The organism is Nostoc commune NIES-4072, assembly GCF_003113895.1.
GTDB lineage: Bacteria > Cyanobacteriota > Cyanobacteriia > Cyanobacteriales > Nostocaceae > Nostoc > Nostoc commune.
In genome coordinates this window covers 5,629,452-5,860,137 of the sequence record NZ_BDUD01000001.1, presented here as the reverse complement: position 1 = coordinate 5,860,137, position 230,686 = coordinate 5,629,452, and the positions used below count along the sequence as shown (strand labels likewise).

Sequence of the window (230,686 nt, the reverse complement as noted above, 5' to 3'; positions counted from 1 at the left end):
AAAGCCCTAGCAGGATGAGTTGATAGTGATGGACTGTTATGTAATATTTCTTAACCTATTAATCATCTACAGCATGATTTTTGATGTACCGTAGACTGGGCTGGAAAAGTTTCGGTTTTAATATTACACAATTTTTTAATATTTTTTAGGCTGCGATCGCAGCTAACAAAAATAGGCTGTCTACCAAAATCGTGCTTAAAACTGCTCCACTAAAGGCATACCAGTGTCTTTGCTTTCGGATTAAAGGCAAAACACCGACTGTCAACAGAACTGAGGCCAAAACTATGGCCCAATTTTGTCCCCAAGGTGTTTGTACTTGTATCAGAGCATTTTGTAATATTTGCGGTGCTACATCTGCATCTACTATCATAATTTGCCGCCAATAGGGCATTAAGTCTGCTATATAGAAATATACGTCGGTTAAGATAGTACCTAGTAAAGAACCTAAATAAAACCAGTTACCCACTTTGCCCCAATTCTTCGCCAAACACCAGCAAGCAAAGGGTAATCCTATAGACTCTACTGGTAGATGCCACGCAGGTTCCCAACGTAACCAGCCCCAGTAAATCGCTCCTGCTAACCAACTCCAGCTAAACCCTAAGAGCAAATCTCCCCATACATAAGTTGCAGGACGTGACATTAAAGTAAAACTTAGCCAAACCCAAAAGGCTGTCAGGGCTAAACTTAGACTTGGTAGCGATCGCACTATTGGCGCTTCTATAAATACTGGTACTGTTACCAAAAACACCGCCGCCGCAAACACTAACCAAGTTTGTCGCCCAGAAATAGATAAAGGAAGAGAGGGAGAAAAGGAAAGTGTAGATTCCAATTCTCTGATACCCTTGTGCCCAGTAACAGTTAAATCTAACTCTGTATCAATAGAAGGGATAGAAGCAGTGTAGGAGGACAGTGTATTATTAATCAAAGTTTTTAATATTTGTTACTAAACTTTATTTTATTTAAGATATCACATTTTAAAATCCCCCCCTGGGGGATTGCCTAGTGCATTGTAATTATACTGAAATTTCGGGGAGCGCAGCCGCAAACCAAACAAAACATTCTGTACCAGACTAATTCACTCAAGTTACCTTATGTACAAAGCTCCTTTGTAGTTCGCATTTACAAAGAACTACAGAGAAATAAAAGTCAAATATAACGGGTAAAAAGTCAATGGCATCAGTCGCTAAATATTAAAGTTTGATGAATTGCCAAAATTTCGTTGACTTATTGATGTGGGTGTAAGAACATGGTCAGCGTCTTGGATGGTGTTATTGATTTAGTAAACTGGAGTTTTCTACAATATTGGGTGCACAAAAAGTATATAAAGTAACATCACCATCAGTAAGTAATCATGTCTAGAACAGGAAAAAGGTATTAATTGATGGAGTTTATTCAAGCTTTTATTTTGGGTATTGTTCAAGGTGTTACAGAGTTTTTGCCAATCAGCAGCACTGCACATCTTCTGATTGTGACCAAGGTATTTGGTTGGAAAGAACTAGGTTCTAAAGATTTTGTCGATGCAATTCAATTTGGCAGCGTTATAGCAATTGTGGGCTATTTTTGGTCGCTGATTACTAATATTATCAAAGGTGGAATCGAAGCACTAAAAGACAAAGACTGGCAACGTGAGGAGTGGAAAATTCTTGTCGGTATTGTAGTAGGAACAATGCCTGCTTTAATTTTCGGCTTTCTTTTGAAAGACGTTCTACCGGAGAGTGCATTAATTATTGCCATCATGTCAATCATCATGGCACTTTTATTAGCTTTGGCAGAGAAAATTGGCACTCGCAAACGAGATTTTAATTCATTGCAGATTCGAGATGGTATTTTAGTTGGATTAGGACAAACACTTGCTTTGATTCCAGGTGTTTCTCGTTCTGGTTCAACGTTGACAACTGCCTTATTTTTAGGATTAGAACGCGATACAGCAGCGAAATTCTCGTTTTTGTTAGGGTTTCCAACTCTTACCATTGCAACGTTGTATAAAAGTCTGAAAATCTTCAAGTTATTTGAAGCCCAACAGTTGCCAGATAACATTGTTGGACTATTAATTGTAGGGATTATTTCAACCTTGATTTTTTCCTACCTATCAATTGCATTCTTAATCAAGTATTTAGCAACCAAAAACACTTTAGTTTTCGTTTGGTATAGATTAGCATTCGGCAGTGCTATTTTAGCTGCGATCGCAGCCGGATGGAAAGGATAATTCATAATAGTCATTAGTCATTAGTTCAAAGCAAATGACTAATGCCCAATGCCCCATGCCCAATGCCCCATGCCCAATGAGTACCATTAATCCTGCCCGAATTACCAAGGTTCTTCCAGACTCAATAGCCGCAGAGATTGGCTTTGAGGCCGGGGATGCGATCGTTGCTATCAATGGTACACGTCCCCGTGATTTAATTGATTATCAGTTTTTATGTGCTGATGAAGTTTTGGAACTAGAAGTTTTAGACGCTGCTGGTAAAACTCATAGCCTGGAAATAGAAAAAGATTACGATCAAGACTTAGGACTAGAATTTGAAACTGCCCTATTTGATGGCTTAATTCAGTGCAACAATCGCTGTCCATTTTGCTTTATTGACCAACAGCCACCAGGTAAGCGCACCAGCTTGTATTTAAAAGATGACGATTACCGTCTGAGCTTTTTGTACGGTTCTTATCTTACCCTAACTAATTTGTCAGAAAGAGAATGGCAACGGATTGAGCAAATGCGCTTGTCTCCGTTGTATGTTTCTGTTCATGCTACCGAGCCGGAAGTTAGAATTAGACTGCTGAAAAATCCGCGTGCAGGACAAATCTTGCAACAACTCAAGTGGTTTCAAGAAAGGCGACTACAAATTCATGCTCAAGTAGTTGTTTGTCCTGGTATAAATGATGGCAAACATCTGGAACAAACTCTCAAAGATTTAACCTCCTTTCATACTGGTGAAGTGCCTGCGGTGGCATCGGTGGCAGTTGTGCCAGTTGGGTTAACTCGGTTTCGGCCTCCAGAAGACGAACTCATACCTGTAACTAGGGAAAAAGCCAAAGAAGTGATTTCCCAAGTGCGAATGCTCTCAGGGCAATTTCGCCAAAAATTTGGTTCTAGCGTTGTTTGGTTAGCCGATGAGTGGTTTTTGATTGCAGGTGAAGAATTACCCAGCGAATCTGAATATGAAGAATATCCCCAAATTGATAACGGAGTTGGTTCGATTCAATTATTTATCAAGCAATTTGCCACCGTTGCAGCAGAATTACTACCGCCAAAAGTTTATCCTCAAAGAAAATTAACTTGGATAGTAGGCAATGCCGTAGAAAAAGCATTTCAACCCATTTTGAAACGCTTAAATTCTGTTGAAGGTTTAGAAGTCAATATGCGTGCTTTATGTAGTGATTATTGGGGACAAACTATCAGTGTAACCGGATTATTAACGGGTCATGATTTGCTTTTAAATCTTAAAGGTCAAGATTTAGGTGATGGTATTTTGTTACCGAATATCATGTTAAAAAATGGGGAACTATTGTTTTTAGATGACATGAGTATTGAGGAATTAGCTGGCAAACTAAATACAAAAATTCTTCCTGTAGGAGGAGTTGAAGATTTAATTAAAACATGCATTCTCAATGTTGCTCAAGTTTAGTTGTCAAAGATCAGTTGTTTTTCGGAGGTAATTTATGGTTATGCTAGATGATAAATAAGAGGTAATGCCTTATAACTAATTCGCTGAGGAGCCAGTAGTGAAGAATCAGGAAAAATCTCATAAAAAGGCAAACTTACAAATAAAAAAAGCCGGATTCTTCATTTTAAGTTTTAACTTTTTAATTTTAAATAGTTTTAGTATTTTGCCAGTAATGGCGACGACTGAAGAACCTGTATTGAGCGTAGTGTATAGCCAAGAAAATTCAAATCAATGGAGAGGGATAACTGACCGCTTACAGACAATAGGGGTGAAATATTGTGTAATTCCCCTAGCTGATGTTAGGAGTGGGGCAGATTGGGGCGATCGCCGGGTATTATTTTTGCCAAATGTTGAGACATTAACGCCAACCCAAGCGATCGCTCTGGAAGAATGGATGAGTAAGGGAGGGCGTCTGATTGCCAGTGGCCCTGTAGGTAGTCTGTCAGCGCCGGGAGTGCGCCAATTATTGCGATCGCTGTTGGGAGGTTATTGGGGATTCAGCCTCAGTGAGACAGAACAGATCAAACCCACAAAAACCAATATTTCAGAATGGGCAAATCAAACTGAACTCTTTGGCAAAGTGCGCGGCGGTGTTGTGATTCCTAATGATATAGGCAGTGAATCTCCTGCTGTTTGGAATTCCAAAGATAATCCAGCCGCAGTAGTAACAACTGAGCGTTCCACCTTTATGGGCTGGCGTTGGGGAACAGACACAGCAACAGAGGCCGGGTTAGATAATGCCTGGTTAAAAGCTACTCTCAATCACTATTTGACAGCGCTACCGCCATCGAATCGCATGAAAAAAGTACCGGGAGGTTCCCCAAACTGCTCGACAACGGTGGCGGCTGCGCCGAGGGGACAGGAGGCAGGAAGCAGGGGGCAAGGGGCAGGGGAGCAGAGGAGTAGTTCATCCCCCTCATCTCCTCCTAAAACTGCCACTGCTCCCATATCTAAACCGCTCCCTACAGTCAAACCCCCAAGTTCTCAAGAGGCTATTGACCAATTAGAACAAGCGGTTCGTCTGGATGTTGCACCTAACTCTAATGAGCCGATTGACAACAACCAAGCGATCGCTCTCCAGCAAGAGCTAGAAAATCTGATAGGTCGGGTGGAAAGCGCTAATTTAGCAGTGTCAGCCAATGCGCCTAATCTTGGTGAAGTTACATCTGAAGCTAAACAGTCCTCTAGACATCTGGACACCTACAGCTCCCAATCTCTCAAGGAGCAACCTACGCAATTAGCCTCAACTAAACTGGGGGCGCTAGGTATGAGTAAAGAGCAAGCCTTGGCACAGGTAAAGGTAATTGCCAAAAACTTCCCCCTATTGATTGCCCAAAAAAACTATGCTTTAGCCCGTCAGCAGTGGCTGAAAGCTAAAACGACTTTGTGGCAGCAGTTTCCTGTTGATCAAAGACTAGCTCAACCAGAAATTCGGGCAGTTTGGTTAGATCGGGGGACGATTGTTCGTGCTGGTAGCAAGGCAGGATTAGCCCAGATTTTTGATCGTCTAGCTCAAGCTGGGATTAATACTGTCTTTTTTGAAACTGTTAATGCTGGCTACACCATTTATCCGAGCCAAGTTGCAAAAGAGCAAAACCCACTAATTCGTGGCTGGGACCCACTGGCAGATGCAGTGAAATTAGCCCATGAGCGAGACATGGAATTACATGCTTGGGTTTGGACTTTTGCTGCTGGTAACCAACGTCACAATCAAATTCTCAACCTTAATCCTGATTATCCAGGGCCAGTGCTGGCGGCTCATCCCGATTGGGCAAACTACGATAATCTTGGCAACATGATTCCCGTTGGTCAAACTAAGCCATTCTTCGATCCAGCTAACCCAGAAGTGCGGCAGTATTTACTAAAGCTGTATGAGGAAATAGTCACTCGCTATAACGTAGATGGTCTACAGCTAGACTACATTCGCTACCCTTTCCAAGACCCATTAGCAGGCCGAACCTACGGCTATGGCAAAGCTGCAAGAGCGCAATTTCAGCAGCTTACTGGTGTAGATCCAATAAATATTTCCCCCAATCAACCAGACTTGTGGCAAAAGTGGACGACATTTCGTACCCAGCAAGTTGATAGCTTTGTTGCCCAATTATCACAGCAGTTGCGACAAAAGCGACCGAATTTGATTTTGTCGGTTGCAGTATTTCCTTTGCCAGAATTAGAACGGATTCAGAAAATTCAACAAAACTGGGAAACTTGGGCAACGCAGGGGGATGTAGATTTAATTGTTCCCATGACTTATGCTCTGGATACTCCTCGCTTCCAACGACTTGCTCAACCCTGGATTGCCTCTAAACAATTGGGGTCTACCTTATTAGTACCGGGAATTCGCTTACTTTCTTTGCCAACAATTGGAGCATTCGATCAACTCCAGTTGGTAAGGGACTTGCCAGTTAGTGGTTATGCACTCTTTGCCGCAGAGAATTTTAATAACGATTTACAAAAACTTTTTAGTAGCACTCAAGGTAGGATTCAATCTACAACAAGTGAACCCATTCCTCACCGTCAGCCTTTTCAAACTGCCGCCATCCGTTACACCGCGCTGCAAAGGGAATGGAAATTTGTTTTCCAAAATGACCAACTACAAAGACCGGCTCAGACAATATTAGATTTTAACAACCAGGCAGAAGTTTTAGGCAGTGCTTTAAATCAGCTTGCTGCTTCCCCGAATCCTAGCAAGTTACTAGTGGCAAGAGCCTCTCTAACTCGATTCCAATCTCAATTTCGGGTATTGATGCGCCAAGAACTGAAGTCAAACTCCTATCAAGTCAAGGTTTGGGAAAATCGGATTGTAACTATAGAAAGGCTATTACGTTACGGCGAACGGCGGTTGCGTCTTTAGTAAAGAGTTACGCATACCTTAACCACGACATGAGATATGTTAGATATTTGAAACACACCCTCAATAATATTACTGAGAATTTAGCAGTTTGATCTATTGCCAGTTGTAGATAACCAAGGTCACATTGTCATTTTAATCATGGCTAAAAGGCTCTGCCAAGAACTAGCAGAAAAAATAGAGAAAACTAGAGGTAACACTAGTGTTGGTTCCTTTGAGGTAGAACATCAGATTCTAGTTGAGAGCCAAGTACTCAAGTAGAAATGGTTACTAGTAAGCGTTATAGTACTTAAACATACGACAGGCGAACCTGCTCGCCTTAGTTGTCGCTATCGGGAGTGTTCAAGTGCGGGAAATGCTCAAAATATGTAGCTTTTGGGCTAGTAAACTTCATTCGTTGTTAGAATGTTTTTCTTGCACTGTTAATATTAAGTATTGGATTAAAAATAAAAATTTTCAAAATAGGATGTATACCTATTTAGGTAAAAAATTTGCGATAAATATATGGTTATTAAGTGCCATCATGAACAGATTGGAAAAGCACGCTACTTTAAAAAGGTATTTATCTCCTAAAGCTGTAATTAATAATTTGTCTCCAAAGATGCAGTTATTAGAAATCAGTTTACACCGGGCTATCAAACAACATAATTTTGAAGAGTTTGAAATTTATTATCAACCAATAGTGGATATCGCTTCTGGAAAAATAGTAGCGGCTGAAAGTTTATTGCGCTGGCAAAGTCCGGAAGTGGGGCTGATCTACATGAATAGTGGGCATTGGGCATTGGGAATGAGGGAGTCAATTAAATCAGTATAGACTTTGAAAAAGTTAATTGACTGAACTCAGAAAAATCGAACTTTAGACTGGCGACAATTATTAAGTCTCAAGTTTAAAGTAAGAAAATTGTGTCATACAGTACATTGCCATGAAAGTCTTTGCGCGTTTGTTGCTACCAGTTTTTTTACTGACCTTGGTAGTAGGCTGTAACCAGACTCGCGCTTCCTCAGATAATCCCACACCAGAAACACCTGTACCTTCTGCTCAACTGACACAGAATTTTACACAGTCAAAAGATACCGTTCGGACTGAAGCACTTTCACCTACGCGCATCCAGATAAATCTGAAAAATTTACCAGCACCCTTCGCAACAGAAAGTGCCTCTAAGCGACCTGAGGTTGTGCCCATTCCGGAAAACCCAGTGCTGCGCCTACCACCAGGCTTTACAGTTAACGTCTTTGCAGAAGGTTTAGATGCGCCACGCTGGTTAGCTTTAACTCCCAGTGGTGATGTCCTGGTGACTGAAACCGGGCAAAATCGCATTCGTCTGTTACGTGACAGCAACGGTGATGGTGTAGCCGACGTTCGAGAAACCTTTGCTAGTAGGGACAACGGACTCAATAGACCCTTTGGTATGGCTTTTGCAGGTAATTCCTTTTTTCTAGGGAATACAGATGCTGTGGTTCGTTTTCCCTATAAGAAAGGCCAAAATAAAATTACAGACAAGGCAGAAAAAATCGCCGACTTGCCTTCTCAAGGTTATAACAACCATTGGACGCGCAATGTTGTTGTCTCGCCCGATGGCAATAAATTATATGTTTCTGTTGGTTCAGGAACCAATGTCGATGAAGAACCTTTACCACGGGCTTCAGTACAGGTGATGAATTTGGATGGTTCCCAGCAGCAAACTTTTGCTTCCGGCTTACGTAATCCTGTTGGTTTAGACTTTCATCCTGTAACTAAGGAACTTTACGCCACTGTCAACGAACGCGATGGAATCGGTGATGATTTGGTTCCAGATTATCTGACACGTGTTAAACAAGGGGCATTTTACGGCTGGCCTTATGCTTATCTGACACCAAACAACCTAGATCCGCGTCAAAAGACGGATGGCAAAAGTAAACGCCCCGACTTAGCAGCCCGTACCCAAACGCCAGATGTGCTGTTCCAAGCACACTCAGCAGCATTGGGTTTGCAGTTTTATGATGGTAAAACGTTTCCAGAAAAGTACCGAAATGGGGCTTTTGCTGCTTTTCGTGGTTCTTGGAACCGCGATCGCGGTACTGGTTATAAAATTGTGTTTGTTCCCTTCGATGCTAAGGGGCGATCGCTTGGCTATTACGAAGACTTTCTCACAGGATTTTTGCTAAATCCTTCTGTACCAACCACTTGGGGACGACCTGTAGGTTTACTCGTGTTACCAGATGGCAGTCTACTGCTAACAGAAGAAGCTAATAATCGGATTTATCGGATTCAGTACAAGGGGGGTTAAGAAATTCACGCATTTAAACATTTAAAAATTCACGGATAGGATCTGTTGCCTGGAGTAAAGTTAGAGCAGTTGTCATCAATAGAAATGTTGTGGCTGCATTCCCCTATCCAGGTTTATCCCGTTTAGGGTAAATTACTTAAAAATACTAATACTTATCTGGTTGAGAAATTAATTATGACTCCCAATGAAAATAATACTCAGTCAAATATCAACGAATTGTCTCCACATTCAGGTACACGATACTGGGGTGAAGTACAGGTAATTGAGGAGGGAGAAAGCTATAGAATTAGTCGTCTTGAAATTAAGCCCAGGCACGGAATTAAACCACAAATTCATTATCATCGCAATGAACATTGGGTTGTAGTCTCTGGTGTAGCAAAGGTGACTTGTGGAGAAAAAGAAATTTTACTGAATCGAAACGAATCAACTTATGTTCCCGCAGCAACCCTACATAAGGTAGAAAATCCTGGGCAGATTCCACTAATTATTCTGGAAATTCAAAATGGTGAATATTTGGGCGAAGATGATACGGAACGCCCCTATGATTTAAATTTGGTCAAACCTGTAGCTGAAGGTCAGTAAGGTCTAGGGATGAGGGGGATAAGGGAGCAGGGGGAGCAGGAGAAGAATAACAATAATGCCCAATGCCCAATGCCCAATGCCCTATGCCTAAATCAAAACCATCCTTCTTGTTCTAGGGTTTCAATCAGCTGTAAACCACGGGGATCACCCACTCCTAACAGTGAGGCTTTAGCGTCTGCCCTAACTCCTAAATCTTGGTCTTCGGCAAAGGCTTGAATTAAAGCGTCGATCGCTGTGGCATAAACTACATTAGAAGGCAGTTCGCGGCACAGTTGACCAATTGCCCATGCACTGTTACTTCGCACTGCTTCCACAGGATCTTTGACTAAGGCTTCAATTAATGGTGGTATTGCCCCTATAACCGCTTCATAACCCACATCTGCCATTTGTGCTAAGGCGCTAGCAGCCCACAAACGCACTGCGGAAATGTCAGTTCTGAGGGCATCTGCTAGGGGCGGTAAACAACGGCGATCGCGACAGTTTCCTAAAGCCCAAACAACACCTTTACGCACATAGCCATTCCAATCACTGTTTAGTTGAGCAATTAACGGACTCACTGCTTCTGAACTAGGATTGCGTCCAAGTGCATAAGCTGCACTCACGCGCACTAAGGGACAGGTATCACTTAACAGGCGAATCAGATGGGGGGTAGCACGCGCATCTTCTATATCACAAAAAGCACGCGCCGCTAACATTCTTTGCTGTGGCTGGGGATTTTCCAGCAAGGCTAGCATCATTTCTGGATCAGGTTTTGCCACCACTGATTCGTCAGTTAGCGGCTCTATTTTATCTAGGGGGCTTTCTAGCTCCTCCTCAATATCGAGTAGGCTGAGATCGTCTTCGTCATACATAATTTCATTTAAATCCCTTTTCGGGATTAACACATAATCCCCCGCGTCAATAAGTTAAAGCTTTATAAGTATGAGTTGCGTAATTATACACTTTCCTTTCTCCTCGTTGAGTTTTATCCAAACGAGAAACGCCATAACTTCGACGCTTAAGTATGATGTTACTGCTATCCTATAATTTATTTTTCTGCACTCAGGAATTTTACCATCCAGAGGGATTGGGTTTGATAACCTAACTGATTGTAAAGATTTAATGCTGGTTTGTTTGATTGAAAAACTTGCAATCCAATCTGGCGATCGCCTCTTTGAATAGCCCAATTTTCCACATATCGCATCAACGCTCTACCAATACCCCGTCGCCGATGTTCTGGTACAACGTAGAGAATAAAGATATGAGCATGACGGTTTCCCTGCACTTGATCTATAGAATTGCCCACCCAGAGGCAGGCTATGGGGGAATTAGGCATTGGGAATTGGGCATTGGGAATGGGGCATGGGGCATTGCTTATTCTTCTTGTCTCCCTCATCTCCCTCATCTCCCCCATCTCCCTCATCTCCCCCATCTCCCCCATCTCCCCCTGCTCCCTGCTTCCTGCTCCCTGCTTCCCCTCCTCCTCTACCCACCACAAGGGCGTATCACTAGAAAAGTATTGCTTAACTGTTTGCTCTAGGTGAGAAAAATCCTCATTGGGAAAGAGATCCTCGTAAGTTCGCTGTATGAATTTAAGCAGCAGCGCCCGATCCAAAGTAGAACCACGGCGAATAATATACCCCAGTAGTAGTTGCTCAGACACTTCTGATGTTTATTGACTTAGCTAGCTCGCGTTATGTGGTGCTGGTGGAAAATCAGTTGGAGTAGGTTGAGAACTTACCCCCACCTGTTCAATTGGTGCGGGTGCTGCCATATCGGAGGGTAAAAATATCCGGGCGCTGACTGCCACTAGGGCAAATAAAAATACTAATACTGCAAGCAGTGGGGCGATGTATTGACGAAAAATAGCCATATTTTAATTGCAAGAAGCTAGGAACTTTTATGAGAACCTAGCTGAAGATTTGTGAAGTATTCTTGATTTATTTTAGCAATTTTCTGTGCATGGAAATGGGGAATAGGGAATGGGGAATAGGGCATTGTTATTCTTCTCCTGCTCCCCCTGCTCCCTCATCTCCCTCATCTCCCCCACTCCACTCCCTGCTTCCACTATTGGCGATCGCGCTCTAAGTCATCAAGGACTCTCTCACAATACCAATTCTCCGGCATCCCAGGATAAGTTTCTTTTGCTTGTTCAATTAACCGTTCGGCAGCAGCAGTATCACCGGATAATTTAGCGATTAGCCTGTTTTTGAGATAGCTATCAGATACACCATCGTCTACCTGGTTTCGTATCCCTTCATTTATAGTTGATGGCCGAGACTGATCTCTCCGCAACTGCCAAAATAAAACGTAATAAAGTGTACCAAAAATTAAAATTAGGCTGAGTGTTCCGAAAAAAGTTAGGAGGTTAAATGCTAGAAATCCTAGAACTAACTGTGAGAGAACATAGCCAAGTAATAAACCAGTGAGTAAGAGAATAAATGTGCCGACAGCAATAACTACTTGATTCCCCATATATCCTCTTCTTCGTCCTCAAGTCCTGGTCTGGATACTGCCACTGGCTGAGGGTTCCAGGGGGCAACTAACGGTAAAAGTAGCAATCCAGGTAGGGCCACTACTATGGTTAGCAAGAAAAATGAGGGCCAGCCTGTAGCCTTAGCCCAATCTCCGGCAGGAGCTGAAAGAACATCTCTACTAATAGCCATTAAGCTAGAGAATAAAGCAAACTGAGTAGTTGTAAAGCGGTGGTTACAAAGGTTCATTAAAAATGCAACTGTAGCAACTGTGACTAATCCAGCACTGAAGTTTTCAATGTTCACTGCCAACACTAAAAGCGAATAATCTTTGCCAGCAACCGCTAACGCATAATAACCCAAGTTACTCAATAATTGCAGTATCCCAAATATCCATAGACTGCGATTAAGGTTAATTCTAGTCATAATGACGCCACCGACTAATACACCGACAGTCGTCGCTAGAAAACCCATTCCAGCTTGAATTGTCCCAATCTCTGTTTTAGTAAAACTGATTTCCCGCAAAAATAAATTCGCTGTGATTCCCACCAAAGAATCACCTAGCTTATATAGGACAATAAAAACTAGGATGACGCTAGCTTGAGGAAGCCCAAATCGGTGAAAGAATTCCTTGAATGGTAGGAAAATTGCTTCTTGTAAATTTTGGGGCGGACTATCTTCTCTTACCTCACCTAATAACTCTGTCGGTAGTAACAAAGACGTGACTATCCAGGCTAATATCAAAGTTGCTAATAGCCAATAAAATACAGGTAGAGAGATAAAGCCGACAAATACACCTCCGATTAATCCAACTACTAACACAGTTATAAATAGCAGAAAAATGACATCTTTGAAAGATAGGGGCGCAGCTTTTTGTTTGTTGTCGCTGATCTTTGGTTCTGCTGGTGCCCATAAAGTTGTCACTATACTCCCTGCCATTAAAGCTGCCATTAGTAAGTAAACACCATTCCAAGGGATATGATCTGCTAAAACCAAAGCTAAGGAACTAGTAATAAACAGGGCTAAACGATAGCCTAGAACCCAAACTGATGCACCTGTTTTGGCTTCTATGGGGTTTAAAATGTCCGTGCGGTAGGCATCACCGGCAATGTCTTGGGTGGAACTTAAAAAAGTGATGATCAAACAGTTGATTGCCAGTACTTGTAGTACTTGATCATTTTGGGCAGGCTGTTGTAATGCTAGAAGTGCGATCGCTAATGCTAATCCGAGTTGCGTGATTACTAGCCAACCCCGTCTTCCTCCCAAAACTGGCGGTATAAATCTATCTAATAAAGGAGACCATAAGAATTTTAGGGAATAAGGTAAAGCCAGCAGACCAAATAAAGTAATTTTCCCTATATCAACCTTGGCATCTTGCATCCACAACTGCAACGTTCTACTAGTTAAAAACAACGGCAACCCAGATGCAAAACCTAGCAATAACAAAGCACCCATCTTACGACTTTGGACAGCTTGTCGCAGTGCTTGCATTTCTCTCATTGTTTAAACATTCCTTAACACCTTTGATTAATTTCACTTAAGAATGCTATCGGACGCAGCAAGCGCCTATCATGCAAATGCAGGAATTATAAATTGGTATTAGCCAATTGCAGTTATCTTGCCACACCTGCTATACCATCTCATGCATATACGCCAGTTTGCACCAAATCTTCTTGGCTGATATGCTCATCAAGAATGCTTGGAAAGTCTTAGCTTTTTTAACTGTCCTGAATTGGACAAACCTGATGCCCTCTGATTTCTACTCTGTGTGCAGCGAGGCATTTTTCCCAACCTTCACGCGTACCAATGTCGCTTTTTTGGTTAAGCAGCCCTAATTCCTGTTCTTGTTGGGTGAGTTTAGCAAATTCTTCGTAGCGTGGGTAGTTGCTGGTAACAAATGTTTCCTTACGGTGCAAAATTGGCGGATTTGCCCTAGTTTCATAATCTCGATGAGTGACAAATAGGGTTTTTAAATCAATACCGATGCTGGCTTTTAACGCGGGATGAGGATCAGTGTCGAATTCGGGATAAGACAGATAGGATATTTGCGGTTTATCAGTGTGATATTTGATTAATGTAGCTTCATCGACACGCCCAATGGTACGGCTAGCGCAACCTTCACAAATTCGTAGTACGGGATCAAGTGCAGCAAGTGCGGAAACATGGACGTAAAGCGCACCGCGCGTATGTTTACCAATTTTGCTTTTTTCGCACGCAGTTTGAATCACCCCAGGTTTACCCAAGCTGAAAAGCTTTTGGTCGGCGACTTGACAAGCTTCTTCATAGCTACTAAAAAAGGCTTTGATATCGTGACGTATTTCTGGTGCTAGTTTCTGCCATGCAGGGCGTTTATCAAAGTGGGTGAGGGCAAGATAAACTTGGATATCTAGAGAACGACGGTAAGCGATCGCATCCCATTCAGCCTCATCAGTAGCTTGCAAAACTACACCGAAGGCGCGGCGAAAGTTACCAAATTCGCTTAGTAATTCTTGTTCATTTTCCAATTCGCCTTTCACAGGTAGTCTACCGCGCTTGGTAAAGAAAGTCATGAGTGGTTGTAGCTGTTCTTGATAGTCTTCAAACCGCTTTGTGGGGATGCGGACTCGCGGTGTAGAAGTGCTAGAAAAGAAGCGGATAGCTTTGTAACTTTCTTTTTCAGCTTCATCTCGAAAAACAAAGTAAACGCCTAGTGCGATCGGTACTGCATCTACATTTAAGACTTCATCAATATAAGTTTTGAGTTCTTCTTGTTCGTAATATTTCTGAAAAGTATTGCGGCGCGTCACAATGCCATCATTGTAAGCAAGTTGGGTTTTGCTGGGAGCGTTAATCAGTATTTGAGCTGCGACAATTAAAACTTTCCCTGTGAGTTTCCAGGCTTGGCGAAGGCTTTGACGGCGTTCCTCTGCGTCTTCAATAACGTTGAGGACATAGCCCAAGTTGACCACATCGGCGGGGGTGCGTGGGACATCGGGATAGTAGTAAGGGTCCCAGCCTGCACTGGTGTAGCCTAAGTTTTTAACTCGTTGGACATCACCACCATAGCCGCAACCGTAGTCAAAAAAAGTGGTGTCTTGATTTAAGATTGCCCATTCTATTGCTAATCGCACGGGGCGAGATATGTCAGTGCGAGCGATCGCAGCTCTATGACGCTCGATTTCTAGCGTTTCAGGCATAATATTAATTGTCAGTTAACAGTGAACAGTTAACAGTCAACTAATATCCTTTCAATTTTTAACCGCTAGTTCAATTAAATCTTCAATTTTCTTGATATTTGGATCGCCTGCTAAATAGCCAATACCGCGATGCAAATGTAAGCGGAATTGGGTGGCGAGGGTTTCTTTGTCGGTGGGATAACCGTCATTGTGACAGCGTTGCTTGAGGGCGAGGAGGAGTATGTCAGACATTTCGCCGCCAAAGACGCGCCAAGTCATTTCGACATTGCTATCTTGGGGAATTGGGACGGGGGAGGGTGCGGTTGATTCTGCGAGGGAACGACAAAACGCCCAACGGCATAGAATATTCCATTGGTCGATTTTGGTGCTGCGCTTAAGTTTGGTAAGTTGGTCTTTGGCTGTTTGAGAGAGTTTTATTCTTTCAATAGGTGATTCCATTATCTTCCTAAAAATTGAGGTAATTTTCGTTCATAAACCCAAACAGTAGCGAACCGCAGTTTCAACTTCAAGCATCTTGGAGTCAGAAATCTTGCCAGATGGATCAGCAGGAAAGCGATTTGGATCTAAAGAACGAATTTGAAAACATAAAAACACTGTTTCTAGTCGCAATCCACTGTCACTTGGAGATACTCGTATATTATTTGGATAATCGTGCCTAATATTTGTTCCTTTCGTACCTACAACTACAGTTACAACCAAAGGTAATTGGTTGATAGCGTCTATAGATAGATAACACTAAAACTGGTCGTGTTCCTGCTTGTTCTCGCCCACGCACTGGATTAAGATTTATAAAATAAATTTGTCCTCTCTCAATGCTCACCACTTTGTTAAACCCTTTTTTAACCCATCCATTTCTGTAACACCAAATTCATTATTTATAGAGGCAATTTCTGCCTGTATATCTAAATCACTAGCCATTGCAGCTAGTTGTTCATTCATATATTTAACATCAGTAAAGCTATCTGATATTTGCTTCTTTTCTTGCACTTGTCTTGTGATAAGTTCTAAAACCCATTCTAGTTCTTCTAATGACAAAGCACGTAGGTCACGCTCTATTTTTAGTAAATGTGGTGAGTTCATAATTGCTTATCTACTTTCCAAAGGCTGTTATATATATTGTAAATATCTAGAGTTATAAAAATCGTGCTCCGCCAATTTTTTAACAATATCTACTACCAAAAATATCCTGGTTGGATAGTTGTTTGGCGGGTGGAGGAGTCGTATTTGAGCAGGTATTCGCGGGCGATCGCTTCGTTTTCTCGCAGTGTTTCCATTTCTTTCTTGCCAATCTCAGTATCGGTGGAAAGCAAAATTACTTGATGACTGGCGGATGGAAAGTAACGTTCAACTAAGTTACTGCGGTGAGAGGAGTCTAGTCTACCTAGTGGCGTATCGATTGCTACAGGTAGGCGGTGTCCAGAGACTTTGGCTAAACCCCAGAGGAAGGCGATCGCAAGTAATTGTTTTTCACCTGCTGATAAACGATGTTTAGGGACTGGTTTACCATTTAAATCGTAAAGCAAAAGGCTAAAAGTCTTAGTATCAATAGTGATGCGATGCACTAAGTCTGATTTATGGAGGAGATAAAGGAAGCAATTTTTAACTTCTTCCTCTAATTTATTGAGCTTTCGCAGGGTTAACTTTTCACGAAAAATCTTAAGTGTGTTTTGAACTTTAGTCGCAGAGGTAATAATATGTTCGCTATTTTTATGCTTAATATTTTCTACAGTATAATCACTTAATTCCCTCTTAGACTTGGCAATAATAGTTTCTAAATCAGCTAAACGGCGGCGGATTGTTTCATAATTTGCTTTAGCTTCAACAACTTGGTTTTGCGCCGCTTCTAGTGCTTGACGCAGCTTTGTATAATCTTCTGGTGCTGCTGCTGTTTGCACTTGTCTTTCTAGAGTATGAATTTCCTCTTCTTTCTTTTTGAGAATAGCTAATTTCTCTTTTGCAGAAAGTTTAGAATTTTGTAAGTGATAGATAAGATTATCTAGCTGAGTTAAAATTTCATCATCAGCTAATAGCCAAGATGCTTCTGTCTGGATAGTTTTTGCATATAAATTATCCACATCTTGGATTAAAAATGATTGGATTTTTTCAACTTGTATCGGAGAAATCTCTACTTCATTTAGCCAAGTAAGTAAGCGCTGATCTCGCTCAATTAACAAATCTTTAGAAATTTGTACCTGTTGATGGCGAAATTCTTTTTCTCCCTGTGCTTGCACCTGATTAAGCAAATTGGGAATTAATGCCAAAGGTAAAACATCAGCCGCTAATTCACACATTGACTGACGTACTTGTTCGATTTCCGCAGTCTTTGTATTCTGTTGTAGTTCTAATTGATTGCGTTCGGCTGCAATCTTCCCACCTTCAGAAATAAATTTATCAAAGGCTTCTTGCTGCTTTTGTTCTAACTCTTCTACCTGATTTTTGAGAGTTTCTACTTTCTCTTCTGTTGTTTGATAATCTTCTTGCTGTTGGGTTAACCTAGTTTCAATTTCCTCTAAATTTGCTAAATCATTACTATTAGCAACTTCTTTAAGTTTACGATTAACTAAAATATCTAAATCAACTGCTAAACGATCTGCTAACTCTAGTCCTAAAAGTCCGCGAATTGCATCTACTACAACTGGTGGTGGTATTTCCTGTTCTGCGAGTTCTTTAACCTGTTCACCATCAAAAAGAAATAAATTAGAAATACCTAATGGTAGGAGATTTTCAATATATTCATCCCAAATATTAACTAAAGCATCAGGCCATGTATCACTGTCGCCTAAAATACCTAATGTATCTTTACCGTCTTTAGGGTTTTTTGTCCAACTACGGACAACACGGTATTTTATTGGTTTATCGTTTTCAATATGTTCAAAAAGTAATTCAATCCGCGTGTCTGCAACTGGATCTATTTTGTTGTTAACACATTGATTGAGAAAATCGCTATAACTTAAATTACCACGGGTAGAACATTGGGCACGAGCGCCATAGAGTGCTAGACGAATGGCATCCATAAGGGTAGTTTTTCCGCCGCCATTCATCCCACCTAAGAGGATAATTGGGTGTGAGTTTTCCTCATCAATTTTTGGGTTAAGATTAATTACCTGTTTTCCACTGTAGGGGCCAAAGTTTTGTAGAACGAGTTCAAGAAATATCATAATTACTTGGATATTTGGTGCAAAAATACACTTTGGAATTTTGTGTATGCTTGCGAAACTATTAATGGTTGTTACCTTTAAATTTGATATTTGCCCAACTTTGAGGTGTTACATTAGTTTCTGTAGGGGATATGGTTGATATTTGGTCATTTTGGATTACATTAACTTCATCTGGTATAGCTATAATTTCATCTCTAACCTCGTCTTTTATATCAACATCTCCCAAAGTTAACTGCTTAAACTTTTCCTTAAATTTTATAATATCACCATCAGTAATTGCTTCTCTTAAATCGCGTTTTAAATGAGCATGATCAATTGCATTTTTTTGGGAACGCGAACTCGTATCAAAACATTTTTCTAGACTGTTGTATATTCCTGTGCGACGAGCTTTTTTGCGATATTGGTATTCTGTGTCTAATAACTTTGCCATGAGTTCTAAGTGCATAACATCGCCTTCACAGATTTCTTCTAGTACTGCCCACTCATCTAGACCTAAAAGGCTATAGTCAGCACCAGGTCGGGGATCTTGAAATTCTTCGCCAGTCACTTCTTGATAAATCCGGGGTAAACTATCATCAAATTCGTGTCTTTCTTCTAGCCAAATGCGGCGAATTTCGCTCATTTCTTCTAGAGTAATTAGGGTGATATCGCGCATATTTTCTGGCGCCGTTTGACGAATTTGTTTTTCAACGGTAAGTAACTTTCTTAGCCAATCCTCTCGCGCTTCTTTAATAAACGGGCCAGGAATGTGTTCAATAGATATCCCATCTTCTAAGTTACGTTCATAAAGTTGGACACCACCATTTCTACGTCGGAAATCTCTTTTATCACGTGTTTCTTCAGCATCCAATTCTTTACGGAAATCAAGTAAAGGTTGCATCCACTCTTTCTCTTCGTCATTTTGAATCATCGCTGCAAGCGATTTATCTTGACTAACCAGCGTGCAAACCCAGCAACCAAAACGAGAGCTACCACAACTAGGGGTAGATGTATCGACAACTAAAGGACATTCATTATCAGCAGAAGCACCTCGATACATGGAGAATAAATCTTTATTGCTGTACCCCCAAGGGTTTTCCCACTGCATGAGATAAATCCAGACTTCATCATTTTGCCAGTCTTCAATAGGGCTATAAACTAAAGAATTTGGCAAGTTCATATTAGGACTGAGGCGATCGCGGACTCGTTGAGCTTCCAATTTCTTCATTCGGCTAGCACGTTTTGTGCTTTCAGCTTTGCGAGTACCCAGCACAACAATCGCTTCTCCACTCGCTCGAATCACATCACGGATAAAGCGGTTAGAAGGATTAATTTTGAGGCGTTCTGTACACCAACGAAATTTTCCTCTGGGTGCTGGATAACCTTTACCAATCAAACCTACCCAGAATGTTTCTTTAAAATCTGGTTGTAGCAAATGGGGTTCAAATGGTAATTCTTGCGCTTGAGCTTCAGATTTCATCTGTTTTAAAGAATTACGTACCCAAGCAGCAACGATAGGATTTTCTACCAGTGTGTCTGTGGTGATAACGTATATTGTTTTAGTTCGCTTTTCGGGTGGTAGGGCTGCGATCGCATTCCAAACCAATTGCAGTACACATGAGCTATCTTTACCACCTGAGTAACCGACAACCCAAGGTATTTCATCTAAACAGTACAACTCTTGAATTTCAGTGGTGAGAGCTTGGATATCTTCCACTAAATCTGCTACAGTACGTGTCTCCTGACCTTTATTCTCTGGTTGTTGTGCTGTAGCCATTTCTCTCCTCCTACCTAAACAAATATTTTTTTATATAAACGACCAACTAAACGCCCTTCAGAACGAAATTTACTGGCACACAAACAAAGCCCGCGTAGGCGGACTTTTTTGAGATTTTACCTGTATTATATATAACCGCAATAACTGAAAGTTGCAGTTATTAGTTGTTTGACGATCAGCTTTTTAGAATAGCATTTTTTAAGAATTTTTAAAAAAGAAATCTTCTTACCTAATACTTTAGACAATGTAAACTGCTTTATATTCTCTAGTTTTTAAAAATTAACAACATGAAAGACTCTGACTCAACTGCTGACATCGCTAGAGAATACCTGGAACGGGAAAACAAGGAAAAACAGGTACTAGCTTTACTCCTGGAGAAGTTTTTAGGGAGAAAAGATCAGATTCTCGTACAAAAAACCGAGATGGGTGGTACGGAGGCTTATGTTAGCTCTGTTACCTTGGAATGGTTTGCAGGTCGGGTTCACTTCGCCTCTGGCTTACCTCTGTTTCAAAAAAAGTATAATCCTGAGACTGATAATGTCGAGATTGACGCGGATAGCATTGATGAAATTCAACAGCGTCCCCTTGATTGGTCACGTCAAGCGCCGCTAGTCCAGTATTTAGCGGCTCGACACAACCATAAGTTTCCACCGGTGCTAGTAGTAATTAATCAACCGTGGGCGGATAATCCTAAAGCTGCTGAGTGGGATAGTGAAGGACGCGCCACCAAGTCTACGACTGATTTTATACCTCTAGATAAAGACGCTAAAGTAGGTCTGCTAAATATTTCTGAGGATAATGTAACTATTTATGCACTGGATGGTCAACACCGATTAATGGGGGTTCAGGGGTTGATGGAGTTAATCAAAACTCGCAAACTCCAGCGCTATAAAAAGGATAAAGGTGCTGATGACAGTTTTATTACAGTCAATGATTTGATAGAAAAGTACCAAGTAGACCTTGCTTACTTGCAAAATTTACCCAAGGAAAAAATTGGTATTGAGTTCATCTGTGCGGTAGCGGCTGGGGAAACTCGCACCGAGGCGAGGCGGAGGGTGAGATCGATTTTTGTTCATGTCAACCTGATGGCTGCACCCTTAACTAAAGGTCAGCTAACACAGTTGAATGAAGATGATGGTTTTGCGATCGTTGCTAGAAAAATTGCAGTTACACATCCACTATTAGAACAACGACAAGAACGCAATCCCCGCGTTAATTGGAATAGTGCAACAGTAGCCTCCAATTCTACAGTTTTGACGACTTTGCAAGCTCTGCAAGATATGTCTGAGCGATATTTGGCTCAAAAGTTCCCTCACTGGAAACCCTTGGAGAAAGGTCTAATTCCCATGCGTCCAGAGGATGAAGAAATTGAGCAGGGAATTGAGGAATTTAAAAAGCTATTTGATTCTTTGGCTAGTCTTTCTAGTTATAAAATTTTAGAACACGAGGATACACCAGCTTTACGGCGCTTCAGCTTTGAGAGGGATGGAGGTGAAGGAAATATGCTTTTCCGTCCAGTTGCTCAAGTTGCATTAGCGCAAGCTTTGGGAATTTTGGTTTTTAAAAAAGGTTTTTCTTTAGAAGATATTTTTAAGAAACTGCGAAAGTTTGACCAGCAAGGTGGTTTTAGTGGTATGGAATATCCCCAATCTCTCTGGTATGGGGTTTTATATGACCCGAATAAAAAGCGAGTGCAGGTTGCTGGAAGAGATTTAGCAGCAAAGTTATTGGTTTATATCCTGGGTGGAGTTCAGGAACAGATGGAACGTGCTGAACTGCGTAAAGCTTTGGCGGATGCTAGGACTGTGGAAGATAAAACTATAAGTTTTGATGGCGAGTTTGTTGAACCGAAAGCGGTAGGACTTCCACATATCCTGAACTAGTCAAGTTAAGTAGGGATTTTTTAGTGTGGTTTTTACCGATGCTACAGCCCATAAGGGTTGCGTATCATATTTGCTAACATCTGCCAATTGGTATAAATATTTATATGGCTCAAACAAACCAGGATAGTAATAATAGTGTTTCGCCAGAGATCAAAGCTAAGTTTAGTACCTTGGTTGCGCCGTTCTTTGAAGACCATTATCGAGATTCCTGCTATCCAGGACTAATTTTTCGCCAGGGAAAGCGGAAAATGCTACAAATTAATATACCAGCTAAGGACTTTCCAGCACTTTTAGTAGCAAAGCCTGCTAAGGACGATGATCCTGAATTAGGTAAACAACGCCCAGAAGTCCCAGGTCATGCTGAGGAGATCAAAAATTATATTATCGAACAAGCCCGAAAAGGAAAACCCTGGATTTTGGGGACGCTGACAGCAAATGTACCCGCAGATAAAATAACAATTCTCGAATTAGGCAGAGGTATTTGTATAGTTGTAATTCCTCGTGATGTTAAATTAGAGATTACAGATGGACAACATCGTAAGACTGCTATTCAAAAGTTAATTGAAAGTGAGGAAAGTTCCTTAATTAGTGATAATGATTTTCCTATCACGCTGGTCTTAGAAGACGATATTGACCAGTGTAGAAAAGATTTTGGAGATATGGCTCAAACTAAACCGTTAGGTAAAGCATTGCTATTATCATTTGGTGAAGTTGAAGGTCGTGTTGGTATTACTAAAAAATTAGTAAAACAAGTCAATATTTTTTACGACAAAACAGATAAAATTCAAGATTCTCCACGTATTCAAAAGAAATTTATTTACACAAATAACTACATAACAAGGGCTGTGAGTTGTGCTTTTACAAAGAATCCTGATTCTGAACTTCAAGACTATGATGTGGAGATTTCATCTAATGCTCTAGCTAGTTGTCTCAATAAGTTTTTCTTTGAATGCAGTAACACAAAATATATTTCTGAGACAAAGGTAGCTGATTTGACTATTGCTGAACTAAGAAAATTTAAAGATGAATGTATACTGGGAGTGAGTGCTGGTCTGGAAGTTTTAGGTCGATTGCTATACTTCACTTACAACAAAGACAGCAATTATTTTGATGATGTAAAAGTTTCCCAACTTGCACAGATAGATTGGACAAGAAGTAATCCAATTTGGGAAAATAATTTAATTAGGATAGATCCTAATCCTAAAAATCCGGATAAGCGTTATAAACTATACACTAATGCCAACGCAGTAAGTGGTGCAGTCAAGGCGCTTAAAGATAAACTAGGATGGATGGAAAACCCTTCCTATTGAAGATACCCTAATTCAAGAGAGGAATTTGGTGAGATCAAATTCCTCGTCTTGTTGCTCCGTATTAGTTCGCTCATAACTGAGAAATAATAAAATTCGCTCTGCATAATCTACTGACCCACGCAACTCATTTTGTAATATTTCCAATCCACCATTAGCGTACTCTTCAAATATATGATTACGTTGTCTTTCATATTCTTCTTCATTAAGAGATAGTGTTTTAATATCTTTAGTTTCATTAATTGCTAATAATTTTATTAAAATATCATTTCCCATTGAGGCAAAATACTCTATCCTAATTGGCGATGGTTCCCTTTTAGAAATCTCTCCCAAAGGCACGCGTTTTTTATGCTTTGCACCCAAAGCTGCTGCAAACACAATCACATCAGCAAAAGTATTAAAAGGCCCTGTTCCACCATCTGAAGATGTTAAATCCTTCACCAACTCAGCCTTATCTTTAGCAACCCTGATTCTGCCAGTTTCCGCCATTGTTTTAATATCTACATTGTTGCTATTTTAACCGAAAGTTGGAAGTGATAGTAATTATTAGCGCATTATTTTATACTAGTATGTAGGCGATCGCTAAACAAACAAATTATCCACCAACATAGTCCATCCTGGTACTGCGGGTTCAGCTTCAGCCACCTCCCCACGGCGATACACTTCCGGTTCTTCAGGATTACTAGCACGATATACTCTAATAACTTCCTCTTTAAGTACATCTACATCCCAAACTACCAAAGTACCAGATGCAAAATAATCACGGCGTTTAGCAGCCATGTCTTTCTCAGCTTTATCACCGTAATCATTTTCGCTTCTTACCTCAGCAGCAAATATAGGCGCACCATTAACAAACTTCCCACCTGTAGGTTTGCCAGTATAAAACGCAGCATCAGGACTTAAAGAACGACGATTAGGGAGATTGACAATAAAACCGACATTATCAGGCAAAGCGTAACCACTTTTTGTCAGACGTTCATAATCCCGTAGACTTGCATAAATTTCACCACTTGCACGTCCTGGCAAAAATCCAGTTGGAGACATTAGCACCAATTTTCCATTGACAATCTCTGCTTTACAATTGTCAGGTAAGTGGTACAAATCTTCAATAGTTGCTTCAGTTTTAATACTCATAAAATCCCTAATAATGAATCGAGGATAATCCTAACTTAAATAGGAAACTGAACATTTTCATACACCAAAGATATCGGAAAGCGGAAATTAACGCTGGTTAAATAAACCTCATCCTCTGCTTCGTAAGGATGTAACTCCCAGAGTCCTCTATCATTTAATCGGAAGCAATCTAAACCAATTTTTTCAGCATCAATGAGGACGTATTCTTGCAAAGTCTGAATGCGACGATACCGCGTAAATTTTGTACCTCTATCGTAAGCTTCCGTACTTGGGGACAGAACTTCAACAATTAAACAAGGATATTGCAGAAATTGAATAGCTTGTTTGTCCCGTTCATCGCAACTCACCACAACATCAGGATAATGAAAAGGCCCCTTCTCAGATACACCTACTTTCGCATCCGCCATAAAGGGAAGACACTCACTTCCCCTTAGATGAATTTTTAACGCTGAAGCTAAGTTTAAAGCAATAGTTGTATGAGGAAGAGTACCCCCAGTCATGGCGAAAACTTCACCATCAATATATTCATATTTAATTTCTTGGCGTTCTTCCCATTCCAGATATTTTTGGGGAGACATATAATTTTTGTCTGGACTCGCAACCATAACTTTATTCCTCTCTTTTTCTCAAATGTAACCAAGAAAAAACCTTTGCGCCTCTGCGTCTCTGGGTGAGTAATTACCTATTCCGTTCAACTGCGATAATTTCCGTATACTCAAACTCATTCGGACTTTGTTTCACTAAAGGATATCTTTCGTCACCCAACTTAATATAATCTTGTTCGCAATCAGGCTTAGAAGAATAATACGTAAGCACATATTCTTTCCCAATTCTTTCTGTCATCTCTGCTTCAACTTCACCCCGCCACTGAGTTTTAGTAACTAAAACTATCAACTGATTCGCTAATTGGGGAATTGTCTTCGCAATGTGTCGCCGCGAATTCTCATCCAAACTACCAAAGGGTGAATCCATTACAATTGGGAAAGTGCTACTATCGGGAATCATCATCATTTTCCGCTTCTCACTCCATTCCCTTACTTTGTCAATGATGCTGGCAATAAAGGATAAACTGAGAATTTGATTCTCCCCCGTGGATGCTGCAACTGGAGCTTCCACACCTGTAGTATTTTCTACTAATGTCAGTTCATATTTTTCACTAATTCTAGGAATGTATGGAGTTACAGAAATATCCATGAATATTTCTTGTACTCGCTTTTCTAGTTGCAGGCGAAATTGTTGTTCTTGACGATTTCTAACTTCTGTTAACCGTTCGATTGCATCTTGAGTGGCGTTAATTCGTCGCTGTGCTAAAGTTTGCTTGTCTTCATTCAGCTTTTGCTTTGCAATTTGTTTATTCAAACCTTCAATCTCAGTTGTGAGTTGAGCAATTTGCTGCTGATTTGCACCCTGTTCTCGATTTAACTCATCAATTTTACTTTCTATTTCATCTAAGCGTTTTTGTAAACTGCTAATTTCTTCATTAGCATCTTTTCGCAACCGTTCTTGAATATTGTCTAAGTCTCCTTCAATTTGAGATATGCTTTGCCTTAATTGATTAGTTCTGGATTGTTCTCTATCAACTTCTTCCCAAAAACCTATGGCTTGCTTATCAATTTCATCTACTTGTGCGCTCATGCGAATTGCAGTTTCTTCCACCGCCGAAGAACCGGCTTTATTTAACCAGGTACTCACATGACTATGAGAATGATTACCTGCGTGTAATTCTGCGCCACAAATACAGCGCTGAGAATTGAGTAAATCATTCACAAATTCTCGTGAAATTCCTGATTTTAACTCGCCTCTCTGCTTCAAATCATTTATAATTTCTCGGAACTGGGATGTAGTTTCTGACAGTAAAACGGTATAACCCCGCGCGGAAATAACTTTTTTAAGCGCTTCTTTGTTTTTTTTATATTCTTCTTGATTTGCTGCTTTCTGTAATTCTAAATCCTGCCATCTTTCTTGCAATTCCTTAGCAGCACTCAGTTCTCGCAAACGGTTACTTGTCTCTTTTTTGAAGGTTTGTTGATATTCTAACTCTTCTCTAATTTCAATTTGCCGTTTGGTAATGCGTTCACGTTCGCGTTCTATCTTTTCTTGCTGTCGTAATAGTTGCTTAGTTTCAGAATCACCAATAGCTTTTAACTCATTTTCTAGAGTTTTTTTAGCATCTCCCAAATGTCTAATAGAACGGTTGATTACTTCCACACCCAAGAAGATTTTTGTAGCTTCAGCAATTTCAGCTTTTTTATCAGAACGGACTATTTCTTCAATTCGCTCGCCGTCAAAGAAAAAATATTGATGTAAAGTAGCGGGTAAAATTTGATTAATTATATCGTCTGGCTGCTGAGTTGGTATATTCCATTTGCCATCATCCGCACCAACCCACATAGTTAATTGAGTTTTGCCAGCGTCAAAATCTCCTTCGTTTTTATAACCCCGACAGGCGCGTTTAACTCGATAGCGTTTACCTTCATGTTCCCAGCCAATCTCTACCCAACATTCTACAGCTTGACCTTTTTGAGTTTCTGCGATCGCACGCTTATTCACTAACTGCTCTATCGATGCAAATGCCGCACTAAATTTATCATACAATACCCACGTAAAGGCATTCAGCAAGCTAGTTTTACCAGAACCATTATTACCATGAATGATTGTCGTGTTTTGAGCATCTCCACCAGCGATGATCATCTCTGGTGTCGTACCATAAAAGGAGCGAAAGTTGCAGAGCTTGATTGAAGTCAGCTTCATCGCACCTCTTCCTTAATAATGTCTAAAATATTATCATTTATATGGCTGTTAATCTTCTTATCTAGCCTGCCTTTTTCCAGCTTCCATACTCGCTCAATAATTTGCCGTACTTCCAGTGGTGCGGTGGTAATTGGCTCTTGAACATCATCGATATTCGCCTCTTGTGACATATCGGATTTTTAAATATAGTTTTTCTACATTTTAACTTTCTCTAGTGCTAGAATAGCCTCCGTAAAGCCACTGTTTGCGTTATCTTTAAAAACCTAATTTTCTTTAAAAAAACACTTTATTGTTTTATCGTTTTCTGCTATTATTCATATTAATGATTTAGATCATAATGGGATGTAAGTAAAATTTTTAGAATTACTTACATCCCATTATGATCAACATAATTTTATTATTTCATACTTAATGCTTCTTTTTTCTAAACTTAAAAAATTTTACAATTGCTCATCAAATATCTAATAAACCATATCGCTTTTGTAAATCAAGTAACTTCATTCTTGCTTCACCAGCGTTATCAGCCAAATCAGCAAATTCCACAAAACGCCGTAATTCCTTTTTCAACAAATTACGCTCAACTTCTATCGTTTCTCTATCCAAATCTGGCGGTAAAACAATCATGTCAAATATTGTTGCGCGTTCTTTAGCAGGATGAGGACGTAAAACTCGCCCCCGTCGCTGAATAAACTGGCGGGGATTACCAGAACTTGACAAAATCACCGCAGTTTTAATTGCCGGAATATCAACACCTTCATCTAAACAACGAATTGCCACCAAACCCTGCAACTCTCCACTTTCAAATTGATGGCGCAATATTTCCCTTTCTTGTAAAGTTGTTTGAGCGGTATAGGTACTTACCTTATACCCCAAATCCACACCCAGAATTTTAGCAACAGCTTTAAGTTGGCGTAGAGATGAACGTTGTCCCGCTTCTTGGGAACCATCACTACAATAAAAAAGTGTGTGGCTAGTTTCGCGGCGAGTTGTCATTAATTCATGCAAGGCGGTTAATTTATTTTTTGCTGCACCAATTAATCTTGCTCTTTGCATCAACAACGGCTTTAAGTCTTCATTGTCTTCAAATCCTACTTCGCCATTTTCTCGATCTCGATAAAGTAGCGATCGCCCAATTCTTTTAGTTAACTTTAAATAGGCAATACTTTCTGCTTCAGTTAACTCTACCAACACCGGATAATAGAGATAATGTACCAAAGCACCTTGAGCGATCGCATCCCTCAATGTAAACTCTGGTTGGAGAACTGGGCCAAAATAATCAAATAGAGATTGCGTACCAAAATCATCAAAATATCTTTCCGGTGTGGCAGATAAAGCTAGTCTCAACCCAACGCTACGCGGTAAACTTTCCTCTAACTTGGGTGCGCCTAGATTATGCGCCTCATCCCCAATAATTAAAGTTTTGGCGGGAAAATATTTGAGTTGAGACTGAAACCCATCTCCAATTAAAGTGGAGTTCGTAGTAATCACCGTGACAAATCGTTGAGAACCAGAACGCAGATTATAAATTTGGGTAGAAAGTTGACTTTGCCAAGTGCGTAAATTCTCAAAGGCTAAAATGGGTTGCAAATTAAATTTTTCGCATTCTCGCGCCCATTGGGTAACAAGATGGCGGTAGGGACATACCACCACCAAAACTTGTAAATTAATCTGCTGATACAATTCACAAGCGATCGCTAGTGCGGTAATCGTTTTACCACTACCAGTAGCCATTTTCAGCGTCCCTCTGCCATTGTTGGTAAACCAGCTAGCGATCGCTTGGCGCTGATATTGCCGCAATTGCAGAGACGGAGGCATTCTTGGGCATCCTGGTAATGGTTGCGTGTAATAACTGCCCAAAATTTCCCTTGCAAATGGTAATTTCAACCGGAAAGTGGGCAGTTGCTGCACTGGATTTTTCGTCAGGTACATATTTTAAGTAAATGGGCATTGGGCATTGGGCATTGGGTATTGGGTATTGGGCATTGGGTGTTAGGCATTGGGTGTTGTGCTGAGTGAGGAGTTCAGAGTTATTCTCCCCCATGCCCCATGCCCCATGCCCCATTCCCCAATTCAGTTGTAACCACGCCAAACACCAATGAGAGAACCTTGCACCTGTACTTGTTGAGCCATGACTTCAATGGGATTGTACTTAGGATTTGCTGGTTTGAGAGTAACGCGATCGCCTTGGCGATAAAAACGTTTTAATGTGGTACCAAATCCATCGACTCTGGCGGCAACGATAGTACCATTTTTTAAATGATTTGGTTCTGCTACTGGACGCAGAAATACCACATCGCCATCAGTAATTAAATCTTCAATCATGCTATCGCCAGCTACCCGCAAAGCATAAGTTTGGGGAGGTAAATCGAAATTAGAAAAGTCTAAATGATCTACAGCATCAGTAAACGGTTCTATTAAACCACCAGCAGCGATCGTCCCCAAAATTGGTACACCTTGCTTCACAGGACGCAAAATCCGAATCGTTCGCGCTTGTCCTTCAGTCCATTCTATATATCCTTTAGTCCGTAAATGTTCTAAACGGCTTTGAATTGGTGCTGGTGACTTCAAGTTCATCGCTTGCATCATTTGCCGAATTGAAGGCGAATGCTGGTGCGATCGGATGTATTCTGCCAACCATTCGTAAAGTTCTTGTTGAGCTTCTGTTAAACGTTCCATAAATTTCTGGGAAGTAATTATAAATGTCTCTAGAACATTAGTACTACAAAAAACTCCCTATAACAAGAGAAAAGTAAAAATATGAAAGGCAAAAGAAAAATAATTATCTTTTCTTTTACCGATTTATTTTAGATTTTTTACAAATTAAGTAGTCAAGAGCCAGCTGCACACTCGCTATTCTGACTCTTAGCTTTTGTACAGACGCGATCAATCGCGTCTCCTAACTCTTTTCATTCTGCCCCTAAAATACTCGCAAGCAAAGCTTTTTGAGCGTGCAAGCGATTTTCCGCCTGTTCCCAAACTCGTGATTGAGAACCTTCAATAACAGCTTCGGTAATTTCTTCACCACGATGGGCTGGTAAGCAGTGTAAAACAATTGCCTCTGGTTGTGCAAGGCTCAATAACTGCTCCGAAATTTGATAAGGCTGGAAAATTGGCATTCGATTGTCTGCCTCTGCTTCTTGCCCCATACTCGCCCAAACATCAGTATAAAGTACAGCAGAACCCTTAGCTGCTAATTCTGGATCATGAGTGACGAGGACTTCCGTTTTGTTGTTAGCGATCGCTCTTGCTTGTTCTACAATCTTAGAATCTGGCTCATATCCGCTAGGGGTAGCAATTCTGACATTCATCCCTACCAAAGCACAGCCCAACATCAGAGAATTAGCCATATTATTTCCATCACCCACGTAGGTTAAAGTTAACCCAGCAAGGCTGTTAAAGGTTTCTTGAATCGTCAATAAATCGGCTAATACCTGACAAGGATGTTCTGCATCGGTAAGCGCATTAATTACCGGAATCTTGGCATAGTGAGCAAAAGTTTCTAAATCTTGCTGTGCAAAAGTGCGAATTGCCAAAATATCCAGATATCGTTCTAACACCCGCGCCGTATCCTGCAAAGGTTCCCCGCGACTAACTTGAGTGACATTAGGGTTGAGATCAATAACCTGTCCACCCAGTTGGTACATCGCCACAGTAAAACTTACCCGCGTGCGAGTAGAAGCTTTGGAGAACAACAACCCCAAAACTTTATTACATTGCAACTTCAACTGTTGTGATTTAAGTTGAGTTGCCAATTGCAGGAGTTCTTGAAGTTCCGTAGGACTGATGTCCGCTAGACTTAATAAATCTCGTCCGAGCAATGCTGCCATGCTTGTAATCTGTAAAAAATAATTATATATTTCTGTTCCTTGATTCAGCTGTGCCAAGAAAATACAGTTTTAGAACTGAACAGATATTTTTGGGTTCAGCCCAGGATTTAAGTTATTAGCTTTTGGTATGAATATTAATTTACCAACTTTATCAGCGATCGCAATCACTACAATTGCAACGCCAACTCAACCATCTAGATAACCCAAGTTGCTGGTTATCGACTGATATGCACTTGTTATCACTCAATTCATGCGATCGCGTACAACAAAGTTGGTGCCTAGCGCCAACGTGCCGATGCCATTGTTGCCAGCATTCAGCTACTTAAATGCCTATTAGTTGTATAAATTACTTATTCAATAAAAGCTTGTTGAAGAGTAAAAGAAAAAATGAATGCTTGTAGCTTAAGTAAAAACCCTTGATAAGTGACTGCATGTATTGATTTTGGAAAAACACAAGTGATACTACTAAACACAGTTTCGATATAATGCCGAGTATGTTGTTTAATATATTGATTCCAAGGCTGGTCTTGACGCTTGGAGTTCTTTTTCCTCATGACTTTTAAAGAAATGTGACTTGTTTGTTCCAAGTCATCCTCAATCGTGTAGTCGGTGTAAGCTGAATCACCATAAATTTCACTACCAGGTGGTAGATTCAAGGGTAAGGCATTTAAAGCACGTACATCGTTGGCACTACCAGGCATAAACACAAATTCGACAGGAATACCATTTTTGGTTGTTAATAACTGAACTCGAACCCCGTAAAAATATCGTTTTTTCGATGCGATGTAACCTCTATACTGCGCCGACTGTATTATTTTTACATTAAAGATACGGATGTTATCGCAGATGGGCACTGGGAACGAGTCTAAAAGATATTCAGTGGAATCACTAATTTCCTTCAGTGCCATTCCCACTTGATGAAACAAGTCGTTGATTAACATTGAGACACTGTGTAATCTCCGGTTAAATCGTGACTTTTCTAACATATTAGATATCAACTTATGTTCTTTCATATAGGTACAAGCCTTACTATGATTACCATTAAAGAACATCGCCGATGTTATTGCCGTTGTAATAATTTCTGCGTCATTCATCTCTCGACGACAATCTTCATTATGCCCAATCGCCTTTAACAGGTCGTCTATGATAGCATATATGGAAATTATTTCGTTTAGCATTTAGCCCTCCTAATTTTCTCTTCTTGGAGGGCATTTTATTGCTTTACTGTCCCAAAGCGATCGCCCATAAGAGTAACTAGCAACTTGGGTTAGATACACAAAAGCAGCGATATTGCCAAAATCTCTGGTCTTCTAGCCTAATTTCGGAACAGGGAGATATTTTTAGCAATTACAGCTAGACAAATAAATGGATTATGGTACAATAATAAATTGTGGTTGCTACTTGAGAGTAATCAAAAAAATTGCCAGCATAGCACAGTGGTAGTGCATCCGACTTGTAATCGGAAGGTCGCGAGTTCAAATCCCGCTGCTGGCTTTAAGTATACATAAGAATTTGAGTTGCCGATTGTGTACGGTAATTCAGCCCATTGGTGATCTACTGGAGTGCGTCATGTCCTAAAGCTTTTGGAAGTAAAGGAAAGGACAAATTGAACGACCATCCTCCAGAATATCTTCAAGTTCAAATGACACAACTTAAACCTCTTATGTGAAATTTACGACAAGCGGTTTTAGCAAATTTGAGTGAACGGATTTTAAATGCTGATTTGCCAGAGACTGTTATTAAAATTGAAGAAACGCGAGCTGATGAAAATATCAAGGGAAAAAATTTCGGCTGACACAGGCATTATGATGGGGAAGGAGAACCTAGTACCAGTACTTATGAATCTTCTAGCCGTCACAAGTTTTAATAGGCTGTCTCTTCATATTCTGGTTGAACAGGCTCAGTCGGGACTTTTTATCGCATCAGTTCCAGAGTTACCTAATTGTACAGCTAAAGCTGAAAACCGTTCAGATGTGATCGCAGCCGTACAGGAGCAAATTAAAGCTAGACTGGCAAATATTGAGGTGCTGACCCTAGAAGTGGCAAATAATCCCTGGACAGATTTTATTGGGATGTTTGAGGGAGATGAAGAGTTTGCGGATCTGTCTCAGGAACTGCGTACTGAGCGCGAGTTAGATATAAATAGCACTGTATGAGCCTTTGGCTGTTAGATACAGATCATGTGTCGCTGTTATTAGAACGACATCCACAAGTGAGCCGTCAAGTTGCAGAGGTGGGAGCAGAGGTAGCGATTTCCATCGTGACGGTTCAGGAATTGTTTAATGGTTGGGTAGTACGAATCAACGATGCGCGGGAAGTTGAAGATTTTGATAAAGTGGTTCTAATCGCATAACTAGCTGCCTATCATCTGCTTCTAATTCTTGATTTACTCTCAAGTTTTCGCGCAAGTTGTAAACTAATTCCAGGGTTGCTTTTTGGTATGGATGATTTAATCGTTTGCAACTCGATAATTGCCTGCGACTGCAAGTTTCCCCTACCCAAAAGCCTCAACCATAACGTTTCCGGTATCTGTGGTAATTGATGTATCGCTACAATTGCTGTCCGCAAGGCATCTGCGAGAAAATATACTCCTGATAACCAACCTTCTTTTTGCATAGTTCCAAAGCTAGACAATCTAGTTTCAGACACCGTTGGGGTAAGAACCCACAATTTGGGATAAAATAATAAAACCCTTATTAGGGCTTTAAGAGTAATATTTTCAACTACACAAATATGTCAAATTGTCAAACAATTCGGCAAGCGACACTTATTATTTCGCAAGTTGTTGGTAGCGTTCCTGAACTTCTTGAATCGAAAACAAAGTTTCAAACTTCAACCCAGCTGACTGGTACAACTCACCTCCACCTTGCTGTCGGTCTACCAGTGAAATTATTTGATTTACGGTATAACCTGCATCTTTAAGACGCTCAACTGCTTTTAAAGCAGATTGCCCGGTTGTCACCACATCTTCCAAGACTACTACTTTTGCACCTTCTGGTAAATTGGGGCCTTCTATATAAGCTCTCGTTCCATAACCCTTGGCTTCCTTGCGAATAATTAGCGCTGGTATGGGTCGGTTTTCATAAACAGAAACTATACTAACTGCTGTCACAATTGGATCAGCCCCCATTGTTAAACCACCTACAGCTTGTGTATCTACAGGTAGCAAAGGAAACAGTAAACGTCCGACTGCCAAAGCGCCTTGAGGATGGAGTGTTACTTGTGTCTTGTTGACATAATAAGAACTACGCAGACCAGAAGAGAGCAAAAAATCACCTTCTTGATAAGCAAGTTGGCAAAATAAATCTAGTAGCTTGTGGCGCAAAATAGTTAAATCAGCAGTAGTTGCCCAAATATCTGAGTGGGTAAAAGTTTCAGTAGGATACGTCATTACAAAACATTAAAAGTTGTGCTACACCAAAGGTTGAACTCATCAGAGTTCTGAAATTAAGCATAAATTAAGATTGCCCAAAAATTGAGGAGTTAGGAACGTGGGTATAAAATTTAAAACCTTTGGTGGTTTATTGGTACTGGTTGCTACTGGTATTGCTTTTCCCTCTGTTGCATCTGCCCAAACGGAAACCCCCAAAACTGAAACTACAAATGATGCCTTTGAGCGAGCTTATTTTCGTCACGATCGCAATTTCTACGAAAATGGTAGCCTCAAGCGCCAACTAGACTCATTTCTAGGATCTGGTTCCAGTTTCGGTGGTTCCTTCCCAGAAAATGAAATTGCCCGCGACGCTCAATTGCTTAACACTTTATATCATGATGTCCTGACTCAGCAAGTTGGCAATGATCCATACATTCGCACTCCTGATTTACCAAATCCTTATGACACATCACTAATGATGTCTCCGCGTTTCAATAGCAACAAACTCAAAGTGGGTACTGAATTTAGGTTTGAAACTTTACCACCTCGGTAATATTGGGGAGTGGGGAGTGGGGAGTGGGGAGTGGGGGATGAGGGAGCAGGGGGAGAATAACTATTAATTATTGACCAATGCCCAATGCCCCATGCCCCATGCCCTTTATCCCTCTATTACTGCTTTTTGATCATTCAGTGCGCCCTGCTGGAATCGAACCAGCCTGAAGACGAATTATGAGTTCGTTGCCTCCCCAATCGGCCAAAGGCGCTTATGTTGTTCGCTTTCGAGTTCATAAGAGTAAATTACTTCAACTCTTAGGTCAACCCGATTTGCTAATTTTAGACTGAAGAAAATACCTCATGCACTGAGTTTAGCCAATTTTATAATTATAGCACACATTTACACCTGTGAATACTCGACAATAGCTTATCAGATTTTTATACTACATAATTTAATCATAAAATAGTGCAGACTAATATTGATTAAGTTCCTTTAAGGATTGAGGTCAAAAGCTTCACTATTCTTAAATAGACCAGCATTCTATTGTGATAGCTTGTCAGCGATGAAAATAAATTCTACTGTACTTCTTACTTTGGTTTTGTTAATCCTGATGATGGGAGCAGGTTCTGTGAGTGCCCTTTTGGGGTTTGAACTAGGTAGTTCAGCACTTAAAGGCGTAAATACACCAGATGGGCGTCCTACAACCAAATTTGCCAGTAATAAGGCAAATAGCTCCCAACAGGGAGGTCTAGTGCTATTAAAAGAGGACGAAATTCTGAAAATTGTCAAAGCGCGAATTGAGGGTAAGACCAAGGCAGCTAAATCAGAAAAGCTAGAGGACGATGATGAAGAAACCAATAGCAGTAAGCAGAAACCAGAGGAAAAACCCCCAGCAGTAGTTGAAGAAAAACTCCAGCCAGGTTTTCCAGTTACAGCCTTGAGTGAGGGCGTAACCATGTCTGTACAATCTGTCCGCTACTCTGGTGGTGATTTGCTACTGAAAGTGAAAATGCAGAACAAAGGTAAAGATTCTGTCCGCTTCCTGTATAGTTTTTTAGATGTTACCGATGATAAAGGACGAACCCTAAGTGCTAGTACAGAGGGTTTACCAACAGAATTGCCTGCAAATGGGCCAGCATTTACAGGTACAGTGAGCATTCCCACAGCTTTACTTGATGATGTCAAGAAAATATCACTTGCTCTTACTGATTATCCCGCTCAAGAATTAAAGCTAGAGGCATTGAATATTCCTGTAGAAAGGTAGATTGGGTATTGGGCATTGGGTATTGGGCATTGGGCATTGGGCATTGGGCATTGGGCATGGTTATTCTCCTTGTTCCCTCATCTCCCTCCTTACTCCCCACTCCCTATTCCCTATTCCCTATTCCCAATCCCCCTAAATGGAGGGCGTGAGTTTTACACGAGCTTTGGTGGTGATTGGTTTTCCTAATTTAATTTGGACAGACGTGGCGCTACGGTTATTGTCAGTGCTACTGCTGATTGCCATAAATGCCTTTTTTGTGACGGCGGAATTTTCGATGGTGAGCGTGCGGCGATCGCGTATTCACCAGCTAGTTAAGGCTGGGGATGTTCCAGCGATCGCAGTCGAAATGCTACAACGTAGTATTGATCGACTATTATCTACCACTCAGTTAGGTATTACCCTCTCCAGTTTGGCATTGGGATGGATTGGCGAAAGTACGATTGTTGTGCTGGTTAATGCATGGTTAAGATCGTGGCCTTTACCCAGTGGGATGATTACCTTCTTGGCTCATTCCCTATCAATTCCCATTGCCTTTTTCTTGATTGCCTATCTACAAATTGTGATCGGAGAATTATGTCCCAAATCCTTAGCCATGCTGTACTCAGAACAGCTAGCTAGGTTTTTGGGGCCTTCGGTAAAAGCGATCGTGCGTTTTTTTGGCCCCTTCATCTGGATTCTCAACCAATCAACTCGTTTTTTATTGCGGATTTTTGGCATTCAATACACAGGTCAAGGCTGGAGGCCACCTGTGACTCCCGAAGAATTGCAACTGATTATCTCTACAGAATGGGGGTCTACTGGTTTACAGCGTGCGGAGCGAGAGTTGCTCAATAATGTCTTTGAGTTTGGAGATGTTATGGCCCAAGATGTGATGATACCGCGCACCAGTATTATCACGCTGCCAAAAGATGCTACTTTTCAGGCATTACTCAAGGAAATGGCTGCTACTGGTTACTCTCGCTATCCCGTGATTGGTGAATCATTAGACGATGTTCGCGGCATTGTTTATTTTAAAGATTTGGCACAACCTTTAGCTGTAGGAAATCTCAGTTTAGAGACACAAATCCAATCTTGGATGCGTCCCGCCCGCTTTGTTCCCGAACACACGTCCCTGAGTGAGCTTTTGCCAATGATGCAGCAAGAGAAACCAGCTATGGTCATGGTAGTGAATGAATTCGGCTCTACTGTGGGACTAGTGACAATCAAAGATGTCATTGCCGAAATCATTGGCGACGCCAGCGAATCTGAAAGCAGTGACGACTTGATGATTCAGATGTTAGATAAGGATAAATTTTTAGTACAAGCCCAGATCAATCTCGAAGACCTCAACGAAGTTTTGCATCTCAATTTGCCCTTGACAAGAGAATACCAAACACTAGGCGGCTTTTTGCTGTATCAGTTACAGAAAATGCCTGTCAAAGGCGAAACTTTCCGGTATCAAAATCTCGAATTCACTATTGTATCAATTGTTGGCCCACGCCTGCATCAAATTCAACTGCAACGGTTAGAAGAGTTAGGAGTTGAGAGTTAGGAGTTGAGACGCGATTAATCGCGTTTGTACAGGAGTGGGGTTTGGAGTCATGAATTTTAACTCAATACGCTTGGGTTAAGGATTTTTGGTATTAATTTTAGGTATGTAGAGACGTTGCAATGTAACGTCTCTTGCATTGGATTTGGGGCTTAACTGAACTGGATTGGATTTTAACTCCTAATTCCTCACTCCTAACTCAAGAAGCATATTCCACTGGATCAACGAGTTCCAATTCAGCAAAAGCTGCTAGCCGCAAGCGACAAGAATCACATACACCACAGGCGACATCATCACCGGCATAGCAAGACCAAGTTAGCTCCCAAGGAACTCCCAATTCGTTCCCTAGTTGGATGATTTCAGTTTTTTTCATGTTGATTAGGGGTGTAACAATATTTATTGGTTGTCCCTCACGCCCTTGTTTGGTTCCCAGACGAAAAACTTCCTGCATTGCCTGGATATAATCGGGGCGACAGTCAGGATATCCTGAGTAATCTAAAGCATTGATGCCGATATAGACACGTTCAGCCGCGATCGCTTCTGCATAACCAAGAGCAAAGCTTAAAAAGATGGTATTACGAGCCGGGACATAAGTGACAGGAATATTTTGAGACATTTCATCCAGCGATCGCTCTTGGGGTAAATCAATGGCATCATCGGTAAGTGCTGAACCACCCCATTGCCGTAAATCAAAATTAACTACCTGATGTTTTGCGATCGCAGCTTTTTGAGCAACAGTCAGGGCTGACTGTAACTCTCGTCGATGTCGCTGCTGATAATCAAAGGAAATAGCATGACATTCACAGCCATCAGCCTTAGCTTTGTATAAAATTGTGGAAGAGTCTAATCCCCCAGATAATAGAATTACAGCTTTCATCTCGGTTGCAAATTTTGGATTTTAAATCGCCAAATACACCTCAACATTTTTGGTCAGGAAGTAATGCCAAAGCCACTTCTCAACCCTGTGAGTGATGGCAAACAACGCCGCACCGATATTTTCAAGAAACAATCTACAGTAGTGCAGTACGGCGTAAATAAACATACCATTTCAAATGGCGCAAGAAGCTCTGAATACAATTATGCGTGACTTTTGACTTCCGCCTTGCGATACTAGTTTTTCTCAAAAAACAGTGTAATATTTTCTCTACCACACGCTATGGGTAGTTTGCTTCTTTGCAGAAGTATGTGTCTAGGACGGATGCTGCAAATAATCATACAAAAATCTTTTCAATTAATTCAGAGCGATAATTTTCAATAGCATTTTTCTTTCAAAAAGCATACGTGTTACTTTTTCCTGATTTTGTAATTTTAGTAGTATCAATTAGCAATTGATCCCGGGTAATTAATCGCCTAAGTGCAACAATCAAGTTAAGTCAGAGCAGAGAAAGCGGCTCCTTAGAAATTTGAAGAATTTACACTTAAGTCTTACTGAATGTTTTAAAGTTAACAAAAAGACATATATTTATTGTAAAAAGTGCAAAATCCAAAACAAACCCGAACTATCTATACAAAAGATATTTGGATTACGGGAACCGATGATAAACTTTGAAATTCTTCATAAACATAGGCTCTATGTTACCATCTGGATGGTTTTAGACGGATCGTAACTGGCTTTCGAGTATAAACGCCAACGGCCGTAGCGTCTCTAAATTTGGTGGTTGAGGAGAGAATAATAGTGCAAGATAGCATGTCAGTGGCAGAACCGAATCTATATACACAGCGTAACCAGCCACGACCGATCCGCATAGGCGTGATTGGAGTGGGTAATATGGGACAACATCACGCTCGCGTGCTGAGTTCAATGAAAGATGTTGAACTAGTCGGAGTGGCAGATATTAATGTTGAGCGAGGGCTAGAAACTGCCAGCAAGTACAAGGTGCGTTTTTTTGAAGATTACTGTGATCTGCTACCTCTTGTAGATGCAGTTTGTGTAGCTGTTCCCACTCGTCTGCACTATGCTGTGGGTATCAACTGTCTGTTAGCGGGAATTCATGTTTTGATTGAAAAACCGATCGCAGCCAGTATTTCTGAGGCAGAGTCCCTAGTAAATGCCGCAGCTGAGTCTGGGTGTATCCTGCAAGTGGGTCATATTGAGCGTTTTAACCCGGCTTTTAAAGAACTAAGCCAAGTGCTTAAAACTGAAGAATTGCTGGCGCTAGAAGCCCACAGAATGAGTCCTTACTCAGATCGGGCAAACGATGTTTCGGTTGTGCTGGATTTAATGATCCATGACATCGACCTACTTTTAGAATTAGCTGCTTCCCCAGTTACGAAATTGACTGCTAGCGGTACTCGCGCCCTAGACTCTGGTTATTTAGATTACGTAACTGCCACCTTGGGGTTTGCCAATGGTATTGTTGCTACTCTGACCGCCAGTAAAGTTACCCACCGAAAAATTCGCCGGATTGTCGCCCATTGCAAAAATTCATTCACTGAGGCAGATTTTCTCAAGAATGAAATTTTAATTCACCGACAAACGACTGCCAATTCTCTCAGCGACCACCGACAAGTACTTTACAGGCAAGATGGTGTAATTGAAAAAGTCTACACCAGCAATATTCAACCCTTAAGTGCAGAATTAGAACATTTTGTCAACTGTGTACACGGTGGCAATCAACCCTCAGTAGGTGGTGAACAAGCTCTCAAAGCTCTGAGACTGGCAAGTTTGATTGAGCAGATGGCGCTGGAAGATCGAGTTTTGAATCCATTAGACTGGCAATCGGAACCAAGAGTACAATCATTGACCCCGACAGCCTAGCAGAGGGGATGAGGGGGATGAGGGGGATAAGGGGGACAAAATAAAATTTTCTCCCTGCTCTCCCACAGGCATAACCTCATAACCTCAGAACAAAACCTCAGAATATGTTTTTAAATTTGCCATCAAATATTTAGATCCTCCCTAGTCCTTAAAAAAAAAACTGACTAAGGGGGATCTAAAAAATTAGAAAATAAAATCTGATGATTGATTTGATTGATTTTGTCAGATTTGTAATGAGCAATTTCTCGCTCAATTTCAAGGGCTAGTACCGCAAGGCGGAAGTCAAAAGTTAACACTGAGCGGCTTATCTTGAGCGCAGTCGAAAGGAGTCGAAGTGTCAAAAATTAAAATTCAAAAGTTTTGTATATCAAGGCTTTTGCAAGTTTTAAAATGGTAGCTTGATTTCCGCCCTGTAGTAGAGCTACTTCCGAATTTCTATAAACTCCGCAATTAATGAAACAGCCTCCTAGCTTCCATTTGTTTTACCTGTTTCTTCATTGTAATGCCAACTTTTTGTGCAGCCGAATTATCTGGACTTTAGGAAGCAGGATAATTAGCTTTTTTAAAAGCTAAAGCGGAATCTTAGTCACAAGAATAGTACCGCAATTTTAGGAATTGACTCAATGCTTGAATGGATAACTAATACTATCAACTATTTTGGCTATTGGGGAATCGCCCTACTAATGTTCCTAGAGAACCTTTTTCCCCCCATTCCTTCAGAATTGATTATGCCACTGGCTGGATTTACAGCAAGTCCATATCAACCAGGGGGGGCAAAGCTGAATATCATTGGTGTTTTTTTCGCAGGACTTTTGGGTTCTGTATTAGGCGCACTTATTTGGTATTATCCAGGTAAGTTTTTGGGCGAAACCCGTTTGAAAGCTTGGGCTGACAAGTATGGCAAATGGCTGGCTATATCCAGTAAAGATATTACTAAGGCCAAACAATGGTTTGACCAACAAGGTAGAAAAGCAGTATTAATTGGTCGCCTTGTGCCAGGAATCCGCACCTTGATTTCCGTTCCCGCAGGTATCAGCAATATGCCGTTGCTACCATTCTTGTTTTACACAACATTAGGTAGCGCTGCTTGGGTAGGTTTGCTAACATACTCAGGATACGCATTAGGTAGTCAGTATGAACTTGTGGACAAGTACCTTGCTCCTGTGTCCAAAATCGTACTTGGCGGTTTGGTTCTAGTATTTGTTTTTTGGATATTCAAGCGCCAGTTAAGACGTACTAGAAGATGAAACACGGACGCTTTTGGTTTGAAAGTAGTGAAAGCAGGGGTTACATCTGGCCAAAATTCGCCTACACTATGCCAAATAATACTAGATGTGCGAAGGCATGAGCTTATCGGAGGTATCACCAAAATTAATTTTTGGCGTATTTCTAGCTACACTTGACGCAACCTAGAATTTCTGGTTGCTTGCATTTTTGTAAGATGAGCATGACAACTTTTTACAGTTAAGTTTGAACTAGGAGCTTTCATGACAGACCAACCTTCCGCCGCTACCCCCATCAATGCTGCTGCTATACCGATGAATAGAGTATCAGCATCGACTCCCATCAATGCTGTTAATAATACTCCTCCCAAAACAGGCGGTGTTCCAGGGAAAACTATTCTCAGCGTTGATTTAGGCAGAACTTCCACAAAAACTTGTGTGAGTCGTGAACCCGGTAATGTGGTGTTCGTACCTGCCAACGTCAAGCAGATGTCAATTGAACAAGTACGCGGTGGTGTTTTTGAAGCCAGGGCTACTGACCCCTTAATGGATTTGTGGCTAGAGTATCAAGGAAATGGATATGCTGTTGGTCAGCTAGCAGCCGATTTTGGGGCGAATCTAGGAGTCGGCCAATCTAAGGTCGAGGCTGCACTGGTAAAAGTCTTAGCAAGTGCTGGCTACTTCAAACTTAGAGATGATATCTCAGTTGTACTAGGTCTACCTTTTCTTTCCTTAGAGCAATTTGAAAAGGAAAAAGCCCAGTTGATTAGCCAAGTAGGCGGGCCTCATGTGTTGAACTTCCGAGGCGAATCTATATCGCTCAACGTCAGTAAGGTATGGGTAATGCCAGAAGGCTACGGTAGTCTGCTGTGGTCTGAAGCTCAACCGAAGAAAAATCCTAACAGTCCCGATTTTACAAAAATATCGGTGGCGATCGTTGATATTGGACATCAAACCGTCGATCTTTTGATGGTAGATAACTTCCGTTTTGCCAGAGGTGCTTCTAAGAGCGAAGACTTCGGTATGAACAAGTTTTATGAATTGGTGTCCGCCGAAATTGAGGGAGCAGATAGTCAATCTCTAGCTCTGATTTCTGCTGTAAACAAACCCAGAGGTGAACGCTTTTACCGTCCTAAAGGCGCTAGTAAGCCCACCAACCTAGACGATTTTCTTCCCAACCTCACGGAGATGTTTTCGCGTGAAATCTGTAGCCGTGTGCTAGCCTGGTTGCCAGAACGTGTCACCGATGTGATTCTGACTGGCGGGGGTGGTGAGTTCTTCTGGGACGACGTTCAACGTCTGCTCAAAGAGGCAAAGATTAATGCTCATTTAGCAGCACCTTCACGACAGGCGAATGCTTTGGGGCAGTATATTTATGGAGAGGCACAATTATCCTCCAATCGCGCTGCTAGGGCATAAAGCTGATGTTCCAATGGTCAAAAAAGGTAGTTAAATCCGTCACGTTCAACCCAGAGCTTGCTGATGAAAGCTTGTTAGCGCAAGTAGAAAGTTATTTGGAAAAACAACCAGACAAGACTTTCAGTGACCTCTGTAAAGAAGCCTTGTGGCAATCTTTATGTGTACCGGAATCTGTACAACCTGCTCCACAAACAGCAGCAAAAGCACCAATTGAACAGCAAATCGGTGAACTGCAACGTCAAGTGGCTGGACTTGAGGAACGTTTTTTGGCCAAGGGATCTAATCGTTTGGAGGCAATGGAACATCATCTATTGCAACTTTCTCAACAAGTTGCACAACTGGCGCTTATAGTCAATGAGCGATCATTTATTCAGTCTCCAACTCAATTAGAAGTAGTAAATAATACTTCTTATACTGTTGCTACCCCTCCTCAAGAGGTTGACCCCGTAATCAGTCGCCTTAGTCAGTTTCTCGATGATTTTTAAGAAACAATCACGTTTGTGAGCAGTTTTTGCTTCTCTTAACAATCCTTAATAGATAATATTATTAAGGATTGTTAATGTTTGTATTTGTGTTAATGAAGCGATCGCTCATCATAGCGAATCATCACGGCAATCCCAGTTGATTTGTTTTGGCATTATTGCGATCAATTGGGATTGGTCAAGCTATGCCTGATTTTTGAGATTCCATGAAGAATAATTTATAACCATTTGTAATCTGTACGCCTTACTTCGGCAAGCTCTCGGCAGATTATGATAGAAATCTAAGGCTTTCTGAGAAAGGCGATCGCTCATGACTACTGAGAAAAATCCAGCAGCCATTGTGGATTGGGAACCCCCCATGCCCCCCACAGATTTAATTTTTGATGATGGTGAACCCTTGGAATCAAATCGACACCGTATTGCGATGAATGTCCTGATTCGGTCATTGCAGCAGTTTTTTGCTGACCGCAATGATTTCTTCACCGGGGGCAATATGTTTATTTACTACAGCAGCACCCAGGTTCGTAACCGCGATTTCCGAGGCCCAGATTTTTTTGCAGTGCTGAATGTTGACGGTAATAATCCTAGACAAGGTTGGGTAGTCTGGGAAGAAAATGGTCGTTATCCTGATGTAATCGTAGAATTAATGTCACCATCTACAGCAGGAATAGATAAGGGTATTAAGAAAAACCTTTACGAACAAACTTTCCGTACCTCAGATTATTTTGTCTATGACCCCTTTGACCCGAATTCTTTGCAGGGGTGGCATTTAGATGATAATCAGCAGTATCAGCCTTTGCTCCCAAATGAACGCGGGTGGCTATGGTGTAAGCGTTTAGGTTTATGGTTGGGGACAAGTGAGGGAACAATAGATAGAGAAACGGCGGTATGGTTGCGGTTTTACGATGTGGCTGGCAATTTAGTTTTGTTACCAGAAGAAGCAGCTGCTGCACAAACACAAGCCGCAGTCACGCAGGCGGAAATTGCTGTTGCACAAGCACAAGCCGCAGTTGCAGAAGCAGAAGCGGCTGCTGCACAGGTGGCTCGTTTAGCAGCTAGATTAAGAGAACTGGGGGAAAATCCAGATATGTTGTGAATTTTGGCTTTTTTGATGAGTTTATCGAGTTGTTATAAATTAAAAACTGGGTGCGATCGCTATTTGGAAATATCAGAATGAGTAACTGCGTAGTTTACCGCCGTAGGCATCGCTATTAAGTAAAGCTTCCAAATTAAGATTTAATTAGTACAAAATCATATTTATAAATGGCAGGTATTGGTTAAAGTTGGACTATAAAAAACCTATTTTAGCTACTTAACTTTAATCAATCCAATATTAGCTTCTACTGGTGGCTCATCACCTACTCTCCACCAACCCAAAGCATCATTACATTTATTTGCCTGAGCATAACGAAAGCGAATGTAGTAGGTTCCGGGTTGATTTGGTGCAGTTAGAGTAAATTTGGCTGAACCTGAATCTTTTATACCGCCATTGTAAATACAGGCTTGGGCTTTATCTTCACCAGCAATCCCCACAATAATTTGATTTATACTGCTTGATTGACACGTAGGGCAATTGTAGAAATAATTAACAAATGCATTAAGCTTCTCTCCAGCAGAGACAGTAACAACTTTTCCTTGATTGTTCAGAATTAAGCCACTCAAAGTCACCTGCTGATATATCGCCGGATCGGAAATAGGCGAATTGGAAAAACTCATTAGCCAAATAGCAACAGCAGCAAATAATCCCCCGCTCCCAATCAGTAGCGGTAATTTGTACTGACGCTTTGGCTCAAGTATTTTTGAAGGTTGAGGTTGAGTTGTGCTCGCTTCAAGAATTTCAGGTTGACTTGCTGAGAAGGCTTCCTTTTTTGGTTTGATAGGTGTTACATCTTTATGATGAGATATTTTTTGAGCCTGATTTGACCCTAAAGCCATACCTGGGAATTGGGCTGTTGTTCTTTGCTGAGTAACCCTAGTTTCAATTGATGCTACATCTTCATTTCTAAGTTTCAAAATTTCCTGATAACGTCGCAATTCTTGACGAGTATAATCAGTTAAATCCTGTTCATGCTCTACCGCATCAATTAATGCTTGTTCATATTCCTGTAAATTTTGTTGATATTCACGATAGGGTTTTAAAACTTCAGTTTCAATTGCAGCAACTTCTTCAGGAAGCAATCCCAAATTGTGACGTAGGGCATCTAATATTTTGCGTCCAATATTAGAAATTTCACCTCGACTGGCATAAATCTCAACTTCTTTGCGATATCTCAGTTTTGGATCGCCAGTTGGTGCTTTAGCTAAAAGAATTTTGAATCCTTCACTGTGTGCATAGATTTCTGGTCGCATTGCTGGAGCTGCTTCTTGAACTTTCTTTTTAGCGTACTCATGCAATTCGTCAATAGAAACTGCACCATCATTATCTAAGTCTGCTGCTCCTGTTTCAATACCCTCAACGAGGTAACGAGTATAAGTAGAAAGATTTGCTCCTTCTTGCTGGAAAGAATACTGAGTCGAAGTGGAAGAAGTGAGAGCAACCCGCCCTTCACCACCAAGTTGAGATCGGATATCGACAGAACCATCATCTTTGGCTGACCAACCTTCGGCAAATGCCCCACTAAAGCAGCAGTCAAGAATTATGATTTGTCGCTTAGAGCGGCTTTCACTCATGATATTATGAATAAAACTGGCGGGAACAGCAGTTGATTTGATGAGTTGTCCTTGAGAATTTTTACGGGTGAGGCGAGTAGCAAGGTAAAGTTTGCCGCTCTCATCTTTAATGCCATGACCGGAGAAGTAAACTATTGCTAGATCATCCTTACGGCGATCGCTAAACAATGCCTCGATCGCTTCCTGCATTTTCTGAGGATCGGGATTCTCCAATTTTTTGATATCAGCCTCAGCAAATCCACCCATTTCTGGATGCTGCAACACTTTGGCGATCGCTTGCATATCCTTTACTGAAGCTGGTAATGGGGTAAGACCAGGCTCATACTCGCTGACTCCTATAAGTAATGCTACCTTAGCCATATTAGTATTCTCTCTTTTGTCGTAGAGTGTCTTAGCTTGCTGCTACAAACTTTTGTGCTGCTGCAATCGCGGTCATTAGTTCTTGCTGGCTGCTGGCTTTAACTTTCAACTTTTTACCGTTGGCCTCAACTTCCAATTCAATAGTTTTGTTACCCAAGCGATCGCCCACAAATCCCAATAATTTTTTACAATTGGCAACACTCACCTCTGCTTGCAACACCCCTAGCAGAAAACCTCCTAAAGCCTTTGAGCCTTCAGGTATTTCTGTAACTGCTACAAGTTCAGCACTTTCTACATCTAAATCTTTGATTTCTCGCAGCAGATTCCGTGTTTCGCGTTCTTGCTCATCTGCATCTAAGTCTGGATTAGAAAGAGCGATCGTGAACTTGACGTTAGATTCAGAACTCATTTTGTACCCTTTTCAGTTTTAAGCAGTTGACAGTCAACTATATTGCCGTAATTTCTCTATTGACATCATAACTGCTATGTAAATTTCCTGAAATTTCTTCAATATTTTTACAAAAACTCATAAAATTTAGGTAAAAATTACTAGAAATCAAAAAGACGTAGCACTGCTACGTCTCTACATTCTTTTTCGGAGATGTCTATTACGTCAGGTTAACTAAAACAAGTCCAAATCTGTCACAGCACCAATACTGCTAGAAGATACCAATTTGGCATATTTCGCCAACACGCCTTTAGTGTAGCGCGGAGCGGGGGGTTGCCAGTTGGCACGGCGACGAGCCAATTCTTCTTCAGATATATTCAATTGCAACAAACGAGCGGGTGCATCAATAGTAATACTATCGCCTTCTTCTACAAGAGCGATCGCACCACCAACGGCTGCTTCTGGAGCAACATGACCAACCACCATGCCGTAAGTACCGCCAGAAAAGCGTCCGTCGGTAATTAATCCCACAGCATCACCCAAACCAGCACCGATAATTGCTGAGGTGGGAGCCAACATTTCGCGCATCCCAGGCCCGCCCTTAGGCCCTTCGTAGCGGATAACTAGAATATCACCAGCTTGAATCTTACCGGCCAAAATTGCAGCTAAAGAAGCTTCTTCCGACTCAAATACACGTGCAGGGCCGGTAATTACTGGTTTTTTCACGCCAGTAATTTTGGCGACAGCCCCTTCCGTTGCTAAATTCCCTCTGAGAATAGCTAAGTGTCCTTGAGGATACATCGGGTTATTCCAAGTCCGAATCACATCTTGATTGGCAGATGGTTCTTCTGAGATATCTGCCAATATCTCTGCGATCGTTTGACCAGTGATGGTGAGGCTATCACCATGTAACAAGTCATGCACAAGTAGCATTTTCATGACTTGAGGAATACCACCAGCTTTGTGCAAATCTGTAGCTACATATTTACCGCTTGGTTTTAAATCACACAAAACCGGAACACGGGCGCGGATAGTTTCAAAGTCATCCAGTGTTAACTCTACATTAGCAGCGCGGGCGATCGCTAAGAAATGCAGCACTGCATTAGTCGAACCACCCACCGCCATAATTACAGAAATGGCATTCTCTATAGATTTACGGGTGATAATTTGGCGGGGCAAGATTTGTTTGCGGATAGCTTCGACTAACACATAAGCCGATTTTTCTGTACTATCGGCTTTTTCGGCATCTTCGGCTGCCATTGTCGAAGAATAGGGCAAACTCATCCCTAGCGCTTCAAATGCTGAAGACATGGTGTTAGCCGTAAACATTCCCCCACAGGAACCAGCACCAGGACAAGCCCGACTTTCAACTTCTAATAATTCCTTTTCGTCAATTTTTCCCGCACTATATTGACCAACTGCTTCAAAAGAACTAACAACAGTTAAATCGCGCCCATTGTAATGACCGGGTTTAATTGTGCCACCGTAAACGAATATTGCAGGGATATTCATCCGGGCGATCGCTAGCATTGCCCCTGGCATATTTTTATCACAGCCACCAATCGCTAGCACACCATCCATACTTTGCCCAGTACAGGCGGTTTCAATGGAATCGGCTATAACTTCCCGTGACACTAGGGAATATTTCATCCCTTCAGTTCCCATCGAAATCCCATCGCTGATGGTAATTGTGCCGAATACTTGCGGCATCGCCCCAGCAGATTTTATACCAACCTCTGCCCTTTGTGCCAGTTGATTTATCCCCATATTACAGGGAGTGATCGTACTGTAGCCATTGGCAATACCCACAATGGCTTTATTGAAATCTTCATCTTTAAAACCAACTGCCCGCAGCATAGCTCGATTTGGCGATCGCTGCACCCCATGCGTCACAATTTGGCTTCTTAAATTCTCCGGCATTTTTTTCTTCCCTGACATCATCGCAACTGTTGCGATTGTATTACCATGATTTTCTCATGTATACGCGGCGCGATCGAGCATTGATAATTCTCTATTTCTCAAATGTGCTTGTGTTGCTATAGCGCTTCATAATAAGAGTGAGGTTAAGCAGTACCTCACCCCGATAAAGCTGTGCTTCATCTCCCCTGTCCTTAGCTAGGAGAAGGGTTGGGGGTGAAGTATATTAAATTAAACTATAATGTCGCTTGCAACTAGTTGAAGATATAACTAATAAATACAGAAATCAATTTGCATAATAATCATTATAAAAAGAAGAGGCAAGTTAAGCTTACCTCTTCCCGCGACTGTTAAATTATTAGAATTCTGCCTCGTGCCTGATTTTCAAGGCAGGTCTATTAAATTAAAGCTTGATGTCGCTTACCACTATTGATGGTGCGCCTGTCACACGAACCTCAAGGTTAGCCGATAGATTCCCGTCAGTGTTAGCTTGGAGAATACCTCCTGAATAACGAACCTGACCGGCTGCGGTGAATGCGGCGGCTCCAATGAAAGTAAAAGTTTGGTTGCCCCCTATAGTAGAGTTGGCGTCGATGTCTGATAGATCGATTACGTCACCTGGCAAGTTACCGTTTCCAAAAAAGTCACTGATAACATCCCGTGGAGAACCAGCAGGACTATCTGAAACTGAGGTGAACTTGAAAACATCGTTACCTGATCCTCCAGTGAGAACATCATTCCCACTACCGCCAGCGAGGGTATCGTTGCCAGCACCACCGTTAAGGACATCTTTGCTAGCACCACCGCTAAGGACATCATTACCATCGCCACCAAAGAGGCGATCTTCGCCACCACCGGCGTTAATGACATCGTTGCCAGTACCGCCAACAAGACTATCCCTACCATTACCAGCGTTAATGACATCATTACCACTACCACCGTCAACAATATTGTTGCCATTGCCGGCATTAAGGACATCATTACCAGCACCGCCAAAGATGGTATCGTTGCCATCACCGGCGTTAATGACATCGTTACCATCACCGCCATCGATGCGATCGTTGCCGCTACCAGCGTTAATGACATCAGGGCCACTAGTGCCGTTAATGACCCTATTACCACTACCGCCAACTTGGATAGAGTTGTTAGGAAGATTGACGGTAAGGTTGCTGACGTCGGGGATAAGGCTAGAGAGATCGGGAATGACTGCCATAAATTAGTTTCTCCTGAGTTTAGAGGGTAAAAATTACCTCGTCACTTCACCATAATTAAACGGTGTTGCTGATTAAGAGTATGAATTTCCTTTACCCCAAAGGCGCAAAGGAAACAGTTTCAAACATTAAATTTTTGAATTTCACACTTTTATTCAGCAATGCCAAGAAAATAAGGTGGAGAAATAACGAGTGGTAAGAGATAACTGAACCACACCTGATTGGAACAGTTGATTTCTGTTAAGTCCAAAGATTTTAGAAGCACTGCACATATATATTGATGAATCTGGCATCAAAATCGTGCCAAGGGTCATTTATACATCTGTGTGCTTTATGTATTCATTGGTTACAAGTACTAGGCTACTAGGGAACAAGCAGATTTTCTAGTACAGAATCGCATAGCTTTTACGATATTTACAATCACAAGATTATGATATTACTCTCAAGGCTACTTTTTTCTATCTATAAGAAATAATAATTAATCTTCTTTTGTTCCTCTTACCCAAAAAAAATCTGAAACCTTTGCTTAGATAGGGTTTTGTAATATATGTAGGAAAAATAAAGTTCTGATACTACTCTGGGGGTAGTTTGTTTTATTTATAAAAAAAAGTGGCATTCTTTACCACTTTTTTTGCTCAAAATTCTTGATGAAGGTAATATTTTAACGAGGTAGAGGTAACCCCGTAACGGCCACTGCTCCAGCGATCGCACTGGCTGCAAGGGAAGTCAATGCTGTACCAAATAACCACCAAGCAGCATTTGCAACGGTTTTTTTGGTTTCTTGAGCTTGCTTTTTAGCTTGTTGTTGGATCGCTTTCAGGCGTTTTTGTGTTTCTTGTTGAATGCGTTCGGCTCGTTGTAGTACGCTATCCCGCGCCGCTTCTATTTGGTCGATGATTCTGTTTGCATTCTCTTGGGAAATATCCTCACGAGAACTGATGACAGCAACTAAGGTGTCACGATCAAATTGACTGAGGCGATCGCGTAATGCTTCAAATCCAGCTTGGGGATCGTCGAATACTTTCGCAAAGTCTTGCTTAATCCCTTCATAGTTGAGTTCAAAACGATCCAGGGAGTTGAGATAGTTACGAACTTTAGCAAAAACTCCATCAAGTACTGATTGCACCCTTTGCTGGATTTGCTGGAATTGTTCAACAATGGAAGTGCGAACTGACTCAATTTGATCCACAATCCGGTTAGCTTCTTCTTCTGAGATATCTTCCCGTTGGGATAACAGGGCCACAATTGTGGAACGGTCAATTTTCGAGGCGCGATCGCTTAAACTGCCAATTCCAGCGCGGGGAGAAGACAGCAGCAATTGCAAATCGCGTTTAATTGCTTCTGGGTTGAGTTCTTCTTTGTTCGTGTTACGCAGATATTCTTCGAGATTGGCTTCAAAATCTAAAGCTTGTTGAGCAGTACGTTTGGCTAAACGTCGTGGCGCTCTCACAATATTAGCGATCGCATCTTGTGCTTGATCAATAATTTGATTAACTTGCTCTTGGCTCAAGTCTCCCCGTTGACTTACAAGTTTAACTAAGGTTTCTCGATCAACATGAGATAAGCGATCGCGCAGTGCTAAGGCTCCGGCTTTGGGATCATCGAGTAATTTTTCTAAATCGCTCCTGATTCCTTCGGGATCAAGTTCTTCTAAGTTAGTATTGCGGAGATATTCAGCGATTGCTTTTGTCGTTTTTTCGTACTGTTCTCTCGCCTGCTGCGGTACTTGCAAAATACTATCTCGAACTGCTTCAATCTGATCGAGAGTTTGGTTTATCTGTTCTTCGCTCAAATCCTGACGCTGACTGAGCAATTGTACTAGTGTATCCCGGTCAAATTGCGATAAGCGCGAAGTCAATTGGCTAATTCCAGCTTGGGGATCGTCTAGTAAAAGTTGAAACTCACGTTTAATACTTTCGGGATTAAGTTCGTCCTTGTTAGTATTTCGGAGATAGTCTTCAACTCTTTGGCGTAGTTCATCGGCTCTAGCTTTTGCTTGTTCTTGCAGTTCTCTTGCACGATTTAAAAAATTATCGCGGTTGCTTTCGAGTTGACTAACAATATTATTAGCTTCCTCTTCGTTGATATCTTGACGCTGTTGGAGCAATTGTACATAAGTATCGCGGTCAAATTGCCCGAAGCGGCTACTTAAATCTTCAAACCCAGCTTCTGGATTTTCTACCAATCTGGCAAAGTCTCGTTCAATACCTTCAGGGTTGAGTTGTTCTTTCTCCGTCGAACGCAAATAATCTTCAATGCGGCTGCGGAAATCTTGCCCTTTTTCTCGCGCTTGAGCCTGTTTTACAGTTTCTAAAACTTCCGAGCGATCGCTTTCCATTTGTTCGGAAATTTCTTTCACTCTAGCTTCACTGATATCACCTCGCTGCTTCAGCAAGTTGGCGAAATATTCTAGATTCAATTCTTCCAACTCTCGTCTCACAGTTGTCGGGTCTGCATTAACGTCATAGATGAGTTCTTTAAATTCATCTCTTAGGGTAATGCGGTTAAAATGCCAAGGGAAGGAATTCAATATGTAGTCTTCTACATCCGCTTTAATTGTATTTTCAGGAGATATCGGCAACCTTGCAGATACTTGTTCAGTTGCTTCATCTCTGAACTTTTGTAATTGTTCCGTTATTTGATTAACATCGACATCTTGAACTTTTTCTTTCAGTTTTTGCAACTGATTAGTAATTTTGTTCACATCGATATTGGAAAGGTTGACCCGCTCCATAACTACTGGTGCAGCTGCACTCAAGCCATATTGAATAGCTTGCTTTATTACACCATTAGTTTGCTTACCATTCCCACCTCCGACTGTAACCAGTTCTTGAAGACGTTCACCTAATTGCTCTGAATTCAATTCTTCGGGAGTAGCAGACTTAAGCAAATTAATTACTTGTTCTGTGGGATTGCTCCGATTCAAAGCTTGTTGCCAAGCACCTTGAAATTGGTCGGCAATACGATTAATCTCTTCTTGAGATAAATCTGTGCGACTGCTAATTAGATCAACAAATGTTTGACGATTGATATTTCGCAATAGGTCACTATTAGCAACAGATTGCAAATCTGTATCTTTCAAAAGTTGGTCAAATTGGTTGCGAATTTCTGTGATATCAAGCTTTGGTAATTGCAGAGAACCTAAAGAACTTTGGAGTGTATTTCTAATATCTTCAGGATTAAAGCCTGAAGTTAATTCTCGCCGAACTGCGGCTGTAATATCTTCAGCAGTAGAAACTAACTGTTTTTTCGCAGTATTAGCACTGATGCCAGCAGTTGCTGTACCCATCAGAGTTTGAAAACCAGAAGTGACAGTACTAGCGATAGAACCAATAAAAGAACCCACTGCTGATGAACCGAACCAAATTACCAGTGAGAAATAGGTAGCCCAGATGACTACACCGATAATTGCACCTAGAAATTCACTTTCGATTAAGCTAAGTTTTACTGCCAGAAAAGAAGCAATAAATAATGCAATACTAACGGTTAGCAACGCCCAGACACCTATTTTGGTCTGAACTGAACGAATTTTACTACCCAAACTTTCTGACTCATCATCAGAATCTGAGTCAATTTCCCAAGATGAAATTCCGACAGCGACTGAAAAATTAGTCAATAATAATTGAAAGGCAAATGCCATTAAGACTCCAGCCAGCAATGCTACCAAGAATTTAGGTCCAGAAAAAAGAACTGATGCTTCTTCCGGAGTTAGTGATTCCTGAGCTATTATTGGTGCTAATCCAAGAGATAGCCAGTTTGATGCCCAAATAGTTAAAACACCTTGAAACATAGTATTTTCTCACTTACAGTCAATTAAATAACCATTGATAAAATGGCTTACTTCTCAATTTACTTGCCAGTTATATAAATTGACACTTTCTTAGGTAAGAAGCTTGCTTGCCAAAAGTCGTATCTTAGAAAAAAAAATGTTTTTATTAATTTTTATCTAAAGAAAATAATGTAAAGTTTGGTAATTTTATATTAATTTGTTTGACCAAATCCAATCCGTTTAGTACTAGTAGAACTTTGCTCCAAAACTTTCAACTAATACATAGCTATATGTTTTTATTAAAAATTACGTTTAACAGATAGGTTTATAACAAAAATTTAACTAATTTTAAAACTAATATTTTAAAGATTGTTTTGATAAATTAAGTAATCAATATCTAATTTTCATCAGGCATAGTTTATTTGATTATTAAAATTTGTTGCTATCTTTAGATAAAACCACGTATGTCTAATGATAGAGATAAAATTTCTTCCAAGCGATTGATGAAATCTAAATAAAAACATGTATTAATAAGGTCATTAGGAGCAATAAATTTAGTGAATAATTGATTTTTGCTGAGGAGAAAGAATAATGGTTGTAGGTGTAGATAAACGTGGTGTAGGTGTATTCTCTCATCGTCGAGATGTTGAACATGCCCTACATGAATTAAAAAAAGTTGGTTTTGACATGAACAGAGTCTCTGTCATCACGCAAGATGGAGACAGAGATGATATTTCTGGGGCTGAAGTAAGCGATCGCGTCGGTGATAAATCTGACGATGGCGCTAGAGTCGGAGCAGCTACAGGCGGCGCGTTGGGCGGATTGACTGGCTTATTAGTCGGTCTTGGTACTTTGGCAATTCCTGGAATTGGGCCAATTATGCTGGCTGGAGCCGCAGCAACAACTTTAGCTACTACTCTCGCTGGCGCTGGTATTGGTGCAGTAGCTGGTAGTTTGCTTGGTGCATTAGTTGGTTTAGGAATTCCCGAAGAACGAGCCAGAGTTTACGATGAACGCGTCAGACGGGGACACTATTTAGTCATTATAGATGGCACAGATACAGAAATCGCCAGAGCAGAAGCAATTTTACATCAGGGTGGTGTCGAAGAGTTTGGCATTTATGACAACCCAGATGGTATAAATACAAATGCTGGTTATGTCGCTCCAACATCTAATGTGGCTCATAGTGGTGTTGCCAAACGCGCGATTGGAGTGTTTTCTCATCGCCGAGATGCAGAGGCAGCAATTACAGAATTACGAGATGCAGGTTTTCCTTTAAGTAGAGTCTCCATCATAGCCAAGGATACAAACGGTCATGGGATCGGTGGTGTAGATGTAGATAAAAATGTCGGCACAGGTAATAAAGCAGACGAAGGTGTAAAAGCTGGAGCAGCTACAGGCGGAATTGTAGGCGGCTTGACAGGCTTATTAGTTGGTCTTGGAACTTTAGCAATTCCTGGAATCGGGCCTGTAATTGCAGGTGGTGCAGCAGCGACTGCTATAGCCTCAACAGTAGCTGGCGGTGCGATTGGTGCAGCAGCTGGCGGTATTGTTGGGGGACTCGTTGGCTTGGGAATTCCTGAAGATAGGGCGCGAGTATATAGCGATCGCTTTCAAAGAGGCGACTACTTGCTAATTATTGATGGTACCGAAGCTGAAATCCGCGAAGCTGAAACGATTCTCCGACATAGAGGCATTGAAGAATTTGCTATCTATGATGGCACTGATTTAGGTGAATATCGCCCAGGTTTAGATCGAGGAACAAATTACGATACAGGAGTTGTGAATAGCGATCGCACCAATTATTCAACAGGTCTTCATGGAGACGAGCCTCCTGTAATCATTGTTGACCGTCGTGATGAAACACTCTAACCGCAGGTAGTTGTCATTCACACTAATTTTCTCTAATTTAAGGAGCAAGAACATAAAACCTTTGCTCCTAACTTAAGAAACTTGCTCCTTACTTCTGCTGTGAATATCCACACATTCGACAAGTTTCACTTTCCGATTCAGAATTAAACCTATGCAAAAGCTAACCCCCTTCTTAATTAGTTCACTTTTAATTTTTGGTGTTGCTGCTTGTGATAACGCTTCTAAAACAAGTGAATCTGCACCCAGTAATCCTAACGAAGCTCCACAATCACCGACTGTACAAACAACACAAGCTTCTCAACAAGACGCTCAAAGTAAGGTTCGCAGAGACCAACTTAATTCTGATATCCGTGCCCGCGAACAGCGCAATAATACAACTGGTGGCGATGCACAAAGAGCTACAGGCGACTTAGCAAGTGAAGTTCGCTCCAAGTTAGAAGCTAACATCCCTAAGGGTCAACTAACAGTTGAGGCAACAAAAGATGGGATTGTCACGGTTGGAGGAACTGTAAACAATCAGCAGGAGTTGGCTAAGATTGAAACTTTATCTAAACAAATTAAAGGTGTCAAAAGTGTAGTTGTTAAAGCAACTGTTAATCCACCAAAACAATAAAGCTAGCTAACAACAAATTCAATTGAGTGGGTAGGCAAAAATAAATTGAAATGCTCCTGCTCAGTCTTAGTGGTCAGTTATAGTTATTCCTGACTACTAAGAATTGACAACTAATGACCTGAATAATTATATTTATTGATACTCAGTTAAGTTATACAAGCTCTTTGTACTTACAGAAAAATAAATTATGGAAACCGAACAACAGCAACGTGAATCGATAAATGCCTCCTTCTCACAAGGCACGCTAGCAATAGAGGGTACAGATACTGAAAACTTACCAAAGTTACCGCCAGCAACTGAACCAGAATCTCAATGGCAGCAAATTAGCAGACAAGTATCTCAATTTTTGGCGCAATTGCCCGAATACTTAGGTAGCTTTTTTAGTAACTATAAGCAGCCTTTAACAACAGTTGGTTTGATTTTAGCGGCAATTGTTACAGCCAAGATAGTACTAGCTGTACTGGATGCAATCAATGATATTCCATTACTATCACCACTCTTTGAGTTAGTTGGAATTAGTTATGCCACTTGGTTTATTTCTCGTTATCTACTAAAGGCTTCAACCCGGCAAGAATTAGCCGATGAAATTCAATCACTGAAAAACCAATTTGTGGGCGAGTAAATTTCCCAAGCATTAAAATAGCAAATTGTGGCGTAGGTTTGCCTATCTTTAGCTATTTGTTTAAGAATTAGTAGGCTAGTCTGTGTCTTCGCTAATTAAATATATACAGTCTAAATGTTCACATTCCCGACTTCTTGGACAAGTCGGGAATTTTGTAACTATCTTATTTCGGATACAGAACGCAGTGGAGACACGAGAATGTTTATTGCTGTCAGTGTCAACTTCAGCTAAAACGCTTGTTTTATATGATGAACGGAAATTACATTTATTGAGCCGGACTTCAGATTAGTCTTTTGGATACATCAAAAGATAGAGACCATAACATTAAATTTAATTTTAAATCACTTCTAAAGATAGTAGAACAAAGATGAAAAACAACCTAATCTAGGCTTTGAGGTTATTTAATAGATTCTTTAACGAGGACATAAATTATGGCTAATAATGAAGCAGTTAAGAGAGATATAGATTCATCTGATAGAGCTGAAGTAGATACATACGATCGCGGTATTATCCCAGCTGAAACAGCTGCTCGAATGGAAAGAGAAGGAACTACGTACAAAACACTTCCCACAGAAGAAAGGGAAGCAGATGCACCTACCGATGATCAAACCGATCCGGGAAGTGTACGCACCACTGACGGATACACTGTGGACAAAGAAGGTTTGTTAAACAACTATGCTGTTGAACCGGAAATGTATTACGAAGAACCGGGTGATGCACGCAAAGCAGCAACAGAAGATACCGCCCAACGTGTTGAAGAACTCGGAGAAGTTAATCAAGACGAGGAAGGCAAGTTGACCGAAAATAGTGATACACGCGGTAGAGGGCCAGGAATAGTTTAATTAATAACTATTCTTTTGCTGGGTTCAATGACACCTAATAATGCTAAATAGTCGGTTTTTGGAGGCGCAATGATAGATAATTGCGTCTCTACTTATTTATATATACAGCGTTTCCCGGCCTAGTGAGGTACGTTTTTAAAGCTATTAATCTTGGTGGGTAAGATTTGAGTGTACCTCAGTTGCTTGGAAAAGGCTATATATGGGCGAAATATAGGCGAATAAAGCGCAACCCAACATACAATTAATATCATAATTTTTTATCTTTTGATATATTGGGCTTGTAATAACTTGTGGTAGCCCATATTAGAACAAAAGCCCCTACTTATCATACATTTAACCACAGCAAGACTTATTCAAAAAAGTAGGAAAAGTAAGAAAAGTAGGATGTTTTATATAAACCCTTGATTATCCTGTTGATAGGCTGTAAATTGATGCAAAGTACACAGTAAATTCACAAATTCAGGTTTTGGTTAAGCAATTAAGTTTAACAGTCAATACTTTTGCTAAAACCTGAAAAGGAGGAAAAGGGCGACGTAAAGGTAAGAATTCAGCTTGAATACTGTGTAACTACTAAAGCGATAAATAACTTTCGCTATTTCCTATTTTTTAAATTCAAAACTGTTTAATTATTTTGAAATTTTGCGTTTTCAAAGAAGTTTAAGCCTCGGTTTGAACCGTTCAGAACTAGGCAAAATTTGTTAATGGGTTTGAATTTTCAAACGTCTTCTTTACTTTCAATAAACACATTCTAATTTTTGAGAAAAAGACAGCCAAATATGACATTATCTAACATTGCAATTACTTCTCTGACTCCCACTGTTACTGAAAGTGGCAATCGTGGTACTTACCGTATTAGTCGCGATCGCACGGCTGGCAATTTAACTATTAAACTCAACATTGATAGTAGTAGTACAGCGCTTGATGACTACAATCTTAGCGGCAACAAAGTTACAGTCACTGGAAATGCTGTTACTGTAGTAATTCCTGATGGAAAAAACTTTGTTGACATTAATCTGACTGCGATTGATGACATTCAAGCCGAAGCCAATGAAACAGTTAAACTTAATTTAGCAGCTAATCCTACTTATAATATCGATACCGTAAAAAATACAGCAACTGTTACTATTAGCCGTAACGATACAGTAGTAACTAACACCAATGACAAAGGTGAAGGGTCATTAAGGCAAGCGATTGAAAATGCCAACGCTTTTGCTGGAGCTGACACAGTGAGCTTTGCTGGGACTGTATATAATGATGCCTTTCCAGATGCGATCGTGCTGACATCTGGGGAATTAAATATTACCGATGATGTCACCATTCAAGGAACGGGAGCGAAAAATTTAAGCGTTAGTGGCAACAATACCTCCCGTCTCTTCAATATCTCTGGAACTCAAACAGATGCCAATATTGATGCGATTACCCTTACCGATGGGAATGCAGGCACAGAAAATGGTGGTGGTATCTTAGTTAATAGTGGAAATACCCTGAACTTAAATAATAGTGTACTTTCCAACAATACAGCCGTTCGCGGTGGAGCTATATCTAACACAGGTACAGCGACCATAACTGACAGTACTATTGATCGCAACCAATCCGCCGTTAGCGGTGGTGGGATCTATAATTTCGGCACAATTACACTAAGCGATAGTACCCTTTCTAATAACCTAGCTAACGCTAACGGTGGCGCTCTCACTACTGTAAATACAGCTAACATAATTAACAGCACAATCTCTGCCAATCAAGCCAACTCTTCTGGCGGTGGAGTAACAAACTCAGGTTTGCTCATCATAAGTAACAGTACCATTGCCAACAACACGGCAGATGCTGACAACGATAGTGCTGGCGATGGTGGAGGAATTTTCAGATTAGGTGGGACGGTTACTGCATCTAATACCATCATTGCCAATAACAAAGATTTAGGCGGTGAAGCGCCCGATGTATTCGGCAATATTACAGGCAATGCTAACAACCTGATTGGCACTACGGCTGGGGCTTCTGGAACTATCGGCACTGGCAGCGATATCGTCAACCCCAATCCCGGATTAGCACCCCTAGCTAATAATGGTGGGACTACTCAAACCCAGGCTTTACTGGCTACTTCACCAGCAGTCAACGCAGGTAATAATGCTTTTATTCCCAATGGTGTCACCACCGATCAACGAGGTACAGCATTTGATCGCAGCAAATTCGGAACAGTGGATATCGGTGCTTTTGAAGTACAGGAGCCGATTGTCAGTCTCAGTGCAGTTTCTCCCATTGCTACAGAAACAGGAATAGCAGGAACTTACCGTGTTAATCGCATTGGTACTGCCAGTAACTTAACTGTCAAACTCACTATTGATAGCAGCAGTGCTTCTGTGAACGATTACACTCTTAGTGGCGGTAATATTAAGGTTTCTGGTAATACTCTTAGCGTTGTTATTCCTGATGGGCAAAGCTTTGTTGATATCAACTTAGCTGCTATTAATGACTTGGCGGCTGAAGCTGATGAAAGTTTAAAACTGAATCTAGCTCCCGACGCTGGTTATAGTATCGATACAACCAACCCAACTGCTACCGTTACTATTGCCCGTAACGATACCACCGTCACCAACATCAACGATCGCGGTGAAGGATCATTGCGACAAGCAATTGAAAATGCCAATATCTTTGCTGGGGCTAATACGGTTGATTTCGACACGACAGGAAAATTTGCCACAGCCCAAACCATTACCCTAACTTCTGGGCAGCTCAGGATTACAGATGATGTTACTATCTCTGGAACAGGAGCCGAGCAACTAACGGTGAGTGGTAATAATGCCAACCGCGTTTTGAGTATCTCTGGAACGGGAACAGATGCCAAAATTGACGGCTTAACCATTGCTAATGGCAATGCCGGAACAGGAGATGGAGGCGGCATCTTAGTTAATCAAAATAGTAATTTAGTCTTAACTAACAGCGCTGTTGAAGGTAATCGTGGCAACCTTGGAGGTGGAATAAATATCCTTGGTACAGCTACCGTTATCAACAGCATTCTCTCTAATAACCAAGGTGATGCAGGCGGTGGCATCTTAAACTCAGGTACAGCTACCGTCATTAATACTACCCTATCGGGCAACCAAGCCAGAGTCTTTGGCGGTGGTGGTTTTGGCAACTTAGGGACAGCCACCTTGATTAACAACACCATTACCAACAATACGGTGGTAGCTAATTTCAATAGTACTTTTGGTGGTGGGATTGAGAACTTCTTTGGTGGCACACTTGCTGTCAAAAACACCATTATTGCTGGGAATATTAACAACAATAATCAAGCGGCTGATGTGTCTACTGATAGCGACATCGCAGGTAATGCCAATAATCTAATTGGTACTACTGCCGGAGCATCAGGAACAATTGGTACAGGTAGCGATATTACCTTTGCCGAAGCCGGAATTACCAACATAAACCAAGTTGTTAATCCCATTTTGCAAAATAATGGTGGCACTACAGCTACTTACGCCTTAGTTCCCACTAGTATTGCGATCAATGCTGGTAATAACGCCAATCTCTCAGCAGATACAACTGATTTAGATGGAGATGGTAACACTACCGAATCCATCCCTTTTGACCAACGAGGTACTGACTTTAACCGCTTTAAGTTTGCTACCGTAGATATTGGTGCTTATGAATCTGATACTGTTTCTAGTGGTGGCGGTCAAAAAGAGTTTATCGTACCCCGTGGAGAGGGAAGCCATACTATTCTTAATTTCGGAGGTGTAGGCAGAGGTAGTAATCCTTCCGCAGCTACTATTGCCGAAGTGGATACTATTAAATTCCAAGGAACTGGCTTGACAGCCCGCAATCTACTTCTAACTCAATCTGGCAAAAATCTAGAGGTTACATTTGAAGGAGTTGCTAAGACTGATACCAAAGTTACCTTACAAAACTTTGCTCTGGAAAACTTGGATAACCTTTCCACATCAACTGGTAATCTTCTATTTGATGGACAAACTAGCATAAGCGACAACTTTGATGTCATTAATGCCGATTCGACTCAAACTGGCATTTTGGAACGCAATACAGTCACGTTCTTCAATGATTTTTCCAACAATATTAAGGGTCTTGAGAACTCTAACGATGTCATCAATGGTCAAGGTGGAAACGACATTATTGATGGACGTAGCGGTGATGATTTGCTGCGTGGGGATCTAGGCAATGATACCCTGATTGGTGGCGCAGGTAATGACATTCTTGTTGGCGGCGCTGGCAATGACACTCTTACAGGTGGAACAGGTTTTGATCAGTTTATCTATCAAGCTTTCAGTGACAAAGGAACCAGTGGTGACACCATCACTGACTTTAATTCCAGCCAAGACAAGCTAGTTTTAACTAACTTGTTTGATAGCCTGAGCTACGGTGGTAGCAATCCTATTACTGATAGCTACTTGCGTTTTGTTTCTAGTGGTGTCAATACTCAAGTTCAGATTGATACAGATGGAATAACATCTACCCAAGGGTTTAGGTTATTGGTGAATTTGAATAATGTCTCTGCTAACTCTTTAGTTATTGGCAGTAACGTCTTGGTCTAGAACTGGCTATCAGGTGATAGTAAGACATACTCAAAGATACTTTATGTAATCAGTAGAAGATGTGGAAGATATAAGAATATTGCTCTTATATCTTTCACCTGATTTGATAGTGCGCTGCTTAGTCGGGGCGTTAATAACCTTAGCAAGAGTAAAACATACTGAAAATAACTTATAGGATTACTATTTGATTTTTGAACGAAATTAAGTATTGTAGAGTGTGTTAGAACGGAGTTCGTAACGCACTATGAACACGAGTTTTATGCGTTACGCTGTCGCTAACACATCCTACGTATATTTTCTCCAAATCAAACCGGATTCCTATAGTAGGAAATTAACAACTAATTTCTGTCTTGATTAGGTAAATATAAATAGCTATGATTCACAATTTATTTTCTCCATCTTCTGTACAAGAAGCGACTTTAATTCACTTACTCAACTATAGGGCGCTAAAACAACCAAATCAGGTGCCATATACTTTTTTAGTAGATGGAGAAGCAGAAAAAGTTAGCTTTACTTATGCAGAATTAGATCAAAAAGCCCGTAAACTAGCAGCGTTACTCCAGAGTAGGAAGGCTTTTGGAGCAAGAGCGTTACTTTTTTACACCCCTGGACTAGAATTTATAGTTGCTTTTTTTGGATGTTTGTATGCAGGTGTCATTGCTGTACCCGTGTACCCACCACAGGGTAAACAAAGGATGACAAGGGTAAAGGCGATCGCATCTGATGCACAGGCAACTTTTGCACTCAGCACCACATCTTTAATTACCAACTCGGCACAAAGCATCGAACAAGAAGCAGAATTAGTAGCTTTGCAATGGATAGCAACTGATGAGATTAGCAACAATTTACCAGATGATTGGTTTTTGCCGGAAATTAATTATGACTCACTAGCACTTCTTCAATACACTTCTGGTACAACGGGGAAACCAAAAGGAGTGATGGTAAGTCATGGCAATTTATTACATAACTCTTATTTAATTTATAAATCTTTTGAACATACAGCTAACAGTCGCGGAGTAATTTGGCTACCTCCATACCACGATATGGGGCTAATTGGTGGAGTGTTACAGCCTGTATATGGTGGCTGCTCAGTCATTTTGATGTCGCCAGAGTCATTCATACAAAAGCCTTTTCGCTGGTTAAAAGCTATTTCCGACTATCAAGCGACTACTAGCGGTGGCCCCAATTTTGCTTATGATCTGTGTATTGAAAAGATTACTCCCGAACAACGGCAAGAACTGGATTTAAGCCGTTGGGAAGTAGCTTTTAATGGTGCTGAACCTGTACGTGCGGAAACTATAGAGAAGTTTGCCACCACCTTTGCAGAGTGTGGCTTTAGAAGGAGCGCTTTTTACCCCTGCTACGGTATGGCAGAAACGACTCTAATTGTATCTGGGGGTTTAAAAGCAGCTGTGCCAATAATTCGGTTTGTGCAAGACCAAGCTTTGAAACAGAATCTGATTGTAGATGCTACTAGTAAGACAGAGAATGTTATAGCGATCGTTGGTGTTGGTAACAGTACTCCTAACCAAAAAATTGCGATCGTGCCTTGCACGGCTCCCTCTGGGAGCATCGCCAATACAGAGTCTTTAACTCAGTGTCCCGATGGACAAGTCGGAGAAATTTGGGTTGCAGGGTCGAGTGTAACCATTGGCTACTGGAACAAACCCGACGAAACGCAGCAGATTTTTCATGCTCAACTTCAAGATCCAAAAGAGGGGTCTTATCTCCGCACGGGAGATTTAGGATTTTTGCTCAATGGCGAACTATTTGTTACAGGTCGCCTAAAAGACATGATAATTATTCGAGGACAAAATTATTATCCCCAGGATATCGAGTTAACAGTTGAAAACAGCCATCCAGCGCTACGGCCTCATTGTGGAGCAGCATTTTCTCTAGAAGTTGCAGGAGTTGAACAGTTAGTTATTGTTCAAGAGGTAAAGCGGACTTACTTACGTAACCTGGATGCTTTGGAGGTTATAAAAGCCATACGTCAGGCTGTATCTGAAGAATATCAGTTGCAAGTCTATGCGATCGCCCTGCTGAAAACTGCAACTATCCCGAAAACGCCGAGTAATAAAATTCAGCGTCAGGCTTGTCGTATTGGTTTTTTGAATGGAAATTTAGATATTGTCGGAGATTGGACTGCCAATCTTGCACAAATAGATTTATTAAAACTGCAAACAGAAGTAAAAGAGCTTCGGGAACAAACACACAATTCAGATGTTAATCACTCTGAGAAACTAGCTTTTACAGAAGCAGAAATTCAAAACTGGTTAATTTCTCATCTAGCTTTATACCTAAAATTACCCCCTGATCAAATAGATATTCAAGAGTCTTTTACTTCCTATGGTTTAGATTCAGCAGTGTCAGTCAGTATGACGAATGAATTAGGCCAATGGATAGGTTTGGAACTGGCAATTACTCTTTTTTGGGAATATCCCAACATCAAAATCCTAGCGCAGTATTTAGCAAAAGAAAGTCAATCATTAGTATTATTGGCTTCTTTAGATAGTGTTTAAAGCAAAATCTATAAAATCAAATAAATTTCTAATATGAGTAAAGAAGTTATTAATACTAATAATAGCAAACAAATAGGATCAATTAAATTAAAATACAATATTTTTGATCCTGAATTTAATGCTAATCCTTATCCAACCTATCATCGCCTCCGCTCAGAAGATCCAGTACATAAATACTTGATTGGCGGTGATTGGTTCGTCACTCGCTATGCTGATGTCAAAGCAGTTTTGAGAAGTGGGTGTATTCGTACTGATGACAGACCAAAATTAATCAATGAAAGAAGCAAATATCTTAAAAACAAAGAGAAAAATTTGGATACTCTGGCTTATACTACCAGCAAATTTTTATTTTATATGAACCCGCCAGATCATACTAGATTACGTGGATTGCTAGTTAAAACTTTTTCTCCCGTAGTTATTGAGCAGATGTGTCCTTTCGTTCAGGAAATTGTAGATGAATTGCTAAATAAAGTTAGGCATCAAGGAAGTATAGACATTGTTGCCGATCTTGCCAGTCCGCTTTCTGTGAAAGTTATTAGTAAACTTTTGGGGATACCAAAAGAAGCTCAAAACCAGCTACATCAGTGGACAAATGTATTGTCTAGGATTTTAGATCCATTGGTATCACTAGAAGAATATCAAAGAATGAATCAGGCTACGCAAGAGATTCAAGACTATTTACGTAGTTTGATTCATGAACGAGAAAAAAATCCCCAGCAAGACTTGATTAGTAGTCTAATTACAGTTCAAGAGGAAAGTGATAAATTAACTCAAAAGGAAATATTGGCAGTTTGTACATTGTTATTTGGTGCAGGAGAAGAAACTACAGGTAATACAATAGGTAACGGAATACTGGCATTGCTTAATCACCCTGAACAAATGGAACAGCTCAAAAGAGAACCAACAAAAATTCAAAGTGCGGTAGAGGAAATCATTCGCTACGATAGTGCAATTCAGATGATTACCCGGATTGCTACTGATGATTTAGAAATAGGCAATCAACAAATCAAAGCAGGTGAAAAGATAGTTTTGTGCTTAGGTGCTGCTAATCGAGATTCTGCTCAGTTTCCTAACCCCGATCAGTTAAATATTAACCGAGAGCAGAATCATCACGTTGCTTTTGCCGATAATATTCATTATTGTCTGGGAGCTGCATTAGCACGGCTAGAAACTCAAATTGCTATTAATACACTGATTCAAGAGCTTCCTAATTTAAAACTAGCTAGGGATAAATTAGAGTGGCGAAGAAACATAGCCATCCGTGGCTTAAAAGCTCTAAGATTGAATTTTAGTATTAACTAAGTTTTTTGTCAGGTTTTAGTAAATATAGTAGACAGTAAATCTAACCAATTAAAGATAATAATCAAAAACAAAAAATGGAAAATTCTTTTAAGTTTAATCCTTATGAACCATCCTTTCATGATAATCCTTATCCCATTTACCATAAACTTCGTTCTGTTGAACCAATACACCAGAGCTTCAATAATATGTGGGTAGTTACTCGCTATACTGATGCTAAGGCAATTTTGCGAGACTCTCGCTTTTGTGTTAATAAAATGCCAAACCACGTTAAATATAAAAGCGATTATCTGGGTAATTTCAATACACTTGCACAAGCTATTAGTAAATGGTTAATATTTCTAGACCCACCAGAACATACTAGATTGCGAGGACTAATAAGTAAAGCTTTTTCTGCTGCTACTGTTAAAAGTTTATATTCCCAAATTCAACAAATCACAGAGCAGCTAATTAGTAAAATTCGACATCAAGGCTACATGGATATAATTGCCGATTTTGCTTGTCCTTTACCTTGTAATGTGATTTGCACAATATTGGGAGTACCTGTTGAAGATTGGTATAAGCTATATTTTTGGTCAGATAAATTGTCTGAGATTTTAGATCCACTCAAGTCTTTGGAAGACTATGAGCAGATGAATAAAGTGGCGTTAGAATTTACAGATTACTTTAAGGGCTTGATTGCTCAACGTAAAATAAATTTACAACAGGATTTTTTGAGTGCTTTGATAGCAGTTAAAGAGCAGAATAACAAGCTTACTGAAGAAGAAATTATTTCCATCTGTATGTTACTTTTTCTAACTGGTGAAGAAACAACAGTCAATCTCATAAGTAACGGTATGCTTGCTTTGTTGCGTCACCCAGGGCAAATGCAACAAATCAAGACACAACCTATGCTTATTCAAGGTGCTATAGAAGAAATACTGCGTTATGATAGCCCGATTCAGATTACTACACGAGTAGCAAATCAAGATGTTCTTTTAGATAGTGTAACTATTCAGTCTGGTGATAAAGTATTGGTTGTATTGGGGGCTGCAAATCGAGATCCTGCACAATTTCCTGAACCAGATCGTTTTGATATTACGCGAGTTAATAACAATCACTTAGCTTTTGCTGATGGTATTCATTCTTGTTTGGGTGCAGCATTAACGCGGCTAGAAGCTGAAATTGCTATTAATACTCTTGTGCAATTACCTGATATACAGTTATTACAAGAACAGGTTGAATGGCGAAAAAAGGTTCCTTTTCGGAGCTTAAAATCTCTTCCAGTCACCTTCAAAGCAATGAACATAAAATAATTAAATAAAAAATGTTTTACGAAACTACTATTTTTAGATTTACACAGAATCTAGAATTAAACTGGCTGCTCATTAAAGAGGAGTTTCATAGACTGCAACAAAATGATTCTATTCCTTGGCAAAAAGAGTTTCTTTATAACAAAGGCTGGGATATTTTTACTTTGTATTCTTTTGGAAAGAAACTAGAGGATAACTGCCGTTTGTGTCCAGAAACAACACAATTAATAGAAGCTATTCCTGGAATGACCACAGCAACTTTTTCTTCCCTTGCACCTGGAACTCACATTCTTCCTCATGAGGGATATATAAACACTGTACTCCGTTGTCATTTGGGTTTAATTGTTGCTGATGACTGTGCGATACGAGTGGGGGATGAAACAAAAACTTGGCAAGAAGGCAAGTGCTTAGTTTTTGATGATACAGTTGAGCATGAAGTTTGGAATCGCAGCAATATCTCCAGAATAGTTTTATTGATCGACTTTAAAAAGTCTCAGTTTTCAAAGTTACCTCAAATATAGAATTTAAGAGGATGTTTGAAAGGGGAGACAAAGCGTAGCTTTGGCGGGGTGGGGTTCTTATTTTGGATTTATGCAAGAAGTCTAGTGAATCGAGAGAAATCAATTTAAAATTCAAAATTGAAAAACTCCTGCCTCCTCTTTTCCGATGCCCATTCATTCAATGATCAGTGGTTCAAATTCACGATCGTGCCATTGGCGCTGATGCCATTCAGCAACCAAGGGACGCACAATAAACTGAGGATGGCCTTCACCTTTAACGTCAATGCGTAAACCTGAGTAAGGTCGCCGCTTCTGAAAACCTTGACCATTGCGACCAATGAAGAGATGCGATCGCGCTACTAATCTATTTTCCTCCATCAAATCTGCTCCCTCAATCCTCTGGCGTCGCAAACTAAAGCCGCTACCGCCACAAACAATCCAGTGGATATGAGAATCAGCATGTCCTGTATCCATTGTCTCCAAGTGTTCTAAGCAGTGGGCGTGACCGTTTAATACCAAATCAACCAAAGGACGCCCCTGAGTTAGGGAACCTATTTCTTTAGCTACCGCATCCAGCACACCACGGAGGCGATCGCGAATTATCAGAGTTTGTGCTTGCTGCCACTTTGTTGCTTCAGTCACATAAGGTGGATGATGGAAATAAATCACCCTTCCCCGAACTTCAGAGTTATTCCAAGATTCAATTAATTTTTGCTTAAGCCAGTCTAGTTGTTCAATGTCAGTCAGCGTTGTTTTATCAGCAGCTAATTGCTTGTCGATATCAACAATAATTTCTTCAATTTGTGACAGCTTGGCGTGATAGTCGTCTAATTGGTCGGCTTCGCTAGGGTTTTCTGGACGAAGCTTGGCTGAGGTTTCAATGATTTGCTGCTTTTCTTGCTCTAAATCTTCACGACGTTTTTCTAAAATTCTCCGATCGGCATCGCCTTGTCTGGTTTTAGGTAGTGGTGGTGGATCGTTAAATGTATTTGAATCCAAGGCAAAGAAATCAATACCGCCATAGCGAAAAGTGTAGTAGCGATTGGGAAGGCGAGTAAAATGCCCAGGTTCATAGTTGAGACAATAACCTGTATCTGTCTTGGCTGTGTAGTACTGGTTTAAATGATTATTTAACTCTCCTGGAAGCTGAAACGCCTGAAGATAGTCCAGAAATGCCCGTGCGTAAGCTTCACCCGTTCCTGAACCATGCAAGCCTACATCTAGGTCTAAGCGCGATCGCAACAGGCGGCGAATGGGTAATGTTGTCAGAGAGGCCAAGCTCAATAGAATCGGCAAGTTATAGTAATCATGATTTCCCAGTACAGGTAAAATGGGCAGCTTAAAAATCATCTGGTCATAAGCAATCCGTTGGGGATGCTCTCCCCCCAAGAGAAACTCTCGATAAGGCTGGATGAAGTTCTGCTGATAGTATTCACTCGACCCCACTAAATAGATCACATCCCCGGTATGCAGCATAAAACGGCATTCGCTGTGATGGGGCAACATAAGTTCAGCCACCTTTCGCTGGGGATTGTGTCCCCGGTGCTTACCGGAACCACTATCACCTACAACTAAAAATGAGAACTCAGAATTGTCTATTTGCCCATCCTCTAAAACCAGTCGAGTTTGGTCGATGTTCCGTTCCGCAATTAACGGATCTTGCCACCGTACCCGTTGATTCATTTTACGGATTTTGTTAGCGATCGCTGGATCAGATACAAGTTTCAATGCAACCTACTCCTGAGTTTTTAATCGAAGGGGAGCAGGGGGAGCAGGGACAGGGAAGACAAGGGGACAAGGCGACTTAAATCAGAACTTGCAACAAGTGTTTCCCCTTGTCCCCATGCCCCATGCCCCATGCCCAATGCCCAATGCCCAATGCCCCATGCCCCATGCCCCATGCCCTCATTCCTCTATTGTGTCTTTCATCTCAATAGTCAGATTAGGGAGTCCCTCTAGTTTTTCGGTAGGCTCAACTTCTTCTACTAATGGCACAAAAATATTTAAACCTGCTGGTACACACTTAATTTCTACTGGTGTTGTGCCCACAATTTCACCATCTAGAACAACTTTTTGCGGTGGGTTAGTTGTAATTTTAAATTCTGTGGCTCGCAGGAAGCCAATATCATTTCGCTCGACAGCGTTACCTGTAGAAGCCGTTTGGAATAGATGAAATGTAGCTGCGATCGCTCCTGCTTTGTTAGTTGGAGCTACAATTGTCAAATCTAGCAACCCATCATCATAAATCAGACCGGCTGGGCCTTGAGCCAAAACTGAAGTAGGAGGCGCGGCATTTGCTACTGTAACTGCACAGGCGCTAGTTTTAATTATCCTGTCTTCTGTTTCAATTTCAACATCAAAGTTTTTTAAATTTCTCAGTTGCTGAATTCCAGCGAAAACGTAGGCCATCATTCCAAAGCGATTCTTAGCGTCCCTGTCTGCCAATTCTACAGTTTCAGCTTCAAAGCCAATACCTGCCAAAAGTACCATTGGCAGATCGTTGCAATAGGCTACGTCTACATGACGGGTTCCTCCTTGCAAAATTGTCTCACACGCACCTGCGATCGTGTCGGGAATTCCTAAAGCTGTGGCAAAAGCGTTTGCTGTTCCTCTAGAAATAATGCCAAATGGAATATCAGTACCCACTAAAGCCGTTGCTGCCGCCGAGAGAGTGCCATCTCCCCCCGAAGCAATGATTGCATCTACCCCTCGCTCTACGGCTGCTAAAGCCAGTTCGTCAGCGTCGATTTCTTCAGTGGTGAGATAAATATCTAGGTCAATTTCTGGCTCTAATATTCCCCGAATTTCTGCCAGTTCTATATCTGGGTCACCCTGACCCGCAACTGGATTGAAAATGAGGCAGGCGGAACGATTCATAAAATATAATGTCTAAACTTAGATTACTAAAATACCAAATTCTTTCTAGCATTCTTGTAAAATTTCAGCTTCCCTCTGGCGGCTGGTTTACATTGTGTAAGAAGTTTAGAAGTCTTTTACGTTAGAACATACCAATGCTGACGCGTATTTGAGCATCTTTTGTCTTTCCTAAAACAATAAAAATTTTGCCATGCGTCAAATATTACTAGTTTTAGCAAGTATGCTAACTCTCAGCAGTTTAAATAGTCCCACCGTGACAATAGCAGGCACAACGCCTGATTTACAGGAGATGCGCTTAGTTCAAAGGGTCAACTGCAATAATCCTCAAACTCAAATAGCAATTAATGAATGCGCGAAGTTGTCTTATCAAAGGGCAGATAAAAAACTGAATCAAGCCTATCAACAATTGCTACCTACCTTAGAAACGTCTAGGAAACAAAAATTGATTGCTGCACAACTTGCATGGCTAAAGTTTCGAGATACCAATTGTGAGTTTGAGAGAAGCAGATATGAGGGAGGAAGTATTGCCTCTAGCATTTATTCTAGTTGTCTAGAAAATACTACAAAATTACATACCCAAGAATTACAGGAATTTCTCAAATCTGACCCTTAAATAGTCGAATAAAACCGCAACGCCAGAGGCATTAGTAATTAGTTTAAGATAAACTCATTAATTCCATCAATCAACTTAGCCTGAAGTCGGGAGTGACGGGTTTTCGGCATTGGTTTTAGGATAATTTCACCATCAATATAAAGGCTTGCAGGTTTTGTTTCTGGTAACTTCAGAAACTCCTCTAGGGTTAGAGATGCAGATTTTGCAACACTCATAATTTCTGCTACTCCGAAAGTCCTACATTCAGTTTATAGCAGTTTTCAATCGATGCACCGTGTATTTTTATTGTCTGCAAGTAATAAATATAGGATTACTATTTGATTTTTGAACGGAATTAGGTATTGTAGAGTGTGTTAGAACGGAGTTCGTAACGCACTATTATCAAGGGTTTGATGCCGTACTCTCTGTGCTAACACATCCTACGGGTGTTTTCAGAAATCAAACCGGATTCCTATATAGTGGCTTGTACCGTAATAATGCTGTACTCAACAAAATTGTTTGAGATTCCTGAAACCAGCATTAGGTAAAGAATTGTAATCCAAAATCCAAAATCCAAACCCCAAAATTGGTATGAGTCCCTGACTACGGTAGTCTAGATGAGAGTGAATTTATCGCCGTTTGATATATTGTTTTATGACTTCAGTTGTTTCTAGTCCTCCACGCACTATTCGGATTGGTTCACGCAAAAGCCAACTTGCTCTGGTTCAGACCTACTGGGTACAAGAGCAACTTCAGAAAGCCTTTCCCGATCTCACTTTTGAAGTCCATACCATGTCTACCCAAGGCGATAAAATCTTGGATGTAGCATTAGCTAAGATTGGCGATAAAGGACTTTTTACTAAAGAACTTGAGCTTGGAATGCTCAATCAGGAGATTGACTTTGCGGTTCATTCTCTCAAGGATCTGCCGACTCACTTACCTGAAGGGTTAACGCTGGCAGCAATTACTGAACGGGAAAATCCAGCAGATGCATTAGTGGTGCATGAAAAGCACAAAGATCAACAAATTGATACATTGCCAGAAGGTGCAGTAATTGGTACATCTTCGCTGCGCCGGTTAGCACAGTTACGTCATCACTTCCCCCACTTTACCTTTAAGGATGTCCGGGGAAACTTGATTACCCGGTTGGCAAAACTGGATGCAGGCGAATACGATGCTTTGATTTTGGCCGCAGCAGGGTTAGAGAGATTGGGAATGGGCGATCGCGTTCATCAAATTCTCCCCAAAGAAATCTCCCTTCACGCCGTTGGACAAGGTGCTTTAGGTATAGAATGCCGTGCTGATGATAGTGAAGTGCTATCTCTACTCAAAGCGATCGAACATCCCGAAACACGCGATCGCTGTCTCGCTGAACGGTCTTTTCTACGCTCTTTAGAGGGCGGTTGTCAAGTACCTATTGGTGTAAATACAGAAGTATCTGGTGAGAATTTGACCTTAACAGGGATAGTGGCCAGTGTAGATGGTCAAAAGTTCGTAAAAGATACCGTCACTGGAATTGCCAATGATGCTGAAGCGCTAGGCACAGAACTAGCACAAGTGTTGCGGCAACAAGGAGCGCAAGAAATTTTAGCAGAGATTTTTGCGGTAATTGGGCGCGGTTCTTAAGCATTGGGCAAGCCGATGTGATTAGATAAGAATTGATCGTTGTTGCACCAAAGATGTGGCAGACGCGACAAGAGTTAATTTGACAATATAGACAGAACCAGGGAAGCAAAAATTACCATGCGGATTCTATTTGTTGCAGCAGAGGCAGCACCCATTGCCAAAGTAGGAGGAATGGGTGATGTTGTTGGGGCATTACCCAAATTTCTGAGAGAAATGGGGCATGATGTGCGAATATTCTTGCCTTACTATGGCTTTCTGCCAGACAAAATGGAAATTCCCCAAGAACCCATCTGGCGCGGATCTGCGATGTTCCAGGAATTTGCTGTTTATGAAAGCGTTCTGCCTGGTACTGATGTTCCCTTGTACTTATTTGGACATCCCGTCTTCATGCCCCGCCGGATTTATTCTGGAGAGGATGAAGACTGGCGGTTCACCTTTTTTGCCAATGGTGCAGCCGAGTTTGCCTGGAATTACTGGAAACCGGAAATTATCCATTGTCACGATTGGCATACGGGGATGATTCCCGTATGGATGCACCAAGATCCTGATATCACCACAGTCTTTACTATTCATAATCTGGCTTATCAAGGGCCGTGGCGTTGGTATTTAGAAAAAATTACTTGGTGTCCTTGGTATATGCAAGGACACAACACAATGGCGGCGGCGGTGCAATTTGCCAATAAGGTAAATACAGTTTCGCCCACTTATGCAGAGCAAATCAAGACACCTACTTATGGTGAAACCTTAGAAGGTTTGCTGTCTTTTATTAGCGGTAAATTATCTGGGATTATCAACGGAATTGATACTGAAATTTATAACCCAGAAAATGATAAATACATTGCCCAAACCTTCACTGCTGATACCCTGGAGAAACGCAAAGCCAACAAAATTGCTTTGCAAGAAGAAGTAGGATTAGAAGTCAACTCCAAAGCCTTTTTAATTGGGATTGTGACCCGATTAGTGGAACAAAAAGGCATTGACTTGATATTGCAAATCCTTGATCGCTTCCTTTCCTATACAGATGCACAGTTTGTGCTGTTAGGGACAGGCGATCGCTATTATGAAACTCAGATGTGGCAATTAGCATCCCGCTTTCCCGGACGCATGGCAACTTACTTACTGTATAACGATGCCCTGTCTCGCCGCATTTACGCTGGTACCGATGCTTTCTTAATGCCTAGTCGTTTTGAACCTTGCGGTATCAGCCAAATGATGTCTTTACGCTACGGTTCTGTGCCCATTGTCCGCCGCACAGGTGGATTAGTTGACACCGTAAGCCATCACGACCCCGAAAATGCAGCAGGTACCGGTTATTGCTTTGACCGCTATGAACCGCTAGACCTTTTCACCTGTATGATCCGGGCTTGGGAAGGCTTCCGTTTTAAACCACAATGGCTAGAACTACAAAAGCGGGGCATGGCCCAAGACTTTAGTTGGTATCAATCTGCCAAAGAATACGTGAAGTTGTACAGGTCAATTTACGGTCTGCCAGAAGAAGAGGAGACACCACCACAACCAGAGTTAGTTTTAAACGAAGCGATCGCTAATAGCAAGTCATAAATCTCTGTAGGCCCGTACAGATGTATCATACGTGCCAACTCTAATTTTTAGAACTCATGATAGCATTATTCAGATTAGCCTGATATCTGAAGGTGCAACTCATGAGTTTTTTTGTATTTAATAGGACTTACGCAAAAATTGCTAAAAAGCTTAATTTCTCGAACCGCCAAGACGCCAAGAGCGCCGAGAATTCGTAGAGTGTGCGTAAGTCCTATTTAATTGTTCTTTATTTATTCTCACCAGATAAAAATCTGAAACCTTTGTTGTGATTAGTTATCTTAAATACGGTTTCAACTCTTTTACCCACGGGATTGAGAGTGAGGTTTGATCTTATGTTTAATTACACCTACCTACTTAATCGCATTGCCTGTGAGATTATTGAGCTTTTTTTAAGGAATCTTATCTTATTTTGATGAAGATTGTATAAACTTAAAAAAAAGTTTTTGTAAACCTGTAAGTATTTATATATAGATAATCGTATATTATTTGTGGTATTGAGCTAACAATTATCCTCTTTATATTCTTCCTAGTTTTAAAGCTTTTACTAGGAAAATATTCATTGCTGTATATAACACAGTTAATAACTCTAGAAAATGAATCAGCCTTTGCTTTTTTTGATAATTGACATTTCTCTATGTATACTTTTTCAGTAGTAAAATTCACTCTTAGAAGCGAGACATAAATTTTAAACTTTGCATTGATTATCCCGTACTCTAACAAATTAATCTTTATTCTATAACCAAAATGCTAGTAGAAAAAACTCAGACGCAGCCTATTTATAGTATCCCATCAATCAGGAATTATCGATGGTCTACTCATCTTGATTTATTAAGAGGTTTGGCTTCTTTATTAGTTTTTATCGGTCACATGAGAATTTTATTATTTATAGAATATTCAGAAATTAATAACCCTAGTTTTTTGATAAAAAGGTTAAATTCATTAACAGTGTTGGGTCATCAATCTGTAATGATTTTTTTTGTGCTGAGTGGATTTTTTATTTCAGCTAGTGTAATAAAGAGAATCCGGCAAAAGCAATGGTCTTGGGTTAATTATTTAGTAGATCGTTTAACACGTTTATATATAGTATTAATTCCTGCTTTATTGCTATCTTCTTTTTGGGATTTTCTCGGTGTAAAAATATTTGGTACTGGACAAGATAGCTTCTATGGAGAAAAGTTTCACAACGAACATTTAGCAACTTATAAAATTTTGGAGAATTTCACATTTCAAAATGCTTTAGGAACTCTAGCTTTTGTGCAAACAATTTTTGTAGATTTATTTGGTTCAAATAAGGCAGTTTGGAGTTTAGCCTATGAATTTTGGTACTATATAATTTTTCCTTCAATCATCCTATTCTTTTTTGTTAAATCCTTAAGAGCGCGTGTCTTATACGCTTGTTTAGCTTCAGGTATATTACTCATGGTTGGTTCGGAGATTAGAATTTATTTTCTAGTTTGGCTGATGGGAGCATTAGTTAGTATATCTCATCCTTCTAAATATCTTAATAACAAGAATATCCTCAAGTCACTCACTCTTTTATCTATACTAATCCTTTGCATTGCATTAATAAGCGAACGTTTTATTGGGCGAGAGATAGCAGATTTTTTCGTAGGAATTTCTACTGCTGTCATGATATATCTTTTAGTTAATAGCCGTAGTCAAATAAAACAAGGAGGAGCATACGAAAAATTTTCTAGAGGTTTAGCAGGGTGTTCATACACTCTTTATCTTGTCCACATGCCAATACTATGCTTTATTAGAGCATGTGTAATTGGCGATCGCCCTTGGGAGCCAGATATTTTGCATATATTCTTAGCACTTATTATAGTTTTATTTGTATTTTTATATGCGGTTGTCATATCACATTTTACTGAGGCAAAAACAGGCAAGTTTAGAAATCTAATTATGTCTTGGATAAAAAACAGAACTTTAAATCAAGCTTAACTCCTGACATTTTAGAATGAAATAGCCTTGTGATTAAAGATCGATGAAGAATGAGAATTTTCTATGTTTGGTAATGAGTCAATCAATTCTTCCATCACTTGAGTCATAGTTTTCTCAGCGTGAACTGCATATAATTGCCAATCTATTAAACGATGTTCTGACATCTTTAATCTTAGTTGCTTATTTTTTATAATGGTTACACAGGGGAGTGGGTGAAGTATGTCACAATGTTTATATACCAAAAACTATAAAAATAAAAAAACGTAAAACACCATCCGCAGGAGTAATAAGTAGGAGTTAGAAGATTGATAGACGCAATGGACTTTTTTCAGTTAAGTGCTGGTAAATGGCGATCGCAACGTGCAACTCATCACCTACCCTTTAAGCGCTCAGAAACAGGAGAATCGGATATACAAGTAGAAACACTAGATGCCAATCATCCCGAAATCATTGAACTGTGCCAGTATCATCAGATTGACCCCAGCCTGTCAGTAGGTGGATCGCGGGTACGTTGGCTGGGCACAATGGCTTGGGATAGAGAAAATGACGAGAACCATCAAGGAAAAACTATATTTGCGATCGTGCCTGATGGCGATAACCCAAGAGCTGGGAAATTACTCCGTGAAAGAGGCTACGCTGAAATTATGCCTGTAGTCGGTCTTTTTCACATGGATGATGAAGATGGGCTAGTGCTGACAACCGAATACGAAACAATGAGTTCCATTGAGAGATTCTGGTTCGCCAGCCCAAATATGCGACTACGAACCAGTACAGTGAAACGCTTTGGTGGCTTCAGCACTGCATCATTTTGTACCGAAACTCGCATTGAAACTTCTGCTGAAGCTTCCAACCCAGAACAAGTCACAAAAAAACAAGGGTCGGATGCTTTGGAAAAAAGACAGTTTTATTCAGTTTTGGGCTGGTGAATGATCCTCAAGCAGACCGATGCTTTTACTCGTGGCCGAGATTATCTGCATAGAGTACAGGGGTTTGCTCTAGAACCGGGTATGGTGGATGTTTTCGATAACGTGCGCGATCGCATCCCCATTTGTACTTGGATCGGCGATAATATTAACACCATTAACGCTCAGATCAATACTTATCTAGACCTTTGCCATGAGTGCTTTCATCCCCAAGAGCGTCGCCACATCCAAATTTTTGCAGTCCCCATAGCTCAATCCTTCGGCATCGATGGGCTGTGCAATATTCTCATAAACCCAGTAACTATTCTGGTAGATGTCGGTCGAGTTGCACCTAGAGACTGGTTTGGTGTAGTCGTTCATGAATACGCCCATGCTCATCTAGGAGACTTTGGTCACAATCAGCAGTTTGCTACTATCCTATCTCATCTATGTTTAGGACTGGGATTGGAACCACCCTACTGGAAGACTGGGATGGAAGCAACTTTGCGTAGCTGGCCTTACTGTAAGTCAACCATAGATCCTCTAGAATTTTGGATAGGTCAACGAAGTAGGGAGTAGGGAGCAGGGAAGACAAAGGGACAAGAGGTGAGAACTTGCAACAAGTCTTTCCCCTCATCCTTAATTCTTCACTCCCCATTCCCTATTAATTTCTTTTGCTATATGTTAAAAATTATTACTTTATTTCAAAAAGGTGAAACTGAATCTTCTAATCTGAAGTATGTGAATAAAGTTTTTTAGGTAGTTATTAGGCTGAAAACCTCACTGCCTTTATAAATTAGCTATGGGTTGAGTTTAAAAAGCTAATCCTTGTTTTTTGAAATAGTTAAATTCCCCTTAGTTAAGTTTCGTGAAATTTTATCAGAATCTGAAGTTTTGATACAACTACTCCCTTAATATGTGATCTAAAGTTGTTAACTTTAATTAAGAAATATGGAGGCTTTAGAGTGGCAATTCCTCTGTTAACATACGACCCTTCAAGTCAAAATCAGCGTGTAGCTGCATACGAAGTACCAGGTGATGAACAGCCCAGGATTTTTACTACAGACAATCTGCTTTCTCCTTCAGATTTAGACCTTCTGATTGAAGCAGCATATCGTCAAATTTTCTTTCATGCCTTTGCTGCTGATCGCCAAACATTTTTAGAGTCCCAACTCCGTAATGGACAGATTACAGTGCGGGACTTTATTCGTGGATTGCTGCTTTCCGATACCTTTAAGAAAAGCTTCTACGACCTCAACAATAATTATCGCTTTGTTGAGCAAGTAATCCAGCGTGCTCTAGGACGCGACCCATACAATGAACGGGAAAAAATTGCCTGGTCAATTGTGGTCGCTACCAAAGGTATTAGAGGCTTTATTGATGAAGTCCTCAACACTGAAGAGTACTTGAGCAATTTTGGAGACTCTACAGTACCTTATCAGCGCCGTCGCATACTGCCATCCCGCGCTGAGGGTGAGTTGCCATTCAACATCAAATCTCCGCGATACGAAGCTTACCACCGTGCCAAACTGGGTTTCCCTCAAATCATTTGGCAGGTCGAAGTACGCAGATTCCTTCCACAAGAGCGAAAGCCCAAGGCAGGCGATCCAGCTCTATTCTTGTCAATGGCACAAAGTGTCAATGCAACAGGCAATACGCCACAAAGGATCTCGTCATTCAACATCGATATCGAAAAGTCTGTACCTTATCGCCAGTTGGCTGGAATTAAGTAACGATTTTTGTTCGACGGCTGTCTAGTACATCCATTTGATCATTTTATAGCGTGCATAAGTCTTGGGTTATGTAGGAGTTTCATTTAGGTATAACTAGTGGAACAGACTCTATCCCATGTCTAATGCACGCTAGTTGTTAAGGGGGATTGGGGATTGGGGATTGGGGATTGGGGATTGGGCATGGGGCATGGGGCATGGGGCATGGGGCATGGGGCATGGGGCATGGGGCATGGGGCATGGTTTTCGCAATACTTGATGTCTGTGAAATGGTGCTGCTTTCAGATGTAGGATGAGCTTAAAGTGTAGTTCGTCTTTTTAACATCTCTAAAAGTTTTGTAAAGTGGCTGGGGGGGTTTGCTGTCACTTCAATCAACTCTCCAGATACGGGATGCTGCAATTTTAGTCGCCAAGCGTGCAGTGCTTGACCGGGCAAATTTACCCCTACTGAATGACCAGAACTATAAACTGGGTCGCCGACAATGGGATGACCCATTTTGGCGCTGTGGACGCGAATTTGATGGGTGCGTCCAGTTTCTAGTTGGAAGTGGATTAAAGTAAAATTGCCGAGGCGTTCTAGTACTTGCCAATGAGTGACGGCGGCTCGTCCGCCTTGTTCGACAGGCATAATAGCCATTTTTTTGCGGTCTTGTGGATGGCGACCAATGGGCAAGTCAATTCTGCCACTTTCAGCTTTTGGCGCACCATAAACCACGCCCAAGTATTCTCTCCGTGCGGTTTTAGCTTTGAGTTGTGCTTGTAGGTGATGATGGGCAACTTCTGTTTTAGCGATCGCGATCGCACCCGTTGTATCCTTATCTAATCGATGGACGATTCCCGGACGTTGGACTCCGCCGATTCCTGGTAAATTAGGGCAGTGCGCCAATAGGGCATTTACCAAAGTGCCATCTGGATGACCAGGTGCAGGATGGACAACTAAACCTGCGGGTTTGTTAAGAATGAGTAGCTGGTCGTCTTCGTAGAGGATATCTAAGGGGATATCTTCTGCAAGGAGTTCTAAAGGTTGCGCTTCTGGTATTTCGAGAGTGATGCGATCGCCTAACTTGACATTGATCTTCTTAGATGTGCAAACTTTATCGTTAAGTTGGACGTTGCCCTGTTCGATTAACTGTTGGATGCGGGAACGGGATAAGTCTGGTAATTCTTGGGAAAGGTAACGGTCAAGGCGATCGTTGCCTTTCGTGTTGACGCAGTGTATCGTATCCTTGAAGGGAAGTAAGCTAGACGCTGCATCCTCTAGTGGAGTTGACAAGTGTTCGCCCTTGGCGTTGACGGAGCCATCGCTATTTTCTTGGATTTGTAAATTAAATTCGGTCACAATTGCTCTAGATTATTAATTCCCCGTTCTTTAAGTAAAGCGCGAAATGCTTGAAAGGGGGGTTATAAATGGTTTCTACTTAGGTAAAACCTTGATTTGAACTTAGTTCACAGAAGCGGACGAGAACTTATGTATCCGCAAATTCTATTGCTTCAGCTATCTTGTATTTGTTTTCTTACCGATTGTCGAAACGCTCTAAGTGCTGAACTCATTCCTGTGGTTCGCGCCATTTCCACAAATCGGGGAATGAGTTCTGTAATAGAAAAAGTGGGAAATGTGGGGCTGATGAGAGACTTCACATATTGCTCACCTTGCAGCAAGCTGATTTCTAGGTTTTTGCTTTCATATCGCCAAATTTCAGGTACTTTCAACGCCTGATATGCACTAATTTGGGTTTTAGAGGTGACATCAATTTCAATTGCCAAATCAGGAGGAGGGTCAACAATTAGGTCGATCCTATCTTTCCCAATCATTAGCTTATAGTTTTGAATATAAAAACAATCATCGGGTTCAATACCTGCACTTATATCTTTTCGCTTAAAGGTAGTTGAACCTAAAGACTCCCAATTGAGATCGAGTTCATCTAGCAAGGCTTTCACTAAATCTCCAATAATTACCTTACATCGCTCATGTTCTGGTAATGGAGCCATAATTTCTAACGTTCCTTGGCTGTATGCTACTCGACTCCCGCGATGCTCCCCTAACTCGCTGAGAATTGCTTCAAATACTTGCCAACTCACATCTTCCAGGATTATTCTCTGTCCTGGTGGAACTCGAATTTGTTTGAGTTGAAGAGTAACCATAGGATGTTACTTGTTAAATAATTTTATTTTTACTCAAATTTGACATCCGAGAAAAGGGAATTTTTTCAAATTCGATTAGGACTTACGCACACTCTACGAATTCTCGGCGCTCTTGGCGTCTTGGCGGTTCGAGAAATTAAGCTTTTTAGCAATTTTTGCGTAAGTCCTATCGATGTAGTAAATGTACTAGCCAAAAAGCGATCGCTTATATTTTTTCATCTCTCCTCCTCCGTATCCTCTGCGCCTCTGCGGTTAATAATTATAAATTTATGCGCACATAACCCAAGAAACTCTAGTGTTGTCACCTTAAAAGTATCCAAATCTACGCAACGAATAGCATGGTTATTAGTATCAGCAATATATAAATGTGAACTCAAAACACTCAATCCCGAAGGTTCAAAAAACCGAGTGTTTTTACCCTGGCCATCTTGTAAGCCACTAGTACCATCTCCTAAAACTGTTTGACAATTCCCTGTACTGGGACTTACTAATTTAATTTTGTGATTATAAGTATCTGCTACCCACAGAAAATTTTGAGCATATTCCACTGCTAAACAGTGTTGTAAACGGACATCTTCACCTTGTCCATCTACATCGCCAAAACCAAATAACCCCCCACTACCGCAAACGGTTCGCACTTGATAGGGTTCTACAATTCCCACACCACGAATTGAACTAACTTCACTGTCAGCAATATATAATTCTTGCCCATTATTACTAATACCACTAGGTTGAGCAAAGGCAGATTCAGTAAGTGAACCATCAACGCAAGCTTCTGCACCAGTTCCAGCATAAGTTTTCACAATGCCAGTTTCTAAATCCATTTCCCAAATTTGATGAGGCCCAGCCATTGCAATAAACAAGGTATTTCCCACTTTGACTAAATCCCAAGGAGAATTTAGTGCAGTTTCTAAACCAGCACCACCATGAGGATGGATATTCCGGCTTTGTTCACCAGTTCCTGCGATCGCTTCCACCACTTGACGCTTTAAATCAACTCGCCGCAGGGTATGATTTTCTGTATCAGCAACATAAAGAATTTGATTTTCGGCATCATAAGCCATTCCCTGTGGTGCAAAAAATTGCGCTTCGTTAAAAGCACCATCAGTTAAGCCAGATTTTCCAGTACCAATCAAGTGCAGAATTTCGCCGTCGAAGCTACTCATAATCAGGCGATGATGTCCAGAGTCAGCGATAAACAAACCCGTCGGAGTAGCTAGAACTTTACCAGGAAAAGCTAGAGGTGTGATTAATGGTTGGCGCTGTTTTTCTAAAGTCAAACTAAGTTCTTGAAAATTAATTGTGCCTTTGTCTTGATGTTGCTGAATTAACTTTTGAATTAACTCGTCTAAAGTGTCACGGTTTCCTTCACCAGAAATCTGACCAATCACGTAACCTTCTGGATCAATAATTATTAACGTAGGCCAAGCACGCACTGCATACTCTTCCCAAATCCGAAAACTACTGTCAACTACAACTGGGTGTTCAACGTCGTAGCGTAGAATAGCTTGGCGAATATTTTCTATTTCCTTTTCGTTGTCAAATTTAGCAGAGTGAACGCCGATAACAGTAAGGCTATCTTTATATTTCTTTTCTAAATATTTTAGGTTCGGCAGAATATGCAGACAATTGATACAACAGTATGTCCAAAAATCTAAAATTACAACTCTACCCTTGAACTGTTTAAGAGACAAGGGTTTATCGGTGTTGAGCCAAGAGTAATTTTGTGGTAGTTCTGGCGCTCTGACACGGGGAATCATAAAGTATAGACCTCTTGCAAAAATAATTCATGGTAAGATAGTAGGTTTTAAAAATATGCTTTATATCTCAACCAAACATACCAAAGAGGTGACATAGGTTCTCCGTATAGGTTTTGATATGCATTTTTTAGAAAAACCTTAATCATACCACAAAATAATTATGCAAGAGGTCTTATACTTTGCTTTTAGAGGAACTCAGACTAAAAGCATCTGAAGTGTATTTAACTAACCAAGAACAAGCAAAACATTTTAGGCAACAGGCAAGAGAAGCTAACAAGTGCTGCCAAGTATTGATACAAGAGTTAAAACGCTAACAAGTTTAAAGTTAAAAACTGGCAGTTCTCAAAGATAGCCAGTTTTTAACTTTACATAGGGGTTGCTGAAAAAAAAGAAAAGGTTACAGTCTCTAGATTATCAGACCAAAGAAAGATATTCAGGTGCAAGAGTTGAGGGTAAAATAACCCAAAATCCTTGCATCACCGTGACTAGCAGGACTAAAGTGTGTCATTAGTAACCATGTACCGAAAGCAGGAGCAAACTACAATCCCACCAGAAAACTTTGAACTTCCGTTTGAAGGAAAATTATCAGAAGATAATCGTTGGGTAATTATGGCTGATTTAATACCGTGGGCGGAATTTGAAGAGGAATATTCTTCATTTTTTTCGGCAGAGATGGGAGCGCCAGCAAAATCATTTCGGGTGGCATTAGGCGCATTAATAATCAAAGAAAAACTAGGAATAAGCGACAGAGAAACAGTAGAACAAATTAAAGAAAACCCTTATCTACAGTACTTCATAGGAATATCATCTTATATTAATGAAGCTCCATTTGATCCATCTATGCTAGTCCATTTTCGTGAAAGAATTAGTGCAGACTTAGTAAACAAAGTAAATCAAGAAACTGTTAAAAGGATGCTAGAGACAACATCTTCGACTTTAGCAACTGAATCAACTGAATCAACTGAATCAACTCAAAAAAAAATAGAAGAATTAGAAAAAGAAGATAACACGCCGAAAAATCGGGGAAAATTAATATTAGATGCGACTTGTGCGCCAGCAGACATCAGCTATCCAACAGATTTCGAGCTATTAAATCAAGCAAGAAAACAGACAGAACGAATAATAGACCTTCTTTATGAACAGATAAAAGGTACATTAGAGAAAAAACCAAGGACTTATCGGGAAATAGCGAGAAAAAACTACTTAGAAGTCGCTAAAAAACGTCGTGTATCCCAAAAAGATAGGAAAAAAGCGATTAAAAAGCAGCTTCAATATATCAAAAGAAACTTATCTCATATTGACCAGCTAATCAGATCGGGAGCAACTCTAGAAAAACTAAGTACTAAACAATATAAAATGTTGCTTGTAGTTGTAGAAGTTTATCGTCAACAACTATGGTTGTATGAAAATAAAAAACAGAGTATTGATGACCGAATCGTTAGTTTAAGCCAACCACATATCCGCCCAATTGTCCGTGGAAAAGCTGGGAAAGCCGTGGAATTTGGGGCAAAATTATCAGCTAGTTATTTTGATGGGTATGTATTTTTAGACCATATTAGTTGGGATAATTTTAATGAATCAGGAGACTTAAAATCACAAGTAGAAGCATATAAAAACTATACTGGCTATTATCCAGAATCGGTTCATGTAGATAAAATTTATCGCACAAGAGAGAATAGAGCTTGGTGCAAAGGAAGAGGTATTATCATGAGTGGTCCTCCTTTGGGAAGACCACCAGCCAATGTTAGTAAAGAAAAAAAGAAACAAGATTTAGAATCTGAGAGAATTCGTAATTGTATTGAAGGAAAATTTGGGCAAGCTAAAAGAAGGTTTAGCCTCAATCGAGTGATGGCGAAACTTTCCCACACTTCTGAAACTGCAATTGCTATTACTTTTCTAGTGATGAATCTTTCTACTCACCTGTCGCGGGTGTTTTATGCTTTTTTATGTCTATTTTTGAAAACTGCACCTTTTTTGCAGTTCCGTATAACTGAAAATTATGATTTTATTAGTTATAAACAAGAAAAGCTTATCTTTGATTTTGCTTGAATAACTAGTCAACCCTTAAGATTGCTTTTTCATACTTTTTCAGCAACCCCTACATATTTACGAAATCCTATACTTTAGCTGTGGGTGACTCATCCGGTTTCACTCAAGCAGTATTCTTAAAGACTTGGTTGCAACCGCCACCTCTGATCTGATCTGGCACCGGAACCGGTGAATCCAGATAGTTCGCAATCAAAAAGTTCCAATCGCGCACGATTCGCTGTGCCAGGATTTCCAACTACATCAATGCATCTGTTGGATAATCCATTTCTGAGAAATCCTGCACCAATGAATTCCCATCTCTGATCTGTGGTATTACCTGAACCGGTAAATCCAGATAGTTCGCAATCAAAAAGTTCCAATGGGCTACGATTCGCTGTGCCAGGATCTCCAACTACATCAATGCATTTGTTGGATAATTTATTTCTGAGAAATCCACCACGAAGAAATTCCCATTTTTGATCTGTTATTCTACCGGAACCGGTGAATCCAGATAGTTCGCAATCAAAAAGTTCCAATCGCGCACGATTCGCTGTGCCAGGATCTCCAACTACATCAATGCACTTGTTGGATAGTTCGTTTATTATAAAGAATCCGCCTACTTGTGCAATAGCATTTTGATTTTCTACAACGCAAGTTGCTCCCCATAATAGCGAACCAACGAAGCCAACTGCGATCGCTGTACACTTTTTTGAATTAGGTTTCACAAGTTTTTCCCCTTGAGCGTTAAATTGATTTTGTTTCACAATGCTTTTGTTCTGGCAGATCAACTTACGCCATGTGCAACTTATACTCAAAACTCATGTGCAACTTATACTCAAAACTAACCCCCCAGCCCCCAACCCTTGTAAGGAATGGGGAGAACTACCGCAGATTTCAAGTTTATGAGCTAGAAAAATACTCCACCCGCGCACTCGCGCATCCTCCCCAATACATCGGGGAGGGTTGGGTAAGTATTGGTATCAACTTAAAGCTGAAATCTTCTGACTTCAAAATAAATTTTGAGGTGGGCTAGATGAGAATGAAATAGCCCGCCTCAGAATATTAAGTTGCACATTGCGTAAATTTAATATTCCTAAGCTTGTTCTGATTAAACTTGATATTGTCTTTTAACATCAATAACTTTCAAAAAGATTTCGCAGCTTATAGATGTTTCTCGGCTATGACGAAGCCTTGACAAGCCTCATATTACACTGTTAATTAATGTTTAATACATGAACTTTTAGAAAATTTACACTTTGAAAGAACTTGCTAAACTAACTACTACGGATTTATCAGCCTGGGTGCAACTAGCTAAAATTCAGGCTAAACAGGGACAAATTGCCGATCGCATTCCGCAATTAGCTAAAGTTAATCCTGGTTGGTTTGCAGTTCATATCTGCTGTAAATCGGGAAAAACTATTAGCTTTGGGGATATAGCTTGTGTTTTCCCGCTAATGAGCGTTATTAAGACATTTTCCTTACTTTATCTGCTAGAACATTTTGGCGCAGAAACGGTTTTTGAGTGGGTTGGGGTAGAACCTTCAGATGCACCCTTCAATTCCTTAGAACAATTAATTGCCGATCGCGGATATCCCCGCAATCCGATGATTAATAGTGGAGCAATTACTCTCGCTGATAAATTACCTGGAAAGGACGCTAGCAATCGCACTCTTTTATTTTGTCAATGGCTCAACCAATTAGCAGGTTGCCAATTATCTTTAGATAAGGTGATGCTGGCTTCAGTCCGATTAACACGCTCAACAACCAATGAAGCGATCGCAAACTATCTTACCGAAGCTGGTCATCTAGAAAATTTTAAAACAGCACTTGACACTTATGAGCAAATATGCTGTATATCTGGGCGAGTTGAAGATTTAGCCCTGTTAGGAAAGCTCTTAGCTTGTGAAAATGGCTGTTTATCAGCAAAAAATCGCCGGATTGTCAATGCGGTGATGTCAACTTGTGGATTATATGAAGCTTCTGCTCAGTATGCAGTCAGAATTGGTCTACCGATGAAATCAGGGATTGGTGGTGGACTTATAGCAATAGTACCAGGTGAGGGAGCGATCGCTTGTTACAGTCCTGGGTTGGATACGATAGGAAATCCGGTAGTGGGGCTTGCTTTTGTTGAGGCTTTAGCGCAAGAGTTAAAGTTGAGCATTTTCGGGTAAATGCTGCTTTTGAATCGGAAGAGAAATGATAAATTCAGTACCACTACCCACCTCAGACTTACATATTAGTTGTCCTCCGTGTTTCTCGACTACAATCTGATGGCTAATCGAAAGTCCCATACCAGTGCCAACACCTCTGGCTTTAGTAGTAAAGAACGTCTCAAAAATTTTTTCTTGAACATCAGGGGGAATTCCAGAACCATTATCAGCAATGCGGACAACTACCCAGTTTTTATCTTTAAGTTCAGTAGCGATCGCAATTTTCTTCTGCGATCGTAAACAGACCATGCTGTAGAAAGCATTGCTCATACGTGTAAACTTAGCGTCAAAGCCATGTCCACAAGGAACGTCAGTTCCTTACTAATAGCAAAAGTAATCTTTTGATTATTAAATATACCCAAAAATCTTTAGTCTACTTAAGTAGGGGTTGCTGAAAAAGTATGAAAAAGCAATCTTAAGGGTTGACTAGTTATTCAAGCAAAATCAAAGATAAGCTTTTCTTGTTTATAACTAATAAAATCATAATTTTCAGTTATACGGAACTGCAAAAAAGGTGCAGTTTTCAAAAATAGACATAAAAAAGCATAAAACACCCGCGACAGGTGAGTAGAAAGATTCATCACTAGAAAAGTAATAGCAATTGCAGTTTCAGAAGTGTGGGAAAGTTTCGCCATCACTCGATTGAGGCTAAACCTTCTTTTAGCTTGCCCAAATTTTCCTTCAATACAATTACGAATTCTCTCAGATTCTAAATCTTGTTTCTTTTTTTCTTTACTAACATTGGCTGGTGGTCTTCCCAAAGGAGGACCACTCATGATAATACCTCTTCCTTTGCACCAAGCTCTATTCTCTCTTGTGCGATAAATTTTATCTACATGAACCGATTCTGGATAATAGCCAGTATAGTTTTTATATGCTTCTACTTGTGATTTTAAGTCTCCTGATTCATTAAAATTATCCCAACTAATATGGTCTAAAAATACATACCCATCAAAATAACTAGCTGATAATTTTGCCCCAAATTCCACGGCTTTCCCAGCTTTTCCACGGACAATTGGGCGGATATGTGGTTGGCTTAAACTAACGATTCGGTCATCAATACTCTGTTTTTTATTTTCATACAACCATAGTTGTTGACGATAAACTTCTACAACTACAAGCAACATTTTATATTGTTTAGTACTTAGTTTTTCTAGAGTTGCTCCCGATCTGATTAGCTGGTCAATATGAGATAAGTTTCTTTTGATATATTGAAGCTGCTTTTTAATCGCTTTTTTCCTATCTTTTTGGGATACACGACGTTTTTTAGCGACTTCTAAGTAGTTTTTTCTCGCTATTTCCCGATAAGTCCTTGGTTTTTTCTCTAATGTACCTTTTATCTGTTCATAAAGAAGGTCTATTATTCGTTCTGTCTGTTTTCTTGCTTGATTTAATAGCTCGAAATCTGTTGGATAGCTGATGTCTGCTGGCGCACAAGTCGCATCTAATATTAATTTTCCCCGATTTTTCGGCGTGTTATCTTCTTTTTCTAATTCTTCTATTTTTTTTTGAGTTGATTCAGTTGATTCAGTTGATTCAGTTGCTAAAGTCGAAGATGTTGTCTCTAGCATCCTTTTAACAGTTTCTTGATTTACTTTGTTTACTAAGTCTGCACTAATTCTTTCACGAAAATGGACTAGCATAGATGGATCAAATGGAGCTTCATTAATATAAGATGATATTCCTATGAAGTACTGTAGATAAGGGTTTTCTTTAATTTGTTCTACTGTTTCTCTGTCGCTTATTCCTAGTTTTTCTTTGATTATTAATGCGCCTAATGCCACCCGAAATGATTTTGCTGGCGCTCCCATCTCTGCCGAAAAAAATGAAGAATATTCCTCTTCAAATTCCGCCCACGGTATTAAATCAGCCATAATTACCCAACGATTATCTTCTGATAATTTTCCTTCAAACGGAAGTTCAAAGTTTTCTGGTGGGATTGTAGTTTGCTCCTGCTTTCGGTACATGGTTACTAATGACACACTTTAGTCCTGCTAGTCACGGTGATGCAAGGATTTTGGGTTATTTTACCCTCAACTCTTGCACCTGAATATCTTTCTTTGGTCTGATAATCTAGAGACTGTAACCTTTTCTTTTTTTTCAGCAACCCCTAAGTAGACTTTAGCTATTAGCCTGGAACTTTAGTTCCAGGGGGGTGAAGTCAAGCCTTGAGTTATCAGTTATAACTGTTAACTGTTCGCTGATTTAAGCTATTTCTAGCTTAAGTTGACACCAATGAGCATTGCTGTGCCCCTACGAGAGATGTGGTTTTTAACTTATGCATGTTTAGCATTACTTGTCAATGCGTAAGTCCTATTTTGCTCCCGATATAAACGAGTTACTTTACTTCTCCTTTTTCGGGTAACGGTATTGATTCAGGAATTGACGTTACCTCTGGTTTAGTTTCTGCTGATGGCGTAATTATTTCTGGTGCAGGAGACTCAATAATCTCTGGTAGCGTGGGTGGCAAACTAGGAGATGTCTCAACTGGTGCTTTTGGGGTGGGGACTTTACCAGCTCGACGGTTGAAAAATCCACCAAATCTAGATTTTGTTGTCTGAGGGACAACTGTTTCCGGTAACGGCGTTGATTCAGGAGTTGGTGTTACCTCTGGCGGTGGCTCTGGTGTTGGTGTAATTACTTCTGGTGTAGGAGACTCGATAATCTCTGGTAGCGTGGGTGGCAAACTAGGAGATGTCTCAACTGGTGGTTGTGGGATGGGGACTTTCCCCGCTCGACGGTTAAAAAATCCGCCAAATCTAGGTTTTGTAGGCTGAGGGACAATTTTTTCAGGTAACGGCGTTGATTCAGGAGTTGGTGTTACCTCTGGCTGAGGTTCTATTGTAGGCGTAATTATTTCTGGCGATGTTGGGGACAAAGTGGGAGATGGTACCGTTGGAACTTCCAATTTTGGTTGTTCTGGCTTGGTTGGCTCTGTTTCTGATTCTTTGGAAGTTTCAGTTTCGGGAATCGGCTGTTTTTCTACCTTCGGTTGTATTTGGGGCGTTTTTTCAACGGATGGTGTGGGTGTGGGTTTAGGTGTAAGTCTATAATTCTGGTCTACAATGGAGCGCACCTCATCTGCTGTGAGTTCTCCTCTGACAATTCTTGATAAAGTGTCTTTACCCTTTGGTTGGTAGTCAATCAATCTAACTGTAGTATTAAAGGCATTTTTGACAGTATTTCCCTGATTATCAAGAAATTCTAGTTTTACCCAGTTTTTTCCTGGATGGAAGCCTTTAAGATAAACTGCTTGCCAGCGATCGAAAATAAAGCTTTCACCATTAATTGTGGAGCGGATGCGCCAATCACTGAATTGATCGTTAGGGTTTTCTTTGCCAACTAGGTGCAGAGGAGCGTTAGTTAGGTAAAAGTCCAGTAAGATTGGTTCTGCTCCGTAGCTACTTTGAGGGCGGCTGTAAGTTAGCAGGGGTAACTTAGGATCTGGGTTGTTGTCGTCGGTTTTAGTGAAGACGTGAAATGTTGTTTGGGCATAAGCGCCTTCATTCTTAAAGCTTTCATGCCAAGGACGAGAGGCAAAGACTCGCAAGGTATGAGTACCTGGAGACAAGTCTGGCAAAACCAAGGGCTGATTCAGGTCATAAACAGGGATATAAGGTTGGTTATCTAGAATTACATGTAGATGGGGCCCTAGTTGTAATTGTGAATCCTTAAATATTGGTAAATCCTTAACCTGAAAACTGGCTGTGGCTTTGTTGTCTTGGAGAACTTCACCAGCTTGTGGAGTAACAATTGTCACTTGTGGCTGATAAACTTCCAAAATTGTCCGCAGTTCTTGGATAACAGATGGTGGGGAAACTTCCGAAAATTGCTTTGAAATTTGAGAAATCTGTGGGGGGTTATTTCTATAGTCAGTAGATACTTCTTGGCTACTGACTTTCTCGCCACAACTGGTCAAGCTTAATACCAGCAACAATGTCATTACCCACTTGAAAATGGGAAACCTCTCAGGGAGGAGCTTCTCTAACACCCTTTTCTGCCACGAGTTCATGCGTTGCACCCAGTGATAGTCTTCGACAATTGACAGATTATTTTGGCTCAAACTGTCCATCTGGAACTATAGCCCAAAAGATGAAATCTGCCTCAAATCCCATAATTTTCTTGTGTATCTCAGGAAATTATCAAACGAATCATATTCTTTACAGCTTTTTACTTACAAAAATGGAAATATGATACAAATGTTCATGAGTAATAGCAGCCAAAGCTGGAACATCGCCTCATACAGCCAAACTATAAAATTTGCAAATTGTTATTCTTTGTAAATTAAATAGATAATCTATTGACTTTTGGACAAAGACTTTGAAGTTAAAAGGCAGTTAAGGCAGGAATTCCAGCAATATTTCAGCAAGTTTGAATTATTGTTAAAATATCTCCAAGTATCTCCAACAAAGTACAAGTGAAGACTCTATAATTCAACGAGAAACAACAATCCACATCGGTCTTCATCGCGGCTTCAGCAAAATGGAATTTGCGGTAATGGTTAACTTTGTGGTATTCATGATTCCTCATTCCTTATCTAGAGAGGAGGTCGAATGACAATAAGTCCTCCGGAGCGAGAGGAAAAAAAGGCAAGAGTAATCGTCGATAATGACCCAGTTCCAACCTCATTCGAGAAATGGGCGCAACCTGGACACTTCGACAGATCCTTAGCCAGAGGCCCCAAAACCACCACATGGATTTGGAACCTTCACGCACTCGCCCATGATTTTGATACACATACAAGCGATTTAGAAGATATATCCCGCAAGATATTCTCAGCCCACTTTGGCCACTTAGCCGTAATAATGGTTTGGTTGAGCGGGATGATTTTCCACGGGGCGAAGTTTTCTAACTACGAAGCTTGGTTAAGCGACCCGTTGAACGTTAAACCAAGTGCTCAGGTCGTTTGGCCCATTGTTGGACAAGACATTTTAAACGGTGATGTTGGCGGTGGTTTCCACGGTATTCAAATCACCTCTGGTTTGTTCCAAGTATGGCGCGGTTGGGGGATCACAAACTCCTTCCAGCTTTACTGCACAGCGATCGGTGGCTTGGTATTAGCAGCCTTATTACTATTTGCTGGCTGGTTCCACTACCACAAACGCGCTCCCAAACTGGAATGGTTCCAGAATGTGGAGTCGATGCTGAATCACCACTTGCAAGTATTGCTAGGTTGTGGTTCCTTGGGATGGGCAGGTCACATAATCCACGTATCCGCACCGACTAACAAGCTTTTGGATGCAGGTGTTGCTCTCAAAGACATACCCTTGCCCCACGAGTTCATCTTGAACAAAGACTTGTTGACCGAGCTGTATCCCAGCTTTGCTGCTGGTTTAGCACCTTTCTTCACCTTGAACTGGGGTCAGTATGCTGACTTCCTCACCTTCAAGGGCGGTCTAAACCCAGTAACAGGCGGCTTGTGGATGACTGACATTGCTCATCACCACTTAGCGATCGCAGTTCTCTTTATTATTGCTGGTCACCAGTACCGTACCAACTGGGGTATTGGTCACAGCATTAAAGAGATCCTGGAAAACCATAAAGGCCCTTTCACTGGTGAAGGTCACAAAGGTCTCTACGAAAACCTGACCACATCCTGGCACGCTCAATTGGCTACTAACCTAGCCTTCTTGGGTTCGCTGACCATCATCATCGCGCATCACATGTACGCGATGCCTCCATATCCATATTTGGCAACTGATTATGCTACACAGTTGTGCATTTTCACCCACCACATGTGGATTGGTGCATTCTGTATAGTCGGCGGTGCTGCTCACGCTGCCATATTCATGGTGCGGGATTACGATCCAGTTGTGAACCAAAACAACTTGTTAGATCGGGTGATTCGTCACCGTGATGCGATTATTTCTCACCTTAACTGGGTGTGTATCTTCCTCGGCTTCCATAGCTTTGGACTTTACATTCACAACGATACAATGCGTGCCTTGGGACGTCCCCAAGACATGTTCTCTGATACGGCAATACAGTTGCAGCCAGTGTTTGCCCAGTGGGTACAAAATATCCACACCCTAGCTCCTGGTGGCACTGCTCCCAATGCGCTAGAACCCGTTAGCTATGCTTTCGGTGGTGGGATTTTGGCTGTAGGCGGTAAAGTTGCGATGATGCCCATTGCTTTGGGTACGGCGGACTTCTTAATCCACCATATTCACGCATTCCAAATCCACGTTACTGTCCTAATTCTGCTCAAAGGTGTACTGTTTGCCCGTAGCTCTCGTCTGATTCCAGACAAAGCAAACCTGGGCTTCCGCTTCCCCTGCGATGGTCCTGGTCGTGGCGGTACTTGTCAAGTATCTGGTTGGGATCACGTATTCCTCGGACTTTTCTGGATGTACAACACAATATCCATTGCAATTTTCCACTTCAGCTGGAAGATGCAATCAGATGTCTGGGGAACCGTAGATGCAGATGGTGTTGTGACTCACATCACCGGTGGTAACTTTGCCCAAAGCGCCATCACCATCAATGGTTGGTTGCGAGACTTCTTGTGGGCGCAAGCTACGCAAGTCATCAATTCATACGGCAGTGCGCTATCTGCTTATGGACTCATGTTCTTAGGCGCTCACTTTGTTTGGGCATTCAGCTTGATGTTCCTGTTCAGTGGTCGCGGCTACTGGCAAGAACTTATTGAGTCCATTGTTTGGGCGCATAACAAACTGAAGGTAGCACCAGCAATTCAGCCTCGCGCTCTGAGCATTATTCAGGGTCGGGCTGTAGGGGTAGCTCACTACCTCTTGGGAGGAATTGCCACAACCTGGGCGTTCTTCCATGCACACATCCTTTCAGTAGGGTAGCAATCAGTTATAGAGTGCTGAGTGCTGAGTGCTGAGTGCTGAGAAAAAACTCGGAACTTAGAACTCAAAACTCAGGACTCTAGAGGCTGGTACTTGATGGCTAAAGGTCAGAGGATTTATTAAACCTATGGCGACGAAATTTCCGAAATTTAGCCAGGATCTCGCACAGGATCCGACGACTCGTCGGATATGGTATGCGATCGCTACAGGCAACGATTTTGAAACCCATGATGGCATGACGGAAGAAAATCTTTACCAAAAGATTTTCGCAACTCACTTCGGTCACTTGGCAATCATCTTCCTGTGGGCATCCAGCCTCCTGTTCCACGTAGCCTGGCAAGGTAACTTTGAACAGTGGATTAAAGATCCCCTTCATATCCGTCCCATCGCCCACGCGATTTGGGACCCTCACTTTGGTAAACCAGCGATCGAAGCTTTTACCCAAGCTGGCGCTAGTAATCCGGTAAATATTGCCTACTCTGGTGTTTACCACTGGTGGTACACCATCGGTATGCGGACTAACAGTGAACTGTACACAGGTTCAGTATTCCTGTTGTTGTTCGCGGCTGTCCTCTTGTTTGCTGGCTGGCTGCACTTGCAACCCAAGTACCGTCCTAGCTTGGCATGGTTTAAGAGTGCTGAACATCGGCTAAACCACCACTTAGCAGGTTTGTTTGGTGTTAGTTCTTTGGCTTGGGCTGGTCACTTAATTCACGTTGCTATCCCCGAAGCTCGCGGACAGCACGTAGGTTGGGATAACTTCCTATCCACCCCACCCCACCCAGCAGGTTTGACACCTTTCTTTACAGGCAACTGGGGCGTTTACGCTCAAAACCCTGACACTCCTGGGCATATATTCAGCACATCTCAAGGTGCAGGTACTGCAATTCTGACTTTCTTGGGTGGTTTCCATCCCCAGACAGAAGCTTTGTGGCTGACTGACATAGCTCATCACCACTTAGCGATCGCAGTTATCTTTATCGTTGCCGGTCACCAGTACCGGACTAACTTCGGAATTGGTCACAGCATCAAAGAAATGCTGAACTCCAAATCCGGTTTAGTACCTGGTAGCAAGAGCGAAGGTCAGTTCAACCTGCCTCACCAAGGGTTGTACGACACCTATAACAATTCACTGCACTTCCAGTTGGGTATTCACCTAGCTGCTCTAGGAACCATCACCTCTTTGGTGGCACAGCACATGTACGCCATGCCTCCTTATGCATTTATTGCTAAGGACTATACAACTCAGGCAGCGCTGTACACGCACCATCAATATATTGCTGGTTTCCTGATACTAGGTGCTTTTGCTCACGGAGCTATATTCTGGGTACGTGATTACGACCCAGAACAAAACAAAGGCAACGTCCTTGAGCGCGTGTTGAAGCACAAAGAAGCGATTATCTCCCACCTTAGCTGGGTATCCCTTTTCTTAGGCTTCCACACCCTTAGCTTGTACGTCCACAACGACGTAGTGGTTGCTTTCGGTACTCCTGAAAAGCAAATCCTGATTGAGCCAGTGTTTGCCCAGTTTGTCCAAGCTTCTCATGGTAAAGTACTGTACGGCTTAAACACCTTGTTGTCTAACCCAGATAGTATTGCTAATACAGCATGGCCCAACTACGCTAACGTTTGGTTACCAGGCTGGTTAGATGCCATCAATGCTGGTACTAACTCCTTGTTCTTGACAATTGGCCCTGGCGACTTCTTGGTACACCATGCGATCGCTTTAGGTCTGCACACCACCACCTTGATCTTGGTCAAAGGTGCTTTGGATGCCCGTGGTTCTAAGCTGATGCCCGATAAAAAGGACTTCGGCTATGCCTTCCCTTGCGACGGCCCCGGTCGTGGCGGTACTTGCGACATCTCAGCTTGGGATTCCTTCTACCTAGCCGCGTTCTGGATGCTCAACACCCTTGGTTGGGTTACGTTCTACTGGCATTGGAAACATCTAGGTATTTGGCAAGGCAACGTAGCTCAGTTTAATGAGAACTCTACATATCTCATGGGCTGGTTCCGCGATTACCTCTGGGCTAACTCTGCTCAGTTGATTAACGGTTACAACCCCTACGGCGTGAATAACCTGTCTGTCTGGGCTTGGATGTTCTTGTTTGGACACCTAGTTTGGGCTACTGGCTTCATGTTCTTAATCTCCTGGAGAGGTTACTGGCAAGAGTTGATTGAAACCCTTGTTTGGGCACACGAACGCACTCCTCTAGCTAACCTAGTTCGCTGGAAAGATAAGCCCGTTGCTCTGTCTATTGTTCAAGGTCGTGTAGTTGGTCTAGCTCACTTCACTGTTGGCTATGTCTTGACTTACGCCGCATTCTTGATTGCTTCTACTGCTGGTAAGTTTGGTTAATTCAGCTACTAGTTTTGTAGGTAAGTAATAAAAATCCCCTGCCGCAAGGTGGGGGATTTTTTTACTCATTCATTAATGACTGTTGGTCTTTAAAATGGCTACGAGCATATAAGCAAGTAAAAATTTAAAAGGATGTAAACTAAAATAGTGAGGGCCTAAAATTAAACTTAATTACAAGCACTCAAAACCATGACAAACTGGCAAGAACGCATTACTCAAAACCCAAATGTATGTCACGGTAAACCGTGTATCAAAGGAACACGCATTATGGTATCAGTCATCCTTGATAACTTTGCCGAGGGACTGACATTTGAGGAAATTATTCAAGAGTATCCACCACTGGTTTTAGAAGATATCAAAGCAGCTATTGCTTATGCAGCCCAATTAACCAGGGAAGAGGAATTGTTGCCACTGCGATGAATAAAATGACAGTAAAACTCGACGAGAATATGGCACAAACCCACGTTGAGTTTTTACAGCAAGCTGGTTACAACGCTGACCGTGTGACTGATGAAGGATTATCTGGTGCTGATGATGAAACTGTTTGGGAGCAAGTTTGTGCTGAGGAACGGTTTTTCATCACCCTTGATTTAGACTTCTCTGATGTTCGCCGCTTTCCACCAGGCACTCATCCTGGTATTCTACTATTGCGTTCGCGTAATCGTAGCCGTCAAACAGTGCTAGAAATTTTGTCTCGTGTTGTACAGGAGCAACCTTTAGAAAAGTTGAAAGGTTGTCTTGTAGTAGCAGACGACATACAAACGCGAATCCGGCGATCGCAGTGATAGCATGGATACAAAGTTAATATACCCCTCTGCGTTACTTTGCGCTTCCCTCGTGTTCCTCTGCGTTAAAAAAATCACTTTTAAAATAAAATATCCAGACAATATCAAAACAAGCTATAACTATAAAAAACGAGATAATTTTATAACTCTTGCAAGAAGAATCAATAACGTCATCAAAAGAAATAATTTTTAATCCCTATTATACCCAGCAGAACGGAACAGCATATTTAGGTGATAGCCTTAAACTTATTAAATTCATTGACGATAATAGTATTAATTTAATTATCACATCACCTCCATTTGCTTTAACAAGAAAAAAAGAATACGGTAACGAAACTTCTGAAAAATATATTGAGTGGTTCTTACCATTTGCGTATGAATTTAAAAGAGTACTGGCAGATAATGGCTCATTCGTACTAGATTTAGGTGGCGCTTACCTTCCTGGTAATCCCGTGCGGAGTATCTATCAATACGAACTTTTAGTTAGATTATGCAAAGAAGTAGGTTTATTTCTTGCTCAAGAATTCTACCACTATAATCCGGCTCGACTGCCAACCCCTGCTGAGTGGGTAACAATCAGGCGGATTCGTGTGAAAGATTCTGTAAATACAGTTTGGTGGTTGTCTAAGACACCGAATCCTAAAGCAGATAACAGAAAAGTTTTAAAGCCCTATAGCCAAAGTATGAAACAATTACTCAAAAATGGCTATAAGGCTAAAATACGTCCTAGTGGACATGATATTTCGGATAAATTCCAAAAGGATAACCAAGGTGCAATTCCGCCAAATATACTAGAAATTGCTAATACTGAATCGAATAGTGCTTATTTACGACGCTGTAAATCAGCAGAAATTAGACCCCATCCAGCACGTTTTCCTCAAGGGTTCGCCGAGTTCTTCATCAAATTCTTAACTGATGAAGGTGATATGGTTTTAGATCCATTTGCAGGTTCTAACACAAGCGGGTTTGTGGCTGAAACTCTGCAACGTCGATGGATATCTTTTGAAATTAACGAGGATTATGTAATGGGAAGCCGTTATCGTTTTACTCAATAAAGATATTAAGTAAATATTCAGGACTGAGCAGTTAAAATCTATAACTCATAACTACTTAAATTTCTCCATTCACTTGCATTTGATGAACTTGATCTGCTAACTCTTGACGACCTTGATCATCTAGTTTGTCAATTGCTAACATCCCCATGAGAATAACTTCTTTCAGGGTCAAACGTGTCGAATGTGCCTGTTTTTGCACAATCTCTTTAATAATGGGACTCACACCAATCGCTGTACTAGCTCTAGCCACGGAATAAAAGGAAAACATTAATGATTAAGCCTAAATCTTACCACCTCCCATGAAGTTATTTTCTCTAGTTAAAACTTAATTTAAATGTGTTTCAACTCATACTTCAATAAGTAAACATTAAGTTGAAATTAGGTATGTAGAGAATAACCTTCTAAGTGCAGGGCACTGTCCTACAACTGGACAATTTATATTAAAACCCCAATTATGACATTAAAGGTAAGAGCCTAGTTTTGCATGAAAATAAACTTAACTTTTCTTATCCCAGAATAACGGGTATAGTGTCTAACAGTGTTCTAGATAGCTCTAAAGTTATCCTAAATCTTTTTGATTGAGGGTCTACGGGCATAACTTCTAACTGTGCTGTAAATTACCTAAAATGCTCAAAAACTTCTTTAAGTGTCGATCCTTGTCTGATACTAGTTATGAATCTTTAATCTAACTAATTCCATATTTGAGAACTGACGCATTTGCAACACTCAATTCCATCTGAGAAATTAAAAAGCTAAATGCGATCGCCACAATTGACTGACATTTTGAAACCTGAAATCAAATGGTTATTTATTATGTTAGCAACGGCAAAAGCCAAAACCTCTGTCCTGAGATACTCAAAAACAACCTACTAATTGCTGAGTTTTTACACACTTGCAATATTTGTGGCAGCTGAGTTATAAAAAATAGTCGGTTTGTGAAAATAGGGTTTTCAGTACAACTATCCTGACAAATAAAATTTGTATACCACCAGGAAAACCGTAATTTAAAGAGATCGTGAATTCCAAATATAATCTCGTTAATAGGCTTTACAGAACTATACAGTTTAAATAAGAATAATAACTTAACCGAAGTAAAATTTTCCTGAATACAGGCAACTAATGCTGTGAGATGGAAAAGTAGTGAGTAGAGGAGAGACAAAGCGATGAGGGACCCTTATCTGTTGACAGCAGGCTTGTTAACAGTATTAGCAATACCAGCATTGGCTCTTCCACATTTGTCGATTATCTTGCCAGCAAATTCTAGATCCCTGTGGGATTTAAAACAGAGTTCTCCGGCAATAGTCAGTACAAAAATTATCAATAGCGTTGATATCTCCTTACCAGAACTCAGCAGCCAAGCGTTCCAACCCTTAAAAAGTTTGCAGCCAACAGCAGGTGAGAAAAACATTAAGAGTTTACCAGAAATAAGTAGTCAGGAATTACCAGCTCCAACAGAGTCATCACTCAACCCCAGCCCCCAAACAACTGGTCTCTCATTGACATCTGGGAATCAACTTTACTACCAAAGATTGGCGGCTCTGAAAACAGGTCAGATTTATACGCGCATAGATAGTGATAATTTGCAATCATTGTGGGAGTCGATCAAGAAACGTCAATTAACTTATGATGACTGGAAAAGTTTATTAGCTTTAGAAGCTAGAGCGATCGCTCAAGGTCAAGGTACAAATCATCTAAGTATCTTAGTTGGCGATTCTTTGAGCATGTGGTTTCCTAGAGAAAAACTGCCTGCTGGTAAATTATGGCTGAATCAAGGCATATCTGGAGATACTTCCAGTGGCGTCTTAAAAAGATTAGGGGCATTTTCGGCAACCCGGCCAGATGTGATTTACGTCATGGCTGGGATTAACGACTTACGAAAAGGCGCTAGTGATGACACAATTTTGCGTAACTATCGCCGAATTGTCCGTCGCTTACGGCAGGCTCACCCAAAAACTCAAATCATTGTCCAATCAATTCTGCCTACTCGCCTAGCAAAACTTTCCAATAGTCGCATTCGTCACATCAACACACAACTAACCCAGATTTCTAAACAAGAAGGTGCTAATTATCTAAATATTTATAGCTGGTTTACGGATATGGAAGGCAATTTGCGCCCAGAGTTGACCACAGATGGTTTGCACCTATCTCAAGAGGGTTATGATGTGTGGCGATTGGCACTACAACAGATAGAATACAAGCTAACTCAGCGTGAGAAATGAGCGATCGCTTTGCGAACACTTGGAGCGATCGCATCATCATAAGTTGTGGAATTGCGTAGACAGGCTACCAAATAGTGCCTATTAACATAAATATTTGTAATTTAAATAGTAAATTTGCATAAGTTCTTCAAAGGGGAATGAAATTAAACGTATGCAGATCGCTTATAGAAATCAGTGATTTCTACGACGGGCTGTGCCTACGCACTTAGTGTAAAAACAAAGGAGAATATCATGGATAGGACTTACGCACACTCTACGAATTCTCGGCGCTCTTGGCGTCTTGGCGGTTCGAGAAATTAAGCTTTTTAGCAATTTTTGCGTAACTCCTAATGGAAAACCGCCTGGAAGTGCAAAAGATTCAAGGCGACGAATTGTTTATGGATCTAACCCCAGAAGAACTAAAAGAACTAGAACAGTTCAAAGGAGGATTAAGTTTCCCAAAATCCAATGAGCCTCTTCCTAATGGAATTCCCACTTTTCCCATCCGCGATATCAAGGAGCTAACAGCACCTGCCGATCTGCCGATTACAGATTGGTATGAGACACTGATGCAGTTGGCGAAGACAAGTGAGGTAGGTGAAAACAGCACAACCGTGTCTACAGTCCAGGAAAATGCTATAGTTTAACGCTCAAGGCTTCCCGATTCAAAACCTGATTTAACTTACCGCTACGATAACCTTCTAAATCCAGAGTTACGTAAAGAAATCCGAAATCTTGAAATGCAGAAACTACTTTCTGTAGATCCGTAGTTAACACAAACTCTTTAATTTGTTCTGGTGGTAATTCAATGCGGGCTGTATCTCCTTCCGATCGCACGCGCAAATTCTGCCAACCTAGCTTTCTTAATAAAATTTCTGCTCTACCAACTCGTTGTAACTTAGCTACAGTAATCTCTTCACCATAAGGAAAGCGGGAACTGAGGCAAGGTTGAGCGGGTTTATCCCACCAAGGTAAACCGAGTTGTTGCGAAAGTTGTCTAACTTCAACCTTGGTAAGACCAACTTCTGCTAAAGGCGATCGCGCCCCTCTTTCTTTCGCCGCCTGAATTCCTGGGCGATAATCATGCAAATCATCAGCATTTACCCCATCCACCACGTAGGGATAACCTAACTCTAAAGCTAAAGGTTTGAGAGTGTCGTGTAATTCACTTTTGCAAAAATAACAACGGTTAACCGGGTTAGAAGTGTAATTGGGATTTTCCATCTCGTGAGTCTGGACGATTTTATGCCCAATCCCAATAGTTGCGGCTTGAATTTTGGCATCTTCTAACTCTTCTGGTAAAAGTGAAGGAGAAACAGCCGTCACAGCCAAAGCGCGATCGCCCAACGCATCATAAGCAATTTTGGCAACCAAAGTACTATCAACGCCCCCAGAGTAGGCAATCAATGCCTGCTCCATTTCTTGAAATAAGGCTTTTAATTGCTCAAATTTTTCTGTCAGCATCATTTACCAGTCCTGCCCAAACCCGATAGCACCCAACAAATTCCATTGTAGTCATTACTTAATGGGGGATGGGAAAGAGGCACAGGGGCAGGGAGCAATACTTCTAAGGTTTTGGGGAAAAGGGGAAAGGGAAAAGGGAAAGAAAAAACCTTTACCCCAAACCCGATTCCGAGTTAAAAATGCAAAAGCCGAGAAGTATTGGGGCAGGGAGTAGGGAGCAGAGGGGATAAGAGCTAATTTTTTATTTTCCCCCTCTTGCCCCCTGCCCCGACTCCCGACTCCCCACTCCCTACTCCCCATCAACCTTAGTTGGCGGTTTGCTGTATTTAGCTATCAGACTGGCTAAAAGTGGTAAATCAATTGGTTTAGAAATATAGTCATTTACTCCAGCTGCTAGACAAGTTTCGCGATCGCCTTTCATTGCCATTGCTGTTTGAACAATTACCGGAATCGCCCGATATTGCTGATTTTCTCGCAGCTGCTGTACCAACTTCAGACCATTCCCATCTGCTAGATGAACATCCATCAAAATCACCACTGGGTCTAACTGTGGTAAAGTTTCCCACATCTCGGCAGCATTCTTAACCCAAGTCACCTGATATCCCAATTTACATAGATAAATTTGCATCAAATGAGCGTTGGGTAAGTCATTTTCGACCAGCAAAATATCTACAGAAGAATTAGTGGTAAAAGGCAAAGGAGATAAGGAGTATTTTTCTTCCCCTGCTTCCCCTGCTTCCCCTGCTCCCTCATCTTGCTTAAAGGGAAGTACAAGGGTAAAACGGGAACCGCAATTTACTTCAGATTCCACTTTCACAGAACCACCATGAATTTGGGCGAGTTTTTGAGTTACTGCTAAACCCAAACCAGTACCTTCACCACCAGCAACAGCCTTGGCAATTTGGAAATAGGGTTCAAACAGTTGAGCTTGGTCTTCTTGGGAAATGCCAGTGCCAGTATCCCAAACTGTAAAATACACAAATAGACCTTTGGGAACAACCTCTAAGCCAACACTTCCTTGGCTGGTGAATTTTAGGGCATTGAAGAGTAAATTCAACAGCATTTGCTTGAGTCGCAAGGGGTCAGCTACTAGGGTTGTGATATTGGGGTCAAGTTTTAAACGGAGTTTCAAACCCTTATTAGCGGCTTTCTCTTTCACCAATGCGAAAACATTACTACATAGCATTGGCACATCAATTGTTTCCCATTGCACCTCCAGCTGATTTGCTTCAATTTTAGAGAGATCCAAAATATCATTAATCAGAGCTAGTAAGTGCTTGCCGCTAGACTGAATAATATTTAAATACTCTTGCTGGCGTTCTTTAGTTGGTTCGTACCCTTGGGCTAAAAGCAGGTGGGTAAACCCAATAATAGAACTAAGCGGTGTACGAATTTCGTGGCTGGTATTTGCTAAAAACTGATTTTTGAGTTGATTGGTGCGCTCCAATTCTTGATTAGAGTTACTTAACTGTTGATAGCGTTGCTGCCAAGATAAAATGTGTCTAAGTTGTACCAAGGCTGTTGTACAACGCTTGGCAGACCTTGCCATCAATTTTGATCTGAGTTGAGCAAGTGATTTTATCAGCGAATCACGAGCAGAGTTTAGGGGTGCGGTGGCGAGAATTAGCCAACCCATGACGTTGCCAGAATCATCAGCTAACCGCCAAGCGCTGGGTGGTTGTTGATTTTCAAGCTGCTGCAAATCTTCGAGTTCTATGACCTCTTGCAATCTCAACAGCAGCTTTTTTTCTGTTGTCAGCAATTCTAGAAATAAAGGTTGTGAGTTCGGGGATAGAGAAGATGAAACATAGCAAACTGTGGCAACAGTTGCTTGTGGTTCAAACAAAGCTATGCCTACGGCACAATCTGTAACCGCCAAATTGCTGTTGTTCACAGCACTGCTAATCTCGTTGACAACAGTTTGGAGAATTTTTGTTTCTGCGGCTCTTGCCTGTGGGACTGTTTTACAAGCAGAAAGCAGGCAATCATTAAGGCGACCTTGCAACTGGTTCAAGCTGCTCTCCAGCCACAACTTGGCGCGAAGTTGCTCAATTGTTGTCAAAGGTTTTGGCCTTACATCTATCTGTGAGTTATGGTCTGGTAAGCTTGAGTACTGCTGCATGGTCAACTAGACCGTTGAACTAGTTTAGCTTCGCATAAGAATCCGAAGAGGATTCTATGTATATTAACTGACAATTATGTTTTATTTATAAACCATAACTTATGTTGTTATAAACCATAACTTATGATGTTAAATTTAGCATCTCTTCTAAAAAAATTATTATACGAACCACTGACGTAAAATTTTTTAAAGCAACTGAAGGCTTATGGATACACAATTCTTCCAATTAATCGTTAATGGAATTGCAGTGGGGAGCATTATTGCTCTAGCAGCAGTCGGACTCACTCTTACCTACGGAATTTTACGGCTATCTAACTTTGCTCATGGTGATTTTCTCACTCTTGGAGCCTATCTAACCTGGCTGATAAACACTATTGGAGTCAATATTTGGCTATCGATGATCCTAGCGGCGGTGGGAACAGTCGCAGCAATGCTGTTATCAGAAAAGTTACTGTGGTCAAAGATGCGCTCTATTCGTGCTACTTCCACTACGCTGATTATTATTTCTATCGGACTTGCCTTATTTCTTCGCAACGGCATTATTTTTATATGGGGTGGCAAGAACCAAAATTATAATTTACCTGTTACGCCAGCTTTAGACATTGCGGGTTTAAAGGTGCCGCAAAATCAATTATTGGTCTTGGGTTTGGCGGTGTTAGCAATTTTGGCACTGCATTACCTGCTGCAAAATACCAAAATTGGTAAAGCGATGCGAGCAGTTGCTGACGATCTGGACTTAGCTAGGGTTTCAGGTATCAATGTTGACCGAGTAATTTTATGGACTTGGGTAATTGCTGGCAGTCTTACATCCTTGGGCGGCAGTATGTATGGATTGATTACAGCCGTGCGCCCGAATATGGGATGGTTTTTAATTTTACCATTATTTGCTTCAGTAATTCTTGGTGGGATTGGCAACCCTTACGGTGCGATCGCAGCAGCTTTTATCATTGGCATCGTTCAAGAAATTAGCACCCCTTGGCTGGGTTCACAGTACAAACAAGGTGTAGCGCTGTTGATCATGATTTTGGTGCTGCTCATTCGTCCTAAAGGTTTATTCAAAGGAACGATTTGAGCAGCACCACTCCACTTCTAACTACTCAATAATGTGGAAATAGTATGCTGCCACCAAAAAATTGATAGCTAACAAGAACAGTGCCCAGCCTGTGCGAAAAGCGTAGGGAGGTTTAGCTCCACTGTCGGCAACTGGTAAATTCTTCGTCGTTTTTGCAGTCATAATGCGATTCTCCTAATGTCAGGACTTTTTAAGAAATACCAAACTGGTGTACCAAATATTCAAATTCTTTAAGAATATTTGTGTGAAGTTGGGAATTGGGGAATAGGGAATGGGGAATGGGGACTAGGTACTGGGGGCATTAGGGGGCATGGTCTTCCCCTGCTCCCCCTGCTCCCCCTGCCTCCCCTGCTCCCTCATCCCCAACTCCCTACTCCCCACTCCCCACTCCCTCCTCTCCAGCATGATAGGAACTGCGAACCAGAGGCCCAGAACGAACATGGTTGAATCCCATTTCCCATGCTAATCTGCCTAGTTGATCGAATTCCTCTGGAGTCCAATATTTTTGGACTGGCAGATGTTCAAGAGTTGGACGCATATACTGCCCGATAGTCAAGCGATCGCACCCGACAGCCCTTAGATCAGCCATTGCTTCAACGACTTCATCAAGTGTTTCTCCGTGTCCCAGCATCAAACCTGATTTGGTGGGAATTGTCGAATCGATTTCTTTAACCATAGCTAGTACCGAAAGGGAGCGATCGTATTTGGCTCCCCGGCGCACTGGCCCAGTTAACCGTTTTACTGTCTCGATATTGTGATTGAAACAAGCTGGTTTGGCTTTTACAATCATCGCTATTCGCTGGCGTTGACCTGATTCCCCAACACCAGCACCACCCCAAAAATCAGGGGTCAGCACTTCAATTTGAGTTTCTGGGTTTAATTGGCGGATAGTCGCGATCGTCTCTACAAAGTGCCCTGCGCCCTGATCGGGCAAGTCATCACGGGCTACAGAAGTCAGCACTACATAACGTAATCCCAAAAGCTGCACCGCCTGGGCTACCTTTTGGGGTTCCTCTAAATCAAGAGGCATCGGTGCATGACCTTTATCTACTTGACAAAAAGCACAAGACCGTGTGCAAGTAGGCCCCATTAGTAAGAAAGTTGCAGTTTTTTGGGCATAACACTCCCCCCGGTTGGGACAGCGCCCTTCTTCGCAAATCGTGTGAATTTGACGCTGCTTAATAATGCGTTGTACGGTAGAGATTTCACTGGCTTTGCCAATAGGACGACGTAACCAGCTAGGCATTGCCGTAATTTCAGACTTTAGTTCGGCTCGTTGTGACGAAATCATATAGTAGTCCGTTTTGATTTTGAAATTATTTGTCTAGCTAGGGAATTGGGAAGAAGCCTTTTCGGGGTGTACTGATTTTTTGTAAAAATCAAATACGAGTCCTATAGACATCTAAGCAAAATACGGATATAGAGTAATGGTCTGTTAATTAACAAATGATAGATAAAAATAGAGACGGGGATGCTCTTCATCAAGTCCCTATGTCCCAGTACAGTATGTCCCTTATACCCCATAACAGAGCTAAAGCCTTAAATATCACCATCACACAAATTGAAAATAGCACAAGCAAAAGTTTTGCAAAACACCTCTAGCAATGTCATTTATACCGAAATATACTATCCCCCAATTGCTAAAAATTTTGTATATAGTGGGGGAATTCTCAATGACAATCGGCAAAGCCGCTATTTACACTTAAAGTTTCTGTTAGAGCAAACAGTCGTGGCAAGCAACAAGATTTTAGTTATCGATGACACTACAGTTGTCAGGGTAAAAGTACGAGAAATGTTGCCTCCGGGCAATTTTGAGGTACTGGAAGCAAAAGATGGTTTGGAAGGACTAAATTTTATTCTTCAGGAAAAACTCAGCCTGATTATGCTGGATTTCCTGTTGCCTAAAATGAGTGGCTGGGAGGTTTTCCAGAAAGTTCAAGCCGATCCGGAATTAAGGAAAATTCCTTTGGTGATCATGTCTGGTCGCAAGGAAGAGGTGACTGAAAAAATCACAGAACCCTTTGAATACTTTGAATTTCTGGGTAAGCCTTTTGATCAGAAGCAACTAATTAACGCAATTAAGTTAGCTATGACCAAGGCGAAACAGCCACGCCCAGAACTAGTGCCAGTAGGAGCAGCTACTGTCAAAAATGGCACAGTTACGACTTCTGGTGTAACCACTGCTACAGTAGCAGCCCCTAGCGTCGCAAATACTGCGATGCCTACGGCGGTAAGCAACGCAACTCCTAGTGCTGTAACTGCGAGCGCAACCCCTACTGCTGGAGGAGCCTCCGACGCAGAAATTAGTGCATTGAATGAGAAAATTGTCAAAATGCAAGCTGAAATCGATGGCTTGAAGAAACAGCTTACTCAGGTTGTGACTTTTATTAAACAAAAAATAAAGTAGTATTTGTACTCATTATTATTATCGCAGCTAAAAATACCCCGTTTATAATAACGGGTGTCCGATTAAAAGCGGGTAAAAATAGTTAGTTCAAGAATACTTATGTTGACAAATCATCATTGAAAACAAAATTCAAAAGCAGGAAAACATAACTAGCAATTATCTGCACTTCTATAAATTTTGAATTTTGAATTCCCCGAACGCGAACAGCTTCTTGGCAAAAGAAGAGGTTGACAGTCTAGAAAAGCAGCCCAATACCCACAAAACCTGCCGTATTTTGCTCTTAATCTAAGGAGAACGGCAGGCTTTTTTCTTATTTGTAGGACTTACATACTGTAAAAATGCATCGTTATGTAAATTATATAAATTAACTATCTTGAGGTTGTTTCAGGCTTTTCTGAATTATCCTGCGATGTCTACGGCGGTAAACTACATAAATAGACCATGCTATAGAAAACATTGCTATATAGAATATTTACTAAAAAAGGATATGTCTCAATAAAATTTAAGCATATAAAATTCCTATTTCATGATAAACATAGCCTTCGCAGGGGAATACTAAGCCATATAAACAAGAATTATGAGCATACCCCGTAATGTCAGTATTATTAGATACATTCTCTGTATTTCCTGGCTATCGCATCACCGAGCAAATCTACTCAGGTAGTAAAACGCTAGTTTATCGTGGCATTAGAGAACAAGATCAAAAACCAGTTGTTCTCAAATTGATGCGGAATGAATATCCTACGTTCGGCGAAATCGCCCAGTTCCGCAATCAATATATCATCACCAAAAACCTCGATCTTCCTGGCATAATCAAAACCTATAGCTTAGAAAACTACCGTAACAGCTACATCTTAGTGATGGAAGATTTTGGTGGTATTTCCCTGCAAGACTGGCGAGTGGAGAACAAGGAGAATAAGGAAAACTGGCTTTCCCTCAATGAGTTTTTCCCCATTGCTATTAAAATTGCTTCTATTCTTGAAGGACTGCACTGCGAGACCTTTCGCGGAGCCTCTCGTAGAGAAGGCGAGTTACGCCTACGGATTATTCATAAAGACATCAAGCCTGCCAACATCCTGATAAACCCTACCACAACTGAAATAAAACTCATCGATTTTAGTATTGCCACTCTCCTACCAAGAGAAATTCAATTTCTCACGAATCCCAACGTATTAGAAGGCACCCTAGCTTACATTTCTCCAGAACAAACCGGAAGGATGAACCGAGGTATTGACTATCGCACTGATTTTTATTCCCTCGGTGTCACCTTCTTTCAACTCCTCACCGGACAGTTACCCTTCATCACAAAAGATCCGATGGAGTTAATTTACTCTCACATTGCTAAACAACCGCTAAAAGCCAGTCGGATTAACTTTAATATTCCACCAATTTTGTCTGACATTATCAGCAAGCTGATGGCAAAAAATGCCGAAGACCGCTATCAGAGTGCTTTGGGGTTAAAGCATGACTTACAAGTGTGCCAAAACCAATGGCAAGAAAGAGGAAATATTGCACCCTTTGAATTAGGCGCAAGAGACATCTCAGACCGTTTTGTAATCTCTGAAAAACTCTATGGTCGCCAAAGTGAAGTTGAAACCCTACTCGCTGCTTTTAAGCGTGTGACAGAGGGGACAACAGAAATGATATTAGTCGAGGGTTTCTCTGGCATTGGCAAAACTGCTGTAGTCAATGAAATCCACAAACCTATTGTGCGTCAGCGTAGTTACTTCATCAAAGGGAAATTTGACCAGTTTCAACGTGACATTCCTTTGTCAGGATTGGTGCAAGCTTTTCGGGACTTAATTGGGCAACTGCTCTCGCAAAATGATGCCCAAATTCAACAATGGAAAGCCAAAATTCTCTTAAAATTGGGTACACAAACTCAGGTTATTATTGATGTACTTCCTGAACTAGAACAGATTATTGGTAAGCAACCTCCGGTTACAGAACTCTCTGGCAGTGCTGCCCAGAATCGGTTCAATTTATTATTTCAAAAATTCATCCAAATATTTACAACGAAAGAACATCCCCTAGTTTTATTTCTTGATGACTTGCAGTGGGCAGATACGGCATCTTTAAAATTAATTCAGTTATTAATGTGTGAAAGCAAGTTGTCTTCTGCTTCAGAAGAGACAGAACAGATGTATGAAAATAAAGGAGGTTTACTGTTAGTTGGTTCTTTTCGAGATAATGAAGTTTCCAAGGTACATCCGCTTTCTTTGACACTAAAAGAGATTCAAAAAGCAGGAGCAACTATTAATACGATCACCCTTGCACCCTTAAATCAGGGTGATTTAAATCATCTAATTGCTGATACTCTGCATTGCCCTGAAGGAGTTGCACTTCCTCTGACTCAGATGGTATTTGCCAACACTAAGGGCAACCCATTCTTTTGCGTCCAATTCCTCAAGTCTTTACATGATGATGGGCTAATTGCATTCAACTTGGAGCTTGGTCATTGGCAGTATGATATTTCCCAAGTCAAAGAATTAGCTCTCACAGATGATGTCGTAAAATTTATCACCCTGCAAATCGAAAAATTGCCAATACTTACCCAAAAAGTTTTGAAAATGGCTGCCTGTATTGGTAATGAATTTGACTTAAAAACTTTGGCGATCGCCAATGAAAAATCTATAGTAGATACAGCATCAGACTTGTGGCAAGCATTAATTGATGGGCTAGTTTTACCACAGACTGAAAATTATAATATCTTTACAAGAGATAATATTAATCAAGATTTTATTGTTGATGGGATAGAATCTACACAATTTTCAATTTCTAATTTACAGCTACCTAAATATAAATTCGTACACGATAGAGTGCAGCAAGCCGCCTATTCTTTAATTCCCGAAGAACAAAAAAAGCCAATTCACTTAAAAATTGGGCTACTATTATTGAATAATATTCCAGTTGCAGAACAAGAAGAAAAGATTTTTGAGCTTGTCAATCAGTTTAATATAGCAGTAGAATTTATCTCTCCTCAAGCTAAACGAGATGAGCTGGCCCAGATGAATCTAATTGCTGGACGTAAAGCTTTAGCATCAACAGCTTATCCCGCGGCCGTTAAGTATTTAACTACTGGCATCAAACTGCTGGCAGATGATAGTTGGGAGACGAAACATCATCTCACCCTAGCTTTATATGAAACTGCGACAGAGGCAGCATACCTAGCTGGCAACTTTGAACAGATGGAAGAATTGGCAGAGGTAGTGTTAGTACGCAAACCACTGCTAGAAAAAGTAAAAGTTTATGAAGTCAAAATTCAGGCTTATGGGGCACAGAACCAAGCGCTGAAAGCTGTGAATACTGCTCTAACCTTTTTGAAACTTTTGGGAGTGGAGTTTCCTGAGCATCCAAGCCAATCAGATATTCAGCTTGCGATGGCAGAGTTAACATCAAATCTTAACGGCAAGCGTATTGAGGATTTAATTGACCTGCCTGAGATGACAAAAGAGCAAGCTTTAGCATCTATGCGTATTATATCGAGTGCCCTTGGTCATGCCTATCAAGTTTTTCCTGTAATTTATCCCTTGTTTGCTTTTAAACAGATTAATTTATCGCTTAAATACGGTAACACTTCCTTGTCAGCCTATGCTTATGTAGCTTATGGGGTAATACTCTGCGGGGTAGTAGGAAATATTGAGTTGGGCTATCAATTTGGGAAACTGGCTGCAAGTTTGTTAACTCGTTTTAATGCTAAAGAAGTCAAAGCTAAGGTTATAGAGGTATTTAATGCTGCTATCCGGCATTGGAAGGAACATGCTAAGGAAAACTTAAAACCTTTGCTGGAAGCATATTCTGCTGGACTAGAAACGGGAGATTTAGAATATGCAGCCTATGCTCTTAATGTTTATTGCTACTGTTCATATTTTGTTGGTAGAGAACTGACCGGACTGGAACAGGAGATGGCAATTTACAACAGTGCAATCGGTCAAATTAAGCAAGAAACAGTATTTAACTGGAGCGCGATTTATCGGCAGAGTGTCTTGAACTTGATAGGTACTGCGGAAAATCCGCATCTTTTAATTGGTGAAGCCTACGATGAAGAGAAAATGTTGGCGACTCACCTTGAAGCAAACGATGGCATGGGACTGTTATATTTGTATTCAACTAAACTGCATCTCTGTTGCCTATTTCATAAATACTCTCAAGCGGTTGAAAATGCTCGCTTGGCAGAAAATTATTTGCATGGTGGGATAGGACAGTTCGTTTTTCCTATATTCCATTTTTATGACTCACTAGCTAGACTGGCAGTTTATTCTGATGTTGAGAAATCTGAACAAGAACAAATCTTAAATAAGGTTGCTGTCAATCAAGAAAAGATGCAGCACTGGGCAAATCATGCCCCAATGAATTATTTGCATAAGTTTTATTTAGTTGAGGCAGAGCGGCATCGAGTTCTGAATCAATATATAGAGGCAATGGATAATTACGATCGCGCGATCGCCTTTGCTAAAGAATATGAATATATCAACGAAGAAGCTCTTGCCAACGAACTTGCCGCTAAATTTTATCTAGAACGGGGCAAAAATAAGATTGCCCAAACCTACCTAACTGATGCCTACTATGGTTACATTCATTGGGGAGCGTTAGCCAAAGTTAATGATTTAACAAAACGTTATCCCCAATTACTTACTCCTATACTCCAGCAAGAAAAAGTGAGTATCCATCCCAGTGATGAAACCACTTCTGTAAATAACATATCTATATCATCTTTAGCTACCTTAAGCGATCAACAAACTGTTATTGGCTCGAAAAGAAGTATTTCTGACTCTCTGGATTTAGCCGCATTTATTAAAGCATCTCAAGCCCTTTCTGGGGAAATCGAGCTTGAGCGACTACTTTCTACTTTAATGGAAGTTGTTATGGAGAATGCAGGAGCCTCTAAATGCGCTTTAATTTTGAGTGAAGGTGAGAACTTAGCATTAACTGTCACAGTGGTGTGTTCAAATTCGCATTTTGATCGTACCTACACTGAGTTTCCTTCAACTTGCCTTGAGTTAAGCTACGATGTTCCTATTACTTTGATTAACTACGTTAAACGCTCCAGAGAAATCTTGGTTATTGATGATGCAAATACTGTTTCTTTCTTAGCAGGTGATAGCTACATTCTTACTGAAGAACCTAAAAGTTTGTTGTCTATACCTCTTCTAAATCAAGGTAAGTTGATTGGGATTCTTTATCTAGAAAATCATCTGACGACAGGAGCATTTACACGCGATCGCGTAGAAGTTCTCAAACTCCTCACTACTCAAGCAGCAATATCTCTAGAGAATGCTATCCTCTACAAAAATTTGGCACAAACTAAAGAAAGCTTGGAAGACTACAACCATACTTTAGAAAAGAAAGTCCAAGAAAGAACGCAGGAACTCAACGACAAAAATCACTGTTTACAAGAAACTCTACAGGAATTACAACGTACTCAAATCCAATTGATTCAAAGTGAAAAAATGTCTTCTTTGGGAGAAATGGTCGCAGGAATTGCTCATGAAATCAATAACCCTATTAACTTTATTCATGGCAATATTAGTCATACTAGCGATTATGTTCAAGACTTGCTAGATTTAGTCGCTATTTATCAGCAGGAATATCCCCATCCTTCGCCTTTAGTTGAGGATAAAGCTGAGGAAATTGACATAGATTTCTTAACAGAAGACTTGCCAAAGATTTTAGATTCCATGAAAGTGGGAAGTTCGCGTATCCGGAATATTGTTTTGGGCTTACGCAACTTTTCTCGCTTAGATGAATCTGAGATGAAGCCTGTAGATGTTCATGAGGGAATAAACAATACCTTAATGATTTTACAACACCGCCTTAAAGAAAAAAGCGGTTTTCCTGAAATTGAAGTTATCAAAGAATACGGAAACTTACCGGAAGTTATTTGTTATCCTGGTCAACTAAATCAGGTGTTTATGAATATCCTAAGTAATGCGATTGATGCTTTAGAAGATTCATTTGTTATTGCTCATCCATCATTAGTAAATAACAAAGAGCAAATAATAAAAGACATAGACGCATCATTGGCTTCTCATAGGATAGGACAAATTTACATATTTACCGAACTAACAGATTCTAATACGGTGATTATTCGGATTGCTGATAACGGTTCTGGCATGACAAAAGTAGTGCAGCAAAAAATCTTTGACCCATTTTTTACTACCAAGCCAGTAGGAAGTGGCACAGGATTGGGGTTGTCGATTAGCTATCAGATTATTGTGGACAAACACAAGGGTAGTTTAACCTGTGATTCCACATTAGGAGAGGGGACTGAGTTTGTGATTGAGATACCAATGCAACAGTCAGATATATAAACTAGTAGTCTGTCCTATTAGTTATGAAGGGTTTGTAGTGAGCGATTTATCGCTCAAATCAAGGACTAAAGTCCTTACTACGAACTTTTATAACCCTTCAAATTTAATGGGACAGACCACTAGTAGTCTGTTTCATTAATTTTGCGGGGCTACTAGATTTTGCAAGGTCACCAGCACTTGAAACGCTTATATAAATCACTTTTAATTTTGACACCATAAACATTTGGCAAATTTAATACCTTGCATCTCAATACTGCTCGGTTAAGAATTTTTAACTCGGCATTGGGTTTAGGGAAAAGGTTACTGGGTTTAGGTTAAAGGTTTTTTCTTTCCCCTTTTCCCCAAAACCCGACAAGTATTGCCTTGCATCTCACTATTTAGTAATATCTAACGGCAGAGTTAAATTACAATATCTGCGGCAAATTTCCGTAAATTATCTTGTCGCCACTTGGCATCGGCTTTGCGATTTGTCTGCAACTCCAAAACCCGAATTTCTGTATTTGGAAGTGGGTTTAATGTTTCATGCAATTGCTGCCAAGAAGTAATCAATTCATGCTCCACATTATAAGTAGCGCACAACTGAGCAAAATCAATATCCTGGGGAGTGCCAAAAAACTCTTCAAATGGCGGGTCAAACTTGGCAATGGGTAACATTTCAAAAATCCCACCGCCATTGTTATTGATTAACACAATTGTCAAATGTCCGACAAACTTATTGCGGATTAAAAAACCATTTGTGTCATGCAACAGTGCTAAATCTCCCGTTAACATCACACTACTTTGTTGGCGATGGGCAATTCCTAAAGCTGTGGATAATGTGCCATCAATGCCATTTGCACCCCGGTTAAAGTGCGATCGCACTCCTAAATTATTCGGTTTCCAGAAATACTCCACATCCCGCACAGGCATACTATTGGCAATAAACAGAGGCGTTCCTGGCGGTAAAATCTGAGAAATTAACCAAGCTGCTTTACTCTCAATTATTTCATCTATTTTCCCCATTGTCTGGTCAACCACTAACCTGACTTTCGTTTCCAAATCACACCATTGCTTTCCATAGTCTGAGGATAAAGATAAATTTCCCTCCTCTACTTTTATCTCTTCTACAGATATCCGTAAATGCGTCGTCCTCCCGTGCAAAGGGTCAAGGTTTTGGTCACTAGGATCAATTACCCAACGTCGCGGTTGGGTTGCATCTATCCAGCTACGCAGTTCTTTACTTGTAGGCATTTCTCCCACTTGAATCACCATTTCGGGCGCTAACTGCTTTGCTAGTTGCTGATTTCGCAAAATCAGATCATAAGTGGAAATCAAATAAGGATTGAGTTCGGCATAATTTCTGACTGGGGAGAGTCCCTCAGCTAGCACAGGCCATTTGAGAGTTTGGGAAAGTTGCGCGATCGCTCTACAATATTCCTGTGGTTGCGACAGTTGGGCAACGCCTGCGATAATAATGCCGCGATCGCATTCTTTCCATTGTTGGGGAATGGGGAGTAGGGAGTGGGGAGTAGGGAATGGGGTGGTGTTTGCTATTCCTGCAAAAAAGTCTTCTGCGTGAAACTGTGATTGCAAATAACTCAAGTCGGTTCCATCAGGAAGAGGCGCTAAAGGATCACGAAAGGGAATATTCAAATGTACTGGCCCCTTTGTAGGAGTTTGCGCCCTTTCCCAGCTATGAATTATTGTTTGTCGCAGATAAGCTAGCATTCCCATATCAGCAGAGGGTAAGGCTAACTCTGTTTGCCAATTTGGGTAGTTTCCATATAATCTCAATTGATCTACAGTTTGCCCAGAGTGACAATCTCGCAATTCTGGCGGTCTATCGGTGGTTAATAGCAACAGTGGGACGCGACTATATGAGGCTTCAATGACTGCTGAATAAAAATTTGCTCCTGCTGTACCAGAGGTGCAAACTAATACAACAGGTAGTCCGGTTGCTTTAGCTTGTCCCAAGGCGAAAAAGGCGGCGGAACGTTCATCGAGAATGGAAATCGCTTCAATTTCAGGTGCTTGTTGAGCAAAGGCGATCGCTAAGGGTGTAGAGCGCGATCCCGGACAAATGATAGCACAAGTCAATCCCAACCGCTTTAACGTCTCTGTTAAAATATAAGCCCAAAGTTGATTAACATTCCTATAAGCGATCGGCTTTAAATCAAACATAGCTATAAAACAATCTTAAATTTTAGATTTTCTCTAGGGATCAATTTAAAATCCATCTGGGATTTGACAAATGCAAGGATGGAACCCAAGACCGCCACGCGAGTTTGTGGTCAGGAAAATTCCCAAGCAAACTTGCTCCAGTTTCTACAAAATGCACAATTTGCTCTCAAACATTTATGGACTGCATTCATTTAACGGGAATTCGCTGCTATGGCTACACTGGGTATCTACCAGAAGAAAAGGTGCTAGGACAATGGTTTGAGGTGGATGTGAGGTTATGGTTGGATATCTCCACAGCGGCCAAGACTGACGCGATCGAAGACACTTTAGATTATCGCAGCGTCATTAGCTTGATACAACATCTGGTCAAAACATCTAAGTTTGCTTTAGTGGAGAAGTTGGTAACAACGATTACAGATTCTATTCTCCAAGAATGCGATCGTGTAACACAAGTTCAAGTCATTCTGAGCAAACCTGCTGCACCTATTCCAGATTTTGGTGGCAAAATTAGCATTGAAGTGACTAAAAGTAAGTCCGATCTCTAAATCACAAAAGGTGTTCTATTCTTGATGACTAAATAACACCCAAAAATCTTTAGTCTACTGAAGTAGACTTTAGCTGTTAGCCTGGAACTTTAGTTTCAGGCGGGTGAGTCAAGCCTTCAGTGAAGCTATATTTAAATTGACACCAATGCAAAGATGCGCGTTTCTACGAGTATATACGCTCATCTATGGTTAATTATTTTTTTCTGTACCCTATCTGTACGGAAACTGCTATCAATAGTTTTAAATAATACTATTTCACTTACCATTTAAAATCTAAGATAGTTTCAGACGGTAATTTAGACGCTGACTGAGATAAAATCTATTTGCATACAGAGCGCTATTAAAATTTTTAATACCCGACGATGATTAATTTTTAGTAATATTATAGTGATTGTTTACTATTATACTAATAACAACACATTATGTTATTTTCACTTACAGAAAAGGACTATGTTGTGATTTAATGATTTCTTTGTGTTGATTAATTTATACATAAATACTATACGCAGTATTTATTTTATTCGGAAAAATTCTTACATAATTTATGAAAATTGCTTTTTAATTGCTAGAAATTACATAAGAATTTATGTTCAATGTTAATAGCTTGACATTAGCCCTATGAAATAATCAAAATTAGCTTTGACAAGTACAGAAATTATTGGAGCTTAATAAAATGATGTTATTTGATCGTGACTCAGTATTTATATCAGCCAAGAAGACAGAATAGGTAGAAATTGTTTATGATAAGATAATGAGATTTTACATGAGTTGATACTCATAGCAAAAATCTTAACCTTAGCAAACAGGTTATTGTAACATGTTCGTCCGCAAAATCCTAGTTGTTGAGGATGAGAAAATCCTAGCCTCAAATATTAGAAATAGTTTACAAAAATTAGGTCATTCAGTTTTAGAAATAACTAAGTCTGGTGAAGAGGTAATCAAAAAGGTAGCAGAAACTCATCCACATTTAGTATTAATTGATATCAACCTAGCTGAGGAAATTGATGGTGTAAATGTAGCAGATATTATCCAGAATGATTTCCATATTCCTGTAATATATATAACAGAGAGTTCAGAATATAAAAAATCACAAAAAAATCAGCTAAGTGAACCTTTTAGTTACATAGTTAAACCATTTCTTGAAAGTGATTTATATTTAGCGATTGAAATGGCTCTGTACAAACATCAGAGCAAAAAGATATTATACGAAGAAAAACAGAGGCTGGCAGCAATTATCAACAGTATGGGCTGTGCAGTTATTGTGACTTATACTAATGGTTGTATTCAAATGATGAATACTAAGGCAGAACAAATCACTGGCTGGAAGCAAAGTGAAGCATTTGAGAAAGATTTAGCAGAAGTAGTTAGCTTAGTTGACAAAGATGTAGGAGAAATAATTGAAAATTTAGCTAGATACGTAATCGAATCAGGCGAAATTTTCAATTTACCAGAAAACTGTACATTGATTACCAAAGATGGCAAAGAAATAGCGATTGGGGATAATGTTGCACCTATCCGCGATCAAAATGGCAAGATTACTGGCGCAGTTTTTGTTTTTCAAGACATTACCAAACGCAAAGAGACAGAGGCACAACTGATCCGTAATGCCTTTTATGATGGGCTTACAGAATTACCAAATCGGGTTTTATTTTTAGATCGGCTCAGACAAACAATTGAACGTAGCAAACGCAGAAACGATTATTATTTTGCAGTTTTATTTTTAGATTTAGATGGCTTTAAGGGGATTAACGATCGCTTTGGGCATGGAATAGGGGATGATTTTTTAGTAGCGATCGCTAGACGTTTAGAGTCGTGCTTACGGGGTGGCGATACTGTAGCACGATTTGGTGGTGATGAGTTTACAGTTCTTTTAGAGGATATTAAAGATATTACCGACGCTACCAATGTTGCTAAACGGATTCAAGACTCCTTACGATTGCCACTTAACCTGAATGGATATCAATTATCTACTACAGCTAGCATTGGTATTACTTGGAATTTTAGTCATTATGAGGAGCCTGCAACTTTGTTGCGAGATGCTGATATTGCTATGTACCGAGCTAAAAGGCAGGGAAAAGCCACTTATGCCATCTTTAACCCAAGTGGCTAGTACCGCGAGGCGGAAGTCAAAAGTCAAAAGTCAAAAGTCAAAAGTATTATGAAATAAGCTCTTTGGAGCTTTTCAATGGTCTGCTTATTTACACCGTGCTGTACTAGTTATATCTTGCTTGGAGGTTAATAACCCACAACTTGGGTTAATGCTTAGTAACGGTTCACCATACTTATAAACACTACATTGCTAACTCATTGCTAAAAATCTTTTTGCACAGTCAAAACCTAATCGATAATTTCATCCTTAGTAATCCTGAAAGAACCTCTTCCCCAACCCTATAAGAGTTGGGGGGTTAAGTCTTGATTACTGAATCGATAGCGCAGAAATCACACCCTAAAAGAATCTTGAGCGGATTTTGAAGTTATACTGCGAACGAAAAAAGCCGTTGCCTTAGAAGTTCACTAGTTTTAATCTTAATTAATCTTGTAGCAAATATTAACTAAATCTTAAGATAGATATTTTGTGACTAAATATACAGTATTTTTCGGTATTTAATTTTTGAATACAAGAACGGCTTTTTTTGTGTTTCTCTGAAATGCCTGTAAATCAGTCTTTCTCAAGGCATTCGTCATAGGGATCAGTAAATTTCTAAGCAGTATTTAATTAAAAAACAATTTATGTATCTAAAGTGGGAGGGTAAAATCACCTAAATGTTAGGATAATATACAAAGATATCGTAAATCTTTCAAATCTGAAATTTTGTTTAAAATAATCAGCCAATATTAAGACAGTTTGTTAAGTTGGGTCAAATCAAAAATTTCGCTAGTTTCACTGGCAGTTTTCTCAAATAAAAAATAGTTACAACCAGGGGTTTTAAAATGCAGACAGTACAAAAAATTTACTGCCCGAATTGCGGCTGCCAAGCTGAACGCTATTACATTTCTGATAGTCAATTAACTCGAACACAATGCTCTAGTTGTGACTATTTGATGATTAGTTGCACTCGCACTGGTAAAGTGATTGAGGCTTACGCCCCAGGTATTTATGCACGGCGCTAGTCATTAAAAATTAAAAATTAGAGAAAATTTTCTCTAATTTTTAAGAATAAAGTTTAGTTGTCAACAATTTCGAGCATTTCACAGGTTGTTATTCTGTTGCCGGAGTTTTTGCTGTCGTATCTGTTCTTGTAACCTCAATTGTTGCTGTTGTCTAATTTGTTGATCTTGTCTGAATTGTTGCTGTTGTATTCTTAGTTGTTGCTGTCGTGTAAAGTTTTGCCATTGCTGTCTAAGTTGTTCTTGTTGTAGTCTCTGTTGTTGCTGGCGTATAAGTTCTTGCTGTTGTTGTGTAAATTGTTGCTGTTGTAGTCTCAGTTGTTGTTGTAACTGTGGTTGCTGAAACTGTTGTCGAAGCAATGTTTCGTTAAATTGCTGTTGTGTTCGCTGAGTTTGCTGCTCTTGTTGTTGTCTCATTCTTTCTTGAAAAGACTCAGGTTGCTGAGGATTCGTCTGAATTATTTGTGCATAGGCAGGAGAATTAATTGATAAAGCTTTTCCAAGCACAATCAATAGTAGCCATGCTTTAACCCTTAATAAGCGATTCAACATGCAGTTATTTCCTCAATTGTTATAGGTTGGGTTGAGCGATCGCTAAACCATTAAAATTTCAACATTATTTATATATTTATCTTAATTAAATTATACATTCACATTTTTAGATGGGTTGCCGGATTTCCGTAATCCATGTATCTCCGGCAAGTAGGTTTAAAAAGAGATTTCAGGCAGTTTTACACCATAGATAAACAGAGATAATCCTCAAGATACATCTGCGTTTATCTGCGGTTCTATATTTATTCATAAAATTGACTGCAAGAGGTTTAATTCTTACTTGCTCTAAGTTGTCCACAAGCAGCATCAGCTTCTAAACCACGGGAATAACGCACACTAACGGCAGTATTTTGTTGCTTAAGGACGTTGACAAATGCTTGAATGCGATCGCGGTTAGGGCGTTTGTAATCCACTTCTTGGATAGGATTATAAGGAATCAAATTCACATGACTTTGAAATCCTCGCAGACGCTTTGACAGTTCCAATGCATGTTCTGGTAAATCGTTGACACCAGCGAGGAGAACATATTCAAAGGTAACGCGGCGTCCAGTGATTTCCACATATTCTCGACATTCAGCCAGCAAATCTTCGAGAGGATAGGCGCGGGCGCTGGGGATGAGTTTTTCCCGCAGTGCTTGATTCGGGGCGTGGAGACTTACAGCGAGGGTGATTTGCAAATTGTTTTGCGCGAACTGACGGATGCGATCGCGAATCCCAACTGTAGAAACTGTAAGCGATCGCTGTCCAATACCGACATCTTGATTCAGAGATTTCAACGCCGCTAGGACATTCTCAGTATTCAACAAAGGTTCGCCTAGTCCCATAAACACTACATTGCTAACCCGTTGCTGAAAATCTTCTTGCACAGTTAACACCTGATCGACAATTTCATGCCGTGCTAGGTTACGCTTGTAGCCTCCCTTACCAGTAGCGCAGAAATCACACGCCATTGGGCAACCCACCTGAGTAGAAACGCAAACTGTCAAACGAGATTTTGGCCCATCTCCCGCTTCTGCAAAGGTTGGGATGCCAACAGTTTCGATAATTTGATCGTCTGCTAATCGTAAAAGAAATTTGACTGTGCCATCGGGAGCCTCAGAACGGTAATGTAAAGTTGAGCGTCCAATGGGGATTTCTGCTAATTCCTTCCGCCATTGCTTGGAGAAAACAGAAATATCAGCTAGCGATCGCACTCCCTTGTTATAGATCCATTCATGCAGCTGCTTTCCTCTATAAGCAGGTTGTCCCTGCTGCTGTACCCAAGTGGTTAACTCCGCAAGAGAAGCGCCGAGAAGGGGGGGAATTAATTCTGATTTTACTTGGTTGTGTAACTCAACTTGAGATACAAGAGGCGTAGCAGACATAAAAAATCAAGAGTTGATGTAGGATCTCTATCCTACACCTGCCAGATTAACTTAGGCTTGACCAAAGAAGACGAGGAATTACCCAAAGGTCGTACCGTTCCAGCCCCACATCGCACCCTTAGCGTCTGCAAACTCTATATAAATTCGATTTTTCGGCACACCTAGAGTTTGGTTAATCTGCTGGCAAAATTCCTGGCTCATTGCTGCGGTTTGGTCTGGTTTCATTGTGCCAATGCTTTTAATTTCAATATAGCAAACTGGGTCTGTATTCCCTGCAAAGGTCATGGGAATTTCTGGCTCAAAAGCAGTCATTACATAAGATTCTGGTTTTCCCAAATGTTTTGCTAACTTGGCTGATAGGTTTAAAAGCATTGATTCAATTTCAGCTTTTTCAGGAGCAGTTGCAGAAGTTTGCACTTTAATTAATGGCATAGTACTGAATTAAGATTTGGGATTTTATTCACACTGTTAAGTTTATCGAACCGCAAAAGAGATGAGCGAGTGAGGGAGAAGAATTAATCACCAATGCCCCATGCCCCATGCCCAATGTCCAATGCCCAATGCCCCATGCCTCATGCCCAATGCCCACCATTTAGTTATGAGATGAGCGAAATAAATGACTATGTTCGGGATGATATAAACGCGATCGCCCTTTATTTGCCGAGAGGGCTGGACTGATTATATAAAGTGTAGTGCGAATTAGTTTTTCTTTATGAGTGCAGTCTGCCATTTCATTCAGGGGGACAACCTTGATTTTTTCATCGGGCCATCCGATGCGAAAGCAAATTGCAATCGGGGTTTCGGCTGGATAGTGTTCGAGTAGTTTAGCTTGGGCATTTTCGACATGACGCGCACTTAGATATAGGCAGAGGCTAGCTTGATGTGCCGCGAGAGAGGCTAATTCTTCAGTGGCGGGGACTTCTGTACGTCCACTGATCCGCGTCAAAATGATGGTTTGAACTAAACCGGGGACAGTCAACTCTACTTTGAGTTTGGCAGCTGCGGCTTGAAAGGCGCTGATACCAGGTATGACTTCAAAAGGAATATTTGCTTCAGCGAGGAGGTGCATTTGCTCGTGGATGGCGCTGTAGAGACTAGGATCGCCAGAATGGAGACGGACGAGAGATTTGTGTTGCGATCGCACTCTATCGATCATAATCGCCAAAATCTCTTCTAAAGTCTGATTCGCAGTTCTAATTATCTCCGCATCTTTTCGGCAAAGTTCTAAAATCTGTTCGGGTACTAAAGAATCAGCAAATAAAATCACATCAGCAACAGCTAGTAGTTTCTGCGCCTTCACCGTCAATAAATCAGGATCTCCAGGGCCTGCTCCCACAATGTACACAGATGGTTCTATGGCATATAGTGTTTTTTCATAACTCAGATTTTCACTTTTAGAAGAAGACACGGCAATCCCTCAAAAAACTTTTTTGATATTTTCTCAGTATCTTTCCGGATTCACCCTCTTTCCCTAGTAGAGAGTAATGGTAGATGCACCCTGGTTAAGCCCTAGAGAATACTCTGGGGCATTTTTTATTTTTTAGGAATTGGGAATTGGGCATCAGTTATTCTTCTCCCCCAAGCTCCCCTGCTCCCCCTGCTCCCTCATCCCCTTATCTCCCCATCTCCCTTAGGAGTAGGCACTACATCGGGTAAAGGGCGTTTGAGTAAGTAAAGCCAAGCTAATCCAAGTAATCCAAATAAAATTCCTAGACTACTGACTACTTGTGCCATTCGTAACGGCCCTAACATCAGGCTATCAGTGCGAAAACCTTCAATCCACAAGCGTCCTAAGCTGTAGGCTGGCCAGTAAACTAGAAACAGCGTGCCTACCTTCAAACGTGGCTTACCGGACAAAGACCGGAAAAACAACGTTATTAGCAATGCAAACACCGCTAAATCCCACAGAGATTCATAGAGGAAGGTGGGATGGAAGTAATCGAAACTCGCATACTCTAGAGGACGATGATCTGGGGGAATATACAGCTTCCAGGGTAAATTTGTCGGATCGCCAAAAGCTTCAGAATTAAAGAAATTACCCCAACGTCCGATCGCTTGCCCTAAAATCAGCGAAGGCGCTACTAAATCTGCCAGTTGCCAAAAAGAAACCTGCTTAATTTTGGCAAAGATTAACGCAGCCAAAACGCCACCAAGAATTGCTCCATGAATGGCAATACCTCCTTCCCAGATAGCAAAGATTTTCCCTGGAGTTGGGGCATATTTTGACCACTCAAAAAAAACGTAATATAGCCGTGCGCCAGGAATCGCCCCAATCAATAACCAAAAGAATAAATCGCCTAACAACTCAGGATTAACATTACGACGCTTTGCCAATTCCTGGGAAAGGATAACGCCAATTAACACTGCTGTGGCAATCAATAAGCCATACCAACGGATACTGAGTGGCCCTAATTTCACCAGAATCGGTCCTGGAGAAGTAAATTGAAATGCCAAGGGCAAGGTGGAAAAATCCAGTGCCATGAAAAATTACCTAGAATAGTTCGTTAACTACCCACGCACTTTGCTAAGTACGGAGTTTTTTGGGTGTCGAATGCTAGAACTGTACTTAAGTACTCCACAATTTCGTGGGGACATAAATAGAAATCCAGCATCCATATTTAGGAGTTTATAGCGGTTTTGTTCAACCTCATCCTCAACCCCTCTCCGATGTTTTGAAGAGGAGAGTGTTTGCTTGACTCAAATGCAGGGTGAGGTTGAGGCTATATTGCACCGCTATAGTTCCTAACGTCTAATTGAGCATAACTTGTACTAGCAAAACAATTGAGTAAAGCATCCTTACTCAGAACGCAAGATGGTAAATTTGAGTAAGTTACACAAAAGAGTTTCGATATAATCACCTAAACAACTTTGATATATCTAAAATTGTGATTGCTATTTATCCTGGTAGCTTCGACCCCATCACCTTGGGACACCTTGACCTCATCGGGCGCGGTAGTCGGCTGTTTGAGCGGGTAATTGTCGCTGTACTGCGGAACCCTAACAAAATGCCACTTTTTAGTGTGCAGCAACGGCTAGATCAGATCAGTCTTTCTACACAACATCTACCTAATGTAGATGTAGACAGCTTTGATGGTCTTACCGTCAATTATGCCCAAATGCGACAAGCACAAGTTTTGCTGCGGGGTTTACGGGCTGTGTCAGATTTTGAAGTGGAACTGCAAATGGCTCACACCAATAAAACTCTTTCTACCCAAATAGAAACAGTTTTTCTTGCAACCTCGAATGAATATAGTTTTTTAAGTAGTAGTGTGGTAAAAGAGATTGCAAGGTTTGGTGGCTCTATCGATCATCTCGTTCCCCCACACATTGCCCTAGATATATACCAATGCTACAATCAGAACTCTCCAATGTCGAACCCAATCTCAACGGAAGCAATCCCCCCCCTCAAGAGCATCTCGGTGGAGAGGGAAGCATAGATATCCAGCAGGAACTCAACCGTCTAGAGGAAATGGTTCTCTCTAGTCTCAGAATTCCTTTGACGGGACGCACTCTCATAGATGAAGAAAAGCTGCTAGATCAGCTTGATTACATCCGGCTTGCGTTACCATCGCTTTTTCAAGAAGCAGCAGTCATCCTCAACCAAAAGGACGAAATTCTGCTGGAAGCGGAAGAGTATGGACAGCAGGTTGTTGAGGCCGCGCAAGCAAAAAGAGCGCAAATTTTAGCTGAAAGCGATATTATTCACCAGGCGCAACAAGAAGCTGAACAACTGCGCCGACAAGTACAACAAGAGTGTGACGCAATAATGCAAGAAACGCTCTCGGAAATTGAGCGTAAAAGGTATGCTTGTCAACAAGAGTTAGAGCTTATGAGGCAAAGTGCGATCGCTCAGGCTCAAGAAATTGAAGATGGTGCTGATGCTTATGCTGATGGCATTCTAGAAAATATTGAGCAGGATCTCAAGCAGATGTTGCGAATTATCACCAACGGACGGCAACAATTGCAAATTGATAACCTCACCCAACGCAATTCACCTCCAGGTAATAAAAAATAGAGGTTCTAACGAGAGATGAGAAAAAATTATCGGTTGGGTTAAGCAATAGCGAAACCCAACAATTTTTATCCTCTAAGCTTAATCTACTTAGTAATAGGTTTAAAATTTTAGCTTTTAATTAAACAGGATTTTTTATAAATGCTTACTTTCGCTCAAGTGAATTTTGGATTAAATCTAGCTGGTTTAATTGGAATTATTTATTTTATTTTGGCAGTTATTTACTTTATTTTAACAGTAGCTTGGCTAGCCCAACGTGGAACTAGGCTTACAGGTTGGTCTTTAGCTCTTTACATTATTCAAGTGATATTTACACCAATTATAATGTTAATGTGCGGAGTAATCTTGTTTTTTCAAGGTTGGCGTTTAGATCCAATTCTTCAGTTTGAGCAATTTTTATTACTGTTATTAATTATTTATTTCGCTATTAAAGATATTGTAATTAATGCAGTTTACAGAAATAGGTAATTTGAGAATTGAGATAATTTAATTAATAATATTTGTGTTTAAAATTCAGAAAAATGGGTACTGGGTAGTGTAAAAATTACTTAATCCCCAGTCCCTAGTATCCTTTACTGCGATCGCGTTTGGTTAATTCGCTTTTGCAATTCGGCTTCAATTTCTTCATCTGTGCTGCAAAACACTTTTGGACGTTGCTCTAATCTATCCATGAGAATGTGGAAAGCTTCTATATCTTTGGGATGGTAGCGAACCCAGTCCCGCAACTCTTCATCAGTCATCGCTTGGTAGTTAGAATCTGTCATGGAAACGTTACCTCACCGTTAGGGTAGATTTCTATTTGTATTGTGTCTCCAACTAGCATGTATATGCGCTTTGTCCTTTCGTCTAGGCGCACTACGTTTATCGATTGAAGCAGATTGCTTGCTCTTACTGACATCCGGTAATACGCTCCCAACTGCTCTGGTGTCGGTTCTAATTCCACCTCCTTATTTAATTTTCAAAGTTCCGATGGCTAGCTTTTGATTTCCTCTCAGTAGATGATTACGATTACAAAGTATATGTAAAATCATTTACCAGCATACCGGGAACTAAACTACCTCCTAGTTGGCGACTTTCATAAGTACCTACTTCGGGAATGAATTCTTGAAAATTGGTCAAATCTACTAACTTATCTCCCCAAAAACGATAAAGACTTTCATCAAAACGTAGGTTTTCAATAGGGGCAAGAATTTCTCCATTTTCTACCCAAAAACATGCATAACGAGTCATACCTGTGATTCTACCAGTGTGGCGATCGCTCCAATTCAAATAATGTAAATTAGATACATATAATCCGGTATCTAAACTTGGAAGAATCTGCTCAAATACTAAATTTCCGGTAGTCACTTCTGGCGCTCGTAAAGTCTCTGAACCATTAGCACCGTTGGCAATTTTTTGATATTCCTTAGCAGTTCGAGAATTTACTAAAGTATTTACCAAATGTCCTTTTTCTATTACAGGTAACTCCGGTGCTGCTATTTCTCCTAATTCATTAAATCGCGGTACTAATCCTCGCTGAAAGTTTTCTTTCAAATTAAATTTTGGAGAAAGTTGTTTTTCTTGACGCGATAAAGCAGCTAAAGCACTGTTTCCTTGTTGGATATCAGCTTCGCTGACTGCTCCCCAAGAAAGCATTGCTAATAAATCTCCAACAGCAGCAGGTGCAAAATAAGTTTTGTATTGTCCCCGTGGCAATTCTTTAGCTGGACGAGCAAGCAATTCAAGTTGCTTTTTAGCTTCGCTAATTTTTGCTATATATGCAGATATATCCCAATTACTCCCTGCAAATGTCCCCTTAACTGCTTGTCCAGAGGTGGAAAATAGAGAATAATCTAATGTAAAAGAATCAGTAGCAAACCAGTGTTTTTGACCACTAGAATCACCATAAGCTTTAATTACTATTCCCCCCGCATATATACCTGTAAAATCTAATTCAGCAACTAGTTTTAGCACAGTTGGTACTACTGCCTCATCTGCCAATAAATTCCCAGAATGTATTTCCCGACTGGTATTATTTCCTGATGGTAAAACTAGATAAGGATCGATGGGTAGTAGAATAAGTTCGTCACGTAGTTCCTGCAAAGCAGTATATGCTAACTGCCAATCTACATCCCAATTTCCAGTAAAGGGAAACTGCCGAATGCTACTGCGTTGGTCTGCCATCAAAGTCAGTTCGATCCAACCATCAGCAACACAACCAGTTTGTCGCACTTTCGCGTGATTGAAACGAGTAAATAGACTTCTTTCACTGCTGAGTTTCACAGTGAATTGTTCACTTTCAGATTTTTTAATCAGCAGAGTTTCAATCAGTTGATTAAAGCTGACTTCTAATGCAGATAATTCCTCAATTTTCATAGATATTAAATATTAATAGGAAATAGGGGGAAAGTTAGGAGTTAGGAGTTAGGAGGTATGAGTTGAAGATTTTTTAACTTCTAACTCACAACTTTCAACTCCTAACTTTTTTCAAGTTCCTCCACCAAAAACTTCGACATTAGCAAATACACAAACAGGTGAACCATGTCCTACCCAAATAGCCTGATTTGGTTCTCCTTTACCACAATAAGGAGTACCATACATTTGCCAGTTTGTGGCATCTCCTACTTGGATTAGGCTATGCCAAAACTCTGGTGTTGTGGCGCGATAGTTGGGATTGCGGAGGGTTTTGGTGAGTTTCCCGTTTTCAATTAATTTAGCGTACTCACAACCAAATTGGAATTTGTAGCGGCGATCGTCAATTGACCAAGAACGGTTAGATTCCATGTAAACGCCGTGTTCTATTCTGCCAATAATGTCTTCAAAGCTAGCGTTTAGAGGTTCTAAATTTAAGTTTGCCATGCGATCGATCGCAGGTCGATTCCATGAAGAAGCACGCGCACAAGCAACTCCTAGTACACCAGCCCTGGCTTGACTCTCTAAACTGCCTAAACCCCGTTGCAGTACTCCTTCTTTAACTAAATATTCCTTTGTTGCTACAGCACCCGTATCATCAAAGCCATAGCTGGCAAATTCACCAGGCACGGTAGGATCAAAGGTAATGTTCATCAGTGGCGAACCATATACTAGGTTGCCAAAATCACTTTTATTAACGAAGCTGCCCCCAGCATAGTTACGCTCATCTCCCAAAATTCGGTCAATTTCTAGGGGATGCCCTACACTTTCGTGGATTTGCAGCATCATTTGGTCTGGGGCTAAAACTAAATTGGTACGAGTGGTAGGGCATTCTTGTGCTGTCAACAGTTCTACTGCTTGTTCGCCAATTTGCCGCACCCGATGCCATAAGTTTTTTTGCTCTAAAAGTTCTAATCCACCTTGATAACAGTTTGCGTGAGAACCATTGTTACTACGCTGCTGTACAACCGCACCATCTTGGGCGGTAGCTCCATAATGAGTGCCTATAGATAGAGTTTTTTGATAGACTTCTGAGCCGTTGCTGCTAATAAACCAAGACTCTCTCTCAATGGTGCTAGCACTGGCTATGGTTTGCACAATCTTGTCGTCAACTTTCAGTGTTTGGCAAATCCGAACCAGTAAATCGTTGATTTCTCCCGGACTCAGAGCATCCAATGGCTCAAGGTATGGAGATTTATATTCACCAACGACTTTAGGGCGCTCACTTTCACGGAAGGGATGTATCCACCATTCACTAGCTGCTAGTGCCTGTTTATAGGCTGTTTCGGCAGCAGCTTGTAGAGAAGACAGTTCCAGAGAGTTAGTTGCTGCATAACCCAGACAGCCATTTACCAAAACCTCTAGCATGGCTCCGACAGTGAAGGATTTGCCGTTTAGTTGGGGTAAGGCGTCACGGACTGAACGGGTTGTAGAAATTTCCTTTACGGCTCTAATACCAATCCAATCAGCAGGAATGTTGAAACTAGCGATCGCTTTTTTTAGAGTAATCCACATAAGAATTTAAAATTTAATTCCGGTGCCAGCGTGTACCATCACGGCTATCAATTAGCGTAATACCTTCTGCTTGGAGTTCGTCACGAATGCGATCGCTTTCGGCAAAATTCTTGGCTTTACGTGCTTCTTGCCTTTGCTGAATTTTCGCCTCAATTTCCGCATCGCTTAAACCATTACTCTTGTCAGCTTCCGTTTCTATCTCGGCTTCTAAACCTAAAACTCCAGCCAATGTGACAAGAGTTTGCCATTGACGCTTTAACTCATCAGGGGAAGTTTCGGTTTTCCCTTCATGCACAATAATATTTCCTTCACGGCGTAGTTCTTTGGCTAATTCAAACAGCACTGTTAACCCACCAGGAAAATTAAAGTCATTATTTACAACTTCTTGAAAGCGTTCAACATAGGGATTGGGTACTGGGTATTGGGTACTAGGTATTGGGATATTCCCAGTTCCTAGTCCCCAGTCCTTAGTCCCTAAATCCCAACCTAGTTTTTTGCCGTATTGGTAGCCGAAGAGTAAACCTTCCTTAATGGTGTGCCAACCGTTGGTTGCTGCGGCGATCGCTTCGTCGGTAAAATCTATGGGTGTGCGATATTGAGCTGTCAGGACGAACAACCGCACTGCCATCGGCTCAACTCCTCGATCTAGTAATTCTCGAATAGTGATAAAGTTGCCCAAAGATTTGGACATTTTTTCACCATCTACTTTTACCATGCCGTTATGTAACCAATAACGCGCTAAGGGTTTTCCTGTTACAGCCTCAGATTGGGCAATTTCGTTTTCGTGATGAGGAAAAATTAAGTCAGCACCACCAGCATGAATATCTATGGTATCACCCAGGCGATCGCGTACCATTGCCGAGCATTCAATGTGCCACCCCGGACGGCCTGCACCCCACGGTGACTCCCAAGCTGGTTCTCCTGGTTTTGCTGCCTTCCATAAAGCAAAATCAAAGGGGTCTTTCTTTTTCTGATATTCTGGATCTTCTACATTGACGCGCTCGCTTTTCCCGGCTTGCATATCCTCTAACTTGCGTCCAGAAAGCTTGCCATACTCAGCAAATTGCCGCACTGCATAATACACATCGCCGTCAGCAGGGTAAGCAAACCCTTTATTTTCCAACTCATGAATTAACCGTTGAATGCCATTCATCGTATGGGTAGCACGGGGATATTCATCAGCTTCTTTGATTCCCAATCGCGCCATATCCTCAAAATATGCTTTGATAAAGCGATCGGCTACAGCTTCCATTGAGGAATGTTCAACACAGGCTCGATTGAGAATTTTATCGTCAATATCAGTAAAATTTTGGACATATCGTACTTCATAGCCGATAAACTGGAGGTATCGGCGGATTACATCCCAAACGATGCAAGCTCTCGCATGACCCAAATGGCAGTAGTCGTACACCGTCACGCCGCAGTAATACATCTTAACTTTGCCTGCTTCGACTGTTTCAAACGGTTCTTGACGACGGGTGAGGGTATTGTAAAGGGTTAGGGTCATAACAGAGTAATGCTGAAATAAGAAGATACGTAATAATAGGGTAAAGCAGATGGGATGACAGTCCAGCATCCCTATGCTAGTACGTCACGGCGGAAATCAACATACTATTGGAAAAAATCTCGAAAGCTCAGAAATCAAGGGTTTTTGATTTTTGAATTTTAACTTCCGCCTTGCGGCGCTAGTGTTTTCTGGACTATCTGCGCTACATTACTATTTTTTGACTATTTGATAACAGCGCTATGCACTCAGCAGTTACACCCGAATCTTCGGCAATGGATACGCCCAAACAAGGAATGCCAGTAACAATTATTACGGGTTTCCTCGGCAGTGGCAAGACGACTTTACTTAATCATATCCTCAACAACCAACAGGGTTTGAAAACCGCCGTTCTCGTAAATGAATTTGGCGAAATTGGCATCGATAACGAGCTAATTGTTTCCACTGGTGAGAACATGGTGGAGCTAAATAATGGTTGTATTTGCTGCACTATTAATAATGATTTAGTAGATGCAGTTTACAAAGTTTTAGAACGGCAAGAAAATCTAGATTATTTAGTAGTGGAAACAACTGGATTGGCAGATCCGCTACCAGTAGCTCTAACATTTCTGGGCACAGAATTGCGAGATTTAACTCGTTTAGATTCGATTATTACCGTAGTAGACGCGGCAAATTACAGCCTAGATTTGTTTAACTCTCAGGCAGCATACAGCCAGATTGCTTATGGTGATGTAATTGTACTGAACAAAACTGATTTGGTTGATGAAGCCACCTTAAATGAGTTAGAAACAAAAATTAACGAAGTTAAGGAAGGAGCGAGAATTCTCCGTACCACGCGATCGCAAGTACCACTTCCGTTAATTCTCAGTGTTGGTCTGTTTGAGTCTGATAAATATTTTGACACAGTGGTGGATCAACACGACCATCACGATCATGAACATCACGATCATCATGATGATCACGATCACTCAACATGCGGTCACGATCATCATGACCATGACCACGACCATCACCATCATTCTGACCATTTAGAAAATGATGGTTTTACTTCCATCTCTTTCCAAAGTGATAAGCCTTTTTCTATTAGGAAGTTTCAGTATTTCTTAGATAACCAGCTACCCTCAAATATTTTCCGAGCAAAGGGGATTATGTGGTTTGATGAAAGTCCGAAGCGTCATATTTTCCACCTTTGCGGTAAACGCTTTACCTTGGATGATGATGAATGGCAAGGTCAACTGAAAAACCAGTTAGTGCTGATTGGTCAAAATTTAGATCGTGAGACTTTAATTAGTCAACTGGAAAAGTGCATTTGTCTTCCTTCAAGTTCTCGCGGTAAAGGGTTTGGCAAATAATTAGAGACGCGATTCGCGTCTGTACAAAATTTTAATACTCGTTCCCAGGCTCTACCTGGGAATGCATTCCAATGGCTCCACCATCGAATAACGTAGGCGTAGCCCGTCGTAGACTTTGCTTCCTCACTTCCCTGCATTTACGCACGAGTGTTTCGTCAATAATTAGGAATTACGAATTACGAATTAATTCAAATGCGCGTTGTTATCCAGCGAGTCAAATCATCTCAAGTTACAGTTAACGGTGAAATTGTCGGCAAAATCGGGCGGGGGCTAAATTTACTCGTAGGCATAGCCAATACTGATACTGATGCTGAAATTGACTGGATGGTGCGTAAGTGCTTGGAATTACGGCTGTTTCCTGACGAGGAGGGAGACGATCGCTGGCAAAAATCTGTACAAGAGATTGGCGGCGATTTATTAGTAGTCAGTCAGTTTACCCTTTATGTTGACACTCTGCGGTCTAAAGACACGCAGATTCTCTAAGACTTAGCTTAAAAGGGATAGTCAAATATCCCCCTAGACGCTCAAAACAACTACCAGTACGAGAGATATTGCAATTGCGCTTACTTAGAATGCTTTCCGAGTTCATCACTTGCCAGTTCGGTGCGCTCCGTGCTTTCCCATTACTTGTTTGCCCAGAGCTGCAATTTGTGCAGGTACGAGGCAAGTCAGGGGTCACTCCTTACAAAACACTTCTTAGCGCAGATGATTATTCCTACTCGCACAACAATATTATCATTTTTCACGGTGGTTAAAACCACCCGTGGCGCGTTTCCTCCACTGCCTGAAAGTCAAGTGGCTTCCACGCGTTCCACAATGTTGTTGTGACTGTCGCAAAGGTCGCCGTCCTTCTTTTGACCGTTCAGCCGCTCCCCAATCAGCAGCAGATTTGTATAATCGTTTTGTTACTAAGTTAAAAGCTAGCGGTTTGCAGGTGGAAACAGGTCAATTTGGTGCAATGATGCATGTTACAATTGAAAACGATGGCCCAGTAACTTTGTTACTTGAAAAAGAAGCAGTTTAAGTACATACACTAAAAAGAAGAATAACAGTAGCCTCTAGATCGTGGTGTTCTAATTGATGAGAGAATATTAGATTAACCATCACAAAAGTTTAAATTCAGTCATCATGGCGAAAATCCAGTTTTCTAGAGGTCTTGACGAAGAAGTAACTCCAGAGGTGCGCTTGACGCGATCGCGCACTGGTGACAGTGGCACAGCAACGTTTATTTTTACCAATCCAAAGATTTTAGATCAAGGTAGCACCGAAGATATTACCGGGATGTACCTGATTGACCAAGAAGGAGAGATAATTACCCGTGAAGTTAAAGCTAAATTTATTAACGGGAAACCGGAAGCATTAGAAGCACTTTACGTAATGAAATCTCCCCAAGAATGGGATCGCTTTATGCGCTTTATGGAACGGTATGCTGAAGAAAATGATCTGGGACTGAGCAAAAATGACGCATAGGGTATAGGGCATTGGGCATGGAGCATGGGGAATTGTCATGTTCAATGAATGCACCATTTACCATGCCCAATTATCCATTAGTCAAAATTCATGAGTAAGCTATAATGTCACAACCCCACCAAGACTCGCCTAGAATGACGGTAACTTGTGCTGTGATTACTGTCAGCGATACACGTACTTATGAAACAGACAAAAGTGGTCAGCTAATTCAGCAGTTACTCCTTGATGCTAACCATGCTGTAGGAGCCTACACAATTATTAAAGATGAACCAACACAAATTCAAGAGCAGATAGAAAATCTAGGTAAAAGCTCAAATTTGAATGCTGTAATTTTCAGTGGTGGTACAGGTATTGCACCAAGAGATACCACTTATGATGCCATTGAAAAGTTACTAGAGAAAACCTTACCGGGATTTGGTGAGTTATTCCGTTTTTTAAGTTATCAAGAAATTGGTTCGCGGGCGATCGCTTCTCGCGCTGTTGCTGGTGTTTATCAAAATAAATTGATCTTCTCGCTTCCTGGTTCGAGTAATGCTGTGCGACTGGCGATGGAAAAATTGATTTTACCCGAACTTACTCACTTGGTAAGTCAGGTTTGTAATTAGTCATTGGTCATTGGTCAATAGTCAATAGTCAGCACAATTCGCAATTCGCAATTCGCAATTCGCAATTAAAGCCCACGGATAAATGTCACTGGAACGATAACTTGGCAGAAAAGGACATCTTTTGCTTCCAATTAGCTATTGGACAAATTATGGTTACAAGAAAACAATTTTTAAAATCAAAAAATTAATTCCTGCAAGATGGTTTTGTCCATCTCTAGTTTTTTGGGGACTTTTCCAAAGCTACTCTAGATGATAGCTTCCAGAAATCTTCAATAGTATGTTCTATATGGCTCATGCATTTATGTATTCGTTTTTGAGAAATTTGATGGTTTGATAATTCTAGCCTTGATAATTCTTTCAGTTGAAAATATGCAATAATTTGTCTGTAAAATCTTGTAGTTTCCGACTCAAATACTTTAGTGTTAAAAGCGATTAATGAACCAAGAATCTTAATTAGCTCTGATTGTAATGCGATTTCTGAGTGATATAATCCATCTGATTTAATATGATATTTCTTTAAATTTCCTAACCATTCTCCACAATGATTACAATATCCAGTCCGCGAGTTAGGAGCTATGATAGGTAATTTATGATTGCAATGAGGACATTGTGTAATTAGAGGATAATGATGTTGGGGGCATACTGCAACTGGCTCAAAAGACCAAAGTAATGGTTCGTATATAGGTAATTTATTTTGATGCCAATAGCTGTAGCATAAAGGGCACCAAGCTTTGCAATCACGAAGTAAATAAACATAAGTTATTAATTCATGCCAATACATCATAGTTAGACAGGTTAAATCACTACGTAAAGTGAGAATTTCTAGAGATTCAACTAATTTAGATGTATACCAACCACTAAAGTTTAGTAACTTGATATGAGAACGACTTGTAAAAGTCCTACCAACAATTCCCTTACAAGATCCCGATAAGTCATCATGCCCCCAAAAAAATGGGTAGATTTTATGCTTGATTAATTTATCCGGAGTAACGCAATGAACCTCAGCTAAACGAATGAGATAACTAATTAAACTTTCACATTCAATAGCTCCAACATTAATTGGCTCTAAAAAATATAAAACACTACGTTCTGGGATATCTGGAGTATGCAAATCATAACTTCGATATAAGGTTAATTTGTCAAACTGCATTTTCGCTCCCTATTGAATCTCGTCTGGGCTTACGAATTCCCACTAATTTTTTTCGTTTTTTCGGCTCAATATCTTGAGATTTGATTTCAGATTGTGAGGTTGTTTGATGTTTGGATATAGGTGGACAGCGTAAACCTAAGTCTTGATATAACTCTTCTATCTTTCCTTCAATTTCTGCATATCTAGCTTCTCCTTCTTTAATATGTTTGAGAATATTTCGACATTGACCAACTGATAAAGCCCTTTTCTCTAAATGTTTGAGCGTAACAGTAGGAGCATCTTCATTTAATGCTTCTCCAAGGGCATTTCTTGACCAATTTTTGAGGATACCAACACATCCTAAGCTGCGTGAATACAAATATTCCCAATGCGATAGAAAATCTGGTGGCTCTTTTGTTGGTATTTGACACTGAAAATTCCAAATTACTGAGTGCCAAATTTCTCTATCTTCTATAAATTCGGTATTGTAACGAGGCAGATGAACATAAATACTACGTCTACTTAATTGGTCGCCTATATCGTGAAGGGTCAGTAAATCATAAGTTCCAATTAATCCATGCAAAACTTGAGTAAGAGAAGCTAATGATTTAATTGCTTCAGGTACGTCTGTTAGTTTTCTTCCACTAGCTACAGCTAATAAATGATGCGCTTCATCAATAAAAAATATTTTCGGTCTTCTCTGTTTCAAAGCTTGCTCTAGTGCCCATCCTAATTCAGTCTCTAAAATTGCTGGTTTAATTATTAATTGACCATCAGAATTATGATATACGCCCGAAGTTCCATAATTTATCTTATTATCAATTAGCTCTGGTGCTTCTGCCAGTGCATATAAACAACGTTTAAGATGGTCTTTGAAATTGAATAATCCTCCTGAGAATAAACGTGCCTCAATACTAGCAACAGGAATACAACCTTTGTTAACTTCTAATAAAGATAAAGATGATTCGATGATCCATTTTTCGATGAGCAGACGTAGTTTTGTTTTACCTACTCCTGTTGGACCAACAATAAAAATAATTCGTGAATCTCCACAATTATTTATAATTGGCTTGAGAGTCTCAAAAGCAATATCCAGATAGGGATGTGCCATTGTATATGAGTCATAATAAGCCAGTCTTTCTGATACTGAAGCTGTATGATATTCAGAGGAAAATTGTTGGTTATTTACCATATATTAATACTTAATATTTCTTAAACGTTTATAGCAATCCTAAAGTCCAAACTGAGAGATTTTTAGGATTGACAGATTTAGTCATTAATCTGACTTTTTTAGTGATTTGGGTATTACCTGCCAGATTATACAAAAACTGGGTATTGGTTGTTCCAAATAACCTCTCACAAACGCTACTAAATCGAGGTTTTGCTGGTGGTCGTCTTTTGAGAGTACATTCAAATATTGCTAATAATGTTTCAAAGTAAGTGCTATAAAATTCCTTGCCGTTATCAGTAACAATTATTTGAGGTAATCTTGAATGGCGTTGAACACAAATTCTTAACACCATCATACAAGAACGATAAGATGGTGGGTCATAACTAATATAGATAGCTAAAATTCTTCTGCTAAACGCATCCATTAATAAAGTTAGCCAAGGTCTTCCTAAAACTTTTCCTGTTTGAGAACATCTCAGTTCAATATCTAATTCTGTATGGTCAATATGAGCAATATGAAAGGGGAAATCACCATGTCGGGGTGTGGATAATTCTAGTTCCCAGTAAAAACCATTGGTTGAATTCTTCTTGTGTCATCATGGTTGCACCCCATCATTACACAACAAACACAAACATTCTTTGGCTTGACAGACTCTAGTATCTTTTATATATCTATAGTGATGTAAATATGATGTAAATTATCTAAATTTAACCTTACTCTTAAACTCATAGAGCATTTAGTTTATACATACTGGTAGCATTTAGAGTGAGCAAAAGAATTAACGTTACGTTGCCGGATAGTGTCTTAGAAGATTTAGAAGTATGGGCTGCGTCTCAAGGTCGTCCTACAGCTAACCTTGCTGCTTTTTTGATTGAAATGTCGATTAAATTGGCCAAAAATAGTGGTGAATTTCCCAATAATTCTTCAGTTATAACTAGTAAGCCTCAGTCATAAATTAGACAATTAATTTTTGTTAAAGTTGCCCCATTATTTTGTTGATAATCTATTCTTAACCTTCATACTTAAAGCATTACTTGTTTGACGATTGTCGTTGAAGTAGGCACTACATAAAATTGTTCGACTCTAATTGCTGAAAGTCTTGATATATCTTGTTTTTATGCCCAACTATTATTAAGCATGAAAAGCTACATAAGTATTACTTAACTAAGAAAGAATATCTGCACTTACGGCACGGTTTATGCTTCCATTCTGCGTAATAGGACAAGTTATACTTCCGTTAGTTTGGACTTGCTGACAATTAATTAACGCAACAATAAGGTTTCAGACCCTAAAATCCTCGCTTATGCTTCCAGACCCTGACAACTTTTGGGTCTGGTTACAATAAATCCGGGGGCTTGAACCAAGCAAAGTTTAAAATTTATCTATCCATAAATAAATTTAGGGGCTTGTACCATCAAGGAATAATTGGTCATTAGTATGAAAAAGCACTAAGATTTTGTAAAACTACTAATGACTTCGATTTCCCTATATTTAAATCAGTTATCAGTTATCAGTTATCAGTTATCAGGCGTATGGTGGGGGATTTAGACCCGCCACCAACGCATTCCACCTGGAGGTGGGGGACTTAAACCCAGGGATAAATAGATCACTGATAACTGTTTACTGTTCACTGTTCACTGTTAAAGCCATTGGCTCTCCACGGCGCAAAGACTTGGTAAAATGAGCAGCCTGTGAGAAACTGACTATAAAAACTTTTGTAAAACTAAGGCATCTAGTTACTAAAATCATCCTTTCTCTACTTACACTTTTAAAATACGAGAATTATAGTGAAACGAATAAAATTTTAATATTAGATTAACAATGGAGCCTATTTACTGGAATTGCATAATTGCTCACGGCATCACTGCATTTTCATACTTTGGCATCCCCATAGTAATAGGGGTTTTCTTTGCCAAAACTAAGGCAACTATCCCTTCTAAGTTTTGGCTAGCCTTTTTCTTATCAGGTGGATTCGTATTATTTTGCGGATTTCATCACTTTCTAGCGATTTTTGAGCCACATTCGGCAGTGTCGCTGCTGCACTTAGGCGTACTTGATCTAATGGCTTTTATTTCTTTGTCTGCCTTACTCTACCTGATGCCAACCGCTTATCAAATTCTAGAGGCGATCGCCAGACATCAAGAAGATACCCGCGAACTTCAACGCAGTCAGCAGATACAACGGCTATTCCTAGATCAAGGCCCCTTTGGAGCCTATATCAAAGATGAGCAATCTAGAGTGCTTTATTACAACCAGGAGCTACAAGCTAGATTTTCGGTAGATTCACAAGAATGGTTGGGGAAAACCGATAGTGAATACTTGCCAGATCCAGAAGAGGGGCGGCGGGTAATGGAAAACGATCAAGTCGTTTTAAAGACTCTACGCCCCTTAAAGCTGATTGAAGAGGTAAAGATACCTGGTAACGATCAGCCGTGCTACTGGCTATCGTTTAAGTTTCCTTTTAGCGATGGCGCAACGGGCGCTTGCCGCATTGGTGGCATTAGTATCGATATTACAGAATCTATTGAAGCACAGCGATCGCTCACCGATCTAAATCGGCAGCTAGAAGAAAAAACGCTGAAATTAGAGGCAAAAAAACAGGAACTTATATATCTCTCAGATATGGCGGATATGCTTTATTGCTGCGAATCTGAAGATGAGGTGTATCAAGTGGTCGCTTTAACCTGTTCTAAGCTATTTCCTAATATGAGCGGTTGTATCTATATAATTGCTAATTCTAAGAATTATGTTCAGATGAATAGTTTTTGGGGAGATGAAAGAACCAGTAAAGAAATATTTTCAGCATGTGATTGTTGGGCATTGCGGAGAGGAAAATCAAACCTTTTATTGCCTCATAATTCTGGACTAATATGCAATCACTTAATAGAGCCTATTAACGGCACACATTTATGTGTTCCATTGTTTGGACAAGGCGAAGTAATTGGTATTTTACATATCTATGCGCTGAAAGAAATCAGTCCAGAAGAGCAACAAATTACTGAGATTATTGCTAGAACTTTAGCTATTGCACTAAATAATCTCTCGATAAAACAACGGCTAGCCTATGATAACTTGCGGGATGGGATGACCCAACTATTTAATCAAAGCTATTTGCAAACAATAACGGAACAGAGGTTAGCAGAGGCTGAACGGTCGGGGCAACCGGTTAGTGTTATTTTCCTTGATATCGATAACTTCAAATCTTACAACTCGCACTATGGGCATTTGACTGCTAATATTGTTCTCCAGGGATTAGCGCAACTGCTATTAAAATCTATTCGCTCCTTTGACATTGCTTGCAGATGGGGTGGTGAAGAATTTGTAATTGTAATGCCTAATATGACACTGGAAAACTTGAGAAAGCGAGTAGAACAACTGAGGATAGATGTTGAACAAATGCAAGTGAAGGATGGCGATCGCATTCTCGAAGGCATTACCGCTTCTTTTGGAATAGCTGTATCAGAATCAGGGATTACAGTTAAAGATTTTCTGAATCGGGCAAATCAAGCGATGCTTGAGGCCAAGCGAACAGGCAAGAATCGGGTTATGGAGTATGTAAATACCTATCCTATAATTAATTCATAATTAACTATTTAAAAACCTCAAGCGATGAAATGAGGAAGTTCTTCGTTTCCATTAAACGTCAGACTTTACCAATATAGAAATCTAAAACTTATAAATTTACCGTTTGAAGAAGGCAGGAGTCAGGAAGCAGCATTCCCTCCTGCCTCCTGCCTCCTGCCCTCTGCCTTTCTTAATAAAAAACAACTCCCTAGAGAAGTGGGAGTTGTCATTTTGTATTCGACTATTTTCTTAAAACATGATTCAGAATGGAGCGATGCCTGCGGCGGGCTGCGCCTACGCCAAACAGATGGCAGCCAAAATAGCAGCGATGACATAAAATACTCCAACCACTTGCAATTCTGACCAGCCAGTGAGTTCTAGATGATGGTGTAAGGGTGCCATTTTAAAGAGGCGCTTGCCTTTGCCATCAGGCCCTTTGGTGGCTTTGTAATAACTTACCTGTGCCATCACCGAAAGAGTTTCTACAAAGAAGATACCACTGAGAATAAATAGAGCTACTAAGGTGTTTGTCAATAGCGCTACAGATGCTAAAGCGCCGCCCAGTGCTAAAGAACCAGTATCTCCCATAAAAACGCGGGCTGGGTTACGGTTATGGGCTAAGAAACCTAAGCACCCACCACTTAAAGCAGCACAAAAAACCATTAACCCAGGTGCTGTAGGTGCGACTAAAGCCCCTAATGCCAAAAGTGCGATCGCTACTGTTCCTGCTGCCAAGCCATCAATGCCATCTGTTAAATTAGTCGCATTACTTTCTGCAACTAGCACAAAACCTGCTAATGGCCAAAATAGGAATCCTAAAGGTAGTGTAAAGCTCACCCAAGGCAAAGCAATATTTGTAATATTAGAAGGTTGATTAAACATCAGCCATAAACAAAATACTGCTGCAAAACCCACCTGCAAAGCCAGTTTCGTTCCGGGAGATATACCTTTATTTGATTTACGGCGCAGAATTTGCCAATCGTCGAGCCAGCCAATCAATCCGTAGCTGAGTGTCAATGCCGAAACTGCAAGCACCTCTTTAGCAAAGTTAGATAATATACAGGCAATTATCACACCTACGGGGATAAAAAAGATACCTCCCATTGTTGGCGTGCCTGCCTTTTTTAGATGGGCTTGGGGGCCATCTTCACGAATTATTTGTCCAGTTTTGAGCGCTTGAAGTAGGGGTATTACCCAATAGCCCACCACACCTGAACCCAACGCACACAATAGTAGTGGCAGAGTTAACGACATACTTTGCCAGGGTAGCCTATTGGCCATCGAATCCAAGAAAAATGCTGTTGTAGCTAGCCCTACGGTTAATAAAGAGGCTAGAGCGATTCCAGAAATATTTAAACCTTGCTCAGGAGATAATTTAGCGTCCACAGAAGTTTCCCTTCACTCCACACATATAAAATTCAATATCAGCAACTAAGGATACTACCAAGTCCTTAGCACAGCACGTCGGAAATAAACATACCATTTCAAATGGTGCAAAAGGGCAGAATAGGATTCTTTGACTTTTGACTTTTAACTTTTGAATTCCGCCTGTCGGTACTAGCCTGAAAAGGCTAATCCTCGGCGATTCCTATATCGTCATCATCATCAAGGTCGTAGCCAATTCCATCTTCTACACCCATTAGGGAGTCTATTTCTTCTTCGTCATCTTGAAAATCCGGTTCGTGAACGTCACGCGCGATGATCCGACCGTTGGTTTGCAACCAGTCCAACAAAGAGGACTCTTGCTTTAAGGGGATGACATCGGCTCGTTGATTACGGGGTACTTCACGTAATGGAGAGTTCAACATATCAAAGAGGACAAGAAAAGGTTTACGTAAGTTGACATTTAGAGTCTATCACTTGGCACGGATTAATTTAGTTATCTTTTCAACCCTTTTGTTGATAAATCCGCATTCAGATAGAATTTTTTTATTTAATAGGCGTATTGCTTACGCAAAGGGTTTATTTAGTAATTTTTATGGTTCTACACATAGGTTATGAATATCTTGTTTATGCTGATGATAAGGACTGATTTTTGAGGTGACAGGCGATGAGCAAAAAAGCGGCTTTAATGGATGCGATCGCTGGGACAAATCGCGGTCTACTGGCGACTCAAGCCCAGAAACAGGCTATCTTAGCAGCGATCGTCAATTTAGAAGATTTTAATCCTACACCCCGTCCGGTAGAAGCTAGTAATTTGCTAGATGGTAATTGGCGATTACTATACACCACCAGCAAGGCTCTTTTAAACTTAGATGGTCTACCTTTGTGCAAACTGGGTCAAATCTATCAGTGTATCCGGGTTGATACTGCCAGTGTTTACAACATAGCTGAGATTTATGGCTTACCTTATTTAGAAGGATTAGTTAGCGTTGCTGCTAAATTTGAGCCAGTTTCTGGTCGGCGTGTCCAAGTAAAATTTGAGCGGTCTATTATCGGCTTACAACGTTTAATAGAATACAATTCTCCGGTAACTTTTATCCAACAAATTGAAGCAGGTAGAAAATTTCCCGCAATTGATTTTGCAATTAAGAGTGATAATCAGCAAGGCTGGTTAGATATCACCTATATAGATAACGATCTGCGGATTGGCAGAGGTAACGAGGGAAGTGTGTTTGTCTTAACTAAAACATAAGCTTCTAAAAAATAACTGTTTGCGAACGAAGGTACGCTATAACGTGTGACTTGTCAAGTAGGGGATAATACAGTTTTAAATTTGGAATGTGGTAGGGAGTAGGGGAGGTAAGGAAGATGAGGGAGAAAGAATAACTAATATTCAATGCCCAATCCCTAGTCCCCAGTCCCCAGTCCCCAGCCGCTAATACCTAATTCAGACAAATAACTTAACAAAGACTCTTGCTGCTACCTTCAGGTTGTAGAGTGAAATCAATTAGCCCTCTAGATTGGCGATTGATAACTAAAAGGGAAAATAATCATGGTTCAACGTGGTTCTAAAGTACGTATTCTCCGCCCTGAATCCTACTGGTTTCAGGATCTAGGAACTGTGGCTTCCATTGACCAAAGCGGCATCAAATACCCTGTAATTGTCCGCTTTGAAAAGGTCAATTACGCTGGTATCAATACCAACAACTTTGCTCAGGATGAATTAGTCGAGGTTGAAGCACCAAAGGCTAAAGCACCTAAAAAATAGCAGCAAAGCTACAAGGGGCTTGTTTGATGCGATGATGAAGGGTAGTCTTAAGTCTGAAGTATGAAGTCTGAAAATTTCAGTTCATTCATCTTTCACCCAAGCCTACTCTAATCTATGAGAAGCTGCCCTGCGGGTATTTACGGTTTCTCTTGGGTAGTAATACGAGCCATATAAGGCTGTGTAAGTTACTACTGCATCTCTTCTTTATTCAACGCCCAAGTACATCAAAATTGCCTGCTTAATCTGTTTGAATGCCTGAACTGCCTGAAGTTGAAACAGTCCGAAGGGGCCTAAATCAATTGACCCTTAACCAAGAAATTACGGGTGGAGATGTGTTGCTCGATCGCACCATCGCCTACCCGTTTTCTGTTGGTGAGTTTGTTGATGGAATTAAAAAGAATGCGATCGCTACTTGGCATCGTCGCGGTAAATATCTCCTGGCCGAACTCTCTTCCACAGGTTGGCTAGGGGTTCATCTGCGAATGACCGGTCAACTATTATGGCTGCATCGAGATGAACCATTACATAAGCACACGCGGGTTAGATTATTCTTTGGGGAACAGCAGGAATTACGCTTTGTTGATCAGCGTACCTTCGGAAAAATGTGGTGGGTTCCGCCTGGTGTTGCTGTAGAAAGTATTATGACTGGTTTGGCAACACTGGCAGCAGATCCATTTTCACCCGAATTCACTGTTGAGTATTTAGCAATCAAACTCCAAAACCGCCGTCGTCCAATTAAGACTGCGCTACTCGATCAATCGGTAGTGGCGGGATTAGGTAATATTTATGCCGATGAAGCCCTGTTTAAGAGTGGAATTTTACCTGAAACTTTGTGTATAGATTTGCAGCTAAAGCAAATTGAGCGTTTGCGAACAGCGATAATTCAAGTTTTAGAAACCAGCATTGAGGCTGGTGGTACGACTTTTAGTAATTTCTTAAGTGTTAAGGGTGTCAACGGCAATTATGGTGGTGTTGCCTTGGTTTATAACCGCGCTGGAGAACCCTGTCGAGTTTGTGATACTCCAATTATGCGGATTAGGTTAGGTGGGCGATCTAGTCACTTTTGCCCGCAGTGTCAAGCAGGAGAGACAGGAGAGACGCGATGAATCGCGTCTGTACAAGAGAGACGTAATTAATCTTAGAAGAGAGACGTGATGAATCGCGTCTGTACAGGAGTTTTTAGCTCGGAAGTCTTTTAAAATGCGGATAAGTCTAATCTAGAAATTTGAGAGGGGAATTCATGGCAGTCAAAAAAGGAGATATGGTTCGCGCTATCCGCGAGAAACTGGAAAATAGTCTGGAAGCAAAAGCCAGTGATACTCGGTTTCCTCCCTATTTATTTGACAGCAAGGGCGAAATTGTAGATATCAAAGGTGATTATGCCCTTGTTAAGTTCGGGAAAGTGCCAACGCCAAATGTTTGGTTACGTGTGGATCAGCTTGAAGAGTTTAAATAATAAGTAAAGAATTCAGGAGTCAGAATTCAGAAGTCAGAATGGATTGGTGGGGATTCAGCACATAGATTTGGTGTAATGTTTCACCGTTTATTCATCTGCTAGCGATGTACTGAGTTTCGATTGCCTTCAACTACCGCCCGTCGAAGTATCGTATAGAGTTCGTACTGAATTCTGACTCCTAGATTCTGAATTCTGGTTAATAAAAATTGCATTTTAATAATTATGTCTTCTTCGCCTAGCTCCCCAATTGTGTGTAGTTTACCTCGTGTCACCATCGTGGGTGCGGGTAGGGTTGGCAGTACTTTAGCCCAACGCGTTGCGGAGAAAAACCTGGCTGATGTAGTTTTACTAGATATTATTGCGGGAATGCCTCAAGGTTTGGCGCTGGATTTGATGGAAGCCAGAGGAATTGAAATACATAATCGCCAAATTATCGGCACAAATAATTATGCTGATACATCTGGTTCTCAAATTGTGGTGATTACCGCAGGACTTCCCCGCAAACCAGGGATGAGTCGGGATGATTTGCTGAAAACTAATGCCAAGATTGTGGTGGAAGCGGCAAAAAATGCGATCGCTCATTCTCCTAATGCTATTTTTATTGTCGTTACCAATCCGTTGGATGTGATGACTTATTTAGCTTGGCAAGCAACTGGTTTACCACGCGATCGCATTATGGGTATGGCTGGTGTGTTAGATTCCGCCCGTTTTGAAACCTTTATTGCCCTAGAATTGGGGGTTTTACCTGCTGATGTCAAAGCAATGGTGTTGGGTAGCCACGGCGATTTAATGGTTCCGTTGTCTCGTTATGCTACCGTTAACGGCGTTCCCATTACGGAATTGCTGGATGTAGCCACAATTGAACGCTTGGTAGAAAGAACTCGCAACGGTGGCGCAGAAATTGTGGAATTGATGCAGACGGGTGGTGCTTTTTTTGCTCCGGCATCGGCTACTAGTGTGATGGTAGAATCGATTTTGCTAAATCAGTCGCGGTTATTGCCTGTGGCGGCGTATCTGCAAGGTGAATACGGTTTAAAAGATGTTGTGATTGGTGTTCCCTGTCGGTTGGGATGCGGTGGAATTGAAAGTATTTTGGAATTAAATCTGACCGATCGCGAAAGAGAAGGTTTGCATACTTCAGCCCAATCTGTGCGTAAAAGTATTGAGCGATCGCAAGAAATTTTGGCTGAGTAGATCCTCCTAAATTAAATCCCCCTTAAAAAAAAGGGGGACTTTGACTCAGTTACCCCTTTTTTAAGGGGGTTAAGTTTCGCATTAACGACGGTAATCCTCATCTGCGGGGTCGCCGTAGGGATCTTCGCTGGCTGGACGAACGTTACCAAATTCCCCTTGGTCTGCGGGGTCGCCGTAGGGGTCTTCACTGGCTGGACGTACATTACCGTAAGACGCTATATCTCCGGGGTCGCCATAAGGGTCTTGGCTAGCTGGAGTAAGGTTTCCGTAAGAGGATATATCTGCGGGGTCGCCGTAGGGGTCTTCACTGGCTGGACGGACATCACCGTAAGATGCCGGATCTGCGGGGTCGCCGTAGGGGTCTTCGCTGGCTGGGCGGACATTGCGATCGCGGTATTCAGCATCCTCAGATTGATCGCTGTTTCCTCCGAAGAAAAGATCCTTCGCCTTTCGCAAAAAGTCATCTACCATAATCTGTCTCCTAGTTTAAGTTCGTGTTTCCGACGTGCGCGATCGGCGTTATCCTCCGGGAAACCCGCTTTCTTATTTACACACGCTTCGCTATCTAAAGTGCTGGAGCTGCGGATGAAGTTATGCCAGTTAGATCGCGACCTGTGGAACTCCCGTTATAGCCTTGGAATTGGCGATATTGTTGTGCTTGAGATTCTGGTACTCGAATTCCTTCTGATGGTGGAGTAACCCAGTGAGCGCGATGTTCAGCATCGCGGTAGTATACACGCCCGTTTTTAGAAAGATAGTACTTACCTTGCGCTCCATCTTGTGAAGCATTCTTATGTTGGTTGTACATGTAGTAAAGTGCCGCAGCTCCCGCCAAAAGTGCCACTTTTTGCCCTGTACCTAATCCCTTCTTAGCTTCGGTTTGGCGATCGCTCACTGTTCTACCAGCAGTATCATCAACTGGTGGTGGCACATTAGCACTTCGGGAACCACCTCCGCAGCTACTCAGCAAGGGTACGGTTAGCAATGCGGAAAGCACAACTGCTAATAGACGCGAAACTATTTTACGTTCTTTATATACTATGTTCATCGGATTTCGTCATCACCTGTATTTACTAAAAGCCTTGCTGTTGCAAATACAAAGTTGGAATTCCTGTTATTTCACCTGGAATTGAAAGAACACATACCACTCAATTTACAACTGCACAGCTACAGCGTTTCACTGTTATGATGATCGATTTTTTCAAATATTCCATCCTGCCTTCGAGAGAAACTGCATTCATCCGAAGGAAATATATTGTCGATTTTTTATTAATCAATTTAGCCTAAACGCGGAAATATTCAGCAATTTCTCGGTTATGGTTTCCGGATAAATAATTTAGAAAGATACAGTTACTATGATGATCTTTGCTAAAAAGTATATTCAATATGACATCAAAAAATACAGCCCAAACTAGAACTCGTCTGCTTTTAGCTTTGTGGGATTTGGGAGGAACGCAGCAGGAAGTTAAAAAGGGTCAACTCACTAAGCGAATTGTATCCAAAAGCCAGAAGGTAGCAGATTATCAGGGTTCCTTTGAAGAATTGCAGAATCAGGGAGCGATCGCAATCTCCAAAAAAGGATACTCTCTGACATCTGGTAAGGGTTTAGAGGTGTTAGGTGAAGGTTTGAGAAGTTCTGATTTTAAGTTTGAAGGGACGATTGTTGGTACTTGGGCGGCGAATGCGTTAGTGAAGTGGATTAGTCAGATTGATGTTGCAGTAGCTGGTGCAGATGTACCAGTGAATGGGAAGGGTGCGATCGCATCTTATGACGAGTTTAAGTTGGTGGCGTTGGAAGTCTACGACAAGCTGAACTATGAGTACAACTTTAATAATTTAGTGCCAATTTACCGCATTAGAAGAGGAATTGGTGATCGCGTGAGTCGTACAGAGTTTAATGATTGGCTGCTAGAAACGCAAGCTAACGATATTTTGCAACTACAGGGCGGGAGTGTAGAAGACAGCGCACCCGACAAAATTGAAGATTCGGTAGCTACAGAATTAGATGGATTACGCTGCTACGCCACACGCCTGAAAGCTTAAACTTTATTTGACTCTTCACACATTAAATTCACAACACTATGACTGTCACCACATCTACCATTGATGATTTGATTAAAAATCAAAACCCTTTTGCAGGCCATATTGTGGTCAGACCGCAACAAATCTGGGGTAAAAGTTTTCCTGATGTAACTTTAATTAATGCTCATGCTTCTAATGCAGTTTTTGATGCTGTTAATAAAGTCCGTAAAGGAAGACGTGAAACTGTAGGTATCACAATTACAGCAGAAAAAGGTTTAGGTAAAAGCCATATTATTAGTCGGATTCGTCACCGATTGCAGACAGAAGATAGTAGCTTATTTATCTACATGAGTAAATATGACAACTTAAATCAAATTAAGTCTCTATTTCTGCAAACAGTTGCCTCTAGTCTCAGAGCTTTTGGTAGTCAAAAAGTAATGCAATGGCAGGAAATTGCAGCAGCTTTAATTAACGAAGCGAAACAGTGGAAATATACGCCACAACAGTATATTAATATGTATCCAGGTTGGTTGAGGCAACATTCAACTCAGGCGATAGTTCATTTAACAGAAAGTGTTATGAAAGTAAAGCCTGAAATCACCAACCCTTACATAGTGAAAGCAATTTTGTGGACACTTTCTCCAGCCCATATTAATTATGCAAGCTATTGGTTATCTGGTTTGGAATTAGCACAATCACAAGCTGAAGAAATGGGATTACCAAATCATAAAAGTGAGGATAGAGAAGCTGAAGCATTAAGCACTGTTCGTCAAATTTTAGATATAACTAGCTATTATCGAGTTACAGTGATTTGTTTTGACGAATTAGATATTGCAGATGCTGCTGATAATGGTTTTTTAGCAGCACAAGTTATTGCAAGCTTAGTTAAGGATTTATATAACAGTCTCAAACAAGGTGTTTTACTCTTAGCAATGTATCCTCGCACCTGGGAAGACCAAATCAAAGCTTTACCAGAAGCTGAAGCAGTTATAGATAGATTAGTAAGTGATCAAGCTGACAGACAGCCTATAAAATTAAGTTTTCTCAATTCTGATGATATCGTTGCTCTAGTTAGTCAATGGTTACAAGATTTTTATGAGGAATATCAACAAACCCCGCCTCATTCTCTTTACCCATTTAATGAAACTAAACTCAGAGAACTTGGGAAAGAAAGACCTACTGTTAGATCAGTCTTGAAATGGTGTGCAGAGAATTTTACTTTGACTGAGCCAGATAAACCTAAAAATATCCATCCGGTTGAACCACACTTTAAGGCAGCAGTACTAAATGTTGATACTGGGATCGATTTACTGATAGAAGATGAAGTGGCAATTGCTGCTGCTTTACGATTAGCATTCGCTAGTTTAGCTAAAGAGACAGTAGAAGTAGAAAAAGTAAAAGTTGAAAAGGTCGAGGAAATTTTAGCTAATAAAGCAGATCAAGGATATCTTAATTTCAGAGTTGTTGGTAATAACCCAAGTTGCTGGTTATCGACTGATATGCACTTGTTATCACTCAATTCATGCGATCGCGTACAACAAAGTTGGTGCCTAGCGCCAACGTGCCGATGCCATTGTTGCCAGCATTCAGCTACTTAAATGCCTATTAGTTGTATAAATTACTTATTCAATAAAAGCTTGTTGAAGAGTAAAAGAAAAAATGAATGCTTGTAGCTTAAGTAAAAACCCTTGATAAGTGACTGCATGTATTGATTTTGGAAAAACACAAGTGATACTACTAAACACAGTTTCGATATAATGCCGAGTATGTTGTTTAATATATTGATTCCAAGGCTGGTCTTGACGCTTGGAGTTCTTTTTCCTCATGACTTTTAAAGAAATGTGACTTGTTTGTTCCAAGTCATCCTCAATCGTGTAGTCGGTGTAAGCTGAATCACCATAAATTTCACTACCAGGTGGTAGATTCAAGGGTAAGGCATTTAAAGCACGTACATCGTTGGCACTACCAGGCATAAACACAAATTCGACAGGAATACCATTTTTGGTTGTTAATAACTGAACTCGAACCCCGTAAAAATATCGTTTTTTCGATGCGATGTAACCTCTATACTGCGCCGACTGTATTATTTTTACATTAAAGATACGGATGTTATCGCAGATGGGCACTGGGAACGAGTCTAAAAGATATTCAGTGGAATCACTAATTTCCTTCAGTGCCATTCCCACTTGATGAAACAAGTCGTTGATTAACATTGAGACACTGTGTAATCTCCGGTTAAATCGTGACTTTTCTAACATATTAGATATCAACTTATGTTCTTTCATATAGGTACAAGCCTTACTATGATTACCATTAAAGAACATCGCCGATGTTATTGCCGTTGTAATAATTTCTGCGTCATTCATCTCTCGACGACAATCTTCATTATGCCCAATCGCCTTTAACAGGTCGTCTATGATAGCATATATGGAAATTATTTCGTTTAGCATTTAGCCCTCCTAATTTTCTCTTCTTGGAGGGCATTTTATTGCTTTACTGTCCCAAAGCGATCGCCCATAAGAGTAACTAGCAACTTGGGTTAATAATGGAAAAGTCAAGATAGGAGTAGTTGTTATTCAACAATCCGGTGGAAAATTTATAGGTGCAGCATTGAAAAGACTAATTGAATACGAAAAGTTTAACCTGACTCGTGGTTGCTTAGTTCGTTCAAAGAATATTAATCCGGGAGCTTCAGTACCTCAAGAATGCTTGAAAATTCTTTTGAAAGAACGAGGTGGAGAATGGGTACGCTTACAAAGCGAAGATATTAAACCTCTTTTAGCTATATCATCTGTTTACTATAACTTGAGAACTTACGAATTAACAGAAGAACAAATTTTTGACTTTATTAAACAGAAACAACTAGCAATCAATAATCCTCTAATTCGAGAAATTCTCAGCGATCCTTCTGGTCAACAACCTACTAATTTAACTGATGATGGATTACCTGTTAGTATTCCTCAATTTATTGCTAATACTGATAATATCGACCTAAATCTATAGCTAACTAGAAATGAATCAGCAGTTTTCAATTCCAACAGCGCTGTGTCTACCCCTCCCTGATATTGAAGCTTTAATACAGGGGCGAACAATTGCAGCTTTACCCAGGATGTTTATTCGTCCTGGGCAGAGATTTGCACTTTATACTACTGATTCTTCAGCTTCAATTAAAGTTTGGGCTAAATGTGAATTTTGCCAAATTTTAGACGAGACTAAGCCATTAGATATTTTGTCTAAATTAACAATATGGACACCAAAAGTATTAAAGGAGATACTACAAAAACAACAATATCTTTTCCTGGCTTACTTGCGCGTCTATCAGTTATCTCAGTTACAAGAAATATCAGTCAATCCTAATATTCAAGAAAAGCTAGGTAAATTTGTTAGTTTACCTAATTCTCTAACAGTTTCTGAAGTCAACCCAGTAATAAACGATCGCACCTTCGCCCAACGCAAACACCAGTTAGAAAAGCTAGAACCCCCGCTACACCCTGAATTGGAAGAATTGCAGAGTGCGATCGCATTCCTAACCATTAGCCAACCAGCAGCTAAACAATTAGACGACGATATCAAAGTGTTTTTGGGTTGGAGTAATGACTTGCTAATTAAGCAACCCGATCCAGATTTAGCTTGGATAAATGATATTACAAAATTGGGCGATCGCAGCATCGAACAAGACGAGGGTAAAAGTAACTATCAAGCTGGTACAGATTTTGAAATCATCGCACGCCGTAGCCTTGATTTTTTAGGATTCAAAGTTGAAGAAAACTACAAAGGCGGTGCAGGTGGCTTAGACTTATTTTGCTCACAACCTTATCCTCTTGTTTGCGAATGCAAAGCAGGTAAAAGCATTCCTGATCGTGCAGTAGAAGAATTAGATAGGATTGGTAGAAGGCATCTAAAAGAAAATTATCTTCAAGCTGTAAGGTTAATTATTGGCCCAGGTAAACCGACTAAAAATTTGAAAGAATCTGCTGAAATATCGAAAATCAGTATTATAAATGTAATGACTCTACAAAAACTCGTTGAATTAAAAGCAAAATATCCAGGTGCTATTAACTTAGTAGAATTAAAACAATATCTAGAACCTGGACAAATTGACTATAAAATTGGTGAATATATTGATAAAGCTGAGGGAGAGATTAAATTGCGATCGCACATTATCCAGCTTGTCAAAAACTATTTAGAAAACTCAGGTATAAAATCTGCTGGTGTTGAAGCTCTACATGGTGCGTATTTCGGCTCACATCCACCACAGCCAATAAAAACAGCAGAAATGCACGAAATTCTGATTGAGCTTTCCTCACCATTAACAGGCTATTTAGGACGAATAAAAGGTAGTGATTGGAATAGCGATCGCTTTTACTTTCTCCGTGATTTACCTACTAATTAAAGATAGTAAAATATATCTCTTTTCTTCCCTCTGCGCCCTCTGCGGTTCGTTTAAAAATAACTGAAGTGCGTAGGCGTAGCCAGCCGTAGAAATTGCTTTTACTTTCTGAGTGATTTATCAATAGATAATTGGAAGTCAACTAAAACATCAGCTTAGTCATCTGATTTTACAAATAAAGATTCCAAATTTTGATAACCACTAACTACACGGACAATTTCAATTCCACTGTTTATAATTCTATAAAGAATAATGTAATTATCCAAAGGAACACCACGCAAATCAGCTTTAATATTTCCGTAGCTGCGTCCCATATTGGGGAAATTAGCTAAATATTTACACTTTTTATCAAACTTCTCAACAAAATTCTCCCCAGCATCAATATTTATCCTGACAAAATAATCAATAATTTTTGATAAATCCTCACTGGCTTTTGGAGAGATAATATGTTGCTTTATTCTTGTAATTCTCTAGCTTTACGCAGTTTATTTCGCAATTGTTCAACTACAACTTCTCCATTAATACCTTCCCCTCTATCCAGTTGCTCAATAGCAACTTCAACTTTTTCGCGTGTTTCTTCCACCCACTGTTGATAACCTTTTTCCCACTCTAATAGCAACTTCAATGCTTTACTAATCACTTCTTCAGGATTTGCATATCTACCTGTAGCAATTTGCGCTTGGATAATTTGCTCTAGTTCAGGTTTAATTTGGATATTCATGATTTATATTCTAGTTCATTGGTAGCTTTAACTTTATTCTAACAATATTTAAAATTAGATTAATTGAATAGCGTAGGCGTAGCCAGCCGTAGGCATCGCTTTTACTTTCTCCGCGATTTACCTGTTAACTAATATAGTACAATCTATCTCTTTTCTCACCTTCGCGCTCTTTGCGTTCTTCTCTAACGAGACGCTGCGCGAATGCAGTTCGTTTAAAAATAACTGCGATCGCAGTTATCCCAAAGTTAATATATTAGCCTGATAATTCACCACCAATGGCAGGATTTTTAGCCATTCTGAACCTAACAAAAATTCTGTAATTTCATCCCCTACATAAACAGGGATTTCAAACTCTTGTTCGTTTAATATCAACTTGCCTAAATATATTTTAAACAAGGTTTCACCCTGTGCAGTTCGCAAAGTTTCCTTACCAATATAAAACCAGTCTAGACTATCTAAATCTTGTTTGTTAATAGCCAGAAAACCTGTGAAACCAGTATCTAACATGGCATCCACAGGCAAATTTAATCCATCATCAGTTATTAAATCAATTTCAAAAAATAGTTGACTCTTTTCCCCAAATTTACCCTAAATCATATTGTGCCAGTGGTTCCTGTTTCATTAAAACAAAAAACACAGTGGTCAGTATTTGGGTATTTTTCAAGCGCTTTTTTATGAGCTTGCATTCTATCTGCATCAATCAAGTAATCACCACTATTTGGCTCTACTGCAATATACCAGCCGTAGTGTTCTTTAATCAAATCTGGACGTACACGCTCAAAAATTTCCCGACAACGGCGATAAAATACCTCATCTTCAGCTTTGCGTCTAGCAAGTTCTTCTGGTGGTAAAGTACGTTCTGGAAAAATTCTGCCTCTACGTGCAGGTTGTTTTGCAGTTGATTCAGTCATAGTAATCAGCCCTATTTGTTAATGCTGGCTTAAATTTATTTTACAGAAAGATAAAGGCGATCGCTTTTACTTTCTTGGCGATTTATCTATTAACTAATATAGTACAATACATCTCTTTTCTCACCTTCGCGCTCTTTGCGTCCTTCTCTAACGAGACGCTGCGCGAATGCGGTTCGTTTAAAAATAACTGAAGTGCGTAAGCGTAGCTAGCCGTAGGCATCGCAGTTATCCTAAACTTAATATACCAGCCTGATAATTAACCACCAACGGCAGAATTTTTAGCCACTCTGAACCTAACAAAACTTCAGTAATTTCATCCCCGGCATAAACAGGAATCTCATACTCCTGTTCATTCAATAAAACCTTACCTGAATATCTGTCAAATATAATTTCTCCCTGTGCAGTTCTTAAAGGTTCATTCCCCATATAAACCCAGTCAAGACTATCTAAATCTTGTTTATTAATTGCCATAAAGCCTGTGAAGCCAGTATCAAGCATGGCATCCACAGGCAGATTTAACCCATCACATGTAATCAAATCAATTTGAAAAAATAGCTGTCCTTTACTACCAAATGCACCCTGAATCATATTCTGCCAGTTGCTCCAGTTTCATTTAGGCAAAAAACGCAGTGTACAGCATTTGGGTACTTCTCAAGGGCTTTTCTATGAGCTATTTCTATATCTTCATCAATGAAATAATCTCCACTATCTGGCTCTACTGCAATATACCAACCATAGTTTTTCTCGATATATTCTGGACGTACACGCTCAAATATAGCCCGACAAAGCTTATGAAATGCCTCTCGTTCAGCTTTACGTCTAGCAAGTTCTTCTGGTGATAAAGTCCGTTCTGGAAAAATTCTGCCTCGACGTGCAGGTTGTTTTGCAGTTGATTCAGTCATAGTAATTAACCCTATTTGTTGATGCTGGCTTAACTTTATTTTACAGAAAGATAAAAGCGATCGCTTTTACTTTACGTTCTGGGAAAATTCTACCCTGACGTGCAGGTTGTTTTGCAGTTGATTCAGCCATAGTCTTAATCCTACTTAATTGATGCTGCCTTAACTTTATGTTAGGGCAAGCAATTAGTTCCTCTGTCCTTCAATTACGAATTGCGAATTATACAGTGAAGCATCCTAGACTGAAGATATATCTTCTATCTAGGATGCTTCACAATAAAAAATTGTTGCTGATACAACAATTAATGAACAAAATCTGATGTTTAGACTAGAGCTATCAGCTAGCAGAAACAGTTAAACTGCCGGGTTTCTGAAGATCACCTTGCAAAACCACACCTCGCTGATTGGCATGGATATGACGCAAAATCTTGTAAATTGCCTCAATTTGCTCTGATGCGCCTGCTTTCTCTGCAAGTTCATCAAGAGAAATGGGAGCTTTTTCTTTTTGCAGCACTGCTACCACTCGTGTTTGCAAATCGAGAATAGAGGCGGCTGCTTTTTTGCCAGCTTCTACGCCTGGTTGATGGTAGGCGTTGACGTTGACTAAGCTAGCGTATAAACCAACAGCACGTTCATACAAAGCAATTAATGCCCCTACAGTTCGGGGGTTAACTTGGGGGATCGTGACTGTAATCGAATCGCGGTGATTTTCATAAAGCGCTTGTCGGGTTCCTTGGAGAAAACCAGAAAGATAATCGCCTGATGTAACTCCCGGATCTATTTCAGTGGATGGGCCTTGACGATCTTCCAACACTTCGATAAAAGTAGCAAAGAAATTCGCTACACCTTCACGCAACTGCTGGACGTAAGCGTGTTGATCTGTTGAGCCTTTGTTGCCATAAACGGCAATTCCTTGATGGACAACGTTACCATCTAAGTCTTTTTCCTTACCCAAGGATTCCATCACTAGCTGTTGCAAATAGCGACTGAATAAAAATAAGCTGTCCTTGTAAGGTAAGACAACCATATCTTTTTCGCCCTTTCCGTTACCAGCAAAGTACCAAGACAATGCAAGTAAGGCTGCTGGGTTATTTTTCACATCTGAGACGCGGGTAGCGTCATCCATTTCTTTTGCGCCATCTAGCATGGCACGAACATCAATGCCCTGCAATGCGGCTGGTACTAGCCCCACAGCAGACATTTCTGAGGTGCGTCCTCCTACCCAGTCATACATAGGAAATCTGGCCAGCCAACCTTCGTCTTTGGCTAGTTTATCGAGGTTGCTGTCAACGCTGGTAATTGCTACCGCATATTGAGCAAATTCCAAATTGTGTCCGGCGTAGGCTTTTTTAACTTCAATCATGCCGTTGCGAGGTTCCGGTGTTCCCCCAGATTTGGAGATTACCAAAACCAAAGTGCTGGCGAGGCTATTTCGTAGATGATTGAGAACGCGATCAATACCTGCCGGATCGTTATTATCGATAAAGTGAATTTTCAGGGGCGGGAAATCAGGAGCGAGAGCTTCCGCGACGAATTGGGGGCCGAGGGCGGAACCACCAATGCCAATGGAGATAATATCCGTAAAGCGGCTTGCTCTGGGAGGATGAATAGCACCTGTTTGAACTTTTTCCGCAAAAGCTTCGATTTGTTCTAGGGTTTGGACAATTTCTTGTGTAAGTTCTGGAGTTGGCGCTAAATCAGGATTTCGCAGCCAGTAGTGTCCAACCATGCGATTCTCGTCAGGATTTGCGATCGCACCCTTCTCCAGTTGAGCCATATCCGCAAACGCCTTGTCAAACTTCGGCCGCAACGAATCCACAAAGGCATCATCGAACCGTATTCGACTCACATCTAAGTACAGTCCCAATCCCTCGTGGAAATATAACCAGTTTTGGTATCGTTGCCAAAGTGCCCTAGCATCCATAGGGAAATCTCAAATAAAGTGTTTTTCAAAACCAGTTTAATGTAAGGTTATAGCGATCCCTGCCTAGCCTTATACAGTTTACAGTTTTCAGTGTTCCCTTGACCGTGCCAATTTTAGTTTTTAGATTTTAGATTTTAGATTAAAAATTATTTCGGTTGATGCCCCGCACTTCTTTACCAGACGCTACCGCGAACGTGCCAAGAAAGCGAACGTGGGTAGAACAAATCCAAAATCCAAAATTGATTGACTCTTCACTTTAAACATCTGGCATAGGGATGACACGCAGAAATTTCACAATTTCACCCCTAATTTCTATACCAATCAAGTAATTATCGAGGGTAAATCGGTGAAAAATGCCTTCACTATCAAGCTGTCGCAGTTCTTTTAAATCGCTCAACTGCCACTTTTGGGCTAACTCAGTAAACACAAAATCATACACCCGCTCGTAGGCGGCAGGTTCTAAATTCTTCAGGTCTAGCAAAAAAGACCTTGCATAGCGCATTTCCAGAGTCACTAGGCGTTACCTTAACCAAAACATGAGGGGGGCCACCAAAAGAGTGCTGAGTTGAAAGCGCTGCTGAATCAGAAAAACATCAACAGTCTTACCGCTTCTTCATGGGTTAAGATATCCCACGGTTGCTGCGATCGCTTGACTTGTTGTATCGCTTTAAGCATATAAAAGTCACAATGTAAAGCTTCGAGAACATCCCAAATGTTTTGCAAATCCTCATCGGCTAACTGCTCGATTAAGTGATGCATTCTCAGTCGCAGCAAATTCATACGTCAACTACTCCCTACCAGCAAACACCAACAATAAATAGTATTCCCATAAAATTAGCTACGCTCAAGCTACGCTAAAATTTATTCGCCCGGAGAAGAGGCAGAGGGGCAGGGAGCAGGGGGGACAAGGAAAATAACCATGTCCAATGCATCATGCCCAATGCCCCATGCCCCATGCCCCATTCCCAAATAACTATTTAATATGGTTGACTATCTCATTTTCTTAGCAATTTCTTCAGCACTTTTTGCTCTATTTGCATTAGGACTCAATTTACAGTGGGGCTTTACGGGGTTAATTAACTTTGGTCATATTGCTTTCATGACCCTTGGAGCATATACAACCGTATTGTTAAGCTTAAAGGGCGTACCCCTACCAATCTCGGCACTAGCTGGGGCAATTGTCGCCGCTTTGTTGGGTTTGATAATTGGTTTTGTAACTCTACGCTTACGAGAAGATTATCTAGGAATTGTCACTATTGGTACAGGCGAATTAATTCGTTTGATAGTAAATAATCAGGAATTACCTGTGGGTGACACCTGGACTTCTGGGGCGTTTGGTGTACAAAGTTATCCTATACCCCTATCTACAGAGCCGAATTTATTTGTCAGATTAGTGATGATTGGGCTTTTGACACTGCTGGCTGCTGTAACTTTCTTTACATTGTGGCGATGGATTCGCACCACCCAAATATCTCGGACTACTGATTTAGGCAAAAGGATAACTAGCAAACAAGAATTTGCATCACGTTTGGGTGTGGGAATTTTTTTAGCAGTTTTGGCAGCAGCGATTTATATTTCTGGGGTAATCGGATTATATAATTACAATCCAAAAGCGGGTTTAATGCTGGTGTTGCTGTTGGTTTTAGCATTTGTATACTGGCGATTAGAAATTTTGGTGCGATCGCCTTGGGGTAGAATTCTCAAAGCCATCCGAGAAGATGAAGAAATTCCCAAGGCACTGGGAAAAAATGTCTTTTGGTATAAATTACAATCTCTCATGTTAGGGGGTGCGATCGCAGGTATCGCTGGTGCTTTCTTCGCTTGGCAACTTAGCGCCATTTACCCTGATAATTTCCAACCGCAGATTACCTTTGACACTTGGATTATGGTGATTTTAGGTGGTTCTGGAAAAAATGTTGGCACAATCTTAGGTGCGGTAATTTTCTTTGCTTACGATGCACTGACGCGGGAAATCTTACCCAAAATCGTCCCCCTTGATGAAGCCCGTTTGGGTGCATTTCGGATCATGGTAATCGGACTAATTTTGATGATACTAATGATTTGGCGACCTCAAGGTATCTTAGGGAAAAAGGAGGAACTTACTCTTGGTAAATAACCAGCCATCGCCACTTCCCCTTTTGGTAGCCACTGGCCTTTCTAAAAGCTTTGGTGGTATCAAAGCAGTTAATGAGGCGAAAATCGAAGTTGCTAAAGGCAGCATTACGGGCTTGATTGGCCCCAATGGTGCTGGTAAAACCACTTTATTTAACTTACTTTCAAACTTCATTCGCCCAGATAAGGGACGAGTAATTTTTGACGGCGAACCGATTCACAACTTGCAACCATATCAAATCGCCCAACAAGGAGTTATCCGCACTTTTCAGGTTGCACGGACTCTCTCGCGGTTGTCGGTGTTAGAAAATATGCTGCTGGCGGCGCAAAAACAAACTGGTGAAAATTTCTGGCAGGTGCAGTTACAACCGCACGTTGTAGCTAAGGAAGAAAAGGAACTACAAGAGCGGGCAATGTTCCTATTAGAATCGGTGGGTTTGGCAAAAAAAGCACACGATTATGCTGGTGGCTTGTCTGGTGGACAACGCAAGCTGCTGGAAATGGGACGGGCGTTGATGACTAATCCCAAGTTAATTTTGTTGGATGAACCAGCTGCTGGTGTGAATCCGAAACTGATTGATGATATTTGCGATCGCATTCTCACTTGGAACCGTCAAGATGGGATGACTTTCTTGATTATCGAACACAATATGGATGTGATTATGTCATTGTGCGATCGTGTTTGGGTACTTGCTGAAGGACAGAATTTGGCTGATGGTACACCCACAGAAATTCAAACTAATCCCAAAGTTTTAGAAGCGTATCTAGGGAAATAGTAGTGTTGTAAATATTCATTGATTTTATACCCATATATACCCAATAACTGTAATATGGGTATATGAAATTATCTGATTACGCAAAGAAAGTTGGAGTAAGCTATAAAACGGGTCTAAATCTCCGTCACAAAACGTAATTGCGAATTGCGTTAGCGGAGCGGGGCGTTAGCCCATTGCGAATTGCGAATTGGTTTAATCTTCGTTATTTTCTGCAAAATTTACTTGCTCATAAAGGTCGCGCAATTCAATTTGAAAATCAATCGTTTGCAGTGATAAAATTGCAGATTCATGTTCAAGTTCAGTAAATAACCATTGACTTTCCGCAGTTTTTACATACTGCATAACATGATACTGATATTGGTCAATTAAAATATATTCCTTGAATTCTGGAATAGAGCGATAATAAAGAAACTTATCGCCTTGGTCATAATTTTTAGTCGATTTAGATAAAACTTCAGCAATTAACATCGGGTTCATAACCGTTGTTGTGCTGGTTCCCGTATAAATAGGCTGTCCCTCAATCACCATCACATCGGGATAGGTATGCTGCCGATAACGAGGTATCCACAAACGCACATCACCAATATAAACATCATAATTTTTACGCCTTAAAGCAATTTTTAAGGATGCCGCTAAATTCAAAGCAATTTTATTATGATTTGTAGTGCCACCCGTCATTGGTACAATTTCTCCATCACGGTATTCGCTTTTATATTCTGCTTTTTCTTCAATATCTAAATACTCTTCAGGTGTGTAATAGAATTTTTGTATTTCTAACTGCATAAAAAGACAACCTATAATTGTGCGGTTATTGTGCGGCTAAAGCAGTAAGGATTAATTGTACTTCTGCTAAAACTGCTCCTCGAAAGATGAAGTTGCGACCTCGTGACGAATATACGGCACTTGTTGAACGTCATCACCAAATTTTGGACTGGCAAATACACATTTACAGCATATTGCTACTGCTTGTGCTATTAATTTAACGCGGTTTTTTGCCTGGTCAAACGGGGATATACTTGCCTTACTCAGATTTTGATGCTTCTTCCAAGGGTTAGTCACCAGAGAGGTAGAGAAGCGGGGAGAGAAATCAATTCAAAATGACGCTCTCTACAAGACGCTACGCTAAGAAAATTCAAAATTAGAGAACTTCTGCCTCCTCTTTACCCAATGCCTAATACAACTCTTGGAGAGGCTGCGCTCTAAGCGTAGCTATGCCGCAGGCTTTACGACTTATCTCGGCTTTGCTCGGCATGATTTGCTCACTACAAGTGCCCAATACAATAGGGTTTCAGAGCTAATAAATAGACATCTGGTGAAAATGAATTGTTTTGACGTTGCATTGCAAGGTCTTTACAAGGGTTTCAGGTAACGCATAATTAATTTCTGGAGATGTCTAATTTATTTATCGGGTTCTCCCTGTGCCCCTTTCCTCTTCTTTGACTCGCTATTGCTTGACTTTTCACGTCATGTAGAGATTCAGGCGATCGCTAACGCCGAAAGATTTCCCCAATCATTTCCGGTATTTGCTAAACTTTAATCTTGCATTTTTAGAGTTTTTATAGTAAAAAATCAACCAGAGCTTAGATTACATTTTGCCATAACTAGCCAAATTCAATGATGGTAGCAACCAAGAGCGATGTCTACGACGGGCTATGCCTACCCCAAATTGTGAATCCTTGATGAAAATCCAGCCGAGCTAATATCTTCTCCAGCAAATTACTGTAAGTATAAACATAGGTAATTTCAAATCATCTATGCAGCTACTTGCCATCTAGAGCCGAACAATTTCTGAACTTTGACAATCTTATAAATGGTCATCGTCAGTAAATGCACTCAGGTAAATATCACTATCTTGGCTGAAGCAAAGGTTTACAGCGCTTAAACGGTACTTGAAACGTAGGATAACTTGCTACTTAATAATGTTTAATTTTCCCGAACTGCTTTTGATCCCCATTTCGATAGAATGACTAGGCAGAACCCTAAAACTAAAAACCGCTTTTGACTGCGACGCCCATGAATCAACTGAACAATGGTTTTACTATATTTCTAAGTCTGCTAGTCGAGGCGATGCCTTTTTTGCTTCTTGGGGTTTTATTCTCCAGTTTGCTGCTGTTTTTTGTTGATGAGCGCAAATTAGTAGAAAAAATGCCCAAAAATCCTTTGCTGGGCGCTTTAGTTGGCAGCATGATCGGCTTTTTATTTCCGGTGTGTGAGTGCGGGAATGTACCAGTAGCGCGGCGGTTCCTAATTCAGGGAGTACCCACACCAGTCGCAATTGGTTTTTTGCTAGCAGCACCAACAATTAACCCAGTTGTAATTTGGTCAACTTGGACAGCATTTCGAGATCAGCCAGAAATAGTAGTCTTACGAGTCGTATTTTCTCTTGCAATTGCCACAATTATCGGTTTTGTTTTCAGTTTTCAAAAGGACTTAAATCCTATAGTCCAACCTGCGATCGCTCGGTATATGAAGTATAATCCACCCACACAGCCCCAAACCAAGCGCCGTGGTAAACGTTCCCAAGTACAACAAGAAGCAACAGTACCGAATCTGTTACAATCCGGGACTTATATCTTAGGAGGAAAAGCAGGTATACCTCTGCGGATAGATTCGAATTTAGTACCACCTACCATAATCTCTACCTCCGATAAACCGCTTGCAGCTAAACTGCGCCTAGTTGTGGATAATAGCATCCAAGAATTGCGAGAATTAGGCGGAGTGATGATTTTAGGAAGTGCGATCGCTGCTGCTATTCAAGTACTAGCTCCCCGTGAATTAATTCTCAGTTTAGGTGCTGGGCCGATTACTTCAATTGTGGTCATGCTGATATTAGCAGTAGTGGTGTCAATCTGTTCTACAGTCGATTCTTTCTTTGCACTATCTTTTGCCTCAACCTTTAGCAGTGGTTCATTGTTGGCATTTCTGGTGTTTGGCCCAATGATTGACATCAAAAGTGTTGGTTTGATGTTATCTATTTTTAAACCCAAAACGATTTTTTACTTATTTACTTTAGCAGCACAATTGACATTTGTATTCACCCTGTTTCTGAATTTGCACGTCTTTTAAAAAACTATTTGTCATTTGTCTAAAGTCCAATTGTTAAGAACCAATACTCGACTCCTTTCGACTTCTCTTCGAGACGCTACGCGTAGCTTGCTTCCCCGCAGGGGTACGCTCAAGGCAAGTCGCTCAGTACAAGTGACCAATGACTAATAACTAATGACTAATGACCAATGACCAATGACTAACAAAAATCCCAAATCTAAAATTCCTAATTTGTTACTCCCTTGGCTGGATGCTCTAGCAATTACAGCTTGGGGAATTTTGATGTTGAGATATTGGCTAACTAACAAGCTGAACCTGTTAATTCACCCAAATTACATTTGGTTGGCGGTCGTGACTGGTATCTGCTTCATCATTATTGGTTTATTTAAAATGCAGGAACTTTGGCAACGGCGTCGCCGTGATGTTACGTCAAATAACCAGCATATTAGTTTATTTCCCCCTGGTTGGGGTAGTACTTTATTGTTAATTACAGCGATTCTAGGTTTTATCATTACACCGCAAGTTTTTGCTAGTGACAAAGCACTCCAAAGGGGTGTGACGGCTGATTTATTGGGAAGTACACGCGTTAAACCCCAAGCCTTTCGAGCTACTGTTCTTCCAGAGGAGCGATCGCTTGTAGACTGGGTACGCACTGTCAATGTCTATCCAGAACCAGATACATATACAGGGCAAAAAGTCAAGGTAGAGGGATTTGTTATCCACCCGCCAGATATCGGAAAAGAATATTTGTTCTTAGCGCGATTTGTCTTAACTTGCTGTGCAGCAGATGCTTACCCTGTGGGATTACCCGTCAAACTCCCAAACAATCAAGAAACTTATTCCCCTGATACCTGGTTGGAAGTACAAGGACAAATGGTAACAGAAAATTTGGCAGGTAAACGCCAACTCACCATTGCCGCTACCTCTCTCAAAAAGATTCCTCAACCGCAGAATCCTTATAGTTATTAGTCATTAGTCATTTGTCCTTTGTCATTTGTCATTTGTAGATGCCCAATGCCCAATGCCCCATGCCCCATGCCCAATGCCCAATGCCCAATAACCAATGACAAAATCTAAAGTATTTATCCAACCACTAGATCGGATAGCGATCGCACTAATGCTACTGCTGAGTGTGCTGATTGGGTTAATTATATTGCAAGGTGATGTGGTGACTGCTCGTGTCCGGGACTTTACCTGGCAAAATCAACAAATTGGGGCAGAAGATAATTCTTTCACCCTTACTTTCAGCCGCCCAATGGAAGTAAAAAGCGTAGAGGATAACTTGAAAATCGAGCCACCCCTAGCAGGTAAATTCAGTTGGGCTGGGCGACGGATGGTTTATACACTGGTAACACCAGCACCTTATGGCACAAATTATAAAGTGCAGTTACAGGGAGCCAAAGATAAGTTTGCCCAGCAGGAAGGCAGAAATCGGGTAATACAGCCCTTTGTTGGTACCTTTCGGACACGCGATCGCGTCATCCTTTACATAGGAACCGATAAAGAAGAACAAGGACGATTAGTTCTTTACAACTTAACCCAAGAGCAAAAAAGGCTACTTACCCCTCAAGACCTGATAGTAATGGACTTTGAGGCCTTTCCTGATGGTGGGAAAATTTTATTTTCGGCTCGCGCGGCTAAGAACCAAGACTTACTTTCAGCCCAACTGTACACAGTGACAACAGGCGTTCCTGGTAAATCTGGACAAGAAGTAGAACCAGCAGGCAAAGTTGACTTAGTTTTAGATAGTAAAGATTATCAAAACCTGAAATTTGACTTATCACCTGATGGGCAAACTATTGTGATTCAACGGGGCAATAAAACTAATCCCGGCGACTTTGGACTATGGTTTATGCCAGCAACCAGTAACGGTTCAGCAGAAAAACCCACCCCTAAACGTCTGGAAAGTCAACCTGGGGGAGACTTTATGATTACACCAGATAGTCAAGCCGTAGCAGTTGCCCAAGGACAGGGAGCAGCTATCCTACCACTGCAAGGTGATGCCAGGAAACCTCTAGATTTTCTGCCGCAGTTTGGTTTGGTACAGGCTTTCTCTAAAGATGGCTCTCAAGCAGCGATGGTAAAGTTTAATACAGATTACACACGAGATTTGTTTTTAGTAACAAACCAAGGTGTGCAGAAACAACTATTAAAAACAACAGGCTCAATTCTCAGCTGCCAATTTGATATTGCCTCACCCACTCTCTATTGCTTGCTGACACAGCTAGTATCAAAGGAACAATACATAGAACAGCCTTATGTGGTGGCAATTGATCTAAAAACTGGTCAACAGAAACCACTGCTAGTACTGCCTCCCGCTCAACGAAATGTGCAAATGAGTTTATCATCTGATGGTTTGGGCTTGTTATTTGATCAAGTAGTACCGCAGACAAACCCCCCAGCATCATTACCTACAAACACTTTAAAAACTGATGATGGAGATGTTATTGCTACTAGTAGTCTGTGGTTAATGCCTTTGTTGCCCATCGCTGATGCTGCGACTGTTGAAATTAGACCAGAACAACTCCCCTTAACCGGATTTCGACCCCGGTGGCTACCTTGAGAGAATAATTTGTAAGTCGATTTCGGAAGTTCAGTTAAGGTGTCGCCACCAAAACTCAAGTTGAACTTAATGAAGTTCAGTTCCATCTTTACGGAGCAGATAGCGATCGCTAATCAACTTCAAGACTACTCTACCTATTTCTGGATGCGTTTTTTCAATGATCGGTTGCACAACAACGCCTTCCATAATGCAATTGGGACTGACTACACTATTAGCATTATTGAACTGAGACACTACTTCCCAAGTGTAAGCACCGATATAAAGCACAGGCACTCTCGGTAAAGCAAATTCCTCGCAAAAAACCACAAAATCGCTGTAATTGAGAAAATGACTACCACGACGCACAGCAAATATAGCAATTCCAATATTGCCATTATTCAAGCCATATTTGATATCTTGTACACCGTAGATTTCCCCAAAAATCTGAGTTCCTGGTGGAAGTTTTTGGAAAGCTTCATACGTATTTATCCGTAATTATCATGGTTGCTTAATTTTTCAGGTCTAGCAGAAGCTCTTGTTTGTTTGCTGACATGAAATAGCGATCGCCCAAAATAACAGAATAGTACTTAAGTACCTTACATTTTGACCATCATGTGAATGGTTAGCTTTTTAACCTAAAAGTCTTACTCTGCCTATTTCCCAGGCTCTGCTCCCGTAAAACTAGAAGCCTCTACTTTCTACAAGAGCATTACAAGGCTCTGCCTTGTAACTAGAGCTAACTCGCAGTTAGTTATCTCTGTCAATGCGTAAATCCTATAGAATAATTGGTTAACAGTAGATACTTGTACTGACATCTATCCTAAGTAATAAAAGACTCAGCATAAAAATGTAATCCTTAATACATTTTTATTTTATATATTAAGGTGGATGCGATTATAGACAATAATTTATATGGTGAGGCAGTTTTTTCATATAGAAAAACTTGATCAGCCAACACAGTTTAGTTTTTAAGCATCGGGTTTCTCTTCTCTGCCGCCTATCCCCAAAGGCGGACTAAATTCCCCTTCCGTCTCTTCTTGACGGCCAAGAGCATCATAGTGTTATAACGGCATCAGTCTAGATACAAAATAGGGAACACCAATTGATGATTAATTGCTGGCGCTTGGAGAGAGTTAAACTTAGCTTCTAGAGCAAACCCTGATTAGACACAGTTGATAAGCAATGCTAATGCCAGCACTGCTGAATATTTTTAAGCAGGTGAGTCAAGAGTGATGAATGAAGCTAACACCTCAAACAAGGGGGTTGTGATGGAATCCCTAAATTCTGCTAATTCGCCACAATCGGAGCAGGCGAGTTGTCCGTTTTACTCAGTTGTGCCTAATGACAATATGACAGTCAACAAACTGCCACTCCTCATGCCAGCTGAAGATACACAATTTTCAAAAGATACCACCCAGCAAGACTGGGTTGCAGAGCCTGAAAGCGGCAAACAAGCACTTATTGACTCAGAATTTCAGAACCTGCTGGCATTGAACGAAGAATTGCGTGCAGCTAACAATAATTTGTATGAACAAGTGGAGCAGCTAAAAGACAACCTAGCTGAGTCAGAAAAGGTTTTGCAGTGGCAGAAAACGCGTTCTAGCGTTAGTGAGTCGATGCTCAACCAACACGCTCAAGAACTGGCTGCGGCTCAAGAACAAATAAAATCCTTATTTCAAAAATTAGAAACTGCTGTACAAACTGTTCAACGCCAGGAAATTCTCACCGAAAGTTATAAAGCACAGCTACAAATCAGCCAACAACGCCTTGCTCAGTTAGAGCGAGAATGTACGTTGTTACACACGAACAGCAGCGAACAGTCTCAGCAGTTATTGCAATCAGAAACTGTTTGTCGAGAGTTACGTACTAGACTGATGCGACAACAACGCCAAACGCTGCAATTTAAAGCAGCTTTGGAAAAATGTTTAGATACATCGGTTCCTAACTATGACTCCTTAGAAGATACTGCAAAACATCCCAAAGACATAACTAGTGGGCAAGGAAGATTCTCTAGAAAAGCTCGATCTTTGTTTCCTAACGCCCAACCAATTCAACCTTGGTCAGCAGAACCAGAATCCCAGAGTGATGATCTAGATAATTCTTGGGGCGAACCGTCAGCACCAATTCCATTCCAAAGAAATGAACCGACTCCGACGCCATCATCTTCTTGGAACTGGTCAGTTAAGCAAGATTCGTCAACACCAACAGAATCCGCCCCTCCTCCAAAAATTGATGAACCACCAGAGACACCGGAAGCTGTTTCAACTTCTGGGTCATCAAATTTAGATCAGCAATTAGATAGTCTCATCCAAATGTTTTTCACCTCCCAGCCTGCATCTGCATCACCACCACCTGCGCCAAAAACGAATGTGGATAGTAATCAGAGTGATGCACCTATCTGGGAGACTTTAGCAACAATCCTAGAAGAAAATGAAGAATTAGAAAATCCACAGGAAGAGCAGTTGGCAGCAGAAATTAATCATCCTACTACAACTACCTCCACTTCTTGGACAATAGATTCTGTAGTCTCACCAGCCAATGACTTACCAGTTTCTTCTACTTCACCTCATACTGAGACGCCGCCTGAAGGAACTGAAGATTACTGGTCAGAATCACAAGTGACACAGTTGGAATTTTCGGCAACTGATTTGCCTCTAGAGTCATTAGGTGATAACACCAATGATACAAGTTCACCTTCACCAGTGGTTTATCCCCAGCGTCCACCCAAGGGGCGTAAATCATTGGCATCTGTGGAACTACCAAATTTTCGCCCCAAGAGTCAATAGTTAGTCGTCATTTGTCATTTGTCCTTAGTCATTTGTCCAATACTAATGACCAATGACTAATGACTAATTCTTACTTCTGACTTCGGAATTATGGCTTCTGGGTTGGCTTTTTCGACTTGAGCGCGCGATCGCGGTTTGCCTGTGGCGATCGCATAATTAATCGCCAATAACCACAGCCACAATCCCGGATTCCGGGGTTCTAGCCAAAAACCTACCTGGTTCAAGAAGCGCCCGAACCACGGACTCAGCAAAGAGCTAATTAACGCATGACGACCAAAGTTGAAATAACTACCAAGCCATCGCCCTAAATCTCTGGGGCCAGCAAGTTCCCAAATCCATAAAAGTAAGGCAGGATTTCTTCTAGCTGCTTTGAGTGCTAGCCGATTAAAGGTTAACCAATCACACCTATCTTTGATGAAGTTATCTGCTACTTCTTGGGGTTCGTCTGCTAACAATCCAAAGAAGGTGTTGAGCATGGAGTTAATCCGTTGGGGTGGTAAAAATTTCCCAGTAGGCACCATCATGCCTTTGGAAAATAGCCAAGTCACGGAAACGTTGCTTTGGTAAGCGCGAATTCGGTTCAAGTGGCGGAAACTCAACAAGTCATGTTTGAGAGCAGTATCCAACAGGGTTGTTAAACGCTCTAAGTTGCGAACTAGCGAACCAAAGCCGGTAAAGACGAGGGGAGACTGGAGTGATGCAGCATCACCGATCGCAATCAATCGATCAAAGGCAACTGTGCGATCGCTACTTCCCACACTAAAATGCCCCGGTATATATCCAAATGTCGGCTTCTTCCACACCAATTTGTCCATATCGCACCTGCGATACTCTGGCAAAATCGTGAAAAAGTCCTCGTACATCTCTAGCAAGGAACCGGGATTTTCAGCATTCACCTCATGGTAATGAAATAAATAAATTGTTAGTTCATCATCTGCCCCAGGAAACAGTTCCCAAATTAACTGTCTTCCCCGCGAGATATCCCCATGACTGTAAAGAACGTCCCCATATTGCGAATCCCATACTTGCGGCTCAAATCCGCTCTCAATTGCCGCTCCCACCGTCGGACATACACTATCAAAAGCACGACCACCATTTAATTGCCAAGAGATGGGCGATGCAGTTCCCATTGCATCTATTAACAGTCGTCCACTTACTTGCTTTTCAACCTGACTAGGTAAATGCTTGACTTTCAAAAGTACTTGTGATATATCAATATCTGCACGGATAAACTCTGTTTCATCCCAGATTTCACCGCCTGCCGCTTGCAGTTTTTGCCCACACATTTGGAGCCATTTTTCGGAATCTAAGCCTAAATTTAGGACTGTGGGTGTGTGGAGGACGGGCGATCGCAGTGAGTAGGGATTATTAGCGTCAAAAAACTTATTGAATCCGTCTTTGTATTCTCTGGCAATGATGGTTTCTAACTCAGCAGGGGTGAGTAAACCCAAGTTTACTAAGCTTTGAATCTCATCGCGGGAAATATTCCATTCTCGGTTCATCCGCCCAAAGGGCATTCGTTCCACCAGCAGAACTTTATATCCGAGTTTTGCCATCAGTGCTGCATGAATCGCGCCTAGTGCGCCACCGATGTAGATGATGTCGAAGTGGGGATTAGGGATTAAGGATTGGGTATTGGGATTATCTTTTCCCCAGTCCCCAGTCCCCAGTCCCTTATCCCCTTGACTGGAAAACACCACCTGACGCGGCTGTTGCGGATTCCGTACTCCTTCGCGCCATCGTTGTTCCCACCAGTAGGCACGCGTTAGATCATATTCACCGTTAGGCATTTTCTGAAAATACTTGACGGTGAGGGGGTAAGCAGAGCCTAGTGCTTCAAAAATCGATTGCTTAGATAAATCAATTGCTGGTGGTTCTGGGTAATGATGCGGAAAACGGCTTCTGATTTCTTTGGTTAGGCGTTGCAAAATCTGTCCCTCTTTAGGAAAGGGTTGTTCTGCCCAACGAAACACTTTCAGATAGGTAGTTCGTTGCACCGACCAGACAAATACCGAAAGTTCCGCAGGCAAGTTTTCGGAAATAGTCCCGGTAGCAGTTGTAGTTGCAGTGGGGATTTTGAGGCGAAAGCCTTCCGAGGTAAGCACTTTTTCTCCATTTCCGGGTTCAAAATCTGTTTGTAACCAGTTACGCACAGTTGCTATATCCGAAGTTGGAACTTCTAAATAAAGAATTTCTCTCATCGTTTCCTGACATCTCCGATCAATCTACTCACTAAGACAGATTTTATGAAGGCACAAAGTAAGGTAAACTCCGCCCTATTACTTTCGTAAAGATTCAGTGAAGAAATTTTAAGAATTTGTCAAATTTATTGTTCATTTTTTATTTCTGTAAACCCACGCCATGAATTATCCCATTCCAGACAGTCCCCAGGAAATTATTGCCTTACGACAACAGCCGATTGATGAAGAACTAGTTGCCAGTGCCATCGCTGGAGTTATTAAAATTGTCCGCGCTCAGGGTCAGTCTTTGGAAGAATTAACCGCTCAGTTGCTAGCAGATGATCCACTGCTGGATCAGCAACAACGTCGCTGGTTGAGCCAATTAGTTGCCCAATGTTGGGAAAATTTCTCCTAAAACCTTGCATAATAATGAAGTTTTTGTCGCAGCATTAGATTTCTAGGTCTGCACCTAAATATTGGCGATGCCTGCGGCGGACTGCGCCTACGTATTTTAGGTATAGGAGTAACATGTCTGGAATTGGCAATTGGGTTGCTATTTTTGCATTTAGGGCACAGAAGCCACTAACTTAACCATATCAGCACTGGGCACTAGGCATTCTTATCAAATTAAAATTTTGAGACGTAAAAAAAATGAAGTGTGGTGTTATGCATTCCAAGGGATTTGGAGATTTTAAACAATGATAACCACAAAAACAAGCATCAAAGAGGTATATAGATAAGTATTATTAAAGAAGTCCTACCTGCTTCAGAATTATCAAAGTTGCTACTATCGTTGATACTCTCGACGCGCTGAGTCTTAAATACTCCAGTTCTAACAATCTACTGCGTCAGTTTGGATATAAATAAGAACCTACTATCCGCTTATACTGCGGATAATAGGTCATGGGTGGCGCTTGTTAAGATATTGAGCGATCGCTTTCTTACTGTTCGAGCGTTCCTATAAATCCATTGGTACATCTTGCAGCAGATGTTCACGGTGTCCACCCCGCCTCTCAAGCAAAGTTTGACCAGCTTGTAAGATTAGCCAGCCTTTATCCCTACTTTAACCATCGCGCTGCATCTTTAGCATGGTAGGTCAAAATCAAATCTGCCCCAGCTCGTTTAAACCCAGTTAAAGTTTCCATAACCACGCGCTCCTCATCAATCCAACCATTGAGAGCCGCAGCTTTTACCATCGCATACTCACCAGAAACATTGTAAGCCGCAACTGGTAAATTACTCGCTTCCTTCACCCGCCAGATAATGTCCATGTATGCCAAGGCTGGCTTAACCATGAGCATATCCGCACCTTCAGCGATATCCAGTTCAATTTCTTTAATCGCTTCGCGGGCGTTACCTGGGTCCATTTGGTAAGTTCTTCTGTCCCCAAATTGTGGTGTCGAGTCTGCTGCATCCCGAAATGGGCCATAATAACCCGAAGCATACTTAGCAGCATAAGACAAAATCGGCGTATCTTGAAATCCGGCTTCATCCAAACCCTGACGAATTGCCTGGACAAAGCCATCCATCATTCCAGAAGGCGCAATGATATCAGCACCGGCTTTCGCTTGCGAAACTGCTGTTTTTTTCAACAATTCCAGAGTTGGATCATTTAAAACTCGTCCTGTTAAATCACCAGTTTGTAAATAACCACAATGACCGTGACTGGTGTACTCACATAAACAAGTATCAGCAATTACAATCAAATCGGGCACTGCTGCTTTTACCGCAGTCGCAGCTTTTTGGACGATACCGCAATCATGCCAAGCGCCAGTGGCATCCACATCTTTATCAGCCGGAATCCCAAATAAAATAATAGAAGGAATTCCTAAGTCGTAAACTTCTTTTGCCTCTTCGACAATTTTATCTACCGAAAGTTGGTAGACTCCGGGCATCGATTTTACTTCGTTAGCGATTCCCTCACCCGGTACAGCAAATAATGGGTAAATTAAATCGCTTGTTGTCAAAACAGTTTCACGAACCATCCGACGCAGTTGAGGATGAGTACGCAGACGACGGGGGCGATGTGTAGGAAACATAAAATTTTATGAAGAAAAACAACGCAAATGGACACAAAACAAAGCGTCACAAAAGCAGGCTAAAATTTTCCTGCCGTCAGACAGACTACAAACAGTGCTTAACTGTCCTTTGCCCTACTCTTAATCAAGTTGTGGGGCAATTTTGTATTCTACAGCTTGGTTGCATCTATCCGACGGGCTGGAAAAAAAACAACATAGTAAGCAATTCACGCATTCAAAATGATAAGACTGTCTGTTGGTAAAATCGTGGGGAATTGAAGGTTGAAATTTAAACGCAAAGTGGCGCAGAGGTAAACGCAGAGGCACGCAGAGAATTCGCTACGAATTAATAAGATGTTGTACTTGGTGGTAAATAAATGACAATTACCAATGACCTTATGCCCGATGCCCGATGCCCCATGATAATTTGTATTAAAAAACTCGGAAAATATAGGGATAACGGAAGGGTATATCAGGATTGCTGAAAACTTTGATGAGCGCCCAAATTGTTAATCCCCAGTGCAATATATATCCCAGACCGGCTAATGGCCCCAGCAATAATAGAGGTAACACTAACCAACCGAATAGAAAAAACAGCGCTCCGAGAATTCCTCCATAAAGCCAGACGTTGAAGTGGAAATTAATGGATTCTTTGGCGTTTTCTTTAACAACAGGATCATCAGATACGAACAGTATGGCGATAGGTATACCTACAGATATCAATGTTGTGCTGAGAAAAATGGCTCCATGAGACAAGACGGATAGAAGCTTTCGCTTATCTGTGTCGTACATTGCTTTCTCCTATTTGGTCAGATTGTTGGTTATATTACGACCCTATCACGAGCATCGTTGTCTTAAGATTAAAAGACTTACCATCAAAAAAAATTAAGCTAACTAACAAACAAATACACTTATGTCTACTGAACTTCAGTCTGAACTTATTCAAGCAGTTGAACTTCGCCGCAACTTTGCGATTATTTCTCACCCTGATGCAGGTAAAACTACACTAACAGAAAAACTCCTCCTGTACGGAGGTGCAATTCACGAAGCTGGGGCGGTTAAGGCGCGACGGGCACAGCGTAAGGCTACGTCTGACTGGATGGCGATGGAGCAGCAACGGGGTATTTCTATTACTTCCACAGTGTTGCAATTTGAATATCGGGACTGTCAGATAAATTTATTAGACACACCGGGACACCAAGACTTCAGTGAAGATACTTATCGCACTCTGGCCGCCGCCGATAATGCAGTGATGTTGATTGATGCGGCAAAAGGTCTAGAACCCCAAACCCGCAAATTGTTTGAAGTGTGTAAGTTGCGGGGTATCCCAATTTTTACATTTATCAACAAGCTCGATCGCCCAGGAAGAGAACCTTTGGAACTTTTGGATGAGATTGAGCAAGAATTGGGATTGCAAACCTATGCAGTAAATTGGCCGATTGGTATGGGCGATCGCTTTAAAGGTGTTTTTGATCGACACAAGCAACAAATTCACCTCTTTGAACGCAGCGCCCACGGCAGCCGAGAAGCCCGTGATACGATAGTGGAACTAGGCGATCCGAGAATAGAAGAGCAGCTAGAACAAAGCCTGTACTACCAACTGAAAAATGATCTGGAACTGTTAGAAGGAGTTGGGCCAGAGTTAGATTTACAGCTGGTACACGAAGGCAAAATGACGCCTGTGTTCTTTGGTAGCGCCATGACTAACTTTGGTGTAGAGTTATTCCTCAAGTATTTCCTAGAGTATGCCCTCAAACCCGGTTCTCACTACAGCAGTGTTGGCGAAGTTCCCCCTACATATCCAGAATTTTCGGGGTTTGTCTTCAAACTGCAAGCGAACATGGACCCGAAACATCGCGATCGCGTCGCATTTATCCGGGTTTGCACTGGCAAGTTTGAAAAAGATATGATGGTGAATCACGCTCGCATTGGTAAACTCATCCGTCTTTCTCGCCCGCAAAAACTCTTTGCTCAAGAGCGAGAATCGATTGATGTGGCTTATCCTGGCGATGTGATCGGTTTGAACAATCCTGGTGTTTTTGCGATCGGGGATACAATTTACACGGGACAAAAGCTCGAATATGAGGGGATTCCGTATTTCTCGCCGGAACTGTTCGCATCTCTGAGGAATCCCAACCCCTCGAAGTCTAAACAATTCCAAAAAGGCGTTGCGGAATTGCGAGAAGAAGGTGCTGTGCAAATTATGTATTCAACTGATGAAGCCAAGCGCGATCCAATTTTGGCGGCGGTGGGTCAGTTGCAATTCGAGGTGGTACAGTTTCGCTTACAAAATGAGTATGGTGTAGAAACCATATTAGATTTATTGCCCTACAGTGTCGCCCGTTGGGTTGAGGGTGGTTGGGAAGCATTAGAAAAAGTGGGACGAATATTCAATACCACTACAGTTAAAGACAGTATGGGACGACCAGTGTTGCTATTCCGCAACGAATGGAATTGTCAACAATTACTGGGCGACCATCCAGAGTTAAAATTAAGCGCGATCGCTCCAGTTTTTTCTAGTCAACAACCAGTGGAAGAATGAAGAATACAGAATTCAGAATCTAGAATTCAGAATTAGTCCTACAAAATAGCTAACTGAATTCTGACTCCTGACTCCTGAATTCAATCTTTATCATTCACTTGACAAGCAAAACTTGGGCGCGGTTGATTTCCACGGCATCCGAGGTTCGCGCTTTTGCACAAACGTGGATCATTTAGAAGAGATTGGAGTGCCAGAATTTGTATGCCTTCACATGCCAAACCGTCTTTGGAGGCTGGTTTAGTTGCCCTCAAGCAGGGAAATTACCAAACAGCGATCGCTCAACTAGAACCTATTGCTAGCAGCCAAAGTAATGGTACTGCTAGCTTACAAGCCCAGGTTGGTTTAGTGATGGCTTATGCACGGATTGGAGAAGCCTCCAAAGCGATCGCTATTTCTCAGAATCTCATTGAGAGTAACAATCCGCAAGTTCAAGAGTGGGCAACACGCGCTCTCGAACACCTGACAAAACGTCAAAAACGCGATCGAGAAGCAAAAAATGTCGAAACTGGATTTGTTGCTTTTGATAATTCAACCCCAAATTCAACGCCAGATTCAACCCCAGTTACTCCCCCGGAAACTCCGACATTAGAGGAAGCAAAAGATCAAGTAATAGAAACTAAGAGCAATGATACCCCGGCGATGGTGCCACTAGCTAAACTCAAAGCTACAGTAGCGACACCATTGCCAGCAGCAGGATCTGTGCCATTAAGCGGCTTCATGGGTTCTGTTACCCGCACCCAAGCTAAATTATTCGGCGTTATTTATTGGCGACAAGCACAACGCGCCAGAGCATGGCAACCCCTACGCAAACCGAAATTAATCCCTTTACGGTTGCTAACAGCAGGAACATTCATTGCTCTGTTTTGGGTGATCCGAGAAATGCTCAAGTTCGCAATGGGATTCATCAACCAGACTTTAGTTAAACTACCTTATCTAGAGCCATTGCAGCTTTTATACAGCGACCCCACTAAATTGTTGCTAATAGTATTGGTGATTTTAATCGGAGTATCACCTTGGTTGCTGGATTTGCTACTGGCGAACTTGTATGGTCAGCGAGAATTTTCTAAAGATGTATTGAATGCCCATAGCCGCGAAGCTGTTCGGGTGCTACAACGTTGTTGCCAACAGAGGCACTGGCCGTTACCCAAACTGCGGATCTTACCAACGGCTGCACCAATTATCCTAACTTATGGTAGTTTACCACGTAATGCCAGGATTGTTGTAAGTCAGGGGCTATTAGAGCAACTAGCTGATGATGAAATCGCCATTATTTACGCCACACAGCTAGGGCATATTGCTCACTGGGATTTTGCTGTGATGTCTTTGTTACTGCTGGTGACACTACCAATTCATCAGCTATATCAGCAAGTGTCAAACTGGGGAGACAAAATATCGGGGAAAATTTGGCGATCGCCGGTGGCAATTCTGGCTAGTATTATTTATGGAATTTGGTGTTTGCTGACTGGGACTACATTGTGGTTGTCGCGGTTGCGGCTTTATTATAGCGATCGCGTCGCCTCTGAAATTACTGGTAATCCCAATGCCCTGATTCGCGCTTTACTCAAAATCGCCATTGGCATTGCAGCAGATATCCAAAAAGAGGAACAGACAAGTTGGCAACTAGAAAGCTTAAATCTCCTGACACCAGTCAGCCACCAACAGAGCCTTTCTTTGGGCACTATTGCCAGCAATCTATCTTTTGAATCATTTTTGAAGTGGGATATTGCCAATCCCTATCGCCAATGGTTTACGATTAATAATAGTCATCCCTTGATGGGCGATCGCATCGAACGCCTCTGCCAAATAGCCCGTCACTGGCATCTAGACACTGAACTACATTTTGCTAACGAACCATCAAAAGTTAAGCGTCAATCTTTCTTATTACAAATCGCTCCCTGGTTGGGACTTCCTTTAGGAGTTTTGTTTGCAGGTTTCTTCTACCTAGCCTGGCAATTAGTATTCGCACTCAAGTTATTTTTAAATTTAAAGTGGGGATACGATGGTTGGTCTTTAATTACAGGCTCCCTTCTGATTGGCTTTAGCATAGGTACACTGGTACGGATTAATTCTTTCTTCCCCGATATTAAACCTGCCACTGTGCAAACTGACGATTATCTACCCAACCTGTTAGCTGACCCTTCCGCCTTACCAATTGATAGTATCAGCGTGTGTCTTGTAGGTAAATTATTAGGTCGTCAAGGCACTAGCAACTCCCTAGCGCAAGATTTAATCCTTCAATCAAGCGCAGGTTTAGTGAAATTACACCATGTTTCTTGGTTAGGACAGCTAGTTAGTCACCAGGATCTAATTGGTAGACAAATTATCGTCACAGGTTGGTTCCGCCGAGGAGCAACACCTTGGATCGATATCCAAACCCTGGAAACTCAAAGTGGTAAAACCATTCATAGCCCTCATCCCATTTGGTCTACTTTTTTAGCAGTTGCAGCACAGGCTTGGGGCGCATACATTTTTCTCACTAGTTAGTTATTGGGCATTAGTCATTAGTCATTAGCAATTGGACTTTGGACAAATCGGAATGTAAACAAAAGTTGCAGGTTTTCTTGAAAAATGTTACATTTATTTACACAAACAATAGCAAGCGATATAACTCAGCACTACAGCTTAGTTGTAGATTCGGATGCTTTTTTCCCCGCTCCATACCTTTTATCCTCCCAACACAGCAGGAGATTAACCAGCCACTGGCTGGTTTTTGTTTCAAAATATGCTCCCTTGAAAAAAAAAATGTGTTTTATGTTACAATGCAGTAATACTAATGTCGGAAATGTATGCGCTAAACTAGCTACGTAGAAAATACCGTGGTAATGTAAGGAATGGTATTTGATTCTGCGAAAAAAGGCATGGAAGAAAGCGTGTATTTTAGCAGGCAATAGGCTATTAAATTTACAATTCTTAAAATTAAGGTGTTATTAGCTCACCATAGTGTGGGCCTTTAGATTAAACAAGCTTGATCCCGACGAAAAACTGTATTGTTGTATAGGTTGACAGTTCCGATCAAAAAAATTGGTTGATGGCAGTCTTGGTCAATAGCATCTATTTAATTAAAAGCCAAAGCCAAGTGATTGTTTTCTTGCCTTGCCATGTTCATTTAACTCTGGAGGTATAGTTCATGTCCATTCGCCTATATATAGGTAATTTGCCTAAAGAAGAAATAGATCGTCAGGATCTGCAAGCAGTTTTTGCAGCAGAAGGTGATGCTGTAACTACTAAATTAATTAAAGACCGTAAAACTGGCAAATGCCGTGGTTTCGGTTTTCTTACAGTTAACAACGACGAGCAAGCTGACGAAATTATTGAAAAATATAATGGTCAGATGTTCAAAGATACTCCGATTAAGCTAGAGAAGGCATTACCTCGGACAAAAGGTGATGAGGGCGAGGAGCAACCTCCAAAACCAGTTACTGCTGCTAGTAGTACCCCCACTCCTAGCCCTAATAGAGAAGGTAGCCGCCGCGAGAAAAGCTCTAAGAAGCCTCGTCGTGGCGGTAGTAGCGGCGGCGGTTCTCGTGAAAACAACACCACAACCACCGATTCAGACGCTATTCGTCCAGATCCTCGTTGGGCTTCGGAATTAGAAAAGCTAAAGCAGATGCTAGCTGCACAAACTACGAATTAATCCTTAAGGGAGAGAAATTAAAAATTAAAAATCAGAATTTTTTTTTGATTTTTAATTTTTAATTATTTATTGATTATTCTCTAGTACGCCACGGCGGAATATAGAGCAACCATTCAAAATCCCTAAAAAGCTGATTCCATAATACTTTTGACTTTTGACTTCCGCCTTACGGTACTAGCTGCTTAGTTAAAAGCTAATTTCAGCTAATGTGACTGTGTAGGCGCGGATCTTTATAGGCATCCCATAGTAAAATCAAGCTATACATAAATTTCGCGCATTCTATATACTTACGTAATAGTATAGGATTACTATTTGATTTTTGAACAAAATTAGGTATTGTAGAGTGTGTTAGAACGGAGTTCGTAACGCACTATTATCATAGGTTTGATGCGTTACGCTGTCGCTAACACATCCTACGCATATTTTCAGAAATCAAACTGGATTCCTACAGTAAACTTATAGTGATACAATAGTCACTTCCATAGAGTTGCTGTTAAAACTTGTTTATAAAAAAATTAAGTTTTTGTGATTAGGCAGATTGAAAAAGCTGACTGAAAATGAATGCGAAGCCTACGGCAGGCTGCGCCTACGCAGTAATTATCTAGATTTGACAGGTTATAGCTAGCTGAGATGCCAAGGTGAACGGTCGGCGCGTAGGCGTAGCCCGCCGTAGGCATCGCTCTAAAGATAATCTACACTCAAAGTGATACCGATCATTTGCAGCTTCTGTTATGTCCTCAACTCTAGATTCTTTGCCACCTGCGCTCGCTAAAATTGTCCAGCGCTTTCAACGCGCTTCCGAACCGAAGCGACGCTACGAACAGCTAATCTGGTATGCTCAGAAGCTCAATGAGTTCCCAGAAGCTGATAAATTACCTGAAAATAAAGTTCCTGGTTGCGTGTCTCAAGTTTATATCACAGCAGCCTTAGATGACGGTAAGGTTGTGTTTCAGGGCGATTCCGATTCTCAGTTAACCAAGGGATTAGTCGGGCTTCTGGTTGAAGGATTACATGGACTAACACCAAGTGAGATTGTCCAGCTTACTCCAGATTTTATTCAAGAAACAGGTTTAAATGTTAGCCTGACACCTTCCCGCGCTAATGGGTTTTACAATATTTTTAAAACCATGCAAAAGAAAGCATTGGAATGTAAGTTAGATTTGCCTAGCTAAACTTGGTTATTGGTCATTAGTCATTTGTCATTAGTCATTTGCAAAGAACAAATGACAACTGACAAAGGGCAAATAACGTATAGTTACCAAAATTTGGTCTTATGTCAACAAATTTATTATCTACCTCTGCTGCCACTGGTTTTGGTGGAGTGGTTCAAGAATATCTCTGGAATTGGGAAAATCAGCAATTACGCGTTGTTTATGAAACCCTTGGTAAAGGTTCACCGTTATTGCTGCTACCATCTTTCAGCAGTGTTTCGACGCGTTTGGAAATGGGCGAACTTGCTAAGTTACTAGCTCCCAATTTTCAAGTTGTAGCCATAGACTGGCCTGGATTTGGTGAATCTTCTCGCCCTAGTTTGAATTACCGACCGGAAATATATCAGCAATTTCTGGAAGATTTCGTCAAAGCTATTTTTAATATTCCCATTACTGTGGTGGCGGCCGGTCATGCTACTAGTTACGTTTTACAATTAGCTGTCAAAAAACCGGCTACTTTCTTACGAATTTTGTTGTTAGCTCCTACTTGGCGTGGGCCTTTGCCGACAATGGGGGCAAGTCAGCAAATAGCTGGTATGGTGAGAGAATTGGTGCGATCGCCTATATTTGGTCAAGCTCTCTACAAACTCAACACTACCCCATCCTTCTTAAGTTTGATGTATCGCCGTCATGTCTTTACCGACGCGGCTAAAATTACACCCACTTTCATCGAGAAGAAATGGCAAACAACTCAACAACCAGGAGCGCGATTTGCATCTGCTGCCTTTGTAACTGGTAATCTTGATGCTGTACACGAACAATCTGATTTTCTGGGACTTGTGCAGTCTTTAACTGTACCGCTCATGGTAGTAATTGGGGAATCCAGCCCCCCTAAATCACGAGAAGAAATGAACGCTTTGGTAGCCTTACCAGGAGTGAGAAGCGTTTTCATTCCTGGTTCTCTTGGACTGCATGAAGAATACCCAGGAGTTGTTTCAGAAGTAGTTCAAGATTTTTTGTTCTCTTCAGAAAATTAAATCTTTACATTGCACCTTGGTACGAGGCTAGTTCTATACCCTGATTTCTCACCATATCTCTCAAAACCTTGTGCAGGGGAGCAGAGGGGCAGAGGGGATTGAACTTGGCACGTTGAATTCTCCCCTGCTCTTCTGCAACTCTGCATTTCAAGCTTGTGAGAAATGCGGGTATAGAACTAGTCCTTTCAAGATGGGTAAAAATATTGGTCAATAAATTCTTTTAAACCGCAGAGGCGCAGAGGACACAGAGAGAAGCAAATGCAGTTCTCGCACTTTTTCTCTCTGCGCTCTCTGCGCCTCTGTGGTTCGTTAAAAAAATGTTTTTTGATTAAATTATGTGATTATTTTGCTGAAACCCAAAATAACAGCAAGTTCGCACAAAAATAGAAAAAGATTTATCATGGGCGAAAATGATTATCCATAAGGTGAGACAAGAGGAATTTAGAGTATGGTGGCTGACGTAATCAATAATTCAGTTCCCGTTACTGTTCTTACAGGCTATTTGGGAGCAGGTAAAACGACTCTACTAAATCACATCCTCACCTACGAACATGGCAAAAAAGTTGCTGTGATTGTCAATGAATTTGGGGAAGTGGGTATTGATAATCAATTGATTATCGATGCAGATGAAGAAATATTTGAAATGAATAATGGCTGTATCTGTTGTACAGTGCGCGGCGATTTAATTCGCATCATTGGCAATTTGATGAAGCGGCGCGATAAATTTGACCATTTAGTAATTGAAACGACTGGATTAGCCGATCCAGCACCAGTAATTCAGACATTTTTTGTTGATGAAGATTTGCAAAGCCAAATGTCTCTAGATGCGGTGGTGACAGTGGTAGATGCCAAGCATATTTGGCAGCATTGGGATGCAGACGAAGCCCAAGAACAGATTGCCTTTGCTGATGTAATTTTACTTAATAAAACAGATTTGGTAGCGCCAGAAGAGTTGGATGAATTAGAAAAACGGATTCGGGCGATGAATGCGATCGCAAAAATCTACCGTACCCAAAATTCTGAATTAGGGATGGATGCTTTATTAGGTGTAAAAGCCTTTGATTTAGATCGTGCATTAGAAATTGATCCAGATTTCTTAGGCGAAGATGCTCACGTACACGATGAAAGCGTCTTTTCTGTGGCTTTAGTAGAAACAGGTGCAGTTGATGGAGAAAAATTAAACGCTTGGCTTTCAGAATTACTGCGTACCCAAGGCCCAGATATCTTTCGCATGAAAGGCATTTTAAATATTGCTGGAGAAGATGATCGATTTGTATTCCAAGGCGTCCACATGATATTTGATGGCAAACCCGATCGCCCCTGGAAACCAAGCGAAACCCCCAAAAACGAACTAGTGTTCATCGGCCGCAACCTTGATGCAGCCCAACTCAAGCAAGATTTTCTCGCTTGTCTAGCGTAAATAAAAAGTTAGGAGTTAGGAGTTATGAGTGATGAGTTAAAAATTCCTAACTTCTAACTTCTAACTCCTCACTTCTATAGAAAATTATGAACTCCACAACCAGCAAATCTAAGGAATTTGAACAACACTATTCGGGGACGCTTTCAGATTATGTAACTGCGATCGCTTGGTCGCCACAAGGTAAAACTTTAGCAGCAACTTCTGCCGCCGGTGAAGTAGTTTTGTGGAATGATGGCGAACTCACAAGCTTACAAACTGGTAATGGTAAATCAATAGACTGTCTAGCTTTTTCACCAGATGGAAAATTTTTAGCCGTTGGTGGACAAGATGGACAGGTGAAAATTTGGCGCGATACTGAATTAATCGCCACCTTGGAAAATGCCCCCGCATGGGTTGACAAGCTAGCTTGGAATTACACCAGTAACCAATTAGCTTTTAGTTTGGGGCGTTACGTCCAAGTTTGGGATGCAGATACTCGTGAAATTGTCGTAACGCTGAATTTCGATAACTCTTCAGTATTGGGTATAGATTGGCGCATTGACGGACAATACTTAGCCATTAGTGGTTATAAGGGAGTGAAGATTTGGCATAGTCAAAACTGGGATGAAGAACCATACAGCTTAGATATGACTACTGTCAGTTTAGCGATGGCTTGGTCGCCTGATGGAAAATTCCTGGCTTCTGGCAACATGGATCGTAGTGTCACCGTTTTAGAATGGAACAACCCTGATCCTTGGGTAATGCGTGGCTTCCCTGGTAAAATTCGCCAATTGGCATGGTCAGAAGCTACCACGAAACTGGGTGCGCCAATACTGGCATCTTCTAGCGTTGAAGGTATTGTGGTGTGGGAAAAGCTAGAGGATGATTCTTTAGGCTGGGAAGCGCGAGTATTAACTAATCATGTGGGTGTGATCAATGCGATCGCCTTTGCACCCAAAAGCTTCCTTCTCGCTTCTGCTGCTGCTGATGGCTGGTTGTGTTTGTGGAATAAAGCCAAAGAAGTATCCCAAATTATCACAGGTGTCTCAGGAGGATTTTCCACCCTAGCTTGGCATCCCCAAGGGAAGTTACTGGCCGCAGGCGGTGAACAGGGCGAATTAGTTGTATGGTCAAAGGTTTTGCGGGGTCAAGGATTTGGGCGCAGTTAAGCAATACTCAGTAATTAAAGTTGAAAGTGATCAAGTTATTAGCTATGCTGTATCAGCAAAGGTCTCTTTGTGTGAATTATGAACATAGTCAAACTGATTCTACTTGCCTGTCCCGCATTTCTGGTATCCATGCTGCTGGTAGTCAATCCAGCACACGCATCCAGTCTGAAATCTGCTTATCCTACCCAAATTATGACGGTAGTATCTAGACAACAAATTCCTGATCTGGCAACACCAAAGTTGACTCAAACATCGAATCCGATTACTGATCAGCTTGGTTGCAATTGTGCCAACTGTGTTCAAGCTAAATTTCAGTCGCTACAAGGCAAGCTGCCATCAGTAGGTTTTTAATAAACTTAGGAATTATGAATATTGTAGGAGCACAGCATTGCTGTGCCCTTATTAATTTTATGAGCTTTTTGTCTGTAGCGATCGCCTACGGCATACACTCATTGCGGCATAATTATTTATGATCTTCGCTAAAGGTCACGCCTGAAAAACAAGGTAAGAAAGCTGTTAGGTAAATTCCTAGATACTGAGAAAGCTGCTGGTAAGCCCCTGAAATTGGTGCAACCGCCATCTGCACCCAAGCTGTTAAGCTCTTGTTAAAAGAGCTAGTCTGGGGATTAGAAAACTTGCTAGAGTGAACAGAGTTAGCCTTAATGTCTAATCCCCAAAACCTATACATCTCATGGATTTTGCTAATATTGCATCCCAGCTAAACGCTGGAACGATTTTGCCAGAGGGGATTGTTATTCTCACCCTCTTGGGGGTTTTGATTGTTGATTTGATTTTGGGGCGTACATCCGCACGCTGGATTGCATATCTAGCGATCGCAGGTTTGTTTGCTTCGATTGTCGCCCTATATTTTCAATGGGACTCTCCTAATCCCATCGGTTTTACCGGTAGCTTTAACAGTGATGACCTGAGTATCGTCTTTCGCGGTATTATTGCCTTGTCTGCGATCGCCACTATACTGATGTCAATTCGCTACGTTGAGCAGAGCGGCACCGCTTTAGCAGAGTTTCTTGCTATTTTGCTGAGTGCTACTTTGGGAGGGATGTTTTTATCCGGGGCTAGTGAGTTGGTGATGATTTTCATCTCCCTAGAAACCCTGAGTATTTCCTCTTATCTGTTAACAGGTTATACCAAGCGTGACCCCCGCTCCAATGAAGCGGCGCTGAAATACTTGTTAATTGGAGCTTCCAGCACGGCAGTATTTTTGTACGGAGTATCACTGCTGTATGGACTATCTGGAGGACAAACTGAACTAAGTGCGATCGCTAATGGCATTGCCACAGCTAAAATCGGTCAATCTTTAGGTTTAGTGATTGCGCTGGTTTTTGCGATCGCAGGTATTGGCTTCAAGATCTCCGCAGCACCCTTCCACCAGTGGACACCAGACGTTTACGAAGGCGCTCCCACCCCAGTCATCGCCTTTTTATCTGTCGGTTCCAAAGCAGCTGGGTTTGCCCTAGCCATCCGCTTGCTGACAACAGCCTTCCCCTTAGTTGCTGAGGAGTGGAGGTTTGTCTTCACTGCTCTGGCCGTTTTGAGTATGATCTTGGGTAACGTAGTCGCCCTAGCCCAAACCAGTATGAAACGGATGCTAGCTTATTCATCCATTGCCCAAGCTGGGTTTGTGATGATTGGCTTGATTGCTGGTACACAAGCGGGCTATGCCAGTATGATATTCTACCTACTGGTTTACCTATTCATGAACCTGTGCGGCTTTACCTGCATCATCCTATTCTCACTGCGGACGGGAACCGACCAGATTGCCGAATACTCTGGTTTATATCAAAAAGACCCACTTTTAACACTGGGATTGAGTATCTCTCTGCTTTCCTTGGGTGGTATTCCACCATTGGCTGGGTTTTTCGGCAAGATTTACTTATTCTGGGCTGGTTGGCAAGCAGGTCTTTATTGGTTAGTCTTGCTGGGCTTAGTTACCACCGTCGTCTCCATCTACTACTACATTCGTGTAGTCAAGATGATGGTAGTCAAAGAACCCCATGAAATGTCCGACTCGGTGAAGAATTATCCACAAGTGCGTTGGGATTTGCCTGGGTTAAGACCTTTGCAGGTCGGGTTGGTGGTAACATTAATTGCCACTTCCATAGCAGGGATTTTGTCAAATCCACTGTTTACATTGGCGAACAATTCCATCTCCAATACTCCAATTTTGCAAGCAACAATCAACACTAATGTAAAAGCAGAAAATCCCCTGCTTTTACCAAAGTTGGATTCGGTTAGCCAGTCTCAACCTTCAGTTGATTCTACCGCTAAGATTTAACCGAGTCTCAAGCAAACTTTTTACTTGAATAGACGCCTGTTTGCTCATTAGCAGACAGGCGTTTCTAATATTTTTTAATAAAAAATAAAATTTATAACTTACAGCAGAATTCAGGAGCAAAGCCGGAGACGCTCCAATACGGTTCGGTTAAAGGGCAAAGGGAAAAGGTATTGGTTTTCAATACATCCTTTACCCTTTACCCCTTACCCTTTCCCCAGACCACAAGGAAAGTGAAAAATGCTTATCCGAACCGTATTGGGAGACGCTCCGCCAAGGCGTCAGAATGGGCTACGCCCCACTGCGCTAACAGAAGTAAAACAGGCTTTATATAAAAAATATAACTAAAAAATCATGATTATATTTATTTATGGTTTCTTGCAATTCTACTTTCGCATATCCCAGATTATTAGTTGCAATCATTCCAACATACATAAAATTTTTTCTTCTGAAACCGTAATTAATTACGAATTCACAAATTATTTGGTAACTATGAACTACTACCAAAATAAACACTTATATTTATTAAAATTAACTTAAATAATTGATATATTTGCTAGTTTAATGAATTGGAATAGTGATTATAAATTCAGAACCTTCTCGTAACACAGAATTTACTTTCAAAGTTCCTCTATGTTTTTGGACAATTATTTGATAGGCGATTGATAATCCTAATCCTGTCCCTTTTCCCACAGGTTTGGTTGTGAATAAATGGTCAAACATTTTTTGTTGAACATCAGCCGATATTCCTACACCATTATCTTGAATCCGAATCAATACATGATTTGTATCTTCAATTAGGTTAGTATGAATTGTAATTTGATTGGGATTTGCCTTAATTGTATCAAAACTCAGTCCAGAATTAGACTCTTCTAAAGCATCAATAGCGTTTGCCAATAAATTCATAAATACTTGATTCAGTTGTCCTGGAAAACATTTGATTGGAGGAAACTCGCCATAGTTTTTAACTACTTGAATATCAGGACGAATCTTATTAGCTTTCAAACGGTGCTTGAGAATGATAAGAGTGCTATCAATACCTTCATGAAGGTTAAAAAAAACTTTTTGTTCTGTATCTGCTCTAGAGAAAATTCGCAAGCTATCGCTAATGTTACAAATACGATCGGTACCTTCTTTCATCGAGGAAATTAGTTTAGGCAAATCCTCACGCATATATTCAAGGTCAATCAACTCGATTGTTTTTTGAATTTCCTGAGATGCTTTGGGATAAGTCTGCTGATAAAGGTTTATCAGATGTAATAAATTTTCAATATATTCTTGAGCCGGAGTCAGATTACCTGCTATAAAGCTAACTGGGTTGTTAATTTCATGAGCTACATCTGCAACAAGACTTCCCAAGCTAGACATCTTATTCTGCATTATCTGAAGATTAAGAAGCATCATTTCTAGTTCCTGGCTTCTTTCTTCTAGATTATTTTGATATTCCTTTAACTCCTCAATTACTGTCCTAAGCAAAGATTCTTTTTTTTGATTTATATCTTCAAGTTTTATCCGGTCTGATTCAGAACGCTCCAATTGCTTTTGGATAATTCTATTTGCTTTTTTTAGTTCCTTAATCTCTTTTTGATAATCCACAATTTCCATTAGCTTCTACCGATTTCCCAAAATTAAAGTTACAAAAGTTTCATTGTGAAATTGCGTTTGGCTAATTCGATCTATAGGAGCAATTTCTCCATAAGAATAAAATCCACAGGCAGGTAAATAGCCAGTCAGAGGAACTTTCGTATTCTGATACTCTTCTTGTGCCCTCGTACCCAGTATTTGCCGACGAGCTACACATGAAAAGAACAAAACAGCACTAGGTTCTGTACCTTGATAATTATCTAAAGCATTCATGAATGATGCTTTGGAAGCTGCCAAAATATCTTCATAAGCTGCTTCTGAAATTTGAATAACTGCTTGATCGGGAATATCTCCAAAAAAGGTTATGCTACCAGATTCTTGATTGTAACTAATAGGTGCTCTTATATAAAAATTTTCTCCATTCTGATCAAACACTGCTAGTGGATATTCCATTGAAGGAGGAAGTAAACCAAGATAATGATGATAAAAATCTAAAGCTGGCTTACCATCTATTTCATAGAGTATGTTCTTATCCACCTTAGTTACTTTACTTGTTTGACCAATGGGATGCCAACCACTTGCAACAGCGTGGGAAAACAATATTGTGCCAGAAAAAATCAGAATTGGTACAGAATCACTTAATACTTCTGTTTGAAAAAATTGATATGTATTTTGATATCTTGACTGATCGCCTGCCAAACCACCGAATATTGGCACATGTTGCCCAAGAGATAATTTTAAGCCATTCAATATAGACACACCACTAATTGTGAGGCTCTCTGGATGAGTTAAACATAGCTTTGGCTCTGCGGTACTTTTGGCTTTGGCTTGCTCCACAGCTTGTTTAGTTGCAGTAATTGGATCACCTGAAACTTTGCGTCCAACTCCTGCATAAATTTCAACTTCGTCTGAGCAAAATAACATTAACGTGATTGAGTCCTGCTGAAACTCTAAGACTGAAGAAATTTCTCCATCTGTTGTCCCACCAATCAACTCAATCCCCGGAAAAGCCTGATGAATTTGCTGCAAAATTAGAGAATGCTCAAAGTCAATTGCAGCAAAAAGAATCCCCGCTTTCGGTATATCTCCTGCAAGAAAAGTGATACATTGCTGAATAACTTCTTCAACTGCTGATAGAGAATCTGGATCGTTACTGTGACCGACTACTGCTTTAAACATAAATTTATCTATATGGAGAATTATTTGTACTATGATTTTCAGATAGGAAGCTTAATGATGAACTCTGAACCTTGTCTTGGTGCTGAATTTACTTCCAGAGTTCCTCCATGTTTCTCGACAACAATTTGACGAGCAATTGATAATCCTAAACCTGTGCCTTGACCCACAGGTTTAGTGGTGAATAAATGATCAAAGATTTTTTGCTGGACATCAGGTGACATTCCCACGCCATTATCTTTAATCCGAATCAAAATATGTTTTTTGTTTTCAGTGAGGCTAGTCTGAATTAAAACTTGATTGGGATTTGCTTCAATTTCAACATACGGTCGTCCTACATTCGACTCCTCTAAAGCATCAATAGCATTAGCTAATAAGTTCATAAATACCTGATTTAGTTGTCCGACAAAGCATTCTATTTCTGGCAAGTTATCATAATCTCTAATTACCTGAATATCGGGATGATCCTCGGATGCTTTTAAGCGATGTTTGAGAATCATGATTGTGCTATCAATGCCATCATGAATGTTGCAATAAACTTTGCGATCGCTATCTGCTCGAGAAAAGTTTCTCAGACTGATACTAATGTCGCGAATGCGCTGAACACCCTCTTTCATAGAAGAAATTAAGTTAGGTAAATCGGCAAGCATATACTTCAAATCTATTGCTGCAATTTCCTCTTTAATTTCTGGGACAGGATTAGGATAATGTTGTTGATAAAGGTTAATAATGTTACTCATGTCTTGAAAATATGCTGAAGCATGTTGAAGATTACCATGAATAAAACCAACTGGATTATTAATTTCATGAGCAACTCCTGCTACTAATTCACCAAGGGCAGACATTTTTTCTGTTTGTACAAGCTGAAGTTGAGACTCTTGTAAGTCTTTTAATGCCCTAGATAAGGCTGCTGTCCTTTCTGTAACTCGTTTTTCTAAATTTTTTGTGAGATTTCGTAATTTAAGATGGGTTTTAATTCTAGCTAATAATTCTTCTTCATGAAAAGGCTTGGTAATGTAATCAACTGCCCCTATATTTAGACCTTTTACCTTACTGTCAGTATCAGAATCCGCCGTCATAAAAATTACTGGAATATCACAAATAGATGAGTTTTGTTTCAGTCTTTTGCAGGTTTCAAACCCATCTATACCCGGCATCACTACATCTAATAAAATCAAATCAGGGGGATTATATTCAACTTGCTTTATTGCATTTTCTCCATTATTTTCTGTCGTAACGTTAAAACCTCCATTAGTTAATATGTTAAAGACAATTTCTAAGTTTGTAGTAGTATCATCTACCACTAGAATGAAACTATCTTCTGGTAAATCAAACGTTTTTATATCTGTCTTGTAATTCATGTATTTAACTGAATTTAACTCCTTGTTACTTATTCACTATTGGCTCTGCGATCGCAGCTAAGTCACCTTTGCTTTATTGGCGGACTGACTGACAAATCTTTAGCCTAATAATCCTATAGTTCCCAAAAACTCTGATAACAGCAACATTTTCACAATAAATTACTCTATGCGACCGCAGGAGCGATCGCTACAGTATGAACATGAGTCATTAAATCAGTTATCAGTTATCAGTTATCAGTCCTGAAAGCGTATGGTGGGGGATTTAGACCCGCCACCAACGCATTCCACCTCTTTGTGGGGGACTTAAACCCAGGGATAAATAGATCACTGATAACTGTTTACTGTTCACTGTTCACTGTTCACTGTTAATCTTCATCTTGACTACAGATGAATATCCTCTTTCATGAAGGCGATTGGCTTGAAATTAGTTATTATTACCCTTTTCCTTTAAAAAAAGTAGTGTTAATTGAATTTAATATTGCTACTGAACAATATTTTTTATAAAGGCGATCGTTATGAAGTTAGTTATTAATACTCTTGTTGTTTTAGACAAGTAGTATATTTTTTATAGAAATAATATTCCTGCCACTTACCTCTTACTGACTCTGTAAGCATGTTATCTGTATTTATCCTGAACACCTACTTATGTAAATAATATTTTTTTAAAATTTAATTTTAGTATGATTTCGGATATCTTTTTTAGAAAAAGAAATAACAATAAATAGTTAAGTCTTGGAAAATTTATATATTCTTTATCAGAATTTTGATGCAAAGATAATTTCTGAACTGCATACATCAAAACTGGTATCGAAGAAGTTATTTCCAAAAATGTATATTGGATATTTTTAATAACTATATTGGTTATGGAAAAATTAATTTCTGCCGATTTGTTCTGTCCTTTCTCATCGCAAATCAATACAAATATTGATGTTTTAGAAGAGTATGCTCTTGAATGGGTACTTGGTTTTAATCTTCTGGCAAATGAATCATCTTATCAGCGTTTCTGCAAGTCTAAATTCTTTTTGATGGCAGCTACTACCTATCCTTATTGCAACTTTCAAGAGCTGAAGATAGCAAATGACTGGTTAAGTTGGCTATTTATTTGGGATGATCAATGCGATCTATCAGACTTGAAAACAAAACCTGAATCTCTAAAAGCTTTTCACAAGAGATTTATAGAAATATTGAAAGGGGCACAAGTTACAAGCCACGATATACCTCTTAGTCGTGCTTTAAGTAACTTACGAGAACGGATGCTTGAAAAAGCAAGCCTGAAATGGTTAAATTATTTTATCTGCGGCTTTGAGAAATATTTATCCGGTTGTTTTGAGGAAGCAAATAACCGTGTAGATGGAATTGTACCCGATATGGACACTTATATTGAAATGCGTAGGTTAAGCGCAGGTGCAGATGTTGCCTTGCCATTAATTGAACTTTGTAATCAGTTGATAATTCCTGATTTTTTACGACAACAGGATATTTTTAAACAACTTAATGAAATTACAAATAACCTTCTTGGCTGGTCTAATGATATCTTTTCATTATCTAGAGAATTGGCAACTGGTCATGTTCATAATTTAGTATTTGTATTACATTGCCAACACAAAATTTCTTTAAAAGAAGCAATGAAGCTTGCTACAAAAATGCACGATAATGAAATACAAAAGTTGTTACATTTGGAAGCAAATATTCTATCTTTTGGAGAAGAAATAGATACTGAATTGGCAAAATATATATTAGGAATTCATGCTTGGATACGTGGGAACCTCGATTGGTATTCCTTCACTGCTCGCTACAAAACTGTAGAAATGCTGGAGCTAGCTAAATATTAATTAAATAGTATAGCTTACAAATAAAAAAGGAGAGTTAGATGACCGTCTTTGGTTTGTCTGAGGGAGAAAGATTTCAACAGCTTAAGCATCTATAGCAGTCCGCTTTGATTTTTGAAATTATTTGCGTAGACAGGGAGTCGGGAGTCGGCAAGAAGCCTTTTCGGAGGGTACTGATTTTTTTCAAAAATCAAATACAGCTAATGCTTTTAACTTTCCTCAGCAATTTCACCAAATAGTCGTTTTAACATTCGGAGGAGGAGCGATCGCACTCCTTCTTCCACCGCTTCTGATATACTTGCGCGTCTATAAATGCTTCTTCACTTCGAGAAACTTTATTCGTAGCCATAATTATTTTACGGAGTGCGTAGGCGTAGCCCACCGCAGGTATCGCATGTCCCTACGTCCGCGATAAAATTCTTGAAGCAACAGCGCACTCCATAACAATGCAAATTAACTGGCAAACTGCCAAAACCTACGAAGACATTCTGTATCAAAAAACTGATGGTATTGCAAAAATCACCATCAACCGTCCCCATAAACGCAATGCTTTCCGTCCTGAAACAGTCTTTGAACTGTATGATGCTTTCTGTAATGCTCGTGAAGATACTACTATTGGCGTCGTCTTATTTACTGGCTATGGGCCACATACAGATGGAAAATATGCCTTCTGTTCTGGTGGCGATCAAAGTGTGCGGGGACATGCGGGTTATGTGGACGATACTGGCATCCCTCGCTTGAATGTATTGGACTTACAACGCCTGATTCGTTCCATGCCGAAAGTGGTGATTGCTTTAGTAGCTGGATATGCGATCGGTGGTGGACATGTCCTACACTTAATTTGCGACCTTACCATTGCCGCCGATAACGCTATTTTCGGACAGACTGGCCCGAAAGTCGGCAGTTTCGACGGTGGTTTTGGAGCCAGCTATCTCGCCCGCGTTGTGGGACAAAAAAAAGCTAGAGAAATTTGGTTTCTCTGCCGTCAATATGATGCACAACAAGCGCTAGAAATGGGCTTAATTAATTGTGTCGTCCCAGTCGAGCAACTAGAAGCTGAAGGTATTCAATGGGCACAAGAGATTTTAGAAAAAAGTCCGATCGCAATTCGGTGTCTCAAAGCTGCGTTCAACGCTGATTGTGATGGACAAGCTGGTTTACAAGAACTTGCTGGTAATGCCACCCTACTTTACTACATGACAGAAGAAGGGTCTGAGGGCAAACAAGCCTTTCTTGAAAAGCGTCCACCAGATTTTCGCTCTTTTCCTTGGTTACCTTAAAACTGCAAAAATCGCACCCTCTACCAAGGTGCGATTTTTATAGATATCAACGTTTACAGCACTAAAAATCTTAAAAAAAAATCTTATCTTAAGCAAACTACAAAATTAGTTCAGTAATAATGGATGACTAAATAACGACTGCTTTAGTCTTTAGCTGTTCAGATATAGAGGCAGCTATTTCCTCAATAGGGGCAAGAACAGCATTGTCTAAATCTGAGACTAAAGAATGAGAAGATGTTAAAACTGGGGCTACATCTGGCAAACTCCAAGCATCCTCCAAGGTTTCCCAAGAAGGTGCAAAAGGTGGAAGCGCCAAAGAGCAAGCCTTCCAAGTTGCTTGAACTGGTGCTCCCAATTGCTGACACGTTCCGCCACGGCGACCCTCTGGCTGGTAATGACGGCAATATTTACAGGCAGATGCTAAAAATTTAATGGGTTTCATTTGGATTCATCTTTAGTGCCGTTTCCGGCTGAATTTCATCTTTATATTTTGCTTCTATATATAAAGACAGATAAATGCCAAAAAGCCATTATTTTCTATAGGTTTCAGCGATCCCGACGAAAAAATAAACTTTAGGATATTTTTATATTCTTGTTATATTTTTCAATAATTCCTAGAGTGGTTACCTATGGTTTTTGGCTAAAACTTATTAGGGATCAAGACTAAAACTGAAGCTTTTGATTTATTTAGCCTTTTAACTTCCTCCTTAAGGATAGCTAAAGGCATATAAATTCAGATAAATAGTCTGCTTTTTATACCACATTAGACATATTTTAGCAGTAAAAAATATTTTTTCTAAAGAATTAAAATTATATTTATGTGAAACAGCAAGTTTCTTGAGGATAAATTTTGTTCAAAGAATAATCGCTAAACTATTTTACTTTCAATTTAAAACTGTTTAGCAGCACAGACAGAACAGACTTCCCAGCGCTGGAGTTCGCCGGGTGGGGTGGGAGATTGACACTGGGGACAAAGAGGTAAGCCATGCGATCGCGATCGCATGATCTTCGTCCAATGCCCAAAAGCAGCATTTACATCCTTAGTGGATGTTACATCAGGGCGGCTAATCTCATCACCAAGATAACTGGGATGCTCATGGGGCGAAACCGTTTGTTGCTGTTTTCTCTCCACCAATGGATTCTGCCAGTTAGCAGTAGAGAAGCGAATATCAACCAAAGGTGTTGCCAGGTTTTTATTCAACTTTAAAAGCAGAGACGAACGGCCAAAAGTCAGGTTTTGCGCCCAAGCAGCACTAGAAGTTGCTACCGACAAAACATCGCGCTGAATCGACAATGGTCGAGTATTTGCGGCAACCACTGGGCCAACAACTTCTGGCCAAAACTTGAGCAGGCGTTGAAATGGTTGCTCTTGCCATTTAGCCTGCTTTTCTAGAACGCCCAAAATATCATTAATTGATTTCAACGACATCGTTAAAAATGGGGAGTGGGGAGTCGGGGAGATGAGGGAGATGAGGGAGATGGGGGAGAGAGAATAACTAATGCCCAATGCCCAATGCCCCATGCCCAATTCCCAATCTATCTATTTAGATAATTTTCGCTACTATTGTCACAAATATATCTAAATGTCAGTTAATTCCAGCAATCTACGTTTGAGGCACAGAGGCCATGACTCAAAACCCCCTGAATGATTCCGGTACTCAATCGTCTAAAACACCTGGGTTGAAACCAGCACTAGCAGCAGCGCTAGCGAGTTTAGAAGTGCCGCTAGATCAAGAGTTAGCTCGATACCGACGCACGCGAACTGGTTTGGTGGCAGCAAAGCAGCCTCGTGTTGCAACTTACATGAGCAGTCAATCTCAGCCGTTAACTGCCATCCCTACAACATCGGGCACAACTCATTCATCAGTCACGGTCATTAAACCTAACGTGTCACCCACATCCGTACCCGTGAATCTTCAGAGAAGTTCAGCGCCAGCTACGGAAAAAATTGACGTACCAACGACATCTTCTCTAGCTGTGAATCCTCAAAAAAACCCAGCGTCAGCTATGCCAAAAATTGAGGAACTAAATAATCTTAAGGTGCCCTCCGTCTCTGATTATGTTAAAACACAAACTCCACTTCCCCCGCCGCCGCCCAACTTTAGTAGCAGCATAGTGCCAGCAATCGTTAAAGATACTAAGAGCGAAAACCTTTTGCAGCCAGATGACACCCCTAAGCACCCAGATGACTATTTGGAATCTAGTGAAGCACTGCTGCGAAGTCTGACAGAAGAACAACTAGAAACCAAAAAACCAAACAGTTCTAGCGATAGTCTGCTATCACCTATGGGTATCGGCTCGATGTTGCTGCTATTGGTAGCGAGTCTTACCTTGGGTTATATAGTGTTCAATCCTAAAAGCTTACCAGAATGGAATTTAGGTAAGTTGTTTAATGGGAACTCGTCTCCTACACCAGAAAATACTCAGGAAGTTGGGAGTAATGTCCAACCTCAGATCCAACCACCAAGCACATCTATACCCAAGTATCCAAATCTAGCTGCTCAAGAGTTTCCTGAGGTGAGAGACCCCAATGATGTAGTTGGCTTAAAACCCAAAGTCCAACCAACCCTCGCAGTAGTGCCTAATCCAGTCGTTCCTCAAAACCCCGCAAATCCTCAAGCGCCATTGCCTGAACCTAACACAGCCCTAAAATCGACAAATCCGATCGCTTTAGCACCAGTACCGACAGTACAGCCGTTGCCTCCCCTGAATTTGCCTCCCACTTCAACGGCAAAAACCTCACCTAAGCCAATTGCAACCTTACCAAAGCTGGATGCTGAAATCAAACCAGCAACAGATGGGTTCTATCATGTAGTGATAGATAATAAAGATGGGGCTTTGGCATCAGCACGGCAAGTAATTCCCGATGCTTATTTATCACCCAACAAAGAATTAGTTTATTTGGGTGCTTTTAAGACTAAAAAGCAAGTAGAACAACATCTGAAATTGTTACAGGCAAGGGGAATCACGGCACGGGTTCAGCAGCCATAAGTTGCAAAAATCTACGATACCATGAGATAACAGTCCTGAGTCAATGAGTGCTGAGTTCTGTTAGCAGTAGTGGGGTGTTTAGCCTCTGCTAAGTGGTAGAAACAAAATATTGTTTGTTTACTGCCCCTAAAACAAAAAATATTATACTCAAAACTTTAACTAGGCACTCAGCACTCCAAAACTACTCTATGACAAAAAATATTATACTCAGGACTTTAACTAGGCAATCATTACCGGGTTTCGTGAATGGAGAGCCGACATGGCATTAATCAAGCGTATCCTGCGGGTGATTCGAGCTAATCTTAATAGTTTTATCGGCGGTGCAGAAGAACCAGAAAAGATTCTGGAGCAAACTGTCCTAGAAATGCAGGAAAATCTAGTGCGGTTGCGGCAGGGTGTAGCACAAGCCATCGCTACCCAAAAACGCACCGAACGGCAGACCGCCGCCGCTCAGTCTCAAACAGAAGAATGGTATCGCCGCGCCCAAATGGCCCTGCAACAAGGCAGCGAACCTCTAGCACGGGAAGCTTTGACTAAGCGCCAAGCCTATAAAGAAACCGCTACAGCCCTGTTTTCCCAGATAGAGCAGCAAAACGAGATAGTCGCTAGGCTAAAAAAGGATATGCGATCACTAGAGTTAAAAATTTCCGAGGCGAAAACAAAAAAAGATATGTATATTGCTCGCGCCCGTTCTGCCGAAGCGTCTTATCGCCTTCAAGAAATGCTCGGCGGAGTTTCTGCCACCAGCAGTCTGAATGCCTTTGAGCGCATGGAAGAAAAAGTTTTACAGATAGAAGCTAAATCAGAAGCAATAGCTCAACTCAGTAGCGACGACTTGGAAACACAATTTACTTCCTTGGAATCTACTAATGTAGATGCCGAATTGGCAGCGATGAAGGTGCAGGTCTTAAACGGGGCAGAAAACACACAGCCTCCCCAACAGCAGTTATCCAAAACTCAGGACTCTTGAAAAACAGGCAAGGGGGCAGGGGGAAATGATCCCATCAAGAACTTTCGTGGAATGAGGGAGAGAACATGGGTCTGAATTTCCCACTCAAGCAAATATGGTTATCGTAAAGAGCGGGAAGGTAATGGAACAGGCGAGGGCGAATCCAATTCTTTTGTATCTTCCCTGCTCCCTGCCCCCTGCTCCCTGCCCCCTGCCCCCTACCTCTTGGTTGAAGTTCTGCTAATTACCCCTCTTTGGAGATATCTTAACAATTAAGAGTTGTTAGAAGATACTGATTCAAACCGGAAAGATTACATTGAAATAGGTAGCTATTAAAAAATAAAAAAGCTCACTGTCCAACAAAAAGCGTAAACCAAACAAGGAAAAACAAAGTTATGGGATTATTCGATCGCATTAGGCGAGTAGTTAGTTCTAACCTCAACGACCTAGTTAACAAAGCCGAAGACCCCGAAAAAATGCTAGAACAAGCCATCCTGGAAATGCAGGAAGACTTGGTGCAGCTGCGTCAGGGAGTAGCACAGGCGATCGCCTCCCAAAAACGCAGTGAGAAACAGTATAATGATGCCCAAAATGAAATCAATAAGTGGCAACGCAATGCCCAACTGGCGCTGCAAAAAGGTGATGAGAACCTAGCTAGGCAAGCTCTAGAGCGCAAAAAGACTTATACGGACACCAGCGCCGCCCTCAAAGCTAGTTTGGACACTCAAAGCACTCAAGTTGAAACCCTCAAACGCAACTTAATCCAGCTGGAAAGCAAGATTTCTGAAGCTAAAACCAAGAAAGAAATGCTTAGAGCTAGGATCACCACTGCCAAAGCCCAAGAGCAACTTCAAGGCATGGTGCGTGGGATGAATACCAGCAGTGCAATGGCTGCCTTCGAGCGGATGGAAGAAAAAGTCTTGATGCAAGAATCCCGGGCCCAGGCACTAGGAGAGTTAGCAGGTGCAGATTTAGAAACCCAATTTGCCCAATTGGAAGGTGGTAGCGATGTTGATGATGAATTGGCAGCTTTAAAAGCGCAAATGTTACCATCCGCTACTCCACAAAATCAAGCGCAACTGCCACCGCAACAAGAAACCACTGCTCCTAAATCTAATGAAGTGGTTGATGCCGAGTTGGATTCTCTACGCAAGCAATTGGATCAATTGTAAAATTGGCAGAAAACTTATTTGAGCTAGTCCCACACCTGTTGGTTGTGGGATTTTACATCATTAGTCAATAGTTAACAGTCAAAATAACTATGAATTATTGACTATAAACTATTGACGACTTTGGGATAAAGTATTGTGTGTGCCAACTTTGATCGCCACCTGATGGAGACTGCAATGAGTAAGGCTGTAATCACCATAACTGATGCTGAGTTTGAAACAGAAGTATTAAAAGCTGAACAGCCTGTATTAGTTTACTTTTGGGCTTCCTGGTGTGGGCCTTGTCAATTAATGTCCCCCCTGATTAACTCAGCTGCTAGCAAATATAGCGATCGCCTCAAAGTCGTTAAAATGGAAATTGACCCTAACCCACTCACTGTTAAGCAGTACCAAGTGGAAGGTGTACCCGCCCTCAGACTATTTCAAGGCCAGGAAGTTTTGATATCGACCGAGGGAGTCATCGGTAAAGATAAATTACTCGAACTTTTAGATACCCACTTAAATAATAATTAGTCATTGGTCATTGGTCATTGCTCACTTGTACTGAGCGTTGCCCTTGGCGTAGCCTCTCCAAAAGTTGTATTGGTCATTTGACAAAGGACAAAGGATAAATGACAAATGACAAATGACAAAGGACAAGTGACTAACATGCAATTTGCAAAGCGTTTACAACCCCTGCAATCTAATGTATTTGCCGATATGGACAAAGCCAAGGCGATCGCTTTGGCCGGTGGACAACAAATAATTGATTTGTCACTGGGGTCTTCTGATTTACCCGCCCAGGCACATGTGATTGAGGCGATCGCCCAATCTCTCCACGATCGCAGTACCCACGGCTATCTGTTGTTTAACGGAACTCTTGGGTTTCGTGAAGCCGCGGCCAACTGGTACGAACAAAAATTTGGCATCAAAGTCGATCCTCAAACTGAGGTACTACCTCTAATTGGTTCTCAAGAAGGTACTGCCCATTTACCCTTAGCAATACTCAATCCAGGGGATTTTGCCCTATTGCTCGATCCAGGTTATCCCTCCCATGCGGGGGGAGTCTACCTAGCCAGTGGTCAAATCTACCCGATGCCACTACGAGCAGAAAACGATTTTTTACCAGTGTTTGCTGATATTCCTGTCCCAGTCTTGGCTCAGTCGCGGATGATGGTATTAAGTTATCCTCACAATCCTACAGCTGCGATCGCTCCTTTATCTTTCTTCCAAGAAGCTGTCGCCTTTTGTCAAGAACACAATCTTGTGCTGGTTCACGATTTCCCCTACGTAGATTTGGTATTTGGAGAGAGTGGAGACTGGGGATTGGGGACTGGGGACTGGGAATTAAGAAATAGAAAAAATCTTTCCCAATCCCCAATTCTTAATACCCAATCCCTAGCCTCTTCAATTCTGCAAGCTGATCCAGATAAAAGCGTCTCTATTGAATTTTTCACCCTTTCCAAGTCCTACAATATGGGCGGCTTCCGCATTGGCTACGCCATCGGTAATGCCGAGTTAATTAACGCCTTACGTCAGGTAAAAGCTGCCGTTGATTTTAATCAGTATCGGGGGATTTTGAATGGTGCGATCGCAGCTCTAACTGGCCCTCAACTTGGGGTAAAATCTGCTGTTGCTACCTTCCAGCAGCGCCGTGATGCTTTCATCACTGCTTTACACCGCATTGGCTGGAATGTTCCCACTCCCCAGGCCACAATGTACATCTGGGCAAAACTGCCCTCACACTGGAGTCAAAACTCCATCGAATTTTGTACCCAGCTAGTCAAACAAACTGGTGTAGCAGTCTCCCCAGGCGCTGGCTTTGGCAAATCTGGAGAAGGATATGTCCGTTTTGCCTTGGTGCATGAGCCACTTTTGTTAGAAACTGCTGTGGAAAGAATTGCCCAGTTCCTTTATTGAATTTCTTCTCAAGCTCAACACCAAAAATTTTTTGTAGCAAAGTCTATGAATATAACACGCGCCCTAGAGGTAGTGGCGCACATTTTTGCGTTCTTACGAATAACCGTACTATACTGAATTGGAAATTATTTAGTTGTTTTTTTTAAACTATTGAAAATTATCATATTACGTAATAAGACGTAAAATAACATCAAAAGATTCGTCATCTTTTTATTGATAACAGCAGGAACTTTACCCAATCAAGTCTCCCCGTTTCTTAAACTTGGTTTGTACGCTCAGATACCAAAAATTTCTAAGAATGCAGGTGGCACTTTTAAAGAGTTGTATTGCCAAAAAGCCTGTAGTCAAGACAGCCCAAGCTTAGAAACGGCAGTAGTTTAAAACTTAACTTCCAAACTGACAGAGACTTGAAAAAATGAAAATGACTTTTCAGAAACTTTTAATTGGTGCCTCAATGGCTATTGGTGTGAGCGTTGTCACTGTACCAGCCCAGGCTGGAACGCTCATCGGTGCTACTATTGGTGGAACAGCAGCCAGTGATTATTTAGTCTATGATTCCAATGCTACAAATACCTTCACAGTAGCAAATACTAGTGAAAATGTACAAAAAGTTCTAAGTGGTAACGCCGCCAGTCCCACTGGAAATGTGGAGCTAGCTGCTAGTAGTGAACAAGCTGGTTTTGATTTTACCAAAAACACCACCTTGACAGGTACAATCGGCGGGAAAACCCTGACTCTAAGCAGCCTTACTTCTGATGACTGGTTTGGAGTCGGTCAAACAACTACGACGTATGGATTAAATAACTTAGCTAACACCTGGTTTAACCAGGCTCTAAATTCTAATAGTACCATTAGTACTTTACTCGCTGCGTCCGGCTACACTCAACAGACTTTGTTTAACAGCTTTCTTACAAATGGGGGATTTCAACGCTTTAGTGACCCGAATATTTCCTATGTCAATCAAGATGACACTAGTGGTTTAATTAGTATTGGTTTAGCAGGTCACTTAAATGCCACACCCCTTATAATACCCCTTCTAGGATTGCCGTCTAACCTATCTAAGCTACTTCCACCTTCATTACAAGCAAGTGAAATTGTCAAATACACTTATGACGGCAAAACTGATTACTTGTATAGCTTTAAAGCTACCAACTCTGGTTTACTTGAACTAAGCGATCACATATCCCATAGTGGTAATTATGAAGTCACTATCAAAGGTGTACCTCCCGCAGCAGTCCCAGAACCATCCGTAATGCTTGGTCTGTTGGGTGTTGCTGGTGTGTTTGTTACTCAACGCAAGTTTAAAAAAGCATCTATTTAAGATTGCGGGTTCAAAACTACAAATAGGTAAGGGAGCTAACACCTCCCTTTTTTTATGAATACTTCCTTCAAGTTATAAGCTTATTTAAGCTTCTAGGTTATACTGTTTATAAAAATATTTGCACACAAATTAATCGATTATAAGGGTTTACAGCTATATGCCTCTACCAATAAATTTGTAATAGATATTTTGTTTAATGCTATGAATTAGCATAGTATTACTTAAATAGTTTTACTAATAAGGCTTGGATAATCCAATTTTTAAAAGTAGCTGTTTATCTGAACTATAATTTAAAAACCAAAAGCTTAAGTTATTATCTGATATACTAATTTTGAAGTATTAGAGTGTAGCTAAATTTAATTTGTTTATATCTTTTACTAGATTACATAAATCAAATTTCTCTTGGTTTTACAGTTTAAATACACTAGGCTTTTCGTATATGTTAATAATAGTTTGGTTTTAAAGATAATCAAATAATAGGTAGCAATGACAACACAATTATTCAATATAGATCAGCCATTGCAGTCACAGAAAGTTAAACGAATTTTGCTAGTTGAAGACCATTATCTCAATAGATTATTACTGAGTGACTATCTAATTTACTGTGGGTACGATGTCGAAAGCTTATCAGAAGGCTCTACTTTTTTCTCGACTATAGAAAAATTTCAGCCAGATTTAATGTTATTAGACTTGAAATTGCCGGATGTTGACGGTTATTCACTTTTAAAACAAGTCCAGGAAAAACCTGATTTGTCAAAAATACCTATTATTGTGGTTTCAGCTTTTGCTTTTAAAGCGGATCAAGAACTAGCTCTAAGTTTGGGCGCACGCAGCTATTTTGTCAAACCTATAAAACTCAAGGATCTTATACTTACGATTGAAGAAGAGTTGACTTGCTGCCACAAATAAACTTTTCTACTGGGCGTGCCTTTATTCAGCTTTTTGGTCTGCAATAAACTCTTCAACTCGTTCACTAATATGTTGTACAGAACTGCCAATTTTTGAAATTTTATGCTGTAATTGCGCTAACAACAAAGCTGCTGTTTGCAGATCATTGAGCGTTTCAGCCATAGCTTCCCGGTATTGACCTTCAAACTCTTGCAGATTCATACTTTAACTATTGCCTGAATTGATTGTAATGGCTATATTTCTAATGATATTCGTAAATTTAACTTCCTAAATCCGTTAAATCGCTTAATATTATCAGTTCAAATGAAATCCAAAAATCTTGTTTAAGAATAAATTTTGTCTAATTTTGCCTAATATTTATATAAGCAATAGTAAAAATTTTAATTCCTTTTAATAATAAAAAGATAATTTTAACAAGATGAAGAAAAAATAGTTTTTATAATAAATAATTTTGGAATAATAAATAACTGTTGATTTTAAAATGCTAATTATAAATTCAAAAAGCCAAGTTTATATTCTGAGAATTTCAAAAAAACACGAAATTGGACTGGGCTTTGCCCCGCTAGGCTAACGTGCCACTGCGCTAATGGGTGTCTACAGGGTTTGGATGACAAACCAAGTAATCAAATTTAACGACATGAAGCACTATCAGTAGTGTTGTCTACCTTTAACAAAGGGATTTTGCCCCAAGTCATGTTAATTGAGATGGTGCGCCCGCTATCTTCGGAAACTAAGCCACCCTGCAAGAAAACGCAGAAGTGCCTACATACTTCTCTTTGTGCAGACTAAAAGCCTAGCACGCTACGGCGGAAATAGAGCAACCATTTAAAATCCCTAAAAAGCTGATTCCATAATCCTTTTGACTTTTGACTTTTGACCTTTGACTTCCGCCTTGCGGTACTAGCTACTTTACATTTACTTGATAAATACTTTTTTAAATCGGCACGAAAAAATAATAGGACTTACGCACACTCTACGAATTCTCGGCGCTCTTGGCGTCTTGGCGGTTCGAGAAATTAAGCTTTTTAGCAATTTTTGCGTAAGTCCTAAATAATTTTTCTTAAAATAGAGAAAGATTACCTAATTTTGGTTGTGACAATATCTAATCAAATATTACCACTGCTTAAAGAGCCAGAACGACTGGAAAATCGTCTAGCCGAAATTCCACCGGAACCGGGGGTTTATTTCATGCGGGACAGTAGCGATCGCATTATATATATAGGTAAATCACGTAAGTTGCGATCGCGTGTTCGTTCCTATTTCCGGGATGGCTACAACAAGAGTGAACGCATCGCCACGATGGTGAAGTTGGTGGCAGAAATTGAATTCATTGTCACTGATACCGAAGCCGAAGCTTTAGCCCTAGAAGCAAATTTGATCAAGCAGCACCAGCCATACTTTAACGTGCTGCTCAAAGATGATAAAAAATATCCCTATCTCTGCATCACTTGGTCAGAAGATTATCCGCGAATTTTTATTACCCGTAAACGTCAATTCGGCAAAGAAAAGGATAAATTTTACGGGCCTTATACTGATGCTGGTCTTTTACGAGAAATTGTCCGCCTGTGTAAGCGAATCTTTCCCCAGCGACAACGGCCTCAACCACTTTTCAAAGACCGTCCTTGCTTAAATTATGATTTAGGGCGTTGTCCGGGTGTCTGTCAACAGATGATTTCACCAGAAGAATATCGCAAAATTGTGCAAAAAATAGCGATGGTCTTTCAAGGGCGAACTCAAGAACTGATTGATATTTTGACTCAACAGATGAATGCAGCAGCTGAAAACTTGAATTTTGAGTCAGCAGCGCGGATTCGTGACCAAATTTCTGGGTTAAAGTCGCTGACAGCCAATCAAAAAGTTTCCTTACCAGATGATACAGTTTCGCGGGATGCGATCGCACTGGCAGCCAACGAAGAATACGCCTGCATTCAACTATTCCAGATTCGCGCTGGACAATTGGTAGGACGCTTGGCCTTTGTGGCGGATGCTCATGCAGAACCAGGAGCTATTTTACAACGAGCTTTAGAGGAACATTACCAAACTGCTGACTCAGTGGAAATACCTTTAGAGATTTTGGTACAGCATGATTTACCAGATAGCGAGATATTGGCGGATGTCTTAACTCAACGCAAAGGGAAAAAAGTCACAATTTTGACTCCTTTGCGGCAAACTAAGGCAGAATTAATTGAGATGGTAGAGCGAAATGCCCAGTATGAATTGCAAAGAATGCAAAAACTAGGCGATCGCAATGACCAAGCGATGCAAGATTTAGCAGCAATTCTCGATTTACCCGATGTACCCCACCGCATCGAAGGTTATGATATTTCTCATATTCAAGGGTCAAATGCAGTAGCTTCGCAAGTCGTGTTTATCGACGGTTTACCCGCTAAACAACATTATCGCCACTACAAAATCAAAAATCCCACGGTGACGGCGGGACATTCAGATGATTTTGCTAGTCTTGCTGAAGTTATTGGGCGACGGTTCCGTAAATATGGCGACGATCCACAGTTGTCACGTTTGGGTAATCCAGATTGGCCTGATTTAATCATGATTGACGGTGGTAAAGGTCAGTTATCATCAGTTGTTGCCGTTTTGCAAGAGATGAATTTATTAGAAGACTTGCGAGTTGTGAGTCTGGCGAAGCAGCGAGAAGAGATTTTTTTACCGGGAGAATCTAAACCCTTAACAACTGATTCAGAACAAGCAGGGGTGCAGTTGTTGCGGCGATTGCGAGATGAAGCGCACCGATTTGCAGTGACTTTTCATCGTCAGCAACGCAGTGATAAATTGAAGCGATCGCGTTTAGATGAAATTCCTGGCTTAGGACATCATCGACAAAAGCAGCTGCTAGGGCATTTTCGCTCAGTCGATTATATTAGGCAAGCTGCACCCACACAACTTGCTGAGGTTCCAGGAATCGGCCCGCGTTTGGCTCAAGAAATTTACGATTATTTTCATCCTTCTTGATATGGCCCAAAAGCATCTGACATAAGTATTTGAAATTTTCAATTAGTGAAGTTTTGAATTCTAAGACAGCAGTATTACTCGGCATCTATGCTGTAGTATCGATTCTCAAAGGTTGTCGAATTCTTCTGTGCTTCCTTAAAAAGCCAAAACATCAGGTAGATGCCAAAATATTGCTGTTTTTCTTTTTCGTCATAACTCACAAATTTTTCAGCCTGTTGATATCGTTCTAACGCTTGGCGGAAGTTCTTTTTTGTAACTTTCTCTCCTAATGCTTGAGATAGCAATTGCCATAACGTAGACCCTACATCCTTCTTTATATAATCGAGGCAGTAGCCGCGATCGTTGGCAAACTGTTCGTATGTCTGATTTTCAGAAGATGCTTTTAACAAATCACTTTGTAAATCAGTCAAGTGTCTGCCAGATGATTTCGATACCACTTTATCCGCAATAGTTAATAACTCTTGGATGTTCATAGGTTAAACTAATCTGATGAATTTTATGTAGATGTTTAATTATCGGAAATTAAAGGGAGCTACTGCGTTGCCAGAGTTCTCACGGCAGTTCCTTAGAGGCTGCGACAAGGCGTACAGTAATTTTGAATTCTTAATAGTTCGTATAGCAATCTGATTTGATGATCTATCAACTTACTCGTGAAGATAGGGAACACGAGAGAAGAGAGGTAAAGGAGTAGGACGTTTTTTCAAAAGCCAAATAGGAGTCATATAAAGTTTATGAACTTTAAATGATTGAAATATTGTTTATCTAAGTATTTGTCATGATACAAGGTATGAACTAATTTATGATAAAGTTCATTTGATCTTTAAAAAAGTAGCTTCTTTTGGCTAAGTTTTCAAAATTTTTATTTAAGCTTTATTTTATCTTTAAACTTTTATTATTATTGCTTTAAAAATTAAATTTTTTAGCTTATTACTATTTATATCTAAATTGATTTTTACTTGATAATTATTAATATTTGCTAGTTTTACATTTAACCCCACAAAACCCCCCTCGCGTTTTTTTGGGAAACTTGAGAATATTGATTTGTGATGAATAACGAACTGCAAAAGTTCAAAAACATCAACACTTTTAAAAACAAATAAAGTGGCAGATACTACTTGTTTTAATAAGGTAAAGCACCTAATTAGTCAACCAAGTAGACCAGCGTAAAAATTTGTCGTTGGGATAAGGCAGGAAGCAAGAGGTAGGAGGTAGGAGGTAAGAAGAAAGACAATTTTTATTGAATTTATCTTTCTTAGTTTTGTTTGATTCTGCCAAGTTACTTAATCCATGACTCTTAACACCCTTCCTTTGCAATATCTAAAAAACTTCAAATGTTTAAAAAAGCTCTACGACTATTTACTAACCATTCCTTACTATGTCTACTCGGAGTAGTTAGTATAAATCTCGAAGCCCAGGCACAATCTGTCACTAACTCTGTTAATTCTCAATCTCAGCCTAATCAAGAGCAGACTCTTGATAATCAACAACGGAACTCTGCTGCAATTAATCAAACAGGAGTTTACAACCTTGGTGAATCGGCTACTTATAAAATTCAAGGAGTAGCTGGAATAAATGTTGTGTGTCCGCGACCATCTTTAATATTAGGGACTGCTTTGAGTTCCTATGACGGGATTAGTTTCTCTAACAATGCCTCTTATGCTGTGAATGCTGCTATAGTTTTCCCTTTGGGTGGAAGCTTAGAGAGTACTTGCAAACAAATGGCTGAAACTATTTCTCGTAAGACTCAATATGATGTAGAGATTATCAATGCTCGAGCCTGTGCTGAACTAATCGGTGCTGGTATCCAACTAAACCCCGACAGCTTTCCTACTATTTCTGCTGTCTGTAAAGGGGTTGCTATAAACAGAACTAATACAAATGAACCTAACAAACTTCCGAGGTTCCAGTCTCAAGAATTACCTAAAAATGAGACTGAAAAAGACAACTAATTCACAACGAGGATAAACTCATGAAAAAAGTTCTTGGTTTGGCTCTTCTTGCTACCTTATTAGCTACTCCTGCTTTTGCTGGTGAAACATTTGTGCGTAACGAAGATTCATGGAGTAATAGTGTAACAAATACCGATTTAAAACTTGATTCTAAGACTTATTCAAATCGGGATGAAAAATATACTTCTTGGGCTGATAAGACTTACATCGATGGTAATATTGATGCCGGCAAAGGATATGGTGGTGCTTCAACAATTTCCTTTGATGAATTTACCGTTCATACAGCAGGTGCTGAACTGTATGGTAAATACAGTGAAACTAATTACACTACCGTTGGTGGTACTATTAAGACCACAACTAACGCATATACTGATGCTCACGAAACCAGCGCAGGTGTTCGTTAATTCTTAATAGTGCTTGATGTAATTAGAAAACATTCTAGGGTGGTTAATCCACCCTGGAACTTCTTTTAGTTCCTTTGGCGAGATTAGTTTCTGTGACAAAGGCAACTAATTTATAATCAGGACAAAGTAATGAAGCAAGTTCTCGGTTTAGCTATTCTTGCTACTTTGTTTACTAGCCCTGCTTTAGCAGGTGAGACTTTTGTTTTGAACCAGTGGACAATTAAGGGGGGCAGAACACAGACTAATTTCAACATTGATACTGTAACCAATTCAAATCGTACTCAAGATTACAGTTCTTCATCTGACAAGATTTATATTGATGGTATGGTTGAAGCCGAATACAACAATGGTAAAGTCGGAGAATATTTTAAAGATTTTACTGTTTATAATGGTGGTTCTGAACTAAATGGTAGTTTTCACGAAAAGATGACAACTAGAGTATGGGGTACAATCAATACTATTATGAATTCATACACTAGCACCCACGAAAGCAGTGCAGGGATTCGTTAGTTATTACCCTACTTGATATTATTGGAGAAAATTGTCGGGTGGTTATTCCACCCTTTTTTTATGAAATATTTAATCTTGTTAGCTGTTGCTTTATTAGCATGGATTGCGTTTATCTATTCCCATAAAGTTTCTTCTATTACTCAGATGCCTACCTTCTTTATGAACTCTATGTTCAAAGTCTTTAATCAAAATAGTAATGAGACTATACAGATTAAACAGATAAAATTGTCATCTGAAATCAGGGAAAATTTATATAACTCTATATCTACAGGCATGTCGTATGATGAAGTTCGTTCCATTCTAGGCTGGGATGGTATCTTGATTTATGAAAACAATATCGATTCTGCTGATGGACAAATACATGAAAAGATTTACCAGTGGAACGATCAAGATGTTTATTTGACTGATTACGAATCTCAAAGAAGAGATATCAATCCATACTGGAGTGTTACACTTAGATTTCAAAACGATATCCTCATCAATAAAGCATCCTTTAATCTACAAAATTAAAGGGGCGATCGCAATCGAGAAAGTACATAAGTCTGTCATGGAAAAAACCGAAAAACAGAAAATGCTTGCAGGCGAATTATATCTGGCGGATGATCCAGAATTGGCTGCCGAAAGTAAGCGAGCTAGCCGTCTGTTGCGAAGTTACAATTCTACAACCGAAGAACAGCAAGAGCAACGGCAGCAAATTTTGCAAGAATTATTTGGAAAGCTTGGTGACAAAATATCAATTGTGCCGCCCTTTCACTGTGACTATGGCAGTAATATTTTCGCTGGTGACAGATTGTATATGAACTATGGCTGTGTAATTTTAGACTGCAATACAGTTCATATTGGTGAAAATGTCTTATGCGCTCCTTATGTGCAAATTTATACTGCTTATCACCCAACAGAGCCAGAAATTCGTCTCTCTGGAAGAGAATTAGCTGCCCCAATTAACATTGGTAATAATGTGTGGATTGGTGGCAGTGCAATTATTTGTCCAGGTGTAACCATTGGTGATAACACAACCATTGGTGCTGGCAGTGTAGTTGTCAAAGATATACCTGAGAATGTTGTCGCTGCTGGCAATCCCTGCCGCGTCATTCGATATTTATCCTAGAATTTAAAATTTATATCCTCTGGCAATCCAATAGAGCCAATCTGCGATCGCTTCTTCAGTTTCGCTGTCAGCATCAATGGCTGCTATTTCAGATAACTTTGCAGAATATACATCATCATCTTTACCATTAATGTAAGCCACTTCTACAAGCATATCTTTCAAGCACTCATCATCTGGGGCCATTCCCAGCACTTCCACTGGTTTCTCCTCGGTAGAACCTGATTTGCGTCCCTTCTTAGTCCATTTAGCCATAAAGGGAAAATTCAGAACCTCTTCGAGGTAATAGTACCAACCCATGGCCCGGTCTTCTTTATCTTCAGCATCTACAATGATCTCTGTTTTAATGCGATGCTCTCGGTTTTCGTCGGCTTCAACACTAGGCATAAGATAACACTTTACGTATAATGCATTTTGATAATACTACCAAAGTCTTGGCTAAGAATAATTTTTCTAAAATTAAGTATATAAGACTTAGGTATCAGAGATACCCCAACATCGTTAAGAAGGGGACTTTTAGGGTTCTCGCCTTTCTAAAGGGGATTAAAGGATCTAGGTTTCACTTTTCAGTGCGTAATTCCTTCCATATCTAAGTTATACAAAAAACCGCTTGTCATTGACAAACGGTTTTCTAATTATTGACCTCAAAGGGTAACTTATTCGTTGCGCCAAGATGCCAAGTTCTTTCTTTGCACTAAAGCGCGAAATTTTTTAGAAATTAAACAAGTCTCAAATCAGGATAATTTGCCAGTACATCATCAGATGTTAGGGTATCATTTTCAGCTTGCGGAGTCCAAAGAACTTCAATTGCTAGAAGTTTCTCACTGGGGATACTACCAATTTGGCGCAAAGCTTGACGCAAATCATCAGCACTGTTAATCGCTGTGGGAATTTCAAACTTACCTAAAGTCGCCGCCAGCAAGGTGACGATAATGTATTCACCAGGGCCTTCGGTAAATAGGCGGGTGGGGTTGTCGAGTTCACCAGCCGGAGGTAAAGCATCTTTGGCAAGGGCCCCTCTTAGCTGATTGTTGACGTTAGAAATAGTTTCTTCGCTAAACTTGCTACGTTCTGCCAATGACAGCCGATTAAACTGACTTTCAGCTGAATTTAAACTGGCTTGTTGAGTACCACCACCTGCATACACAAAGTATTCAGGATGGCGGAGTAAAGCTAGGCTGGCTTCTTGTAAAACTTCTGCTCTCCCCTCTGGGGTGTTGGTATCAGCAGTTTCAGCAATGTGGTTGAGTTCATTTTGCAATTCACGGGCTTGAGCTAGCAAACCTACTTGCAAACGAGTCACAGAAACCGGAGAGTTACTGGTGTAATCTGCTTCTGGTGTTTCACCGCCAGAGACGCGGCGGAAAGTTTGCAATAAGAAATTAGCGATCGCAAAGAAAATTAAGATGCTAAATAGACCACCAAATCCTCCCCCAATACCCCAGAAAGGAAGTAGGAAGGGAAAGCCAAAACCACCACCAAAACCACCACCAGGATAGTATCCGCCTCCGCCAGGAGGTGAGTATGTGCGCGGTGTATAGGTGCGGCTCGAAGGTACTCTAAAGGAGCCACCACCGATTCGACCCCCACTGCGGGCCGCTAATGCTCCATCGGCGTGGCTAAGAGCCAAAGTTAACACAAGTCCTAGCGCTAACAAGCTTTTTAACAGTGGTTTGATGGTTTGTTGTAGTTTTTTACGCATAATACAATCGCTTGGAAAACTGAATTATTTATGATTTCTCTCCATGCTGGTAGGAGTTTTTCAATCTGTCGTTAACGCCAGCCCGTAAAAGCTTGCTTTGTAGCACACGTAGCATTTACTTTTAAAGGCTACATATTTAATCTACCGCGTCTTCTGTTGGGTAGGCAGCGATCGCAGGGGGGATTTCTCGACTGGGGAACCGTACCTTAAGATATGTTCACAATTACTTTAAGGGAACAGGGGGCAGTTTTCCGTAAGCTCGAACTGCCCTATGCAATAACTGTCTTCCTCGATAAATTTGCGATGTCTACGGACGATTGTTGCTACATTTTGGACTACCACTTTCAGGCTACAGTCTGGAATTATACAGATGCTTTTAATTTTTAATAATTATTTTGATTAATTTTTTAACGAACTTTGGGGGTTTAAGTCCCCAGCAAGATAGGCAGCACGTTTTGTGTCGGGGTCTAAATCCCCGTCACAAAACGTAATTGCGAATTGCGAATTGCGAATTGGTTTAATACTTCACGCTACTTATTTACTCACAAGGTGAAAAAATATTATTAAAATGCAAGTGCTATTTACTACACTTAGCATCCTTGAATTTACGGCTGTACAAAAGACTAGAAAGTGCCCGTAATCCTTATCAGTAAATCTATACAGACACCAGATAGCTCTCAAATACTTATCCAAATTTTTGGCATTTTGGCACAATATCCTAGAAAATTCAAAATATTATATGTGAATTGAGCCAAATCTAGTAATTTTCGCAACAGTTCTTCACTTGGCAATTAAGTTATAAGTGTTAGCTTTTATTTATTGTTCATCATGCACAGAAATTCTCAAGTAGTGAGAAATTTGGAGCAAAAATAAAATCAACACAATAAAAAAACAATCTTCCTGGCTAATTTTGTAAAATCGGCTTCAAATTTGTCTACCACATTCGTTTTAAAAGAAATAAAATAAGAATTAAGGCTTTGAAAATAACCCTAATTGTAAATAAACTAAAAATTATTTGAAGTAAAGTTATCAGCTTTATTATGGAACATATTTCTCAACTAACAGCCGAAATTAGAGACAAAGCTGCATACCCAGATATCTTAGTCATATCCCGGATTTTTCTGCCGAAAGAAGCTGTAATTGGGGAATATATCTATAATCGCTGTCTCCAAGATCCAGAACGAGTTATTGTGCTGGCGGCTAGTTGCTCAGGAGACAAAGTATTTGATCAAAGTCAACAGTTTCCTGTATATCGCTGGTTTTATCCTAGATATTGGCGTAGTGGCTTTGTGGGAAATATCCTGAAGCCTTGGGTGAATATCGTCTGCTCATTTGTCTTAGCAATCAGACTTTATTTTCGCTATCACTACCGTTATATAGAGTGGGGCCACGGCTATGATTTCCCTTCGCTATTGCTATTGAGTTATTTCTTACCAATTCGCTTTTTTATCTATCTGCACGGCAATGATCTTCATTGTACTTTACACAATCCCGTGCTGCGATCGCTATTTAAATTAACACTCAAACGCGCCGAAGGCATTGTTTGTAACAGTTCTCATACAAGAGACTACCTTAGAACTGCTTTCCGATTAGATACTCCTACCCACGTCATTAACCCAGTAATCAGACCAGAAAAATTTGGCAATAATGTAGCAAGTCCCAGTAGCCTTGATGATTTACGTGTTCGTGTGCGTCAGGCGTACAACATTTCCGAATCAGCAATAGTTATTCTCTCCATCGGGAGGCTAGTAAAGCATAAAGGCTTCGACCGAGTAATTGATAACATTCCACTATTGCTAACTTTTGGGGTCGATGTCCACTATATAATCTGCGGTCAAGGGTCAAGTGAATCGGAACTAAAATCTCTGGCGCATCGTTTGCGGGTAGATAAGCGCGTCCACTTTGCCGGATATGTGCCTGAGCGAGAATTAGCAGGTTATTATGCTGCTTGCGATATATTTGCCATGCTGACTTTATTGGATACTAAAGCTAATAATATGGAGGGTTTTGGTATGGTTTATTTAGAAGCGAGTTACTTCGGTAAGCCTGTAATTGCTCCTCGCTTAGGCGGTGTTCTAGACACAGTTCAGCATGAAGAGAATGGAATACTAGTTAATCCCAATTCGGGTTATGAAGTGTTTCAAGCTTTCAATCGGTTGTGTAAAGATCAGCAACTACGTGAGCAATTTGGCCGTAAAGGTAAAGAATTAGCCAAGCGTAGAACTCTTCATCGATCGCTTTACAAATCAGAGGGATAAACGCGATTTTGCAAAATGAATTCACGTTGAGCGAATGCCAAAAGCTAATGTCACTAAAGCACGGGTTAAATCCAGCTATCATGTCAATTAACCAGACAATTTGCTCAAACAAATTTTTAATGATAGGCAAACTTCCGCTATAGCCATATAGCAGTCCTACTTGATTCGTGAAAATATAAATAAGAAAACGCAGACTCGCAGAGGCTTGCCGCAGGCTACCGCAAAGTACGCTAAGGGAAGTGATAATCAAATAGAGGGGGAGGAGGCGAGCTTTCCTTGCCTCCTCCCACAGTCCTGGAGAGAATGGGAAGCGCTACGCCGACAAGTTATGAAACCACAAGGGCGCAGCCAATCTTAAAATTCAGACCCTGCTGGCGTGCTGGCAAGAGTGACAATTCCAGTAGTATTAAGAACTATGGTATTATTTCCCTGCCGACGAAAACTTACGAAGTCATCTGAAGCAAGTCTCCGTGACAATCTTGGTTGAAATGAAGTTCTTGAAGAATTATATAAAATATATTCTCCATCATAATCACCAGTTTCTCCAGGTTGTAAAACTTGGCGTTCTGCCAGTACGGACGCTCCAAAATTATAAAAAGCTCTCGTCTCACCTGAATCATTGAGAACTTGAAAACCTCCAGTAATTTCAGAGGCTTCGTCAGAGCTTAGTTCAGATAATGAACCTTCGTCAAGGTCATCAAATCTAATAGAAAAAGAATCTTTTTCTGTTTGAGAAGTTGTTTTCAGCATTATGGTGTTCCAAAAAATACTTCAGTTAATAAAACATAATTCAGTCGTCAGAATTCACAAATTTAATTCTGTGTCACTGGTAGCTCAATAAACGGTTTGAAGCCCCACACCAACATAAAAATTTGGTGCTTTAGTAGAAAGTAACGGTTTTGAATCCTTTACTAATTGATTCTAAATTTTGAATTTTGAATTCTGAATTTTGTATTATTATTGATAATTTTGCCAAGCTACAAGAATTTTGTCAAGCACCTTAAACCTGTTTAATAACTCTCTAAAAAAAATAATATAGGCGGCTAGAAATCGCTTCTATATAAGCAGAGTCGCCTCCGCACACTAATGCTAAAATAAGTTTTAAATTTTATTTGATGAGAGTATTTTGAGAAATTTTACATGTTGCTTTAACTAATTCTGGTGAGAATCCAGCAGCCTGCCAAAGCAATTATCGCTTTTCTCTGCGCCTCTGTGTAAGATTAATACAAGTGCTATTGATAAATAACCTACAATACTAATTCACGAAAACCTTGATATAGCAATCCCAAATGAGTTGTGAAAATCCAGAGGTTTAACTCTCCGACTTCTTTGAGAAGTCGGAGAGCTTATTATTCACGAATGATTTAGGACTGCTATAGGAATCCGGTTTGATTTGGAGAAAATATCTGTAGGATGTGTTAGCACAGAGAGTACGGCATCAAACCCTTGATAATAGTGCGTTACGAACTTCGTTCTAACACACTCTACAATACCTAATTCCGTTCAAAAATCAAATAGTAATCCTGTATATATATTTATTATAATGGCATGGCATTGCCATGCCATTACCAACTTATTTGTATAATTTTTCAAGTTAAATTGTATAATCAATAGCTTTGAAAATGAGCAATATTGCAGTGTAGAATCTTGCTGGTGATTCCATGAAATATGCAATGAAAAATATCTTGTTTAGTATGTGGTCATCTCTTCGGCGTTACCGAACGCAAGCTGTTATATTTACAGTTATTGTATGCCTTGCTGTATTGAGTGTGATTACTTTTGGGGCAATGTATGTTGTAGCTCAACCTGCTTCAAGCTCATCTGAACCTCCAGCAACGATCGCTGTTAAAACACCAAATTTGGGGCGACACTTTTAAGAATTCGGGCGTGAAGGCTCAATATTGATTTACGACTCAAAAAATAACCGCTTTTATGAACACAATCCTCATGCAACAACCCTTGATATGGATAAAGCAGAGGATGCACCCGCCCGCATCGAAATTACACGACGTAGCCTCAAGGATTTGGGCTTGCTGGCTCAAATTAACTAACGGGACTTAAACAAAATAGAAGGAAAAAATAGAGTATAATGCTTTGCTAGCATAGCTTTTACGTTGAAGTAAGACCCAATGAAAGAAACAACTCCCGCAGCCATGCCCCCGTGTTTTGAAAAATGGTGTCATCGCTTTGATGAAGCGTTTACTCATAAAGCCCAAAAAAGAGGTTTTAGGCACTATTTAGGGGGATTATTGGGGGAAAGCGAGAGAAAAAACCTGTCTCAACTCGCTTTGAATGCGATAGGAGTTGAATACCATCAATTGCACCACTTTTTAACTGAAGCACCTTGGTCTGACTCCAAGATCAATGAACTTCGATTAGAGATTATGAACCAGTGTAGTCAAACCAGAATTAGTCGAGGATTTAGCTTAATAATTGATGATTCTGGTCACAGAAAAAGCGGTAATTTTACTGATGGAGTGGGAAGGCAGTACATTGGAGAAATCGGCAAAACAGATAATGGCATAGTAGTGGTAACAACTCATTTATATGATGGACGAAAAAGCTTGCCATTAGATATAGAGTTATATCAGCACGCGAATTCTTTACCAGAAGGTAAACAAGATTCAGAATTTGAGAAAAAAACTGAACTAGCAATTAAGTTAATAGACAGAACTATAGAACGGAAATATCAACCAGGAATTGTAATTATAGATGCTGGATATGGCAACAATACATCCTTTTTATTAGAGTTAGAAAAGAGACAATTAAAATACTTAGGAGGAGTAGCTAAAAATCGAAAAATAACTATTAATATATCAGAAAATATTCAACAAACAATTAGGATAGATGAATTAGCACAGAGCTTACCTAAAGAAGCTTTCACAGAAATCCAATTAAATTTGGATAAACCTAGAATAGTATGGGTAGTAACTAGAGAAATAGAGATATCACAACTGAAAGGAAAGCGAAATATTGCCATCGTCATGAACGCTTCGACTTTCTCTGAAGCCACTGATATTGATTATTTTATCACCAATGTTTCTACATCAACTGTCACACCAGAATGGATAGTTAATACCTATTCTCAAAGAAATTGGGTTGAAGTTTTTTATAGAGAAGCTAAGGGATGGCTGGGGCTAAAAGAATATCAAGTTCGGGATAAAAGAAGTCTACTTCGACATTTTATCTTGGTTTTCTGTGCCTATACTTTTATTCTTTGGCATCAAATGACAGGAGGGTTGAGACGCAGGTGGGCAAACAAACCTTTGAACACCTTTACTGAAGCATTGGAAGCCTTTAGAACAGCTATGTCTTATCGTTTTTTTGATTGGTTAACCCATAACCGTGACGTATTTGCCGCTTATAAAGCTAGTTTAGGCTACATTTGGGCTTAATTTTTGTTTAAGTCCCACTAACCACCACCAACAATAGTTACCACTTCTAAGCGATCGCCTGGTTGCACTTTTGTTTGTGGCCAAAACTGGCGGTGTAAAATTTCGCCGTTATACTCCACAGCCACCAAGCGAGGGTTAAAACCCAACTGTTGGAGCAAGTCAGGTAAAGAAGTTTGAAACGAACAGTTATGGGTTTCCCCATTTACCTGAATGGTAATCTCATTAGACATAATATGTGTGTCGGGCATTGGGAATTGGGCATTGGGAATTGGGTATTGGTTACTCACTTTGGGCAAATAACAAATGACTAATGACTAATGACTAATGACTCTTTTAAAGTTCTGGTTTAATGCGATTGAGTTGGGAGAGCAAATATTGAGTTACTAGGGTAGGCTGTTCGGCTTGCATGAGCGATCGCACCACTGCTACACGTTCGGCTCCGGCATCGATCACATCATTGATATTATTGGCATCTATTCCCCCAATGGCAAACCAGGGAATTGAGCAATTTTTGGCAGCATAGCTGACATATTCTAAACCTGTTGCTACCTTACCTAGTTTCGTAGGAGTTTCATAAACTGGCCCCACGCCAATGTAATCTACACCTTCTGCAATTGCTGCTTGCATTTCTTCTTTATTTGTGGTGGAAAGACCTATTAAACGCTGCGAACCAAGTAATTGCCGAGCAACAGCAATAGGCATATCTTGTTGTCCCAGATGCACCCCATCTGCATCGACAGCTAAAGCTACATCGACGCGATCATTAACAATGAACAAAGCACCGTAGATATGGCATAATTGCCGAAGTTTTCTGGCTTGTTCCAGACGCAAAGAATCATCGGCGGTTTTGTCACGATATTGTAAAAGCGTTAATCCACCTTTTAGTGCAGCTTCGACGTTGTTCAACAAACTTTCATGTGGGGAAGTAACAAGATACAAACGCGATCGCCATAACAATTGATGACGCTGATGACCCATTAAACTACTTTCTAGGGTATAAACTTCATAGCGCATCTGCTTACAAGCTTTAGCCATATTTGGCTGATAAAGCTTGCTGTATTCTTCCAACACCCGTAATGCTTCTTCTATACGGCAAAAGTTAGCTTGCAACACCGATTTGATACTAGCTCGTTGTTCTTCTTGAGGATGGGTTAACTCAGTTCCAGGATCGCCTGGTGTATCTCGCGCCGCCCGCAATTCTGGGGTATGCCACTTAGCAACCTCTTGCCGCAGCCGCTTACATTCAAGAGCCAACTGGGCATTATTCAACCCAAATCGACACCATTCTTCAATAATTCGCAAGCCCTCACGAGCGCGATCTAAATTGGCATCTAAAATGCGGTAAACAACTTGTTGAATTTGCTCTTTTTGGCTGTATGGCTCGACCATTACAACAACCCCATTAGTGCTTTCATCGAACTGTGAATTCTCATATATCCTAGTAACCATAGTTAATTAATTTGCTTTTTTTTACTCAATTTTTGCAGAATATACGCAAAACAACGTGTTAGTGAGGGTTACGGAAAATTATCCCACGTTCTTATAGGCAGTGATAAGGGTAGTTTGAGGCTACAGTTTCGCACTAACGTTAGTCAAGTATTTTAGGCTAAACGACAAGCTTACAAAGGACTAGTACCGCAAGGCGGAAGTCACGCATTCAAAACTCACGCATTCAAAAGTATTATAGAATCGGCTTTTTAGAGATTTTAAATGGTTGCTCTATTTACGCTGTGGCGTACTACCCAGGCAGATACACTGGAAAATCCACAATGAGCAAATTAAATTTGAGACTGGATGGACATTATTTAGAGAGCATTTATACACTAAATCTTAACTTTGAAATAGAGCGCTTTCTCGCCCAAAATATCATTTGAACCAATTATTGAAGCTTACAGTATATAGGAATCCGGTTTGATTTGGAGAAAATATCTGTAGGATGTGTTAGCACAGAGAGTACGGCATCAAACCCTTGATAATAGTGCGTTACGAACTTCGTTCTAACACACTCTACAATACCTAATTCCGTTCAAAAATCAAATAGTAATCCTGTATATAGCCTCACTGATAGTCAACAAATTTTAAAGTGAGGGAATTTTGGCGATCGCGTAGCGTATCCTAAAAGACAAAGTATTGTTGAACAGACACAATATCATTTATTACCCTGTCTTAAAAATCAATCGCCACTCGGTCAATATGTGGGTAATATTATCGACATAATACTCTTAGAGAGTATAAGAATATATGGTTACTTCCGAGGAGTTGTGTTAAATATGATTCACCATCATGTGTTTCCTAAGTACCATAGGGTAGATATTATGCTTGCGAAGCTTAAGTTTCTGAAATCAGCAAGGCTTTTATTTTTTAGTTTATCAGTATTATCTTTTACCGTAGGCATGGGAGCGGCGTTCCTGGGTAGCGCGTTAGCGGAGCTCGCCGGAGGCATCGCTCAGATGCCATTGACACCAGTTTCAGCACCTCTGGTTGAGAAAACAAATTCTCAGAACGTGCTGTTTGTCAACCCCAATAGTGGAGATGACACAGGCAATGGCAGCGAATCCGCTCCTGTGAAAACCATTACCCAAGCTTTACGATTAGCTAAGGCGAATACTGTAATTATGCTCTCCACGGGCACTTATAGCGCCGAAACAGGAGAAGAATTTCCCTTAATATTGAAACCTGGTGTTTCAATTCAAGGCAACCCTAGCAATCAAGGAAAAGATATTGTAATTCAGGGAGGTGGTGATTACCTGAGCCGAAGCTTTGGCGGCCAAAATATCGCAATTGTTGGAGCAAACCAAACCTTACTTACCGGGGTGACTGTAACAAACCCAAACCGCCGTGGTTACGGTTTATGGGTTGAATCAAGTAATCCGGTAATCGCAGAAAATACATTTACTGGTAGTACCCAAGATGGTATTTCTGTCTGTGGTAATGCTGCACCTACTATTAGTAAAAATTCTTTTGATCGCAATGGAGCCAATGGCATCACTATTGCTGGTAACTCCAGTCCGCAAGTGAAGGAAAATATCTTTCACGAAACGGGTTTTGGCATCAATATTGCCCAAAATGCCACTCCTGTAGTCATAGGGAATCAAATTCAAAACAATAGATCGGGAATTGTGGTGCAAGCAAATGCCCGCCCGATTTTACGGAATAATATTATTCAAGATAATAAAGAAGATGGTTTAGTTGCGATCGCTCAAGCAATGCCAGATTTAGGCAACGCATCCGAACCTGGGGGTAATCAATTTCAAAACAATGCCCGCTACGACATTAACGCCAGCGCTGCTAAACAGGTGATCTCTGCTGCTGGTAACAACCTTGTGAGTAGTCGCATCACTGGTAAAGTAGATATGAACGGTACAACGGCACTTGCAACCCAAAACCCTCAACCTGCTGTCAACAATGTGTTACGAGAAATACCACCAAGCGGGGAAATCACCTTCTCGGCTCCCGAAATCTCTGAAACTACTAATAGGCAAACCAACAACAGCATTTCAGCAAATAATCCTGTTCCTACAAAATTAAACAGTCAACTGCTGCCATCGTTGCCAGCCAATGTGCCGCTTTCTACCCCTATATCCAATCAACAGCAACCCACCTCTATTGCGGGTTTTCCTACTCCTAGCAGCTTGTCAGCTAAACAAATACCAGCTAATACTCAAGTTGCAACTCCCAGTCCAGCACAACCACCTGATACACCACAGTTAAATTATGTGCGGATTGAGCCTAAGACGATTGAGTTTACTGCTCCTGAGTACCCATCCAATTCAGTTGCACAGCAGCCATTACCAACACAAGAAACTTCTGCTCCAGGTGCTTCCGCACTTTTACCACTTCCTGACCGCAATATCCCTATTGCTAATAGTCGCAATATCCAAACAAGTTCTGCAAGTATTCCATATCGTGGTAACTCTGCAAAGCAATTTGGTGTACGTTATCGCGTAGTAGTGCCATTAGCAACTAATAAAGATCAAGATTTAGTGCGATTCCTTGCTCCTGGTGCGTTTCCCACAGTTTGGCAAGGTCAAAAAGTTATGCAAGCAGGAGTATTTAGCAGTGAATATAACGCTAAAGAAATGCTCAAAACACTCTATACTAACGGTTTAAGAGCCATTATGGAGCCGTTGAATTAATTGGGAATTGGGCATTGGGAATTGGGAATTGGGCATTGGGCATTGGGCATTGGGCATTGGGCATTGGGCATTGGGCATTGAGAAAACTCTTCCCTAATCCCTAATCCCTGTTAAAAGTTCCCTTTTTGCCTTAATTTTGAATTTTGATGTAAGCGCGATCGCTCTTTAACGGGTAAAGTAAACTCTGTTTAGGGGAGATATACGCAGCGATCGCATACTATCTCACCCATCGCCAAGAAATCGACAATTACCTAGAGCAGCGTCGCCAAAAAGCTCAACAACAGCGAAATCAATTTGTCCAGCAGTATAATTTAGCTAATCTTAGGCAGCGCTTGCGCGATCGCTATCAGCCCCAAGGAGAATTATAGCCATCGCCCTTAGGCATAAGTTGAATTAGCGATCGCGTTCTTGTTTTAGGGAGCGATGGGGGGAAAGCATCCTTTATCCATCACCTTCATCTAGATATTTCAGGAAAGAATGAACACCCAATAACTGAATGCCATAGCTTGCCATTACCGCTCTCAAGTCATCATCAGCCCGCAAGTCATCATCCCCAGATACGATAATCTCCGCTTTGCCATCAATCGCTGTAGCCAACACAGGTAAATCTTTGGGATCTCGACAATTAGGCGGAACAGTTTTCAACTCAACCCATAAGGCGCGGTACTGCAACTGTTGTTCTAGGCGAATCGCCTGACTAGAGTCAATCCGCTCTCTTAAACGGGGGCGATTCCAAACAAGATGGAGTTCTTCCATGAGGGGTTGACTCATTACCAACTGGAATTTATCCTCATTAAATGCTGCCAAAATCGGCAATGTAACTCGCCCTTTCAGCAAAATACGAATCCAAATGTTGGTGTCGATGACCACTCGCAACATTAGACCTGCTGGGATTGCTGACGCACAGCTTTAATTTCAGCCCTGATTTCATCGTCTGTAATCTCATTCACGGGGGGTTCGGCATAAAGTTCTTGAATTAAAGCCGTCAAATCTGAACGTAAATCTATTTGAATCAAGGCTCTAGCGACTTTTGCTCGTTCGTCTGGCTGCAACTGTTGTACCGCCGTAATGAGTTGTTCCAAAGTAATTGGGATCGATACCATGTCAGTACCCATCATGATGGTTTCTTAAATTTTAGTGCGTTTGTGCGATCGCTATCATTCCCAAGGAGAATTGACGACTTGTATTTATTCGTTTGTTGCAGTCAGTCTGGCAAATATGAAGGTCAGATCCTTTTTATTCCTTTTTTTGATTGTCATTGGCGATCGCGGGTCAAAATGAAATCAATCGACTTGAGAGAGCGATCGCTTGTTTAGAGATATAGCATTATAGGACTTACGCAAAAATTGCTAAAAAGCGCGCAATCGTTCACCGATTAACGCTTGCCCTCTTGTCTGCCACATACCAGAATTGCGCGATAACCCAGACTATTACTCACAAAAGAAAACGCTACCGCAGCTTAAAAAGACTCATCCTTGGTACGGCGAAATTTACTCGCAGGTACTACAAGATATAGTCAAACGAGTTAAGGTAACTTTTGACCGTTTTCTTAAAGGTGATAGTAATGGAAAACGAAGTGGACGACCTCGGTTTAAGTCACGCGACCGTTATCGCACGTTCACATATCCACAGATGAAGGATGGATGTTTGCAAGGCAATCTAATTACTTTGCCCATGTTCGGCATAGTTAAAGTCCTAAAGCATCGTCCTATTCCAGATGGCTTTAAAATTAAAACTGCATCTGTTACCAAAAAAGCTGATGGATATTATTTAACTTTAAGCCTTGAAGATACGACAGTACCAAATATTAAACCTGATTTCAATGCAGACTCAATTACAGGTATTGATCTCGGTTTAAAAGAGTTTTTGACAACTTCCGAGGGTGATGTTGTTTCAATCCCTCAGCATTACCGGAAATCTCAGAAGCGATTACGGGCTATTCAAAAACGTATCTCACGCCGTAAGAAAGGGAGTAATCGGCGCAAAAAAGCTATTAAATCAGTTATCAGTTATCAGTCCTGAAAGCGTATGGTGGGGGATTTAGACCCGCCACCAACGCATTCCACCTCTTTGTGGGGGACTTAAACCCAGGGATAAATAGATCACTGATAACTGTTTACTGTTCACTGTTCACTGTTAAAGCTCATCGAGTATCCGTTCGCGTAGCGTCTTTGCCAGGAGAAGCAATAGCTGGATTTGGTGAGAAGCCTACACTGTACTGTACTCAGTCAGTGTAGGAGTATGTCACAAATTCCCATCTGCACAAGAGCACCCCTGCCCCTGGAGAATCCTTACGCCGCCTACCCTTCAGCTTAACAAGCGTGCCATTCGGTATTGAACCAATATCATCCACTCCAAGCTAAAGAGGCTCTAGCCCCGGCTATATGTTCTTCCTTTCCAGTTAGCAAAGCGAATAAGGCGTATTCCACGGGATTAGCATTCCAGAGTTCTATGATGTGTTCCTTCATATAAGACCATACGATCCCACCAGCAGTTTGGTAATGCTTAAGCACATCCAGGAGAACTTGCTCACCGAAGGCGGCATAGAAACAGACGAAATCCTTGGCGGGATCGCTTACTGCGGCTTCTGTCCAATCGATTAGTCCCATCAAATTTCCGTCTTTGTCCACAAGCGTATGACCAGGGTGAAAGTCTCCGTGAATCAAAGCCGAATGCCCAGGCCACAAGGCATCATTGGCAATCCAGTCCTGCCAACGTGCCCAGCGTGTATCAGAAACACCAAGCAGTTCTCTGGTCTTCTCCATATTCTCTGCCATAGATTGCCGCACTTGATCAACTGTTTTAACTCGGATACTGAATTGTTTCACTACCTCAAGGCGTGTTCTGTGGAGTTGCGCCAGTGTTTTTGCCACAGAAGAAATGTATACAGCAGGCGGGGACTTCGGATCAATGTACCATACATAATCACCGATATCTGGATCTATGGTTCCGGCAGGAATTCCCTTTAATAGCGGATAGGCAACCAGTTCATCCGAAACAATTTTCCAGATGGGAACGCTCACATCGACTTGGCTTTTAACCAGTTCAAGAACTTCTCTTTCATAATACATACGCTCAAGAACATCAAGTCTTCTGGGAAATCGCAATACCCATTTGGTATTATCCTCTTTGGCAATAGCAAACGTAGTAATAAAGTCCATTCCCGATTTGTTAATATTTAAGTTGTCTGCGTCCAAAATGAAGCCATTTTTCTCGGCGATGCTGAATATTGTCCTGATTTGGTAGTCTTCAGTAACAGATTTAGTCATTTTAAATTCGCTCCTTCATGAGCATTGGCTAAGATGTATATCAGGCGTTCACCTCAAATTAGCCCAACGTAACATCAATAATATATAGCCGCACTACACCTTTGGGCTATTAACTAGAATGGGTGGCTGAAAGTATTTATTACTCGTGTTCGTGAGCGGTGTCACCACATAAGTGTGTTTTACCAACTTAGGGTCATAAAAAACCCATCATTTAATACTCCAACACGACTTTGAAGTACCTCAACACGACTTTGAAGTACCTCAACACGACTTTGAAGTACCTCAATACGACTTTGAAGTACCTCAACACGACTTTGAAGTACCTCAACACGACTTTGAAGTACCTCAACACGACTTTGAAGTACCTCAACACGACTTTGAAGTACCTCAACACGATGTTGAAGTACCTCAACACGATGTTGAAGTACCTCAACACGACTTTGAAGTACCTCAACATGACTTTGAGGTATCTGTTGCTTATTTGATGTTACTTTTTTGACAAATTTAATAAATACCTCAGTACAATCCACTAAAAATAATTAGGTCGATCTTAATTTGCTTTAATTTTTCCGAATTATTTCTCAGAGAAGTTTATGGTTGCATTGGCTAGAGTACATGCAGTAATCCTATAACTTCCTTCAGGAGCGCATTTTATGGCACGACTAAAACGCAGTTCACCGACTCTAGAAAAGGCTCTCCGTCGAATTGCAGGAATGCGATCAATTAGCCCTACACTAGAATTTGGCAACGGATTAAATTTGACAGACTACGACAGCCGCATCCAAAACTTGCAAACCCAGCTATCTACCTACAACACTTTACTCTCTAGCATAGATGAAATGGCAGGTCGCCTCTCTCTAATTGAAGAAGAATTGCGCGGCTACTCTGAAAAGATGTTAATGAGTGTGGCAGCCCATTATGGCAAAGACAGTTTGCAATATATCCAGGCGGGAGGCAAGCCACGCAAGAAAATATCACGCCGTTCCAGCAACACCCAATCCCCATCTGAGAGTACAGCTACAATCTTGAATGGTGCAAACAACAATGGTAAAGAAACCTCTGTTGTTTTACATTAATCGTTGTTGAAGTAAAAAGGCGATCGCAGTTTGGATATGAATTAAAGAGCGATTGTTAACTGCTTCAGTCATCATAGTGAAATCGACAACTCAAAATGATGATTTCAGTTTCAGTCACTTCATACACTAAACGATGCTCATCCGTAATTCGTCGTGACCAATATCCGCTCAGTTCATGCTTTAGAGGTTCAGGTTTGCCAAGTCCAGTAAATGGTTGACGAACAATATCGTTAATCAGGGTGATGATCTTGCGATGAATTTTCTTATCTTTAGGACTTAGGCAAAAATTGCTAAAAAGCTTAATTTCTCGAACCGCCAAGACGCCAAGAGCGCCGAGAATTCGTAGAGTGTGCGTAAGTCCTAATCTTGTGCTGCCCACTCGTTAAATTGTTCAAATGCCTCAAGAACGAATGTTATATTCTTCATCCCATTCCTCAGGCGTAAAACTGACCAAGTTGGTCTTTGTTTCAATGTTTTGAATAGCGGTCATCAAGTGGCAACGATTGGCTTCAGTAGACAGCAAATACTCTGTCACATCTTGTTGAATAGATTGGTTAGCATTTGTCTCAACAACATCTTGTTCAACCAAAACAATCACTTCAACAACAGTTCCTTCCGCTAAGTCAGACGTTTGAATCTCGATTTTGCCATCCTTGCCAACAACCACTTGCTGTTTAATGCCACTTAACATGATTAAACCCTCATGGTGCTATATTTCAAATTAGTTTTAGCTTAACTTAGTATGATTGCAATGGCTAAAATGGTGAACGGGCGATCGCCAATATTGTAAGTTGGGTTTGGCTCACTCTGGAGACAACCAGGGATTCATAATCTCAATATTCGTTCCATCGAGGGTTAGCTTTTATTCTTCAGTTTTGTTTAAGTCCCGTTATGCCCCATATCTCCCCACTCCCCTATCCTGGCTTATGATCCAATCGGGTTGCCTGCTCTAGGGCGGCTTTTTCTTTGGCTCGGCGGACATAGGGTTGTAATTGGGCGCGATCGCAACCTGTTAAAATAATCAAGTTTTCCAAGCTGATCCCCCGCATTAACATTTCTACACGCCAGGTTTGTTGTGCTTGTGCTACGGCTGGCGTTTGTCCTTGGGGAGTTAAGAGTCCATCACTCCATATTTGCCAACGTGTCTGAAGCTCTAATTCTGAAAGCGGTTTGCCTGTTTCATTCAAAAACATGGCTGTTTGAGTATCTTTACGACTTTTCAGCCATTTGATTAAAGGATTATTAGTAAAAGAACCGTAGCGTTTGCCCAAAATCCATTGATTCACAGGTACTTGACGGACAAATCCTGGAATTGTGATTTGCAGGAAGTGCCCTTGAGTATCATATATTTGGTGCGATCGCTCTAAGCCAATTATTTCTGTAGCGGATAACCCAGCCCCAAATAACACATAAGCCAAGGCATAATCTCGTACTCCCCATTTTCTGGCTTGTTGCAGAATTTCGTGAACTAAACTAGCAGGCAAATCAGCTACTTCTGTGGTAATGAACCCGCCTTGTAAAGAGTTTATGGCTGATTCTGTTGAAGATGACATCGCTCCATGTAAAAACAACTCCACCAAATTTTCCAGAAAATCATCGCGATCCTCCCAAAGTTCGTGAAATTCGCTGGTAAACTCAATTACGGCATATCCCAAAATCATCCCATTCAGCAAACTGGCTAATTTTTCTGCCGGTAAATAAGTATTTAGGTGTCCTTGCTGGATTACAGTAGCTAAATACTGTGCTACATAGCGGTTTGCTTCTGTGACTCCCCTGCCTAGTGCGCGGCGATTTTCTGCCGGGAATTGGTCGGCTTCACCTACCACAGACCGGACGAACTCTGGCACTCTTTCTAATGCATGTAAGCTATCACTTGCATAATCTTTAAGAGCTTGATAGACATTGCCGGGAGGCGTTGCCCGCCGCACCAGCGATTCACCTAAATCCTTGAAAGCTGCGGACTCTTCCAGCACAGCCAAAAGCAGTCCATGCTTATTGCCAAAATTCCGAAATAAAGTCACTTCGTTGACTTCGGCTTTTTCAGCAATTTGGCGGGTTGTGGTAGCGCTAACTCCCTGAGCAGAAAACAACTCAAGTGCAGCTTGGATCAGGCGTTGACGAGTAGAAATAAGGTGAGACGACATAGAAAAATGCAAGTGGCACTTGCAGGGGTATCAGAGTTCTGCTAGCATAACAAATGTAAGTGATACTTGCTTTACTCTACTGTAACGAATTAGTATACAGGGTGGGTAAATCCCTTGTGGGATGGCATCCAAGAAAAGGCAAATTGCTTCATCATCCATCAACAGGAATTTTTATGACCGCAAATTTTGGGGCGATCGCCCCTGAGAGAGGCAAGTCACCTCAACTCAGTTGGACGAATGTGGTATTTTTTGCTACATTTCATGCTTTAGCACTTCTGTCTCCTTGGTTTTTCTCCTGGTCAGCATTAGGTTTGCTAGTGTTTCTGCACTGGTTATTCGGGAGCATTGGTATTTGTTTGGGATATCACCGACTACTGAGCCATCGGAGTTTCCAAGTTCCTAAGTGGTTAGAGTATGCGATCGCCCTTATTGGAGCGTTGGCTTTGCAAGGTGGGCCAATTTTTTGGGTAGGTGGACACCGCCAGCATCACGCCCACACAGAAGACATTAATTTAGACCCCTACTCTGCTCAAAGAGGCTTTTGGTGGAGCCATATACTATGGATTTTCTACCCACGCCCAGAATTTTTTGACTATGACACCTATAAAAAATATGCTCCTGATCTAGCAAGACAACCCTATTATTGCTGGTTAGATCGCTACTTCTTGCTATTGCAAATACCCTTCGCGCTGCTGCTTTATGTATTAGGAGGATGGCCTTTCGTATTCTACGGAGTGTTTCTTAGATGTGTCTTGCTTTGGCACTCAACCTGGTTTGTGAACTCAGCATCACACCTATGGGGTTATCGCACCTTTGATGCCAATGATGGCGCTCGTAATCTTTGGTGGGTATCCATCGTCACTTATGGAGAAGGATGGCACAACAACCATCATACTTATCCCCACATGGCAAAATCTGGATTTTCTTGGTGGGAGATTGATGTTACTTGGTGGAGCATCCTAGTTTTGCAGACTTTGGGTTTAGCTAAAAAAGTTGTTTCGCGTCCTCCTCAAGGTGCAACTCACGGCTAAATTGCAACTAAATTATCATGAATTGGTTAAGCCGATTGCTTCTCGCAGTCGGCTTAATAAGCTATTACGCATCTTAATTGCATATTTACATCATGCTCAATACATCTAGGTTTCACCAGACGATTCTGCTAGTTATCATCACATTTAACCTTATCTCTACTTGGTTACATTACATAGATAATGCATTATTTTTGAGTAGATATCCTGGCCCCGCATGGTTTACTTCTGTTGGAGTAATTAGTACTGTAATTGTGATGACTCCAGTCGGATTATTGGGATATTGGTTTTACACTAAAGGCAGGTTTTGGTCGGCGTACTTTTTATTAGCCTTATACTCAATCACTAGTATCTCCAGTCCAGTCCATTATCTCTTCCCGATGGTTGCTCCCATGTCTTTGAAAATGCATAGCCTAATTTGGCTGGATGGAGTTATGGGACTTTCACTGATAGGTTTTTTAGTGTGGTCTAGTTTTGTATTGAAAGAGTGGCGTAGTACACTAGCTCCAAATTGACATAACATAATATATAACTGAAATTGCCCACAGTTTTCTTAAGTCTAATTAAACAAAATCTGTTACTAGCTATTTCACGGTAAAATCTAACAGTTTAAATCACCGCAATATATCAAGCGTGAAAACTGACAGCATTTTTTATCGCCTTTTTCAAGAACTTCCTGGTATATTTTTTTAATTAATTGGTAATCCACCCCAAATCGCAGAGGCTTATAAATTCTCTTCAATTGAAATTAAGCAAACTGCATTCCGTATAGATGGAGTTTTTTTGCCAACCCAAGGGGAAGAAAATCCGATTTACTTTGTGGAAGTCCAGTTTCAAACTGATACAGAAATTTATTCACGCTTATTTTCAGAAATTTCTTTATACTTACGTCAAAATAAACCTAAAAATTCTTGGCGAGGAGTAGTTATCTATCCCAATCGCAGTTTAGATACAGCAGATATCAAGAATTACAGTGAATTTTTCATCAGTCAGCGCATCAGTCGCATTTATCTTAATGAATTAGGTGAAACTGCATCATTGCCAGTTGGAATTGCTACGATGAAATTAGTGGTTGATGAAGAGGAGACTGCAATTACATCTGCTAGGCAGTTAATAGACAGAACCCAGCAAGAAATCAACATTGAAGCACAACGACGGCAGTTACTAGAATTGATAGAGACAATTTTGGTTTACAAGTTTCCGACAATGAGTCGAGAGGAGATTGAAGGTATGTTTGGGTTAAGTGATTTGAAACAAACACGAGTTTATCAAGAAGGCAAGCAAGAAGGTAAGCAAGAAGGCAAACAACAAGGAGCGCGTGAAGAAAAGTTTAGAATGATACCTTTGTTGTTGAGATTGGGATTGAGTTTTGAAGAAGCAGCGAAAGAGTTAGGTTTAAGCCTAGAAGAGATTCAGCAAGAAATGCAAAAACAGCCTCCAAGTCAGGATACGTAACCTACAATTAGCAGCGATCGCAGATACCTCTAAATATTCCTGCTATTTTCCATTCCCATTAATTCTTTATTTTTTATTATGATTTCGCTCTCTCCCATTCTCCAAGCTAGACTTTCCCAACCACTCAAAATTGGCTCCTTTGAGGTAAAAAGTCGGGTTCTCCAGTCGCCCTTATCTGGGGTGACAGATATGGTGTTTCGCCGGATTGTGCGTCGCTATGCACCAGATTCGATGATGTATACCGAAATGGTGAATGCTACCGGGTTGCATTATGTCAAGCAGTTACCCAAAATCATGGAGGTAGACCCAAATGAGCGCCCAATTAGTGTTCAACTATTTGATTGTCGTCCAGATTTTCTAGCAGAAGCAGCCATAAAAGCAGTTGCCGAAGGTGCTGATAGTGTAGATATTAATATGGGTTGTCCGGTAAATAAAATCACTAAAAATGGTGGTGGTTCTTCGTTGTTGCGGCAACCAGAAGTAGCAGAGGCAATTGTGCGGGAAGTGGTAAAAGCTGTTGATGTACCTGTGACAGTAAAAACCCGTATTGGCTGGAATGACAACGAAATTACTATTCTCGACTTTGCCAAGCGGATGGAAGATGCTGGGGCGAAAATGATCACAGTCCACGGACGCACCCGCGCCCAAGGATACAATGGCAATGCCCGTTGGGAATGGATTGCGCGTGTGAAAGAAGTGCTTTCTATCCCAGTCATTGGGAATGGAGATATTTTTTCGGTTGAAGCGGCGGTGAAATGTTTAGAACAAACTGGCGCTGATGGTGTGATGTGTTCCCGTGGGACTTTGGGTTATCCCTTTTTGGTGGGAGAAATTGATCACTTCCTAAAAACTGGAGAGATATTACCATCACCAACCCCGATTCAACGCTTGGAATGTGCAAGAGATCATTTACAAGCCTTATGGGAATATAAAGGCGATCGCGGTGTACGTCAAGCCCGTAAGCACATGACTTGGTATGCGAAAGGTTTCGTTGGTGCTGCCGAACTCCGAGGACAGCTAAGTTTAGTTGAAAAAGTAGATCAGGGTTTAGCAATGATTGACCAAGCAATTGAAAAATTAGCTAATGGTTATGAACTTGAAGAAGAAACACAAAGTAGTTTGGTAATGCTTTAATATCTTTAACTAGCGAAAGTGGAGGTTCACAATGTTAGTTTCCAAACACAACGATGTTGTACCCGTCCCCGAAATCTGCTCATTAGAAGACTTCATGGCAAATCCTCCAGAGGGAATGGAGTGGGTAGACGAGCAACTAGTAGAAAAAACAGGGATGAC

At 40.8% G+C, this 230,686-nt stretch carries 205 protein-coding genes, 2 tRNA genes and 8 pseudogenes (1 of these 215 running past the window's edge); 114 read left to right on the top strand and 101 right to left on the bottom strand.

All coding sequences use genetic code 11. The features are described 5' to 3' along the window. Positions 1-145 precede the first annotated feature (145 nt). Positions 146-925: a DUF3120 domain-containing protein gene (locus CDC33_RS26100; protein WP_181374133.1), complete on the bottom strand. Its 780-nt coding sequence runs from the start codon at positions 923-925 to the stop codon at positions 146-148. A gap of 456 nt (positions 926-1,381) precedes the next feature. Here CDC33_RS26100 and CDC33_RS26095 point away from each other — a divergent pair, with 456 nt between their 5' ends. From CDC33_RS26095 to CDC33_RS26070, 7 genes are all read left to right on the top strand, one after another. After that, positions 1,382-2,206: an undecaprenyl-diphosphate phosphatase gene (locus tag CDC33_RS26095; RefSeq protein ID WP_109011384.1), complete on the top strand. Its 825-nt coding sequence runs from the start codon at positions 1,382-1,384 to the stop codon at positions 2,204-2,206. A 76-nt stretch (positions 2,207-2,282) separates the two neighbouring features. Then, a complete protein-coding gene (locus CDC33_RS26090; RefSeq protein ID WP_109012710.1) occupies positions 2,283-3,623 on the top strand; it encodes a TIGR03279 family radical SAM protein in 1,341 nt (446 codons plus the stop codon). Between the two features lie 97 nt (positions 3,624-3,720). Next, positions 3,721-6,516, top strand: coding sequence for a family 10 glycosylhydrolase (locus CDC33_RS26085; protein ID WP_109011383.1), 2,796 nt, complete (start codon positions 3,721-3,723; stop codon positions 6,514-6,516). A 96-nt stretch (positions 6,517-6,612) separates the two neighbouring features. Beyond that, on the top strand, positions 6,613-6,774 hold the full coding sequence (locus tag CDC33_RS39915) for a hypothetical protein (protein WP_219930067.1): 162 nt from the start codon (positions 6,613-6,615) through the stop codon (positions 6,772-6,774). Between the two features lie 94 nt (positions 6,775-6,868). After that, on the top strand, positions 6,869-7,327 hold the full coding sequence (locus CDC33_RS42000) for an EAL domain-containing protein (protein ID WP_439956641.1): 459 nt from the start codon (positions 6,869-6,871) through the stop codon (positions 7,325-7,327). Between the two features lie 109 nt (positions 7,328-7,436). Further along, on the top strand, positions 7,437-8,780 hold the full coding sequence (locus tag CDC33_RS26075) for a PQQ-dependent sugar dehydrogenase (RefSeq protein WP_109011382.1): 1,344 nt from the start codon (positions 7,437-7,439) through the stop codon (positions 8,778-8,780). A 174-nt stretch (positions 8,781-8,954) separates the two neighbouring features. Continuing rightward, positions 8,955-9,362 carry a phosphomannose isomerase type II C-terminal cupin domain gene (locus CDC33_RS26070; protein WP_109011381.1) on the top strand — a complete coding sequence of 136 codons (408 nt, stop codon included), beginning with the start codon at positions 8,955-8,957 and terminating at the stop codon, positions 9,360-9,362. Between the two features lie 92 nt (positions 9,363-9,454). Here CDC33_RS26070 and CDC33_RS26065 read toward each other — a convergent pair whose 3' ends face one another. From CDC33_RS26065 to dndC, 12 genes are all read right to left on the bottom strand, one after another. After that, the gene (locus tag CDC33_RS26065) at positions 9,455-10,213 is read right to left on the bottom strand and encodes a HEAT repeat domain-containing protein (RefSeq protein ID WP_109011380.1); all 759 of its coding nucleotides are present in this window, start codon (positions 10,211-10,213) and stop codon (positions 9,455-9,457) included. A gap of 176 nt (positions 10,214-10,389) precedes the next feature. After that, positions 10,390-11,004: a GNAT family N-acetyltransferase gene (locus CDC33_RS26060; RefSeq protein WP_244919351.1), complete on the bottom strand. Its 615-nt coding sequence runs from the start codon at positions 11,002-11,004 to the stop codon at positions 10,390-10,392. A gap of 21 nt (positions 11,005-11,025) precedes the next feature. After that, positions 11,026-11,214 (bottom strand): DUF8624 family small hydrophobic protein, encoded by a 189-nt coding sequence (locus CDC33_RS26055; RefSeq protein ID WP_109011379.1) that lies wholly within the window; start codon positions 11,212-11,214, stop codon positions 11,026-11,028. A 194-nt stretch (positions 11,215-11,408) separates the two neighbouring features. Next, entirely contained in the window at positions 11,409-11,816 is a 408-nt protein-coding gene (locus CDC33_RS26050) for an ABC transporter permease (protein ID WP_109011378.1), read from the bottom strand. Beyond that, a complete protein-coding gene (locus CDC33_RS26045) occupies positions 11,801-13,315 on the bottom strand; it encodes an AmpG family muropeptide MFS transporter (protein ID WP_109011377.1) in 1,515 nt (504 codons plus the stop codon). Before CDC33_RS26045 ends, CDC33_RS26050 begins: the two co-directional genes overlap by 16 nt. A gap of 218 nt (positions 13,316-13,533) precedes the next feature. After that, positions 13,534-14,991 carry a DNA phosphorothioation-associated putative methyltransferase gene (locus CDC33_RS26040; RefSeq protein ID WP_109011376.1) on the bottom strand — a complete coding sequence of 486 codons (1,458 nt, stop codon included), beginning with the start codon at positions 14,989-14,991 and terminating at the stop codon, positions 13,534-13,536. A gap of 51 nt (positions 14,992-15,042) precedes the next feature. After that, positions 15,043-15,429 (bottom strand): DNA sulfur modification protein DndE, encoded by a 387-nt coding sequence (dndE, locus tag CDC33_RS26035; protein ID WP_109011375.1) that lies wholly within the window; start codon positions 15,427-15,429, stop codon positions 15,043-15,045. Positions 15,430-15,459: 30 nt separating this feature from the next. Next, positions 15,460-15,690: a type II toxin-antitoxin system PemK/MazF family toxin gene (locus CDC33_RS26030; RefSeq protein WP_280524434.1), complete on the bottom strand. Its 231-nt coding sequence runs from the start codon at positions 15,688-15,690 to the stop codon at positions 15,460-15,462. After that, the gene (locus CDC33_RS41390; RefSeq protein WP_369694398.1) at positions 15,647-15,811 is read right to left on the bottom strand and encodes a type II toxin-antitoxin system PemK/MazF family toxin; all 165 of its coding nucleotides are present in this window, start codon (positions 15,809-15,811) and stop codon (positions 15,647-15,649) included. Before CDC33_RS41390 ends, CDC33_RS26030 begins: the two co-directional genes overlap by 44 nt. Next, positions 15,808-16,071, bottom strand: a complete 264-nt coding sequence (locus CDC33_RS26025; protein ID WP_109011374.1) for a hypothetical protein — start codon at positions 16,069-16,071, stop codon at positions 15,808-15,810. Before CDC33_RS26025 ends, CDC33_RS41390 begins: the two co-directional genes overlap by 4 nt. A 92-nt stretch (positions 16,072-16,163) precedes the next feature. Continuing rightward, a complete protein-coding gene (gene dndD / locus CDC33_RS26020; RefSeq protein ID WP_109011373.1) occupies positions 16,164-18,149 on the bottom strand; it encodes a DNA sulfur modification protein DndD in 1,986 nt (661 codons plus the stop codon). A 61-nt stretch (positions 18,150-18,210) separates the two neighbouring features. Continuing rightward, positions 18,211-19,905, bottom strand: coding sequence for a DNA phosphorothioation system sulfurtransferase DndC (gene dndC / locus CDC33_RS26015; protein WP_109011372.1), 1,695 nt, complete (start codon positions 19,903-19,905; stop codon positions 18,211-18,213). A gap of 287 nt (positions 19,906-20,192) precedes the next feature. Here dndC and CDC33_RS26010 point away from each other — a divergent pair, with 287 nt between their 5' ends. Then, positions 20,193-21,788 carry a DGQHR domain-containing protein gene (locus CDC33_RS26010; RefSeq protein WP_109011371.1) on the top strand — a complete coding sequence of 532 codons (1,596 nt, stop codon included), beginning with the start codon at positions 20,193-20,195 and terminating at the stop codon, positions 21,786-21,788. A 104-nt stretch (positions 21,789-21,892) separates the two neighbouring features. After that, positions 21,893-23,098, top strand: a complete 1,206-nt coding sequence (locus CDC33_RS26005; protein ID WP_109011370.1) for a DNA sulfur modification protein DndB — start codon at positions 21,893-21,895, stop codon at positions 23,096-23,098. Between the two features lie 12 nt (positions 23,099-23,110). Here the strand turns inward: CDC33_RS26005 and CDC33_RS26000 are convergent, their stop codons facing one another. From CDC33_RS26000 to CDC33_RS25965, 10 genes are all read right to left on the bottom strand, one after another. Next, positions 23,111-23,584, bottom strand: coding sequence for a DNA phosphorothioation-associated protein 4 (locus CDC33_RS26000; RefSeq protein ID WP_109011369.1), 474 nt, complete (start codon positions 23,582-23,584; stop codon positions 23,111-23,113). Positions 23,585-23,677: 93 nt separating this feature from the next. Further along, positions 23,678-24,229 (bottom strand): Uma2 family endonuclease, encoded by a 552-nt coding sequence (locus tag CDC33_RS25995; protein ID WP_109011368.1) that lies wholly within the window; start codon positions 24,227-24,229, stop codon positions 23,678-23,680. A gap of 35 nt (positions 24,230-24,264) precedes the next feature. Further along, on the bottom strand, positions 24,265-24,834 hold the full coding sequence (locus tag CDC33_RS25990; protein WP_109011367.1) for a Uma2 family endonuclease: 570 nt from the start codon (positions 24,832-24,834) through the stop codon (positions 24,265-24,267). Between the two features lie 73 nt (positions 24,835-24,907). Next, positions 24,908-26,980, bottom strand: a complete 2,073-nt coding sequence (locus tag CDC33_RS25985; RefSeq protein WP_109011366.1) for an AAA family ATPase — start codon at positions 26,978-26,980, stop codon at positions 24,908-24,910. Continuing rightward, entirely contained in the window at positions 26,977-27,150 is a 174-nt protein-coding gene (locus CDC33_RS39095; RefSeq protein ID WP_181374132.1) for a hypothetical protein, read from the bottom strand. The genes CDC33_RS25985 and CDC33_RS39095 overlap by 4 nt, the downstream gene beginning before the upstream one ends. A gap of 283 nt (positions 27,151-27,433) precedes the next feature. After that, positions 27,434-28,795, bottom strand: a complete 1,362-nt coding sequence (locus tag CDC33_RS25980) for a DNA phosphorothioation system restriction enzyme (protein ID WP_244919350.1) — start codon at positions 28,793-28,795, stop codon at positions 27,434-27,436. Further along, positions 28,746-29,042: a hypothetical protein gene (locus CDC33_RS40640; protein ID WP_244919349.1), complete on the bottom strand. Its 297-nt coding sequence runs from the start codon at positions 29,040-29,042 to the stop codon at positions 28,746-28,748. The genes CDC33_RS25980 and CDC33_RS40640 overlap by 50 nt, the downstream gene beginning before the upstream one ends. A gap of 8 nt (positions 29,043-29,050) precedes the next feature. Further along, positions 29,051-29,656: a transcriptional repressor LexA gene (lexA, locus tag CDC33_RS25975; RefSeq protein WP_104909820.1), complete on the bottom strand. Its 606-nt coding sequence runs from the start codon at positions 29,654-29,656 to the stop codon at positions 29,051-29,053. Positions 29,657-29,886: 230 nt separating this feature from the next. Next, positions 29,887-30,807, bottom strand: a complete 921-nt coding sequence (gene argF / locus CDC33_RS25970; protein WP_109011364.1) for an ornithine carbamoyltransferase — start codon at positions 30,805-30,807, stop codon at positions 29,887-29,889. 350 nt (positions 30,808-31,157) lie between these two features. Then, complete coding sequence (locus CDC33_RS25965; RefSeq protein WP_109006873.1) at positions 31,158-31,985, bottom strand: IS982 family transposase; 828 nt, start codon at positions 31,983-31,985, stop codon at positions 31,158-31,160. Between the two features lie 244 nt (positions 31,986-32,229). On the opposite strand from CDC33_RS25965, the gene CDC33_RS25960 reads away from it, so the two are divergent. From CDC33_RS25960 to CDC33_RS25950, 3 genes are all read left to right on the top strand, one after another. Continuing rightward, positions 32,230-32,301, top strand: a tRNA-Thr gene (locus CDC33_RS25960). Positions 32,302-32,570: 269 nt separating this feature from the next. After that, positions 32,571-32,963, top strand: a complete 393-nt coding sequence (locus tag CDC33_RS25955; protein WP_244919348.1) for a type II toxin-antitoxin system HicB family antitoxin — start codon at positions 32,571-32,573, stop codon at positions 32,961-32,963. Beyond that, the gene (locus CDC33_RS25950) at positions 32,960-33,160 is read left to right on the top strand and encodes a PIN domain-containing protein (protein WP_244919347.1); all 201 of its coding nucleotides are present in this window, start codon (positions 32,960-32,962) and stop codon (positions 33,158-33,160) included. The genes CDC33_RS25955 and CDC33_RS25950 overlap by 4 nt, the downstream gene beginning before the upstream one ends. Here the strand turns inward: CDC33_RS25950 and CDC33_RS25945 are convergent. Beyond that, positions 33,135-33,486, bottom strand: a pseudogene (locus CDC33_RS25945) (DUF4351 domain-containing protein); the annotation flags it as partial. The gene CDC33_RS25950 and the pseudogene CDC33_RS25945 sit on opposite strands and share 26 nt — an antisense overlap. A gap of 91 nt (positions 33,487-33,577) precedes the next feature. Further along, positions 33,578-34,198, bottom strand: coding sequence for an orotate phosphoribosyltransferase (gene pyrE, locus CDC33_RS25940; RefSeq protein WP_109011363.1), 621 nt, complete (start codon positions 34,196-34,198; stop codon positions 33,578-33,580). 100 nt (positions 34,199-34,298) lie between these two features. Between pyrE and CDC33_RS25935 the strand changes: the two genes are divergently transcribed. Continuing rightward, positions 34,299-34,733 (top strand): hypothetical protein, encoded by a 435-nt coding sequence (locus CDC33_RS25935; protein WP_109011362.1) that lies wholly within the window; start codon positions 34,299-34,301, stop codon positions 34,731-34,733. Positions 34,734-34,871: 138 nt separating this feature from the next. Here CDC33_RS25935 and CDC33_RS25930 read toward each other — a convergent pair. Continuing rightward, positions 34,872-34,944 (bottom strand) — tRNA-Ile (locus tag CDC33_RS25930). A gap of 294 nt (positions 34,945-35,238) precedes the next feature. On the opposite strand from CDC33_RS25930, the gene CDC33_RS25925 reads away from it, so the two are divergent. Then, positions 35,239-35,940: a hypothetical protein gene (locus CDC33_RS25925; protein ID WP_109011361.1), complete on the top strand. Its 702-nt coding sequence runs from the start codon at positions 35,239-35,241 to the stop codon at positions 35,938-35,940. A 136-nt stretch (positions 35,941-36,076) separates the two neighbouring features. After that, positions 36,077-37,471 carry a hemolysin family protein gene (locus CDC33_RS25920; protein WP_181374131.1) on the top strand — a complete coding sequence of 465 codons (1,395 nt, stop codon included), beginning with the start codon at positions 36,077-36,079 and terminating at the stop codon, positions 37,469-37,471. A 196-nt stretch (positions 37,472-37,667) separates the two neighbouring features. Here CDC33_RS25920 and queC read toward each other — a convergent pair whose 3' ends face one another. Beyond that, positions 37,668-38,345: a 7-cyano-7-deazaguanine synthase QueC gene (gene queC / locus CDC33_RS25915; protein ID WP_109011359.1), complete on the bottom strand. Its 678-nt coding sequence runs from the start codon at positions 38,343-38,345 to the stop codon at positions 37,668-37,670. A 798-nt stretch (positions 38,346-39,143) separates the two neighbouring features. Between queC and CDC33_RS25910 the strand changes: the two genes are divergently transcribed. The 5 genes from CDC33_RS25910 to CDC33_RS25890 all read left to right on the top strand — a co-directional run bounded on the left by CDC33_RS25910 (position 39,144) and on the right by CDC33_RS25890 (position 44,446). Continuing rightward, positions 39,144-40,226 (top strand): Gfo/Idh/MocA family protein, encoded by a 1,083-nt coding sequence (locus tag CDC33_RS25910; RefSeq protein WP_109011358.1) that lies wholly within the window; start codon positions 39,144-39,146, stop codon positions 40,224-40,226. A 623-nt stretch (positions 40,227-40,849) separates the two neighbouring features. Continuing rightward, positions 40,850-41,473 carry a DedA family protein gene (locus CDC33_RS25905; protein ID WP_109011357.1) on the top strand — a complete coding sequence of 208 codons (624 nt, stop codon included), beginning with the start codon at positions 40,850-40,852 and terminating at the stop codon, positions 41,471-41,473. A gap of 240 nt (positions 41,474-41,713) precedes the next feature. Next, positions 41,714-42,868: a filament morphology actin-like protein FcmB gene (fcmB, locus tag CDC33_RS25900; protein WP_109011356.1), complete on the top strand. Its 1,155-nt coding sequence runs from the start codon at positions 41,714-41,716 to the stop codon at positions 42,866-42,868. Between the two features lie 5 nt (positions 42,869-42,873). Next, a complete protein-coding gene (gene fcmC / locus CDC33_RS25895; RefSeq protein WP_109011355.1) occupies positions 42,874-43,353 on the top strand; it encodes a filament morphology membrane protein FcmC in 480 nt (159 codons plus the stop codon). Between the two features lie 307 nt (positions 43,354-43,660). Beyond that, positions 43,661-44,446: a Uma2 family endonuclease gene (locus CDC33_RS25890; RefSeq protein ID WP_109011354.1), complete on the top strand. Its 786-nt coding sequence runs from the start codon at positions 43,661-43,663 to the stop codon at positions 44,444-44,446. A gap of 212 nt (positions 44,447-44,658) precedes the next feature. On the opposite strand, the gene CDC33_RS25885 is transcribed toward CDC33_RS25890, so the two are convergent. The 5 genes from CDC33_RS25885 to CDC33_RS25865 form a co-directional block, all read right to left on the bottom strand. After that, positions 44,659-46,380 carry a caspase family protein gene (locus CDC33_RS25885; protein WP_109011353.1) on the bottom strand — a complete coding sequence of 574 codons (1,722 nt, stop codon included), beginning with the start codon at positions 46,378-46,380 and terminating at the stop codon, positions 44,659-44,661. 31 nt (positions 46,381-46,411) lie between these two features. After that, positions 46,412-46,789 carry a hypothetical protein gene (locus CDC33_RS25880; protein WP_109011352.1) on the bottom strand — a complete coding sequence of 126 codons (378 nt, stop codon included), beginning with the start codon at positions 46,787-46,789 and terminating at the stop codon, positions 46,412-46,414. 213 nt (positions 46,790-47,002) lie between these two features. Next, positions 47,003-48,688 (bottom strand): dihydroxy-acid dehydratase, encoded by a 1,686-nt coding sequence (ilvD, locus tag CDC33_RS25875; protein WP_109011351.1) that lies wholly within the window; start codon positions 48,686-48,688, stop codon positions 47,003-47,005. Positions 48,689-49,088: 400 nt separating this feature from the next. Further along, on the bottom strand, positions 49,089-49,898 hold the full coding sequence (locus tag CDC33_RS25870) for a calcium-binding protein (protein ID WP_109011350.1): 810 nt from the start codon (positions 49,896-49,898) through the stop codon (positions 49,089-49,091). Between the two features lie 659 nt (positions 49,899-50,557). Then, positions 50,558-53,686, bottom strand: a complete 3,129-nt coding sequence (locus CDC33_RS25865; RefSeq protein WP_109011349.1) for a hypothetical protein — start codon at positions 53,684-53,686, stop codon at positions 50,558-50,560. 570 nt (positions 53,687-54,256) lie between these two features. Here CDC33_RS25865 and CDC33_RS25860 point away from each other — a divergent pair. The 9 genes from CDC33_RS25860 to CDC33_RS25820 all read left to right on the top strand — a co-directional run bounded on the left by CDC33_RS25860 (position 54,257) and on the right by CDC33_RS25820 (position 67,795). After that, positions 54,257-55,537, top strand: coding sequence for a histidine kinase (locus tag CDC33_RS25860; protein ID WP_109011348.1), 1,281 nt, complete (start codon positions 54,257-54,259; stop codon positions 55,535-55,537). Positions 55,538-55,688: 151 nt separating this feature from the next. Next, positions 55,689-56,150: a BON domain-containing protein gene (locus tag CDC33_RS25855; RefSeq protein WP_109011347.1), complete on the top strand. Its 462-nt coding sequence runs from the start codon at positions 55,689-55,691 to the stop codon at positions 56,148-56,150. A gap of 187 nt (positions 56,151-56,337) precedes the next feature. Further along, positions 56,338-56,772, top strand: a complete 435-nt coding sequence (locus CDC33_RS25850) for a CAAD domain-containing protein (RefSeq protein WP_109011346.1) — start codon at positions 56,338-56,340, stop codon at positions 56,770-56,772. A gap of 431 nt (positions 56,773-57,203) precedes the next feature. Further along, on the top strand, positions 57,204-57,614 hold the full coding sequence (locus CDC33_RS25845; RefSeq protein ID WP_109011345.1) for a hypothetical protein: 411 nt from the start codon (positions 57,204-57,206) through the stop codon (positions 57,612-57,614). A gap of 776 nt (positions 57,615-58,390) precedes the next feature. Continuing rightward, entirely contained in the window at positions 58,391-62,161 is a 3,771-nt protein-coding gene (locus CDC33_RS25840; RefSeq protein WP_109011344.1) for a beta strand repeat-containing protein, read from the top strand. A gap of 374 nt (positions 62,162-62,535) precedes the next feature. Beyond that, positions 62,536-64,683 carry an AMP-binding protein gene (locus CDC33_RS25835; RefSeq protein ID WP_109011343.1) on the top strand — a complete coding sequence of 716 codons (2,148 nt, stop codon included), beginning with the start codon at positions 62,536-62,538 and terminating at the stop codon, positions 64,681-64,683. Positions 64,684-64,716: 33 nt separating this feature from the next. Continuing rightward, the gene (locus CDC33_RS25830; RefSeq protein WP_109011342.1) at positions 64,717-65,985 is read left to right on the top strand and encodes a cytochrome P450; all 1,269 of its coding nucleotides are present in this window, start codon (positions 64,717-64,719) and stop codon (positions 65,983-65,985) included. A gap of 74 nt (positions 65,986-66,059) precedes the next feature. Then, complete coding sequence (locus CDC33_RS25825) at positions 66,060-67,277, top strand: cytochrome P450 (protein WP_109011341.1); 1,218 nt, start codon at positions 66,060-66,062, stop codon at positions 67,275-67,277. 11 nt (positions 67,278-67,288) lie between these two features. After that, positions 67,289-67,795, top strand: a complete 507-nt coding sequence (locus CDC33_RS25820) for an aspartyl/asparaginyl beta-hydroxylase domain-containing protein (protein ID WP_109011340.1) — start codon at positions 67,289-67,291, stop codon at positions 67,793-67,795. 153 nt (positions 67,796-67,948) lie between these two features. On the opposite strand, the gene CDC33_RS25815 is transcribed toward CDC33_RS25820, so the two are convergent. From CDC33_RS25815 to CDC33_RS25810, 3 genes are read right to left on the bottom strand one after another with little or no spacing between them, the layout of a single operon-like run. Next, the gene (locus CDC33_RS25815; protein ID WP_109011339.1) at positions 67,949-69,502 is read right to left on the bottom strand and encodes a metallophosphoesterase family protein; all 1,554 of its coding nucleotides are present in this window, start codon (positions 69,500-69,502) and stop codon (positions 67,949-67,951) included. A 20-nt stretch (positions 69,503-69,522) separates the two neighbouring features. Continuing rightward, positions 69,523-69,675: a hypothetical protein gene (locus CDC33_RS39090; RefSeq protein WP_181374263.1), complete on the bottom strand. Its 153-nt coding sequence runs from the start codon at positions 69,673-69,675 to the stop codon at positions 69,523-69,525. Between the two features lie 4 nt (positions 69,676-69,679). Next, positions 69,680-70,651, bottom strand: coding sequence for a YegS/Rv2252/BmrU family lipid kinase (locus tag CDC33_RS25810; protein WP_109011338.1), 972 nt, complete (start codon positions 70,649-70,651; stop codon positions 69,680-69,682). A gap of 190 nt (positions 70,652-70,841) precedes the next feature. Between CDC33_RS25810 and CDC33_RS25805 the strand changes: the two genes are divergently transcribed. Continuing rightward, positions 70,842-71,264: a lysozyme inhibitor LprI family protein gene (locus tag CDC33_RS25805; protein WP_109011337.1), complete on the top strand. Its 423-nt coding sequence runs from the start codon at positions 70,842-70,844 to the stop codon at positions 71,262-71,264. 53 nt (positions 71,265-71,317) lie between these two features. Here CDC33_RS25805 and CDC33_RS25800 read toward each other — a convergent pair. After that, positions 71,318-71,479, bottom strand: a pseudogene (locus CDC33_RS25800) (Uma2 family endonuclease); the annotation flags it as partial. 418 nt (positions 71,480-71,897) lie between these two features. Between CDC33_RS25800 and hemC the strand changes: the two are divergent. From hemC to CDC33_RS39910, 7 genes are all read left to right on the top strand, one after another. After that, on the top strand, positions 71,898-72,869 hold the full coding sequence (gene hemC / locus CDC33_RS25795) for a hydroxymethylbilane synthase (RefSeq protein ID WP_109011335.1): 972 nt from the start codon (positions 71,898-71,900) through the stop codon (positions 72,867-72,869). Between the two features lie 117 nt (positions 72,870-72,986). Further along, a complete protein-coding gene (gene glgA, locus CDC33_RS25790; protein ID WP_109011334.1) occupies positions 72,987-74,429 on the top strand; it encodes a glycogen synthase GlgA in 1,443 nt (480 codons plus the stop codon). Positions 74,430-75,173: 744 nt separating this feature from the next. Beyond that, positions 75,174-76,373, top strand: coding sequence for an acyltransferase family protein (locus tag CDC33_RS25785; RefSeq protein ID WP_109011333.1), 1,200 nt, complete (start codon positions 75,174-75,176; stop codon positions 76,371-76,373). Positions 76,374-76,681: 308 nt separating this feature from the next. Continuing rightward, positions 76,682-77,299, top strand: coding sequence for a phycobiliprotein lyase (locus tag CDC33_RS25780; RefSeq protein ID WP_219930111.1), 618 nt, complete (start codon positions 76,682-76,684; stop codon positions 77,297-77,299). Beyond that, complete coding sequence (locus CDC33_RS25775) at positions 77,300-77,854, top strand: hypothetical protein (protein ID WP_109011331.1); 555 nt, start codon at positions 77,300-77,302, stop codon at positions 77,852-77,854. Between the two features lie 386 nt (positions 77,855-78,240). Next, complete coding sequence (locus CDC33_RS25770; RefSeq protein WP_109012707.1) at positions 78,241-79,008, top strand: phycobilisome rod-core linker polypeptide; 768 nt, start codon at positions 78,241-78,243, stop codon at positions 79,006-79,008. 146 nt (positions 79,009-79,154) lie between these two features. Then, positions 79,155-79,301, top strand: a complete 147-nt coding sequence (locus tag CDC33_RS39910; protein WP_219930065.1) for a hypothetical protein — start codon at positions 79,155-79,157, stop codon at positions 79,299-79,301. Between the two features lie 2 nt (positions 79,302-79,303). Here CDC33_RS39910 and CDC33_RS25765 read toward each other — a convergent pair whose 3' ends face one another. From CDC33_RS25765 to CDC33_RS25755, 3 genes are all read right to left on the bottom strand, one after another. Next, positions 79,304-80,224, bottom strand: a complete 921-nt coding sequence (locus CDC33_RS25765) for an RluA family pseudouridine synthase (RefSeq protein WP_109012706.1) — start codon at positions 80,222-80,224, stop codon at positions 79,304-79,306. A 272-nt stretch (positions 80,225-80,496) separates the two neighbouring features. Further along, on the bottom strand, positions 80,497-81,147 hold the full coding sequence (locus CDC33_RS25760; RefSeq protein WP_109011330.1) for a Uma2 family endonuclease: 651 nt from the start codon (positions 81,145-81,147) through the stop codon (positions 80,497-80,499). A gap of 215 nt (positions 81,148-81,362) precedes the next feature. Then, complete coding sequence (locus CDC33_RS25755) at positions 81,363-82,907, bottom strand: thioredoxin-like domain-containing protein (RefSeq protein WP_109011329.1); 1,545 nt, start codon at positions 82,905-82,907, stop codon at positions 81,363-81,365. 516 nt (positions 82,908-83,423) lie between these two features. On the opposite strand from CDC33_RS25755, the gene CDC33_RS25750 reads away from it, so the two are divergent. After that, complete coding sequence (locus CDC33_RS25750) at positions 83,424-84,956, top strand: IS5 family transposase (RefSeq protein WP_109007337.1); 1,533 nt, start codon at positions 83,424-83,426, stop codon at positions 84,954-84,956. Between the two features lie 116 nt (positions 84,957-85,072). Here CDC33_RS25750 and CDC33_RS25745 read toward each other — a convergent pair whose 3' ends face one another. After that, positions 85,073-85,660: an RICIN domain-containing protein gene (locus tag CDC33_RS25745; protein WP_181374129.1), complete on the bottom strand. Its 588-nt coding sequence runs from the start codon at positions 85,658-85,660 to the stop codon at positions 85,073-85,075. Between the two features lie 531 nt (positions 85,661-86,191). On the opposite strand from CDC33_RS25745, the gene glsA reads away from it, so the two are divergent. Next, complete coding sequence (gene glsA / locus CDC33_RS25735; RefSeq protein WP_109011326.1) at positions 86,192-87,106, top strand: glutaminase A; 915 nt, start codon at positions 86,192-86,194, stop codon at positions 87,104-87,106. Here the strand turns inward: glsA and CDC33_RS25730 are convergent. The 3 genes from CDC33_RS25730 to CDC33_RS25720 form a co-directional block, all read right to left on the bottom strand. After that, positions 87,083-87,415, bottom strand: coding sequence for a sensor histidine kinase (locus CDC33_RS25730; RefSeq protein WP_369694352.1), 333 nt, complete (start codon positions 87,413-87,415; stop codon positions 87,083-87,085). The genes glsA and CDC33_RS25730 overlap by 24 nt on opposite strands. Before the next feature lie 164 nt (positions 87,416-87,579). After that, positions 87,580-89,112 carry an IS5 family transposase gene (locus CDC33_RS25725; protein ID WP_109007337.1) on the bottom strand — a complete coding sequence of 511 codons (1,533 nt, stop codon included), beginning with the start codon at positions 89,110-89,112 and terminating at the stop codon, positions 87,580-87,582. Between the two features lie 371 nt (positions 89,113-89,483). Then, complete coding sequence (locus CDC33_RS25720; protein WP_181374240.1) at positions 89,484-91,157, bottom strand: hypothetical protein; 1,674 nt, start codon at positions 91,155-91,157, stop codon at positions 89,484-89,486. A gap of 541 nt (positions 91,158-91,698) precedes the next feature. Here CDC33_RS25720 and psaA point away from each other — a divergent pair. From psaA to CDC33_RS25695, 5 genes are all read left to right on the top strand, one after another. Then, positions 91,699-93,957, top strand: a complete 2,259-nt coding sequence (gene psaA / locus CDC33_RS25715) for a photosystem I core protein PsaA (RefSeq protein WP_109011325.1) — start codon at positions 91,699-91,701, stop codon at positions 93,955-93,957. Positions 93,958-94,084: 127 nt separating this feature from the next. After that, positions 94,085-96,316, top strand: coding sequence for a photosystem I core protein PsaB (gene psaB, locus CDC33_RS25710; protein ID WP_109011324.1), 2,232 nt, complete (start codon positions 94,085-94,087; stop codon positions 96,314-96,316). A gap of 189 nt (positions 96,317-96,505) precedes the next feature. Continuing rightward, on the top strand, positions 96,506-96,736 hold the full coding sequence (locus CDC33_RS25705) for a DUF433 domain-containing protein (protein ID WP_109011323.1): 231 nt from the start codon (positions 96,506-96,508) through the stop codon (positions 96,734-96,736). Next, positions 96,733-97,101, top strand: a complete 369-nt coding sequence (locus CDC33_RS25700) for a DUF5615 family PIN-like protein (RefSeq protein ID WP_109011322.1) — start codon at positions 96,733-96,735, stop codon at positions 97,099-97,101. The genes CDC33_RS25705 and CDC33_RS25700 overlap by 4 nt, the downstream gene beginning before the upstream one ends. 149 nt (positions 97,102-97,250) lie before the next feature. Continuing rightward, positions 97,251-98,156: a DNA-methyltransferase gene (locus CDC33_RS25695; RefSeq protein WP_109011321.1), complete on the top strand. Its 906-nt coding sequence runs from the start codon at positions 97,251-97,253 to the stop codon at positions 98,154-98,156. Between the two features lie 55 nt (positions 98,157-98,211). Here the strand turns inward: CDC33_RS25695 and CDC33_RS25690 are convergent, their stop codons facing one another. Continuing rightward, on the bottom strand, positions 98,212-98,424 hold the full coding sequence (locus CDC33_RS25690; protein ID WP_100899890.1) for a hypothetical protein: 213 nt from the start codon (positions 98,422-98,424) through the stop codon (positions 98,212-98,214). An 895-nt stretch (positions 98,425-99,319) separates the two neighbouring features. Between CDC33_RS25690 and CDC33_RS25685 the strand changes: the two genes are divergently transcribed. Together CDC33_RS25685 and CDC33_RS25680 are read left to right on the top strand one after the other, a co-directional pair. Then, entirely contained in the window at positions 99,320-100,375 is a 1,056-nt protein-coding gene (locus CDC33_RS25685) for an SGNH/GDSL hydrolase family protein (protein ID WP_109011320.1), read from the top strand. 329 nt (positions 100,376-100,704) lie between these two features. Beyond that, positions 100,705-101,001: a hypothetical protein gene (locus CDC33_RS25680; protein ID WP_109011319.1), complete on the top strand. Its 297-nt coding sequence runs from the start codon at positions 100,705-100,707 to the stop codon at positions 100,999-101,001. On the opposite strand, the gene larE is transcribed toward CDC33_RS25680, so the two are convergent. Both larE and hrmK read right to left on the bottom strand, forming a co-directional pair. Further along, on the bottom strand, positions 100,991-101,818 hold the full coding sequence (gene larE / locus CDC33_RS25675; RefSeq protein WP_181374239.1) for an ATP-dependent sacrificial sulfur transferase LarE: 828 nt from the start codon (positions 101,816-101,818) through the stop codon (positions 100,991-100,993). The genes CDC33_RS25680 and larE overlap by 11 nt on opposite strands. Positions 101,819-102,107: 289 nt before the next feature. Continuing rightward, entirely contained in the window at positions 102,108-103,940 is a 1,833-nt protein-coding gene (gene hrmK, locus CDC33_RS25670; protein WP_109011317.1) for a hybrid histidine kinase/response regulator HrmK, read from the bottom strand. A 205-nt stretch (positions 103,941-104,145) separates the two neighbouring features. Between hrmK and CDC33_RS25665 the strand changes: the two genes are divergently transcribed. Then, the gene (locus CDC33_RS25665) at positions 104,146-105,012 is read left to right on the top strand and encodes a branched-chain amino acid ABC transporter permease (protein ID WP_109011316.1); all 867 of its coding nucleotides are present in this window, start codon (positions 104,146-104,148) and stop codon (positions 105,010-105,012) included. A gap of 21 nt (positions 105,013-105,033) precedes the next feature. Here CDC33_RS25665 and CDC33_RS25660 read toward each other — a convergent pair whose 3' ends face one another. Both CDC33_RS25660 and lipA read right to left on the bottom strand, forming a co-directional pair. Then, a complete protein-coding gene (locus CDC33_RS25660; protein WP_100899884.1) occupies positions 105,034-105,174 on the bottom strand; it encodes a photosystem I protein PsaX in 141 nt (46 codons plus the stop codon). Between the two features lie 208 nt (positions 105,175-105,382). Further along, the gene (lipA, locus tag CDC33_RS25655) at positions 105,383-106,303 is read right to left on the bottom strand and encodes a lipoyl synthase (RefSeq protein ID WP_109011315.1); all 921 of its coding nucleotides are present in this window, start codon (positions 106,301-106,303) and stop codon (positions 105,383-105,385) included. Positions 106,304-106,741: 438 nt separating this feature from the next. On the opposite strand from lipA, the gene CDC33_RS25650 reads away from it, so the two are divergent. Continuing rightward, positions 106,742-107,419, top strand: coding sequence for a response regulator (locus tag CDC33_RS25650; protein WP_109012704.1), 678 nt, complete (start codon positions 106,742-106,744; stop codon positions 107,417-107,419). 593 nt (positions 107,420-108,012) lie between these two features. Continuing rightward, positions 108,013-113,730, top strand: a complete 5,718-nt coding sequence (locus CDC33_RS25645) for an ATP-binding sensor histidine kinase (RefSeq protein WP_109011314.1) — start codon at positions 108,013-108,015, stop codon at positions 113,728-113,730. A 399-nt stretch (positions 113,731-114,129) separates the two neighbouring features. Here the strand turns inward: CDC33_RS25645 and menD are convergent, their stop codons facing one another. Continuing rightward, positions 114,130-115,890 (bottom strand): 2-succinyl-5-enolpyruvyl-6-hydroxy-3-cyclohexene-1-carboxylic-acid synthase, encoded by a 1,761-nt coding sequence (gene menD, locus CDC33_RS25640; protein WP_109011313.1) that lies wholly within the window; start codon positions 115,888-115,890, stop codon positions 114,130-114,132. Positions 115,891-116,066: 176 nt separating this feature from the next. On the opposite strand from menD, the gene folB reads away from it, so the two are divergent. The 3 genes from folB (at position 116,067) to CDC33_RS25625 (ending at position 119,546) form a co-directional block, all read left to right on the top strand. Then, the gene (gene folB / locus CDC33_RS25635) at positions 116,067-116,435 is read left to right on the top strand and encodes a dihydroneopterin aldolase (RefSeq protein WP_109011312.1); all 369 of its coding nucleotides are present in this window, start codon (positions 116,067-116,069) and stop codon (positions 116,433-116,435) included. A gap of 817 nt (positions 116,436-117,252) precedes the next feature. Next, the gene (locus CDC33_RS25630) at positions 117,253-118,545 is read left to right on the top strand and encodes a diguanylate cyclase (RefSeq protein ID WP_109011311.1); all 1,293 of its coding nucleotides are present in this window, start codon (positions 117,253-117,255) and stop codon (positions 118,543-118,545) included. Positions 118,546-119,366: 821 nt separating this feature from the next. Continuing rightward, the gene (locus CDC33_RS25625; protein ID WP_109011310.1) at positions 119,367-119,546 is read left to right on the top strand and encodes a replication restart DNA helicase PriA; all 180 of its coding nucleotides are present in this window, start codon (positions 119,367-119,369) and stop codon (positions 119,544-119,546) included. Positions 119,547-119,624: 78 nt separating this feature from the next. Here the strand turns inward: CDC33_RS25625 and CDC33_RS25620 are convergent, their stop codons facing one another. From CDC33_RS25620 to lgt, 5 genes are all read right to left on the bottom strand, one after another. Further along, the gene (locus CDC33_RS25620; RefSeq protein WP_109011309.1) at positions 119,625-120,095 is read right to left on the bottom strand and encodes a hypothetical protein; all 471 of its coding nucleotides are present in this window, start codon (positions 120,093-120,095) and stop codon (positions 119,625-119,627) included. A gap of 269 nt (positions 120,096-120,364) precedes the next feature. Further along, positions 120,365-121,459, bottom strand: coding sequence for a dual-specificity RNA methyltransferase RlmN (rlmN, locus tag CDC33_RS25615; RefSeq protein ID WP_109011308.1), 1,095 nt, complete (start codon positions 121,457-121,459; stop codon positions 120,365-120,367). Positions 121,460-121,537: 78 nt separating this feature from the next. Further along, on the bottom strand, positions 121,538-121,891 hold the full coding sequence (locus CDC33_RS25610; RefSeq protein WP_109011307.1) for a phenylpyruvate tautomerase MIF-related protein: 354 nt from the start codon (positions 121,889-121,891) through the stop codon (positions 121,538-121,540). 160 nt (positions 121,892-122,051) lie between these two features. Beyond that, on the bottom strand, positions 122,052-122,867 hold the full coding sequence (gene cobM / locus CDC33_RS25605) for a precorrin-4 C(11)-methyltransferase (protein ID WP_109011306.1): 816 nt from the start codon (positions 122,865-122,867) through the stop codon (positions 122,052-122,054). A gap of 197 nt (positions 122,868-123,064) precedes the next feature. Then, a complete protein-coding gene (gene lgt / locus CDC33_RS25600) occupies positions 123,065-123,940 on the bottom strand; it encodes a prolipoprotein diacylglyceryl transferase (RefSeq protein WP_109011305.1) in 876 nt (291 codons plus the stop codon). Between the two features lie 404 nt (positions 123,941-124,344). Between lgt and coaD the strand changes: the two genes are divergently transcribed. The 3 genes from coaD to CDC33_RS25585 all read left to right on the top strand — a co-directional run bounded on the left by coaD (position 124,345) and on the right by CDC33_RS25585 (position 125,939). Beyond that, the gene (gene coaD, locus CDC33_RS25595; protein ID WP_109011304.1) at positions 124,345-124,896 is read left to right on the top strand and encodes a pantetheine-phosphate adenylyltransferase; all 552 of its coding nucleotides are present in this window, start codon (positions 124,345-124,347) and stop codon (positions 124,894-124,896) included. Continuing rightward, the gene (locus tag CDC33_RS25590; protein WP_109011303.1) at positions 124,806-125,474 is read left to right on the top strand and encodes a F0F1 ATP synthase subunit B family protein; all 669 of its coding nucleotides are present in this window, start codon (positions 124,806-124,808) and stop codon (positions 125,472-125,474) included. The genes coaD and CDC33_RS25590 overlap by 91 nt, the downstream gene beginning before the upstream one ends. Positions 125,475-125,612: 138 nt before the next feature. Next, on the top strand, positions 125,613-125,939 hold the full coding sequence (locus tag CDC33_RS25585; protein WP_109011302.1) for a Ycf66 family protein: 327 nt from the start codon (positions 125,613-125,615) through the stop codon (positions 125,937-125,939). 104 nt (positions 125,940-126,043) lie between these two features. On the opposite strand, the gene CDC33_RS25580 is transcribed toward CDC33_RS25585, so the two are convergent. The 5 genes from CDC33_RS25580 to cysS form a co-directional block, all read right to left on the bottom strand. Next, entirely contained in the window at positions 126,044-126,235 is a 192-nt protein-coding gene (locus CDC33_RS25580; RefSeq protein ID WP_109011301.1) for a DUF6887 family protein, read from the bottom strand. After that, on the bottom strand, positions 126,232-126,414 hold the full coding sequence (locus CDC33_RS41995) for a DUF6888 family protein (RefSeq protein WP_109011300.1): 183 nt from the start codon (positions 126,412-126,414) through the stop codon (positions 126,232-126,234). The genes CDC33_RS25580 and CDC33_RS41995 overlap by 4 nt, the downstream gene beginning before the upstream one ends. 65 nt (positions 126,415-126,479) lie before the next feature. Further along, positions 126,480-127,826 (bottom strand): TldD/PmbA family protein, encoded by a 1,347-nt coding sequence (locus CDC33_RS25570; RefSeq protein WP_109011299.1) that lies wholly within the window; start codon positions 127,824-127,826, stop codon positions 126,480-126,482. Between the two features lie 111 nt (positions 127,827-127,937). After that, entirely contained in the window at positions 127,938-129,377 is a 1,440-nt protein-coding gene (locus CDC33_RS25565; protein ID WP_109011298.1) for a TldD/PmbA family protein, read from the bottom strand. 13 nt (positions 129,378-129,390) lie between these two features. Further along, a complete protein-coding gene (gene cysS, locus CDC33_RS25560) occupies positions 129,391-130,884 on the bottom strand; it encodes a cysteine--tRNA ligase (protein ID WP_109011297.1) in 1,494 nt (497 codons plus the stop codon). Positions 130,885-131,123: 239 nt separating this feature from the next. On the opposite strand from cysS, the gene CDC33_RS25555 reads away from it, so the two are divergent. The 5 genes and pseudogenes from CDC33_RS25555 (at position 131,124) to CDC33_RS25535 (ending at position 134,308) form a co-directional block, all read left to right on the top strand. Further along, positions 131,124-132,233 carry a CobW family GTP-binding protein gene (locus tag CDC33_RS25555; protein WP_109011296.1) on the top strand — a complete coding sequence of 370 codons (1,110 nt, stop codon included), beginning with the start codon at positions 131,124-131,126 and terminating at the stop codon, positions 132,231-132,233. 192 nt (positions 132,234-132,425) lie between these two features. Further along, a pseudogene (locus CDC33_RS25550) lies at positions 132,426-132,698 on the top strand (D-aminoacyl-tRNA deacylase); the annotation flags it as partial. A 298-nt stretch (positions 132,699-132,996) separates the two neighbouring features. Then, entirely contained in the window at positions 132,997-133,257 is a 261-nt protein-coding gene (locus CDC33_RS25545; protein WP_439956628.1) for a D-aminoacyl-tRNA deacylase, read from the top strand. 104 nt (positions 133,258-133,361) lie between these two features. Further along, positions 133,362-133,703 (top strand): photosystem II reaction center protein Psb28, encoded by a 342-nt coding sequence (gene psb28 / locus CDC33_RS25540; RefSeq protein ID WP_109011295.1) that lies wholly within the window; start codon positions 133,362-133,364, stop codon positions 133,701-133,703. Positions 133,704-133,807: 104 nt separating this feature from the next. After that, the gene (locus CDC33_RS25535) at positions 133,808-134,308 is read left to right on the top strand and encodes a MogA/MoaB family molybdenum cofactor biosynthesis protein (protein ID WP_109011294.1); all 501 of its coding nucleotides are present in this window, start codon (positions 133,808-133,810) and stop codon (positions 134,306-134,308) included. Positions 134,309-134,522: 214 nt separating this feature from the next. On the opposite strand, the gene CDC33_RS25530 is transcribed toward CDC33_RS25535, so the two are convergent. From CDC33_RS25530 to CDC33_RS25520, 3 genes and pseudogenes are all read right to left on the bottom strand, one after another. Next, positions 134,523-135,458 (bottom strand): TniQ family protein, encoded by a 936-nt coding sequence (locus CDC33_RS25530; protein WP_109011293.1) that lies wholly within the window; start codon positions 135,456-135,458, stop codon positions 134,523-134,525. Then, positions 135,448-136,629 carry an AAA family ATPase gene (locus CDC33_RS25525; RefSeq protein ID WP_109011292.1) on the bottom strand — a complete coding sequence of 394 codons (1,182 nt, stop codon included), beginning with the start codon at positions 136,627-136,629 and terminating at the stop codon, positions 135,448-135,450. Before CDC33_RS25525 ends, CDC33_RS25530 begins: the two co-directional genes overlap by 11 nt. Before the next feature lie 31 nt (positions 136,630-136,660). Continuing rightward, positions 136,661-137,173: pseudogene (locus tag CDC33_RS25520) on the bottom strand (integrase catalytic domain-containing protein); the annotation flags it as partial. Positions 137,174-137,373: 200 nt separating this feature from the next. On the opposite strand from CDC33_RS25520, the gene CDC33_RS25515 reads away from it, so the two are divergent. Both CDC33_RS25515 and CDC33_RS25510 read left to right on the top strand, forming a co-directional pair. Further along, positions 137,374-137,562, top strand: a complete 189-nt coding sequence (locus tag CDC33_RS25515) for a ribbon-helix-helix domain-containing protein (protein ID WP_089130881.1) — start codon at positions 137,374-137,376, stop codon at positions 137,560-137,562. Positions 137,563-138,429: 867 nt separating this feature from the next. Continuing rightward, complete coding sequence (locus CDC33_RS25510) at positions 138,430-140,193, top strand: diguanylate cyclase domain-containing protein (protein WP_109011291.1); 1,764 nt, start codon at positions 138,430-138,432, stop codon at positions 140,191-140,193. A gap of 273 nt (positions 140,194-140,466) precedes the next feature. On the opposite strand, the gene mraY is transcribed toward CDC33_RS25510, so the two are convergent. Both mraY and CDC33_RS25500 read right to left on the bottom strand, forming a co-directional pair. Continuing rightward, a complete protein-coding gene (gene mraY, locus CDC33_RS25505; protein WP_109011290.1) occupies positions 140,467-141,558 on the bottom strand; it encodes a phospho-N-acetylmuramoyl-pentapeptide-transferase in 1,092 nt (363 codons plus the stop codon). A gap of 185 nt (positions 141,559-141,743) precedes the next feature. Next, a complete protein-coding gene (locus CDC33_RS25500) occupies positions 141,744-141,980 on the bottom strand; it encodes a DUF3134 domain-containing protein (RefSeq protein ID WP_109011289.1) in 237 nt (78 codons plus the stop codon). 242 nt (positions 141,981-142,222) lie between these two features. Between CDC33_RS25500 and CDC33_RS25495 the strand changes: the two genes are divergently transcribed. The 5 genes from CDC33_RS25495 (at position 142,223) to mdh (ending at position 145,973) form a co-directional block, all read left to right on the top strand. Beyond that, complete coding sequence (locus CDC33_RS25495) at positions 142,223-142,807, top strand: PAP/fibrillin family protein (RefSeq protein WP_109011288.1); 585 nt, start codon at positions 142,223-142,225, stop codon at positions 142,805-142,807. A 300-nt stretch (positions 142,808-143,107) separates the two neighbouring features. Then, positions 143,108-143,323: a photosystem I reaction center subunit IV gene (locus tag CDC33_RS25490; RefSeq protein WP_109011287.1), complete on the top strand. Its 216-nt coding sequence runs from the start codon at positions 143,108-143,110 to the stop codon at positions 143,321-143,323. A 251-nt stretch (positions 143,324-143,574) separates the two neighbouring features. Beyond that, on the top strand, positions 143,575-144,429 hold the full coding sequence (locus CDC33_RS25485) for a DNA-formamidopyrimidine glycosylase (RefSeq protein WP_109011286.1): 855 nt from the start codon (positions 143,575-143,577) through the stop codon (positions 144,427-144,429). A 134-nt stretch (positions 144,430-144,563) separates the two neighbouring features. Continuing rightward, positions 144,564-144,779, top strand: coding sequence for an NAD(P)H-quinone oxidoreductase subunit O (locus tag CDC33_RS25480; protein WP_100899786.1), 216 nt, complete (start codon positions 144,564-144,566; stop codon positions 144,777-144,779). Between the two features lie 222 nt (positions 144,780-145,001). Then, a complete protein-coding gene (gene mdh / locus CDC33_RS25475) occupies positions 145,002-145,973 on the top strand; it encodes a malate dehydrogenase (RefSeq protein ID WP_109011285.1) in 972 nt (323 codons plus the stop codon). An 81-nt stretch (positions 145,974-146,054) separates the two neighbouring features. Here the strand turns inward: mdh and CDC33_RS25470 are convergent, their stop codons facing one another. Together CDC33_RS25470 and CDC33_RS25465 are read right to left on the bottom strand one after the other, a co-directional pair. Further along, complete coding sequence (locus tag CDC33_RS25470; protein ID WP_109011284.1) at positions 146,055-146,444, bottom strand: translation initiation factor; 390 nt, start codon at positions 146,442-146,444, stop codon at positions 146,055-146,057. A 94-nt stretch (positions 146,445-146,538) separates the two neighbouring features. Next, positions 146,539-147,021 (bottom strand): hypothetical protein, encoded by a 483-nt coding sequence (locus tag CDC33_RS25465; protein ID WP_109011283.1) that lies wholly within the window; start codon positions 147,019-147,021, stop codon positions 146,539-146,541. Between the two features lie 338 nt (positions 147,022-147,359). Between CDC33_RS25465 and CDC33_RS25460 the strand changes: the two genes are divergently transcribed. Next, positions 147,360-148,016, top strand: coding sequence for a hypothetical protein (locus CDC33_RS25460; protein ID WP_109011282.1), 657 nt, complete (start codon positions 147,360-147,362; stop codon positions 148,014-148,016). A 38-nt stretch (positions 148,017-148,054) separates the two neighbouring features. After that, a pseudogene (locus tag CDC33_RS25455) lies at positions 148,055-149,494 on the top strand (hypothetical protein); the annotation flags it as partial. A 123-nt stretch (positions 149,495-149,617) separates the two neighbouring features. On the opposite strand, the gene CDC33_RS25450 reads toward CDC33_RS25455, so the two are convergent. Further along, positions 149,618-150,445 carry an IS982 family transposase gene (locus CDC33_RS25450; protein ID WP_109006873.1) on the bottom strand — a complete coding sequence of 276 codons (828 nt, stop codon included), beginning with the start codon at positions 150,443-150,445 and terminating at the stop codon, positions 149,618-149,620. A 91-nt stretch (positions 150,446-150,536) separates the two neighbouring features. On the opposite strand from CDC33_RS25450, the pseudogene CDC33_RS25445 reads away from it, so the two are divergent. Then, positions 150,537-150,998: pseudogene (locus CDC33_RS25445) on the top strand (hypothetical protein); the annotation flags it as partial. A 10-nt stretch (positions 150,999-151,008) separates the two neighbouring features. Then, positions 151,009-152,388 (top strand): DUF1802 family protein, encoded by a 1,380-nt coding sequence (locus CDC33_RS25440; RefSeq protein ID WP_109011281.1) that lies wholly within the window; start codon positions 151,009-151,011, stop codon positions 152,386-152,388. A 152-nt stretch (positions 152,389-152,540) separates the two neighbouring features. Here CDC33_RS25440 and CDC33_RS25435 read toward each other — a convergent pair whose 3' ends face one another. From CDC33_RS25435 to CDC33_RS25395, 9 genes are all read right to left on the bottom strand, one after another. Further along, complete coding sequence (locus CDC33_RS25435; protein ID WP_369694397.1) at positions 152,541-152,828, bottom strand: type II toxin-antitoxin system RelE/ParE family toxin; 288 nt, start codon at positions 152,826-152,828, stop codon at positions 152,541-152,543. 11 nt (positions 152,829-152,839) lie between these two features. Beyond that, a complete protein-coding gene (locus tag CDC33_RS25430; protein ID WP_109011279.1) occupies positions 152,840-153,106 on the bottom strand; it encodes a ribbon-helix-helix domain-containing protein in 267 nt (88 codons plus the stop codon). 234 nt (positions 153,107-153,340) lie between these two features. Beyond that, positions 153,341-153,658 (bottom strand): aspartyl protease, encoded by a 318-nt coding sequence (locus CDC33_RS25425; RefSeq protein ID WP_244919432.1) that lies wholly within the window; start codon positions 153,656-153,658, stop codon positions 153,341-153,343. Between the two features lie 41 nt (positions 153,659-153,699). Next, complete coding sequence (locus tag CDC33_RS25420) at positions 153,700-154,017, bottom strand: hypothetical protein (protein ID WP_109011278.1); 318 nt, start codon at positions 154,015-154,017, stop codon at positions 153,700-153,702. 225 nt (positions 154,018-154,242) lie between these two features. Continuing rightward, entirely contained in the window at positions 154,243-154,605 is a 363-nt protein-coding gene (locus CDC33_RS25415; protein WP_109011277.1) for an aspartyl protease, read from the bottom strand. Further along, positions 154,602-154,919, bottom strand: coding sequence for a hypothetical protein (locus tag CDC33_RS25410; protein WP_109011276.1), 318 nt, complete (start codon positions 154,917-154,919; stop codon positions 154,602-154,604). Before CDC33_RS25410 ends, CDC33_RS25415 begins: the two co-directional genes overlap by 4 nt. 334 nt (positions 154,920-155,253) lie before the next feature. Then, a complete protein-coding gene (locus CDC33_RS25405) occupies positions 155,254-156,840 on the bottom strand; it encodes a glucose-6-phosphate isomerase (RefSeq protein ID WP_109011275.1) in 1,587 nt (528 codons plus the stop codon). Positions 156,841-157,096: 256 nt separating this feature from the next. Then, positions 157,097-157,354: a cytotoxic translational repressor of toxin-antitoxin stability system gene (locus tag CDC33_RS25400; RefSeq protein WP_109011274.1), complete on the bottom strand. Its 258-nt coding sequence runs from the start codon at positions 157,352-157,354 to the stop codon at positions 157,097-157,099. Between the two features lie 68 nt (positions 157,355-157,422). Beyond that, the gene (locus tag CDC33_RS25395; RefSeq protein ID WP_109011273.1) at positions 157,423-157,620 is read right to left on the bottom strand and encodes a hypothetical protein; all 198 of its coding nucleotides are present in this window, start codon (positions 157,618-157,620) and stop codon (positions 157,423-157,425) included. Between the two features lie 202 nt (positions 157,621-157,822). Between CDC33_RS25395 and CDC33_RS25390 the strand changes: the two genes are divergently transcribed. Both CDC33_RS25390 and CDC33_RS25385 read left to right on the top strand, forming a co-directional pair. Continuing rightward, the gene (locus tag CDC33_RS25390) at positions 157,823-158,956 is read left to right on the top strand and encodes a branched-chain amino acid ABC transporter permease (protein WP_109011272.1); all 1,134 of its coding nucleotides are present in this window, start codon (positions 157,823-157,825) and stop codon (positions 158,954-158,956) included. Next, positions 158,946-159,728: an ABC transporter ATP-binding protein gene (locus CDC33_RS25385; RefSeq protein WP_109011271.1), complete on the top strand. Its 783-nt coding sequence runs from the start codon at positions 158,946-158,948 to the stop codon at positions 159,726-159,728. Before CDC33_RS25390 ends, CDC33_RS25385 begins: the two co-directional genes overlap by 11 nt. Before the next feature lie 192 nt (positions 159,729-159,920). Here CDC33_RS25385 and CDC33_RS25380 read toward each other — a convergent pair whose 3' ends face one another. Further along, positions 159,921-160,511, bottom strand: a complete 591-nt coding sequence (locus CDC33_RS25380) for a Uma2 family endonuclease (RefSeq protein WP_109011270.1) — start codon at positions 160,509-160,511, stop codon at positions 159,921-159,923. A gap of 1,230 nt (positions 160,512-161,741) precedes the next feature. Between CDC33_RS25380 and CDC33_RS25375 the strand changes: the two genes are divergently transcribed. From CDC33_RS25375 to CDC33_RS25365, 3 genes are all read left to right on the top strand, one after another. Beyond that, positions 161,742-162,794, top strand: a complete 1,053-nt coding sequence (locus tag CDC33_RS25375; RefSeq protein WP_109011269.1) for a permease — start codon at positions 161,742-161,744, stop codon at positions 162,792-162,794. 174 nt (positions 162,795-162,968) lie between these two features. Then, complete coding sequence (locus CDC33_RS25370) at positions 162,969-163,742, top strand: TIGR03943 family putative permease subunit (RefSeq protein ID WP_109011268.1); 774 nt, start codon at positions 162,969-162,971, stop codon at positions 163,740-163,742. A gap of 94 nt (positions 163,743-163,836) precedes the next feature. After that, entirely contained in the window at positions 163,837-165,336 is a 1,500-nt protein-coding gene (locus CDC33_RS25365) for an Ig-like domain-containing domain (RefSeq protein ID WP_109011267.1), read from the top strand. Between the two features lie 66 nt (positions 165,337-165,402). On the opposite strand, the gene CDC33_RS25360 is transcribed toward CDC33_RS25365, so the two are convergent. Beyond that, positions 165,403-165,804, bottom strand: a complete 402-nt coding sequence (locus CDC33_RS25360; RefSeq protein ID WP_369694396.1) for an RNA ligase family protein — start codon at positions 165,802-165,804, stop codon at positions 165,403-165,405. A gap of 743 nt (positions 165,805-166,547) precedes the next feature. Here CDC33_RS25360 and CDC33_RS25355 point away from each other — a divergent pair. After that, positions 166,548-168,101, top strand: coding sequence for a hypothetical protein (locus tag CDC33_RS25355; protein ID WP_109011266.1), 1,554 nt, complete (start codon positions 166,548-166,550; stop codon positions 168,099-168,101). 56 nt (positions 168,102-168,157) lie between these two features. Here the strand turns inward: CDC33_RS25355 and CDC33_RS25350 are convergent, their stop codons facing one another. Continuing rightward, positions 168,158-170,302 carry an NAD(P)/FAD-dependent oxidoreductase gene (locus CDC33_RS25350; protein WP_109011265.1) on the bottom strand — a complete coding sequence of 715 codons (2,145 nt, stop codon included), beginning with the start codon at positions 170,300-170,302 and terminating at the stop codon, positions 168,158-168,160. Positions 170,303-170,462: 160 nt separating this feature from the next. Between CDC33_RS25350 and CDC33_RS25345 the strand changes: the two genes are divergently transcribed. Further along, a complete protein-coding gene (locus CDC33_RS25345) occupies positions 170,463-170,696 on the top strand; it encodes a hypothetical protein (RefSeq protein WP_109011264.1) in 234 nt (77 codons plus the stop codon). A gap of 643 nt (positions 170,697-171,339) precedes the next feature. On the opposite strand, the gene hemB is transcribed toward CDC33_RS25345, so the two are convergent. Together hemB and CDC33_RS25335 are read right to left on the bottom strand one after the other, a co-directional pair. Further along, entirely contained in the window at positions 171,340-172,320 is a 981-nt protein-coding gene (gene hemB, locus CDC33_RS25340) for a porphobilinogen synthase (RefSeq protein WP_109011263.1), read from the bottom strand. 411 nt (positions 172,321-172,731) lie between these two features. Next, a complete protein-coding gene (locus CDC33_RS25335; protein ID WP_109011262.1) occupies positions 172,732-173,091 on the bottom strand; it encodes a DUF4870 domain-containing protein in 360 nt (119 codons plus the stop codon). A gap of 121 nt (positions 173,092-173,212) precedes the next feature. Between CDC33_RS25335 and prfC the strand changes: the two genes are divergently transcribed. The 8 genes from prfC to CDC33_RS25295 all read left to right on the top strand — a co-directional run bounded on the left by prfC (position 173,213) and on the right by CDC33_RS25295 (position 183,582). Then, positions 173,213-174,841: a peptide chain release factor 3 gene (prfC, locus tag CDC33_RS25330; RefSeq protein WP_109011261.1), complete on the top strand. Its 1,629-nt coding sequence runs from the start codon at positions 173,213-173,215 to the stop codon at positions 174,839-174,841. 201 nt (positions 174,842-175,042) lie between these two features. Beyond that, a complete protein-coding gene (locus tag CDC33_RS25325; protein ID WP_109011260.1) occupies positions 175,043-177,325 on the top strand; it encodes a M48 family metalloprotease in 2,283 nt (760 codons plus the stop codon). Positions 177,326-177,968: 643 nt separating this feature from the next. Beyond that, positions 177,969-178,475 (top strand): RNA recognition motif domain-containing protein, encoded by a 507-nt coding sequence (locus tag CDC33_RS25320; RefSeq protein WP_109011259.1) that lies wholly within the window; start codon positions 177,969-177,971, stop codon positions 178,473-178,475. Positions 178,476-179,206: 731 nt separating this feature from the next. Then, positions 179,207-179,647 carry a SufE family protein gene (locus CDC33_RS25315; protein WP_109011258.1) on the top strand — a complete coding sequence of 147 codons (441 nt, stop codon included), beginning with the start codon at positions 179,207-179,209 and terminating at the stop codon, positions 179,645-179,647. Positions 179,648-179,748: 101 nt separating this feature from the next. Continuing rightward, on the top strand, positions 179,749-180,663 hold the full coding sequence (locus tag CDC33_RS25310) for an alpha/beta fold hydrolase (protein WP_109011257.1): 915 nt from the start codon (positions 179,749-179,751) through the stop codon (positions 180,661-180,663). Positions 180,664-181,111: 448 nt separating this feature from the next. After that, on the top strand, positions 181,112-182,083 hold the full coding sequence (locus tag CDC33_RS25305) for a CobW family GTP-binding protein (RefSeq protein WP_109011256.1): 972 nt from the start codon (positions 181,112-181,114) through the stop codon (positions 182,081-182,083). Between the two features lie 86 nt (positions 182,084-182,169). Then, positions 182,170-183,231, top strand: a complete 1,062-nt coding sequence (locus CDC33_RS25300) for a WD40 repeat domain-containing protein (protein ID WP_109011255.1) — start codon at positions 182,170-182,172, stop codon at positions 183,229-183,231. A gap of 78 nt (positions 183,232-183,309) precedes the next feature. Beyond that, entirely contained in the window at positions 183,310-183,582 is a 273-nt protein-coding gene (locus CDC33_RS25295; RefSeq protein WP_109011254.1) for a hypothetical protein, read from the top strand. A 112-nt stretch (positions 183,583-183,694) separates the two neighbouring features. On the opposite strand, the gene CDC33_RS25290 is transcribed toward CDC33_RS25295, so the two are convergent. Next, complete coding sequence (locus tag CDC33_RS25290) at positions 183,695-183,919, bottom strand: hypothetical protein (protein ID WP_109011253.1); 225 nt, start codon at positions 183,917-183,919, stop codon at positions 183,695-183,697. A gap of 3 nt (positions 183,920-183,922) precedes the next feature. Between CDC33_RS25290 and CDC33_RS25285 the strand changes: the two genes are divergently transcribed. Beyond that, on the top strand, positions 183,923-185,527 hold the full coding sequence (locus CDC33_RS25285; protein WP_109011252.1) for an NAD(P)H-quinone oxidoreductase subunit N: 1,605 nt from the start codon (positions 183,923-183,925) through the stop codon (positions 185,525-185,527). Positions 185,528-186,085: 558 nt separating this feature from the next. On the opposite strand, the gene CDC33_RS25280 is transcribed toward CDC33_RS25285, so the two are convergent. From CDC33_RS25280 to CDC33_RS25270, 3 genes are read right to left on the bottom strand one after another with little or no spacing between them, the layout of a single operon-like run. After that, a complete protein-coding gene (locus tag CDC33_RS25280) occupies positions 186,086-187,129 on the bottom strand; it encodes a sensor histidine kinase (RefSeq protein ID WP_109011251.1) in 1,044 nt (347 codons plus the stop codon). Positions 187,130-187,135: 6 nt separating this feature from the next. Next, positions 187,136-188,287 (bottom strand): FIST signal transduction protein, encoded by a 1,152-nt coding sequence (locus tag CDC33_RS25275; RefSeq protein WP_109011250.1) that lies wholly within the window; start codon positions 188,285-188,287, stop codon positions 187,136-187,138. Positions 188,288-188,325: 38 nt separating this feature from the next. Beyond that, entirely contained in the window at positions 188,326-189,645 is a 1,320-nt protein-coding gene (locus CDC33_RS25270) for a hybrid sensor histidine kinase/response regulator (RefSeq protein ID WP_109011249.1), read from the bottom strand. Between the two features lie 863 nt (positions 189,646-190,508). Between CDC33_RS25270 and CDC33_RS25265 the strand changes: the two genes are divergently transcribed. Next, entirely contained in the window at positions 190,509-191,477 is a 969-nt protein-coding gene (locus CDC33_RS25265) for a terpene synthase family protein (protein ID WP_109011248.1), read from the top strand. A gap of 443 nt (positions 191,478-191,920) precedes the next feature. Further along, entirely contained in the window at positions 191,921-192,754 is an 834-nt protein-coding gene (menB, locus tag CDC33_RS25260; protein ID WP_109011247.1) for a 1,4-dihydroxy-2-naphthoyl-CoA synthase, read from the top strand. Between the two features lie 127 nt (positions 192,755-192,881). Here menB and CDC33_RS25255 read toward each other — a convergent pair whose 3' ends face one another. Both CDC33_RS25255 and CDC33_RS25250 read right to left on the bottom strand, forming a co-directional pair. Further along, positions 192,882-193,196 carry a hypothetical protein gene (locus CDC33_RS25255; RefSeq protein WP_109011246.1) on the bottom strand — a complete coding sequence of 105 codons (315 nt, stop codon included), beginning with the start codon at positions 193,194-193,196 and terminating at the stop codon, positions 192,882-192,884. A 447-nt stretch (positions 193,197-193,643) separates the two neighbouring features. Then, positions 193,644-194,183: a DciA family protein gene (locus CDC33_RS25250; RefSeq protein WP_109011245.1), complete on the bottom strand. Its 540-nt coding sequence runs from the start codon at positions 194,181-194,183 to the stop codon at positions 193,644-193,646. A gap of 197 nt (positions 194,184-194,380) precedes the next feature. Between CDC33_RS25250 and CDC33_RS25245 the strand changes: the two genes are divergently transcribed. The 7 genes from CDC33_RS25245 to CDC33_RS25215 all read left to right on the top strand — a co-directional run bounded on the left by CDC33_RS25245 (position 194,381) and on the right by CDC33_RS25215 (position 201,992). After that, complete coding sequence (locus tag CDC33_RS25245) at positions 194,381-195,745, top strand: hypothetical protein (protein WP_109011244.1); 1,365 nt, start codon at positions 194,381-194,383, stop codon at positions 195,743-195,745. A 259-nt stretch (positions 195,746-196,004) separates the two neighbouring features. Beyond that, a complete protein-coding gene (locus CDC33_RS25240; RefSeq protein ID WP_109011243.1) occupies positions 196,005-196,715 on the top strand; it encodes a PspA/IM30 family protein in 711 nt (236 codons plus the stop codon). A 374-nt stretch (positions 196,716-197,089) separates the two neighbouring features. Further along, positions 197,090-197,866 (top strand): PspA/IM30 family protein, encoded by a 777-nt coding sequence (locus CDC33_RS25235; RefSeq protein WP_109011242.1) that lies wholly within the window; start codon positions 197,090-197,092, stop codon positions 197,864-197,866. 174 nt (positions 197,867-198,040) lie between these two features. Beyond that, positions 198,041-198,376: a thioredoxin family protein gene (locus CDC33_RS25230; protein ID WP_109011241.1), complete on the top strand. Its 336-nt coding sequence runs from the start codon at positions 198,041-198,043 to the stop codon at positions 198,374-198,376. A gap of 135 nt (positions 198,377-198,511) precedes the next feature. Next, positions 198,512-199,762, top strand: a complete 1,251-nt coding sequence (locus CDC33_RS25225) for an LL-diaminopimelate aminotransferase (RefSeq protein ID WP_109012703.1) — start codon at positions 198,512-198,514, stop codon at positions 199,760-199,762. A gap of 421 nt (positions 199,763-200,183) precedes the next feature. After that, the gene (locus CDC33_RS25220) at positions 200,184-201,083 is read left to right on the top strand and encodes an NF038130 family PEP-CTERM protein (RefSeq protein ID WP_244919345.1); all 900 of its coding nucleotides are present in this window, start codon (positions 200,184-200,186) and stop codon (positions 201,081-201,083) included. A gap of 486 nt (positions 201,084-201,569) precedes the next feature. After that, positions 201,570-201,992 carry a response regulator gene (locus tag CDC33_RS25215; protein ID WP_109011239.1) on the top strand — a complete coding sequence of 141 codons (423 nt, stop codon included), beginning with the start codon at positions 201,570-201,572 and terminating at the stop codon, positions 201,990-201,992. A gap of 21 nt (positions 201,993-202,013) precedes the next feature. Here the strand turns inward: CDC33_RS25215 and CDC33_RS25210 are convergent, their stop codons facing one another. After that, positions 202,014-202,193, bottom strand: a complete 180-nt coding sequence (locus CDC33_RS25210) for a hypothetical protein (RefSeq protein ID WP_109011238.1) — start codon at positions 202,191-202,193, stop codon at positions 202,014-202,016. A gap of 891 nt (positions 202,194-203,084) precedes the next feature. Here CDC33_RS25210 and uvrC point away from each other — a divergent pair. Then, complete coding sequence (uvrC, locus tag CDC33_RS25205) at positions 203,085-204,962, top strand: excinuclease ABC subunit UvrC (protein WP_109011237.1); 1,878 nt, start codon at positions 203,085-203,087, stop codon at positions 204,960-204,962. 74 nt (positions 204,963-205,036) lie between these two features. Here uvrC and CDC33_RS25200 read toward each other — a convergent pair whose 3' ends face one another. Next, positions 205,037-205,435, bottom strand: coding sequence for a helix-turn-helix domain-containing protein (locus tag CDC33_RS25200; RefSeq protein ID WP_109011236.1), 399 nt, complete (start codon positions 205,433-205,435; stop codon positions 205,037-205,039). Between the two features lie 858 nt (positions 205,436-206,293). Between CDC33_RS25200 and CDC33_RS25195 the strand changes: the two genes are divergently transcribed. The 5 genes from CDC33_RS25195 to CDC33_RS25175 all read left to right on the top strand — a co-directional run bounded on the left by CDC33_RS25195 (position 206,294) and on the right by CDC33_RS25175 (position 208,933). After that, positions 206,294-206,911, top strand: a complete 618-nt coding sequence (locus CDC33_RS25195) for a hypothetical protein (RefSeq protein WP_109011235.1) — start codon at positions 206,294-206,296, stop codon at positions 206,909-206,911. 20 nt (positions 206,912-206,931) lie between these two features. Continuing rightward, positions 206,932-207,315, top strand: a complete 384-nt coding sequence (locus CDC33_RS25190; RefSeq protein ID WP_109011234.1) for a hypothetical protein — start codon at positions 206,932-206,934, stop codon at positions 207,313-207,315. Positions 207,316-207,444: 129 nt separating this feature from the next. Further along, entirely contained in the window at positions 207,445-207,825 is a 381-nt protein-coding gene (locus CDC33_RS25185) for a hypothetical protein (protein ID WP_109011233.1), read from the top strand. A gap of 60 nt (positions 207,826-207,885) precedes the next feature. Continuing rightward, the gene (locus CDC33_RS25180; protein WP_109011232.1) at positions 207,886-208,335 is read left to right on the top strand and encodes a hypothetical protein; all 450 of its coding nucleotides are present in this window, start codon (positions 207,886-207,888) and stop codon (positions 208,333-208,335) included. A gap of 37 nt (positions 208,336-208,372) precedes the next feature. After that, positions 208,373-208,933, top strand: a complete 561-nt coding sequence (locus CDC33_RS25175; protein WP_109011231.1) for a sugar O-acetyltransferase — start codon at positions 208,373-208,375, stop codon at positions 208,931-208,933. A gap of 3 nt (positions 208,934-208,936) precedes the next feature. On the opposite strand, the gene CDC33_RS25170 is transcribed toward CDC33_RS25175, so the two are convergent. Further along, the gene (locus CDC33_RS25170; protein ID WP_109011230.1) at positions 208,937-209,317 is read right to left on the bottom strand and encodes a calcium-binding protein; all 381 of its coding nucleotides are present in this window, start codon (positions 209,315-209,317) and stop codon (positions 208,937-208,939) included. Between the two features lie 331 nt (positions 209,318-209,648). Next, on the bottom strand, positions 209,649-210,632 hold the full coding sequence (locus CDC33_RS25165; RefSeq protein WP_109011229.1) for a DUF1517 domain-containing protein: 984 nt from the start codon (positions 210,630-210,632) through the stop codon (positions 209,649-209,651). A gap of 1,040 nt (positions 210,633-211,672) precedes the next feature. Between CDC33_RS25165 and CDC33_RS25160 the strand changes: the two genes are divergently transcribed. Continuing rightward, positions 211,673-212,890, top strand: coding sequence for a glycosyltransferase family 4 protein (locus tag CDC33_RS25160; protein WP_109011228.1), 1,218 nt, complete (start codon positions 211,673-211,675; stop codon positions 212,888-212,890). Positions 212,891-213,244: 354 nt separating this feature from the next. On the opposite strand, the gene CDC33_RS25150 is transcribed toward CDC33_RS25160, so the two are convergent. After that, entirely contained in the window at positions 213,245-213,640 is a 396-nt protein-coding gene (locus CDC33_RS25150) for a hypothetical protein (RefSeq protein WP_109011226.1), read from the bottom strand. Positions 213,641-214,563: 923 nt separating this feature from the next. Between CDC33_RS25150 and CDC33_RS39085 the strand changes: the two genes are divergently transcribed. From CDC33_RS39085 to CDC33_RS25140, 3 genes are all read left to right on the top strand, one after another. Further along, entirely contained in the window at positions 214,564-214,767 is a 204-nt protein-coding gene (locus tag CDC33_RS39085; protein WP_181374127.1) for a hypothetical protein, read from the top strand. Positions 214,768-214,791: 24 nt separating this feature from the next. Beyond that, entirely contained in the window at positions 214,792-214,941 is a 150-nt protein-coding gene (locus CDC33_RS39080) for a hypothetical protein (RefSeq protein WP_181374126.1), read from the top strand. Positions 214,942-215,019: 78 nt separating this feature from the next. After that, positions 215,020-216,285, top strand: a complete 1,266-nt coding sequence (locus CDC33_RS25140; protein WP_109009247.1) for an IS701 family transposase — start codon at positions 215,020-215,022, stop codon at positions 216,283-216,285. A gap of 17 nt (positions 216,286-216,302) precedes the next feature. Here CDC33_RS25140 and thiS read toward each other — a convergent pair whose 3' ends face one another. Both thiS and CDC33_RS25130 read right to left on the bottom strand, forming a co-directional pair. Beyond that, positions 216,303-216,515 (bottom strand): sulfur carrier protein ThiS, encoded by a 213-nt coding sequence (gene thiS / locus CDC33_RS25135; protein WP_109011225.1) that lies wholly within the window; start codon positions 216,513-216,515, stop codon positions 216,303-216,305. Between the two features lie 103 nt (positions 216,516-216,618). Further along, a complete protein-coding gene (locus CDC33_RS25130; protein WP_109011224.1) occupies positions 216,619-217,734 on the bottom strand; it encodes a thiamine phosphate synthase in 1,116 nt (371 codons plus the stop codon). An 821-nt stretch (positions 217,735-218,555) separates the two neighbouring features. Between CDC33_RS25130 and CDC33_RS25125 the strand changes: the two genes are divergently transcribed. Beyond that, positions 218,556-220,421 (top strand): DUF1565 domain-containing protein, encoded by a 1,866-nt coding sequence (locus CDC33_RS25125; protein WP_109011223.1) that lies wholly within the window; start codon positions 218,556-218,558, stop codon positions 220,419-220,421. Between the two features lie 441 nt (positions 220,422-220,862). On the opposite strand, the gene CDC33_RS25120 is transcribed toward CDC33_RS25125, so the two are convergent. Both CDC33_RS25120 and CDC33_RS25115 read right to left on the bottom strand, forming a co-directional pair. Beyond that, positions 220,863-221,300, bottom strand: a complete 438-nt coding sequence (locus tag CDC33_RS25120) for a putative toxin-antitoxin system toxin component, PIN family (protein WP_109011222.1) — start codon at positions 221,298-221,300, stop codon at positions 220,863-220,865. Next, a complete protein-coding gene (locus CDC33_RS25115) occupies positions 221,300-221,524 on the bottom strand; it encodes a hypothetical protein (protein ID WP_229484255.1) in 225 nt (74 codons plus the stop codon). The genes CDC33_RS25120 and CDC33_RS25115 overlap by 1 nt, the downstream gene beginning before the upstream one ends. A gap of 256 nt (positions 221,525-221,780) precedes the next feature. On the opposite strand from CDC33_RS25115, the pseudogene CDC33_RS25110 reads away from it, so the two are divergent. Then, a pseudogene (locus tag CDC33_RS25110) lies at positions 221,781-222,425 on the top strand (RNA-guided endonuclease InsQ/TnpB family protein); the annotation flags it as partial. A gap of 341 nt (positions 222,426-222,766) precedes the next feature. Here the strand turns inward: CDC33_RS25110 and CDC33_RS25105 are convergent. Next, entirely contained in the window at positions 222,767-223,690 is a 924-nt protein-coding gene (locus CDC33_RS25105; RefSeq protein ID WP_109011220.1) for a macrolide 2'-phosphotransferase, read from the bottom strand. A 179-nt stretch (positions 223,691-223,869) separates the two neighbouring features. Next, positions 223,870-224,220: a hypothetical protein gene (locus CDC33_RS25100; protein WP_109011219.1), complete on the bottom strand. Its 351-nt coding sequence runs from the start codon at positions 224,218-224,220 to the stop codon at positions 223,870-223,872. A gap of 123 nt (positions 224,221-224,343) precedes the next feature. Here CDC33_RS25100 and CDC33_RS25095 point away from each other — a divergent pair, with 123 nt between their 5' ends. Continuing rightward, positions 224,344-224,766: a hypothetical protein gene (locus CDC33_RS25095; protein ID WP_109011218.1), complete on the top strand. Its 423-nt coding sequence runs from the start codon at positions 224,344-224,346 to the stop codon at positions 224,764-224,766. 64 nt (positions 224,767-224,830) lie between these two features. Here CDC33_RS25095 and CDC33_RS25090 read toward each other — a convergent pair whose 3' ends face one another. The 3 genes from CDC33_RS25090 to CDC33_RS25080 form a co-directional block, all read right to left on the bottom strand. Continuing rightward, complete coding sequence (locus CDC33_RS25090) at positions 224,831-225,145, bottom strand: Txe/YoeB family addiction module toxin (RefSeq protein ID WP_439956627.1); 315 nt, start codon at positions 225,143-225,145, stop codon at positions 224,831-224,833. Between the two features lie 21 nt (positions 225,146-225,166). Further along, positions 225,167-225,457 carry a hypothetical protein gene (locus CDC33_RS25085; RefSeq protein WP_109011217.1) on the bottom strand — a complete coding sequence of 97 codons (291 nt, stop codon included), beginning with the start codon at positions 225,455-225,457 and terminating at the stop codon, positions 225,167-225,169. Positions 225,458-225,680: 223 nt separating this feature from the next. After that, positions 225,681-226,910: a TetR family transcriptional regulator gene (locus tag CDC33_RS25080; RefSeq protein WP_109011216.1), complete on the bottom strand. Its 1,230-nt coding sequence runs from the start codon at positions 226,908-226,910 to the stop codon at positions 225,681-225,683. 173 nt (positions 226,911-227,083) lie between these two features. On the opposite strand from CDC33_RS25080, the gene CDC33_RS25075 reads away from it, so the two are divergent. From CDC33_RS25075 to CDC33_RS25060, 5 genes and pseudogenes are all read left to right on the top strand, one after another. Beyond that, positions 227,084-227,941: an acyl-CoA desaturase gene (locus CDC33_RS25075; protein WP_109011215.1), complete on the top strand. Its 858-nt coding sequence runs from the start codon at positions 227,084-227,086 to the stop codon at positions 227,939-227,941. A 92-nt stretch (positions 227,942-228,033) separates the two neighbouring features. Continuing rightward, complete coding sequence (locus CDC33_RS37945; protein WP_146195860.1) at positions 228,034-228,453, top strand: hypothetical protein; 420 nt, start codon at positions 228,034-228,036, stop codon at positions 228,451-228,453. 118 nt (positions 228,454-228,571) lie between these two features. Further along, a pseudogene (locus tag CDC33_RS25070) lies at positions 228,572-229,393 on the top strand (Rpn family recombination-promoting nuclease/putative transposase). 78 nt (positions 229,394-229,471) lie between these two features. Beyond that, positions 229,472-230,527: a tRNA dihydrouridine synthase DusB gene (gene dusB, locus CDC33_RS25065; protein ID WP_109011214.1), complete on the top strand. Its 1,056-nt coding sequence runs from the start codon at positions 229,472-229,474 to the stop codon at positions 230,525-230,527. A 31-nt stretch (positions 230,528-230,558) separates the two neighbouring features. Further along, a protein-coding gene (locus CDC33_RS25060; RefSeq protein WP_109011213.1) for a Uma2 family endonuclease crosses the window boundary here: on the top strand, positions 230,559-230,686 show its 5' portion. The gene runs 427 nt beyond the window's last position; 128 of the gene's 555 nt are visible here — the first part of the coding sequence; its start codon is at positions 230,559-230,561; the stop codon falls past the right edge of the window.

Coding starts and splice junctions, on each gene's coding strand:
- CDC33_RS25825 (WP_109011341.1), top strand. CDS start 66,060: ATGGAAAATTCTTTTAAGTTTAATCCTTATGAACCATCCTTTCATGAT.
- CDC33_RS26000 (WP_109011369.1), bottom strand. CDS start 23,584: ATGGCGGAAACTGGCAGAATCAGGGTTGCTAAAGATAAGGCTGAGTTG.
- CDC33_RS42000 (WP_439956641.1), top strand. CDS start 6,869: ATGCTCAAAATATGTAGCTTTTGGGCTAGTAAACTTCATTCGTTGTTA.
- dndC (WP_109011372.1), bottom strand. CDS start 19,905: ATGGCTACAGCACAACAACCAGAGAATAAAGGTCAGGAGACACGTACT.
- CDC33_RS25355 (WP_109011266.1), top strand. CDS start 166,548: ATGAATGAAGCTAACACCTCAAACAAGGGGGTTGTGATGGAATCCCTA.
- CDC33_RS37945 (WP_146195860.1), top strand. CDS start 228,034: ATGCTCAATACATCTAGGTTTCACCAGACGATTCTGCTAGTTATCATC.
- pyrE (WP_109011363.1), bottom strand. CDS start 34,198: ATGACGTATCCTACTGAAACTTTTACCCACTCAGATATTTGGGCAACT.
- fcmC (WP_109011355.1), top strand. CDS start 42,874: ATGTTCCAATGGTCAAAAAAGGTAGTTAAATCCGTCACGTTCAACCCA.
- hemB (WP_109011263.1), bottom strand. CDS start 172,320: ATGTTTCCTACACATCGCCCCCGTCGTCTGCGTACTCATCCTCAACTG.
- hrmK (WP_109011317.1), bottom strand. CDS start 103,940: ATGCAGCAGTACTCAAGCTTACCAGACCATAACTCACAGATAGATGTA.
- CDC33_RS25095 (WP_109011218.1), top strand. CDS start 224,344: ATGGCACGACTAAAACGCAGTTCACCGACTCTAGAAAAGGCTCTCCGT.
- CDC33_RS25570 (WP_109011299.1), bottom strand. CDS start 127,826: ATGAAAATTGAGGAATTATCTGCATTAGAAGTCAGCTTTAATCAACTG.
- hemC (WP_109011335.1), top strand. CDS start 71,898: ATGACTTCAGTTGTTTCTAGTCCTCCACGCACTATTCGGATTGGTTCA.
- lgt (WP_109011305.1), bottom strand. CDS start 123,940: ATGGCACTGGATTTTTCCACCTTGCCCTTGGCATTTCAATTTACTTCT.
- CDC33_RS25390 (WP_109011272.1), top strand. CDS start 157,823: ATGGTTGACTATCTCATTTTCTTAGCAATTTCTTCAGCACTTTTTGCT.
- CDC33_RS25350 (WP_109011265.1), bottom strand. CDS start 170,302: ATGAGAGAAATTCTTTATTTAGAAGTTCCAACTTCGGATATAGCAACT.
- CDC33_RS25700 (WP_109011322.1), top strand. CDS start 96,733: ATGAATAAAATGACAGTAAAACTCGACGAGAATATGGCACAAACCCAC.
- CDC33_RS25450 (WP_109006873.1), bottom strand. CDS start 150,445: ATGCTAAACGAAATAATTTCCATATATGCTATCATAGACGACCTGTTA.
- CDC33_RS25305 (WP_109011256.1), top strand. CDS start 181,112: ATGGTGGCTGACGTAATCAATAATTCAGTTCCCGTTACTGTTCTTACA.
- CDC33_RS25750 (WP_109007337.1), top strand. CDS start 83,424: ATGTACCGAAAGCAGGAGCAAACTACAATCCCACCAGAAAACTTTGAA.
- CDC33_RS25150 (WP_109011226.1), bottom strand. CDS start 213,640: ATGCTGAAAACAACTTCTCAAACAGAAAAAGATTCTTTTTCTATTAGA.
- CDC33_RS25375 (WP_109011269.1), top strand. CDS start 161,742: ATGAATCAACTGAACAATGGTTTTACTATATTTCTAAGTCTGCTAGTC.
- CDC33_RS25225 (WP_109012703.1), top strand. CDS start 198,512: ATGCAATTTGCAAAGCGTTTACAACCCCTGCAATCTAATGTATTTGCC.
- CDC33_RS25430 (WP_109011279.1), bottom strand. CDS start 153,106: ATGAATATCCAAATTAAACCTGAACTAGAGCAAATTATCCAAGCGCAA.
- CDC33_RS25200 (WP_109011236.1), bottom strand. CDS start 205,435: ATGAACATCCAAGAGTTATTAACTATTGCGGATAAAGTGGTATCGAAA.
- CDC33_RS25890 (WP_109011354.1), top strand. CDS start 43,661: ATGACTACTGAGAAAAATCCAGCAGCCATTGTGGATTGGGAACCCCCC.
- fcmB (WP_109011356.1), top strand. CDS start 41,714: ATGACAGACCAACCTTCCGCCGCTACCCCCATCAATGCTGCTGCTATA.
- CDC33_RS25995 (WP_109011368.1), bottom strand. CDS start 24,229: ATGAGTATTAAAACTGAAGCAACTATTGAAGATTTGTACCACTTACCT.
- CDC33_RS25465 (WP_109011283.1), bottom strand. CDS start 147,021: ATGAACATAGTATATAAAGAACGTAAAATAGTTTCGCGTCTATTAGCA.
- ilvD (WP_109011351.1), bottom strand. CDS start 48,688: ATGCCGGAGAATTTAAGAAGCCAAATTGTGACGCATGGGGTGCAGCGA.
- CDC33_RS25285 (WP_109011252.1), top strand. CDS start 183,923: ATGGATTTTGCTAATATTGCATCCCAGCTAAACGCTGGAACGATTTTG.
- CDC33_RS39095 (WP_181374132.1), bottom strand. CDS start 27,150: ATGTCACAAGAGGCGAATATCGATGATGTTCAAGAGCCAATTACCACC.
- menD (WP_109011313.1), bottom strand. CDS start 115,890: ATGTTTGATTTAAAGCCGATCGCTTATAGGAATGTTAATCAACTTTGG.
- CDC33_RS25690 (WP_100899890.1), bottom strand. CDS start 98,424: ATGTTTTCCTTTTATTCCGTGGCTAGAGCTAGTACAGCGATTGGTGTG.
- CDC33_RS25310 (WP_109011257.1), top strand. CDS start 179,749: ATGTCAACAAATTTATTATCTACCTCTGCTGCCACTGGTTTTGGTGGA.
- CDC33_RS25705 (WP_109011323.1), top strand. CDS start 96,506: ATGACAAACTGGCAAGAACGCATTACTCAAAACCCAAATGTATGTCAC.
- CDC33_RS25415 (WP_109011277.1), bottom strand. CDS start 154,605: ATGATTCAGGGTGCATTTGGTAGTAAAGGACAGCTATTTTTTCAAATT.
- CDC33_RS25335 (WP_109011262.1), bottom strand. CDS start 173,091: ATGTACGACACAGATAAGCGAAAGCTTCTATCCGTCTTGTCTCATGGA.
- CDC33_RS26040 (WP_109011376.1), bottom strand. CDS start 14,991: ATGCCTGAAACGCTAGAAATCGAGCGTCATAGAGCTGCGATCGCTCGC.
- CDC33_RS25195 (WP_109011235.1), top strand. CDS start 206,294: ATGTTTAAAAAAGCTCTACGACTATTTACTAACCATTCCTTACTATGT.
- CDC33_RS25210 (WP_109011238.1), bottom strand. CDS start 202,193: ATGAATCTGCAAGAGTTTGAAGGTCAATACCGGGAAGCTATGGCTGAA.
- CDC33_RS25295 (WP_109011254.1), top strand. CDS start 183,310: ATGAACATAGTCAAACTGATTCTACTTGCCTGTCCCGCATTTCTGGTA.
- CDC33_RS25665 (WP_109011316.1), top strand. CDS start 104,146: ATGGATACACAATTCTTCCAATTAATCGTTAATGGAATTGCAGTGGGG.
- CDC33_RS26070 (WP_109011381.1), top strand. CDS start 8,955: ATGACTCCCAATGAAAATAATACTCAGTCAAATATCAACGAATTGTCT.
- lexA (WP_104909820.1), bottom strand. CDS start 29,656: ATGGAACGTTTAACAGAAGCTCAACAAGAACTTTACGAATGGTTGGCA.
- CDC33_RS25590 (WP_109011303.1), top strand. CDS start 124,806: ATGCTACAATCAGAACTCTCCAATGTCGAACCCAATCTCAACGGAAGC.
- CDC33_RS25950 (WP_244919347.1), top strand. CDS start 32,960: ATGAGCCTTTGGCTGTTAGATACAGATCATGTGTCGCTGTTATTAGAA.
- CDC33_RS25510 (WP_109011291.1), top strand. CDS start 138,430: ATGGAGCCTATTTACTGGAATTGCATAATTGCTCACGGCATCACTGCA.
- CDC33_RS25480 (WP_100899786.1), top strand. CDS start 144,564: ATGGCAGTCAAAAAAGGAGATATGGTTCGCGCTATCCGCGAGAAACTG.
- CDC33_RS25860 (WP_109011348.1), top strand. CDS start 54,257: ATGGTTGTAGGTGTAGATAAACGTGGTGTAGGTGTATTCTCTCATCGT.
- CDC33_RS25920 (WP_181374131.1), top strand. CDS start 36,077: ATGGAGGGCGTGAGTTTTACACGAGCTTTGGTGGTGATTGGTTTTCCT.
- CDC33_RS25850 (WP_109011346.1), top strand. CDS start 56,338: ATGGAAACCGAACAACAGCAACGTGAATCGATAAATGCCTCCTTCTCA.
- CDC33_RS25565 (WP_109011298.1), bottom strand. CDS start 129,377: ATGTGGATTACTCTAAAAAAAGCGATCGCTAGTTTCAACATTCCTGCT.
- psaB (WP_109011324.1), top strand. CDS start 94,085: ATGGCGACGAAATTTCCGAAATTTAGCCAGGATCTCGCACAGGATCCG.
- CDC33_RS25075 (WP_109011215.1), top strand. CDS start 227,084: ATGACCGCAAATTTTGGGGCGATCGCCCCTGAGAGAGGCAAGTCACCT.
- CDC33_RS26050 (WP_109011378.1), bottom strand. CDS start 11,816: ATGGGGAATCAAGTAGTTATTGCTGTCGGCACATTTATTCTCTTACTC.
- CDC33_RS25235 (WP_109011242.1), top strand. CDS start 197,090: ATGGGATTATTCGATCGCATTAGGCGAGTAGTTAGTTCTAACCTCAAC.
- CDC33_RS25845 (WP_109011345.1), top strand. CDS start 57,204: ATGGCTAATAATGAAGCAGTTAAGAGAGATATAGATTCATCTGATAGA.
- CDC33_RS25300 (WP_109011255.1), top strand. CDS start 182,170: ATGAACTCCACAACCAGCAAATCTAAGGAATTTGAACAACACTATTCG.
- CDC33_RS26095 (WP_109011384.1), top strand. CDS start 1,382: ATGGAGTTTATTCAAGCTTTTATTTTGGGTATTGTTCAAGGTGTTACA.
- CDC33_RS25490 (WP_109011287.1), top strand. CDS start 143,108: ATGGTTCAACGTGGTTCTAAAGTACGTATTCTCCGCCCTGAATCCTAC.
- CDC33_RS26090 (WP_109012710.1), top strand. CDS start 2,283: ATGAGTACCATTAATCCTGCCCGAATTACCAAGGTTCTTCCAGACTCA.
- mdh (WP_109011285.1), top strand. CDS start 145,002: ATGTCTTCTTCGCCTAGCTCCCCAATTGTGTGTAGTTTACCTCGTGTC.
- CDC33_RS26005 (WP_109011370.1), top strand. CDS start 21,893: ATGGCTCAAACAAACCAGGATAGTAATAATAGTGTTTCGCCAGAGATC.
- psaA (WP_109011325.1), top strand. CDS start 91,699: ATGACAATAAGTCCTCCGGAGCGAGAGGAAAAAAAGGCAAGAGTAATC.
- CDC33_RS25525 (WP_109011292.1), bottom strand. CDS start 136,629: ATGGTAAATAACCAACAATTTTCCTCTGAATATCATACAGCTTCAGTA.
- CDC33_RS25730 (WP_369694352.1), bottom strand. CDS start 87,415: ATGAGCAATGCTTTCTACAGCATGGTCTGTTTACGATCGCAGAAGAAA.
- CDC33_RS25325 (WP_109011260.1), top strand. CDS start 175,043: ATGCCTTCACATGCCAAACCGTCTTTGGAGGCTGGTTTAGTTGCCCTC.
- CDC33_RS25980 (WP_244919350.1), bottom strand. CDS start 28,795: ATGCCTCCGTCTCTGCAATTGCGGCAATATCAGCGCCAAGCGATCGCT.
- CDC33_RS25830 (WP_109011342.1), top strand. CDS start 64,717: ATGAGTAAAGAAGTTATTAATACTAATAATAGCAAACAAATAGGATCA.
- CDC33_RS25380 (WP_109011270.1), bottom strand. CDS start 160,511: ATGCAGTTAGAAATACAAAAATTCTATTACACACCTGAAGAGTATTTA.
- CDC33_RS25805 (WP_109011337.1), top strand. CDS start 70,842: ATGCGTCAAATATTACTAGTTTTAGCAAGTATGCTAACTCTCAGCAGT.
- CDC33_RS25905 (WP_109011357.1), top strand. CDS start 40,850: ATGCTTGAATGGATAACTAATACTATCAACTATTTTGGCTATTGGGGA.
- CDC33_RS25495 (WP_109011288.1), top strand. CDS start 142,223: ATGAGCAAAAAAGCGGCTTTAATGGATGCGATCGCTGGGACAAATCGC.
- CDC33_RS25190 (WP_109011234.1), top strand. CDS start 206,932: ATGAAAAAAGTTCTTGGTTTGGCTCTTCTTGCTACCTTATTAGCTACT.
- larE (WP_181374239.1), bottom strand. CDS start 101,818: ATGCTGACAGAAAAATTTGAGCAATTAAAAGCCTTATTTCAAGAAATG.
- CDC33_RS25080 (WP_109011216.1), bottom strand. CDS start 226,910: ATGTCGTCTCACCTTATTTCTACTCGTCAACGCCTGATCCAAGCTGCA.
- CDC33_RS25685 (WP_109011320.1), top strand. CDS start 99,320: ATGAGGGACCCTTATCTGTTGACAGCAGGCTTGTTAACAGTATTAGCA.
- CDC33_RS25270 (WP_109011249.1), bottom strand. CDS start 189,645: ATGAATTACAAGACAGATATAAAAACGTTTGATTTACCAGAAGATAGT.
- cysS (WP_109011297.1), bottom strand. CDS start 130,884: ATGACCCTAACCCTTTACAATACCCTCACCCGTCGTCAAGAACCGTTT.
- folB (WP_109011312.1), top strand. CDS start 116,067: ATGGACTGCATTCATTTAACGGGAATTCGCTGCTATGGCTACACTGGG.
- dndE (WP_109011375.1), bottom strand. CDS start 15,429: ATGGAATCACCTATTGAAAGAATAAAACTCTCTCAAACAGCCAAAGAC.
- CDC33_RS25175 (WP_109011231.1), top strand. CDS start 208,373: ATGGAAAAAACCGAAAAACAGAAAATGCTTGCAGGCGAATTATATCTG.
- CDC33_RS25625 (WP_109011310.1), top strand. CDS start 119,367: ATGCAGACAGTACAAAAAATTTACTGCCCGAATTGCGGCTGCCAAGCT.
- CDC33_RS25760 (WP_109011330.1), bottom strand. CDS start 81,147: ATGGTTACTCTTCAACTCAAACAAATTCGAGTTCCACCAGGACAGAGA.
- thiS (WP_109011225.1), bottom strand. CDS start 216,515: ATGTCTAATGAGATTACCATTCAGGTAAATGGGGAAACCCATAACTGT.
- CDC33_RS25420 (WP_109011278.1), bottom strand. CDS start 154,017: ATGACTGAATCAACTGCAAAACAACCTGCACGTAGAGGCAGAATTTTT.
- CDC33_RS25440 (WP_109011281.1), top strand. CDS start 151,009: ATGAATCAGCAGTTTTCAATTCCAACAGCGCTGTGTCTACCCCTCCCT.
- CDC33_RS25185 (WP_109011233.1), top strand. CDS start 207,445: ATGAAGCAAGTTCTCGGTTTAGCTATTCTTGCTACTTTGTTTACTAGC.
- CDC33_RS25775 (WP_109011331.1), top strand. CDS start 77,300: ATGATCCTCAAGCAGACCGATGCTTTTACTCGTGGCCGAGATTATCTG.
- CDC33_RS25255 (WP_109011246.1), bottom strand. CDS start 193,196: ATGAAACCCATTAAATTTTTAGCATCTGCCTGTAAATATTGCCGTCAT.
- CDC33_RS25460 (WP_109011282.1), top strand. CDS start 147,360: ATGACATCAAAAAATACAGCCCAAACTAGAACTCGTCTGCTTTTAGCT.
- CDC33_RS25985 (WP_109011366.1), bottom strand. CDS start 26,980: ATGAAGCTGACTTCAATCAAGCTCTGCAACTTTCGCTCCTTTTATGGT.
- CDC33_RS25410 (WP_109011276.1), bottom strand. CDS start 154,919: ATGACTGAATCAACTGCAAAACAACCTGCACGTCGAGGCAGAATTTTT.
- CDC33_RS25245 (WP_109011244.1), top strand. CDS start 194,381: ATGACTCAAAACCCCCTGAATGATTCCGGTACTCAATCGTCTAAAACA.
- CDC33_RS26055 (WP_109011379.1), bottom strand. CDS start 11,214: ATGGCTATTTTTCGTCAATACATCGCCCCACTGCTTGCAGTATTAGTA.
- CDC33_RS26010 (WP_109011371.1), top strand. CDS start 20,193: ATGAAAGACTCTGACTCAACTGCTGACATCGCTAGAGAATACCTGGAA.
- CDC33_RS25240 (WP_109011243.1), top strand. CDS start 196,005: ATGGCATTAATCAAGCGTATCCTGCGGGTGATTCGAGCTAATCTTAAT.
- CDC33_RS40640 (WP_244919349.1), bottom strand. CDS start 29,042: ATGGGGCATGGGGCATGGGGCATGGGGGAGAATAACTCTGAACTCCTC.
- CDC33_RS25290 (WP_109011253.1), bottom strand. CDS start 183,919: ATGTATAGGTTTTGGGGATTAGACATTAAGGCTAACTCTGTTCACTCT.
- CDC33_RS25680 (WP_109011319.1), top strand. CDS start 100,705: ATGGAAAACCGCCTGGAAGTGCAAAAGATTCAAGGCGACGAATTGTTT.
- CDC33_RS25820 (WP_109011340.1), top strand. CDS start 67,289: ATGTTTTACGAAACTACTATTTTTAGATTTACACAGAATCTAGAATTA.
- CDC33_RS26075 (WP_109011382.1), top strand. CDS start 7,437: ATGAAAGTCTTTGCGCGTTTGTTGCTACCAGTTTTTTTACTGACCTTG.
- CDC33_RS25885 (WP_109011353.1), bottom strand. CDS start 46,380: ATGGCTAAGGTAGCATTACTTATAGGAGTCAGCGAGTATGAGCCTGGT.
- CDC33_RS25610 (WP_109011307.1), bottom strand. CDS start 121,891: ATGCCATTAATTAAAGTGCAAACTTCTGCAACTGCTCCTGAAAAAGCT.
- CDC33_RS25345 (WP_109011264.1), top strand. CDS start 170,463: ATGAATTATCCCATTCCAGACAGTCCCCAGGAAATTATTGCCTTACGA.
- CDC33_RS25085 (WP_109011217.1), bottom strand. CDS start 225,457: ATGTTAAGTGGCATTAAACAGCAAGTGGTTGTTGGCAAGGATGGCAAA.
- CDC33_RS25125 (WP_109011223.1), top strand. CDS start 218,556: ATGATTCACCATCATGTGTTTCCTAAGTACCATAGGGTAGATATTATG.
- CDC33_RS25865 (WP_109011349.1), bottom strand. CDS start 53,686: ATGTTTCAAGGTGTTTTAACTATTTGGGCATCAAACTGGCTATCTCTT.
- menB (WP_109011247.1), top strand. CDS start 191,921: ATGCAAATTAACTGGCAAACTGCCAAAACCTACGAAGACATTCTGTAT.
- CDC33_RS25140 (WP_109009247.1), top strand. CDS start 215,020: ATGAAAGAAACAACTCCCGCAGCCATGCCCCCGTGTTTTGAAAAATGG.
- CDC33_RS25320 (WP_109011259.1), top strand. CDS start 177,969: ATGTCCATTCGCCTATATATAGGTAATTTGCCTAAAGAAGAAATAGAT.
- CDC33_RS25130 (WP_109011224.1), bottom strand. CDS start 217,734: ATGGTTACTAGGATATATGAGAATTCACAGTTCGATGAAAGCACTAAT.
- CDC33_RS25720 (WP_181374240.1), bottom strand. CDS start 91,157: ATGAACTCGTGGCAGAAAAGGGTGTTAGAGAAGCTCCTCCCTGAGAGG.
- CDC33_RS25630 (WP_109011311.1), top strand. CDS start 117,253: ATGTTCGTCCGCAAAATCCTAGTTGTTGAGGATGAGAAAATCCTAGCC.
- CDC33_RS25555 (WP_109011296.1), top strand. CDS start 131,124: ATGCACTCAGCAGTTACACCCGAATCTTCGGCAATGGATACGCCCAAA.
- CDC33_RS25580 (WP_109011301.1), bottom strand. CDS start 126,235: ATGACAGATTCTAACTACCAAGCGATGACTGATGAAGAGTTGCGGGAC.
- CDC33_RS25180 (WP_109011232.1), top strand. CDS start 207,886: ATGAAATATTTAATCTTGTTAGCTGTTGCTTTATTAGCATGGATTGCG.
- CDC33_RS25725 (WP_109007337.1), bottom strand. CDS start 89,112: ATGTACCGAAAGCAGGAGCAAACTACAATCCCACCAGAAAACTTTGAA.
- CDC33_RS25120 (WP_109011222.1), bottom strand. CDS start 221,300: ATGTTGCGAGTGGTCATCGACACCAACATTTGGATTCGTATTTTGCTG.
- CDC33_RS25855 (WP_109011347.1), top strand. CDS start 55,689: ATGCAAAAGCTAACCCCCTTCTTAATTAGTTCACTTTTAATTTTTGGT.
- CDC33_RS25370 (WP_109011268.1), top strand. CDS start 162,969: ATGACTAACAAAAATCCCAAATCTAAAATTCCTAATTTGTTACTCCCT.
- CDC33_RS26065 (WP_109011380.1), bottom strand. CDS start 10,213: ATGTATGACGAAGACGATCTCAGCCTACTCGATATTGAGGAGGAGCTA.
- CDC33_RS25105 (WP_109011220.1), bottom strand. CDS start 223,690: ATGACTAAATCTGTTACTGAAGACTACCAAATCAGGACAATATTCAGC.
- CDC33_RS25990 (WP_109011367.1), bottom strand. CDS start 24,834: ATGGTTGCGAGTCCAGACAAAAATTATATGTCTCCCCAAAAATATCTG.
- rlmN (WP_109011308.1), bottom strand. CDS start 121,459: ATGTCTGCTACGCCTCTTGTATCTCAAGTTGAGTTACACAACCAAGTA.
- CDC33_RS25530 (WP_109011293.1), bottom strand. CDS start 135,458: ATGCAGTTTGACAAATTAACCTTATATCGAAGTTATGATTTGCATACT.
- CDC33_RS25870 (WP_109011350.1), bottom strand. CDS start 49,898: ATGGCAGTCATTCCCGATCTCTCTAGCCTTATCCCCGACGTCAGCAAC.
- CDC33_RS25660 (WP_100899884.1), bottom strand. CDS start 105,174: ATGACTGCAAAAACGACGAAGAATTTACCAGTTGCCGACAGTGGAGCT.
- glgA (WP_109011334.1), top strand. CDS start 72,987: ATGCGGATTCTATTTGTTGCAGCAGAGGCAGCACCCATTGCCAAAGTA.
- CDC33_RS25485 (WP_109011286.1), top strand. CDS start 143,575: ATGCCTGAACTGCCTGAAGTTGAAACAGTCCGAAGGGGCCTAAATCAA.
- CDC33_RS25230 (WP_109011241.1), top strand. CDS start 198,041: ATGAGTAAGGCTGTAATCACCATAACTGATGCTGAGTTTGAAACAGAA.
- CDC33_RS25645 (WP_109011314.1), top strand. CDS start 108,013: ATGTCAGTATTATTAGATACATTCTCTGTATTTCCTGGCTATCGCATC.
- CDC33_RS26045 (WP_109011377.1), bottom strand. CDS start 13,315: ATGAGAGAAATGCAAGCACTGCGACAAGCTGTCCAAAGTCGTAAGATG.
- CDC33_RS25835 (WP_109011343.1), top strand. CDS start 62,536: ATGATTCACAATTTATTTTCTCCATCTTCTGTACAAGAAGCGACTTTA.
- CDC33_RS25585 (WP_109011302.1), top strand. CDS start 125,613: ATGCTTACTTTCGCTCAAGTGAATTTTGGATTAAATCTAGCTGGTTTA.
- CDC33_RS25785 (WP_109011333.1), top strand. CDS start 75,174: ATGCTAGTAGAAAAAACTCAGACGCAGCCTATTTATAGTATCCCATCA.
- psb28 (WP_109011295.1), top strand. CDS start 133,362: ATGGCGAAAATCCAGTTTTCTAGAGGTCTTGACGAAGAAGTAACTCCA.
- CDC33_RS25365 (WP_109011267.1), top strand. CDS start 163,837: ATGACAAAATCTAAAGTATTTATCCAACCACTAGATCGGATAGCGATC.
- CDC33_RS25215 (WP_109011239.1), top strand. CDS start 201,570: ATGACAACACAATTATTCAATATAGATCAGCCATTGCAGTCACAGAAA.
- CDC33_RS25165 (WP_109011229.1), bottom strand. CDS start 210,632: ATGCGTAAAAAACTACAACAAACCATCAAACCACTGTTAAAAAGCTTG.
- queC (WP_109011359.1), bottom strand. CDS start 38,345: ATGAAAGCTGTAATTCTATTATCTGGGGGATTAGACTCTTCCACAATT.
- CDC33_RS25395 (WP_109011273.1), bottom strand. CDS start 157,620: ATGAATTTGCTGCGACTGAGAATGCATCACTTAATCGAGCAGTTAGCC.
- dndD (WP_109011373.1), bottom strand. CDS start 18,149: ATGATATTTCTTGAACTCGTTCTACAAAACTTTGGCCCCTACAGTGGA.
- lipA (WP_109011315.1), bottom strand. CDS start 106,303: ATGATTTCGTCACAACGAGCCGAACTAAAGTCTGAAATTACGGCAATG.
- CDC33_RS25500 (WP_109011289.1), bottom strand. CDS start 141,980: ATGTTGAACTCTCCATTACGTGAAGTACCCCGTAATCAACGAGCCGAT.
- dusB (WP_109011214.1), top strand. CDS start 229,472: ATGATTTCGCTCTCTCCCATTCTCCAAGCTAGACTTTCCCAACCACTC.
- CDC33_RS25880 (WP_109011352.1), bottom strand. CDS start 46,789: ATGAGTTCTGAATCTAACGTCAAGTTCACGATCGCTCTTTCTAATCCA.
- CDC33_RS25965 (WP_109006873.1), bottom strand. CDS start 31,985: ATGCTAAACGAAATAATTTCCATATATGCTATCATAGACGACCTGTTA.
- CDC33_RS25535 (WP_109011294.1), top strand. CDS start 133,808: ATGTCACAACCCCACCAAGACTCGCCTAGAATGACGGTAACTTGTGCT.
- CDC33_RS25470 (WP_109011284.1), bottom strand. CDS start 146,444: ATGGTAGATGACTTTTTGCGAAAGGCGAAGGATCTTTTCTTCGGAGGA.
- CDC33_RS25220 (WP_244919345.1), top strand. CDS start 200,184: ATGACTTTTCAGAAACTTTTAATTGGTGCCTCAATGGCTATTGGTGTG.
- CDC33_RS25265 (WP_109011248.1), top strand. CDS start 190,509: ATGGAAAAATTAATTTCTGCCGATTTGTTCTGTCCTTTCTCATCGCAA.
- CDC33_RS26025 (WP_109011374.1), bottom strand. CDS start 16,071: ATGAACTCACCACATTTACTAAAAATAGAGCGTGACCTACGTGCTTTG.
- CDC33_RS25810 (WP_109011338.1), bottom strand. CDS start 70,651: ATGAATCGTTCCGCCTGCCTCATTTTCAATCCAGTTGCGGGTCAGGGT.
- CDC33_RS25160 (WP_109011228.1), top strand. CDS start 211,673: ATGGAACATATTTCTCAACTAACAGCCGAAATTAGAGACAAAGCTGCA.
- CDC33_RS25115 (WP_229484255.1), bottom strand. CDS start 221,524: ATGGTATCGATCCCAATTACTTTGGAACAACTCATTACGGCGGTACAA.
- CDC33_RS39090 (WP_181374263.1), bottom strand. CDS start 69,675: ATGGGGCATGGGGCATGGGGCATTGGGCATTGGGCATTGGGCATGGGG.
- CDC33_RS25280 (WP_109011251.1), bottom strand. CDS start 187,129: ATGGAAATTGTGGATTATCAAAAAGAGATTAAGGAACTAAAAAAAGCA.
- CDC33_RS25840 (WP_109011344.1), top strand. CDS start 58,391: ATGACATTATCTAACATTGCAATTACTTCTCTGACTCCCACTGTTACT.
- CDC33_RS25620 (WP_109011309.1), bottom strand. CDS start 120,095: ATGTTGAATCGCTTATTAAGGGTTAAAGCATGGCTACTATTGATTGTG.
- CDC33_RS25250 (WP_109011245.1), bottom strand. CDS start 194,183: ATGTCGTTGAAATCAATTAATGATATTTTGGGCGTTCTAGAAAAGCAG.
- CDC33_RS25275 (WP_109011250.1), bottom strand. CDS start 188,287: ATGTTTAAAGCAGTAGTCGGTCACAGTAACGATCCAGATTCTCTATCA.
- CDC33_RS25755 (WP_109011329.1), bottom strand. CDS start 82,907: ATGATTCCCCGTGTCAGAGCGCCAGAACTACCACAAAATTACTCTTGG.
- CDC33_RS25170 (WP_109011230.1), bottom strand. CDS start 209,317: ATGCCTAGTGTTGAAGCCGACGAAAACCGAGAGCATCGCATTAAAACA.
- CDC33_RS25315 (WP_109011258.1), top strand. CDS start 179,207: ATGTCCTCAACTCTAGATTCTTTGCCACCTGCGCTCGCTAAAATTGTC.
- CDC33_RS25925 (WP_109011361.1), top strand. CDS start 35,239: ATGAAAATAAATTCTACTGTACTTCTTACTTTGGTTTTGTTAATCCTG.
- prfC (WP_109011261.1), top strand. CDS start 173,213: ATGTCTACTGAACTTCAGTCTGAACTTATTCAAGCAGTTGAACTTCGC.
- CDC33_RS25405 (WP_109011275.1), bottom strand. CDS start 156,840: ATGGATGCTAGGGCACTTTGGCAACGATACCAAAACTGGTTATATTTC.
- argF (WP_109011364.1), bottom strand. CDS start 30,807: ATGGCAGCATTGCTCGGACGAGATTTATTAAGTCTAGCGGACATCAGT.
- CDC33_RS39085 (WP_181374127.1), top strand. CDS start 214,564: ATGAAAAATATCTTGTTTAGTATGTGGTCATCTCTTCGGCGTTACCGA.
- CDC33_RS25955 (WP_244919348.1), top strand. CDS start 32,571: ATGAAAATATCAAGGGAAAAAATTTCGGCTGACACAGGCATTATGATG.